This is a genomic window from Mesorhizobium sp. LSJC285A00 (genome assembly GCF_000503155.1).
GTDB lineage: Bacteria > Pseudomonadota > Alphaproteobacteria > Rhizobiales > Rhizobiaceae > Mesorhizobium.
In genome coordinates this window covers 56,805-241,811 of the sequence record NZ_AYVK01000002.1, presented here as the reverse complement: position 1 = coordinate 241,811, position 185,007 = coordinate 56,805, and the positions used below count along the sequence as shown (strand labels likewise).

At 63.3% G+C, this 185,007-nt stretch carries 167 protein-coding genes and 4 pseudogenes (1 of these 171 cut by a window edge); 90 read left to right on the top strand and 81 right to left on the bottom strand.

Features of this window, described 5'->3' with window-relative positions; all coding sequences use genetic code 11:
* The 8 genes from tssK to X726_RS164140 all read left to right on the top strand — a co-directional run.
* Positions 1 to 933, top strand: a 933-nt coding sequence (tssK, locus tag X726_RS164105; RefSeq protein WP_023667938.1) for a type VI secretion system baseplate subunit TssK, incomplete at its 5' end; no start/stop codon positions are given.
* A 4-nt stretch (positions 934 to 937) separates the two neighbouring features.
* Positions 938 to 2,164, top strand: coding sequence for a DotU/TssL family secretion system protein (locus X726_RS164110; protein ID WP_031214571.1), 1,227 nt, complete (start codon positions 938 to 940; stop codon positions 2,162 to 2,164).
* Position 2,165: 1 nt separating this feature from the next.
* Positions 2,166 to 5,705: a type VI secretion system membrane subunit TssM gene (gene tssM / locus X726_RS164115; protein WP_023667936.1), complete on the top strand. Its 3,540-nt coding sequence runs from the start codon at positions 2,166 to 2,168 to the stop codon at positions 5,703 to 5,705.
* Complete coding sequence (tagF, locus tag X726_RS164120) at positions 5,687 to 6,229, top strand: type VI secretion system-associated protein TagF (RefSeq protein WP_023667935.1); 543 nt, start codon at positions 5,687 to 5,689, stop codon at positions 6,227 to 6,229. The genes tssM (X726_RS164115) and tagF overlap by 19 nt, the downstream gene beginning before the upstream one ends.
* Positions 6,229 to 7,332 carry a DUF2169 domain-containing protein gene (locus tag X726_RS164125; protein ID WP_023667934.1) on the top strand — a complete coding sequence of 368 codons (1,104 nt, stop codon included), beginning with the start codon at positions 6,229 to 6,231 and terminating at the stop codon, positions 7,330 to 7,332. Before tagF ends, X726_RS164125 begins: the two co-directional genes overlap by 1 nt.
* A complete protein-coding gene (locus X726_RS164130) occupies positions 7,329 to 8,351 on the top strand; it encodes a 3-oxoacyl-ACP synthase (protein WP_023667933.1) in 1,023 nt (340 codons plus the stop codon). The genes X726_RS164125 and X726_RS164130 overlap by 4 nt, the downstream gene beginning before the upstream one ends.
* Entirely contained in the window at positions 8,352 to 9,383 is a 1,032-nt protein-coding gene (locus X726_RS1000000170355) for a PAAR-like domain-containing protein (protein ID WP_155921552.1), read from the top strand.
* Between the two features lie 27 nt (positions 9,384 to 9,410).
* Positions 9,411 to 10,268: a hypothetical protein gene (locus tag X726_RS164140; RefSeq protein WP_155921551.1), complete on the top strand. Its 858-nt coding sequence runs from the start codon at positions 9,411 to 9,413 to the stop codon at positions 10,266 to 10,268.
* A gap of 38 nt (positions 10,269 to 10,306) precedes the next feature.
* Here the strand turns inward: X726_RS164140 and X726_RS164145 are convergent, their stop codons facing one another.
* The 3 genes from X726_RS164145 to tssI are packed head-to-tail and all read right to left on the bottom strand — an operon-like array spanning position 10,307 to position 13,409.
* Entirely contained in the window at positions 10,307 to 10,600 is a 294-nt protein-coding gene (locus X726_RS164145; protein ID WP_050485835.1) for a hypothetical protein, read from the bottom strand.
* A 41-nt stretch (positions 10,601 to 10,641) separates the two neighbouring features.
* Positions 10,642 to 11,067 carry a DUF6484 domain-containing protein gene (locus X726_RS164150; RefSeq protein WP_023667929.1) on the bottom strand — a complete coding sequence of 142 codons (426 nt, stop codon included), beginning with the start codon at positions 11,065 to 11,067 and terminating at the stop codon, positions 10,642 to 10,644.
* 8 nt (positions 11,068 to 11,075) lie between these two features.
* Positions 11,076 to 13,409, bottom strand: coding sequence for a type VI secretion system tip protein VgrG (tssI, locus tag X726_RS164155; protein WP_023667928.1), 2,334 nt, complete (start codon positions 13,407 to 13,409; stop codon positions 11,076 to 11,078).
* 271 nt (positions 13,410 to 13,680) lie between these two features.
* Here tssI and tagH point away from each other — a divergent pair, with 271 nt between their 5' ends.
* From tagH to X726_RS164200, 9 genes are all read left to right on the top strand, one after another.
* Positions 13,681 to 14,703: a type VI secretion system-associated FHA domain protein TagH gene (gene tagH, locus X726_RS164160; RefSeq protein WP_023667927.1), complete on the top strand. Its 1,023-nt coding sequence runs from the start codon at positions 13,681 to 13,683 to the stop codon at positions 14,701 to 14,703.
* Between the two features lie 250 nt (positions 14,704 to 14,953).
* Positions 14,954 to 16,480, top strand: a complete 1,527-nt coding sequence (gene tssL, locus X726_RS164165) for a type VI secretion system protein TssL, long form (protein ID WP_023667926.1) — start codon at positions 14,954 to 14,956, stop codon at positions 16,478 to 16,480.
* Positions 16,477 to 19,998, top strand: coding sequence for a type VI secretion system membrane subunit TssM (gene tssM, locus X726_RS164170; RefSeq protein ID WP_023667925.1), 3,522 nt, complete (start codon positions 16,477 to 16,479; stop codon positions 19,996 to 19,998). Before tssL ends, tssM (X726_RS164170) begins: the two co-directional genes overlap by 4 nt.
* Positions 19,999 to 20,155: 157 nt before the next feature.
* The gene (locus X726_RS164175; RefSeq protein ID WP_023667924.1) at positions 20,156 to 20,914 is read left to right on the top strand and encodes a protein phosphatase 2C domain-containing protein; all 759 of its coding nucleotides are present in this window, start codon (positions 20,156 to 20,158) and stop codon (positions 20,912 to 20,914) included.
* Positions 20,911 to 23,322, top strand: coding sequence for a serine/threonine-protein kinase (locus tag X726_RS164180; protein ID WP_023667923.1), 2,412 nt, complete (start codon positions 20,911 to 20,913; stop codon positions 23,320 to 23,322). The genes X726_RS164175 and X726_RS164180 overlap by 4 nt, the downstream gene beginning before the upstream one ends.
* Before the next feature lie 11 nt (positions 23,323 to 23,333).
* Positions 23,334 to 23,795, top strand: a complete 462-nt coding sequence (locus tag X726_RS164185) for a DUF1036 domain-containing protein (RefSeq protein ID WP_023667922.1) — start codon at positions 23,334 to 23,336, stop codon at positions 23,793 to 23,795.
* On the top strand, positions 23,792 to 26,188 hold the full coding sequence (locus X726_RS164190) for a M23 family metallopeptidase (protein ID WP_023667921.1): 2,397 nt from the start codon (positions 23,792 to 23,794) through the stop codon (positions 26,186 to 26,188). Before X726_RS164185 ends, X726_RS164190 begins: the two co-directional genes overlap by 4 nt.
* 266 nt (positions 26,189 to 26,454) lie before the next feature.
* Entirely contained in the window at positions 26,455 to 28,068 is a 1,614-nt protein-coding gene (locus X726_RS164195; RefSeq protein ID WP_023667920.1) for a caspase family protein, read from the top strand.
* Positions 28,069 to 28,301: 233 nt separating this feature from the next.
* A complete protein-coding gene (locus tag X726_RS164200) occupies positions 28,302 to 28,868 on the top strand; it encodes a toll/interleukin-1 receptor domain-containing protein (RefSeq protein ID WP_023667919.1) in 567 nt (188 codons plus the stop codon).
* A 461-nt stretch (positions 28,869 to 29,329) separates the two neighbouring features.
* Here X726_RS164200 and X726_RS164205 read toward each other — a convergent pair whose 3' ends face one another.
* On the bottom strand, positions 29,330 to 29,866 hold the full coding sequence (locus X726_RS164205) for an OmpA family protein (RefSeq protein ID WP_031214562.1): 537 nt from the start codon (positions 29,864 to 29,866) through the stop codon (positions 29,330 to 29,332).
* Positions 29,867 to 30,095: 229 nt separating this feature from the next.
* On the opposite strand from X726_RS164205, the gene X726_RS164210 reads away from it, so the two are divergent.
* A complete protein-coding gene (locus X726_RS164210; RefSeq protein WP_023667916.1) occupies positions 30,096 to 30,659 on the top strand; it encodes a hypothetical protein in 564 nt (187 codons plus the stop codon).
* Between the two features lie 58 nt (positions 30,660 to 30,717).
* Here X726_RS164210 and X726_RS164215 read toward each other — a convergent pair whose 3' ends face one another.
* The 3 genes from X726_RS164215 to X726_RS164225 form a co-directional block, all read right to left on the bottom strand.
* Positions 30,718 to 31,974 carry a caspase domain-containing protein gene (locus X726_RS164215; RefSeq protein WP_245272036.1) on the bottom strand — a complete coding sequence of 419 codons (1,257 nt, stop codon included), beginning with the start codon at positions 31,972 to 31,974 and terminating at the stop codon, positions 30,718 to 30,720.
* 44 nt (positions 31,975 to 32,018) lie between these two features.
* Entirely contained in the window at positions 32,019 to 33,119 is a 1,101-nt protein-coding gene (locus X726_RS164220; RefSeq protein WP_023682638.1) for an OmpA family protein, read from the bottom strand.
* Between the two features lie 139 nt (positions 33,120 to 33,258).
* Positions 33,259 to 33,900, bottom strand: a complete 642-nt coding sequence (locus X726_RS164225) for a ThuA domain-containing protein (RefSeq protein WP_023667913.1) — start codon at positions 33,898 to 33,900, stop codon at positions 33,259 to 33,261.
* 257 nt (positions 33,901 to 34,157) lie between these two features.
* Here X726_RS164225 and X726_RS164230 point away from each other — a divergent pair, with 257 nt between their 5' ends.
* A complete protein-coding gene (locus X726_RS164230; protein WP_023667912.1) occupies positions 34,158 to 34,802 on the top strand; it encodes a YjbE family putative metal transport protein in 645 nt (214 codons plus the stop codon).
* Between the two features lie 13 nt (positions 34,803 to 34,815).
* Here X726_RS164230 and X726_RS164235 read toward each other — a convergent pair whose 3' ends face one another.
* Positions 34,816 to 36,201 (bottom strand): FAD-binding oxidoreductase, encoded by a 1,386-nt coding sequence (locus tag X726_RS164235; protein ID WP_023667911.1) that lies wholly within the window; start codon positions 36,199 to 36,201, stop codon positions 34,816 to 34,818.
* A gap of 225 nt (positions 36,202 to 36,426) precedes the next feature.
* Between X726_RS164235 and X726_RS164240 the strand changes: the two genes are divergently transcribed.
* Positions 36,427 to 37,491, top strand: coding sequence for a LacI family DNA-binding transcriptional regulator (locus X726_RS164240; RefSeq protein WP_031197970.1), 1,065 nt, complete (start codon positions 36,427 to 36,429; stop codon positions 37,489 to 37,491).
* On the opposite strand, the gene X726_RS164245 is transcribed toward X726_RS164240, so the two are convergent.
* From X726_RS164245 to X726_RS164255, 3 genes are all read right to left on the bottom strand, one after another.
* Positions 37,479 to 38,456 carry an alpha/beta hydrolase gene (locus X726_RS164245; RefSeq protein WP_031197971.1) on the bottom strand — a complete coding sequence of 326 codons (978 nt, stop codon included), beginning with the start codon at positions 38,454 to 38,456 and terminating at the stop codon, positions 37,479 to 37,481. The two genes, X726_RS164240 and X726_RS164245, sit on opposite strands and share 13 nt — an antisense overlap.
* Before the next feature lie 13 nt (positions 38,457 to 38,469).
* Positions 38,470 to 39,618 carry a Gfo/Idh/MocA family oxidoreductase gene (locus tag X726_RS164250; RefSeq protein ID WP_023714869.1) on the bottom strand — a complete coding sequence of 383 codons (1,149 nt, stop codon included), beginning with the start codon at positions 39,616 to 39,618 and terminating at the stop codon, positions 38,470 to 38,472.
* Positions 39,619 to 39,872: 254 nt separating this feature from the next.
* On the bottom strand, positions 39,873 to 40,634 hold the full coding sequence (locus X726_RS164255; protein WP_023692210.1) for a DeoR/GlpR family DNA-binding transcription regulator: 762 nt from the start codon (positions 40,632 to 40,634) through the stop codon (positions 39,873 to 39,875).
* Positions 40,635 to 40,796: 162 nt separating this feature from the next.
* Between X726_RS164255 and X726_RS164260 the strand changes: the two genes are divergently transcribed.
* From X726_RS164260 to X726_RS164300, 9 genes are all read left to right on the top strand, one after another.
* On the top strand, positions 40,797 to 41,597 hold the full coding sequence (locus X726_RS164260) for a class I fructose-bisphosphate aldolase (RefSeq protein ID WP_023667906.1): 801 nt from the start codon (positions 40,797 to 40,799) through the stop codon (positions 41,595 to 41,597).
* A gap of 3 nt (positions 41,598 to 41,600) precedes the next feature.
* On the top strand, positions 41,601 to 42,551 hold the full coding sequence (locus tag X726_RS164265) for a PfkB family carbohydrate kinase (protein ID WP_023667905.1): 951 nt from the start codon (positions 41,601 to 41,603) through the stop codon (positions 42,549 to 42,551).
* 90 nt (positions 42,552 to 42,641) lie between these two features.
* Positions 42,642 to 43,787 carry an ABC transporter ATP-binding protein gene (locus tag X726_RS164270; protein ID WP_023667904.1) on the top strand — a complete coding sequence of 382 codons (1,146 nt, stop codon included), beginning with the start codon at positions 42,642 to 42,644 and terminating at the stop codon, positions 43,785 to 43,787.
* Positions 43,788 to 43,902: 115 nt separating this feature from the next.
* Positions 43,903 to 45,150, top strand: a complete 1,248-nt coding sequence (locus X726_RS164275; protein WP_031214559.1) for a sugar ABC transporter substrate-binding protein — start codon at positions 43,903 to 43,905, stop codon at positions 45,148 to 45,150.
* Between the two features lie 139 nt (positions 45,151 to 45,289).
* Complete coding sequence (locus tag X726_RS164280) at positions 45,290 to 46,186, top strand: sugar ABC transporter permease (RefSeq protein WP_023667902.1); 897 nt, start codon at positions 45,290 to 45,292, stop codon at positions 46,184 to 46,186.
* A 4-nt stretch (positions 46,187 to 46,190) separates the two neighbouring features.
* On the top strand, positions 46,191 to 47,033 hold the full coding sequence (locus X726_RS164285) for a carbohydrate ABC transporter permease (protein WP_031209018.1): 843 nt from the start codon (positions 46,191 to 46,193) through the stop codon (positions 47,031 to 47,033).
* A gap of 38 nt (positions 47,034 to 47,071) precedes the next feature.
* The gene (locus X726_RS164290) at positions 47,072 to 47,893 is read left to right on the top strand and encodes a sugar phosphate isomerase/epimerase (RefSeq protein ID WP_023667900.1); all 822 of its coding nucleotides are present in this window, start codon (positions 47,072 to 47,074) and stop codon (positions 47,891 to 47,893) included.
* Between the two features lie 4 nt (positions 47,894 to 47,897).
* The gene (locus tag X726_RS164295) at positions 47,898 to 48,623 is read left to right on the top strand and encodes a ribulose-phosphate 3-epimerase (protein ID WP_023667899.1); all 726 of its coding nucleotides are present in this window, start codon (positions 47,898 to 47,900) and stop codon (positions 48,621 to 48,623) included.
* Complete coding sequence (locus X726_RS164300) at positions 48,623 to 49,666, top strand: ROK family protein (protein ID WP_023667898.1); 1,044 nt, start codon at positions 48,623 to 48,625, stop codon at positions 49,664 to 49,666. Before X726_RS164295 ends, X726_RS164300 begins: the two co-directional genes overlap by 1 nt.
* Before the next feature lie 45 nt (positions 49,667 to 49,711).
* Here the strand turns inward: X726_RS164300 and X726_RS01000000166600 are convergent.
* The 3 genes and pseudogenes from X726_RS01000000166600 to X726_RS164310 all read right to left on the bottom strand — a co-directional run.
* Positions 49,712 to 50,017 (bottom strand): annotated as a pseudogene (locus X726_RS01000000166600) (hypothetical protein); the annotation flags it as partial.
* Positions 50,018 to 50,122: 105 nt separating this feature from the next.
* A complete protein-coding gene (locus tag X726_RS164305; protein WP_023667896.1) occupies positions 50,123 to 50,398 on the bottom strand; it encodes a hypothetical protein in 276 nt (91 codons plus the stop codon).
* Between the two features lie 96 nt (positions 50,399 to 50,494).
* Positions 50,495 to 51,406 (bottom strand): LysR family transcriptional regulator, encoded by a 912-nt coding sequence (locus tag X726_RS164310; RefSeq protein WP_023667895.1) that lies wholly within the window; start codon positions 51,404 to 51,406, stop codon positions 50,495 to 50,497.
* A 102-nt stretch (positions 51,407 to 51,508) separates the two neighbouring features.
* Between X726_RS164310 and X726_RS164315 the strand changes: the two genes are divergently transcribed.
* The 3 genes from X726_RS164315 to X726_RS164325 all read left to right on the top strand — a co-directional run bounded on the left by X726_RS164315 (position 51,509) and on the right by X726_RS164325 (position 53,703).
* Entirely contained in the window at positions 51,509 to 52,147 is a 639-nt protein-coding gene (locus X726_RS164315) for a DsbA family protein (protein ID WP_031214555.1), read from the top strand.
* A 52-nt stretch (positions 52,148 to 52,199) separates the two neighbouring features.
* A complete protein-coding gene (locus X726_RS164320) occupies positions 52,200 to 52,808 on the top strand; it encodes an NAD(P)-dependent oxidoreductase (protein WP_023667893.1) in 609 nt (202 codons plus the stop codon).
* A gap of 163 nt (positions 52,809 to 52,971) precedes the next feature.
* Entirely contained in the window at positions 52,972 to 53,703 is a 732-nt protein-coding gene (locus X726_RS164325) for an SDR family oxidoreductase (RefSeq protein WP_023667892.1), read from the top strand.
* Here X726_RS164325 and X726_RS164330 read toward each other — a convergent pair.
* The gene (locus tag X726_RS164330) at positions 53,654 to 54,586 is read right to left on the bottom strand and encodes a LysR family transcriptional regulator (protein ID WP_031214553.1); all 933 of its coding nucleotides are present in this window, start codon (positions 54,584 to 54,586) and stop codon (positions 53,654 to 53,656) included. The genes X726_RS164325 and X726_RS164330 overlap by 50 nt on opposite strands.
* Positions 54,587 to 54,850: 264 nt before the next feature.
* On the opposite strand from X726_RS164330, the gene X726_RS164335 reads away from it, so the two are divergent.
* The 5 genes from X726_RS164335 (at position 54,851) to X726_RS1000000172205 (ending at position 60,625) form a co-directional block, all read left to right on the top strand.
* Positions 54,851 to 55,765, top strand: a complete 915-nt coding sequence (locus X726_RS164335) for a dihydrodipicolinate synthase family protein (RefSeq protein WP_031214551.1) — start codon at positions 54,851 to 54,853, stop codon at positions 55,763 to 55,765.
* A 237-nt stretch (positions 55,766 to 56,002) separates the two neighbouring features.
* On the top strand, positions 56,003 to 57,865 hold the full coding sequence (locus X726_RS164340) for an ABC transporter ATP-binding protein (protein ID WP_027050144.1): 1,863 nt from the start codon (positions 56,003 to 56,005) through the stop codon (positions 57,863 to 57,865).
* A complete protein-coding gene (locus tag X726_RS164345) occupies positions 57,865 to 59,751 on the top strand; it encodes an ABC transporter ATP-binding protein (protein WP_023667888.1) in 1,887 nt (628 codons plus the stop codon). The genes X726_RS164340 and X726_RS164345 overlap by 1 nt, the downstream gene beginning before the upstream one ends.
* A gap of 363 nt (positions 59,752 to 60,114) precedes the next feature.
* Complete coding sequence (locus X726_RS1000000168445; protein ID WP_023667887.1) at positions 60,115 to 60,279, top strand: DUF3309 family protein; 165 nt, start codon at positions 60,115 to 60,117, stop codon at positions 60,277 to 60,279.
* Positions 60,280 to 60,490: 211 nt separating this feature from the next.
* Positions 60,491 to 60,625 carry a hypothetical protein gene (locus tag X726_RS1000000172205; RefSeq protein WP_023667886.1) on the top strand — a complete coding sequence of 45 codons (135 nt, stop codon included), beginning with the start codon at positions 60,491 to 60,493 and terminating at the stop codon, positions 60,623 to 60,625.
* Here X726_RS1000000172205 and X726_RS164350 read toward each other — a convergent pair.
* A complete protein-coding gene (locus tag X726_RS164350) occupies positions 60,616 to 61,797 on the bottom strand; it encodes an MFS transporter (RefSeq protein WP_023667885.1) in 1,182 nt (393 codons plus the stop codon). The genes X726_RS1000000172205 and X726_RS164350 overlap by 10 nt on opposite strands.
* 102 nt (positions 61,798 to 61,899) lie before the next feature.
* The gene (locus tag X726_RS164355) at positions 61,900 to 62,127 is read right to left on the bottom strand and encodes a hypothetical protein (RefSeq protein ID WP_023692229.1); all 228 of its coding nucleotides are present in this window, start codon (positions 62,125 to 62,127) and stop codon (positions 61,900 to 61,902) included.
* A 252-nt stretch (positions 62,128 to 62,379) separates the two neighbouring features.
* On the opposite strand from X726_RS164355, the gene X726_RS164360 reads away from it, so the two are divergent.
* Positions 62,380 to 63,897 carry a winged helix-turn-helix domain-containing protein gene (locus X726_RS164360; protein WP_031214550.1) on the top strand — a complete coding sequence of 506 codons (1,518 nt, stop codon included), beginning with the start codon at positions 62,380 to 62,382 and terminating at the stop codon, positions 63,895 to 63,897.
* Between the two features lie 548 nt (positions 63,898 to 64,445).
* Positions 64,446 to 65,932 (top strand): annotated as a pseudogene (locus X726_RS27495) (aldehyde dehydrogenase family protein).
* 25 nt (positions 65,933 to 65,957) lie between these two features.
* On the opposite strand, the gene doeB reads toward X726_RS27495, so the two are convergent.
* The 11 genes and pseudogenes from doeB to X726_RS164410 all read right to left on the bottom strand — a co-directional run bounded on the left by doeB (position 65,958) and on the right by X726_RS164410 (position 76,120).
* A complete protein-coding gene (gene doeB, locus X726_RS164365; protein ID WP_023667881.1) occupies positions 65,958 to 66,962 on the bottom strand; it encodes a N(2)-acetyl-L-2,4-diaminobutanoate deacetylase DoeB in 1,005 nt (334 codons plus the stop codon).
* A gap of 5 nt (positions 66,963 to 66,967) precedes the next feature.
* Positions 66,968 to 68,146 (bottom strand): ectoine hydrolase DoeA, encoded by a 1,179-nt coding sequence (gene doeA, locus X726_RS164370; RefSeq protein WP_023667880.1) that lies wholly within the window; start codon positions 68,144 to 68,146, stop codon positions 66,968 to 66,970.
* A 129-nt stretch (positions 68,147 to 68,275) separates the two neighbouring features.
* Entirely contained in the window at positions 68,276 to 69,268 is a 993-nt protein-coding gene (locus X726_RS164375; RefSeq protein ID WP_031214548.1) for a cyclodeaminase, read from the bottom strand.
* Between the two features lie 232 nt (positions 69,269 to 69,500).
* A complete protein-coding gene (gene eutB / locus X726_RS164380) occupies positions 69,501 to 70,487 on the bottom strand; it encodes a hydroxyectoine utilization dehydratase EutB (protein ID WP_031214546.1) in 987 nt (328 codons plus the stop codon).
* A gap of 5 nt (positions 70,488 to 70,492) precedes the next feature.
* Positions 70,493 to 71,272, bottom strand: a complete 780-nt coding sequence (gene eutA, locus X726_RS164385; protein WP_023667877.1) for an ectoine utilization protein EutA — start codon at positions 71,270 to 71,272, stop codon at positions 70,493 to 70,495.
* A gap of 8 nt (positions 71,273 to 71,280) precedes the next feature.
* Positions 71,281 to 71,757, bottom strand: a pseudogene (ehuD, locus tag X726_RS1000000172200) (ectoine/hydroxyectoine ABC transporter permease subunit EhuD); the annotation flags it as partial.
* Between the two features lie 2 nt (positions 71,758 to 71,759).
* Positions 71,760 to 72,044, bottom strand: a pseudogene (locus X726_RS1000000172195) (ABC transporter permease subunit); the annotation flags it as partial.
* Entirely contained in the window at positions 72,044 to 72,703 is a 660-nt protein-coding gene (gene ehuC / locus X726_RS164395; protein WP_023667875.1) for an ectoine/hydroxyectoine ABC transporter permease subunit EhuC, read from the bottom strand. The pseudogene X726_RS1000000172195 and the gene ehuC, both read right to left, overlap by 1 nt.
* 206 nt (positions 72,704 to 72,909) lie before the next feature.
* Positions 72,910 to 73,761 carry an ectoine/hydroxyectoine ABC transporter substrate-binding protein EhuB gene (gene ehuB, locus X726_RS164400; protein WP_023667874.1) on the bottom strand — a complete coding sequence of 284 codons (852 nt, stop codon included), beginning with the start codon at positions 73,759 to 73,761 and terminating at the stop codon, positions 72,910 to 72,912.
* A gap of 63 nt (positions 73,762 to 73,824) precedes the next feature.
* Positions 73,825 to 74,610 (bottom strand): ectoine/hydroxyectoine ABC transporter ATP-binding protein EhuA, encoded by a 786-nt coding sequence (ehuA, locus tag X726_RS164405; protein WP_023667873.1) that lies wholly within the window; start codon positions 74,608 to 74,610, stop codon positions 73,825 to 73,827.
* Positions 74,611 to 74,734: 124 nt separating this feature from the next.
* Positions 74,735 to 76,120 (bottom strand): PLP-dependent aminotransferase family protein, encoded by a 1,386-nt coding sequence (locus tag X726_RS164410; RefSeq protein WP_023667872.1) that lies wholly within the window; start codon positions 76,118 to 76,120, stop codon positions 74,735 to 74,737.
* 83 nt (positions 76,121 to 76,203) lie between these two features.
* Here X726_RS164410 and X726_RS164415 point away from each other — a divergent pair, with 83 nt between their 5' ends.
* From X726_RS164415 to X726_RS164460, 10 genes are all read left to right on the top strand, one after another.
* A complete protein-coding gene (locus tag X726_RS164415; RefSeq protein ID WP_031214542.1) occupies positions 76,204 to 76,695 on the top strand; it encodes an Lrp/AsnC family transcriptional regulator in 492 nt (163 codons plus the stop codon).
* Positions 76,696 to 76,824: 129 nt separating this feature from the next.
* Positions 76,825 to 78,318 carry an NAD-dependent succinate-semialdehyde dehydrogenase gene (locus X726_RS164420; RefSeq protein WP_023667870.1) on the top strand — a complete coding sequence of 498 codons (1,494 nt, stop codon included), beginning with the start codon at positions 76,825 to 76,827 and terminating at the stop codon, positions 78,316 to 78,318.
* Between the two features lie 32 nt (positions 78,319 to 78,350).
* Positions 78,351 to 79,730: an aspartate aminotransferase family protein gene (locus X726_RS164425; protein ID WP_023667869.1), complete on the top strand. Its 1,380-nt coding sequence runs from the start codon at positions 78,351 to 78,353 to the stop codon at positions 79,728 to 79,730.
* 8 nt (positions 79,731 to 79,738) lie between these two features.
* Positions 79,739 to 80,842, top strand: coding sequence for an alcohol dehydrogenase family protein (locus X726_RS164430; RefSeq protein WP_023667868.1), 1,104 nt, complete (start codon positions 79,739 to 79,741; stop codon positions 80,840 to 80,842).
* A 363-nt stretch (positions 80,843 to 81,205) separates the two neighbouring features.
* Positions 81,206 to 81,877 (top strand): amino acid ABC transporter permease, encoded by a 672-nt coding sequence (locus X726_RS164435; RefSeq protein WP_023667867.1) that lies wholly within the window; start codon positions 81,206 to 81,208, stop codon positions 81,875 to 81,877.
* Positions 81,877 to 82,548, top strand: coding sequence for an amino acid ABC transporter permease (locus tag X726_RS164440; RefSeq protein ID WP_023667866.1), 672 nt, complete (start codon positions 81,877 to 81,879; stop codon positions 82,546 to 82,548). Before X726_RS164435 ends, X726_RS164440 begins: the two co-directional genes overlap by 1 nt.
* A 1-nt stretch (position 82,549) precedes the next feature.
* Positions 82,550 to 83,284 (top strand): amino acid ABC transporter ATP-binding protein, encoded by a 735-nt coding sequence (locus X726_RS164445; protein ID WP_023667865.1) that lies wholly within the window; start codon positions 82,550 to 82,552, stop codon positions 83,282 to 83,284.
* A gap of 2 nt (positions 83,285 to 83,286) precedes the next feature.
* Positions 83,287 to 84,213 carry an isoaspartyl peptidase/L-asparaginase gene (locus X726_RS164450; RefSeq protein WP_023667864.1) on the top strand — a complete coding sequence of 309 codons (927 nt, stop codon included), beginning with the start codon at positions 83,287 to 83,289 and terminating at the stop codon, positions 84,211 to 84,213.
* An 11-nt stretch (positions 84,214 to 84,224) separates the two neighbouring features.
* Positions 84,225 to 85,016, top strand: coding sequence for a transporter substrate-binding domain-containing protein (locus X726_RS164455; protein WP_023667863.1), 792 nt, complete (start codon positions 84,225 to 84,227; stop codon positions 85,014 to 85,016).
* On the top strand, positions 85,010 to 86,032 hold the full coding sequence (locus X726_RS164460; RefSeq protein WP_023732245.1) for a LacI family DNA-binding transcriptional regulator: 1,023 nt from the start codon (positions 85,010 to 85,012) through the stop codon (positions 86,030 to 86,032). The genes X726_RS164455 and X726_RS164460 overlap by 7 nt, the downstream gene beginning before the upstream one ends.
* Before the next feature lie 81 nt (positions 86,033 to 86,113).
* Here the strand turns inward: X726_RS164460 and X726_RS164465 are convergent, their stop codons facing one another.
* Genes X726_RS164465 through X726_RS164490 form a run of 6 tightly spaced genes read right to left on the bottom strand, consistent with a single transcriptional unit; the run spans position 86,114 to position 90,453 of the window.
* Positions 86,114 to 87,373: an ABC transporter substrate-binding protein gene (locus X726_RS164465; RefSeq protein WP_023667861.1), complete on the bottom strand. Its 1,260-nt coding sequence runs from the start codon at positions 87,371 to 87,373 to the stop codon at positions 86,114 to 86,116.
* Between the two features lie 36 nt (positions 87,374 to 87,409).
* A complete protein-coding gene (locus X726_RS164470) occupies positions 87,410 to 87,838 on the bottom strand; it encodes a hypothetical protein (protein WP_023667860.1) in 429 nt (142 codons plus the stop codon).
* Positions 87,835 to 88,890: an aldo/keto reductase gene (locus X726_RS164475; protein ID WP_023667859.1), complete on the bottom strand. Its 1,056-nt coding sequence runs from the start codon at positions 88,888 to 88,890 to the stop codon at positions 87,835 to 87,837. Before X726_RS164475 ends, X726_RS164470 begins: the two co-directional genes overlap by 4 nt.
* On the bottom strand, positions 88,887 to 89,240 hold the full coding sequence (locus X726_RS164480) for a TIGR04076 family protein (protein ID WP_023667858.1): 354 nt from the start codon (positions 89,238 to 89,240) through the stop codon (positions 88,887 to 88,889). Before X726_RS164480 ends, X726_RS164475 begins: the two co-directional genes overlap by 4 nt.
* Positions 89,241 to 89,729: a DUF3830 family protein gene (locus X726_RS164485; protein ID WP_023667857.1), complete on the bottom strand. Its 489-nt coding sequence runs from the start codon at positions 89,727 to 89,729 to the stop codon at positions 89,241 to 89,243.
* A gap of 1 nt (position 89,730) precedes the next feature.
* Entirely contained in the window at positions 89,731 to 90,453 is a 723-nt protein-coding gene (locus tag X726_RS164490; RefSeq protein WP_023667856.1) for a GntR family transcriptional regulator, read from the bottom strand.
* Between the two features lie 124 nt (positions 90,454 to 90,577).
* Between X726_RS164490 and X726_RS164495 the strand changes: the two genes are divergently transcribed.
* From X726_RS164495 to X726_RS164515, 5 genes are read left to right on the top strand one after another with little or no spacing between them, the layout of a single operon-like run.
* On the top strand, positions 90,578 to 91,378 hold the full coding sequence (locus X726_RS164495) for an ABC transporter ATP-binding protein (RefSeq protein ID WP_023667855.1): 801 nt from the start codon (positions 90,578 to 90,580) through the stop codon (positions 91,376 to 91,378).
* Positions 91,375 to 92,121: an ABC transporter ATP-binding protein gene (locus X726_RS164500; RefSeq protein ID WP_023667854.1), complete on the top strand. Its 747-nt coding sequence runs from the start codon at positions 91,375 to 91,377 to the stop codon at positions 92,119 to 92,121. The genes X726_RS164495 and X726_RS164500 overlap by 4 nt, the downstream gene beginning before the upstream one ends.
* Positions 92,118 to 93,026, top strand: a complete 909-nt coding sequence (locus X726_RS164505) for a branched-chain amino acid ABC transporter permease (RefSeq protein ID WP_023667853.1) — start codon at positions 92,118 to 92,120, stop codon at positions 93,024 to 93,026. Before X726_RS164500 ends, X726_RS164505 begins: the two co-directional genes overlap by 4 nt.
* Positions 93,023 to 94,006 (top strand): branched-chain amino acid ABC transporter permease, encoded by a 984-nt coding sequence (locus X726_RS164510; RefSeq protein WP_031214541.1) that lies wholly within the window; start codon positions 93,023 to 93,025, stop codon positions 94,004 to 94,006. The genes X726_RS164505 and X726_RS164510 overlap by 4 nt, the downstream gene beginning before the upstream one ends.
* Positions 94,003 to 95,298 carry an FAD-dependent oxidoreductase gene (locus X726_RS164515; RefSeq protein ID WP_023686956.1) on the top strand — a complete coding sequence of 432 codons (1,296 nt, stop codon included), beginning with the start codon at positions 94,003 to 94,005 and terminating at the stop codon, positions 95,296 to 95,298. The genes X726_RS164510 and X726_RS164515 overlap by 4 nt, the downstream gene beginning before the upstream one ends.
* A 130-nt stretch (positions 95,299 to 95,428) precedes the next feature.
* Here the strand turns inward: X726_RS164515 and X726_RS164520 are convergent, their stop codons facing one another.
* The 8 genes from X726_RS164520 to X726_RS164555 form a co-directional block, all read right to left on the bottom strand.
* Positions 95,429 to 98,266 carry a nitrate reductase gene (locus tag X726_RS164520; RefSeq protein WP_023667850.1) on the bottom strand — a complete coding sequence of 946 codons (2,838 nt, stop codon included), beginning with the start codon at positions 98,264 to 98,266 and terminating at the stop codon, positions 95,429 to 95,431.
* 3 nt (positions 98,267 to 98,269) lie between these two features.
* Entirely contained in the window at positions 98,270 to 98,599 is a 330-nt protein-coding gene (nirD, locus tag X726_RS164525) for a nitrite reductase small subunit NirD (RefSeq protein WP_023686954.1), read from the bottom strand.
* Between the two features lie 5 nt (positions 98,600 to 98,604).
* Positions 98,605 to 101,055, bottom strand: a complete 2,451-nt coding sequence (gene nirB, locus X726_RS164530; RefSeq protein WP_023667848.1) for a nitrite reductase large subunit NirB — start codon at positions 101,053 to 101,055, stop codon at positions 98,605 to 98,607.
* Positions 101,056 to 101,059: 4 nt separating this feature from the next.
* Positions 101,060 to 101,857 (bottom strand): ABC transporter ATP-binding protein, encoded by a 798-nt coding sequence (locus X726_RS164535; protein WP_023667847.1) that lies wholly within the window; start codon positions 101,855 to 101,857, stop codon positions 101,060 to 101,062.
* A gap of 10 nt (positions 101,858 to 101,867) precedes the next feature.
* Positions 101,868 to 102,758: a nitrate ABC transporter permease gene (gene ntrB / locus X726_RS164540; protein WP_023667846.1), complete on the bottom strand. Its 891-nt coding sequence runs from the start codon at positions 102,756 to 102,758 to the stop codon at positions 101,868 to 101,870.
* 92 nt (positions 102,759 to 102,850) lie between these two features.
* Positions 102,851 to 104,179 (bottom strand): CmpA/NrtA family ABC transporter substrate-binding protein, encoded by a 1,329-nt coding sequence (locus tag X726_RS164545; RefSeq protein WP_023667844.1) that lies wholly within the window; start codon positions 104,177 to 104,179, stop codon positions 102,851 to 102,853.
* A 343-nt stretch (positions 104,180 to 104,522) separates the two neighbouring features.
* Positions 104,523 to 105,761, bottom strand: coding sequence for a CmpA/NrtA family ABC transporter substrate-binding protein (locus X726_RS164550; RefSeq protein WP_031214540.1), 1,239 nt, complete (start codon positions 105,759 to 105,761; stop codon positions 104,523 to 104,525).
* Between the two features lie 2 nt (positions 105,762 to 105,763).
* Positions 105,764 to 106,366: an ANTAR domain-containing response regulator gene (locus tag X726_RS164555; protein ID WP_023667842.1), complete on the bottom strand. Its 603-nt coding sequence runs from the start codon at positions 106,364 to 106,366 to the stop codon at positions 105,764 to 105,766.
* Positions 106,367 to 106,648: 282 nt separating this feature from the next.
* Here X726_RS164555 and X726_RS164560 point away from each other — a divergent pair, with 282 nt between their 5' ends.
* The gene (locus tag X726_RS164560; RefSeq protein WP_023667841.1) at positions 106,649 to 108,937 is read left to right on the top strand and encodes a mechanosensitive ion channel family protein; all 2,289 of its coding nucleotides are present in this window, start codon (positions 106,649 to 106,651) and stop codon (positions 108,935 to 108,937) included.
* Positions 108,938 to 109,112: 175 nt separating this feature from the next.
* Here X726_RS164560 and X726_RS164565 read toward each other — a convergent pair whose 3' ends face one another.
* The 3 genes from X726_RS164565 to X726_RS164575 all read right to left on the bottom strand — a co-directional run bounded on the left by X726_RS164565 (position 109,113) and on the right by X726_RS164575 (position 113,302).
* Positions 109,113 to 110,600 carry an aldehyde dehydrogenase gene (locus X726_RS164565; protein WP_023667840.1) on the bottom strand — a complete coding sequence of 496 codons (1,488 nt, stop codon included), beginning with the start codon at positions 110,598 to 110,600 and terminating at the stop codon, positions 109,113 to 109,115.
* On the bottom strand, positions 110,597 to 111,790 hold the full coding sequence (locus X726_RS164570; protein ID WP_023667839.1) for a cytochrome P450: 1,194 nt from the start codon (positions 111,788 to 111,790) through the stop codon (positions 110,597 to 110,599). The genes X726_RS164565 and X726_RS164570 overlap by 4 nt, the downstream gene beginning before the upstream one ends.
* Before the next feature lie 63 nt (positions 111,791 to 111,853).
* Positions 111,854 to 113,302 (bottom strand): APC family permease, encoded by a 1,449-nt coding sequence (locus X726_RS164575; protein ID WP_023667838.1) that lies wholly within the window; start codon positions 113,300 to 113,302, stop codon positions 111,854 to 111,856.
* A gap of 166 nt (positions 113,303 to 113,468) precedes the next feature.
* Here X726_RS164575 and X726_RS164580 point away from each other — a divergent pair, with 166 nt between their 5' ends.
* From X726_RS164580 to X726_RS164605, 6 genes are read left to right on the top strand one after another with little or no spacing between them, the layout of a single operon-like run.
* Positions 113,469 to 114,239, top strand: coding sequence for an IclR family transcriptional regulator (locus tag X726_RS164580; RefSeq protein ID WP_023667837.1), 771 nt, complete (start codon positions 113,469 to 113,471; stop codon positions 114,237 to 114,239).
* Complete coding sequence (locus X726_RS164585) at positions 114,239 to 115,522, top strand: Tm-1-like ATP-binding domain-containing protein (RefSeq protein WP_031214537.1); 1,284 nt, start codon at positions 114,239 to 114,241, stop codon at positions 115,520 to 115,522. Before X726_RS164580 ends, X726_RS164585 begins: the two co-directional genes overlap by 1 nt.
* Positions 115,519 to 116,181, top strand: a complete 663-nt coding sequence (locus X726_RS164590; protein WP_023667835.1) for an HAD-IA family hydrolase — start codon at positions 115,519 to 115,521, stop codon at positions 116,179 to 116,181. The genes X726_RS164585 and X726_RS164590 overlap by 4 nt, the downstream gene beginning before the upstream one ends.
* A gap of 20 nt (positions 116,182 to 116,201) precedes the next feature.
* A complete protein-coding gene (locus tag X726_RS164595) occupies positions 116,202 to 117,551 on the top strand; it encodes an aminotransferase class III-fold pyridoxal phosphate-dependent enzyme (protein ID WP_023667834.1) in 1,350 nt (449 codons plus the stop codon).
* A 33-nt stretch (positions 117,552 to 117,584) separates the two neighbouring features.
* Positions 117,585 to 118,892 carry an aminotransferase class III-fold pyridoxal phosphate-dependent enzyme gene (locus tag X726_RS164600; protein ID WP_023667833.1) on the top strand — a complete coding sequence of 436 codons (1,308 nt, stop codon included), beginning with the start codon at positions 117,585 to 117,587 and terminating at the stop codon, positions 118,890 to 118,892.
* Complete coding sequence (locus tag X726_RS164605; protein ID WP_023667832.1) at positions 118,889 to 119,920, top strand: phosphotransferase; 1,032 nt, start codon at positions 118,889 to 118,891, stop codon at positions 119,918 to 119,920. The genes X726_RS164600 and X726_RS164605 overlap by 4 nt, the downstream gene beginning before the upstream one ends.
* Positions 119,921 to 119,937: 17 nt before the next feature.
* Here the strand turns inward: X726_RS164605 and hpaH are convergent, their stop codons facing one another.
* The 5 genes from hpaH to X726_RS164630 are packed head-to-tail and all read right to left on the bottom strand — an operon-like array spanning position 119,938 to position 124,556.
* The gene (gene hpaH, locus X726_RS164610; RefSeq protein WP_023710038.1) at positions 119,938 to 120,747 is read right to left on the bottom strand and encodes a 2-oxo-hept-4-ene-1,7-dioate hydratase; all 810 of its coding nucleotides are present in this window, start codon (positions 120,745 to 120,747) and stop codon (positions 119,938 to 119,940) included.
* Entirely contained in the window at positions 120,741 to 121,616 is an 876-nt protein-coding gene (locus tag X726_RS164615; RefSeq protein WP_023704726.1) for a fumarylacetoacetate hydrolase family protein, read from the bottom strand. The genes hpaH and X726_RS164615 overlap by 7 nt, the downstream gene beginning before the upstream one ends.
* Positions 121,617 to 121,645: 29 nt before the next feature.
* Positions 121,646 to 122,626 carry a 3,4-dihydroxyphenylacetate 2,3-dioxygenase gene (gene hpaD / locus X726_RS164620; protein ID WP_023667829.1) on the bottom strand — a complete coding sequence of 327 codons (981 nt, stop codon included), beginning with the start codon at positions 122,624 to 122,626 and terminating at the stop codon, positions 121,646 to 121,648.
* Positions 122,627 to 122,640: 14 nt separating this feature from the next.
* Positions 122,641 to 124,158 carry a 5-carboxymethyl-2-hydroxymuconate semialdehyde dehydrogenase gene (gene hpaE / locus X726_RS164625; RefSeq protein WP_023667828.1) on the bottom strand — a complete coding sequence of 506 codons (1,518 nt, stop codon included), beginning with the start codon at positions 124,156 to 124,158 and terminating at the stop codon, positions 122,641 to 122,643.
* A gap of 11 nt (positions 124,159 to 124,169) precedes the next feature.
* Positions 124,170 to 124,556, bottom strand: a complete 387-nt coding sequence (locus X726_RS164630; RefSeq protein WP_023667827.1) for a 5-carboxymethyl-2-hydroxymuconate Delta-isomerase — start codon at positions 124,554 to 124,556, stop codon at positions 124,170 to 124,172.
* 201 nt (positions 124,557 to 124,757) lie between these two features.
* Between X726_RS164630 and hpaR the strand changes: the two genes are divergently transcribed.
* Positions 124,758 to 125,153, top strand: a complete 396-nt coding sequence (hpaR, locus tag X726_RS164635) for a homoprotocatechuate degradation operon regulator HpaR (RefSeq protein ID WP_023667826.1) — start codon at positions 124,758 to 124,760, stop codon at positions 125,151 to 125,153.
* 10 nt (positions 125,154 to 125,163) lie between these two features.
* On the opposite strand, the gene X726_RS164640 is transcribed toward hpaR, so the two are convergent.
* Together X726_RS164640 and X726_RS164645 are read right to left on the bottom strand one after the other, a co-directional pair.
* Entirely contained in the window at positions 125,164 to 125,673 is a 510-nt protein-coding gene (locus tag X726_RS164640; protein ID WP_023667825.1) for a flavin reductase, read from the bottom strand.
* A gap of 6 nt (positions 125,674 to 125,679) precedes the next feature.
* The gene (locus X726_RS164645; protein WP_023667824.1) at positions 125,680 to 127,224 is read right to left on the bottom strand and encodes a 4-hydroxyphenylacetate 3-hydroxylase N-terminal domain-containing protein; all 1,545 of its coding nucleotides are present in this window, start codon (positions 127,222 to 127,224) and stop codon (positions 125,680 to 125,682) included.
* 92 nt (positions 127,225 to 127,316) lie between these two features.
* Here X726_RS164645 and X726_RS164650 point away from each other — a divergent pair, with 92 nt between their 5' ends.
* Positions 127,317 to 128,186, top strand: a complete 870-nt coding sequence (locus tag X726_RS164650; RefSeq protein WP_023667823.1) for a helix-turn-helix domain-containing protein — start codon at positions 127,317 to 127,319, stop codon at positions 128,184 to 128,186.
* 266 nt (positions 128,187 to 128,452) lie between these two features.
* Positions 128,453 to 129,199 (top strand): IclR family transcriptional regulator, encoded by a 747-nt coding sequence (locus X726_RS164655; protein ID WP_023667822.1) that lies wholly within the window; start codon positions 128,453 to 128,455, stop codon positions 129,197 to 129,199.
* On the opposite strand, the gene X726_RS1000000171460 is transcribed toward X726_RS164655, so the two are convergent.
* Positions 129,173 to 129,379, bottom strand: a complete 207-nt coding sequence (locus X726_RS1000000171460) for a hypothetical protein (RefSeq protein WP_023667821.1) — start codon at positions 129,377 to 129,379, stop codon at positions 129,173 to 129,175. The two genes, X726_RS164655 and X726_RS1000000171460, sit on opposite strands and share 27 nt — an antisense overlap.
* On the opposite strand from X726_RS1000000171460, the gene X726_RS1000000171455 reads away from it, so the two are divergent.
* Positions 129,318 to 129,452 (top strand): AraC family transcriptional regulator, encoded by a 135-nt coding sequence (locus tag X726_RS1000000171455; RefSeq protein WP_245261089.1) that lies wholly within the window; start codon positions 129,318 to 129,320, stop codon positions 129,450 to 129,452. The genes X726_RS1000000171460 and X726_RS1000000171455 overlap by 62 nt on opposite strands.
* Positions 129,453 to 129,538: 86 nt before the next feature.
* Here the strand turns inward: X726_RS1000000171455 and X726_RS164665 are convergent, their stop codons facing one another.
* Complete coding sequence (locus tag X726_RS164665) at positions 129,539 to 130,264, bottom strand: SDR family oxidoreductase (RefSeq protein ID WP_031214535.1); 726 nt, start codon at positions 130,262 to 130,264, stop codon at positions 129,539 to 129,541.
* A gap of 147 nt (positions 130,265 to 130,411) precedes the next feature.
* Between X726_RS164665 and X726_RS164670 the strand changes: the two genes are divergently transcribed.
* The gene (locus X726_RS164670; protein ID WP_023667819.1) at positions 130,412 to 131,308 is read left to right on the top strand and encodes an AraC family transcriptional regulator; all 897 of its coding nucleotides are present in this window, start codon (positions 130,412 to 130,414) and stop codon (positions 131,306 to 131,308) included.
* A gap of 70 nt (positions 131,309 to 131,378) precedes the next feature.
* On the opposite strand, the gene X726_RS164675 is transcribed toward X726_RS164670, so the two are convergent.
* Both X726_RS164675 and X726_RS164680 read right to left on the bottom strand, forming a co-directional pair.
* Positions 131,379 to 132,398 carry an NAD-dependent epimerase gene (locus tag X726_RS164675; protein ID WP_023667818.1) on the bottom strand — a complete coding sequence of 340 codons (1,020 nt, stop codon included), beginning with the start codon at positions 132,396 to 132,398 and terminating at the stop codon, positions 131,379 to 131,381.
* A 31-nt stretch (positions 132,399 to 132,429) separates the two neighbouring features.
* Positions 132,430 to 133,710, bottom strand: a complete 1,281-nt coding sequence (locus tag X726_RS164680) for a nucleotide sugar dehydrogenase (protein ID WP_023667817.1) — start codon at positions 133,708 to 133,710, stop codon at positions 132,430 to 132,432.
* Positions 133,711 to 133,812: 102 nt separating this feature from the next.
* Here X726_RS164680 and X726_RS1000000171015 point away from each other — a divergent pair, with 102 nt between their 5' ends.
* The 3 genes from X726_RS1000000171015 (at position 133,813) to X726_RS164695 (ending at position 137,337) form a co-directional block, all read left to right on the top strand.
* A complete protein-coding gene (locus X726_RS1000000171015; protein ID WP_023667816.1) occupies positions 133,813 to 133,995 on the top strand; it encodes a hypothetical protein in 183 nt (60 codons plus the stop codon).
* A gap of 179 nt (positions 133,996 to 134,174) precedes the next feature.
* Positions 134,175 to 135,152, top strand: coding sequence for a UDP-glucuronic acid decarboxylase family protein (locus X726_RS164690; protein WP_023667815.1), 978 nt, complete (start codon positions 134,175 to 134,177; stop codon positions 135,150 to 135,152).
* 223 nt (positions 135,153 to 135,375) lie between these two features.
* On the top strand, positions 135,376 to 137,337 hold the full coding sequence (locus X726_RS164695) for a 3-hydroxyacyl-CoA dehydrogenase NAD-binding domain-containing protein (RefSeq protein WP_023667814.1): 1,962 nt from the start codon (positions 135,376 to 135,378) through the stop codon (positions 137,335 to 137,337).
* Positions 137,338 to 137,344: 7 nt separating this feature from the next.
* On the opposite strand, the gene X726_RS164700 is transcribed toward X726_RS164695, so the two are convergent.
* The 5 genes from X726_RS164700 to X726_RS164720 form a co-directional block, all read right to left on the bottom strand.
* Positions 137,345 to 138,616 carry a cysteine desulfurase-like protein gene (locus X726_RS164700; RefSeq protein ID WP_023667813.1) on the bottom strand — a complete coding sequence of 424 codons (1,272 nt, stop codon included), beginning with the start codon at positions 138,614 to 138,616 and terminating at the stop codon, positions 137,345 to 137,347.
* A gap of 45 nt (positions 138,617 to 138,661) precedes the next feature.
* Complete coding sequence (locus X726_RS164705) at positions 138,662 to 139,336, bottom strand: amino acid ABC transporter permease (RefSeq protein WP_023667812.1); 675 nt, start codon at positions 139,334 to 139,336, stop codon at positions 138,662 to 138,664.
* 150 nt (positions 139,337 to 139,486) lie between these two features.
* Complete coding sequence (locus X726_RS164710; RefSeq protein ID WP_023692284.1) at positions 139,487 to 140,284, bottom strand: ABC transporter substrate-binding protein; 798 nt, start codon at positions 140,282 to 140,284, stop codon at positions 139,487 to 139,489.
* A gap of 77 nt (positions 140,285 to 140,361) precedes the next feature.
* Complete coding sequence (locus X726_RS164715; RefSeq protein ID WP_023667810.1) at positions 140,362 to 141,561, bottom strand: pyridoxal phosphate-dependent aminotransferase; 1,200 nt, start codon at positions 141,559 to 141,561, stop codon at positions 140,362 to 140,364.
* A gap of 155 nt (positions 141,562 to 141,716) precedes the next feature.
* Positions 141,717 to 142,478, bottom strand: coding sequence for an HpcH/HpaI aldolase/citrate lyase family protein (locus X726_RS164720; protein ID WP_031214534.1), 762 nt, complete (start codon positions 142,476 to 142,478; stop codon positions 141,717 to 141,719).
* Between the two features lie 117 nt (positions 142,479 to 142,595).
* Here X726_RS164720 and X726_RS27860 point away from each other — a divergent pair, with 117 nt between their 5' ends.
* Both X726_RS27860 and X726_RS1000000172190 read left to right on the top strand, forming a co-directional pair.
* Positions 142,596 to 143,573, top strand: coding sequence for an LLM class flavin-dependent oxidoreductase (locus tag X726_RS27860; RefSeq protein ID WP_023667808.1), 978 nt, complete (start codon positions 142,596 to 142,598; stop codon positions 143,571 to 143,573).
* On the top strand, positions 143,561 to 143,686 hold the full coding sequence (locus X726_RS1000000172190; protein WP_023667807.1) for a hypothetical protein: 126 nt from the start codon (positions 143,561 to 143,563) through the stop codon (positions 143,684 to 143,686). Before X726_RS27860 ends, X726_RS1000000172190 begins: the two co-directional genes overlap by 13 nt.
* A 23-nt stretch (positions 143,687 to 143,709) precedes the next feature.
* Here X726_RS1000000172190 and X726_RS164725 read toward each other — a convergent pair whose 3' ends face one another.
* The 12 genes from X726_RS164725 to X726_RS164785 form a co-directional block, all read right to left on the bottom strand.
* Positions 143,710 to 144,105 carry a RidA family protein gene (locus X726_RS164725; protein WP_023667806.1) on the bottom strand — a complete coding sequence of 132 codons (396 nt, stop codon included), beginning with the start codon at positions 144,103 to 144,105 and terminating at the stop codon, positions 143,710 to 143,712.
* Positions 144,106 to 144,160: 55 nt separating this feature from the next.
* A complete protein-coding gene (locus X726_RS164730; RefSeq protein ID WP_023667805.1) occupies positions 144,161 to 145,309 on the bottom strand; it encodes an acyl-CoA dehydrogenase family protein in 1,149 nt (382 codons plus the stop codon).
* Entirely contained in the window at positions 145,309 to 146,121 is an 813-nt protein-coding gene (locus X726_RS164735) for an enoyl-CoA hydratase family protein (protein ID WP_023667804.1), read from the bottom strand. Before X726_RS164735 ends, X726_RS164730 begins: the two co-directional genes overlap by 1 nt.
* A complete protein-coding gene (locus X726_RS164740; RefSeq protein ID WP_023667803.1) occupies positions 146,118 to 146,588 on the bottom strand; it encodes a MarR family transcriptional regulator in 471 nt (156 codons plus the stop codon). The genes X726_RS164735 and X726_RS164740 overlap by 4 nt, the downstream gene beginning before the upstream one ends.
* Positions 146,582 to 147,355, bottom strand: a complete 774-nt coding sequence (locus tag X726_RS164745; RefSeq protein ID WP_023667802.1) for an SDR family NAD(P)-dependent oxidoreductase — start codon at positions 147,353 to 147,355, stop codon at positions 146,582 to 146,584. Before X726_RS164745 ends, X726_RS164740 begins: the two co-directional genes overlap by 7 nt.
* Positions 147,352 to 149,646, bottom strand: a complete 2,295-nt coding sequence (locus tag X726_RS164750; protein ID WP_023667801.1) for a bifunctional salicylyl-CoA 5-hydroxylase/oxidoreductase — start codon at positions 149,644 to 149,646, stop codon at positions 147,352 to 147,354. Before X726_RS164750 ends, X726_RS164745 begins: the two co-directional genes overlap by 4 nt.
* Before the next feature lie 141 nt (positions 149,647 to 149,787).
* Positions 149,788 to 150,387, bottom strand: coding sequence for a VOC family protein (locus tag X726_RS164755; RefSeq protein ID WP_023667800.1), 600 nt, complete (start codon positions 150,385 to 150,387; stop codon positions 149,788 to 149,790).
* 854 nt (positions 150,388 to 151,241) lie between these two features.
* Entirely contained in the window at positions 151,242 to 152,120 is an 879-nt protein-coding gene (locus X726_RS164765) for an ABC transporter ATP-binding protein (protein ID WP_023667798.1), read from the bottom strand.
* Positions 152,117 to 152,965, bottom strand: a complete 849-nt coding sequence (locus X726_RS164770) for an ABC transporter permease (protein WP_023667797.1) — start codon at positions 152,963 to 152,965, stop codon at positions 152,117 to 152,119. Before X726_RS164770 ends, X726_RS164765 begins: the two co-directional genes overlap by 4 nt.
* The gene (locus X726_RS164775) at positions 152,958 to 153,965 is read right to left on the bottom strand and encodes an ABC transporter permease (protein ID WP_023667796.1); all 1,008 of its coding nucleotides are present in this window, start codon (positions 153,963 to 153,965) and stop codon (positions 152,958 to 152,960) included. The genes X726_RS164770 and X726_RS164775 overlap by 8 nt, the downstream gene beginning before the upstream one ends.
* 188 nt (positions 153,966 to 154,153) lie before the next feature.
* Positions 154,154 to 155,680 carry an ABC transporter substrate-binding protein gene (locus tag X726_RS164780; protein ID WP_023667795.1) on the bottom strand — a complete coding sequence of 509 codons (1,527 nt, stop codon included), beginning with the start codon at positions 155,678 to 155,680 and terminating at the stop codon, positions 154,154 to 154,156.
* Positions 155,681 to 155,790: 110 nt separating this feature from the next.
* Entirely contained in the window at positions 155,791 to 157,365 is a 1,575-nt protein-coding gene (locus X726_RS164785) for an NAD(P)/FAD-dependent oxidoreductase (RefSeq protein ID WP_023667794.1), read from the bottom strand.
* 119 nt (positions 157,366 to 157,484) lie between these two features.
* Here X726_RS164785 and X726_RS164790 point away from each other — a divergent pair, with 119 nt between their 5' ends.
* Genes X726_RS164790 through X726_RS164810 form a run of 5 tightly spaced genes read left to right on the top strand, consistent with a single transcriptional unit; the run spans position 157,485 to position 164,099 of the window.
* Positions 157,485 to 158,276: a cyclase family protein gene (locus X726_RS164790; RefSeq protein ID WP_023708108.1), complete on the top strand. Its 792-nt coding sequence runs from the start codon at positions 157,485 to 157,487 to the stop codon at positions 158,274 to 158,276.
* A 16-nt stretch (positions 158,277 to 158,292) separates the two neighbouring features.
* The gene (locus X726_RS164795) at positions 158,293 to 159,864 is read left to right on the top strand and encodes an NAD(P)/FAD-dependent oxidoreductase (RefSeq protein ID WP_023667792.1); all 1,572 of its coding nucleotides are present in this window, start codon (positions 158,293 to 158,295) and stop codon (positions 159,862 to 159,864) included.
* A complete protein-coding gene (locus X726_RS164800; RefSeq protein WP_023667791.1) occupies positions 159,864 to 160,346 on the top strand; it encodes a MarR family transcriptional regulator in 483 nt (160 codons plus the stop codon). Before X726_RS164795 ends, X726_RS164800 begins: the two co-directional genes overlap by 1 nt.
* 44 nt (positions 160,347 to 160,390) lie before the next feature.
* On the top strand, positions 160,391 to 162,544 hold the full coding sequence (locus tag X726_RS164805) for an indolepyruvate ferredoxin oxidoreductase subunit alpha (RefSeq protein ID WP_023667790.1): 2,154 nt from the start codon (positions 160,391 to 160,393) through the stop codon (positions 162,542 to 162,544).
* Positions 162,537 to 164,099 (top strand): indolepyruvate oxidoreductase subunit beta family protein, encoded by a 1,563-nt coding sequence (locus tag X726_RS164810; RefSeq protein WP_023667789.1) that lies wholly within the window; start codon positions 162,537 to 162,539, stop codon positions 164,097 to 164,099. Before X726_RS164805 ends, X726_RS164810 begins: the two co-directional genes overlap by 8 nt.
* Before the next feature lie 160 nt (positions 164,100 to 164,259).
* Here the strand turns inward: X726_RS164810 and X726_RS164815 are convergent, their stop codons facing one another.
* On the bottom strand, positions 164,260 to 165,156 hold the full coding sequence (locus tag X726_RS164815; protein ID WP_023667788.1) for a LysR family transcriptional regulator: 897 nt from the start codon (positions 165,154 to 165,156) through the stop codon (positions 164,260 to 164,262).
* 228 nt (positions 165,157 to 165,384) lie between these two features.
* Here X726_RS164815 and X726_RS164820 point away from each other — a divergent pair, with 228 nt between their 5' ends.
* The 4 genes from X726_RS164820 to X726_RS164835 all read left to right on the top strand — a co-directional run bounded on the left by X726_RS164820 (position 165,385) and on the right by X726_RS164835 (position 168,320).
* On the top strand, positions 165,385 to 166,119 hold the full coding sequence (locus X726_RS164820; protein WP_023667787.1) for an SDR family oxidoreductase: 735 nt from the start codon (positions 165,385 to 165,387) through the stop codon (positions 166,117 to 166,119).
* A 50-nt stretch (positions 166,120 to 166,169) separates the two neighbouring features.
* Entirely contained in the window at positions 166,170 to 166,922 is a 753-nt protein-coding gene (locus X726_RS164825) for a glucose 1-dehydrogenase (protein ID WP_023667786.1), read from the top strand.
* Between the two features lie 32 nt (positions 166,923 to 166,954).
* Entirely contained in the window at positions 166,955 to 167,554 is a 600-nt protein-coding gene (locus X726_RS164830) for an NADPH-dependent F420 reductase (RefSeq protein WP_023667785.1), read from the top strand.
* A gap of 133 nt (positions 167,555 to 167,687) precedes the next feature.
* Complete coding sequence (locus tag X726_RS164835) at positions 167,688 to 168,320, top strand: class I SAM-dependent methyltransferase (RefSeq protein ID WP_023667784.1); 633 nt, start codon at positions 167,688 to 167,690, stop codon at positions 168,318 to 168,320.
* 268 nt (positions 168,321 to 168,588) lie between these two features.
* Here X726_RS164835 and X726_RS164840 read toward each other — a convergent pair whose 3' ends face one another.
* Positions 168,589 to 169,182 (bottom strand): DJ-1/PfpI family protein, encoded by a 594-nt coding sequence (locus X726_RS164840; RefSeq protein WP_023667783.1) that lies wholly within the window; start codon positions 169,180 to 169,182, stop codon positions 168,589 to 168,591.
* Positions 169,183 to 169,342: 160 nt separating this feature from the next.
* Entirely contained in the window at positions 169,343 to 170,041 is a 699-nt protein-coding gene (locus X726_RS164845; protein WP_023667782.1) for a GntR family transcriptional regulator, read from the bottom strand.
* Between the two features lie 172 nt (positions 170,042 to 170,213).
* Here X726_RS164845 and X726_RS164850 point away from each other — a divergent pair, with 172 nt between their 5' ends.
* From X726_RS164850 to X726_RS164860, 3 genes are read left to right on the top strand one after another with little or no spacing between them, the layout of a single operon-like run.
* Positions 170,214 to 171,440, top strand: a complete 1,227-nt coding sequence (locus tag X726_RS164850; RefSeq protein WP_023667780.1) for an iron-containing alcohol dehydrogenase — start codon at positions 170,214 to 170,216, stop codon at positions 171,438 to 171,440.
* A 58-nt stretch (positions 171,441 to 171,498) separates the two neighbouring features.
* On the top strand, positions 171,499 to 172,947 hold the full coding sequence (locus X726_RS164855) for an NAD-dependent succinate-semialdehyde dehydrogenase (RefSeq protein WP_245272038.1): 1,449 nt from the start codon (positions 171,499 to 171,501) through the stop codon (positions 172,945 to 172,947).
* 41 nt (positions 172,948 to 172,988) lie between these two features.
* Positions 172,989 to 173,771 (top strand): alpha/beta hydrolase, encoded by a 783-nt coding sequence (locus X726_RS164860; protein WP_245261811.1) that lies wholly within the window; start codon positions 172,989 to 172,991, stop codon positions 173,769 to 173,771.
* A 333-nt stretch (positions 173,772 to 174,104) separates the two neighbouring features.
* Here X726_RS164860 and X726_RS164865 read toward each other — a convergent pair whose 3' ends face one another.
* Entirely contained in the window at positions 174,105 to 175,001 is an 897-nt protein-coding gene (locus X726_RS164865) for an NAD(P)/FAD-dependent oxidoreductase (protein WP_023667777.1), read from the bottom strand.
* 129 nt (positions 175,002 to 175,130) lie between these two features.
* Between X726_RS164865 and X726_RS164870 the strand changes: the two genes are divergently transcribed.
* The 3 genes from X726_RS164870 (at position 175,131) to X726_RS164880 (ending at position 178,022) form a co-directional block, all read left to right on the top strand.
* Positions 175,131 to 175,760, top strand: a complete 630-nt coding sequence (locus X726_RS164870; RefSeq protein ID WP_023667776.1) for a TetR/AcrR family transcriptional regulator — start codon at positions 175,131 to 175,133, stop codon at positions 175,758 to 175,760.
* A gap of 527 nt (positions 175,761 to 176,287) precedes the next feature.
* Complete coding sequence (locus X726_RS164875) at positions 176,288 to 177,463, top strand: zinc-dependent alcohol dehydrogenase (protein WP_023667775.1); 1,176 nt, start codon at positions 176,288 to 176,290, stop codon at positions 177,461 to 177,463.
* A 10-nt stretch (positions 177,464 to 177,473) separates the two neighbouring features.
* Positions 177,474 to 178,022 (top strand): hypothetical protein, encoded by a 549-nt coding sequence (locus tag X726_RS164880; RefSeq protein ID WP_023667774.1) that lies wholly within the window; start codon positions 177,474 to 177,476, stop codon positions 178,020 to 178,022.
* A 256-nt stretch (positions 178,023 to 178,278) separates the two neighbouring features.
* On the opposite strand, the gene X726_RS164885 is transcribed toward X726_RS164880, so the two are convergent.
* The gene (locus tag X726_RS164885) at positions 178,279 to 178,503 is read right to left on the bottom strand and encodes a hypothetical protein (RefSeq protein ID WP_155922421.1); all 225 of its coding nucleotides are present in this window, start codon (positions 178,501 to 178,503) and stop codon (positions 178,279 to 178,281) included.
* Positions 178,504 to 179,627: 1,124 nt separating this feature from the next.
* On the opposite strand from X726_RS164885, the gene X726_RS164895 reads away from it, so the two are divergent.
* On the top strand, positions 179,628 to 179,885 hold the full coding sequence (locus X726_RS164895; protein WP_245260390.1) for a hypothetical protein: 258 nt from the start codon (positions 179,628 to 179,630) through the stop codon (positions 179,883 to 179,885).
* Between the two features lie 282 nt (positions 179,886 to 180,167).
* Here X726_RS164895 and X726_RS164900 read toward each other — a convergent pair whose 3' ends face one another.
* Complete coding sequence (locus X726_RS164900; protein WP_023667769.1) at positions 180,168 to 180,635, bottom strand: hypothetical protein; 468 nt, start codon at positions 180,633 to 180,635, stop codon at positions 180,168 to 180,170.
* A 412-nt stretch (positions 180,636 to 181,047) separates the two neighbouring features.
* Between X726_RS164900 and X726_RS0134415 the strand changes: the two genes are divergently transcribed.
* Positions 181,048 to 181,647, top strand: a complete 600-nt coding sequence (locus X726_RS0134415; RefSeq protein ID WP_031214530.1) for an EF-hand domain-containing protein — start codon at positions 181,048 to 181,050, stop codon at positions 181,645 to 181,647.
* Between the two features lie 199 nt (positions 181,648 to 181,846).
* Here the strand turns inward: X726_RS0134415 and X726_RS0134410 are convergent, their stop codons facing one another.
* Positions 181,847 to 182,011: a hypothetical protein gene (locus X726_RS0134410; RefSeq protein WP_023667766.1), complete on the bottom strand. Its 165-nt coding sequence runs from the start codon at positions 182,009 to 182,011 to the stop codon at positions 181,847 to 181,849.
* A gap of 1,010 nt (positions 182,012 to 183,021) precedes the next feature.
* Here X726_RS0134410 and X726_RS164905 point away from each other — a divergent pair.
* Together X726_RS164905 and X726_RS164910 are read left to right on the top strand one after the other, a co-directional pair.
* Positions 183,022 to 183,681, top strand: coding sequence for a L,D-transpeptidase (locus tag X726_RS164905; RefSeq protein WP_023682764.1), 660 nt, complete (start codon positions 183,022 to 183,024; stop codon positions 183,679 to 183,681).
* A 10-nt stretch (positions 183,682 to 183,691) separates the two neighbouring features.
* The gene (locus tag X726_RS164910) at positions 183,692 to 184,204 is read left to right on the top strand and encodes an OmpA family protein (protein ID WP_023667764.1); all 513 of its coding nucleotides are present in this window, start codon (positions 183,692 to 183,694) and stop codon (positions 184,202 to 184,204) included.
* Between the two features lie 306 nt (positions 184,205 to 184,510).
* Here X726_RS164910 and X726_RS164915 read toward each other — a convergent pair whose 3' ends face one another.
* A protein-coding gene (locus X726_RS164915) for an SDR family oxidoreductase (protein WP_280940448.1) crosses the window boundary here: on the bottom strand, positions 184,511 to 185,007 show its 3' portion. It continues 316 nt past the right edge of the window; only the last 497 of its 813 coding nucleotides appear in the window; its start codon lies off the right edge, out of view — the gene reads right to left on this strand; its stop codon occupies positions 184,511 to 184,513.

Sequence of the window (185,007 nt, the reverse complement as noted above, 5' to 3'; positions counted from 1 at the left end):
GTGCATGGCGGCTCCGACCCCGAGGAAATCGAGATTGCGCGGCCGCAGGCGCTGTTGCTGACGCCGGGCACGGCCGTCGGCGGTTACACCGCGCTGCCGGTGGCCGAACTCAAGGGCGTGCGCGCCGATGGCGGCGTGGCCTTGGACGACACCTTCCTGCCGCCGACCTTGGTCATCGGCGCGGCGTCCTGGTACAGCCGCCTGCTGCAGGAAGTGGTCACCGGCCTCGACCAGATCGCCGAGGCGCATGGCAAGATGGTGCTGGGCGGCCCCGGCCGCAGTGTCGAGGATCTTCTGATCCTCAATTTGGTCAACGCCGCGCGGCCGCGGCTGGCGCACATGCTGGCGCAGGACGTTTTCCATCCGGCTGAGGTCTACATGGAACTTGCCGGCCTTGCCGGCTCGATGGCGACCTACGGTTCGAGCGCAAGGCGGCTCGGCGAACTGCCTGTCTACGACCACATGGCGCCCGGACCCGCCTATTCGGCGCTGGCCGATGCGCTGCGTTCGCTGATCCTCAGCCTGCGCTACATCGAGCCGAAATCGCGCGCCCTGCCGGTCATGCGCCATGCCACCAATGTGTGGAAGATCCGCATCGACAACCCGAAACTTCTGGTGGCGAGCCGCATCGTGGTGCGGATCGGCTCCGAACTGTCGGAGGATGCCTTGCGCAAGATTTTCGTCAACCAGGCGACGGTCGGCTCGGCCAGCGAATTCGAAGGGCTGTGGAAATCACGCCTGCCCGGCATTCCGCTGAAGCCCCTTCATTCGCAGCCGCGCGAAATTCCCTATGACGGCGACCGGCTGTGTCTCGAACTGGACCAGAAAAGCGAGCACTGGGCCTCGCTGCTCGAAGCGCCGGGTTTTGTGATCGGCGTTTCGGGCGTGCTGCCCAGCGAACCGCAGGTCGACTGCTACTCGGTCAACAGGTGAGATGATGAGCAGGGACGATCCGTTCGGACTGTCCGAGGATCGGGAGCGGACGCGCATCCGCCTGAGCGGAGCGCCGACGCCGCGCGCCATGCCGCTGCCGGCGTCGGGCGTCACCGCGAAGCGCTCCGCGCGCGCGCATCCGAACGTGCTCGTCAACGCGTTCTCGCCGCTGCTGGAATTTGCACCCGNCTCGCTCGAGCGCGCCGACCAGGCCGCGTGGCTGGTGGCTGCGTTGCTCGATGATCTGGCGCTGAATACGCCGTGGGGCGGGGCCAGCGCCTGGCCGCGCCAGCCGCTGGTGGTGATGCTGCGCGGCGACGTCGACGCCGGCGCGCAATTCTTCGCCCGTCTTGAAGAGCTGGAGCGCCACCCCAACCGCGACCGCGAAATGCTGGAGCTGCAATATCACTGCATGGCGCTCGGCTTCCGCGGCAAATATCGCGTGCCGGGCCGCTCGGGCGACCGTTCGCTCAATGCCGTGCGTGTGGCGGCCGCGCGTTTCCTGCGCGACAGCGACGGCGAAGGCGCACCGCTGTCGCCCAACTGGAAAGGCGTGATCGCCTCCGACGAACCGCAGCGCTTCATCGTGCCGATCTGGGTGATGGTTTCGGCAGCGGCGGTGATCGCGACAGCCATCCATATCGGCCTGTCGATGAGCCTGAGCAGCCAGGCGGTCGAGCTTTCGGCGCTGGTTCGCGCCTTGCCGCCGCCGACGCGTACGGATGTCACCCGCGCTTCGCCGAAGGTCGACGCGCCGCCGCCGGTGGCGGTGGATTTCGCGCTGCTGCCGGAATTCCAGGCCGCGGCGCCGGACGAGCTCAAGAGAGCGCTGAGCGGCACGGAGAGCGTGTCGCTGGCGCGGCTGGTCATCCAGGCCTCCAATCCCGAACTCTTCCAGTCGTCGCGCGCGCAGCTGACAGACGGCTTCGATCCGCTCATCGCCTCGGTCGCCAAGGTGATCCTCGAGAACCAGGAGCTGATCGGCGATATCACCGTGGTCGGCCACACCGACGGCGTTCCCTTGCAAAAGACCAACCCACTGTCCACCAACCAGCGGCTGTCGGAAGCCCGCGCCGCGGAAATTGCCGATATCCTGATTCAGAACGGCGTGCCGAAGGAGCGCGTGCGCTCCGAAGGCCGGGCCGCCACCGATCCGGTGGCCGACGACGGCACACGCGAAGGCCGGGCCTTGAACCGCCGCGTCGAAGTGCTGGTCGAAAAGAGGCTGTGACATGTTCATCCTGCGCTTCCTCTGGGCGGTCCTGACTTCGCGTTTCCTGTGGACGCTGATCGGCCTGGCGCTGCTGTCGCTGATCATCTGGGTATTCGGCCCGATCGTACGGGTCGGCGACTATGTGCCGATGGCGTCGGAGACGGTGCGCATCGTCATCATCGCTCTTCTGGTGATCTTCTGGCTGATCTGGCTGATCGTCGCGCAGCGCCGCGCGATCCGCGTCAACCGCATGTTCGTCGCCGAGATTTCCGCCCCAGTCGAGGAAAAGCGGCTCAGCCCGGGCGAGGAAAACGTCGCCGCGGTCGGCGCCAAGTTCCAGGACGTCATGGTCGAGTTGAAGCGCCGCAAGCTCGGCGGCCGCAAGTTCCTGCGCGAGATGCCGTGGTATGTGATCGTCGGCCCGCCGGCGACCGGCAAGACGACGGCCTTGCGCCAGTCCGGCCTCAACTTTCCGATCGACCTGACCGACGATCTGCAGGGCATCGGCGGTACGCGTAACTGCGACTGGTTCTTCTCCGAAAACGCAGTGATGATCGACACGGCCGGCCGCTATGTCCAGCAGGAAAGCCAGCCCGATGTCGACGCGGCCGAATGGCTGGGCTTCCTCGATCTGTTGAAGAAGCATCGTGGCCGTCGTGCGCTGAACGGCGTCATCGTTGCGCTTGGGATCGACGCGCTGTCCGAGGGCGACGAAGCCGTCAAGGCGCATGGCCGCAAGATCCGCAGGCGCCTGGCCGAGCTCGAAGAGCGGCTGGAAATCCGCCTGCCAGTCTATCTGATGCTGACCAAGGCCGATCTGATCAGAGGCTTCGAGGCTTTCTTCGGCGGCCTGTCGACGGCGGCGCGCGAACAGGTATGGGGGACGACCTTCCCGCTCGATGCACGCGTCGACGCCAAGACGATCGCGGGCGAAATCACGACGCTGTCGAGGGAGCTGGAAAAGCGGCTGGTGCCGCGGCTGGAGGATGAGGACAAGCTGGCCGAACGGGCCGAGATCTTCCGCTTTCCCGCACAGCTGCAAAGCCTGTCCGAGCCGATCCAGGTGCTGGTCGAGGCGATGTTCGGCGAGAGCCGCTACGAGGAGGCAGCCTGGCTGCGCGGCCTCTATCTCACCTCGGCGACCCAGGAAGGCGCGCCGATCGACCGGCTGACCGCGGCGCTCGCCTCCTCCTTCGGCCTGCCGGCACGACGCACGATGCCGACGCAGCGCTTCGAGAAGCGCAGCTTCTTCCTCAAGAACCTTCTGACCGAGGTGATCTTCAAGGAGGCCGGGCTCGGCACCTTCGATCCGCTGGCGCAGCGCCGCCGCAGCTGGATCTGGCGCGGTGCCGCCGCTGCCAGCGCGGCTGCGGCCATACTCGCCGGCGGCCTGTTCACCTGGTCCTACTACGACAATCGCAACGCCATCGCCGCGCAAGCCGGCCAGTTCGAAGCGCTGCAGGCGCCGCTGACGTCGACCGCGGCGACGCCCGCCTCGGTGCTGCAGCCGGCGATGGACGTTGCCCTGACCGCCATGGACGAAGTCGTCAATGCCAGGACGGCGCCGCCCGCCAAGGCGCAGGACCTGCTCGGACCGTCGGCTTCGGCCGAGATGATGCGGGCGCAGACCGACACCTATGGCCACGCTTTGCGCAACGTGCTGGAGCCGCGCATGGTGGCGCTGCTCGAAGCAACCATGTGGCGGCAGATCCGCGATCCGGATTTCATGCTGGGCGCGCTCAAGACCTACCGCATGATGACCGGCCTGTCGCAAATGGATCCGGATTTCGTAGAGAATTGGTGGGTCAACGACCTGCCCGAATTCGCGCCGGCCGCACCCTTTCCGACCGCCGATGCGGAAGAACACCAACTGGCCGCGATCCGCCGCATGGCGGTCGACGACAGCTACATCGCGCCCGACCAGGCGCTGGTCGCCGAAGCGCTGAAAACGGTGTGCACGATTTCGCTGCCGGCACGCGCCTACAAGCAATTGCTGGCCGATCCGGCGGTGGCCGGATTGAAGGAATGGATCCCGGCCAATTTCGCCGGCCCGAACGGCGCCAAGGTATTTTCGCGACGCTCCGACAAGACGCTGCGCGTCGGCATATCAGGCGCCTTCACCTATGACGGCTTCCACGATGCGATCCTCGACCGGGTCGAGGATGTCGCCGCCCAGGCGGCACTCGACCGCGCCGTGTTTGCCGGCGGCTGCTCGGAAAATTCCGAGACGTCGGTGTCGGCGCTGTCGGAAGATATCCTGAAGCTCTACTATGACGACTATATCGCGCAGTGGGACAGTTTTTTGCGCGACATGCGGCTGGCGCCGCTCAGCGACCTCAACATTGCCAGCGAGAATCTGAAAGACCTTTCCAGTGCCGATTCCGCGTTGAAGCGGCTGTTGACGGCGGTGGTCCAGGAGGTCGACCTCACCCGCTCGGACGACGCGCCGGCCCGTGACGACAAGGCGGCGGCGAAGGGCGGCTCGAAACTGCTGGGCAAGCTCGGCAAACTGGGCAAGATCGTCAAGACCGGCGCCAAGCTGTTGCCGCGCGCAGGATCGGCCAGCGAAGTCGACCTGACCGGCACGTTGGTGGCCGAACACTTCAAGCCGCTCAAGAGCACGATTGCCGAGGTCGACGGCCAGCCGCCGGCGCTCGATGCCGCGGTCGTCGCGCTGACGGCGCTGTCCAACGTGCTGCAGACGGTGACCGCCAATCCCGACCCGCAGGACGCGATCAAGAAACAGGGCGGGCTTGCCGAACTGACCGGCGCCGTCGCCCGCCAGGCACAGATCCTGCCCGACCCCGTGAACACCTGGCTGAGCGGCATTGCCGGCGACACCAGCGGGTTGACGCAGAAGGCCGTCGCTTCCGAGCTCAACGCCATCTGGCGCGCCGACATCCTGCCCTTCTGCCAGGCCGCGCTCAACGACCGCTATCCGTTCAGCCCCGACAGCGCGGTCGACGTCAATGTGCGCGACTTCGCCCGCCTGTTCGGACCGGCAGGCATGATCGACGGCTTCATCAACGACCATCTGATCAGCTATGTCGACACCTCGGCGCAGCCTTGGAAATGGCGTGCCGATTTCGGCCTCGACCCATCCGCACTTGCCGCCTTCGAGCAGGCGCGGCGCATCCGCGACGATCTCTTTCCCGGCGGTCAGGGCCCGGTGATGGCCTTCACGCTCGAGCCGACCGACCTGTCGCCCAACGTGACCCGCGTCACGCTCAACCTCGACGGCCAGAACCTGGTCTATTTCAACAATGCGACGCGACCGCAACCGATGACCTGGCCCGGCAAGGACGGCACCGGCGTCATCTCGCTTGCTTTCCAGCCGATCGACGGCTCACCCGAAATCATGCTCAACGAGACCGGCAGCTGGGCATGGCTGAGGATGCTGCGCGGCGGCCGCTTTACCGGCACGTCGCTGTCCGACGTCTACAGCCTGCGGCTGGGCACGAAAGGCATGTACGCCGATTTCAAGCTCAAGGCGGCGAGCGTCGAAAATCCCTACAACCTCCAGATGTTCAAGAAATTCTCATGTCCGCCGCAGATCTGATCCTGCCTGGCTTCTACGGCAAAATGCCCGCCACCGGCGACTTCGTCAGCCGGCGGCTGACGGGCGAGTTCGTGCGCCTGTGGGACCGCTGGCTGGCGCAGCACCTGGTGCCATTGTTTGGCCAGCACATCTGGCCCCCCGCCACCGCGCTGCGCTTTCTGGCCGGCGCGAATTCCTTCGGCGCGTCGGCGGGCATCATCCTGCAGAGCGCCGACAAGGTTGGCCGGACATTCCCCTTGAGCATTGTCGCCGTGCTAACCGAAACGCCTGTCTCGCTGACGCATGCCGAGGCATGGTTTGCCGGAATCGAGGAGGCCGCCAGCGCCGCCCAGCAGGGCGAGTTGACGCCCGACGAACTGGACGCAGCTTTGGCGGCACTGCCTTTGCCGCCGGCTGAGCCGGGCGAGGAACTGATCGCCGACATGGTGATGTGGACGGCGCACTCCGACATTTTCGACATCGACCCGCACTCGCCGCAAGCGACGCTGGAGACAATCCTCGCCGGCAGTTGGGAGACGAGTTGATGCAGATCTGGAACCAGATGGGGTATCCGCACGAATTCACCATGGGCATCGACAAGGCCGGCCATGAGTGGATTGTGGTGGTGGTCAAAGGCACGTTCGATTTTCCCGCGACGCCGCGCGAAACGGTGAAAAAATCGGCAGAGCAAGCGCCGCTGGTTTTTGCCGACACACACACCGGCATGCCAGGCTATTCGGCCACGCTGTGGGAGACTGACTTCGCCTTCCGCAAACCGCGCTGCGATGTGATCGCCAATGGCTGCGCCCACGCACCGGGCGGGCGTCCGGCCGAGCGCGTGCCCGTCGGCATCAAGGTTGGCAATTGGTCAAAACTTTTCGAGGTCGTTGGCCATCGCGAATGGCGCTCAATCGGCCCGGTCTTTACCGCCACTTCGCCGCAACCTTTCCTGAAACTGCCGATCTCCTACGATGTTGCCTGGGGCGGCGTCGACAGGCTGGATCCGGAAGACAAGCTCCCCGCCAGCTACAAATACAACCCGGTCGGAACCGGCTGGTCGCGGGCCAAGAACCAGCGCCTCATTCCCGGCCTGCGGCTACCGAATACACAAGCTGTCGGCGAGGAAATCCGCTCGCCTTTCGGCGACTACGGGCCCATGAGTTTCGGTCCGATGGGACGCGGCTGGCCGGGACGTATCGAGTATGGCGGCACCTACGACCAGAACTGGATCGACAATATATTCCCTTTCCCGCCGCAGGATTTCGACGAACGCTACTTCCAGATGGCGCCGCCTGACCAGCAGATCGACGCGCCGAGAGGTGGCGAGGACGTGCAGTTGGTAAACCTGACATCCAATGGGCGCGAGAGCTTTCGACTGCCGCAGACGGCATTGCCGATGAGGCTATTCAAGGGCAGGCTAACTGCGTTCGAAGGGGACGTGAGACCCGACACCATACTGTTCGATCTCGAGGCACGACGCTTCTCGATAGTCTGGCGTCTGTCTCATCGAATTGAGCGAACGGTGCTCGATTTCACCGAGTGCTGGGTCGGCGCCCCAACGGAATCGATGGTTCACGCCCACGAGACTGGTCGCATCTTCATTCGGGCAAATGGCGCAGCGCAGGACGAAGAGGAGGACGCCGCTTGAACGGAAAGATCGACATCGCCTCGATTGGCATGGTGACCCCTGTGGGTCTCGATGCGCCCGCTTCTTGCGCCGCGATGCGCGCACGACTCGACGGTTTCCAAGAGACACGTTTCACTGGAGCACGCGGCGAACCTCTGATCGGAGCGCCGATACCGCTACCGCGGGACTGGATCGGTGAGCGAAGAATTGCGCACCTGGCTGCCGGCGCAATCTCCGAAGCATTGGCCGAAGGGAATGCGGCTGGCAAGCAAACAGCCCTCATTCTATGTTTGGCCGAAGACAACCGCCTGGGAAAACCAGTTAGAGACGCGTCGAGGCTTTTGACCAAAATCGCCGAGATCGTTGAGATAGCTCCGCACGTAAAATCGCGCGTTATCAGCTACGGCCGGCCTTCGGGCCATGTGGCGCTTGAGCAGGCTCGTCGCCTGATCTCTTCAGGACAGGTGCCCAACGTCGTGATCGTAGGTGTCGACAGCTACCTCACTTCGCGAACGGTCCGACACTATCTCAATCAGAGCCGGCTGATGACCAAATTCAATCCAAACGGATTCATCCCCGGAGAGGCCGCCGCGGCCGTGCTATGCACGAAGCCTGGCGAGGGCCTGCTAACGTTGCTTGGGCTTGGCCTATCACGCGACCCGGCAGCCATTTACAACAAGGAGGATCTCCCACTCCGTGGCGACGGTATGACTGCTGCATATGGCGTTGCGCTGCAGGAATCACGCTTCGACATGATCGGAATTGGCTATCGAATATCGGATTTGATCGGCGAGCAATACTGGTTCAAGCAGACGGCTCTAGCGTCGCTTCGCCTGACGAGGGGCCATATCGAATTTCAGGACCTATGGTCCCCGGGCGAGTCGATGGGAAATGTCGGAGCCGCCGTCGTACCCACGATGATCGGAATGGCCTTCACTGCGGCAAAGAAAGGATATGCCGCCGGCAATCCGGTCCTCATCGAGGCTTCGAACGACGAAGGGGCCTGCGGCGCCGCCGTCGTGGCGTCGAGGCTGAACTAAATGTCCAACGTCTTTGCCAACGGACTGGAGATTTCCGGCAAGGCGGTTGACGCAAAGACAATCGCAGCTTTCCCCGACGTCTGCTTCACCCCGCCGGAAAATCCAGCAACGCCACCCGGCGTTCCGATCCCATACCCTAGTTTTGGATTTGCTTCCGATACGGAGGATGGTACCGGGACCGTGAAAATCGGCGGTAAGACGATAAACATAAAGAACAAGTCCGATCTTTCTAAAACATCTGGAACAGAAGCCGGATCCGCCGCCAAAAAAGGTATAATAACTTCCAATAATACCGGAAAAGAATACTTCAATTCGTGGTCACCAAACGTGAAAGCGGATGGAGAACCCGTTATAAGATTTACCGATCTGGCAACGAACAACCACGGATCGACAATAGCCAACACACCACCTTGGCTGCATGTATGCAAGCTAAACCCCGGATGGACTCCGACTTGTCAGAAATTGTACGAAGATTATCTATTCATGTACAAACCGAACAAGTGTGCCAAAGGCTATGAACCGCACCATATTATAGATAATTGCGCTTTTGTACGAGCAGGGGCACGCGCCTCAACCAAGAAATCATTTAAGTCGGCAAAAAAGATGGCGGCGCGCGTCTGGAAAAAGCTTAAGAATATCTTCCAGGCCGGAAGCCCCCATCCAGGCCGAAACTACAATGAAGACGATGCACCCTGTATCTGTCTGAAAGACAACATGGACCATGGTGAGCAGCACAAGGTCGCACATGACATTACGCGGGCGGAGGCGAAGAAAGCGAACGTCAAGGCCAAGGGGGGAAAGTGGAAGTACAGTCAGGCGAGAGCTGCAGGCGTCAAATCCGTGAAAAAGGCGGCCAATTTGACGGACGCACAGGCTGAATGCATCAAGATCGTACTCGATTCCTACTACAAGAAACAAATGGGTTGCACGGAAAACACGGAGGTTGGCGGACCCGAGACCAGCGCTCCGACCGCGACATCCTTCGCTACAGGTAACGGCGGTAACGCCAGCATCAGTGCTGTCCCATCGTAGAACGGAGCGCAGCAAGGAGTTAGGCCTATGAGGTATCGCACGCCTGGTGGTTTGTATCCGACCTGCATCGCGCTGCAAGATGCAGGCGCATACGTCATTGCGCATCCGATTGGCGACGGACCGGTAGACGCGGATCGAACGCTTTTGTTCGAGGTTCGTAACAACGTAGCCACGCTGATCCGGGACTTTGGCATCGAAGTGACCGGGATCGGTTGTGTGGCCGATTCCTTGTTCGCCGTGGACGGCTATTCGGGTCTCTATCGATTTCGCGACGGCCAATGGACGGATCTGCCGGATGTTGGCGACCCCGTCCCACGGATAAACGCGTTGCGCACGGTCGCTGGCAAACTGTACGGCCTGACTTCAGAAGGCGTCATCTGTCTGTGGCAGGACCCGGCCTGGGTCGAAGTTACCCCCAACGATGATGACACATACCTATTTGATCTTGCGCTCGACGGCAGCGGAAAGATGGTGGCGACCGGCGACAACGGCTTCCTAGCCTATGTCGTGAACGGCGCCTTTCAGCAGATAGACGTACCGACAAATGCCAGTCTCACATCGGTGTTCGCGCTGTCCAAAGATACGATGCTGGTGACTGGGTGGAACGCCACCGCTTTGATAGGCAATGCCGACCAGCTAACCCAACTCAACGTTGACGGCCGCACCGAGACCCTCATGAATTCAGTTCGCTGGGACAACAAGGTCTTGATTGCGGCAGGCGAGGAAATACTCGAACTGAACGGTACTACCTTGTCGGTTTTTGACTCAACGCCGGCGATCAGGTTGACCTGTGACGGAAATCAGCTGTGGAAGCAGTATGGGCGCGGCGTCGACAAATTCGAAAGCGGTCGGTGGATAAATATACCGCTGATCGCAGATATCTAAATGGACCTGTCGGCGTTTTAGCCGAGACACCGGCGAAGTCACGGGCGCGGAGCGGAAAGCAGGTACGTCCGCACCTTATCAAGGTCGAGATCGAGGATTCGTGGCGGTTCGGCTGCCGATAGCATTCTAAGCACGAATAGCTCACCCTGTTCGGGGAACTCGTCATATCGCTCCTTTGCGATCCTGAGGCCGGCTTCGCGCGCGACCCGCAGACCGTCGAGATGAGCCTCAAGACGCTCCACCAGCCGGGCAATCCTGACCTCGTCCAGTTCGGCGTTTTCCTCAGGGTGCAGGAGGTGGCGGTCATAGACGGACCAAAGAAACGCGGCCATTTCCGCGTGCTGCCGGACAATTTTTTCGAGGACAAACTTGCTCAATTGAGATTCACCGACCCGCCTCGAATATTATTCGAGACACTGGCATGGCTTGTGACGTACGTCCCTCTGATGGTGATGTGACCATCCTTCTCCATTACTATGGCCGCCTTGCCGCATCGCAACTCGATCCGTTCCTTGCCAACTATCTTCACCGTCTCTCCGTCCCTGACAATATGCATCGCGCTGTCGCCGCGGCTCGGTTCGACGATACGGCCGACAATCAATGGCCGTAAGGGATCTCCATCCTGAAACAGCAGTGCAACCTCGGTTCCGATCATACCGGCGGAGAGATCCGTCAGCGTCCGTGCGGGGATCGCCGTGTCGTATGGATTTCCGGGAAATACGACGAGTGGTGCGTTGTCTCCAAAGCCGAGGAATACGCCGATCACCACGCCTTCAATTCGATCAACGACCGTTGTCATAGCTGGCCTCAGTTCTGCTTGATCTCGGAGCCTTTCATCGTGATGTCGCTGGAAGCCTTGACGTTCACTTTGCCAGACGCCTTCACGATGATGTCCTTTCCGCTGATGGTGATTTCCCCGTCCTTCTTCAACGTGATGGATGAGGATCCACAGTTGAAGATGATCTGCTCACCGGCTGTGATGGTCATACCCTTGGCAACCTTGATCAGACCGTCTTCGCCGATATCGAGCATATCCTTCTTCGCAACCTTCGTGCTGCGGGCACCTCCGATCTCTGTCGAGTCGTCTTCTCCGACTTTTGCGCCGCGCTCCTTAGCAATTTCGGTGCTGTGAGCACCGCCTATCTTGAATACCTGGTCCGCACCCGTCTGTACGGTCTGATCTGCAGAAATCTGCCAGGTGTCACTTGCCCCAATCGTGTGGCTTTGACCCGCGCCAACCGTCATTGATCGCGTGGCGCCAATATCGTTCATTTGAGGTCCACCAACGCTACGCTGTTCGGCCGCTCCGACGCTGTCGATGCGCGCCGCACCCACTGTGATGGTCTGAACGATCGCCACGGTCTGCGTGTGATTGGCGCCGATCGTCTCGGTGGAGTTCGAACCGATGCCGATCGTCTCGTCGATGCCCACCGTCAGCGAGCGGTTCTTGCCGACCGTCTCGGTGTCGTTCGACCCGATATTAGTGGTCTGGTCGACGCCGACCTTGACCGTCTTGTTGTTGCCGACGTCCTCGTCGAGGTTGTGACCGACGGAGTGCTTGGCGTCGTGGTCGATGCGGTCGGACTGGTCGTGCTGGACCAGCTTCTGGCGATCATTCTTGATCAGAAGGTGGTGGTCCTTCTGCGCCTGGAAGTTGACCAGTTCGGAGCCGGCCTTGTCCTCGAACATCAGTTCGTTGTAGCCGCCACCGCCCTTCGACGAGTTGGACTTCCAGCCGGACTGCGTGGCGTTGCCGGGCAGTCCGTAGGGCGGCATCTGCGAGGCGTTGTAGACCCGGCCGGTGATGATCGGCAGGTCCGGATTGCCTTCGATGAAATCGACGATCACTTCCTGCCCGATGCGCGGGATCTGGATGAAGCCCCAGCCGCTGCCGGCCCAGGTCTGCGACACCCGCACGAAGCAGGAGCTCTTCTGGTCCTTCTTGCCCAGGCGGTCCCAGTGGAACTGCACCTTCACCCTGGCATATTTGTCGGTGAAGATCTCCTCGCCGGACGGACCGACCACGGTCGCCGTCTGCGGCCCGCGCATGATCGGCCTTGGCGTGATGCGCGGCGGCCGATAAGCAACTGAGGTCGGCGCCACACCGAGCACCACCTTGAAATTCTCGCCATCGGTGTCGACGCCGGCGCGATAGCCCGGATCGAACAGCCGGTACTCGGCGCTGATCACCAGATACTCCTTATTCTGGTCGTCGCGCGGAAAGCCGTCGAGCTTGAAGGTGCAGCCGGAGAACAGGCCGCGCACGGTGCCGACAGCGGCAATGCGCATATGCGGCGCCTGGATTTCCTCGCGCCTGATCGCTGCCAGGCTGTCGCCGCGGCCGACTTCCAGATGCGCGCCGGGATGGCGATAATTCTCGCCCGCGGCCTGCTTGTGGCCGAAGGGCTGCGCCGACTTCGCCATCAAATCGGCGGCGGGTTTTTCGAAGTCATAATCGGTGTGGGCATAGGCGCCGGGGCGCACCGCGCTGCCTGGAATCCAGTCGGTGATGTATTCGACGTCGCGGCGCGAGCCCTGCCCTTGGAACTGATATAGCACCGTCTCATAGCCCGGCGCCGGCTTGAGCTTGCTCATGGCGTCGGCCAGGATCAGTGTGTGCTCACCCTCGGCATGCTCGAAGAAGTACATTATGCCTTCATGCTCGAGCAGCCGCTGCACGAAATCAAGGTCGCTCTCGTCGTACTGCACGCAATATTCGCGCGGCGGATAGGAGCCCTGCAAGCGCTTCTCGAACTTGGCGATGCCGCCATATTTGGAGAAAATCTCCTCCACGATCTCGACGGCAGTCTTGTCCTGGAAGATGCGGCAGTCGGTGGTATTGCCGAGGAACCACAGCCACGGCCTGACGACCGCCTCATAGTGAGCCAGCCGATCTTCGATGCGGGTAAGGCGAAACTCGGCGATGAGGCCGCTGAACCAGCGCTTGGGGTCGGCCTCCCCTTCGATCGAAACGGTGCCGCCCAGCATCTTCAGCGGGTCGACATCGGCATTGGTCGAGACAAATCCAACGGTGTAGGCAAGGCAGCGGCTGATCTCGTCGCGGCCGACGAGATGCGTAAAGGTCAACAGCTCGGCGCCGACCGGCGTCTGCACAAGCGCGGCGCGTTGTTCACTCGGCATGGGTCGTGCCCCTCCTGAGCGCTAGTGTGGCAGGTTCGAAGCCCTTCTTGTGTTAACGACCTCACGTTCAGGGATATTTCGCAACTTGCCACCCAAGCCATGTTGAGCCTACCACATGTTCTATGGCAGACCAAAGAGGACAAGCGGCAGGCCGTTGCTGTTTGCGCCGCTTTCGCCAGTGTGAAACGCCGCTCTCCCGCTGTGCCCGCAAGCTGCTAGACTGTGGCACATCGGATCAATGGAAACGGCAGCGGTCGACGGTCCATAGCGCATGTTCATCAGTCTGCAGATCAGCAATGTCGATGTCCTGCCTGCCGGGCTGCCGCCCGGCTACGCATCGCGCGACCGCGGCTTCGAGATCGGGCGGGAGAACTGCGCCTGGACCTTGCCCGATCCGGACAAGTTCATCTCCGGCCGACATTGCGAAATCCGCTACGAAGGCGGCGCCTTTTTTCTCCACGACGTCTCGCGCAACGGCACATTCGTCAACGGGTCGAGCCAGCGCCTGACCGGCCCGCATCGGTTGGCGCAAGGTGACCGGCTCCGGATCGGCCGCTATATCGTCTCGGTGTCGATCGATAACGGGAACCCAGCCTTCGGTGGCCATGGTTCGACGCAACGGCAGATGCCCGTTGCCGGATCCTTTCCAGACCATGTCGCATCGCCACGGTCACCGACCGCGCCACCCGCTTCGGTCTCCAGCCGGCCGCAGCAAGCCGACGAGATCCTGCGCGCGATTGCCGCCGGCGCCGGCATTCCGCCAGAGGTGCTTTTGCTGCGCCAACCGCAGGAGGTAGCCGGCGAGATCGGCGCGGTGCTGCGCATCGTCGTCGACGAGCTGGTGTTGCTGTTGAAGGCGCGCGCCGCTGCAAAAGTCCTGGCCAAGACCAGCGACCGGACCATGATCAATTCCGCCGACAACAATCCGCTAAAGTTCGTGCCCGGGACAGACGAAATCCTCGACATCATGTTCGCGCGGCGCAGGGCCGGCTATCTCGATGCCAGGCACAGCATCGAAGACGCTTTCCACGACCTCAAAACACATGAATTCGCCACCTTCGCCGCCATGCAGGCAGCGCTGTCGCGGTTGCTTGACGATCTGTCGCCCGAGGCGATTGCGAAAAAACTGCCGCCATCCTCCTTTGCCTCGAAGAAAACGCGCGCCTGGGACGCGCTGGTCGCGACCTGGCGGGCCAAGGAGGAAGCGCACGAGAACGGCATGCTGGACATATTCCTCACCTATTTCAGTGAAGCCTATGCCAAGGCCGCCAAACAGAAGACCGGCAAGGGCTAAGCCCGCGCACCGCTGAAGACACCGTGAAGGCGACCCGAGCGCGGGCCGGCCACCAAAATTGCGCCGGGTTTCCATCGCAACCTTCTGAGACTACGATCACATACGACGATTGAGCACGCGGGTACGGTTGGTCGACCTCGGGGGTCTGCGGCACATGTCATGTCACGGCGAGATAGCGTCCTGCGGTCCGCGTTTGCGCGGACATGGCGCTGTGCGTCGCGGCGCGCGGGCGTAGAGGCAGGGATCGGCGATGAGCTCGAAGGATGATCCTTTCGATCCGACCGGCAAAACCGTCATCCGCCCCAGCCGCCCCAATCCCGGCCGCAAGCAAAAGACGGTTCTCGCCCGCGATGCGCCGGCCCCCGGCAGTACGGTGATCGCCCCTGCCAGCGTCCCGGAACCCACGGTTTTCGATCCCAACGCCGGCCGCCAGCCGCCGTCCGACGTCACGGGGACGGTGATCTATCAGGGAACGCCCTTCGCCAACGCGCCGGCCGATCCGCCCGTTCACGGCTCAGCCGGGACGGCGGGGAAAACGCCATGGGATGCGCTGCTCGGCGCCAGCGATGCCGTCGATTATGGCGCGGCCAACCCGATCGTCGCTGCCGCGGCGCCCTTGCTGATACTGCTTGGGCATCTGCGGCTGATGGCTGTCGAAAGACCGGCCGAGCCGCTGGCGCAGCATGTCGCCGGCCTGATCGAGGATTTCGACCGCAAGATCGCCAGGACCGATACCTCGGAAGAGGATGCGCGCATCGCCAGCTATGTGCTTTGCGAAACCGCCGACGATATCGTCGCCAATCTGCCCGGTTCCAGCCGGGATGCGTGGGCGCAGCACGCCATGCTGCAGCGCTTCTTCCAGGTCAAACCCACCGGCGCCGGTTTTTTCCAGGCGCTGAACACGGTGCTGGCGACGCCGGAACCTCATCGCAATCTCATCGAGCTGATGCATGTCTGCCTGTCGCTTGGCTTCGAAGGCCAGTATCGCGGCCAGCCGCGCGAGAGCCTCGAACGGGTCCGCCGCGACGTCTACGAGACATCAGCCTATTTCCGAGTCCCCGGTGACGACGACATCTCGCCGCGCTGGCAAGGCTTGTCGCTGACATCGGCGCAAGGCTCCAGGCGGGTTCCGCTCTGGGCCATAGCCGCTGCAACCGCGGCAGTTTTGACCGCAGCCTTTTTCACGCTGCGCGTGCTCATCACCAATGATGGCGAGGCTGTTGCCGGCGAGTTGCTGGCGCTCAATCCGGCGACGCCGGTCACCATCGAGCGCACCGGTTTCGTGCCGCTGACCGAGGAGGTGAAAGTCGTCGCAGCGCCAACGACGATTGCGCAGGTCGATCGCATCCGCACTGCCTTGGCCAAGGAGATCGAAGGCGGCGGCGTCAGCGTCGGCACCAAGGGTGATTTCATCATCGTGGAAATCAGCAACGCCCTGCTGTTCCAGTCGGGACGAGCCGAGGTCAAGCCGGAGTTCGAGCCGGTGGCCGCCAGCATCGCGGCGGCTCTCGACGCGGAGCGCGGGCCGATCCGGATCGTCGGCCACACCGACAACGTCAAACCGAAGAAGACCAGCGCCTTCAAATCGAATTTCGACCTCTCCGTCGCCCGTGCCCAGTCGGTGGAAAAGATGATCGCAGCGCATTTCAGCGATCCGTCGCGGACAAAGGTCGAGGGCAAGGGCGAGGACGAGCCCATCGCCGACAATGCAACGCCGGACGGCCGCGCCAAAAACCGCCGTGTCGATGTAATGATCCCGCGGGAGGAGATGCTGTGACCGGCTGGCTGCTGCGCATCTTCAGCGCGCTCGCGCTCGCCGGCTTTGCAGCCGCGGTCTGGTACGCCGGCCCGTTAATCCGCTTTGCCGGCGCCCGGCCGTTGGATCCCATCTGGCTGCGGGCAGCGATCATCGGCATCGTCGTCGGAACGGTGGCGATCATCTATGCAATCCGGTTCTGGCGCAGGCGCAAGGCGCAGAAGGCGCTGGAGGCCGCCATGGCCAGTGCCGAGGATGACGGCAGCGATGCAAAGGTGCTGGAAGCTCGCATGAACGAAGCGGTCGCGACGCTCAGGCAGTCGAGCGGCAAGCGCAACTTCCTCTACGACGTCCCCTGGTACATCGTCATCGGCCCGCCGGGCGCCGGCAAGACCACCGCGCTGGTCAATTCCGGCCTGAACTTTCCGCTTGCCGGGTCGGGCCAGGCGCAGCCGGTGGCGGGTGTCGGCGGTACGCGCAATTGCGACTGGTGGTTCACCGACGAGGCGGTGCTGATCGACACGGCCGGGCGCTACACGACGCAGGATTCCCATGCACGGACCGACAGCAAAAGCTGGCTGGCGTTCCTGTCGCTGCTCAAGCGGCACCGGACGCGTCAGCCGATCAATGGCGTCATCCTGGCGATCAGCCTTGCCGATCTGATGGCGGACGGAGAGCAGGCGGCCCGTGTCGCCGAGATCCGCAGCCGCCTGCAGGAAATCCACGAGGTCCTGAAGGTCCGCTTTCCCGTCTACGTGCTGTTCACCAAGGCCGACCTGGTCTCCGGATTCATGGAATATTTCGGCGGTTTCGACGAAGCACGCCGGCGCAAGGTGTGGGGCGCGACCTTCCAGACCGCCGAGCGCGGCCTGAACATGGTCGCAGAAGCGCCAGCCGAATTCGACGCGCTGGTGAAGCGCCTGACCGAAGAGATGAGCGAGCGGCTGCAGGCGGAGACCGATCCGGTCGCGCGCATCGCCATTTTCGGCTTCGCCGCGCAGATCGGTGCGCTGAAAGGCCGGATCGTGAATTTCCTCGAGGGCGTTTTCGAGCCGACGCGCAAGCAGCTGAACGCCCCCCTGCGCGGCCTGTATTTTTCTTCCGGCACGCAGGAAGGCACGCCGATCGACCAGTTGCTGGGCAGCATAGGCCGCAGTTTCGGCAGGAATGCCCAGGCGCATCTTTCCGGCACCGGCAAAAGCTTCTTCCTGCACGATCTGTTGAGCCGCGTCATTTTCGCCGAGTCCGGCTGGGTGTCCTATGACAGGGCGGCCGACAGGCGCGTTGCGATCGCCCGCTACGCCGGCCTGACAGCGATCGCGGCCATAGCGATCGCCGCGCTTGGCGTTCTCGGCCTGAGCTTTACGACCAACAAATCGCTGGTCGCCGCGACCGGCCAGGCGGCAGGCCAATACCGCGCGACAGCCGCGCCGCTGCTGGCCAGCACGACGGTGTTGGATGCCGACCTCGAAACCGTCATCGGCGCGCTCGATGCGCTGCGCGGCCTGCCGGCCGGCTACGATACGAGAGACCAGCCCACCCCGGCCACGGCGACGTTCGGCCTCAGCCAGCGTGAGCGTATCCTTTCGGCCTCCGAGACCGCCTACCGGCAGGGGCTGGAGCGGATGTTCCGCTCGCGCCTGCTGTTCCAGCTCGAACGCACGATCGAGGCCAGGATGGCCGATCCGATGGCGCTGTACGAGCCGTTGAAGATTTACCTGATGCTGGGCGGCAAGGCGCCGAAAGTGGATGACGAGCTGGTCGTCACCTGGCTGAAGCGGGACTGGGAACAGAACCGCTATCCCGGCGCCCACAATCGCGACGGCCGCGCGCAACTGGAGAAGCATTTGCGCGCCATGCTGGCCCTCGACGATGACCAGGATCCCTCGTTCGAACTCAACCGCGCGCTGGTCGAATCCGCCCAGCGCTCGCTCGGCCGCATGAGCCTTGCCGATCGCGCCACCGCGCTCATCCAGTCGGCCACCTATGCGGCGGCGCTGGACGATTTTTCGGTGTCATCGCAAGCCGGCGCGGAGGCGCCGATGCTGTTCGAGCGCAATGACGGAAACGATCTCGCCGGCCTTCGCGTCCCCGGTCTCTACACCCATGCCGGCTTCGACTTCTATCTGGCGCAACTTGCCAGGAGCGCGCAGGCGCTGGTCGACGATCAATGGGTGATCGGCTCGAGCGGCGAGCAAGGCGGTTTCGACCAGGAACTGCTCAAGCTCGGCCCGGAGCTGCTCGATCGCTATGGCAAGGGCTTTGCGGCGGCGTGGAACGAGGTGCTCGACAGGTTGAAGTTCAAGGCAATGGCCGCCGACAAACCGCAATATCTGGCGCTGTCCGCAGCGGGATCACCGAGTTCGCCGCTGATGCAGCTGTTCGAGGCGATCGCGCGCGAAACAGCTTTGACGCAAGAGCGCAATCCGGCTGCGCCGTCTCAAGACAGCGACCAGGAAATCGCCGCGCGCGCCAAGGGCCTCGCCCACATCGGCATCGAGATTGCGGCGCGCAAATCGCAGAGCAGGGCCGGGACCGCCTTTGTCAGCACCCAGAGCCAGGATCCCGGCGCCAACATCGAAGCCCAGTTCCGGTCTTTCCAGGCTTTGGTGGCCGGGGCGCCGGGGCAGCGGCCGCTCGACGCCCTCACCCAGAATTTCCGCGAAATCTATCAGAGCGTGCGGCTGGCCGCCGATGTCCCCGCCCAGACGGACCAGGCCAACGCCAATCTGCAGCTGCAGATCTCGACGTTGCGCGCCAATGCTTCGCGGCTGCCGAAGGCGCTGGCCAGGATGGTGAGCGCGGCGGCGGACGATTTCGAGGGCACCGTCGCCGAAACATCGACCACGCGTCTCAACGAGATGCTGGAGGAGACCGTCGGCCGTCCGTGCGAGGAGGTGATTGCCGGGCGCTTTCCATTTGCCCCCGCCGGCACCGACGATGTCGCCATGGCGGATTTTGCCAGATTGTTTTCTCCGGGCGGGGTTCTCGACCGGTTCTTCGCGCAGAACCTGGCGTCGCTGGTCGACATGAGCGGCCAGGACTGGGACTGGAAACAGGACACCAGGTTCGGCCGCAATCTGGCGAAATCGACGCTGAGGAACTTTCAGCTCGCGGCACAAATCCGCGCGGCTTTCTTTCCGCTCGGCGGGCCGGTGCCGTCGATCAGCATCACATTCACGCCGCTGTCGTTGCATGGCGATGCCGACATGGCGCTGCTCAATATCGACGGCCAGGTGCTGCAGGCCACCCAAGCCGGCAACACGCCGGGCCTGATTCCGTGGCCGGGCAAGACCGGTTCGGCCAGTCTCAGCCTGACGCCGGAGCTGCCCGGCCGCGAGTCCGCAATCAAGTTCGACGGTCCCTGGGCGTTGAAACGATTGCTGGACAAGGGGCAGGTCACCGCCAATGGCGACAGTCTCGAAGCGCATTTCGTCATCGGCGGGCGCGATGTCGCCTACACGATCAAGACCGGGGAGGACGGCAATCCGTTCACGCTGCCGGCGCTCTCCGCGTTCAGCTGTCCGAAGGCTTTCTGATGGGGAATTGCATGGCAGGACCGGCGATTGCAGGACGCAGAGACAGCGGCGGCACCACACCGTCCGTCATCAGCGGCTTAGATTTCGATACTCTAATGAATGGGGCTGTGGCAGACTGGCCAGGCACGTCAGCCAAGGCGTTGCGGAGCGTAGGCAAGTGAACGATGCCGCCTTTGAGAGCTACGGCGTGAGCCACAAGGGCTGCGTGCGCGACCACAATGAGGACAGCTTTCTGGTCGAGCCGCAGATCGGCCTCTGGGTGGTGGCCGACGGCATGGGCGGGCACGAGGCCGGAGAAGTCGCTTCGGCAAGCATTGTCGAGCATCTGGCGACGATCGGCATCGCCAGTTCGGCGCCGGATCTGCGCGCCCGCTTTGAGGATCGGCTGAACCGGGCGCACGCCGAGATCCGCCGGATTTCGCGCTCACGCGGCGTGACCATCGGCTCCACCGTTGCCGCACTGCTGGCCATGGACGGCAGGTTCGCCTGCCTGTGGTCGGGCGACAGCCGCGTCTATCTCGTGCGCAACGCCGCGATCTCGCAGATTTCGCGCGACCACACCGAGGTGCAGGAACTGCTCGACAGCGGCGCGATCAGCGCAGCCGAAGCGGAGAACTGGCCGCGCCGCAACGTCATCACCCGTGCCATCGGCGTCAACGACGAAATCGCCGTCGACTTCCAGCAGGGAGAGACCCTTGCCGGCGACATCTTCATCCTCAGCACGGACGGGCTGACGGCGCATGTCAGCGACGCGGAAATTGCGGCAGCAGTGCTCTCGGCAGCGCCGCAGGCTGCCTGCGAAAAGCTGCTTTCCATGGTGCTTGAGCGCGGCGGCACCGACAACGTCACCATCGTTCTGGTCAAGATCAGAGACAAAGGCAATGGCCTGTCCCGAGCAGGAGGCCACGACCGATGAGCTCCGACGACAAGACCCGGCTATTGCCCAACATGGCGGATACCAGCGTCGGCACGCAGCTCAGCGGCATCTACGAGCTCGACGAACGCATCGCGTCGGGCGGCATGGGCGAAGTCTATCGCGGCCACAACATCCAGACCGGCGATCATGTCGCGATCAAGATCGTGCTGCCGGAATTCGCCCGCGATCAGACGATCCTGTCGCTGTTTCGCAAGGAAGCCTCGATCCTCAACCATCTGTCGCATGACGCGGTCGTGCGCTACCACGTCTTCACCATAGATCCCGGCATCGGGCGGCCCTATCTGGCGATGGAATTCGTCGACGGCCAGTCGCTGTACGACGTCATGCGCGGCGGGGCGATGGCGACTCCGGATGTGCGCAAACTGTGCCACCGGCTGGCCTCGGGCCTGAGCGCCGTGCACCAGGCCGGCGCCATCCACCGCGATCTGTCGCCCGACAACATCATCCTGCCGGGCGGCCGGGTCGAGCGGGCAAAGATCATCGATTTCGGCATTGCGCGATCGGCCGCGGTCGGTGGCGAGACGCTGATCGGCGGCAAGTTCGCCGGAAAATACAACTATGTTTCTCCCGAGCAGCTCGGGCTCTATGGCGGCGAGGTCAGCGAACAGTCCGACATCTACAGCCTAGGGCTGGTGCTGGCGGCGGCGCTGCGCGGCAAGCCGATCGACATGGGCGGCTCGCAATACGAGATCGTCGAAAAACGGCGGACCGTGCCTGATCTCTCCGGCATCGATGCCGATTTCAGGGACATTGTCGAAGCGATGCTGCAGCCTGACCCGGATGATCGACCGGCCAGCATGGCCGAAATCGCCCGGTTGACGCGCGACGACAGCGACGCGACCTTGCCGCCGGCCTCGCTTGCGCCCCGGCCCGGCCTGCCGCGAACCGGGCAAACCGCCGGGCCTGTTTCGAAGATCGGGGACTCGCCGGCCCAAGGCTTCGGTTCGGCCCCGCCAAGCGGCACGGCGGAGCCGTCTTTCGTGCCGCACGTGCGCCCAGCGCACCTGTCGCAGCCGAAACCGGCTGCTGAAACTCCCAGACGAGAAAGCACACCGCCGAAGCGTGCTACTACAGGCAGAAATCTGACGATCGCGGTGCTGTCGGCGGTGGCCGTGGTATCGCTTGGAGGGCTCTATGCATCGGGTATCGTGGGATTCGGAGACCGGCCTCGCGTCACCGACACCGGCAAGCCGCTCCAACCCGAACTGACAAAGCCGATCGTCGCTGACAAGCCCGTTCCGGACACTGCGCCGGTCGAGAAGACGGTGCCAAAGACGCAACCAGCGGAGACTGCGGCTGAAGATCAGGCCAAAGCGCCGGTCGAGCCGCAGCCGACGCCACCAGTCGCGTCGAGCGCTACGGCCCCGCTGCCGGCCGCACCAACCGACAAGACCGTCGCGCTGCAACCGCCATCCGGCCCGTCACAGTCCGATGCCGCGAAGAACCCCGAGCCTGTCAGTCCGCCGGTAGAGCCCAAGGCGACAGCGCCGGCCACGCAAACACCTGAACCAACGGCCGAGGCACCCACGCCCACAGCACCGGCGCCGGAACCCACCGCTCAAGCGCCCGAGCCCAAGGCGCAGGCCCCTGAACCGGCCGCGCAGGCGCCCAAGCCGGACACGCAGGCGCCTGAACCGACCGCGGAGCCCAAGCCAAGCCAGCCCGATATCGCCAGCGGTGAGCAGGCCGACAAGCCGGCAGAGCCCGAAATTGCCATGAACGTGCCCAAGCCGGAGGTGCCGCCACCGGCCGATGCGGCCGCGGAGCGGGCCACCTGGGTACGCGCCTTCAATGGTGGTGACTGTTTTTATGCGACGGTGACGTCGGCCACCGACAAGGGTGTCGCGATCGAGGGCTTCGGCACGTCGGTGCCACCCTTCGAACAGTTGCTTGGGGAATTCCAGGCGAAGTTCCATGTCGAGCCGGATATCAGCGTCCGCCTTATCCAGCCCCCGCAATGCGGGATCACCGGCTTCCTGCGTTTCATGGGCGCGAGCACGGCCGACAGGCCGCAGCTTGTCCTCGACCAGACATCGGTGCCGGACGGCTCGCCGATCGACGGCACGCTGGTGACGCATGGCGGGCTGGTGTCGAGCGTGTTCCTGATCGACCACAGGGGCATCGCCTTCAACCTCGACGACCATGTTGTCGTACAAGCCGACAAGGCGACCTTCTCGATCCCGATCGGGCTCGGCGCCGCCGACAAGGCGGCAGGCAAGGCGTTGCCGCAGATCATCATGGTGATCACCGGGCCGCAGGACATTAAGGCGGCGGACTTCACAACGCCGACGCCGGCCTCGGTGCTGTTGCCCAGGATACTCGACGAGATCGGCGCCAGGAGTTCGGCATTTTCGGCGACCGCCAAATATTTCCGCCTCGGCGGCTAGCACCGACGCCGATGCAACGCCGTCGCCGAGATCCCGTCCTGCTTGCCCGGAACGTGCGCGTGAAGCTCGCCGCGAGCGCGGTCGCGACGCTGTTGCTGGCGCTTCTTTCCACCGGGCAGGCGCGCGCCGAATTCACCGTCTGCAACCAGACGCTCGACGTCGTCAATCTTGCCGTCGGTCAGAAGGTCGACGATGCCGACCAGACCGATGGCTGGTGGACCATCGGCGCCAATCAATGCGTCAACGTCATCCGCGAGGAGCTGACCAACCGCTACATCTACATCTACGCGACGGATGTCTTCGGCCACGCCATTCTGGCAGGCTCCACCGACATGTGCATCGAGCGGCGGCGGTTTTCGATCCGCGGCATCGATGAATGCTGGCAGCGCGGCCATATCGCCGCGAAGTTTCTCGAAGTGGACACGCAGGAACAGGTGCGCTGGACCTTCTTCCTGACCGGAAGCGCACCGTGACGCACAGCATCGACACCAGCTTCAAGGCAAAGAAGCAGGCGCGCGCCGCGCTGCGCAGGCGCAGGATCTGGATCGGGCTGGCGGCTGGCCTGGCGACAATCGTCCTCGCCGCGATTGCCACCGGCTTTTATCTTACCGCCGACTACTGGTCGTTCGGCGACGAAGACGAGGAACTGCACGCCGTCGAAGGCTCGGACGACGTGCCGGCCGACGCATCGGTCTACGTGCCGGCCATCATCGACCTTGCCGGCGACCCGATGTGGATCACACTGGCGCCGGAGGCGGGCGCCGCCAAGAGCCGCGGGATGCCGCGCCCGACGGAGCTCGACCAGGCCGGCATCTCCCCTCAGATCATGGTTCTCTCCGACGTGATGCTGAGCGCCAGCGAAAAATTCATGACGACGATCCCCTCGACGCAGGAGGATTTCGCCTTCTTCCAGGCGCAGCGGAAGACCGCGGTCGCGCCACCCGCCGAAACCGGCGATCCGCAGAATGACCTGCAGAACGATCTGAAGCCATCGCCCGGCGCGGACGGGGCTCCGGCGGCCTCCGGCCCAGCTCCTGACCCGCAGGTCGCTCCGGGTGCATCGACGGCGGCCGATGACCCCGAGGCCGGCTGGGGCGAGACCATCGATGAGGGCGAAGCAGCACTTCCCGCCTTTCAGAAGACAGCGGTCGAAAACAACACCAGCGTTGCCAACGTCAGCTCGGAATACCAGCGCTTCGAGGCGACCCAGGACATTTTCGTGAAAATCCTCAACGACCGCAGCCTGGACAGCGTGGCGCTCGATGCGCATTTTTCCGCCGACGACGCAAAGCTTGCCGGCGAGGCGCTGAAGGCGCTGTTCGACAAGAACGGCCTGCAGCCTGGTTATGTCGTGGCGATGCGCGGCTTTAGGCCGACGCGCGAGACCACGACGATGTCGCTGATGCAGGTCTCGATCTACGCCAGGAACGTCTTTGTCGGCACGCTGACACGCAACGCGGCCGGTGCCTTCGTGTCGGGCGTCGACCCGTGGGTGCGCGAGGACCTGTTCAATTATTCGGGCGCCGAGACCGAAGGCACGCAGAAACGGCAATACCGCCTGCTCGACGCGATCTATTCGACGGCGGCCCGCAACAATGTGCCGAGCGGCATCATCGGCGAAGCCATTATGTATCTGTCGCGCGGACAGGATCTGGATGCTTTCGCCAGCGAGGACCAGCGCCTTGTGCTGATCTATTCGCAGACGCCGCGCGGCAAGAACGAGACCGACGGACGGGTGCTCTATGTCGGTATACAAGGCACGCAAAAGAGCTTGGATTGTTTCGTTTTCCAGCAGGGCGACGGCCAGTTTTCCTGCGTCTCGGGCGATGACCAGGTGCGCTCGCTGACGGTGGCCAACGGCATGGTGACGCCGGTCAACGGTGTCATGACGTCGACCTTCGGGCCGCGCAAGCATCCGATCCTGGGCGTTGTTCGCATCCACAAGGGCGTCGACTGGGCAGCACCCGTGGGGACCCCGATCGCAGCAGCCTTCGACGGCGAGATCATCTTCCAGGGCGACGGCGGCGGCTACGGCAATGTGGTCAAGATCGCCCATGGCGGCGGCCGCGAGACGCGCTACGCGCATATGTCGAAATTCGCCATTGCCAGCGGTGTCGGCACCAAGGTGAAGGCCGGCGACATTATCGGCTATATCGGCACCACCGGCCTGTCGACCGGGCCACATTTGCATTTCGAACTCTATCAGAGCGGTCAGGCGATCGATCCGCTCGGAACAGTGACCGCTGCAATCGCCGTCACTTCCAGCGATCCCGCCGTCGAAACGCTGACCGACCGTATCGTCCACGTCGAATCGGGCGGTAGCGCGCGGGCCAAGAACCCGCTGTCTTCGGCGACAGGCGCCGGCCAGTTCATATCCAAGACCTGGATCCGGATGATGAACACCTATCGTCCCGAACTGGCGCGCTCGCTGTCGACCGCAGACCTGCTCGCTTTGCGCTACGACGCCACCATCTCGCGTGAGATGGTGCGCAATCTGGCGCGCGAGGGCGAAGCCTATCTCAAGGCGCGTGGCCACCAGATCACCGCCGGCCGGCTCTATCTCTGCCATTTCCTCGGTATGGAAGGCGCCCATCAGGTGCTGGCGTCGCCGGGATCGGCGCAGTTGAGCGCCGTGCTCGGCTCGTCCGTTATCCAGGCCAACCCGTTTCTTGCCGGCAAGACCGCCAGCTACGTCGTCGACTGGGCGGAACGGAAGATGGGCCGCAAATTGCCGACGCCCGCCACCACCGATGCGGGCCAGCAGACGACGACGGAAGTCCGCCAGACATCGCCGGAGTTCGAAAAATACAAGCAGGCGATAACGGCACTGGTCGGCTCGATCCAAAATACTCTTGAGCCGAGCTAGAGCTGGCAGTTCGCCCCGGCTTTCGCCAAGCCGATTGGTTCTGAGGCCGGCGAATGGTATGTTTGCGGATATTTGGGAAGGTTTTTGGGTCCTTGTGAACCAAAACTGTGGCTGGGATCACATACGCCCAACAGCCATTTTGGCAGAAGCGATACAGTCGCTGGTGAAATTTAGCATGCGCAGCCATCAATAAACGCGCCCCATTGGGGCGGAGGGCCGATCCCATGAAAGCGTTTGCCGTCCTTTTGAGCGGATTTTTTCTGTTAATGTTGACCGCGCTTGGCACCGTCCAGGCGGCGGCGCCGGATGCCGGTGGCGTCAAACGCGTCGCGCTGGTCATCGGCAACAGCAAATACGTCCATGCCGTCGAATTGCCCAATCCGGCCAATGACGCACGCCTGATCGCATCGACGCTGCGCAATGCCGGCTTCGAGGTGATCGAGGGTGTCGACCAGGACAATGCCGGCATGCACAGCCTGATCAGCAAATTCACCGAGCAGTCCTACGATGCCGACCTCGCCGTCATCTTCTATGCCGGCCACGGCATGCAGGTCGACGGCAAGAACTTTTTGATCCCGGTCGACGCCGAACTGACGTCACCTGCCTATCTCAAGACCCGCACCGTCCAGATCGACGACTTCATGGCCGCACTGCCGCCCGACCCGGCGGTCGGCGTCATCATCCTCGATGCCTGCCGCGACAATCCGCTGGCACGGACGCTGGCGGTCGCGATGCCGAAGACCCGCTCCACCGCGCTGGGCACCGGCCTGGCGCCGATCGACCCTAAATCAGAGGGCGTCGGCACCGGCGGCATCCTGATTGCCTATGCCACCGACCCGGGCGCCATCGCCTTTGACGGCAACGGCGTCGACAGCCCCTACTCGACCGCGCTCGCCAGGCACCTGACCGAACCCGGCGTCGAGATCCAGAGCGCGCTGACGCGGGTGCGCGGCGAAGTGGCCGAGACCACGCAAGGCCGCCAGCGGCCATGGCACAACGCATCGCTGGGCCGCGAGGTCTTCCTTGGCAAACCGGCCGCCGAAGCCGCACCGATGGTAAAACCGGCCGCCGATGACGCGAACGCCGCGGCAGCGCCCGCTCCTGCTCTCGGCACCAGCGAACCGCCTTCGTGGGAAGTCGAGCAGCGGCTTTGGGACGAGGCCTCGAAGCGCAACACCGCGCCATTCTACGAAGCCTATCTCGAGCAGTTTCCGAACGGCCGCTTCGCCACGGTGGCGCGGCTCAACATCGATGCGCTGAACGATCCGAAAGCCCAGGAACGGGAAGTCGCCGCGCTTGCCGCGGACGAAGCGAACTCGGGTTCTGCCGTGCGCACCTCGGTCGGCATTTCGGACGACATGAAGAAGGTGCTGGGCACCGAGGAGACGGAGAACGCGATCGGTCTCGATCGCCAGGGCCGCATCGACCTGCAATTGCGCGTCGAGGCGCTGGGCAACGAACTTGGCCGCGTCGACGGCAATATCGGCGCCAAGACCCGGCAAGCGATCGGCGACTGGCAAGAGGGGAACGGGCTGCCTCCGACCACCTTCCTGACGCGCGAGCAACTGGCGTTCCTGGTTATCCAGACGGATCCGATGATGGAGGCCGTGCGTGCCAAGCATGAGGCCGACCAGGCCGGCGTGGACAAGCCGAGAAAACAGGTGGTGCAGAAGGCCCGCACGCTGAAGCCGGTGGCGGAAAAGCCACGCAAGAAGCAGTACGCCCAGAAGCCGCGCCGACAACAGCAGTTCGTGCAGAAAAGGCGCAACCGCGAGGTCGTGCGCGAGGACGAACCGCCACCGCGGGACAACAATGATTTCCTGACCAAGGCGCTGATCTTCGGCACCGGCGTAGCGGTCGGCGGCGTGCTCAAGAACTGACCGATCACATCGAACGGCAACAACGCCGCGTGTCCGTTGGACGCGCGGCGTTTTCTGTTAAATTTCAACATCCAGTCGAGATCGCGCCTAGTCATCCTCGTATGCGCTGAAATAGTTCCGGAACTTTCACGCGCGATCAAGTGCTAGTGCAGAGCATTCGGCCGAAGGAGAGTAAAAACCTTGTGGCGGCAGATGGATGGTGGTTTGGTCTTTCCTAGTGAGAGAGGAATCGGATGTCCAGACTTTGGCTAACTTACGCTTGGGTAGACAACCAGAACGCGGACGTGGATTTTGTCATTCAGTCCCTGAAAGACCTTGGCCTGGATGTGAGATACGATCGAGCTGAACTGCTCACTGGAAGACGTTTGTGGGATCAGATCGACAGAGGCATCTCCGACCCGGCCAGAACTGACGCGTGGGCTATTTTTGCGACCAAGCAGAGCCTAGAAAGCGAGCCTTGCCAAGAAGAGATTGCATATGCCTTAGATCGCGCGCTCCGAACGCGCGGCGGTGATTTTCCCTTGATTGGGATATTCCCGCAACCGATTGAACGCGGTTTGATCCCTTCAGCAATAGCGACGCGACTATGGGTGAGTCTTCAGGACCCTAACTGGGCTAAGCAAATTGCTGCCGACCTGTCGAAAACGCCGAAAAAGGCAGAGGGCGACAGAGTTGAGAATTTTGTCGTCGGATACCACACGCAAGGTGAGGAAAAAATCGTAGAATTGAGACCTCGAGCGGTCAATGGTACCCAGCCATATTCGCAGTGCCCACCGCCGAATACTCCAAAGTCAGACTGATTGCGGTTGGTCCAGCCGGCCGACCCCCAATGACCTCCATAGTGTCTGAGAGCGATGTCGCGTTTCCGGGCTACAAGGGAATTCGACTTGGCAACGCAATCAACAACCTGACCAGCATCTATGTTTATCTCCAGGGACAGCCCTCAGAGATTGTGTTCGGCGCCGAGGGAGAACTCTATCGTTTGTTTTCTAAAGGCGAATAGGAATGCGCAAGGCGNCAGAGATTGTGTTCGGCGCCGAGGGAGAACTCTATCGTTTGTTTTCTAAAGGCGAATAGGAATGCGCAAGGCGCATCCGATGCTGGTAGCGGGAACTTTCCGAATTCGGAAGGCCACAAGAACCTGCGCCGGAGACTGACGCGATTTTCGCTAGATGATGCGGCACGAACAGCCTAGTCAAAAGCCGATGGAGCTCGGCCGATAGGACGAAAAGCATGCTGTCAAAAGACGCAGCCAGCGACACTATTGCGCTTTCACCCGCATCTCGACCCGGCGATTGGTGGGATCGTAGGGGTCGGGGTTGCGTGGATTGGCCTCGCCGAGACCGACCGCCTTGATGCGGTTGGCTTCGATGCCGTTGGATTCGAGGAAGGCCGTCACCGACTGCGCCCTGCGCTGCGACAGGCCTTCATTGTAGGTCGCCGAGCCGGATGCGTCGGTATAGCCTTCGACGACGAAGGACAGCTTGCTCAGCCGATCGTCCTTCAGCGCCTTGGCGAACTCGTCGAGTTCGCTGCGCGCCTTGGCGTCGAGCTCGGACGAATCCAGGCTGAAATTGATCAGCATATCGAGGCGGGTCTTCTCCGGAGGCTTTTCTTTCTGGCTGGTCTTGCTCTTGCACTCGTCCTCGGTGCCGACACAAATCCCGCGTGCCGCGCCGTGATCGATAGCGCCGGCAAAGAACTTCACAATGTCTTCCGATTTCTGAAGTGGGTCGGCATAGACGTGCGTCGAGAAAAGCACGGTCGCCAATGCCAAGACTGAAATGTGCCGCTGCATAACGGTTACTCCCGTTTCGAGCATCCGATTTTCACTCAGGCCCGATCCATGGATCCGGGCCAACTCTTCCTGTTCGACAATGATCTGTCGAGATCACGGTCGGCTGTGGAATATACCAAACCGTGAGGCGTTTGTCTGTGAACAACGTCATGGACATGTGGTGGTCGACAGACTTGACCCGCGCCTCGCAGGCGGGTTGAGTGAGGGCTGGGGGAGGATAACAGCAGCGATGGTCAACGGGCTTCGATTCCAGACCGCACGCGATCTCTTCGCCGCGAACACGGCTGTCGCCCGGGACATGACGGCCGTTCCGACCGACCAACCCTCGCTCGAGTTCTGCCGCCGGCTGATGGCCGGGCGCATCCCCGAGGAAGCGATTACCTTTTGCGCCTATCTCCTGCCTGACCGGGCCGCAATCTGGTGGGGCCATGAGTGCCTTGGGCATCTGACCGAGCTGCTCGAAGAGCAGGATCTCGCAACGCTGGCCCTGATCCAGGACTGGGTCGGCGACCCCAACAATGCGAGCCGCCGGGAGGCTGTCGCCGGGGCGGCGATGACGCAGCAGCACACGCCTGCCGGCTGGATCGCGCTAGCGGCGCAACGGCACATCAATGGCCTGACGCCGCAGACCAACGGGTCGAGGCTGCGGCCGCTGCCGGCTGCGCATGCCGTCAATGCCGGCATACTGGCCGGACTGGCGCGGGTTGCGGTGGCGGACCGTTTCTCCGTGCTCACCGCCTTTGTCGAGATGGGCATCCATCTGGCCGAAACCGAGGCGCTGCGCCGAGCCTGATTGCTCTGGATCGTGATGAGATTTCATTGAAATCTGATCCAACCCATTGTTGGCGGTCTCATTTGCAGCCGTTTTGCGCCCATTTGCCGAGTGCCACCTTGAAGCGCGTGCCCAGCGGGTGTTGCAGGCGCAACACCGAGACATCATTGGTGACGTAGGTCTTGGCCTGGTCGCACAGCCGCTCCTCGGTCCATTGATGACAGTTGCTGCACTGGTTGTCCCAGACGGACTTTTCCAGGCCCTCGACCGGACTGAAGTGCGGCTTGCCCTGGATGAGTTGGGCGATGCTCTTGCCGTCGATCGCCGGGTCGCCGAAATTGACCGGAACGTCGAAAAGGACTGGCGCGTCCGAGCCCAGCTTCGGAATTTCCTCACGCAGCTGTTCCAGCGCCTGCTCGCCGGCGTCCGCACCCGGCGGATTGGCGGCCGCGCCGGTGCGCGCCTGCGTATCGCCTTCGGGCGCAGCCGCGCCGGAATCGCCGACGATCAGCGGCGCCTTGAGATCGACCTTGTGAAGCACGACATCGGTGGTCAGCGAAACGTTGATCCAGGGCCGCTGGCGTCCGGCTGTGGCCTTGAACACATCCGACGTAACCCGGTTCATCGCTTCGGTGATCGAGACGTTGACCTCGCCGATATGGGCAAGCAGCGCCGCCGAAAATGGCGAGTGCTCGCCCGGTCCGTCATAGGCGAGCTGGTTGGGACTGGCAGCGAAGGCGACCAGCGTGCCGGCGCCGCCATTCTCGATCGGTATTTCGGCAAGGCCGCTGCTTGCCGTGCTGTCGCCGCCAGTCTCCTTGGCAAGCACATCGGCGAGCGGGTTGTCGCGGCAGGCGTCGAGGAACACCAGCCTGATGCTGGTCTCGCGCGACATCTGCCGCAGGATGAAGTCCACCTGCACGGCTTCGAAGTCGAGCGAGGTCTCGTCCTCCAGCGCCGCATCGACAGGCAGCAGGTAATTCCTGCCCGAGACCTGCAGGCCATGACCGGCATAGAAGAACAGCGCGATATCGGCGCCACGCACCTGCCGCGCGAATTGCGCGATCTTTTCCTGCGTCTGCGCCTTGGTGAGATCGAGGCCGGAGACGATTTCGAAGCCCAGCCCCTTCAGGCGATCGGACATTGCCTGCGCATCGTTCACCGGATTGGGCAGCACCGGCGCGTTCCGGTAATGGGAATTGCCGAGCACCAGGGCGATGCGGCGTTCGGCACTGGCCGCGGTCATGGTAATGGTCATGGTCAACGCAAGCGCCAGCACCGCGAGGCCGATGCCGCGCATGAAGTTGCCGCAACTTGCAATCATGTCCAAACGCACCGGATTCCTTTTCGGTTGACGGGCCTTCTCAGTTAAGGACCGGCTCAGTTGGCGAGCGGCGTGGCGGAGAACTCGATCCGCCGGTTCAGCGCCTTGTTCTTCGGCGTATCGTTCGGCGCCACCGGCTTTTCCTCGCCATAGCCGGAAGCCGTGATCTGCGCCGATGGAATGCCCGCAGCGATGATCGCGTCGGCGACCGCCTTGGCGCGCCGTTCCGACAGGTTCTTGTTGGCCGTCGGCGACCCGTCGGAATCGGTATGGCCCGAAACCTCGACCTTCAGTTTCGGACATTTGCCGACGACGCCGACCACCTCGGCCAGCAGTGGGCGGCTCTTTTCATCGAGCCGAGCGCTGGCTGGGCGAAAATAGACGGCGCCGGTGCGCGACAGCACCTCGAACCTGTTCAGGCATTCATCGTCGCTGAAGGACGTCTTGCCTGCATCTGTGGCGACCGGCCCGGCATCGGCTGGGGCTGCGACGGCAGGCGCCGCCGCCGGCTTGGCCCCATCAGCGGTGAAGACGAAGTCGAACGACACCGAAGCCGTCGGGACGATGCTGCTGACATTGGCCGCCTGCTGGAGTTTTTCGATGTTGGGCAACAGGCCGAAATCCTCGACATGCACGGCGACCGGCGCCTCCGAGGCGATCGACACCATGCTGTCGGTGATCATGGTGACCACGACATTGGCCTCAAGGTCCTTGTCGACGCCGTGCAGGCTCAGGCGAAACGGGATATGCGCGCTCATGCGCCGTTTGGTGGCGAGATCGGCAAAAGCGGCGGGATCGACTTTCGCCGTCACTTCCGCCGTCGGGAATTTAAAGGTTTCGAAGAACAGGAAGCGCATGCGGACATTGCGAAGGTCGATGCCGGTGTCGACCGAGTTGAGGTCGAACGTGACCTTGGCGGCGCCATCCGATGTCAGCGTGCCCGAGAGGTTCCTGATCTTGTTGGTTTCGACAATGGTGTTCTTCTTCACCGATTGATAGGTGAGCGTCGAATTCGCCGGATCGAGCGTCCAGTTCGGCTGCGCGTTGGCCGCCTGCGGCGCAAGCAGCAACAGACCGAACACCACGACCACCAGAGCGGGCCGACGCCAGCGCTGCGACGACTTTCCATGCCTTACTAATCCGACGACCCCGAACATGCATGTCCCCCGTGACAACACATTTCAGTTGCGATGACGGCGGTCGAACGCCGTGACCTCAGCCAGCATAGAGCGTTAGCCGCGGCTTAGCGAGTAGCGGAGGCGTGATATCGCCGTTGCTTGCTCGGACAGGCCCCGGTTATCGGCTGGCCCACAGCACCCCACGCTCGAAGATGGTGCGCATTTGCGGGACGGAAAACTCATCCGCGGTGTGGCCGAGCGCGCTGAAGAAGACGCGGCCCTTGCCGTAGCGGCGCTTCCAGACCACGGGCATGACGACGCCGTCGATGAAGTCGAGATGCTCACCGCTGAACGTCGTCGTCGCCAGCACCTCGTTGCTCGGGTCGACATGCATGTAATACTGCTCGGAATGGTAGGCGAAACCCTCGATACCCCTGACGATCGGATCGTCGCTGATGATGTCGACACGGTAGTGGATGATGTCGCCGGGGTGCGCGACCCATTGGCCGCCGGTCATGAACTGATAGGCCGGCTCGTTGCGAAAACTGTCGCCCATGGTGCCGTGGAACCCGGCAAGGCCGGTTCCGCCGCTGACGGCGGCGGTGAGGTTTTGCAGCTCCGGTTTCTCGATCGTCGACATGGTGATCACCGGCACGATCAGATCGATGGCCGGGAGCTGCGGATCGGCGAGCGCCGATGTGCCCTCTTCTATCCGCACTTCGAAGCCATGCCCCGTCAATATCTCGCTGACGACAGCGGAGCTGCGGGCCGGCGTGTGACCCTCCCATCCGCCCCAGAAAATCAGTGCCGTCTTGCTCATGCTCGTCTCTCCTTTGGTCGGCAATATTGATAGGCAAGCGGAACGCTTTTGTCTTCCCTTCCATGATGGGCATTCTGGGACGGGCATTTCTGGTCGGAAATCACGACCCGGCGATGAATTCCGTGGATGAGGACCGATTGGCCGCGCTGGCGTCTTGTTTCAATGCCGGGCTGCACTCAAATCAGCTGTCTTCGCGTTTGCGCAGACATCGGTCCGATCCGCCGCAACCAGCCGGAGCCTTCCGGGGAGACCGCTCTATGAGTTTCGACCAGACGACTGTCGCCGCTTATCTGGAAGTCATCACCATCAACCTTGTGCTGTCTGGCGACAATGTCGTGGTGATCGGCATGGCGGCCGCAGGCCTCGCCAAGGCGTTGCGGCAGAAGGCGATCATCGCCGGCATTGCCGCGGCGGCGGTGATCCGCGTCGTCTTTGCGGTGATCGCGGTGCAACTGCTGGAAATTCCGGGGATCATGCTGGTCGGCGGCATGCTTTTGTTCTGGGTGTGCTGGAACATGTTCCAGGAGTTGCGCTCGGCCGGCGACGGCGAGGACGTCGACACTGAAGCCGTAGCACTTGCGACGGCGCGGCCGGCCAAGGCGCTGCGCACCGCGATCCTGCAGATCGTCGTCGCCGATGTCTCGATGTCGCTGGACAATGTGCTGGCCGTGGCGGGCGCCGCCGCCCACGACATGAATGCGCTGGTGTTCGGTCTCATCCTGTCGGTGGTTCTGATGGCGGTCGCCTCGACGCTGGTGGCGGCGCTGCTTGCCAGGTATCGCTGGATCGGCTGGCTCGGTCTGGCAATCATCGTCTATGTCGCGGGAAATATGACTCTGGACGGCGTCGAGCAGATGAGAACGGTCGACTTACACGCGCTGCTCTCGCCAGTTGCAAGCTAGATTCTCCTGGCGATCAAATGATATCGAAAATCCGCCCTGGGTTGAGAATGTTGTGCGGATCGAACGCCACCTTCAGCCGGCGCATGGCTGATATTTCGGCGTCGCTGCGCACGAGGTTCAGCCATTTCTTCTTGTCGAGGCCGATGCCGTGCTCGGCCGAGACGGCGCCACCGCATGCCGCCACGCCGCGATAGATGATCTCATAGGCGGCCGCCGGTTCCGTGGTGTCGACCTGATAGTGCAGATTGCCGTCGCCGAGATGGCCGAAGACGTAGATCTCGGCGCGGCTGTCGACGGCGTGGATCGCGGCTTCGGCGTTGCGCAGGAAACCCGCCATGGTCGCCAACGGGATGCTGATGTCGACGCCGATCATGCCCTCGATCGCAAACAGGAAGCGGTTGGCCTCTTCGCGCACATCCCATAGCGCACGGAATTCGCGCGGCGACTGCGAGACGACCACGTCGGCGACGATGCCGTCCTCGACCGCCTGCATCAGCACCGAAGCGAAACGCTCGCCGTCCAGCTCGGCCTGGTTGCCCTGGATCTCGGCCAAAACATAAACCGGCGCGCCGGCAGGCAGCGGCGCCGGCGCGGCCATGCCGGCAATCATGGCGCCGTAGAGCGGCGAGAAGTTTACCTCATAGGCCGAAAGCAAGGGCCCGAGCCGCTGCTTGAGCAACCCCAGCAACGCAATCGCCGCCTCCAGCGAGCCAAGTGCGCAAAAGGCGGCAACCTCGGTGGCGGGCTTGGGATGCAGCCGCAGGCAGGCGCGAGTAACCACGCCCAGCGTGCCTTCGCTGCCAATGAAAAGCTGGTTGAGATCGTATCCCGAATTGTCCTTGGCCAGGCCACGCAACGAAGTCAGGATCGAGCCGTCGGCAAGCACGGCCTCCAGCCCCAGCACCTGGGCGCGGTACATGCCGTAGCGCAGCACGCGAATGCCGCCAGCATTGGTGGCGATGTTGCCGCCGACCGTCGCCGTGCCGCGCGCGCCGATATCGACGCCGAACATCAGGCCGGACGCATCGGCCGCTTCCTGCACCATTTGCAGCGGCGCGCCGGCTTCCGCGATGATGGTTGCCGCGGCGCCGTCGGGCGCTTCGACCGCGGTCATGCGCTCCAGCGACAGCACCGCTTCGCCCGGCTGCACGCGCGCGCCGCCGGCCAGCCCGGTGCGGCCGCCATGGACGACCAGCTTCTGGCCGATACCACTGCATAGGCGCAGGATTTCGGCGACGTCGGCGGCGTTGCGCGGACGCAAGACCAGTTCGGGCTGGCCGCCGCCCTTGCCGGAGAGGTCGTCGCCATAGCGCGGATCGATAGCATCGCAGATCACAATCGCGGCGGCATCGAGCCGACGATATAGCTGGGAAAGAAGCCGATCGATCTGTTGTGTCATGGTGCCTGGACTTTTCAGCGCTCTTTGTGACCGAGACTTTGATGCGCGACAATTTTCGCGTCAATTGAACAAATTTACGCACGGTATAATCTGTCATTGCGCGTTGAACCCACTGACGTTTCCTGTAAATTTCGTCTGCCGTTGCGTGGCGGACGCGCCGGCTGCAGGACCGTGGGCAGCGTCAAGGGATGACCGAGGTTCTGGCGCGTGCCAGACGAGGATTGAATGCCAATGACGCACAAGACGATGGAGGATTTCGCCCGCTCCTGCGGCGTCTCCAGGCCGACGCTGTCGAAATATTTCGACGATCCGACCAGCGTCAAGCCGGCAACGCGCAAGCGCATCGAAGAGGCGTTGCGGTCGTCCGACTACCAGCCCAATCTGTTTGCCCGCAACCTCAACCGCAAGCGCACCCGCGCCATCGGCATTGTCGTACCGACGGTCACCGATCCCTTCTATTCCGAAATGGTCAGCCGCATCGAGCTCAGGCTGCGCGACGAGGGCTACTGGCCGATCGTCATCTCCTCGCATGGCTCAACCGAGCTCGAAATGGAGGCGACACGTACCATCCTGTCGCTGAAAGTTTCGGGCGCGCTGATCGCGCCGCTCGGCTTGCGCTCGGACCGGCGCACGCTGGAGAAGCTGACCCAGACAATGCCGGTCGTCTATTTCGACACCTATCTTGAAGGCGGCACGCCCTTTGTCGGCAACAACAATGCCCAGAGCGTCTCGACCATCGTCGACTATCTCTGCCGCTCCGGCGACGCCCCGGTCTATTTCGACATCCCGCATGTCAATCACAATTCGCCGGAGCGCCTGAACAGTTACGTCGCCGCGATGCGTCAACTTGGCCAGGAGCCGGTGGTTATCGGCAACACCCGAGACTACACATGGGATTTCGAGCGCATCGGCTACAAGCAGATGGAACAGATGCTCGGGGCCAGCGGCCTGCCGGGCAAGACCGGGGGTCTGCCCGGCAAGACCGGAGGTCTGCCCGGCAAGACCATACTGTGTGCGAATGACCGCCTGGCTTTCGGCGTGATGGCGGCAGCCTTCGCGAAAGGGCTGAAGATCGGCCGCAAGGCCGATTGCGACCTGCGTATCGCCGCCCATGACGACCATCCGCTGAGCCGCTACACCTGCCCCGCACTGACCACCATCGCGCAGGATTTTGCCGCCATGGCGGGGCGCAGCGTCGAGACACTGCTCGCTTTGCTCAACGAGGATACGGCAAACGTCGCGCCGAAGGTCAGCCTCGACGCCGCCCTGGTGATGCGTCAGTCCGCTTGAGCCTTTCCAAAGGCAGGATCGAAGCTTCGCCACGCGGCAATGGCGGCGGCAACCGCCTGTCTCGCTGCCGGGCCGTGACGGCCCATCGAGACGAAGCCGTGGATCTGACCGGGCCAGTGTTCCAGCACGACCGGCACGCCAGCCTGCTGCAGACGCCTGGCATAGGCCTCGCCTTCGTCGGCGAGGATGTCGTGACCGGCGATGGCGATGAAGGTGGGCGGCGCACCGGCGAGGCTTTCCGCCTTCAGCGGTGAGGTACGCCAGTCGCCGATGTCGGCGGCATTGCGGACATAATGGTCGCGGAACCAGGCCATGGTCGAGGCGGTCAGGCCAAAGCCTATGGCGAAGCGGCGATAGCTGTCCGTCGTCTGCCCGGCATCGGTGTTGGGATAAAACAGCAGCTGCGCTGCTGGCGGATTTTTGTCCCCCCGCGTGAGCAGGCCGAGCACCGTAGCGAGATTGCCGCCGGCGCTGTCGCCGGCAACCGCAATGCTGGCAGCCTCGATGCCGAGTTCGTCCGCCGCGCTTTGCATGAAGTTGAGCGTTGCGCGGCAATCCTCTATTGCCGCCGGGAATTTGTGTTCCGGCGCCAGCCGGTAGTCGACGGAAACGACGACAGCGACTGCCTCGTTGGCGAACCAGCGGCAGATCTCGTCATGCGAGTCGAGATTGCCGATTACCCAGCCGCCGCCATGGAGATAGAGCAGCGCCGGAGCGCCTGCCGAAGGCGCGCCCTGCCCGCGATAGATCCTGAGCCTCAGCGGACCGCCGGGTCCTGCAATGATGCGCTCGCTGATCGACGCGACCAGCTCGCGCTCGCCTTGCAGGGTCGGGAAGCCTTCATTGTAGGCGCGGCGCGCCTGCTCAGGCGTTCCCGTTTCGAACGGCGGCGCGCCGGCCTGGCTGCCGAGCTCGAGCACATGCCGGGCCTCCGGATCTAGGGGCGACGGGGACGGTGGCGTCACGGGCGAACCTCCGTCAGGCAAGCAGGGTTGCGGCTTCGTCTTCGCCAAGCAGCGGCGGCTGGTCGACCGTGCCGTTGACGGCAACCGAGCCACGGCTTTCGCCCGAACCCAGGATCGCCTCCATGATCTCAAGCACATGCAGCGCCAGCTCACCGGAGGCGCGCGGCTTTCTGCCCGCGGCCAGCGCGCGCGCCAGATCGGCGACGCCGAGCATGCGGTAATTGGCGCGGTCGGGCGCGGAATAGGGCCAGTTGCGGTCGCCATAGAGTTCGCTCTCGCTGGCGAAATCGGCCCAGTCGGCGCCACGCTCCGACAGCGAAACGGTGCCGCCGAACGTGTCGGGGTCGGGCAGCCTGAGCGAGCCTTCGGTGCCGTGCAGTTCGATCGGATGGTTGGAGTGTTTGAACACGTCCCAGGAGGCGCCGAAGGTGACGGTGGCGCCGGAACGGAATTCGAGCAGCGACACTATGTTGGTCGGCGTGCCGACCTTGAATGTCGTGTTCTTGAACGGCCCGTCGGCCGTGATCAGCCTCTCCTCCTGGCCGTGCGTCGCCATCGCCATGACGCGCTCGACCGGTCCGAGCAGGTTGACCAGCATGGTCAGGTAGTAGGGACCCATGTCGAACACCGGACCGCCGCCGGGCTGATAGTAGAATTGCGGATTGGGATGCCAGTGCTCCATGCCCCGTCCCATCATGAAAGCGGTGCCGGTCACCGGCTTGCCGATCGCGCCGTCATCCATCAGCCGGCGCGCGCGGCGGCCGGCTGCACCCAGGAATGTGTCCGGCGCCGAGCCGATCAGCAGGCCGCGCTTCGCGGCCTCGGCGACAAGCCGGCGGCCGTCGGCGGCGGAGGTTGCCAACGGCTTTTCGGTGAAGACGTGCTTGCCCGCCGAAAGCGCCGAGAACGAAATATCGAAATGCGCCGCGGGGATTGTCAGGTTCAGCACGAGGTCGATATTGGGGTCGGCCAGCAGCGCGTCAACGCCGAGGGCGCGGATGCCGTATTCCCTGGCGCGCAGCTCGGCCATGTCAGCGGAAATGTCGGCGCAGGCGCGTAGCTCGACACCACCAAAGAGCGCTGCATTGCGCAGATAGGTCATCGAGATGTTGCCGCAGCCGATGACACCGATGCCGAGCTTTGTCTCTGATTTTCCGTGCATTTCCAGCTTTCCTCCGAAGCCAAGGGCATGCTGCGCAACCGTTGCAGTTCCCACGACCCCCCGCAATCCGCTATACAGGACTTTAAATGTTGACGCGCGTAAAATTTTTATAGAGCTTATGAGAATTCTGGCGTGCACTGGGAGGCCGCCAGCGTGAGGAGGAGAACATGACCGGCATGAAAAACGGCCGACGGCCGCTGCGAAGCCCGTGGCTCATGCGCGCTTTCCGTCGCGCATCAGAGACCGGGATGGGTTCAGGCATAGATCACCTTGGCCCCGATCCTATCAAGCTCGCTGCGTATTGGACCGGGCAGGCCATCGTCGGTGATCACCACATCGACGGCCGACAGCGAAAATGCCTTGGACGTCCCGCTGACGCCCCATTTGCTCGAATCGGCGAGCAGGACAACGCGCCGGGCCATGCGAACGAGGTTTCGCTTCGTTCGCGCCATGTCTTCGTTCACGTCGACCACATCCAGTGACGAGTCTATCGCATGCGCTCCAACAAAGACCTGATGCGCTACCAGGCCGCCGAGAGCCGTATCGGCATCGGTGATCAGCGTGCTCACCGTGTCGGGATAGACCCGGCCGCCGATCATATGAACGTCGAGCCCGGGACGATGCATAAGATGCTGCACGATATTCATGGCCGTGGCCGCGACCACGACATTGCTGAGCGGCGGTAACTGCATGGCAAGCTGCATCAAGGTCGAGCCACCGTCGAAGATGACCGACTGGTTGTCCTCGAAAAGGTCGAGCGCCGCCCGGGCGATGCGCTTCTTTGCGTCGAGGTTCGTTTGCATCCGCCGGGCGAACGCGGCCGTCGTCGAATCGGTGGTCCGGGTCACCGCCCCTCCACGGGTCTTGGTCAGCAGTCCCTTGCGGTCCAGTATTTCGAGGTCGGAGCGCACCGTGACCTCCGACACGCCAAACCCGTCCGACAGGTCCTTGATGCGAACCTGTCCGCTGCGTTGCACCTCGCCCAGGATCGATTGGCGTCTCTGCTCCGACAACATTGCCCTGCCCTTGCCTGCCTGCGCCGAGCAATCGCGCCGGCCTCGGCTCACCTTACCGAAAATATGCAGATTCGAAAGCTTTCGAAAGATTGTTTTTCTTTTTTCTTTCGGAAACACTGGATCGAGCATTTTTAAATCAACCGATCAGGGAATTTTGCACTCATGAGCCTAGGAACCAAGGTGCGTCTCGCGCGCCTCTTCTCGCATCCATCGGGGAACCTTTTTGGCGGCGCGGTCGACCACTTCGTCGGCTATGGCGACGTGCGCAAAGGCGGCCTTGCCGACCTGCCGGGTGCGCTCGCACGCGTCATGGCGGGCAAACCCGACTATGTCAGCATCCAGCCTGGCACTGCGCGCCATCTGTGGCCGCAATATGCGGGCAAAGCTTCCCTGGTAATTCAGGCGGGCTGTTTCACCGCGGACGATCGCATCAGCGAGCTGATCGCAACGCCCGAGGATGCGGTGCGCGCGGGCGCCGATGCGTTGGCCGTGGCCATTCCGGTGCGCGGCGCGACGGAGGGCAAATACATACGCTGGCTGACCGATTCGGTGAATGCGGCGGCCCGCTACGGCATGCCTGTGGTGGCGCATATCTACCCTCGCGATTTCACCGACGGAGCAAAGATCGTCTTCACCCCCGACGAGATCGCCTATGCGGCGCGCATCGGTTACGAGTCCGGCGTCGACGTGATCAAGATCGGCTACACCGGGGATTTCGAGTCATTCAAAGAGACCGTCCGGACCTGCCCGGTGCCGGTTGTCATCGCGGGGGGGCCAAAGACCGATACGCTGCTCGGCGCGCTTCAGCAGACGGCGGACGCCATCCGTGCCGGCGCGCGCGGCGCCGTGGTAGGCCGCAATCTCTGGGGGCACGGCGATCCGGAGAAGGCAGCGCTTGCCTTTCGCGGCGTCATCCATGACGGCCTTTCGGCGCAAGACGCCTTGGCGAAGGCGGGTGCCTGAACGATGCCCACCGTCCCCGCCACCCTCGGCTTCGGCGCTATTGCGATAGACGACATCGTCTACGTCGATCAGCCATTGTCGGCGGGCAAGGGTAAGGTTCTGCAAAGTACCCGCGCTTTCGGGGGAAATGTCGCGACGGCGCTTGCCGCCGTCGCGCGGCTCGGCGGAACCGCCGGGTTCGTCGGATGGCTGGCCAGTGCCGCGGACGACGCCGTTCTGCTCGATCTCGTGGCGAGCGGTATTGAAACCGCATTCGCGCCGCGCCATCCCGACGCGCGCCCGGTGCACTCGCGGATCACCGTCGGCTCGGACGGGGAAAGGTTCATCGCGTATGACGACGATGCGATGCTGGGCACCGCTCCGGACTTTCCGGACGATATCCTCAGCCGCGCAACCGTCCTGATCGTCGATAGCTATGCGACCGGGTCGCTGGATGTCGTGGCTCGGGCTCGCGATCTCGGCCTTGCGATCCTCGGCGATATCGAATGGAGCAGCGGCCCCGCCACGGAGCGGCTGATCGCGCTCTGCGACCATCTCATTCTTCCACTTAGCTTTGCACGGACTGCCACGGGGCGCCGATCGCCTGCCGAGATGCTCGATGCCTTGTGGTTGCCATCGCGATCCGCCGTGGTTCTGACCGATGGAGGCAGGGGTGTGTACTATCGCGGCCGTGAACAGACAGGTCTCTGGCACCTGCCCCCGCACCGGGTTGCGGTCGTCGACTCCACAGGCGCGGGTGACTGCTTTCATGGCGCCTATGCCCATGCGTTGACGCGCGGAGCCGACACCGCGGGCCGGGTGGCATTCGCGGCCGCGGCGGCGGCCGTTTCGATAACGGGGCGTGGCGGGCGCGAGGCGCTTCCGACCGAGGACCAGGTCACGCAACTCCTGGCATCGGCGAACGCGCCGTCAGCAGTCAACCTGAAAAATGCGCATGTGGATGCTGGAGCATGACCTGAAACGATCCGACGAAACATTTCGCAGGCGAACACAAGCCCAGGAGAATCATAAAAAATCAGGGCTTATACTTGTGGAGGGAGGAATATGGCACAAGTCATTCTTGAGAAGATCTGCAAAACCTACGGGAACAGTTTTCGCGCAATCGACCAGTTGAACCTGTCGGTCAAGGACGGCGAGTTCTTGATCCTCGTCGGGCCTTCCGGCTGCGGCAAATCCACGGCGTTGCGAATGATCGCGGGGTTGGAAGACATCACCAGCGGCAGCCTTCGGATCGGCGGGGTCGACGTCGTCGACATGCCGCCCAAGGACCGCGACATCGCGATGGTGTTTCAGAGCTACGCGCTCTACCCGCATATGACGGTATCCGAAAACATCGCCTTTTCGATGCGGCTGGCAGGCAAGCCGAAGGCCGAGCGCAAGAAGCGCGTGGACGAGATCGCCAAAACTCTTCAGCTGACGTCTTTGCTGGACAGCAAACCCGCGAACCTGTCAGGCGGGCAGCGTCAACGGGTTGCCATGGGCCGCGCCATGGTGCGCGAGCCGGCCGCCTTTCTCATGGACGAGCCGCTTTCCAATCTGGATGCGAAACTGCGTGTGCAAATGCGCGCCGAAATCACCAGCCTGCAAAAGCAGCTCGGCGTCACGACCATTTACGTGACCCACGATCAGATCGAAGCGATGACGATGGGCGACAGGGTCGCGGTGCTGAAAGGCGGTGTGCTGCAGCAGGTCGACACCCCCAAGAGGCTTTATGAATCGCCGGTTAACGCCTTCGTTGCCGGCTTCATCGGCTCTCCTTCGATGAACCTTTTCGAGGCGACCCTGAAGGGCGGCGAGCTCGCTTTTCGCGACTTCGCCGTCCGGCTGCAGGATGCAGCCTTCGTGCGCAGGCCGGCCTTGAGGTCGTATGCGGGGCGCAAGGTCGTGTTCGGGATCAGACCGGAGGATCTTTATGACAGCAGCCTTGAATCCGGTCGCAAGTATCAGACGATACCGGCCAGGGTGACCTCGATCGAGGAACTCGGCTCCGAACAGATCGTCCACATGAACATCGACGCGGTCCGGGTGGACTCCGGCGATCCGGATGCGGTGGACGATTTCGGCCTGGCGTCGAACGCGGTGGCGAGGTTCGAGCCGATCAGCGCCGTCCGCTCCGGCTCGGAAATCCGGTTGGCCGTGGATGATGCCAAGTTCCATTTCTTCGATCCCGAAACGCATCTGGCGATCTGAAGATCTGCGGAAGACCGCGGGCGGGAGCGAGGTGCCTGCGGAAGACACAAGAAGGCTTCTGAATGAACAGACGACCGTCCGCATTGTGCGGCCGATCTTGAAGAAGGAGGAGAAAATGATGTTTCGGATACGACCCGCGATGCTGAAAATAGCCGCGGCCGCATGGTTGCTTGGTGCAACCGGCGCCATGGCGGACACGACGCTGGAATTCACCCAATGGTGGGAGCCCGAATTGCCGGCGGGATCGCTCAGGGCAATCATGAACGACTTCGAGGCTGCAAACCCCGGCATCAAGGTGACGCTGGTCAGCGGTCCCTATGCGACCACGCGAGACCAGATCTCGGTCGGCGCCGCAACCGGAACGCTTAGCGACGTCGTCGGTCTCGACGGCGCCTGGGTGAACAATCTGAACGCGCAGGGTGCGCTAGCCGACATGAACCCGATGATGGATGCGAGCGGGTTCGACAAGACCCAGGTCGCGGATATCATCAAGGTGGACGGCAAGGCGGTGATGTTTCCCGTGGCTTCGTTCGTCTATCCGGTCTTCGTCAATCTGGACCTCGCCGCCCAGGCAGGCGTCACCAAGCTGCCGTCGACCCGCGCGGAGTTTCTCGAAGCCGCCAAGAAGATGACCCATGCCGACAAGAACCAGTATGGCTGGGTGCTGCCGCTGTCGCTGCAAACGCCGTCCGGTGTCCAGAACGACCTGATGTCGTGGGTCTGGGCCTCGGGTCAATCGATGATGGTTGAAGGCAAGCCGGCTCTCGAGGGCAAGCCGGTCGTCGATATGCTCACCTTCGTCAAATCGCTGAACGACGCCGGCGTCATCTCGCCCGGCATTGCCACCAAGACCGAGCAGGAGAAGGTCGAGGAATTCGTCAACGATCGGGTCGGAATGATGATCGACTCGCTTGCGCATGTGAACCTCATCCGCAAACGCAATCCCAAGCTGAACTTCGACCTGATCCCGGTCCCGGTCGTGGCGGACTACAGCGGCAAGCGCGGCCTTCCCTACGCCTCCTGGGGCATCGGCATCTCCGCCGCCTCGAAACATCAGGATGAAGCCTGGAAGCTCGTCCAATATCTGATGAGCGAGAAGGTGAATGCCAAGCTCGTGTCGCTTGCAAATGCCTTCCCGGGCAACGTCAACGCCAAGCCCGATTTCGTGACCTCGGACAAGGCTTTCGCCAAGGCTTTCGAAATCTTCAAGACCGGCTATCTCGCCAACGAGTTCACGGGCCTGCCGGTGGCTGAAGACCTGATGACCCAGTTCGACGTGGAGGCTCAGAAGATGCTTGCCGGCGAGCAGTCTCCGGAACAAGCCGCAACCAACGCTCAAAAGGGCTGGACGGCGAAATTCTGAGCGGCCATTGCCCGTTTGCTATCTTCCACCGGGTGGCCCGGCCTCGGTCAGGCCACCCGTCAACAACGGATCGGCAATTTGAGATGGACCTGTTTTTGAAGCGCACCTTCCTCTTGAAGGCACATCCCAGGGGTCGCACATGACCGGGCAGAAGCGCTCCCACCATCGGCTGAAACGAGCGGTCGCACCCTATCTCTATCTGTCACCATCGCTCCTCATAATCGGCCTTCTGATGCTGCTGCCGATGGTGACGGTGATTGGCTATTCGTTCCAGAACAGCGCGGTGCTGCGTCGCGACCCGTCCTTTGCCGGACTGAAACACTACCAGGCGATCTTTGCCGATCCGGTGTTCTGGGCCTCGCTGTGGCACACGCTCTACTTCACCTGCATGAGTGTCGTCTTCCATATGACCATCGGCATGATCTTCGCACTCATGCTGAACAGCGACCGCATCAATCCGACGCTGCGCAACATTCTGCGCGTGCTGTACATACTGCCCTGGCTGTTCACCGCGGTAATTATCGCGGTGATCTGGCGCCTTCTGCTTGAGCCGAATGGTGTCGTGAACAGTGTTCTCATGCAGATGGGCGTCATCGGTTCCAAGGTCGAGTGGTTTTCCTCGCCCGCGACCGCGCTGCACGCCGTCACCTTCGCCAATATCTGGGCGGGCTACCCGCTTTTCATGGTCAGCCTGCTCGCAGGCTTGCAGGGCATTCCCAAGGATTTCTACGAGGCCGCCGATATCGACGGCGCGAAGGCCTACCAGAAGTTGATCTTCATCACCATTCCGCAGCTGATGCCGATCATCATCAGCATCTCGCTGCTCGACTTCATCTGGACCATGCAGGTCTTTCCATTGATCTGGATAACGACGGGTGGCGGTCCGATCTACTCGACCGAGGTCCTCAGCACCTACACATACAAGCTGGCGTTTTCGAGCTACAACCTGTCGCAGGCCTCGGCGAGCGCCGTGGTCATCCTGCTGATCTCTCTCGGCCTGACGCTGTTCTACATCCGCTATCAAAAGGCTCGGTAGTCACATGAGGAAAATGCACACGCCCAAAGACAGGCTGATCACCGCCGCGCTCCATGTCGCGCTTGCCGCAGGCCTCTTGTTCGCGGCCTTCCCGATCTACTGGATGCTGAGCAGCTCGTTCAAGTCGAATACCGAAATCTTCGCCCTGCCGCCAACCGTCCTGCCGAAGGCCTTCACGCTGGAAGCGTATGCGGCCATCCTTGGTGATCCGGTAAAGCTGCGCTTCTTCTTCAACAGCTACTTCGTCGCCGGAGCGGTGACCGTGCTGACGGTGCTGATCGCCTTGCTGGCAGCCTATGGGTTCAGCCGTTTCAACTTCCGCGGCAAGGGCAGCCTCAACACGCTCATCATCAGCACGCAGACGATCCCGCCGATCACGCTTTTGATCCCGTTCTTCGGGCTGGTCGTCTCGTATGGCATCTTCGACACCTATGTCGCGCTGATCCTGACTTACCTGGTGTTCACGCTGCCCTATGCGATCCTGCTGATGACGGGATATCTGAACACCTTGCCGCGCGACCTCGATGAAGCGGTGGCTGTCGACGGCGGCACCAGTTGGACCGCACTGTGGCGGGTGATCGTCCCGATTTCACTGCCTGGTATCGTGGCGACGTCGGTCTACACCTTCCTGTTGTGCTGGAACGAATTTCTCTTTGCGCTGACACTGACGAAGTCGACGTCCATGCGCACCGTCCCGATCGGCATCCAGTTGTTGATGGGGCAACACGCCTTCGAATGGAACCAGATGATGGCGATGAGCGTGCTCGGCTCGCTGCCGCTCCTGGTCATCTACCTGGTTGCCCAGAGATTCTTCCTCGCCGGCATGACCGCAGGCTCAGTCAAGTAGGATGTCCCTCCAACGAGGTGGAATCAAGGAATGAAAGGATGACCGTGAAAGACCTGAAAGTCGGCTGCCAGACCTTTACCTGGGAAATGCTGGGCGACCGCTTTGCCGGCGGCCCGGACGATCTGCTCAAGGCGATCGCCGATGGCGGCTATGCCGGCATCGAGATCACCGACACGATGATCGGCCGCTATGCCGGCAAGCCAACGGAGTTCGCCGCCGCGCTGAAATCATCCGGGCTGACGCTCGTCTCCTTCGCCTTCGGCTCCAAGAGCGGTTTCACGCTCAGGGATGAGATCGGCGCCGACCTCGATACAGCCAAACGCTGGATCGACTTCGCCGCCGCCTTTCCCGGCGCGCTGGTGTCGATGGGCTCGGCCACGATCGTTTCCGACGGACCGCGCGACCACAAGTTTGCCATCGCCGCCGAGGTCTACAACAAAGCCGGCGAGCTCGGGCGCGAGGCCGGCGTCCAGGTCGCGGTGCATCCAAGCTCGCATCACAACACGCTGCTGTTCGACCGCGCCGACTACGACCGCATCTTCGGGCTGCTCGACGCCTCGCTGGTGGGCTGGGTGCCCGACACCGGCCACATCTTGCGCGGTGGCCAGGACATGGCGGATACGCTCACCACCTATCGCGACCGCATCCGCTATGTGCATCTGAAGGATGTCGACGCGAATGGAACCTGGGCGATGCTCGGCAAGGGCGTCTGTGACACGGCGAAGGTGATCGAGATCGCTGGTGCTGCACCCAATTTCAACGGCTGGCTGGTGCTGGAGGAAGAGTCCGAAACGGCCGCCGCCGACCCTGCCGGCGCCGTCAAAACCAACCGCCAGACAATGCGCGGCTACGGAGCCTGAGACGATGACGACGAACAAGCCCCTGTCCGGCCCCGCCGCATTTGCCGCCCTGCCGCGCAACCGGCTTATCGGCGAGTTTTCGCTGTGGTCGGCCGACCTCGCCAATATGGAGCGCGATTTGAAGCGCATCGAGACCCATGCCGATGTCCATCATATCGACGTCGCCGATGCCCGCTTCACCCCTGGCTTCCTGTTCTTCCCGGACCTGGTGGCGCACATCGCCAAGCTCACCGCAAAGCCTATCCACGTCCATTTGATGGTCGAAGCCGAGATCGTCGAGGAACAGACGCGCCAGTTCATCGAGGCCGGCGCCGACCTGATCAGTGTGCACGCCGAAAACGGCGAGACCGGTCTGCGCGCCGTGAAACTGGCGCGTGAACTCGGGGCCGAGGCCGGCGTGGTGCTGCGGCTGGAAACACCGGTCGCGGCCGTCACGCCCTTCCTGCCGGAAGTGGCATTCGTGACGCTGCTCGGCACTTCCATCGGCGTCAAGGGCCAGAGCCTGTCGGAGCAGGCGTGTCCGCGCCTGATCGAGGCGCGCGCGCTGATGCGCAAAGCCGGCCGCGAGGCCGACATCGTGCTCGCCGCCGATGGCGGCATCCGCCACGAGACCGTGCCCTTACTGCGCGCCGCAGGTGCGCAGACCGTGGTGCTGGGCTCGCTGGCCTTCGGCGATCCGGACCTTGCCCGGCGCATGGCCTGGCTGCACGGGCTGGAGGTCGCCGCCTGATGACCAAGCTTGCGCTCGCCTTCGATCNGCTGGCCTTCGATCTCGGCGGCACGGCGCTGCGCGGTGCGCTGGTCGAAAGCGATGGCCGCATCGTCGCTCATGCTTCAGCGCCGACGCTTGCCGGTGCGGGATCGGAGGCGGTGATCGGCCAGATCGTCGCTCTGGCAGGCACGCTGCTTAGGGAACACCCGCAGGCAAACGTCGCCGGCATCGGCGTCGGCGCGCCGGGACCGCTCGACCCCAAGGCGGGCATCGTGATCGCGCCGCCGACGCTGGCCGGCTGGCACGACGTGCCGCTGATCGACATTCTGGGGCAGCATTTCGGCCTGCCGGTGCGGCTGGAAAACGACGCCAATGCGGCGGCGCTCGGCGAATGGCGTTTTGGCGCCGGACGCGGCAGCGGATCGCTGGTGTTCGTGACCGTATCGACCGGCATTGGCGGCGGCGTTGTCGCCGATGGCCACATCTATCACGGCAGGCGCGGACTGGCGGCTGAGATCGGCCACATGACCATCACCGGCGAAGGCGACCGCTGCTTCTGCGGCGCCGTCGGCTGCTTCGAGGCTGTCGCATCGGGAACCGCGCTTGGCCGCCGCGCGACGCGATTGACCGCGCCCGGCGACGGCTCGCTCTTACGACGGCTGTCAAATGACGGCGACGTCTCGGCTAGGCATGTCGTAGAGGCTGCCAAGGCCGGCGACGCCAACGCTCTTGACCTGATCGAGGCGGAAGCACAATGGCTGGGCATCGGCTTCACCAATCTCTTGCATCTCTATTCGCCCGATCTGATTGTCGTGGGTGGCGGCCTTTCCAACGGGTTCGACCTTCTGGTACCGTCGATCAGAGCGGTCATCCAGCAGCGGGCGATGCCGGCCTATCGCGACGTGCCGGTCGTGCAGGCTGAACTCGGCGACCGCGCCGGGCTGATCGGCGCCGCCAGCCTGATCCTGTGGGAAGGCGAACCGGGTGCGCCGCTGGCGATGGCGCAGGACGACAAGGACAGAGGCGCGACCGCCGATGCCAGGGAGGCAAGCCACGGTTGAGCTCAAACTGCGCGGCGCGCAGCGCCAGGTCCCCGAAGAGGACCCCTACCCTTCGCGATTCCAGCTGGCGTATTTTCGGATCGTTTGCCGCTTGTCTTCCGACAAGCCAACAAGGAGATTCTCCTCGAGATAGCCTTGCCGGATGAGATTGACGAAGACCTGTATTAGCTGTGAATAGCGATAGTCGAACATCTGGTCGATCTTCCGTCGCTGCTGCCGCAGAAAGTCTTCGACGTCCCACATTTCGGAAGGCGTTGCCGCAACGTGGGCCCTGCTCTTGAGTTCAGCCAGCGTCTTGTCGAGCGCCACCTTCAGCGCTGCGTCATAGGCTCTGCGAGCGGCCTTCCTTTCGGACGGAGACCATTACTCACCAGCGGTCATCGACTGTCTCTATCGTGTTCGCGGCGGCCGTCATCCGGTAACCCTGGGACGCAGGACCCCGCCTTTGGGACCAATCTACTTTCCGCAATGGTGATCGTTGACCTTGTTCAGCGCATTCGCGTCCGGCCCGACCCGGTCGTAAGAGCACGGGCCGGCCGCCGTGGTGATCAGCATTTTGTCATAGTAGCGCGGGCCGCCGAACAGGGCGTAGATGAGGTCGCGATGGGCGGGGACGTAGCGTTCGGGTTCTGGCTGACGATGGCGATGCTTGTCCTTGGCGACAGCCGCTGTGGACAGGCTGCAGCCGACAGTGAGAGCGAGCATGCAGGTCGCAAAGATCTTGGTGGTCATCGGCAGTACCCCTTCTGACGGTTCGGAATCGCAGCATATCCAAAAGCGCCTGCCGAACAAAGGTTCCCTCGCCGTCGTTGCCGGCCGGTGCCGAAATCAGCCCGCACTGCGCGCGCGCCGCCGTTCGGCTGCAACCAGGAGGTCGACGAAAGCGCGCACCTTGGCCGGCCTGAAGCGCGCCGGCGGGAAGACGGCATGGATGCCACCGGACGGCAAGGTCCAGTCCGCGAACACCCGCACCAGCCGGCCGCGCGCAATGTCGTCGGCGACACTGTAATCCGGAAAGATGCCGAGGCCGATGCCGGCCAGCACGCAGGACAGCACGCCTGGTGTCTTGTCGCAGCTGACGACGGGGTTGAGTTCGGCCAGCACCGTTTCCGTGCCCATCGAGAACAGCCATTGGCCGACCCCGCGCAACTGGGCGTTGCCGACCCAGGGCAGCGACTTCGCCTGCCTGGGGCTGGCTTCCCCAGGCAGCCTGGCGGCCAGTTCCGGGCTGGCGACGACGAATTGCTGCAGGCTGCCCAGCCGCCGTGCCAGATTGCTGGAATCGGCAAGCCAGCCGACGCGGATGCCGAGATCGATCTGCTCGTCGACCAGGTTGCTGACCGCATCGTCGAAGATCGTCTCGACCCGCATTTTCGGATATTTTCTGAGATAGGCGGCGATGGTCGGCGCCACGACCTTCTCGCCATAGTCGAGCGGCGCCGTCAGCCGCAGCGTCCCCGTCGGCTGCGCCGCTCGCTGCGAAATATCGCCATAGGCTGCCTCCGCCTCGCGCAGGATGATCGCGGTCCGGTCATAGAACAGACGACCCTCTTCGGTCGCCGTCACGCGCCGGGTCGTGCGCCGCAACAGCGTAGCGCCAAGCTCTTCTTCGAGCTTGCCGACCTGATGGCTGACCACAGCCTTGGCAACATCGAGACGGTCGGCAGCGGCCGTGAACGAGCCGGTCTCCACCACAGTGGCGAAGTAGACGAGCCGGTTGAGATTGAGGAGTTCGGTCACAGGCCGCTCATTGTCTGATTTTATCAGACAGATTGTATGATTGATCGCTATTTTTCGCAAGCGGTCCAGCTGTCATCTATCGGGCAACAGAGTGAGGCCGCCATGACCAATGCAACCCTAACCTATCTTTTCGACCCGCTCTGCGGTTGGTGCTATGGCGCCACGCCGATGCTGGATCGACTGGCCGCCGGCGGGACCGCGCTCCAACTGCTGCCGGTGGGGCTTTTCTCCGGTGCCGGCGCGCGGCCGCTGGATGCAGGTTTTGCCGCCCACGCCTGGGACAATGACCAGCGCATCGCGCGGCTGAGCGGACAGCGCTTCAGCCAGGCCTATCTCGACAATGTGCTCAATGTCAGCGGCACCTTGCTCGATTCTTCCGCTGCCACCATGGGCATCAACGCCGCCGGGCTGGACGACTGGCGCCAGGAACTTGCGGCACTGAAGGCGATCCAGCATGCCCGCTATGTCGACGGTCGCGATATTGTGACGGTTGACGGCGTCGCCGCGGTACTGACCGACGCCGGCATGAGCGACGCGGCAAAGCTCTTGAAGGCGCCGACGCAGCCGTTTCTGGCGAAGCATGACGACCTGGTCAGCCGCGGGCGGATGTTGTTCCAACGGCTGCATGCCAATGGCGTTCCCGCGCTGGCGGTGATCGGCCAAACGGCGCCGCGCCTGATCGGCGCCAACGCGCTGTTCGGCAGCTACGACAATCTCGTCGCTCACATCGAGGCGGCGTAGTCCCAGAAATTCTCCCCAGACGAAATTCTCCCCAGACGAAAGGAAAATCCCCATGAAAATCGCACTTATCGGCGCGTCCGGCCAGGTCGGCTCCCGCCTGCTTAAGGAACTCTCCGATCGCGGGCACAGCATCACCGCCATTGCCCGGCATCCAGACAAGATCGCGGCACTTCCGGGCGTGACTGCCAAGAAGGGCGACGTCTTCGACAAGGATGGCCTTGCCGCCCTGATCAAGGGTCATGACGCGGTGATCTCCTCGGTGCATTTCCTCGACAGCGATCCCGATACGCTCATCGCAGCCGTGCGTGCTTCCGGCGTCAAACGCTACCTCGTCGTCGGCGGCGCCGGCAGCCTTGAGGTTGCGCCCGGCAAGCGCCTGGTCGACACGCCGACCTTCCCTGATATCTACAAGGCCGAGGCACAGAAGGGCGCCGACTTCCTCGACACGCTGCGGACGGTCGACGATCTCGACTGGACCTTGCTGTCGCCTTCGGCGCTGTTCGTCGCCGGCGAGCGGACCGGCAAATACCGCATCGGCAAGGACACGCTGCTGACGTCCGACAAGGGCAGCAGCATTTCCTTCGAGGACTATGCCATCGTCATGGCCGACGAGATCGAAAAGCCGGCGCATATCAAGCAGCGCTTCACGGTCGGCTACTGAGCGCACTTCATTGACAGGCGGGCACTCGACGGAGCGGCCCGCGTCCGTTGCTATCGACGATAGTGCCATCGGAGCCTCCGATGGCACTATCGCTTTCTTCCGTTTCCACTCCTGCCGCCGGTCTGCGACTCTCGCCGGAGCGGTTCAGGACAGGAACGGAAACATGGCAGACATCGCAAAATCGAAAATCGCTATCATTGGCGGCAGCTCCGGAATGGGGCTGGCGTTGGCAAGGCGGTGCCTGGACTCAGACGCCGAAGTCATCATCGTCGGCCGCAGTGAAGCCAGGCTCAAGCGTGCCGGCGAGGCGCTGCAGAACCCTTCCGCTTTGAGCGCCGTCGCGGCCGATATCGCCAGGGAGGATCAGGTCGCTGACCTGTTCAAGCGGATTGGCCGGCTCGACCATATCGTCAGCACCGCCGCCGATATCGAAGGCGCCTATGAGTTATTGCCTGCGATCGACCTGAAGGCGGCGCAGAGAGTCGTCGAAAGCAAATTCTACGGGCCGCTGCTGCTCGCCAAGCATGGCGCGCCGCAGCTTTCGGCCAACGGCTCCATCACCTTCACCTCAGGCATTGCCGCCTACCGGCCGGCGGCGCGCGGCTCGGTCGTTGCCGCCGTCAACGCTGCGCTGGAAGGGTTGGTGCGGGCGCTGGCGGTCGAGCTGGCGCCGGTCCGTGTCAATGCCGTCTCGCCGGGCTGGGTCGACACGCCGATCTGGAGTTTTGTGGCCGGCGACAAGAAGGACGAGACGCTCGATGCAATGGCCAGGCGCCTGCCGGTCGGCCGCGTCGGACAGCCGGACGACATTGCCGATGCCATCGCCTTTCTGATGGGCAACGGTTTTACGACAGGGACGGTTCTGCATGTCGAGGGCGGTCATCGGCTGATCTGAGCGCAGCGAAATTCCTGGCCGCGACCGCCAGCAGCAGTTTCAGCGCCGGCGGCTGAACCCGCCGGCGGCGCCAGACCATGACCAGCGACGCCGTGCGGGCCGACCCCGGCCACGGCAATTCGACGATCTCGCCGCGATCGAGCGCGTCGGCAACGGCCAGCCGCGGCACCAGGCCCATGCCGACACCAGTCGCCACCAGGCCCGCAATGGCCCCGATGCTGCCGACTTCGGCGGCAAGTTCTGGCGCTGCCATCTCGGCAAAGGCAGTGTCGAACAGATGCCGGTAGACGCATCCGGTTTCCGTCACCACGAAACGCATCGCGGCGAGCGCGGCCAGGTCGTTCTGTCGCGATGCGGCCGCATCTTCGGGCGAGGCGACAAGGACCAGCGGCTCGGCCGATATCGTGCGCCGGGCCAGACGTTCGTCCTGACCGCCCTTGTCGAAACAGAAGGCGACGTCGATCTCGCTCTCTTCGAGCTGCCGCAGCAGGGCATCGCTGCCGGCGATTTTCAGCCGCAGACCGATCTCCGGGTGGTCGCCTTGAAAGGCCGCCAGCAATTGCGGAAGTCTGACGGTGGCAATCGTCTCCAGCGCGCCGACCGTAACCGTTCCGGCGGTCATTCCCGTCGTTGCCTCGACGGCAATACGCGCCTCCTCCGCCAGTTGCAGAATCTCTTCCGCATAGGGTTTCAGCGCGTCGCCGGCCGTCGTCAGGTCGAGGCCGTGGCGCGAGCGGATGAAGAGGACGACACCAAGTTCGCTTTCCAGCGACTGGATCTGGTCGCTGACGCTCGACTGCGCCAGATGAACCTCCCGCGCTGCGCGGGTGATGTTGCGGTGCCGCGCCACGGCGAGGAAGGTCTTGAGCAATCGTGGGTGCATGCCGTTTCCGGATCTGTCTCTGTTCGACATTTCGGGCTTGGCTGGTCCACTTGCAACCCTGGTCCATTTGCAACCCCGGTCCATTTGCAACCCATTGACGCCGGCGTCATCTGGTTGCGGCAGACCGAAGGGCCAGAATTTCGCGGCAATGACCCGCAAGTTTTCCCACGGCCGGCGCGGTGGCCCAAGAGATCGCCTCTGGCAGATCGCATCGTACGTATGCTCTATGCCAAGCTGATTTCCAGCACCGATGGAAGGACCGACATGCCCCGCCCGCAAGGAACCATCGCCCCGATCCTGACGCCGTTCGAGAACGATGGCCGCATTGCCCGTGACCTGTGGATCTCACATGCCAAATGGGTGCTGGGCCAGGGCGCCCATTTGCTGTCGCCGTTCGGCACCACGGGCGAGGCACTGTCGCTCTCGCTCGACGAGCGCATGCAGGCGCTGGAATGGCTGGTTGCATCAGGCATTTCGCCGGGGCGCATGATGCCCGGCACCGGCGTCACCGCACTGCCCGAAACCGTCGAACTGTCGAAGCACGCGGTCGGCCTCGGCTGCGCCGCCGTGATGGTGCTGCCATCGTTCTTCTACACGGCCGCCGGGGACGATGGCCAGGCGCGCTACTACAGCGAGCTGATCGAAAGGGTGGCCAACCCGGCGCTGAAGATGATCCTCTACCACATCCCGCAGAACTCCGGCGTGCCGGTAAGCCCTGCCCTGACCGCCCGGTTGAGCGCGGCGTTTCCAGAGACGGTCGTCGCCTACAAGGATAGCGCCGGCGACTGGAACAACACGGCGGCGGTGATTGCCGCCGCACCCGACGTCGCGTTGTTCCCCAGCTCGGAGGCGCAACTGACCAAGGGGCTCGCCAGTGGTGCTGCGGGCTGTATCTCCGCGACCGTCAATCTCAACGCTGCGGCCATCCGCGCCCTCTACGACGCGACGATCGCTGGCCAAGACGTCACGGAAGCGGACGCCGCGATCAGGGCGTTCCGCAAGGTGATCCAGGATGCAGGCCTGATCCCGGCAATGAAGGCCGTGCTGGCGGTGCGCTCCGGCGACAAACGCTGGCTCAACCTGCGCGCGCCGCATGAGAATGCGACGCTGGAAAGCGGCAAGGCGCTGCTCACTGCGCTCGGTCCCGCAGCCGATCACATTGGCCGAGGTCACGCATGATGGCGGTTGGCGCAACCCACATGCTCGCATCTTTTCAATCGGCCTAAAGTGACGAGCCTGCCGCCTCTAACGCCGACACGGGCTTAAGCGGTCGCGGACGATCAGCCCCTTTCAGGCACAGTGCGATACCGCCATTGGCCCTTGAACGGTCAAAATCGAGGCGTACCATCGCGGTATCTGAAACTGAGTCTGTTTTCATTCGTCTGGGCTAATGTCCGGACCGGATTGGATATTTCCTTGGCAAGGGACGCAACCAGCGGCGCGGCGAAGCGCGGCAAATCGTTTGCCCATGTGGCGGAGGCGTCCTGGGGCAAGGGCCTCAGCACGCTGCTGCGCATCGTGCGCATGACGCTGCGCCATCCTTGGCAAGTTGCGATCACCATCGCCTCGACTTTCATCGCCGCGACGCTGCAGCTGTTCATCCCGCGCCTGCTGGGCCACGCCATCGACCAGGCGCAAGGCGTGATGGCTGGAGGCGGCGGCGCGGCGGCTGAGCAGGCGCTGTGGACGACGGCGATCACCTTGCTCGTCGTCAGCATCCTGCGCGGCCTCTTCACGATGGCGCAGAATTATTACGGCGAGGCCGTCGGCCACCGCACCGGCTATGAGCTGCGCCTGGCTTTCTACGAAAAGATCCAGCGGCTGAGCTTTTCCTTCCATGACCGGGTGCATACCGGCGACCTGATCACGCTTGGCCTGCTCGACCTCGACGGCGTGCGCATGTTCTTTTCCACCGGCATATTGCGCGTGGTGCTGCTCGGCGTGCTGATCGGCGTCGGCTCCTATCTCCTGATCAGCACCGATCTCGAGCTCGGGCTGCTCAGTCTGAGTTTCGTGCCGTTCGTCGCCTGGCGCTCCTCGGTCACACAGCTCAGGCTGCGCAGCACCTGGCTGACGCTGCAGGAGCGGCTGTCGGTGCTGAGCCGGGTGATGGACGAGAACCTCGGCGGAATCCGCGTCGTGCGCGCCTTTGCGGCGCAGCGGCATGAGCTGGAAAAATTCGACCGCGCCAAGAAGTCGGCGCTGGAGCTTGCCGACCAGCGCGTCGACATCCGCGTCTCCAACACCAGCGCCATGAATTTTTCCTTCCTGGCGGCCATGGGCCTGGTGCTGTGGTTCGGTGGCCAGAAGGTGATCGCGGGCCAGATCAGCGTCGGCACGCTGGCGCAGTTCCTCACCTTCATGACCATCCTGCAGATGCCGGTGCGCCAGCTCGGGCTGATGGTCAACTCGTTCGCCCGCGCCTCGACCTGCGGCACAAGGCTGTTCGAGCTGCTCGACGCCGAACTTGACATCGAGGATGCGCCCGATGCCAAGGATCTCGTGGTCAGCGAAGGCGTGCTGCGCTTCGACAATGTCGGCTTCCGCTACGCGGGCGCCGGCGGCCGGCCGGCGCTGTCGGGCATTTCCTTCGAGGCCAGGTCCGGCGAGACCGTCGGCATTGTCGGCCCGCCGGGCAGCGGCAAGTCGACCATCGCGCATCTGATCCCGCGCTTCTACGATGTGAGGTCAGGCGCGATCACCATCGACGGGCAGGATATACGCGAGGTCACGCTGCAATCGCTGCGCAAGGCGGTCGGCGTCGTGCAGCAGGACGCTTTCCTGTTCACCACCTCGATCGAAAACAACATCGCCTATGGCAATCCGTGGGCGCGCGAGACCCGCATCGGGCAGGCGGCTGAATACGCCCAGCTGCACAATTACATCATCGGGCTTCCGGCCGGCTACACCACGGTCGTGGGCGAGCGCGGGTCATCGCTTTCCGGGGGCCAGCGGCAGCGCCTGACCATCGCCCGCACCCTGATGCTGCGGCCTTCGGTGCTGGTCTTCGACGATTCCACCGCGGCTGTCGACGCCGGCACCGAGCAGCGAATCCGCACCGCGATGAAGCGCTTCGCCAAGGACCGCGTGACGCTGATCATCTCGCACCGGCTGAGTTCGCTGATGCATGCCGACCAGATCCTGTTCATCGAGAATGGCCGCATCGCCGAGCGCGGCACGCACCAGGAATTGCTGGCGCTGGGTGGTCGCTACCGCGCGCTTTACGACCTGCAGCTGCGGCCGGACGACGATTTGCCGGTGGCGGTGGGAGCCGCATAATGTCGACACCGGGTCACGACGAAAAAGAAGACACCAGCCGGCGGCCCACCAGGGCCGTCGTCGGTTCGCACCGCGACGAGGAAGAGGTCTTCGGCAAGGTCTACGATCCGCGCATCGTGCGCCGCATCTGGAGCTTCGTGAGACCGTATCAGGGCCGGATCTTCATCTCGGTGGCCGCCGTTTTGGTGTTCACTCTGACGCAATTGGCGATCCCGCTGGTCATCCGTTACGCCATCGACCACGGCATGGCGGCGGGCAAGGCCGACAGCTCCGTCATGAACTGGGCGATCGGTGCCTTCGCCCTGATCATCCTGATCAACTATGCCGCCAGCTATGTCCAGGAAAGCGTCGTCGGCAAGGTGGCCGAGAATGTGCTGTCGGATTTGCGCCGCGCCATGTTCAGCCATCTGCAGCGCGTCTCGCTGGGCTTCATGGACAAGACCGAGGTGGGCCGGCTGATGTCGCGCCTGCAGGGCGACGTCAATTCCATGCAGGAATTCCTCGAGACCTCGGTGATGTCGGTGGGCGACATCGTGCTGCTGTTCGGCATCGTCAGCGTTCTGTTGTGGCTCGATTTCCGGCTCGGTCTGCTGACGCTGTCGACCATGCCGGCGTTGTTCATCGTGCGCCTGTTCTGGCTGCCGCGCGCCAAGATCGCCTTCATGGCCGCGCATGAGACCAACTCGATCGCCAATGGCGCGCTGGCCGAAGGCATCCATGGCGTTCGCACGGTGCAGAGCCTGGAGCGCCAGCACGTCAATTTCGACCTTTATGACGAGAAGGTGCTGGCCAATCTCAGGGCTCACCTGACCTCGGCCAAATATGCGCAGGTGATGGTGCCGATCGTCGACACGCTGACCGGCATTGCGATGGCAACCGTGATCGTCGTCGGCGGCTCGATGGTGCTGTCGCACAGCCTCGACATCGGCGTCATGGTGGCGTTCCTGTTCTATATCCAGCGCTTCTTCGACCCGATCCGCTCGCTCACCATGCAGTACTCGGTCATGCAGCGCGCCATGGCGTCGGGCCAACGCATCTCCGAAGTGCTCGACGTACCGGTCGACGTCAGCGACAGACAGGGCGCGGTGACGCTGACGCGCGACATGGACGGTTCGGTCGAGTTCAGGAACGTCACCTTCGGCTACCGGCAGAACCAGCCGGTGCTGAAAAACATCTCCTTCCGCGTCAATCCGGGCGAGACGGTTGCGCTTGTCGGCCCCACCGGTTCGGGCAAGTCGAGCTGCATGGCGCTGGTGCACCGCTTCTACGACGTCTGGTCGGGCGAGGTGCGGGTCGGCGGCCACGATGTGCGCGACGTGACGCAGGATTCGCTCGGCGATCAGGTGGCGATGGTGCTGCAGGAGCCGTTCCTGTTTTCCGGCACGGTGCTGGAGAACATCCGCTACCACAAGACATCGGCTACCAGCGAAGAGGTTGTGCGCGCCGCGCAAGCCGTCGGCGCGCACGACTTCATCGAGCATTTGCCTGACGGCTACGACACCGAGCTCGAACAGCGCGGCGGCAATCTGTCCCTCGGCCAGCGCCAGCTGATCAGCTTTGCACGCGCACTGGTGGCGGATGCGAAAATCCTGGTGCTGGACGAGGCGACGGCGAGCATCGATTCCTACACCGAGATGCTGATCCAGAAGGCACTGGTCACGCTGCTGGAAGGCCGCACCGGGCTGGTCATCGCGCACCGGCTGGCGACCATACGCGGCGCCGACCGCATCATCGTCTTACAGAACGGCGAGATCGTCGAGAGCGGAAATCACGAGCAGCTGATGGCGGCCAAGGGCCTCTATGCCAGGCTCTACAACATGAACTACGCATCGTTCGACGATATTGCCGAGGAAGACATAGGCGCGCCGGCCGGCAAGGCGACGTGAGCTGCTGCCGGTTCAGCTCGACTGGGAATGGTGCGGGGCCAAAACTCGTCGTCGACCAATTCGGCTTCAGATGACGACACGTTTCAGCCCGCCTTCCAGCGTAAGCCCGGCGTCACGCCTGCCGCGCGTTCAGGTGGAGGAGCGGCCGGCCGCCTAAAGGGCAATCCCGCGTAAATTCTGAATTCTACGCGCCGCCTGGCGCGCGATGCACGCGCAGCTTGCGCCTGAACCTCAGCAAACGCCGTCATGATGGCTTTCGTTCCTTAGCCGTCGGATGAAAATCGCCGGGGAACAGGAAGGCTTGCTGGGAGTTTAGTTCTTCGAGCCGCGCCGTGAACGGCGCGGCAGCGAAGGAGACGGCATATGGGCCTGGGTACCATTCTTATTATCATCCTGATCATCGCGTTGCTCGGCGGCTTCAGCGGCCTCGGCGGCGGCCCGTTCTACGGCACTGGTTACTATGGCGGCGGTGGCCTCGGGCTGGTGCTGATCATCGTGATCATTCTGGTTGTTCTCGGGCGAATATAGCGTCGCCATTGGCGGCCGCCGAGTTTCTACGGCGGCCGCGTTTTCGCCTGACATCGAGGTTTGAAGACATGGCAGCTGAAGACATTGCTGGTCCGGACTGGGCCGGCGTCGGCGCGAGCGAGAGCGAACGCGACGAGCTGGGATATCCTAATGGTGGCACTATCCGAAGGCGGCGGGCGTAAGCTGCAGACCCGACACCCGCCTGGCGGCCGTGGCGTTCATCGAGGCGGATCGGACGCTTCGAGAAACCCAGGACGGCGACGAGGCGGGTCCGGCCTTTCTCGCTATTGTCGACAAGGGCAGCATCGGCCCGAAGGCAGCAATGGCAGGCACGCCTTACGCCTGAACGCGGTCAACCCGCCGTAACTCCGCCAGCAGAAACACCACCAGCACGCAGCACAGCAGGCCAAGCGACAATGGCAGTCCCTGATGTCCGGTCAGTTGCATCGCCAGCCCGGCCACGGGTGAGCCGACGATGCCGCCTACCCCCCATACGAACGCGAAGGCGGCATTGCCGGCGATCAAGGCTTGACCGGTGAAACGCTCGCCGAGCTGGATCAGCGACAGCGTGTAGATCCCGAACGAGACCCCGCCCCAGACGAAGAAGAGCGGCCAGACAAGCCACGTAGCGAAGAGCAACGGCAACAGCAAACAACCGGCCAGGCAAGCCAGGACACAGAACCGCATCATCGGCTTCGAGCCAAACCGTTCGGCGGCGCGCCCAAGCACGACCTGCAGCACGGCATTGCCGGCGATGAAACAGGTGATGAGCGAAGCGATGCGCTGCTCAGTGCTGCCGAGCGCGGCACCATAGACCGCGAACAGCGAAAGCAGGACTTGCTCGAAGGCGGCAGCCGTGAAGACTGCGAACAAGAGCAGCGGCGCCAGCGCGAAGAAGCCGCCGACCGAAACCGCTTCGCCCTCACGCGGCATGTCGGGCAGGCGCGGCGCGACGGCAAGCACGATCAGGCCGCAGACAAGGAAGGCCGCGCTGCCGATGATGAAGGGTGGCCATCCTTGCGTGCCGACCAAGCCTAGCGACAGCGGGCCGAGGCCAAAGCCGGCGGAAACGATGGAGGAGTATAGGCCCATGATGCGGCCTCGGCGTGCGGCGGGTGTGATCGAGACCAGCCAGGTTTCACTGATCACGTAAAGCGGATTGGCAAAGAAGCCGAGCAGGAAGCGCAACGGCATCCAGGCCCATACATCCTGCGTCCAGGCAATCGCGATCAGGACGGTTGCTGCCAGGATCGAACACACAACCGCAAAGCGCGCCGCGCCCACCCGCCGGACCAGCGCCGGCGTGAAGAGCGACGATACAATGAAACCCAGAGGCGTCATCGCGGCCGAGAGGCCGATAAGGCCCGGTGTCGTCCCTTGCCGTTCCAGGATGAAGCTGAGCAGCGGATAGGTCAGCCCCTGTGCTACGGCGAACACCGTAACTGTCGCGATGATGCCGGCCATCGCGGCCCATGCGATGTGGTTCTCCGGCGGTGACGTCGCGTCTTCGGCGCTCATGCCGACTTCGAAGCAGGATCGGCACGTTCCGGCAAGTGCAAATGCCGGCAAAACGCCGCGGTACGCCCAAACAGGCGGGCGGGTCTTATCCGCGACATCAGCTCACACTTGCCAGAAGCGTTTGACGATTTCGGCCTCGACCTGGCGTCTGGTCAGACCGATATCGTCGATCAGGTGCGGATTGGCCTCCGCCATCTGCTTGAGGTCCCAGCGAAAGCGTATCCGCTCGCGCCAGGCCGCGATCATGCCCCGCGGGCCCGTCGGACGCCGGCCCGATGACACCGCCTTTTCCGGCAAGGCTGCACGAGCAGAAGCAAGGGTATCGTTCATGGCAACCTCCATTCGGTTTGAGGGGCGACAGCCCTCGGCTCGAAAGAGGTTGAATTCTGCCGCATGCGGACGGCGCCGTAATTAAGCGCAGCCAAATAGTTCTCAAAAGTTCCAAGCCGGCTAGAGCACCTCGCCGTTTCATGGAAACGGCGAGGTGCTCAACTCTTTGTTTTGACGCCATACGTCCGTGAAGCGCTCCGCGCTTTCCCGTGGGAAAACCGCCTTCACACCTTTCCTGGAATTGCTCTATAGATGCGCGTTATGCAGGGATCGCGCTTTGCCTTTGGTCCGTTCGTGCTCGATCCGGGTGCGGGAACGCTCCTTCGGGACCAAGTTCCCGTCGCCGCCGGCCACCGCGGACTGCAGCTGCTGGCGGCGCTCGTCGCCCGGCCCGGCGAGATCGTGGCCAAGGCCGAGTTGATGGATGCGGCATGGCCAGGCACCGCCGTTGAGGAAGGCAACCTCACCGTCCAGATTGCGCAATTGCGCAAGCTGCTGGGTCCGACCACGAACGGCGGAGAATGGATATCGACCGTTCCGCGCGTCGGCTATCGCTTCGCCGGCGCCATCGAACAGCTCGGCGACGAGAAGCGACAGGCTTTGCCGCTGCCCGCCAAACCGTCGATAGCCGTGCTGCCCTTTGCCAATTTCAGCAACGACCCCGAGCAGGAAGCCTTCGCCGACGGGTTGACCGAAGACCTGATCACCGACCTGTCGAGGATCGGCGGCCTGTTCGTCATCGCGCGCAACTCGACCTTTGCCTACAAGGGCAAGGCGGTGGATGTGCGCGAGGTCGCCAGAGAACTTGGCGTGCGCTATCTCTTGGAGGGCAGCGCCAGACGCGCCGCCGGGCGCGTGCGCATCAACGCCCAGCTGGTCGACGCGCTGAGCGGCGAGCATTTGTGGGCAGACCGCTTCGATCGCGGCCTGGAAGATATCTTTGCCGTTCAGGACGAGGTGACGGCCAAGATCGTCGAGGCGCTGCTTGGCCGGCTGCGCGCGCCGCTGCCGCGCAACCGGCCCCGAAATCTCGAGGCCTACGATCTGTGCGTGCGAGCCCGCAACCTGATCGACGTCTCGCCGGAGACGGCGCGCGAAGCGCATCTGTTGCTGACGCGCGCGCTTGCGCTCGATCCGGACTATGCCGAAGCCTATCGCTGGCTTGCCATGAACCACTGGATGGGATGGGTGCATTGGGGAGAGCCCATTGAGCCTGCCCGCGGCCTTGCCCTGGAACTGGCGCGCAAGGCTGTGGCGATCGATCCCAACGATGCCGGCTGCCACTGGGTGCTTGCTAACCTGCTTGCCTATGAGCGCAGATTCGACGAAGCGGATGTGGGATTTGCCAAGGCGTTCGAGCTCGACCCGAACGAGGCCGATGCCTGGGCGACATTGTCCGACATCGCGGTCCTGGCCGGGCGCGTCGAGGAGGGCCTCGACTATATCAGCAAGGCGTTCCGGCTGAACCCGTTTCCGGCAAGCTGGTACTATCTGACGCTCGGCCAGGCGCAATATGCGGCGCGCGACTATGAAGCCGCCGTCGAGACGACGCGCCGGGACGAGACGTATCGGACAAGCTCGCGCCGTTTCCTTGCGGCAAGCCTTGCGCAACTCGGCCGGATCGACGAGGCGCGCGCCGAGGTCGACCTGTTCCTTGTCGCAAACCCACATTTCACCACCCGCCACTGGGTCGAGACGGAGCCGTTCCGCGACACTGCCACGCTCGACCATTTCGTCGATGGCTTCCGAAAGGCCGGACTTCCGGAGTGACGGACCGGCGTGCTCGATCGATGCAGGCACCGTCGGTTGCGGCTCAACTGCCAATGTTTGCAAGTCGCGAGGCCGCTGACCGATCTTGCTTCCGCGAGCAGTCATCCAACAGCGATTGCAGCGAAGCGGCGCGCGAAACCTCTGTCACGGTGAAGCCGGCTGGAACGGCCACGATCGATCCGGCCACGGGTGAGCGCTGGGTGGCGGCGGGCGACTACCTGTTGCGCTCTCGTCTGCAATGCCGGCATCGCGGTCGCCGTGGGCAATGATCGGCTTGCCTCGTTGAGCTTTCAGCGACGCGCTCCGACAACTCGCGATGATTTTTCTAGATGCCGGATGATTTTTCTAGATGCCGTTTGTCGAAGCACGATCTTTTCCGAAAGCCGGTTCCCACTTTTCGGGATCATGCTCTAGCGGCTGTCTGTTTCTTGTTGCTCGCGTGATCGGAAGTCACCCGCACAACCTGATTATCTGAGCGCCCTTTAGCTTTCCTTGTTTGAGGCCGGCGGCGGGAGTAATAGTCGCCACGGAATTGCGAGGAGGAAAAGATGACGCTGAACTTCGACCCGAAGGCGAAGGCCACGGCGTTGTACCATGGCGAATTCCGACCGATGTTCATTGGCGGCAAGTGGGTCGCGGCGCAGTCCGGCCAGGGCATGCAGGCACTCAATCCGGCAACAGGCGAGGTGCTGGCGACAGTGCCGCGCGGCGGGGCTGCCGATATCGACTCGGCGGTGGCCGCCGCGCGCGCGGCCTTCGAAGGCCCATGGTCCAAATTCTCGCCCTACGAGCGGCAGTGCGTGCTGCTCAGGATCGCCGATCTGTTCGAGACGCATTGGGAAGAGCTCAGCGTTTCCGACACGCTCGATATGGGACTGCCGATCACGCGCACGCTCGCCAACCGGCGCCGCGTCATCGGCATGCTGCGCTTCTATGCCGGCATGGCGACGGCGCTGCATGGCGAGACGATCGACAATTCGATTCCCGGCGAGATCGTCACCTTCACCCGGCGCGAGCCGGTGGGCGTCGTTGGTGCGATCATTCCCTGGAACGCGCCGACCGCCGCCTCGATCTGGAAGATCGCGCCGGCGCTGGCGACAGGCTGCACCATCGTGCTGAAACCGTCCGAGGATGCGTCGCTGACGCCGCTGCTGATCGCGCAACTGATGCAGGAAGCCGGCGTGCCCGACGGCGTCGTCAACGTCGTCACCGGCACCGGGGCCGAAGCCGGTGCGCGGCTCGCCGAACATCCAGACGTCAACAAGATCGTTTTCACCGGATCGACGCTGACCGGCCAGGCCATCGCGCGGGCAGCCGTGGCCAACCTCAAACGCGTTTCACTGGAGCTCGGCGGCAAGTCGCCGATCATCGTCTGCCGCGACGCCGACATCGACAAGGCTGTTCCGATCGCGGCGATGGCGGTGTTCGTGCATTCGGGCCAGATCTGCATTGCCGGCTCGCGGCTGTTCGTGGCGCGCGAAATCCATGACGAGTTCGTCCGCCGGCTCGCCGATTTCGCCGGCAGACTGCGGATCGGCCATGGCATCGAGGCAGAGACGGAAATCGGACCGCTCATCAATGCCAGGCAGGCAGGCAAGGTGGAGGGCTATATCAGGGCCGGCAGCGACGAAGGCGCCGAACTGGTCGCCGGTGGCTCGCGGCTGACCGGCGAGCTCTACGATGGCGGCAACTTCATTGCGCCGACGGTCTTCGGCGCCGTGTCGGACCAGATGACCATCGCGCGCGAGGAGATTTTCGGCCCGGTCATTTCGGCGATGCCCTTCGACACGCTCGACGAAGCGGTGGCGCGTGCCAATGCGACGCCCTATGGCCTGGCCGCCGGCATCTTCACCACGCATCTGGGCACCGCGCACAAGCTTGCGCGCCGGGTCAAGGCCGGCTCGGTCTGGGTCAACATGTACCATGCCATCGACCCGGCGGTGCCGTTCGGCGGCATGAAGATCTCGGGTTATGGCCGCGAGGNCATCTGCACGAGTATCTGGAGACCAAGTCGGTCTGGATCCAGACCGACTGATATTCGCGCGGCGTACTCTGCGAAATCACGATGAAACCACAACGGCCAGGACGGCGGCGCAGTCACCGGCTTTGACCAGGCCGGGGAAATGCCGCGCGGCCAGAATGCCGGACATTTTTGCCCGGATTTCCTGCGGAGCGATGCCGGTGCGGCCGGTGGAATGGATGCGCCCCAGCACCGAGCCTTCTTTCACAGGCTCGCCGAGATCGACCATGGTTTCGATCATGCCGTCGTCCTCGGCGAAGGAGAAGCAATCGCCCGACGGCATGTCGAGCCACTGCGTCGGGCTCTTCTCTACTGCACCGGCGACAATGCCGGCATGACGCAGCACATTGCTGATGCCGCGCCGCGCAATCCGCACCGTCTGTGCGCGCGAGGTGCCGCCGCCGCCAAGCTCGGTGCTGACGAAGACCTTGCCCATTTCCTCCGCCGCCGTGTCGTACATGCCGACGGAGTCGATCTCGATCATGCGCATGGAGAACGGAGCCGCGAATGCGGCGACCGCGTCGAAGGCTTTCTGCTCCAGTGCCTTGTCGGGCACCGTGTGCGCGGCACAGAAGGGCACGAAATCCAGCGTCCTGCCGCCGGAGTGGAAATCGAAGACGAGGTCGGCGCGCGGCAGCAGTTCGCGTTGAAAGTAGTCGGCGATCTTCTCGGTCACCGTGCCGTCGGGGCGGCCGGGAAAGCTGCGGTTCATATTGCCCTTGTCGATCGGCGACGTCCGCGTGCCGGCGCGGAAGGCCGGATAGTTCATCGCCGGCACAATGATCACCGTGCCGCTGACCTGTTTGGGATCGAGCGTGCGGGCAAGATCGTAGAGCGCCAGCGGCCCCTCATACTCGTCGCCATGGTTGCCGCCGGTGAGCAGCGCGGCCGGCCCCTTGCCGTTGCGGATGACGCAGATCGGGATCATCACCGAGCCCCAGGCCGAGTCGTCGCGGCTGTAGGGCAGGCGCAGGAAACCATGTTGCACGCCGTCCTTGTCGAAATCGACGGTCGGCGCGATCGGAGATGGGCGGAGGCTAGGCATCGGGCTCAATTCTTCACCACCAGTTTGCGCGGTACATTGGCGAGGCACTCTACACCGGTTTCGGTGATCAGGATGGATTCGGTGATTTCCAGTCCCATCGTCTCCAGCCACAGGCCGGTCATGAAATGGAAGGTCATGCCGGGCTTGAGTTCGGTGCGGTCGCCGGGGCGCAGGCTCATGGTGCGTTCGCCCCAATCCGGCGGATAGGATAGGCCGATGGAGTAGCCGGTGCGGTTGTCCTTGACGATGCCATATTTCTTCAACACGGCGAAAAAGGCGTTGGCGATGTCCTCGCAGGCATTGCCGGGCTTTGCCGCCGCCAGCCCCGCCTCCATGCCTTCCAGTGTCGCCTTCTCGGCATCGAGGAATTCCTGTGTCGGCTTGCCGAGAAAGACGGTGCGCGACAGCGGGCAATGGTAGCGGTTGTAGCAGCCGGCGATCTCGAAGAAGGTGCCCTCGCCCGACTTCATCGGCTGGTCGTCCCAGGTGAGATGCGGCGCCGAGGCGTCGGCGCCCGACGGCAGCAGCGGCACGATCGCCGGATAGTCGCCGCCGACGCCATCGACGCCGCGCGTGCCGGCATCGTAGATCTCGGCGACCAGATCGCATTTGCGCATGCCGACCTGGATCTTGTCGACGATGCGCTGGTGCATGGCTTCGACGATGCGGGCCGCCTTGCGCATATAGTCGATTTCAGTCGGGCTCTTCACCGCGCGCTGCCAATTGACCAGCGCTGTCGCGTCGACGAAGCGGGCGTTGGGCAGGTGCTTCTGCAACGCGGCGAAGGCGGCAGCCGAGAACCAGTAATTGTCCATCTCGACGCCGATGGTCAGCTTGCCCCAGCCGCGATCACTGAGCACTCTGGCCAAAAAATCCATCGGGTGGCGCTCGGTCGACTGCACGTAGTGGTCGGCATAGCCGACGATGTTGTCATGCGCGAGATAGGCGGTGCGCTTGGCGCCATTGGCATCCTGGCCGCGACCGTACCAGACCGGCTCGCCCGATGGTGGCACGATCACCGCCTGATGCACATAGAACGACCAGCCATCATAGCCGGTCAGCCAGGCCATGTTGGATGGGTCGCTGATAACAAGCAGATCGACGCCTTTCCCCTCCATGGCTTTTCGCGTCTTGGCGAGGCGATCCGCAAATTCGCCACGCGAGAATTTTAGGTTCGGCTGCATTGTTCTTGGTCCTCGTTTGTTGGGCCTGGAGCCTGTTTCAACTTTGTTGGAAACAGGCTCGTCGTTCTTGTTTGAACGTGATCTCTGGGAAAAACCGGGTTCCACTTCCGGATCACGCTTTGGCCAGCATCAGCTTTCAAAAATGGTTCCGGCATTGGCCGCCCGCGCCCGGTTGCGAGCGAGCGTGGCGATCGCCGTATCCTGCACGCCGGTGCCGGTGAGGTCGGCGATGGTGATGTCGCTGGGTGAGCGCCTTCCGTGCCGTTCGCCGGCGATGATCTGGCCGAGTTCGGTGACCGCGGCATCGGCTCCCATCACGCCCGATGCGATGGCGTGATGCAGTTCTCCCAGACGCCGTGTCTGCTTGGCGCTGTCGGCGACATAGAGATCGGCCATGCGCAGGATCGCCGGCGCGATCTCGTTCTTGTGTTCGGCATCCGAGCCCATGGCGGTGATGTGCTGCCCGGCAACGACAAAGCCGGCCTTGATCAGCGGCTCGGTCGAGGGCGTGGTGGTGACGATGATGTCGGCGCCGATGGTTGCTTTGGCTGCATCCGGCTCGGCGCGCACGAGAATGCCGAGCTTTTCGCGCAGCGCGCCTGCGGCCGTCTCCGCCTTGACCGCATCGCGCGCCCAGATACGTGCCTCGGCGATCGGCCGCACCAACATGAGCGCTTCGAGTTGCAGCCCGGCTTGCACGCCGGCGCCGAAGATTGCGGCGACGGACGAATCCGGCCGCGACAGATGCTTCGCCGCGACGGCGCCGGCAGCAGCGGTGCGGACATCTGTGAGATAGCCATTGTCCAGCAGCAGCGCCTCGACCACACCGGTTCTTGCCGAGAGCAACACCATCATGCCGCCCCCGCTGGGCAGACCGAGCTTCGGATTGTCGAAGAAGCCGGAGCTTATCTTAACGGCGAAACCGTCTATTCCAGGCACATAGGCCGACTTCACATCGACCTCGCCGCGCTGCTCGTGAATGTCCAACCGCAGGATCGGCGGCATCGCCACCGGCAATGTGGCGAGCGCGCGGAAAGCGTTTTCGACGCAGGCGGCCGCGTCGAGATCGAGCGGCACGATTGTGCGCAGTTCCTTCTCGGTGAGGATCGTCATCCGGCTCATGTGTCGCGCTCCATACTAGCGCGCACCACGAAGGATAGTGTTCCGTCACACCCCCCTCTGGCCTGCCGGCCATCTCCCCCGCAAGGGGGGAGATTGGACTGCACTCCTGCCTTCGCCAATCTCCAGCGCAGCAAGAATAGCGACCGCATCGAAGCTGCCGATCTCCCCCCTTGCGGGGGAGATGTCCGGCAGGACAGAGGGGGGTGGGCGGGAATTCGGCGTGGGAGAGTTTTCATGCCGCGCGCTCCGCGATTGCGTCACCGCAGACGATCTTGCGATGCGTGTTCATGTCGATATTGCGGCCCGAGAGAAGAACGACCACCGGCCCGGTCGCCCTGACCTTGCCGGCGAGTAGCGCAGCGATGCCGACCGCACTGGCGCCTTCGACGATCTCGCGCTCTTGTTCATAGGCATGGCGGATGCCGGCGGCGATCTCGTCCTCGCTGAGCAGGATGACGTCGTCGAGCAGATCGCGGCACATGGCGAAGGTCAGCCGGTTGTCGAGACCGATGCCGCCGCCGAGCGAATCCGCCAGTGTCGGCAACTCCTCGACCTCGACCGGACGGCCGGCATCGAGGCTGGCCTTCATCGCCGCGCCGCGCGCCATCGAAACGCCGATGATTTTTGTCCCGGGGCTGACGCCCTTGACGGCGGCGGCGATGCCCGAGGCGAGTCCACCACCGGAGAGCTGCACCAGGACGAGAGCGGCATCCGGGACCTGCTCGATCATCTCCAGTCCGAGCGTGCCTTGCCCGGCGACGATGGCGGGATGGTCGAAGGGCGGCAACATCACCAGCCCCTCTTGCGCCACCAGCCGCTCGACCTCCTGCTGCGCCTCGTCCTGGCTGTTGCCGATGATGCGGACATCCGCGCCAAGCCGACGGATTTCGTCGAGCTTGTTGCCCGGCACCAGCCGCGACATGCAGATCACCGCACGCATGCCTTCCAGCTTCGCGGCATGGGCCAGCGCACGGCCATGATTGCCGGTCGAGGCCGCGACCACGCCGCGCGCCTTCTCCTCGGCGCTCAGCGAAGCAACGGCATTCGAGGCGCCGCGCAGCTTGAAGCTCCCGGTGGTCTGACGGTGTTCAAGCTTGAGGTGGACGGGGACGCCCAGTCGTTCGGAAAGGCTGTGAGATAACCCTGTCGGCGTGCGTTCGATTTTGCCGGCAATTCGCTCCCGGGCGGCACGAATATCGTTAAGGGTGACTGTCGTCATGATCGTCAATCGCGCGGCAAAGGCAGCGTCATCAGACGGCCGAATTCGGGATGCGACGTCCCGTCGACACACAACCGCAAACAATTCCAGGCGCTGGCCTGATTGCTGGTGACGACCGGGCGGTCGATCGCCTGTTCCATGCCGGGAACCGCGAGCGCTCCGCGCAATGCGGTGCAGGACACGAACAGTGCATCGGCCTGCGCATGCGTCGCCTCACGAGCTAGGTCGACGATCGCTGCCGGCGCAATGCGCGCCATCTCGCGATCGTCCTCGAAGCCGAGGCAGGTGAAGCTGACGATCTCAAAGCCGCGCTCGCCGAAATACGTCGCCATCGGCCTGGAGGTTTCGACGGTGTAAGGGGTGAGGATGCTGATCTTCTTGGCACCCAGCGCCTTCAGCCCGCGGACGCCTGCCATGGGCGGCGTGACCACAGGAACACCCGGCTTGGCAGACTGGATCGCCGCCTCGATCTCGGCGTCGCCAATCACCACCGAGGCCGAGGTGCAGGAGTAGCAGATCGCGTCGAGCGGCTCGTCTGGCAGGATCAGCGCGGCGCCCGCCGCCAGCTCCGGCTGCATCTTGCGAAGGTTTTCCGGCGTCGTCGGATTCTTGTAGGGAATGCGCGCGACATAGACGCCGATGCGCTCGCTCGCCACCATGCGGCGGAAATCCGGTTCGCTGGTGTGGTCGGTGGCAAGGATGATCAGGCCGACGCGCTTTTCCAGCGGGCGCGCATCGAGCGCCGGCCTTGTCGGCATCAGCCTGATTTCGGGCAGCGGTTTCATCTTGAGAATTACCTTTCGATCTTGCCGTAGCGATGTTCCAGCCAGCGCAGCAGCACGACCGAGAAGAGGCTGATGACGAGGAAGAAAGCGCCGACCAGCGTGATCGGCTCAATGTAGCGATAGTAGGTGTTGGCGACGCTCTTTGCCTGGTTCATCAGCTCCAGCACGGTGATTGCCGATAGCAGCGGTGTCTCCTTGAACATCGCGATGAAATAATTGGCCAGCGCCGGGATCATCGGTGGGATCGCTTGCGGAATGATGATGTTGGTCCAGGTCTGCGTGGCGCTCAGATTGCAGGCCTTGGCCGCCTCCCACTGGCCGCGCGGCACGTTGTCGATGCCGGCGCGATAGACTTCCGCCGTGTAGGTGCCGTAGTGCAGGCCGAGCCCGATGACGCCGGCGACCAGCGGCGGCAAAAGGATGCCGAAATCCGGCAGGACATAGAAGATGAAATAAAGTTGCACCAGAAGTGGCGTGCCGCGGATNCGAGCCCGATGACGCCGGCGACCAGCGGCGGCAACAGGATGCCGAAATCCGGCAGGACATAGAAGATGAAATAAAGTTGCACCAGAAGTGGCGTGCCGCGGATGAATTCGGCCGCCCAACCAACGGTGCGCGACAGGACCTTGTTGGGCGAGCGTCGCGCCAGCGCGATGCCCAGACCCACGACAGCGGCCAGCACGGAGCCGAGCAGCGTTGCCAGGATGGTGATCTTCACGCCCTGGATCAGCGTCGGCAGGATCTCCCAGACGAAGTTCCAGTCCCAATCCATCAGACGCGCACCCCGTCGAGGCCGCGCGCCATGCGGCGTTCCAATGAACGCACGCCCCAGGAGATGATCAGCGCCAGGGCGAAATAGATGATCAGGATGGTGGTGAACGGCGCCAGCGTGTTGCCGGTCTGCGAGCGCACGACCTGCGCCTGAAAGGTGAGATCGGCGAGCGAGATCAGCGACACCACGGAGGTCGCCTTGAGCAGCTCGATGGCGTTGTTGCCGAAGGTCGGCAGCATGACCAGCAGCGCCTGCGGCAGGATGACATGGCGCATGCCTTGCCAGCGGCCGAGGTTGAGCGCGATGCAGGCTTCATATTGTTCGCGGCCGACCGACTGGATGGCGCCGCGTACCACCTCGGCCGCATAGGCGCCGACATTGAGGCCCAGCGCCAGCACACCCGCCTGCAGCGGGGTCAGTTCGAGGCCGATCAACGGCAACACGAAATAGGCAAAAAACAGCTGCACGAAGATCGAGGTGCCGCGGAAGAATTCTATATAGGCGGTGGCCAGCCAGCGCAGCGCAAAGAAGCGCGACACGCGGCCCATGCCGGCGAGGAAGGCCATGATCAGGGCGAGCACCGACCCCATCAGCGTCAGCTCGATGGTGACAAGCGCTCCCTGCAATATCAGGCCGAGGTAGCCGGACCACTGGGTCATTCGGGTTCCAACGTTGGCGGTTAGCTTCCTTCTCCCCGTTCACGGAGAGAAGATGCCAGTCCACCCTCCGAAGCTGCAGCGCAGCTGCTGCGGAGGACGGGCAGGCAGATGAGGGGCAGCGCTAAATTCTCAGAACCTGGCGCCGCCCCTCATCCGGCCCTTCGGGCCACCTTCTCCCCGTGAACAGGGAGAAGGCAAAAACGGCGCTATTTCGCCGCGCAGAGCTTGTCCCGCGTGGTCGACATCGCGGCTGCGGCCGAGAAGCCGTAGGGCTCGATGATCTTGGCGAACTCGCCGGATTTCTTCAGCTTGGCGAGCTCGACATCGAAGGCATCGCGCAGGGCCTCCTCGCCTTTCTTGAAGGCGGCGCCGTCGCAATAGACCGGCGCGCCGACCACTGGGGCGATGACTTCGAGGTTCGGATCGTTGGCTTTCTTGACGAGGTCGTTGATCGACAGGACGGGAAGCGAATAGGCATCGATGCGACCGTCCTGCAGCATCTTCAGGCCGCTCTGGCCGTCCGGCACGACGATGACGCGCTCGCGCGGCACGCCGGCGTTGAGCGCCAGCTTCTCCTCGGTGCCGCCACCGGGCGCGCCAATGGTGGCTGACGTGTCCTTGGCGACGTCCTCGTAGCTCTTGAAGCCCTTCGGATTGCCCTTCTTGACCAACATCGCCTCGGCGTCGCACAGCACCGGCTCGGAATAGACGACCGCCGCGCAACGCTCCGGCTTCATGAACAGGCCGGCGGTGACGACGTCGAAGCGGCCGGCCTGCAGGCCGGGGATCATCGCGCCATATTCGGAGATCGAAGCGACGATGTCGGCAACACCGAGACGCTTGAAGACCTCGCGCGCCACGTCGGGCGCCGCACCCGAAACCTTGCCGTCGGCAGCGACCGCAGTATAGGGCGGCTCGTTGGCGATGGCGACGCGGGCAAAGCCCTGTGCCTTCAATTGCTCGAGCTTGCTGTCATCGGCCGAACCGGTGCTCGACGCGGCGAGCACCGCCGTCAGTGCGAGACCGGCGACGCCGGCCAGAATGCCAAGTTTCTTCATTGTTCCCAACTCCTTGTTGTCTTCTTGGTTTTGTCTGGGGCGGTCTTCCGCCCCGCAAAGCGGTCAGACACGATGTCCGGCCGCGATGATCTTCTTCAGGAAGCCTTGCGTGCGCTCCTGCTTTGGATGGCGGAAAATCTCGTCTGGTTTGCCCTCTTCGACGATCTTGCCGCGGTCGAAGAACAGCACGCGGTCGGCGAAGTCGTGGGCAAAGCCCATCTCGTGGGTGACCAGCAGCATGGTCATGTCGGTCTCTGCGGCGAGCTTGCGCATGACATTCATCACCTCCTCGACCAGCTCCGGATCGAGGGCCGACGTCACCTCGTCGAACAGCATGATCTTCGGCGACAATGCCAGCGCACGGGCAATCGCCACGCGCTGCTTCTGGCCGCCGGACAGCTGCGCCGGCATCGACTTCGCCTTGTCGGCCATGCCGACCATGTCGAGCAGTTCCATGGCCCGCTTTTCAGCGGCGGCGCGAGGCGTGCCCTTGGTCAGCATCGGCGCCAGCGTGACGTTATCCATGACACATTTGTGCGGAAACAGATTGAACAGCTGGAAGACCATGCCGATCTTCTGCCGCATCTTGGTCAGGTGCCGCTCGTCGGCGGGCAGCAGCTGGCCGTTGCGCTCCATGTGGTAGAGCTGCTCGCCATCGATCTGGATATGGCCGCCGTCGATCTTCTCCAGCGTCATCAGGATGCGCAGAATCGTCGTCTTGCCCGAGCCGGACGGGCCGATCAGCGCCAGCTTCTCGCCGGGCATGACCTGCATCGACAGGCCGTCCAGCACCTTGAACGAGCCGAAGCTCTTCGAAATGGCGTCGACCTTGATGATGGGTGTGGACAAATGAATTTCCCCTGCTGGAGAAGCCTGTGCCCTTAACGATGGGGAACGCGCCAAATCATGTCAATTGGGAAAATAAAATCATGACAATATTTCCGGCGCTGCATGATTTCAGGGCAATTTCCGCTCAGATAGCGAGCAGCAGATGCTCCGGATCGCCAAGCAGCAGCTTGGTGACAACGCCTAAGCCGGCGCGCAGTTCCCCCTCGGTGGTCGAGCCTAGCGAGATGCGCACCGCCGGGTGCCAAGGCGTATCCGAAATGCGAAAAGAGGTGCCGGGCGCTATTGCCACGCCTTGCAAACGGGCTTGGGCGACAAAACTCTCCTCGGCGCGGTCGGGTGGCAGCTGCAGCCAGACATGCAGCCCGTCGCGCCTGGCGCGGTAGTCGACCCCGGCCAGCACCTCGGCGGCGATATCCTGGCGGCGGCGTAAGGCCGTGCGCTGCCAGCGGACGAGTTCCATCGCGGTGCCGTCGGTCACCCATTTGGTGGCGATCTCGGCCACCAGCGGCGTCGCCATCCAGTTCGACACTAGATGCCGGTTGGCCACCGCCGCGACGTAGCGATCCGGCGCTGCGAGATAGCCGATGCGCAGGCCAGGTACGGTGATCTTGGTGAAGGACGTGACGTAGAGCGTGCGCTCCGGTGCAAAGGCCGCGACAGGCGGCGGCCGGTCCTCCACCAAGGGACCCAGCACATCGTTCTCGATGATGGCGATGTCGTGCTTGCGCGCGACCGCGGCGATCTCTTCGCGCCGTCTGGCGTCCATCAGCGTCGCCGTCGGGTTGATCACCGAGGGCTGCACGAATACCGCGCGAATGTCGGTGAGCCGGCAGGCCTCGTCCAGCGCCTCGGGGATCAAGCCATTGCCGTCGATCGGCAGCCCTTCGAGGTTGAAGCCGAGATAGCGCGCCAGCGGCACCAGCGTGTGGTGGCCGATAGCCTCGGTGGCGACAGTCGATCCCGGCGGCGCAACGCTCATCAGCGCCACGGTCATCCCGGCGGTCGCGCCATTGGTCAGGCTGATATTCTGTGCGGAGGTGTCGAGCCCACACAGTTTCAGCCATTCGACAGCCACCGCGCGGTGACGCGGGAACACCATGTTGGGCCGGAACGACAACGCAGAACTGGATGGCAGGTTTTCGGCCAGCCAGCCCAGCGCCTGCTTCAGTCGCTCCAAATGCATCGGCTCGCAGACCGGCTTCAGGATTGACAGATCGATGACCTCGCCGAGGCGCTCCGGCAGATAGGGCGGCTCCGGGTCGCGGCGCTGCGTCTGGACAAAGCTGCCACGGCCGATCTCGCCCGAAATCAGGCCGCGCCGGATCAGTTCTTCGTAGGCGCGGCTGACCGTCTGCACCGACAGTTTCAGATCGTCTGCCAGCCTTCGATGCGTTGGAAGCCGCGCGCCGTTGGCCAGCCGCCCGTCATGAATGGCGCGCGCGAACTGGTCGGCCAGCGATTGATAGGCTGGCCGGCGGAGGAGCGTGGGGTCGGGTTGCCATAATGTCATGACTTATTAGAGATCGAAATCAGTGCAATTGACAATCGAAATAATGCGCCGTCATGGTGATGCCGACAAAAAAGCGGACGCCGATGACATCAGCGAAACTCGACGCGATCGACCTCAGGATACTCGACGTCATCCAGCGCGAAGGGCGCATCACCAAGCTGGCGCTGGCCGAACAGGTCGGGCTTTCGCCGACGCCGTGCTGGATGCGGTTGCGCAAGCTGGAGAAGGCCGGCATCGTCTCGGGCTATCACGCAAGGATCGCCATGCGCGTCGTGGCGCCGGTCGCCACCGTGCTTATCGAGGTGACGCTGGCCAGCCATCGCCAGGCCGATTTCGACCGCTTCGAACGCGTCATCCGCGACATCCCCGAAATCGTCGCCTGCTGGTCGGTCGGTGGCGGCGTCGACTATGTCTTGAAGGTGATGGCGCGCGACATCGACGCCTATCAGCGGCTGGTCGACGGCTTGCTTGAGCGCGAGATCGGCATCGACCGCTACTTCACCTACATCGTCACCAAGACGGTGAAGGACGAAATCGTGCTACCGATAGCCGACCTGTTGCCGGCGTCGGCATAAGCCCGGAGAGAATGTCTGTCGGGACGGCACAATAGAGAGATTCTCTCTCCTTCAGGGCGTCGAAACAGTCTCTCTGTCTGCATGTGACGGATAGTCTTCCCGCATCGTCCGATCCGGGAGGCCTCGACCATGTCCGCGCATTTTGCCCGCTCGCATCGCCATGAGGCACTCGACCGCCTCTCCGACCGCCGGCTGCTGCGCGAGCTTGCCTATGTCGATGGGCATTGGACCGCGAGCGAAGCGGCCGAAAGCTTTGAAGTCACCGATCCGGCCACAGGCGCGACGGTCGCGTTTGTCGCCGCGCTCGATGCGCAGCAAACGACAAGGGCAATCGGTGCCGCCGCGCGTGCCTTCCCGGCTTGGCGGTCACTGCTGCCGCAGGAGCGGTCGAGAATTCTGCGAAAATGGTTCGAGCTGATTATCGCGGCGAAAGACGACCTCGCTCGGCTGATGACTTTGGAACAGGGCAAGCCGCTGCAGGAATCGCTCGGCGAAATCGACTACGCCGCCTCCTTCGTCGAGTGGTATGCCGAAGAGGCAAAGCGCCTCAACGCCGAGAGCGTCACCAGCCATCTGCCCAAAGCGGAAATGATGGTGCGACGCGAGCCGCTCGGCGTCGTCGGCGTCGTCACGCCCTGGAATTTTCCGGCGGCGATGCTGACCCGCAAGGCGGCGGCCGCACTCGCCGCCGGCTGCACCATCGTCGCACACCCGTCCTCGGAGACGCCGCTGTCGGCGCTGGCGCTGGCTGAACTCGGCGAGCGCGCCGGCCTGCCCGCCGGTGTCTTCAACGTCATCACCGGCAAGGCAGCGACGATCGTCGGGCGCATGTGCGAAGACCCGCGCGTCCGCGCCATGAGTTTTACCGGCTCGACGGAGATCGGCCGGTTGATCGCCGCACAGTGTGCTCCGACGATGAAACGATTGGTGATGGAGCTTGGCGGCCACGCGCCGCTGATCGTCTTTGCCGACGCCAATGTCGACAACGCCGTGAGCATTGCCATCGATGCCAAGTTTGCAACGTCAGGCCAGGACTGCCTTGCCGCCAACCGCATCTATGTCCAGCGCCCGATCTACGATCGCTTCTGCGCCGCCTTTGCCGAGCGCATCGAGGCGCTGCGGACCGGCAATGGGCTTGTCGACAAGATCGATATCGGACCGCTGATGCATGAGCGCGCCGTGACCAAGGTCGAGGAACAGGTCGCCGATGCCGTCGCCCATGGCGCGCGCTGCCTCACCGGCGGCAAGCGGCATCAGGCCGGGCCGCTGTTCTACCAGCCGACGTTGCTGGCCGATGTCAGCGACGAAGCGCTGATCATGCGCGAGGAGACCTTTGGGCCGGTCGCCGCCGTCACGCCGTTCGACAGTGAGGACGAGGTGACCGCCCGTGCCAACGCCACAGAATATGGCCTCGTCGCCTATGTCGTTACCGAGAATGGCGCCCGCCAGCAACGCATGGGCCGCGCGCTCGACTACGGCATGGTCGCCATCAACCGCGTCAAGATCACCGGAGCGCCGATCCCCTTCGGCGGCGTCAAGCAATCCGGCATCGGCCGCGAAGGCTCGCGCCACGGGCTCGAAGCTTTCACCGATCTGAAGTACCTCTGTCTGGACGTCACATAGTCCGTCCGGCCATCTCTCAAGGAGTAAAAAAAATGCTCGACCAGTCCAACGAACTCAACGCCTGGGATCGCGACCATTTCTTCCATCCTTCGACCCATATGGGCACGCATGCGCGGGGTGAATCGCCGACCCGCATCATGGCCGGCGGCGAGGGCGTCACCGTCTGGGACAACAATGGCAGGAAGAGCATCGACGCCTTCGCCGGGCTCTATTGCGTCAATGTCGGCTATGGCCGCCAGAAGATCGCTGACGCCATCGCCACCCAGGCGAAGAACCTCGCCTACTACCACGCCTATGTCGGCCACGGCACCGAGGCGTCGATCACGCTGGCCAAGATGATCATCGACCGCGCGCCGAAGGGCATGTCGAGGGTCTATTTCGGCCTCTCCGGTTCCGACGCTAACGAAACCAACATCAAGCTGATCTGGTACTACAACAATGTGCTGGGCCGGCCGGAGAAGAAGAAGATCATCTCGCGCTGGCGCGGCTATCACGGCTCGGGCGTGATGACGGGATCACTGACCGGGCTCGACCTGTTCCACAATGCCTTCGACCTGCCGCGCGCACCGGTCCTGCACACCGAGGCGCCCTATTATTTCCGCCGCGCCGACCGCTCGATGAGCGAGGAGCAGTTCTCGCAGCATTGCGCCGACAGACTGGAAGAGATGATCCTGGCTGAAGGTCCCGAAACCGTCGCCGCTTTCATCGGCGAGCCGATTCTCGGCACTGGCGGCATCGTGCCGCCGCCGGCCGGCTACTGGGAGAAAATCCAGGCGGTGCTGAAGAAATATGACGTGCTGCTGGTCGCCGACGAGGTGGTGACGGGCTTCGGCCGTCTGGGCACCATGTTCGGCTCCGACCATTACGGCATCAAGCCAGACCTCATCACCATCGCCAAGGGGCTGACCTCGGCCTACGCGCCGCTGTCGGGCGTCATCGTTGCCGACAAGATGTGGCAGGTGCTGGTGCAGGGCTCCGACAAGCTTGGTTCGCTCGGCCATGGCTGGACCTATGCCGCGCATCCGATCTGCGTCGCCGCAGGTGTCGCCAATCTCGAACTGATCGACGAACTGGACCTGGTGACGAACGCCGGTGAGACCGGCGCTTATTTCCGCGCCGAACTGACCAAGGCTGTCGGCGGGCACAGACACGTCGGCGACGTGCGCGGCGATGGCATGCTGGCGGCGGTCGAATTTGTCGCCGACAAGGACGACCGGGTGTTCTTCGACGCCTCGCTCAAGATCGGGCCGCAAGTGGCGATAGCACTTGCCGCCAGCGGCGTCATCGGCCGCGCCATGCCGCAGGGCGACATACTAGGCTTCGCGCCGCCGCTCTGCCTGACGCGTGAGGAAGCCGACATCGTCGTTTCGAAAACCGCCGATGCCGTCAACAGCGTGTTTTCCAATCTCTGAGATCGACCATGAATGCCATGACCAAGACCCTCCCCGCCACCATGGCCGCCGTGCTGCTCACCGGGCATGGCGGACCGGAAAAGCTCGTCTATCGCAGCGATGTGAAAGTGCCTGTGCCTGCCGCCGGCGAGGTGCTGGTCAAGGTCAGTGCTTGCGGTATGAACAACACCGATGTCTGGGTACGCCAGGGCGCCTATGGCACGGAGGAGGACGCTGCCGCCGTGTCGACGTGGCGGCGGCAAGGCAACACGCTTACCTTCCCGCGCATCCAGGGCACCGACACGGTCGGCACCATCGCTGCCGTCGGCGAAGGCGTTTCCCCGGGCCGTATCGGCGAGCGGGTAATGGTCGATTTTTCGATCTACAACCGCGACGACGATTCCCTCGCCGACATCGACTATATGGGCCACGGTCGCGACGGCGGGTACGCCGAGTACCAGACGGTGCCGGGCGAGAATGCGCATGTCGTCGATACTGACATGAGCGACGTCGAACTCGCCACCTTCTGCTGCGCCTACCTCACCGGCGAACAGATGTTGGAGCGCGCCGGGCTGCAAGCCGGCGAACGCGTGCTGGTCACCGGCGCCTCGGGCGGCGTCGGTTCCGGCATCGTGCAGCTGGCGCGGGCGCGCGGCGCCATTCCCTACGCCGTCGTCGGCAAGGGCAAGGAGCAGGCGGTGCGCGACATCGGCGCCGAAGCGGTCATTACCCGGGGCGTTGCCGATCTTCCCGCCGCCGTGAATGAAGCCACTGGCGGCCAGCCGATCGATGTGGTCGCCGATCTCGTCGGCGGCGCGATCTTCAACGACCTGCTGCGCATCCTGCGACCTGAAGGCCGTTACACCACGGCAGGCGCCATCGCCGGCCCGGTCGTGCAGCTCGATCTCCGGACCATGTATCTCAAGCAGCTGCAACTGCATGGCTCAAGCCAGGGCACCCGCGCCGACTTCCGCCGCATCGTCGGTTATATCGAGGCGAAGAATATCCGACCGCTGGTCGGCGGCGTCTACAGGCTCTCCGATTTTCACAAGGCGCAGGCAGACTTCATCGCCAAGGACTTTGTCGGCAAGCTGGTGGTTGTGCCGGACGCCATGTGGAACATCCGGGCATAACGGCTCCCCAACGCTCCTACGTCAGAGCGCGTCGTAAACGGCATCAATCAATACCTTGCGGCGTGGATCGACGTCGTCGAAACCCAGCATGCGGTTGGTGACGTAGCCGAATCCGACGCCGGCGCCGGATCGGCAAAACCGAGGGCGCCGCCCCAGCCGCCATCGCAGCGACGCGCGGCTGGCATAGGCGGCGTCGTCGAGTTGAAAGCCGGCGGCGAATTGCCGGCGCTTGAGACATAGCGCGCATGAGGCGAACCGGAATCATCGCAACGAATGCAATCCACAGGCCGGCAACCAGACCCTGCATCTTGACAGACGAGGCGAAAGCCAAAAGAGTGAAACCGGTTTCACTGGAGACCACCGGTGCATTTCGACCTGTCCATTCTTCTGCCGCATCTGGGTTTTCTGGCGCGCGGCGCCGAACTCACGGCCGCGGCTTGCGCGCTGTCGCTGGTAGGAAGCGTCTTCATGGGCGCGTTGGTGGCGATCGCACGCACCTCCGCCTCGGCACTGCTTCGACGGATCGCCTTCGTCTATGTCGATCTCTTCCGCAATGTGCCGTTCATCGTCCAGCTGTTCTTCTTCTATTACGGCCTGCCCGAGCTCGGCATTTACATCGATGCCTTCACCACCGGCGTCGTGGCGCTTTCGATTGCCGGCGGCGCCTATGCCTCCGACATCATTCGCGCCGGCATCCTCGCCATCGACCAGGGCATCATCGACGCCGCTGAAGTGAGCGGCCTGTCCAGGCGCAAGATCTTCACCCGCATCGTGCTGCCGATTGCGCTGCGCACCTCCGTGCGACCGCTCGGATCCGTGCTCATCAACATGATCCTGACATCCTCGATCCTTTCGACCATCACGCTCAACGAGCTCACCGGCTCAGCCCAGATCGTGGTCTCGCAGACCTATCGGCCCTTCGAGGTCTATGTGGTGCTGCTTTGCGCCTACGCGGCCCTGACCTATCTGGTCTCGCTGGGCGTCACCCTGCTCCACCGCCATCTCAATCGGGACATGATGGAGGCGGTCGACTGATGCGGTTCAGCGACTTCACCTCCTACGACCTGATCCTGCTGGCGCAAGGTCTCGGCACCAACATCGCGCTGTTTCTCGTCACCTCTCTGATCGGACTGCTGATTGGCCTGAGCTGGGCGTTGGTGCGGTTCTACCGTGTGCCGGTTCTGGCCCAGGTCGTCACCTTCCTGTCGGAGCTGTTGAAGAACTCGCCGGTGTTGGTGCAGCTGTTCCTGGTGTTCTTCGGCCTGCCGGCGCTGTTGCATATAAGGGTGACGCCGGTCACCGCAGCGACCATCACTCTGTCGGCGAACACCGCGGCATTCGTCTATGTCATCGCGGTCTCGGCGATCGAGTCGATCGAACGCGAGCAGGTCGAGGCCGCGCGTGTCTTCGGCCTGACCCGGTGGCAGGTCCTGCGCCATATCGTTTCGCCCCAGGCTGCCGCCTTCGCGGTCGGCCCGCTCGTCGCGCTGCTGGTCAACCAGCTTCAGGTGACGTCGCTGATTTCTGTCATCGGCGTCGTCGACCTGACCAAGATTGGCCACATCCTCAACATGCGAACCTTGAAGCCGTTCGTGGTCTGGACCGTCGTCGGGCTGCTCTACTATGGCGCGGCAAAGCTGGTCGCCCTGCTTGGCGAGCGTCTTGAAAACCGCCTGCGGGCGCACAGCGCCTGGCGGGGGCTTTAACATGCTCAAGATCGAAAACGCGCACAAAGCGTTCGGCGAGGTCACTGTGCTGGACGGCGTCGACCTGACGATCGCGCCCGGCGAAGTGGTCTCGATCCTCGGGTCGTCGGGGTCCGGCAAGTCGACACTGATCCGTTGCATCAACGGCCTCGAAAAGCTGAAGTCGGGCCGCATCACGGTCGACGATTTCGATGTCAGCAAGCCGAAGGAGCTGGCCGAGGCGCGCAAGCGCTCAGGCACCGTCTTCCAGCTGTTCAACCTCTATCCGCATATGAGCGCGCTTCAGAACATTACGCTCGCCCCGATCGAGGTGCTGAAGATGCCGCGCCCTGAGGCCGAGGCGCTGGCGCGCCAGCTGCTCGAGTCCGTCGGCCTCGCCGATCGGGCCAACGCCTACCCGGCGCAGTTGTCGGGCGGGCAGCGCCAGCGTGTCGGCATCTGCCGGGCGCTCGCCATGCAGCCGCGCTATCTGCTGCTCGATGAAGTGACCAGCGCGCTCGACCCGGAAATGACTTCCGAGGTGCTGGCCATCCTGGCAAAGCTCGCCGCGCAAGGCACGACGATGCTGTTCGTCACCCACGAGATCGAATTCGCGCGCGAGATTTCCAACCGCATCGTCTTCCTCGACAAGGGCAGGCTGGTGGTCGATCTGCCAACGGATCGTTTCTTCGCCGCGGACGGCGGCCGGGCGCAGCCGCGGGTTGCGCAGTTTCTCTCCAAGATGCGCAAGGACTAGGAATGCTGCTGTTAGCCAACAACGAAGCATGGCCGGGATTCGAAACCTCGGTGCAAATGCTGCGCGATGGCGCCGTCAGCCTGGACGCGATGGTTGCCGGCATCGGCATGGTGGAGAAAGAGGTCAAGGTTCGCAGCGTCGGTTATGGCGGCTGGCCGAACATGCTGGGCGAGATGGAGTTCGACGCCGGCGTCATGGACGGCAATACAAGAGAGGTCGGTTCAGTCGGCGCCGTGCCAAGGACCTTGGCGGTCGCTGCCCTGGCGCAGCAGGTAATGAAGCGCCTGCCGCATGTGATGCTGACCGGCGAAGGGGCGCGGCGCTTTGCCAGCGAAATCGGTTTTGCCGAAGACGAAGTCTTGTTCGAGGACAGCAAGCGCGTCTGGTGGGAGCGGCTGCAACAGGAACTCACACCGCAACAGCTGGCGAAATTCCCCGATATCGATCTGGCGCCGCTCAGCCGTACTATCACCGATCCCGAGCGGGTCCGCGACACCACCGTCTTCCTGTCGGCGGATGCGCGGCGCGGCGTCCATGCCGCGAGTTCGACCTCGGGCTGGGCGTGGAAATATCCGGGCCGGCTCGGCGATTCTCCCATTCCCGGCGCAGGCTTTTACGCCGACAGCCGCTATGGCGCGGCGGCGTGCACCCATACCGGCGAGATGACGATGCGCTGCGCCACCGCACGGACCGTCGTGCTGGCCATGAAGCTTGGCCGATCCCTGTCGGATGCGGTCGCGCTGGCGGTCGAGGAACTGGCTGAACTCGACACCGGCTTCCTGGCCGGAGTGGTCATCCACGCCGTCGACGCCGAGCAGAACCACGAGGTGGTGAATTTCAGATGCGAGGGCGAGGTCCGCTACTGGCTCTGGAAGGATTCCATGCCCGCACCCGAATTGCGGGCAGCAAAACGTGTCACTAGAAAATAAGGAGAGGAACCATGAAAACCGTACTGCGTGCCTTCGCCGCGCTGGCCATCGTGGCCGGTTCGGCTTTTCCGGCCCTTGCCGGCATGATTGACGACATCCGCTCACGCGGCACCATTCGCATCGGCGTATCGCTCGGCGGCGAGCCGATCGGCTTTCGCGATGCACAAAACAACCCTGTCGGCTACGATGTCGATGTCGCGACGCTGCTGGCGCAAAAGCTCGGCGTGCCGGTCGAGTTCGTCGACGTCTCGGGCGATGCGCGTATTTCCATGCTGGTGTCGGGACAGATCGATGTCGCGGTCGCAAACACCTCGGCAACGCTCGAGCGGGCCAAGACCGTCAACTTCACCATCCCCTACAACCGGGCCGGGCTGCGCGTCATCGTCCAGAAGGATGCCGGGATAACCGACCTCAAGGGGCTCGCCGGCAAGAAGGTTGTCGTCGGCCGCGGCACCACGGGCGAAACCTTCCTCAAGGCAGCCGTGCCGGACGCAGAGCTCGTTTATGTCGACCAGTTCGCGCCCGACGGGGTTCTGCAGCTGCAACAGAAGCGCGTCGATGCGGCGATCGAGGATTCCTCACTGCTCGATTACCTCGCAACCAAGACACCGAGCCTGGTGACGCTGCCTGGCCTCTATTCCAACGATCCGATCGGCATCGCGGTCGCCAAGGGCGATCCCGAATTCGTCCGCTGGCTCGACATGTTCGTGTCCGACTTCATCCAGTCGGGCACCTACGAGGCGACCTACAAGAAGTGGTGGGGGCCGGGCTCCAACCCGCCGGCGCTCAACCCGCTGTGGTGACACCCACTACCGGCAACCGATCGGCGCACACTCGAGGCGCCGTCGCAACGATCGCCGATGTCGCGCGGCTGGCAGGCGTGTCGCGTGCCGCGGCGAGCCGTGCGCTGTCGAGCGGACCGCGACCGGTCTCGGCGGACAAACGCGAACGTGTCGTGCAGGCCGCCGCGCAGCTCGGCTACAAACCCAATCTCCTGGCGCAAAGCCTGACCACCAAGACCGTCAATCTGGTTGCCGTCGTGGTCAACCACATTCACGACCTTTCAGATCTCGACCTGTTCGACCGTCTGCTCGACGCAATCCAGTCGATCGGCAAGCAGGTCATCCTCATCCGCATCGGCTCGGCGGAAGGGGTCGAGGATTTTCTGCGCAACGGCGTTGCCTATCATGTCGATGCCGCCGTGGTGTTCTCCGACTTTGCCGATGCAGCGACGGTGCGGCGCATGTTTCGCTCGGACCTGGTCATCATGCTGAACGGACTGCATGACGATCTGTCACCCACCGTCATTCCCGATGAAGGCGTCGGCATCGCCGAGGCCGTGGCGGATGCGGCGGCCAAGCGCGCGCGCACGGCCAGCCTGCTGACCGGCCGTTCGTCCTCGCGGGTCGAACAGCTGCGCATCGGCCACTACCTCGAAGCGTTCCGGCATCATGGAATTGAACTGCTGCAGACGGTCCAGGGAGACTATTCCTACGAGTCGGGCTATGCGGCAGCCGCCGGCCTGACGGGACGCGGCTGTCCCGATGCGGTCTTTTGTACGTCCGACGCGATGGCCATGGGTGTTCTGGATGTCTGCCGGGCGGATTTCCCCGACAACCGGCCCAGCCGCTTCCGCCTCTATGGCTTCGACAATGTGTCCCTGACCAATTTCGACGCCTACCCGATATCGTCAATCGGCTACGACAAATCAGACTATGTGGGTCATATCGTCGGCGCCCTCTCCAATCCGCAGGTCTTCATGCCCGGCCAGCCGCCTGTCGTTATATTGACCCGGCTGATTTCGCGCTTGACCGCGTAACTAGCGCCGATGTTGGACTGCTTGTCCGGCGTCGATCTCCCAGAGCTCGAACGGAGATCGCGCCGGACAATGTACCGGCGCCTACTGCAATTTCGCCTGCAGCGCGTTGACGTCGTCGGTTGTCATTTCACCGTCGGTCGTCACCTTGCCGTCGACGATCTTCCACAGCCGGAACGGACCGGTGATGTCGCCATATTTGTCGAAGCTGACCGGACCGATGACGCCTTCATAGCGGATCGGCCTGCCGTCCTTGATCAGGCCGAGCGCCTTGGCGAACTCGTCCTTGCCGGCATAGATCGGTGTGCCGGCAGGATCGACCGCCTTGTACATGGCATCCTTGATCTTGGCTGGATCCTCGGAGCCGGCAATGGCAATGGCGAGACCGACAATGGCGCCGGCATCATAGGAACGGTCGGCTGCCGGGTTCGACGGTTCGATGCCCGAAAACTCCTTGTAGTTTTTCAGGAAATAGTCGGTGGATGCCGTCGGGCTGGTGCCGGAAGAGGTACCATAGGCATCCTTCAGATAATCGGCGCCGACGGATTCGATGAAGTCCGGGCTGTTCATGCCGTCATTGAGCAGGAATTTCTGCACGCCGCCCTGCGATATCCAGGTGCGGGCGACCGTTGCGCCGTCGACCGGCGTGCTGACGAGGTAGAGTCCGTCCGGCTCGCCTCCCATCGCCGCCGTCACTTCCGAAGCATAGCTCGACTGCTTTTCATTATAGGGCGTGTCGGAGACGATGGTGCCGCCGAGCGCTTTGTAGGCACGCGAGAATTCGGCCACCATGTTGACGCCGAAGTCGTTGTTGACATGGATGATCGACAGTTTCTTGAAGCCCTTGTCGATGGCGTATTTGGCGGCGGCCACGCCTTGCAGCGCATCCGACGTGATGGTGCGGAAGAAGATGCCGTTGGTCTTGCCGTCGCGGCCAAGGGCGGTCAGCGTCGGCGAGGACGAAGCCGGCGACACCTGCACGATCTTGGCCGGCCCGGTGACCGAGGTCAAAATCGGGATCGACACCGAGGAGATGATGCCGCCGATGATCACCGGCACCTTCTTGACCTGTACCAGCTGGGTCGCGGCATCGACCGCGATATTGCCCTGGCTCTGGCTGTCGCGCGTGTCGGTTGCGAGATCGCAGCCGCGTACGCCACCGGCTTCATTGATGTCGCGGAAGGCCATTTCGACGGACTTCGCGCCGGCCTGGCCGTATTCGCCGGCCGGACCGGTGAGCTCCATGACCAGGCCGACGGTGATCTTGCAGTCCGCTGCGTGTGCGGCGCCGGCCATCGTCACGAGAGCCAGTGCTGTGGTGATTTGAAGTATCGTCTTCTTCATTGCCGTTCCCCTTTTCTTGTTTGAACTTTTGCCTGTTCAGCCTTCCGGCGCCTGCAGCCAGGTCTCATGCAGATGCCGCCATTCGACGCCGTTTGGTGCCGATGAACTGGTGGTGAAGACCGCACTGGACTGCCGGCGACTGTGTTTGCCGGCGCGCAGTTGCGCCTCGATGTAGAAGATGACGATCGTGTCCGCGTCCTGCCAACCCGGCCTGATGTCCTCGATCGATATGGCAAAACCGTCGTCGCAAGTGGCGCGGCTTGTCCGGACATGATCTACGACCGCGTCGCGATCGAGGATCTGGCCATTCGGCGCCACCATGGTGAGGCCTTCGCCCATGACAGCCTCGAAGCGGCCGAACTCCACAGCGTCGGCTCGCGCGGCGACAAACCAGTCGACGAAGAAGCGATGCAGGTCGATGATTTCAGCGCTGGCACGCGAAAAAAGGGAAGGCTCTCCGCTCATTTCTTCCCCGCATTGAGGTTGTAATGCATGATCGAGCCGTGGCGGCCATGACGGTCGCGCTCCAGCGCGTAGACATCGCCCGCGAGGCCGGTGCCTTGTGCGATGGCGGCAGCAATCCGCGCGCGATCGTCGGCGTCGAGCGCGACGTCCATGATTTTCGTATTGGCCAGCGCATGTGCCTGGTTGCGCGCACCCACAATGACGGCCGCGACCTGCGGCTGCTCGAGCACCCATGCCGAGGCGATGGTGGCAATGTCGACGCCGTGGCGATCGCCGACCGCTTTCAGCGCCTTGAGCAGGGACTGGAACAGCTCCCAGCCGCCGAAGTCGTCGATGATCAGCTTGTATTTGACCAGCGAGCGGTTTTCGAGCGGCGTGGAGGGCTCGGCCACGCCAAGCCATTTGTCGCTGAGGAAGCCGCCCGCCACCGAGCCGTAGCAGAGGAAGCGGACACCGTTCTTAGCGGCAAGGCCCGCAAGGCTGTTTGCCGGCCGCTGGTCGAGCACTGAATATTGCAGTTGCTGGCTGACCAGCGGGATGCCCGCGGAGAGGATTTCGGCTAGCCTCGGCGTATCGAAATTGGTGGTGCCGAGATTGCGCACCTTGCCTTCCAGCCGAAGCTCGTCGAGCCAACCCATCGCCTCGACGTAACGAGGCTGGTCATAATCCCACCAGTGAAACTGCACGAGGTCGATCCGCTCGGTCTTGAGCCTGCGAAGCGACTGATCGACGATGCCCCTGATGTAGTCGCGGCTGATGCCTGCCAGTCGTTCGAGGTCCGGCACCAGCTTGGTGTGCACCTTCATCCTGGCCGCGACATCGAGACCGCGCTCGCCGGCCAGCCGCAGGCGCGCGGCGCCGATCAGTTCCTCGACGCCGGTGTAGATGTCGGCGCAGTCATAGGTCCAGATGCCGGCATCGAAAGTGGCGATGAGGTCGGTCACCGCCTGGCTGCGGTCGACGGCGCCATGCCCGCCGGCCAGCTGCCAGCCACCGCGGATGACTCGCGAGATCCCATAGCCGGGGCTGAGTTCGATGGTCCTGGCGGTCATCCCTTGTCGGTCTCCTTCGGCAGCGGCACGGCCGTGGTTTCGGCATGGCTGAACCGCCGCTTGGCAAGCCTGACGATGCGGAGCCGGCTGGCGCAATTGGGATCGGGACAGGCGATCTCGGCATCCGAGGTCATCCAGTCATTTGCATGCGTCGGGCGCTGCTTTGCCGCCAGGAGCGGCAACACGGCCGAGATCGAATAGATCGAAAAACCCTGCCCTGCCGGCAGCGAGAGCATTTCGCCCTTCAGTTCGAAATAGTCGCCGGCCCTGGCGCCGCAATAGACCGGCTTGCCTTCGGGAATGACCGCTTCGACGCGCAGATCGAAGAGCTCGAAACTGTCGTCGGCCATTCAGGCCTCCACCAGGCTGAAGGTGATGTCACAGGCGCCGTTGCGGCGGATAACGCCGCAGGCGGCGGCAAACTGATCGCGCTCTCCGGCAAGCACTTGCGCGACCACGCTGCCGGCCAGCCAGCCGATCGGGAACAGCAGCCGCGCCCCCTGCCCGTAGTACAGGCCGATATCGAAGATGGCATTGGGATTGCCGCCCCACACGCGTGGCGGCACATAGGACAGCACGATATCGCCGGGCTGCGGCGTCAGCGTTGCATTCTCCGGTGGCAAAGACTGGGCATAGGCCTGGCCGTGGAGATCGGCTGACGGAACCGGGCACGAGATTTCCGGTCCTGTCCACATCGCATGGATGCCTGGGATGATGCGTGGCTGCGCCAGATACGCCAGCAGGAAGGCGGCATTCTCCGGCGCCTTTTCGGGCAATAGCAGCGCCGTCACGGAAAGCTTCGAGCGTGGTTCTGTGATGCCGATGGCGGGCTTGGGCATGTCAGTCCTTCGCCGATTGAAGTTTGTCGCGCAGGAAGGCGAAGGGGCGGCTGATGTCGGCTACCAGCGCCTCGCGCGCCGCTTGCGCATCCTGTTTGGCAAGTGCCGCGACAATGCCGCGGTGATAGTGCGCGGTATCGACCTCGCCGGCCTCGGAGAAGGCATAGATGGCGACGCGGATGCAGGGTCCCGATTGAAGCCAGAGGCTTTCGATCATCGGGATCAGCACAGCCGAGCCGCAGCAGCGGTAGATCTCAAAATGGAAGCTCTGGTTGAGCGTCGCTTCGCGATCGATATCCTTCTTGTGCTTCAGGGCCCGCATCTCGTCCCATTCGCCCAGCATGGCTTCGATCGACGCGATCTGGCGCGGGCTCATGCGCCTGGCGGCAAGCGCGATCGCTTCGCCTTCGATGAGTGAGCGGGCACGCAGGAGGTCGTCGATGCGCTCCAGCGTGATCGGCGGCACGCGAACGGAACGGTTGGGCAGCGCCTCCAGTGCCTTTTCCGTGATCAGCCGGCCGAGCGCTTCGCGTACCGGCATGGTCGAGGTGACCAGCGCATCGGCAAGACCGCGGATGGTCAGCACCTGGTTCGGCTCGAAAAGGCCACCGATCAGAGCACGGCGCAACTCGGAATAGACGCGATCCTGCACCGTCTCGCGGCCGACCGGCGTAAGCTGGGCTGCGATCGTCTCGTTGTTCTTTTCGATGGCAGCCTTCTGCATTACCGGCATTTGCCCCGTTTTCGGCTTGCGAATGAAATTAAAGCCGAATAGCGTGATCAAAGCAAGTGTGATCACAAATCAAAAATCAGGAGGCGACAACGATCGTCTTCGGCCAGAGGGTTTGATGAGCGATGCAGCGCAGCGCCAAGGGCAGGAGACCCGTCCGCCGGTTCTGACGGCACGAAACGTCATCAGGCGTTTTGGCGGCCTGATCGCCGTCGACAATGTCTCGTTTGATGTCAAAGCGGGCGAAATCCTCGGCCTGATCGGACCCAATGGCGCCGGCAAGACGACCATGTTCGACCTGCTCGCCGGCAGCATATTGCCGACCAGCGGCGATATCCTGCTCAGTGGCACGCGCGTCTCCGGCGAAGCCGCTCATCTGCGTATCGGCCGTGGTCTTGGCCGCACCTTCCAGATCCCGCGCCCCCTGCCCAATCTGACGCTGATCGAAAACATCATGCTGGCGGCGCAGGGCCAAGCCGGCGAAAAATTGCTCGCCAACTTCGTCACGCCGTGGCGAGTGGCGGCACAGGAAAGAGCAGCCAGGGCAAAGGCACTCGAGCTGCTCGAGCTCGTCTCGCTCGCTCGGCTGGCGCACGAACCGGCGCGCGTGCTTTCCGGCGGTCAACGCAAGCTGCTCGAACTCGCCCGCGTCATGATGGCCGATCCGGCGATCATCCTGCTCGACGAACCGGCCGCCGGCGTCAACGCGACGCTGCTCGAGATCATCATCGACCGCATCCGCGACATCAACGCGCACGGCATCACCTTTCTGCTGATCGAGCACAATATCGACATGGTGACGCGGCTCTGCCACCGCGTGCTGGTCATGGCGAGCGGCCAGTTGCTCAGCGAAGGCACGGCAGAGGAAGTCGCCCGCGACCCGCGCGTCATCGAGGCTTATCTCGGGGGCGCCACATGAACGAGACCGTCCTCGACGTGCGCAACCTCGAAGCCGGCTATGAGCTTGGCGTGCCGATCGTGCGCGGCGCCTCGATCACCGTCGGCAAGGGCGAGATCGTCGTCGTGCTCGGTCCCAACGGCGCCGGCAAGTCGAGCTTCATCAAGGCGATCGCCGGCCTTGTCCCGATCACCGGCGGCACCGTATTTCTGGACGGCAAGGACATCACCGCCGCTCCCGCGCACACCATGGTTCGGCTCGGCCTGGCCTTCGTACCGCAGACGGAGAACATCTTCCCGCTGATGTCGGTCGAGGACAATCTGAAGGTCGCCTGCGGCATCCTCGAGCGACGCGAAATCCCTGCCCGCATCGAGGAAATGTATGCGGCCTTCCCCGACCTCGTCCGCCAGCGCCGCACCGCCGCCGGCAATCTGTCGGGCGGACAGCGGCAGATGCTCGCCGTCGCACGTGCGCTGATCGTCCATCCCAAGGTGCTGCTGCTCGACGAGCCATCGGCCGGCCTCTCGCCGAAATTCGTATCGATGGTGTTCGAGATGCTGGCCGGCATCCGCAGGTCCGGCGTCACCATCCTGCTGGTCGAACAGAACGCCAAGGCAGCGCTGGCCATCGGCGACCGCGCCTATGTGCTGGTCGAAGGCAAGGACCGGCACGAGGGTGTGGCGTCCGAATTGTGGAACGATCCTGTCGTCGCCGAACTCTATCTCGGCCAACGCCCTCACGCCGGCAAGGGAGGCGCGGCATGAGCCTGCAATTTGTCGTCGATGGGTTGCTGACCGGTTCGATGATCGGCCTCGGCGCCATTGGCGTGACGCTCACCTATTCGATCCTGCGCTTCTCGAACTTCGCCCATGGCGACTTCATGGCCTGGGGCACCTATGCGACGCTCGCCGTCGTCAGCACCATCGGCGCGATGTTCGGCAAGGTGGAGCCCATTGGACCGCTGTCTTTCGGCTGGTCGCTGCTGGTTGCGCTGGTTGTCGGCATGATTTTCACTGCCCTGCTGGCGCTGTTGCTCGACAAGGTGCTGTTTTCGCGGCTTCGCTCGCAGGGGCAAGCCATCATCGTGGTGATGGCGAGCTTCGGCGCCTCGATGGCGCTGCGCAGCCTGCTCGAATTCACCTTCAGCTCACGGCCGACCTATTTCAGCCGCGCGATCCAGATCGCCATGCCGGTCGGCTTCGGCATCCGCATCACGCCCGATCAGATCGCGCTTCTGCTGCTGACCGCCGTGCTGGTGCTCGGCGTGCATCTGTTGATGACACGCACGCAGACCGGCCGCTCCATGCAGGCGCTGAGCCAGAATGCAGCGCTGGCCCGCATCGTCGGTATCGACGTTGCCTCCGTTGTGCGTGTCACCTGGATCATCGGCGGGGCGCTGGCCTGCGTGGCCGGCGTGATGATCGGCATTCTGGTGCAGATCCGCCCGTTCATGGGCTTCGACATGCTGCTGCCGATGTTTGCAGCAGCCATCCTCGGCGGCATCGGCAGCATTCCGGGCGCTGTGCTCGGCGGCTTGATCATCGGTCTTGCCGAAGCCGGTGCGGTGCAGCTGATCGGCGCCGAATGGCGCGCCGCAATCTCCTTCATCATCCTGATGGCGGTGCTGTTCGTTCGGCCGATCGGCCTGTTTGGTGTGAGGGAACGCTGATGGACCTGCTCGGCTACGGCGCCTTCTTCCTGACCACCGCACTGATCTTTTCGCTGGTCACACTGGGGCTCAATCTGCAGTGGGGGCTGACTGGCCTTTTCAATGTCGGCCTTGCCGGATTCGTCGCCATCGGCGCCTATACATCGGCGCTGCTGACGACCCCGGACGATGCCGCGCGCTTCGGCGGCTTTGGTCTGCCGATCCTGGTCGGCTGGGCGGGCGCCATGGTCGTCGGCGGTATCGCCGCAGCACTTACCGGCATGGCCACGCTGCGTCTGCGATCCGACTACCTGGCGATCACCACCTTCGGCGTCGCCGTCGTCGTGCAGCTGGTCGCGCTCAACGCGCAGAAACTCACCGGCGGCCCGTTCGGCATCGGTTTCATCCCGCGCCCGTTCGGCGGCCTTGCCGAAACGCCGCTGCTGTTCAACCTGTCGAACCTCGCCGTCGTTTCGGCTGTGACGCTGATCGCCTATCTCGCTCTGGAGCACCTGTCGCGCAGCCCCTGGGGCCGCGTGCTCAAGGCGCTGCGCGAGGACGAGCGAGCGGCGATTTCGCTGGGCAAGAGCGCGCGCTTCTACCGCGTCCAGGCCTTCGCCGTCGGCGGCGCTATCATGGCGCTGGCCGGCGCTTTGCAGGCGCATTTCACCGGCTTCATCGCGCCCGATAACTATCTGCCGATCCTGACCTTCCAGGTCTGGGTGATGCTGATCGTCGGCGGCTCGGGCAGCAATGCCGGCGCCATTGCCGGCAGCATCCTGGTCTGGGCGATATGGGCGGGGTCGGGCACGCTGACCAGCGTGCTGTTTGCGCCCGAGCAGCAAGCACGCGCGGCCTCGCTGCAGATCGTCGCCATCGGCGTCATGCTCTGCGTCATCCTGCTGATCCGGCCGAACGGATTGTTCGGCGACCGGCCGCGCCGGCCGAAGCCCGGCAAACAGACAAAGGCGGCGGCCAGCGAGAACGAGGCCGGACCATGAATGCCATGATCCGGCAAGACGTGCATGGCGTTTCACTCTGGCATGCCGTCAGCCGCAACCGCCGCGACCGGGGCACGCTGCAAGGCGGGCTCGACGTCGATCTCGCAATCGTTGGCGGCGGCTTTTCCGGCCTGTCGACGGCATTGCATGCCGCCGAGAAGGGGCTTTCGGTCGCGGTCCTCGAAGCCGAATTCATTGCCTGTGGTGCGACCGGCCGGAATGCCGGCTTCGTCGTTCCGAACTTTGCCAAGCGGGATCCAGACGACATCATCACCGAACTCGGACCCGAGCGCGGCGGGAGGCTGATCGATTTCGCCGCGGGAAGCGCTGACCTGGTCTTCGGCCTGATCAAGCGGCATGGCATCGAATGCGACGCTGTGCAGAATGGTTGGATCCAGCCGGCGCATTCGTCCGCCGCGCTGGAAAAGACGCGATCGCGCGCCGAGCAATGGGCGGCGCGGGGCAGGCCGACCGTAACGCTCGATGCCAAGGCGGTCACGACGCTCACCGGTATCGGCGGCTACGCCGGCGGTTGGATGGATAACTCGGGCGGCGTCCTCAATCCGGTCGAGTATGCGCGCGGCCTGGCCGATGCCGCCGAAAAAGCCGGCGCGCGGATCTTCGAGCAGACGCGCGTCGCTTCCATCGACCGCGCTGCGGATGGCTGGACCTTGACGACCGCATCCGGCGCCGTGCGTGCGGGCAAGGTGGTGATCGCCACCAACGCCTATGGCGGGGCACTGAACCGGACACTGGCGCGGACCTATATCCCGCTGAAAGTCTTCCAGATCGCCACTGCGCCGCTGTCGCGGGCCATACGCGCGCGCCTGCTGCCCGGCGGCCAGGGCGTTGGCGACACCAGGCGCAACCTGTTCACGTGCCGCTTCGATGGCCAGAACCGGCTGATCAGCGGCGGCATGCATGTCGTCGGAGCCGGCGCTGAGACGCGCATGCCGCAAACGATTTGGCGACGGCTCGCCAGGCATCTCGATTTGCCTGACCTGCCGCCGCTTGCCTACAGCTGGACAGGCGTGGCGGCGGTGGTGCCGGATTTCCTGCCGCGTCTCATCGACCTCGGCCCGGGCCTGATCGCCGGCTTCGCCTGCAACGGTCGCGGCATCGCCATGACCACGGCAATGGGCAAAGTGCTGGCGGACTGGGCGAGCGGAACGGACGCCCGATTTCTGCCGCTCCCCTTCGCACCGCCAGCGCCGATCCCGCTGCACAACCTCGTGCGCTATGCACCGAATATGCTGCTCCCCTGGAGCATCCTGCGCGACCGGCTGGATTAGACAGCCAAGCCAGGTGATCCTCCTGCCGGCGCGCTCACAGCGACCCGAAAAGGACCGCCACACCTTCCGCAATCGATGACCGTGGTGGCCCAAGAGGATATAGTCAGATCCCCTCCCCATCCAGCCGCATCTACTCCGCAGCCTGAACCCGATTGGCCTGGATGACCGCCCGGATCTCGGACCGGCAGGAGCCGCAATTGGTGCCGGCCTTCAGGGCGCCGCCTATGGCTTCGACTGTCGCGCACCCGGCTGCCACTGCCGCCGCGATCTGGTTGACCCCGACGCTGAAACAGGAGCAGACGGTCGCGCCCGCATCGGGCCGATCGGCGCCGGCGCGACCGGCGACGATCCTGAAGCGTTCGCGTTGGCTGGTGTGAACCTCCTGGAGTTGCTGTGCCGCCCAACCCCGCGAAACCGCCACCGGTCCCGACGCGATAAACAAAGCCCCGGCGAGGTGCTGGTCGTCGAAGGCAGCAATACGATGCTGGCCGGTATCGCGGTCGTGATAAGCGAGCGTATCGGCTACGGGAACATCGAAAAGCGAACCAGCAAAACCAGCCCAGTCGATGTCGTCGTCAGCAAAGGCAAGCTCCACCCGCCAGCCGCCCTTGCATTTGGCCACGGCCCAGTAATCTGCTGCGACCGCCACCGGCTTGCGGCGCACCACGGCGAAGCCGAAGGCTCTCGCGGCGAACTTCTCGATGCGGGCGCCGACATGTTTCAGCGCAGGCTGACCGGAAACCGGATCGGTCAGAGGCGCGGTCAGCGTGTCGAGCCGGCCTTTTGCCGAAAACTGGTCAGTCCAGTGCATCGGCGCAAACACGCTGCCCTGGCGCTGGCGTGCCGTCACCAGCGCGCGCACCAGCACATCGCCGCGCGGGCTGGAGACGCGCACGATGTCGGCGTCGCCAATGCCGTGATGCGTGGCATCCGCGGGGTGGATCTCGACGAAGGGCTCGGCCATGTGCTGGGAGAGACGTGGGCTTTTCCCAGTGCGGGTCATCGTGTGCCAATGGTCGCGAACACGGCCGGTGTTGAGGATCAGCGGATAGTCCGGGCTGGTGCGTGTCTCGACGATGGGACGAATGGCGATGAAGCGGGCCTTGCGGTCGGGATTGTAGAAATTGCCGTTGGCGAAGAAGCGGGTGCTGGAAGGGTCAAGTCCCGCTTGAACACCCCCCTCTGTCCTGCCGGACATCTCCCCCGCAAGGGGGGAGATTGGCAGCTTTGACGCCGGCATATCTTCTGCATCGTTGGTAATTGGCGAAGGCCGAGGCGACGGCTGATCTCCCCCCTTGCGGGGGAGATGGCCGGCAGGCCAGAGGGGGGTGGCTGTGCTCGGCGCCGGCCACTGGAACGGAGCCAATTCTTCATAGGCGTCGGCATCGATCGCACCATAAGCGCCGATATCGAAATCCCGCGCGCCGTCATTCTCGAAACCCGACAGCGCGGCGTGTTCGGCGAAAACCTCCGCCGGCGTCACATGCGCAAACGCCTCGCCAAACCCCATCCGCTTGCCCACCTCGGCAATGATCTGCCAATCCGGCCGCGCCTCGCCGGGCACCGCAAGAAAGCTGCGCTGGCGCGAGATGCGGCGCTCTGAATTGGTCACGGTGCCGTCCTTCTCGCCCCAGGCGGCGGCGGGTAGCCGCACATGGGCGTGACGCACGGTGTCCGTGCTCGCCAGCACATCCGAAACCACGACAAACGGGCAGGCCTTGATCGCCGCCTCGACGGCATCGGCATCCGGCATCGAGTCGACCGGGTTGGTGGCCATGATCCACAATGCCTTGATGCGGCCGGCGGCGATCGCCTGAAACATCTCGACCGCCTTCAGACCGGGCTTTGGGGCGACGGCCGGCGCATTCCAGAAACGCTGCACGCGGTCACGGTGCTCGGGGTTTTCGATCTCCATATGGGCGGCCAGCATATTGGCCATGCCGCCGACCTCGCGGCCGCCCATGGCGTTGGGCTGGCCGGTCACTGAAAACGGTCCTGCCCCAGGTTTGCCGATGCGGCCGGTGGCGAGATGGCAGTTGATGATGGCGTTGACCTTGTCGGTGCCCGAAGACGACTGGTTCACTCCCTGGCTGTAGACAGTGACGGTTTTCGCAGTCGCGGCGAACAGGTTGTAGAAGCGGGTGAGCTCGTCCTCGCTCAGGCCGGTGGCGGCGGCAATGCCGGCAAGGTCGAGCGCCGATGCGGCGAAGAGAGCTTGGCCGAAGCCGGTCGTGTGTGCGGTCACATAGCCGCGGTCGAGTGCGTTGTGCTGGCCGAGCCAGGCGAGCAGACCAGTGAACAAAGCAACGTCGCCATCCGGCGCGATCGCCAGGTGAATGTCGGCGATATCAGCGGTCATGGTGCGGCGCGGGTCGACCAGCACGACCTTCATCTCCGGTCGTTTTTCCCGGGCCGCCGCGATGCGCTGGAAGAGCACGGGATGGCACCAGGCGAGATTGGAGCCGACCAGCACGATCAGGTCGGCGAGCTCGAGATCCTCGTAGGTGCCGGGCACGGTGTCGGAGCCGAAGGCGCGGCGGTGGCCGGCAACCGAGGAGGCCATGCATAGCCGCGAATTGGTGTCGATGTTGGCCGAGCCGATGAAGCCCTTCATCAGCTTGTTGGCGACATAGTAGTCTTCGGTCAGCAACTGGCCGGAGACATAGAAGGCGACGGAGTCAGGACCGTGCTCGGCGATGGTTTGCGAAAAGGTCGAAGCGACGCGGTCGAGCGCCTCGTCCCAGCCGGCACGGCGACCGTGGATTTCGGGGTAGAGCAGCCTGCCGTCGAGGTCGATGATTTCGGCCAGGGCCGAGCCCTTGGAGCAGAGCCGGCCGAAGTTCGCTGGATGGTCGGGGTCGCCGCGGACGCTGACTTCACCGTCCGCGGCGACTTTCGCCAGCACGCCGCAACCCACCCCGCAATAGGGGCAGGTGGTCCTCACCTCGCGCGCTTCGCCCAGTTCCATGCTTCAGGCCGCGCGGCTGGCCAGCGCTTTCAGCGCAATGAACAGGAGCTCGCCCTCGATCCGCACAGGAATGGTGCGCACGGCGCCCTCGTCGGCGCCGAGCGCCTTGCCCGTCTCCAGCGAGATGACCCAATTGTGCAAGGGACAGGTGACGGCGGTGCCGTGGACGATGCCTTGGCTCAGCGGCCCACCTCTGTGCGGGCAATGATCGTCGATGGCATAGACCTGATCGTCCTGCGTGCGGAAGACGGCGATCTTGCCCTCGGGTGTGTCGACGCAGCGCGCGCCACGCCGCGGGATGTCGGAGAGTGAGCCGATCGATATCCAGTCCATTTTGATCACTCCGCCGCCTGCGCAAACCCGACAGAAGCCATTGGCCGGAACTCGTGCTTGTCCTTGCCGGAGACGCGTTCCGACCACGGGTCGACCTGGGCGAATTTCTGGCTGAAGACGAAGCGCTCGTAATAGGCCTTGCGCTTTGCACCGTCGTCCATGATCTGGCGCTTGATCTCGGGGATGCCGATGCGCTTGGCCCATTTGTAGATGCGCTCGAGATAGCGGCCCTGCTCGCGGTACATCTGCGTCAGCGCCACGATATGCTCCAGCGCCTCGTCTTCGGTCTTGACCAGGCCAAGCACTTCGGTGCCCTTGATGTCGAGGCCGGCGGCGCCGGCGAAATGGATCTCGTAGCCACTGTCGACACAGATCACGCCGACATCCTTGCAGGTCGCCTCGGCGCAGTTGCGCGGACAGCCCGACACCGCCATCTTAACCTTGGCCGGGGTCCACGAGCCCCACATGAATTTCTCGATGCGAATGCCGAGGCCGGTCGAATCCTGCGTGCCGAAGCGGCACCAGTCGGAGCCGACACAGGTCTTCACCGTGCGCAGGCCCTTGGCGTAAGCATGGCCTGAGACGAAGCCGGCCTGGCCGAGATCGGCCCACACCGCCGGCAGATCCTCCTTGCGGATGCCCAGCATGTCGATGCGCTGGCCGCCGGTGACCTTGACCATCGGTATCTCGAACTTATCGACGACGTCGGCGATGGCGCGCAGTTCGGCGGCGTTGGTGACGCCGCCCCACATGCGCGGCACCACCGAATAGGTGCCGTCCTTCTGGATGTTGGCGTGGACGCGTTCGTTGATGAAGCGCGACTGATAGTCGTCGGCGTAATCGTTCGGCCAGTCGCAGACGAGATAGTAGTTGAGCGCCGGCCGACATTTTGCGCAGCCGCAGGAGGTCGTCCATTCCAGCTCCTGCATGACGGCGGGAATGGTCTTCAGGCTCTTGGCGATGATCAGCCGGCGCACCTCGTCATGGCCGAGCGTGGTGCAGCCGCACATCGGTTGCACGGCGGCCGGGTTGTATTTGTCGCCGATGGTCAGCACCATCAGCTTCTCGACCAGCCCGGTGCACGAACCGCAGGAAGCCGATGCCTTGGTGTGGGCGCGCACGTCGTCGAGCGAAGCCAGGCCCTTGGCCGTGATCGCGCCGGTGATCTTGCCCTTGCAAACGCCGTTGCAGCCGCAGATTTCCGCATCATCCGGCAAGGCTGCAACGGCCGCCATAGGGTCCAGCGGGGCACCCCCCTGGTAGGACTGGCCGAAGATGAGCGTGTCGCGCATCTCCGATATGTCGGTCTGCTTCTTCTTGAGATCGTTGAACCAGGCCCCATCCGCCGTCTCGCCATAAAGCACGGTGCCGATGATGCGGTCGTCCTTGAGCACAAGGCGCTTGTAGACGCCGGCGGCGGCATCGCGCAGCACGATCTCCTGGCGGTCCTCGCCTTCGGCGAAGTCGCCAAGCGAGAACAGGTCGATGCCGGTGACCTTGAGCTTGGTCGGCGTGTCCATGTGGACGAAGGCCGCTGCCTCGTTGCCGGCCAACTGGTTCGCGGCAACGCGCGCCATCTCGTAGAGCGGCGCGACCAGCCCGTAGACCTGGCCGTTGACCTCGGCGCATTCGCCGAGCGCGTAGATGTCGGGGTCGTTGCTGCGCATGCCGGCATCGACGACAATACCACGATTGACGGCTATGCCGGCCTCCTTGGCCAGCGCCGCATTCGGCCGGATGCCGACCGCCATCACCACCAGCGTTGCCGGGATAATATTGCCGTCGGCAAGCTCCACCTGCCCGACCTTGCCGTTGCCGGTGATCGCCTGGGTGTTGGCCTTGGTGATGACCTTGATGCCGCGCTGTTCCACCGCGCGCTGCAGGAGATAGCCGGCGGCTGGATCGAGCTGACGCTCCATCAATGTCGGCATGACATGCAGCACGGTGACGTCCATGCCTTGGGCGTTCAAACCTGCTGCCGCCTCCAGCCCGAGCAGGCCACCGCCGATGACCACGGCCTTGGCGCGCGACTGGGCGGCAAGCATCATGGCCTGAACATCGTCGAGGTCGCGATAGGTCAGCACCCCCGGCAGATCATGGCCGGGCACCGGAATGATAAAGGGCACCGATCCGGTGGCGATGACGAGCTTGTCGTAAGGCTCGGTGACGCCGTGATCGGAGGTGACTGTCTTGGCCGCCCGGTCGATGGCGACGATCTTGTGACCTTTGTAGAGGGTGATGTTGTTGGCGATGTACCAGCCGTCGCCGTGGATGATGATTTCCTCATAGGCCTTTTCGCCGGAGAGAACCGGCGACAGCATGATGCGGTCGTAGTTCACCCGCGGCTCGGCGTTGAAAATGGTCACGGTGTAGCGGCCCGGCGCCTGTTCGAGCAGATGCTCCAGCATGCGCCCGGGGGCCATGCCGTTGCCGATGATGACGAGTTTTTCGGTCATGGCGTTACTCCGCGGCTTCGACGAAGCGGTGGCGTTCATAGAGGAACTTCAGCACCGCTTCGCGGCAGCGCAGGAAGGTGCGGTCGGAAGAGAGTTCGACGCGTCGACGCGGCCGCAGCAGCGGCACCGCAAGCACCTCGCCGATTGTCGCCGCCGGACCGTTGGTCATCATGACGATGCGGTCGGACAACAGCACCGCCTCGTCGACATCGTGGGTGATCATGATCGTCGTCGAGCCGAGCCGGGAATGGATGTCCATAACCGCATCCTGCAGATGGGCGCGCGTCAGCGCGTCGAGTGCCCCGAACGGCTCGTCGAGCAACAGGATCTTCGGCTCCATGGCAAGCGCCCGGGCAATGCCGACGCGCTGCTTCATGCCGCCCGATATTTCGGCCGGCCGCTTGTCCTTGGCATGGGCCATCTGCACGAGATCGAGATTGCGCATGATCCAGTCATGTCGCTCGGTCCTGCTCTTGGAACGGCCAAAGACTTTCGACACCGCCAGGCTGATGTTTTCGTAGACGGTGAGCCATGGCAGCAGGCTGTGGTTCTGGAACACCACGGCGCGCTCGGGTCCGGGGCTGTCGACCTCCTTGTTTTCAAGCAGCACGGCGCCGGCGGAAACCTTGGTCAGCCCGGCGATCAGATTGAGCAAGGTCGACTTGCCACAGCCGGAATGGCCGATGATGGAGACGAATTCGCCCTTGTCGATGGTCAGCCTGATGTCCTTGAGCACCTCGCTGACCTGACCGCCGCGGGCAAAGGATTTGTCGATATGGTCGAGCTTCAGATAGGCCGTCATCGCCCTCTCCTCACTTTGCCGTTGTGCCGCGGGTGACGAAAGCGCCGACCGCAGCGACCAGGCGGTCGAGGCAGAAGCCGGTGACGCCGATATAGGCGAGCGCGACGATGATGTCGGGCAGCCGCGACGAGTTCCAGGCGTCCCAGATGAAGAAGCCGATGCCGACGCCGCCGGTCAGCATTTCGGCGGCGACGATGGCGAGCCAGGACAGGCCGATGCCGATCCTTAAGCCGGTGAAGATGTAGGGTGCGGCGGCCGGAACCATGATCTTGACGAAGAATTCGAACTGGTTGAGCCGCAAGATGCACGAGACGTTGCGGTAGTCTTCCGGAATGTTTCGCACGCCGACGGCGGTGTTGATGATGATCGGCCAGATCGAGGTGATGAAGATAACGAACAGCGCCGACGGGCTGGAATCGCGGAAAGCAGCCAGCGACAGCGGCAACCAGGCCAGCGGCGGCACGGTGCGCAGTATCTGGAACACCGGATCAAGGCCACGCATGGCCCAGATCGACTGGCCGACCAGGGCGCCGAGCGCGACGCCGACGATCGCCGCCAGGCCGAAGCCGATGGCGACGCGCTGCAGAGAGATCAGCACCCGCCACGCAAGGCCGATATCCTGCGGGCCGTTGTTGAAGAACGGATGCGCGATCAGGTCATAGGCCTCGTTCCACACCTGGCTGGGCGGCGGCAGGCTGGCGGTCGGCGACGAGCAGGCGATCTGCCACACGACCAGCATCAAGGCGATAACGATGACCGGCGGCACCAGGGCGGTGGCCAGCCTGCCGGCGATCGCGATCGGGTCGAAGCGGCGCCGCGCTTTGGCGGTGAAAGCGATGACCGCGGCAGGCTTGGCGGGGAACGCCTTCACCGTGGTTTCCTCAATGGCTTGGATGGACATGTCTGACAATAACTCCGGGGTCGATGCGGGCGACAACGGCGAAGCGCCGTTGCGCTGGGGCGACAAACGGCGGAACGCGCCGTTTGCGCTGGTCAAGCCGATGCCTTGATCTTCAGGCTGTCGAGATAGGCCGACGGGTTGGCCGGGTCGAAAATCTTGCCGTCGAAGAAGGTCTCGACGCCGCGCGACGACGAGGCCGGAATATCGGCTGCGGCAACGCCGAGATCCTTCGCCGCCTCGCGCCAGATATCCTCGCGATTGACCTGATCGACCAGCGTCTTGATGTCGGTGGTCGGCGCGAATTTTCCCCAACGGATGTTTTCGGCGAGGAACCAGCTGTCGTGGCTCTTGTAGGGATAGGAGACGCCACCCTTCCAGAATTTCATGTAGAGGTCAGTGCCGGTGGCCACGCGGCCATTGCCGTAGTTGATGTCGCCCTTGAGGCGGCCGATAATGTCGGCGACAGGCACGTTCATCCATTGCCGCTTGCCGATGATGGCGGCCATCTCGTCCTTGTTCTCCGTGGCCTCACACCATTGCTGGGCCTCCATGACGGCCATCACGATCGCCTTGGTGGCGTTCGGGTATTTGTCGATGAATTCGGCGCGGAGGCCGAGCGCCTTTTCGGGATGACCCTTCCACAGTTCGCCGGTGGTGGCGGCGGTGAAACCAACGCCCTGGTGGACGAGCTGTTCGTTCCACGGTTCGCCAACGCAGAACACGTCCATGTTGCCGACTTTCATGTTGGCGACCATCTGCGGCGGCGGCACGACGATGGTCGAGACGTCCTTGTCGGGATCGATGCCGCCGGCGGCCAGCCAATAGCGCAGCCACAAATCATGCGTGCCGCCCGGGAACGTCATGGCGGCCTTGATTTCCTTGCCGGCCGCCTTCTTGGCGGCGAAGGCGTCCTTCAGCTTGGAGGCGTCGAGGCCGACACCGGTGCCGGCGTATTCCTGCGCAACCGAAATGCCCTGGCAGTCGTAGTTGAGCCGCGCCACGATAGCCATCGGCATCGGCTGGTTGTTCTGCGTCACCTTGCCGGTGTGCATGAGATAGGGCAGCGGCGTCAGGATGTGAGCGCCGTCGATGCCGTTGGCTTCGCCGCCGAGCATCAGATTGTCGCGCGTCGCGCCCCAGGAGGCCTGCTTGATCACCTCGACGTCGGGCATGCCGAACTTGGCGAACAGCCCCTTCTCCTTGGCGATCATCAGCGGCGCCGCGTCGGTCAGCGCGATGAAGCCGAGCTTGGCGCCGGTGACCTCCGGAGCGGTCGTGGCGGCATAGGCGCCCGAGGGGAAGAGCTTGCGGGCCGCCACGAACAGGCCGGCCGTCATGGCGCTGCTGACAAGAAAATCGCGGCGCGTCACATCCTTGAGCGATGTTCCCGTCCCGATCCATTTCCCTATTTTTTCTTTCATCGTGATCTCCGGTTGAACGCGAGGGCTTCGTCGAGTGGCCAAAACAAAAAAGCCGCCGTCCAGGCCTCGCGCGTCCGTATATCCGGGATCGCGTCGTTGACCTGAGCGGCAGCTTTGCCTGTGGCGCCCGCCATTGGACGCCTGTTCCGTGACCCGCGAAGGGCCTGGCTAATTCAAAGCAGGAACCGTGCCAGTTCTGAGTGAAACGAAAAACCTAAATGAAATCAACATTACGCGCCAGACGCCGGCACGCGAGGCGACATCGCAAGCAGGTCAAAGATTGTTCATTACAGCAATCGCACGCACATTTTTTGTGCAATGCACAAGAATGGCGCGAGAATGATCAGGCTTCCGCGCGAGCCGCTTTCTGGCGCGCTATATAGCCGTCGATCTCGTCGGGGTCGAAGGTCTGACCGTCGAAGAAGCCGTCCGGCCCAAGCACCAAGCCTGCCCCGGTCGCACCGACAGCCGTGGCGACCTTAAGCGCGCCCTCGACCTTCGCATTGGCGCCGGGAAGTGCAACGCCAAGCGGCTTTAGCGCCGAGCGGTAGAGGTCCGGACGGTAGCAGTCACGGGCGATAGCAAGGTTTTCCGGCGTGTGCTCGACATGCCCCCAGCGCACCATCTGCGTATAGAACCACAGCGCATGGCTCTTCCACGGAAAGTTCGCCGCCTTGTCGAAGGGCAGGAAGAAGTCGTCGACATCCAGTTCGGCGCCGCCGCCCAGTTCAAGATGGCCGGTCAGGATCGGCATCTGGACAGCTGGTGGCAGGCCCAGGAAGCCAGCTTGAGCCATCACACCAGCCAGTTCGGCGTGGTTGCCCCGATCCTGGCACCAGCGCGCCGAATGATGCAGCGCGCGCAGCAATGCTGCCAGCGCGACCGGGTTCTCCTGCGACCAGGCCTTGCGCACGCCGATCACCTTCTCCGGACTGTTGCGCCACAGCAGCGCCTTGACGGTGACGATATGGCCGGTGCCGGCGGCGACCGAGGCGCTGTTCCAGGGCTCGCCGACGCAGTAGCCGTCGATCCGCCCAGCGGCCAGCGCATCGGCCATGAAGGGCGGCGGCACGATGACGATCTCGATCTCGCGCTCCGCATCGATGCCGCATCCGGCAAGCCAGTAGCGCAGTTCGTAATTATGCCCCGAATGCGGGTGCACCACGGCAAAGCGCAGCGGATCGCCGCCAGCCCCGGCGCGCTCGCGAATGAAGGCACGAAGGGCTGCGCCCGCGCGCGCGGGCTCGAGATCGGGTATGGCGCCGTGTGCCGCCATGCCTTCCCAGACGGCGTTGGAGATGGTGACGCAATTGCCGCCAAGCCCGAGCGAAAACGGCACGATGGTCTCGGAAGCAAGCGGCGTCAGCCCGAGATTGCAGGCGAGCGGCATCGGCCCCAGCATGTGCGCCAGGTGGAAATGGCCGATGGCGATGCGGTCGCGGATGTTGGCCCAGGAGGTCTCGCGGTGCAGTGTGAGATCGATGCCCTCGCGCGCGGCAAATCCAAGCTCACCCGCCGCAACCAGCACGGCACTGTCGAAGAGCGGCATGAAGCCGGCGGTGATCTGGTGCTCGGCGCTCATGCTCATTCGTCCTCCGACGGCCCGAGCAGCCCGGCGGCAGTCACAAGGCTCTGGGCAATGTCGCCGATCTTGCGGTTCTGGTTCATCGCCGTCTTGCGCAGCAGCGTGTAGGCGGCCTCTTCGGTCAGGCCGCGCGACTTCATCAGGATGCCCTTGGCACGGTCGATCACCTTGCGGCTCTCAAGCTCCCCTCGAACCTCTTCCAGCTCGCGCGCCATGCGCGAGAAAGCGTTGAAGCGGCTGACCGCCATGTCCAGGATCGGCTTGACGCGCTCTTGCCTGAGGCCGTCGACGACATAGGCCGAAACGCCGGCATCGACCGCCGCTTCGATCGATGCCTGGTCCGATCGGTCGACGAACATGGCGATCGGCCGCTTCACCGCACGCGACAGCTGGAACATGTTTTCCAGCATGTCGCGGTTCGGGTTTTCCAGGTCGATGACGATGACGTCCGGCTCGATCTCAGCGATGCGCCGCGCAATGCCGGTCACGTCGTGGATGACGGTGACCCGCTCATGGCCGGCCTCGCGCAAACCTGCCTCGATGATCGCGGCGCGGATACGGTTTTCGTCGATGACCAGGACGGCGAGTGAGCTGCGGACCATGCGTGCATTGTGGGCAAGGTCGCAAAATTGTGCAATGCGGCATGGTCACAGGCTCCCGCCGCGAAGCAACCGACGACCGACAACGACCCGGTCTAGGTGGTCGGGACAAGGAATGCAGCGCAACGCTGGCGCTGGTGATGACAGCCTTGCCGGTCGCCTGGTGCCCTACCCAACGGTCTAGGTGCGATGAGACTTGCACCGCAACATCGGCTTGTTAAAGGTGGGGGCAACGACGGACATAGCTGTCCTTGCTCGCCGATCTGACCGGAAGGTTACCGCACGATGCTGCTCATGAATCGACGATTGGGAGCCAGCAAGCTGGCGCGCTCGGCACGGCGTCTCGGAGGCCTGACGACGAAGTTTGCCCTGATTGCCGGGCCGTTCGTCCTTGGGATCGCCCTCGTGCTGGCTGGCCCGGCACAGGCCCAGGCACCGGCCGCCGTCACGCCCGACAAGGTCAAACAGCTGTTCGAGCTTCTCGACGATCCGTCGGTGAAGGCCTGGGTGGCCGAGCAACGAAATCAGGGCGCAGGATCGACGGAAGCGCCTGCCGAGACTAGCGCTCCGCCGGCCGACGCCGTGGCCGCACCGGGCCAGATGAATACTATGGCATCCTCGACGCTCGATCGGATCAAGCATCACATCGAGAAAATCGTGCGAACCGTGCCCACACTGCCGGGCCAGTTCGCACGCGTCCGGGCCCAGACAATGGACGATATGTCCAGCAAGGGCCCCGTCAGCATATTGGTGCTGATTGCGATCTTTATCGCTGCCGGCCTGGCGCTCACCTGGGCAATATACAAGCTCACCCGTCCATTTCGTCTTTGGATCATCGCGCAACCCAGAGATACGCCCATCGGGCGGGCCAAGAAGATCGGCGGCCGCACGCTTTATTCCAGCATGATGATCGGCTCGTTCGCGCTGGGCAGCGCCGGTGCGTTCATGCTGTTCGACTGGCCAGCGCTCATCCGCGAGATTGTGCTGACATTTCTGATGGCTGCGGTCTTTACGTGGGCTGTGCGCCTATACGTGATGGCCACGCTCGTCCCTTCTTTCATGGAGGTCGAGCACGCCATCGAGGTTCGTGCCCTGCCGATCACCAACGGAGCTGCTGACCATTGGGCTTATTGGCTGCCCCGGATCGTCGGCGTTTTCGCCTTCTTCGCCTCCGCGTTTGTCCTCTTGCCGGGTCTCGGCATAGACCAGGACGGAATGATGGTCCTGTCCGTCGGCGCCGATTTCATCCTGCTGTTGCTCTTCCTGCTGGCCATTTGGCGTCGGCCAAGAACGCAGCGAGACGGCGCGCGCCACAGCGGCCACACGGCAGTGACATGGGTGTTGACGGCTTATTTCGTCGTTCTGTTCCTCGAACGCATTGCCGGCCTCTACACCTTCTTTTGGTTTACCTTCGCCTCTTTCTTTCTGCCCCTGGCAATCGTGTTGACGGAGCGCGGGGTTAATTTCGTCCTGCGGCCGGGTTCGGAAGATGTCGGCCGGCCGACGATCCCGGCGGTGACGATCGCTGTCATCGATCGCGGTATCCGGATGATTTTCATCCTCGCGGCGGCTTACCTTCTCGCACGCGTGCTGGGCCTGGACATGCAATCCATGCGCGGCAGCGATACGACCACCATGCTCATATTGCGCGGCTTGATCAACGTGGTGGTCATTGCCCTTGCTGCCGATTTCGGCTGGTCGATCATCAAAGCCTTGATCGAACGAAAGCTGGGCGTGGCGATACCGCAAGCGGTGGTGAGCGAAGAAGACATCCTCACCCTCGATCCGCATCAGGCGCGGCTGCACACGCTGTTGCCGATCATCCAGAACATTCTGCTAGCAGTGATCATCGTGATGGCGGTGCTGATGATGCTCGCTTCGATCGGCATCCAGATCGGCCCGCTGATCGCCGGCGCCGGCGTCGTCGGCGTCGCCGTGGGTTTTGGCGCGCAAACCATCGTCAAGGACGTGATCTCTGGCGTGTTTTATCTGCTCGACGATGCTTTCCGTGTCGGCGAATACATTTCATCGGGCAGCTACAGGGGTACGGTGGAGAGCTTTTCGCTGCGCTCGGTGAAGCTGCGCCACCATCGTGGTCCGCTGTTCACGATACCTTTCGGCGAACTCGGCGCCGTGCAGAACCAGAGCCGTGACTGGGTCACCGACAAATTCAACATCACCGTTGGCTATGACACCGATATCGACTTTGCTCGCAAACTGATCAAGCGAATTGGCTTGGAACTGGCGGAAGATCCGGAGTTCAAACACTGGGTGATCGAACCGATCAAGATGCAGGGGGTGCAGGAGTTCGGCGAGTACGGCATCGTCTTGAGGGTCAAGGTCACGACCAGACCTGGAGGCGCCTTCAGCATGAAAGGCAGGTTCTTTTTGCGCCTCCGCCAGGCCTTCAAGGAGCAGGGCATCGAACTCCCATTCCCGACCGTCCACGTCCAGGGGCTGCAAGACCCGCATGGGACAGAGAATGCGCCTTTGGAGGTCACACCTGAATTACGAATAGCCGTCGCCCAGTCGCACACCAATCGGCGCAGAAAAAAAGCCGGCACAACGGAGTAGGACGCTGTGATACCCGCCGGTCGCAACACCGCTTTCCGCGCAAAGCCTGGACCCGCGACACCACGCTAGTCGAGCTGCCGATAGCGACGACCTGATCGCCACCAACCAGCACCAGCGTGGCGTTCTGAGGCCAAGCTTGACGAAAAGAGCAGATATGCTGGCCTTTCCGCGAGGCTCAGAGCGCAATCCAGGCGGTCTTGAGGTCGACAAATTTCTCCAGCGCATGCAGCGACTTGTCACGGCCGAAACCGGACTGTTTGACGCCGCCAAGCGGCACGGTGATATCGGCTCCGCCATAGGTGTTGACGTGGACGACACCGGCGTTGATGGCGCGCACCATGCGATGGGCCGTGGAAAGATTGGCGGTCCACACCGCCGAGGCAAGTCCGTAGACAGTGGAGTTGGCCAGATGCACCGCCTCCTCCTCGGTCTCGAAGCGCATCACGCCGAGCACCGGTCCGAACACCTCCTCGCGCGCCAACTGCATCTCTTGCGTCACGTTCTCGAAGATCGTCGGCGCCATGTAGCTGCCGCCGGTCTCGGTCAGTATCCGTTCGCCACCGGCGACGAGACGGGCGCCTTCGGCTTGCGCCATGGCGACGAAGCCGAGATTCTTGTCCAGCTGTTCGGCGCTCGATACCGCACCGATATCGCTGGCGAGATCGAGCGGGTCGCCGACCTTGAGCCGCGTGGTTGCCGAGACAAGTTCGTCCATGAAAAGATCATAGACCGACGACTGGACGAGCAGACGCGAGCCCGCCACGCAGACCTGGCCTGAATTGCGAAAGATGCCGTTGGCCGAGACGACCGCCGCCTGCTTCAGGTCCGGAGCGTCGGCAAAGACGATGTTGGGCGACTTGCCGCCAAGCTCGAGGAAGACCCGCTTCAAATTGGAACGGGCGGAGTATTCGAGCAGCCGCCGGCCGACCGGCCCCGATCCGGTAAAGGCGATGGCGTCGACATCCATATGGAGGCCAAGCGCTTCGCCGGCGACAGCACCATGCCCGGTAACGACGTTGAACACGCCTTCGGGAAGTCCAGCCTCGCTTGCGAGTTCGGCCAGCCGCAGCAAGGTCAGCGAGGCGATCTCCGGCGGCTTGACGACGACGCTGTTGCCGGTGGCCAGTGCGGGCGCAATCTTCCAGGCGCCGATCATCAGCGGGAAGTTCCACGGCACGATGACGCCGACGACACCGAGTGGCTCCCTGTGGATCAGCCCGAGCACATTGTCGGCCGTCGGCGCGATCTCGCCATAGACCTTGTCGATCGCCTCGGCGTAGTAGCGGATGGTGCCGGCCGCCGACAGCGGCTCGGCCTTGTAGGCCATGCCGATCTCGGTGCCGTTGTCGCGCACGCCAAGCACGACCAGCTCATCGACATGTTTTTCGATCAGCTCGGCAAATTTCGTCAGCACCTTCTTGCGAAAGGCAGGGGCGGCGCGCGACCATAAACCCTTCTCGAATGCTTTTCGCGCCGATCGGACCGCGCGATCGATGTCGGCGGCATTGCCGTCGGCGATGCTGGCAAAAGCGCGGCCGTCGATCGGCGAAATCGCCGCCAGCGTCGCGCCGCTCGTCGCTGCGGCCTGTACGCCATCGATAAACAAGCCCCGCTCGCCGATCTCCGTCTTGCGCAGCGCGTCGATGGCATTCTGGCTGATCATTGGTGGCGGACTCCCAGGGAAACATACAACGTGGTTGGCGCTCGGAATTCCCAGCCGCGAAACACCGGCACCTTGCCCGGCACCAGGCTGAGATCGGGGAAGCGCAGGAGCAGCAGCCTTAACGCGAGGCACATCTGCTCGCGCGCGAAAAACCGGCCCGAACAGAAATGATGACCAAAGCCGAAGGCGGCATGATTGCCTTCCCTGCGGTTGATGTCGAAGCGGTCTGGATCGGCAAAGCGGCTCTCGTCGCGGCTTGCCGAGGAGACAAGTGCAGCGACCGCGGCGCCGGCAGGGATCGTTACGCCGCCAAGCTCGACCGCCCGCGTCGTCTGCCGCGTCTGGGTGCCGATCGGCGCCACCCAGCGCAAGCCTTCATCGACAGCCCTGGGCACAAAGGTCTCGGGATCGGCGAGCACCTGCCGCACTTGTTCGGGATGCGCAAGCAGGCCGGCGAGGATCGAACCGGCACCATGTCCGGGCTCCTGCATGCCGCCAAGCAGGATGACCTTGATGCTTGGCATCAAGAAATCGATCGGCCGCGTCGTGCCTTCCGGCATGCCGTCATGCAGCATATGCGACAGCGCCGAGTCGTCGGGTGCGCGCGCCAGTCTATCCAGAGTCGGCGGGATGGCTGCGCCGACCTCGGCGCTGATCGCGTCGGCGATCTCTTGCCGCTTCGGGTCGTTCTCGAAATTGATGGCGCCCTGCGCAAGGCCATAGAACCAGCGGCGCAGCGTCGGCATGTCGATGTCGACAATGCCGAGCGAGCGCGCCAGGCTGAGCGTCGACACCGGCTCGAAATAATCCGCCATCAGCTCGGCGGAGCCTTGTTCGGCGATCCGGTCGAGAAAAGGTTCGGCAATCGACCGTACGAGATCGCCGGCATAGGCGGCGACGGTGCGCGGCCGGTATTTCGGATCGACGCCTTGGCGCAGCTGTCTATGCGTTTCGCCGTCGGTAGTCAGGATGGTCGGCTTGCCGAACGAGCGTTCGACCGGAGACGTACCGACGACGGCGGAGAAGATGTCGGGTGACTTTGCGACGGTCTCGACGTCCTTCCAGCGGGTGACGAACCAGAGATTGACCGCCGGCACGAAAGCGACAGGCGCGCTGCGCCGCAGTTCCGCATAGATCGGATACGGATCGGCTTCCAGCGCCTCAACGGTGATGCTCTCGGCAAAGCTCAACGCCGTTACTCCCTTGCGATGGAAAGGGGCGGCGCCGAACGCGCTACCCCCTTGTCCTTTGTCCTAGTCCTTCAGCGGCACGCCGAGATTTTCGAAGGCAACCGGATCCCGGCTCTTCAACGCACCGGCAAGCAGCAGGCCGACCACCGCGGCAATCAGCACCAGTCCCGGCAGGAACACGCCAAGGAAGCCACCGGCCCCGGACAGGCTGCCAAAATTAATGACGATCAGGTAGATGATGACGACGAAAGCGATGAAGGCCAGCCCAGGCAGGATGGTGGTCTTCAGCGCATTCTCCTGCGTCGACGGGTTGGCGCGGAAGTACATCACCACGGCGAGCGAGGCCACCGCCATCATGACAATGACTCCCAGCGTCGCGACATTGGTCAGCCAGGAAAACAGCGCCAGTACCGGATCGAGGCCGAGTACCGCGAACAGTCCGATGACGATCGCGGCCAACACGCTCTGGATGACGGAAGCGACATGCGGGCTCTGGTGCACTGAATGCGTCACGCCGATCGCTTCGGGCAACAGCTTCTCGCGGCCCGAGACGTAGATGTAGCGGGCAACCGCGTTGTGGAACGCCAGCACGCCGGCAAACAGGCTCGACACGAACAGAATGCCCATGGCGTGCGACAGCATGGTTCCGGCGTAGCGGTCGGACAGGCCGAACAGGAAAGTCGTCGGATCCTGAAGCGCCTGCAGTGCGGGCAACAATCTGTCGACGCCGGCGCCGACCGCCATCAGCCAGGCCGTGACCATGTAGAAGACGCCGATCAGCAACACTGAGAAATAGGTGGCGCGCGGAATCGTCACCTTGGGGTCGCGGGCTTCCTCGGCGTAGATCGTCGTCGCCTCGAAACCGATGAAGGCGGCGAAACAGAACAGGATGGCGATGGCGGGCGAGCCGCTGACGATCTGGCTCCAGCTGAACGGCGCCGCCGAGAGACCACTGTCGCCACCGGTCTTGAGGATGGCGAGGTCTAACACCAGCACCACGATGTATTCGCACAGCACCAGCACCGTCAGGATCTTGGCCGACAGGTCGACCTGGCGGTAGCCCAACACCGCGACGATGGCGACGGCGATGAAGCTCCACACCCACCAGGGCAGGTCGATGCCCCAGCCGGCGAACAGGCCGGCGGTCGCGGCCCCCAGCAGGCCCATGACCCCGATCTGCATGGCATTGTAGGACAGGATCGCGATGATTGCGGTTGCGCCGCCGGCAAAGCCGCCGAGCCCGCGCGCGGCATAGGCATAGAAGGCGCCGGCATTGCCGACATGGCGCGACATGGCGACGTAGCCGACCGCAAACAGCAGCAGCAACACGGTCACGATAAGATAGGTGCCGGCAAAGCCCGCCCCATTGCCCATAAGCATGCCGAGCGGCGTGCCGCCGGCGACCGCGGTGAGCGGCGCCGCCGCCGAAATCACCATGAAGGTGATAGCGCCGACGCCAAGACTGTTCTTGCGCAGCCTGTTGGCGGGCGCCTGTTCCGAAACTGCTGACATTTGTCCCTCCAGTTTTACGAACCCCTGGGTTCGCGGCCGCTCGGCCTGTTCCCTGAATGCCATCGGTTCATTATTTGAACCCTTATTTTGAATATAGACTTGCAAAGAATGCCGATGCCTGTCAAGTTAATTCACACATTAAGTTTCTATCCGAGCGGGAGGCTGGATGGGTACCGTCGGCAAGGCGATTTCACTTCTGGAGCTGTTCACGGCGGACGAGCCCGAGCTCGGACTTTCCGATCTCGCGCGGCGGTGCGCCTTCGACAAGGCGACGACGCGGCGGCTGCTGATGGCGCTGGGCGGCCATGGCTTCGTCGAGCAGGATGCCGGCGCGCGGCACTATCGCCTCGGCGCCGGCCTGTCGCGGCTGGCGCGTATCCGCGAAGCCTGCTTCCCGTTCCTGCAAACGGCAATTCCCGTGGCGCAGGATTTGGCGGGTTCGACAACCGAGACGGTGCATCTGTCGGAATTCGGCGTCGACAGGCTGATCACCGTCCATGTCGAGCATTCAAGCTGGGCAAACCGGGTGAACATCGATGTCGGCCAGCTTCTGCCGCTGCATTCCACCGCCTCCGGCATCGCCTATCTGGCCTTCGCCGACAACGCGACCGTGAAAGCATGCCTGACAGGTTCGCTTGAGGCCTTCACCGATCATACCCTCGTCGAGCCGGCCGCCATTTCAAAGTCGATCGGCGAGGCGCGCGACCGCGGCTATCCGATCTGCGACCAGGGCCATGAGGACGGCGTGATCGGCGTCGCGGCTGCAATCCGCGCCGCCGATGGTCTTGCGCTGGGGACAATTGCGGTGGCAGCCCCGAAGGCCAGGACGACACCGGCTACGATCGTGGAACGAGGGCTTGCGGTTGTGACCGCAGCACGGGAGATTTCGATGCGCCTCAATGGCGAAAACCTGCAAACCCTGAGGAGGCAGGCCTGATGTCTGTAAGTATGGCAACGCCCCGCATCCTGGTCATCGGCACGGGCGACACCAAGACCGACGAACTGCTGTTCATGAAAGCGTGTATCGAGGCATCCGGTGGCCGCGCCGTGATGATGGACGTCAGCGTGCTGGGCGACCCCGCCTATAGTCCCGATCACGACAAGCATGCCGTTGCGCGGGCCGCTGGCGTGACGATGGCCGAAATCGTCTCGAGCGGCGATGAAAACACCGCCATGACATTGATGGCCGTCGGCGCCGTTCAGCTCGTGCGCCAGCTTCATCAGCGCGGCGACATCGACGCCTTCATCGCCATCGGCGGTTCGATGGGAACCGATTTGGCGCTCGATGTCGCGCTGTGCCTGCCGCTCGGCGTGCCGAAATTCGTCGTCTCGACCATCGCCTACTCGCATCTCATTCCGCCCGAGCGTATCGCGCCCGACCTGATGATGATCCTGTGGGCAGGCGGGCTCTACGGCCTCAACACCATCTGCAAGCTGGTCCTTTCCCAGGCCTGCGGCGCGGTGGTCGGTGCGGCGAAGATCGTGCTTGCATCCCGTGCTTCGGCCCCGGCGGTCGGACCGACGATCGGCATGACTTCGCTGGGCAGCAGTTGCCTGCGCTATATGAAGACGCTGAAGCCGGCGTTGGAGCGGCGCGGCTATGATGTCGCGGTCTTTCACACCACCGGGATGGGCGGCCGGGCCTTCGAATCGATCGCCAGCCAGGACCATTTCTGCGCGGTGTTCGACTTCAGCCTGCAGGAGATCACCAATCATCTTGCCGGCTCGGTCGTCAGCTCCGGCGCCGACCGGCTGGAGAATGCCGGCGCCCGCGGCATTCCGCAGATCGCAGCCCCTGGCGCCGTGGACATGGTCGACTTGCCGACCTGGCAGGCGCTGCCGACAAAGTTCGCGCAGCGGCCATTCCATGCTCATAACAGGTTGATCGCCTCGATCACCGTCGATGCCGACGACCGCCGTGAAGTCGCCAGGACCATCGCCGCCAAGATCGGCGCGTCGAAGGGGCGCTCCGCTTTCATCCTGCCCTCCGGCGGCATCCAGGAATGGGATGCGCAGGGCGAGCCGCTGTACGAACCCGAAGCCCTCGCGGCGTTCACCGATGAGATGCGCAAGGCCATTCCCGCCGGCGTCGAGTTCCACGAGATCGACGCCCACATCAACAGCGACGAGTTCGTCGGCAAGGCGCTCGAAATCTTCGACCGCTGGGTCGAGGAAGGCATCATCCCGCGCGGCATGCCGGCCAAGGGAGTGGCTGCGTGAGCGCTGTTCCTGCCCAGGCGCTCGTCCTCGATTTCGGCGGCGTCGTCACCCGGACCCTTTTCGAGACCCATGCCTTGACCGAACAGGCGCTCGGCCTCGCGCCGGGAACGCTGCAATGGCACGGGCCGTTCGACCCGGATTCAGATCCGCTGTGGCGCTCCATGCAGGCCGACGAGATCAGCGAGCGCGATTATTGGCGCACCCGCACCAGCGAAGTCGGCCGGCTCGTCGGCGAGGACTGGCAGGCGATGGAGACATTCGTCCAGCACGCACGCGGAGCCGAGCCGGAAAAGATCGTGCGGCCCGAAGCCGTCCGCGCCATCCGGACCGTGCATGCGGCGGGATTTCGCCTGGCGATCCTGTCCAACGAGCTAGATCTGTTCTATGGCGCCGGCTTCCGTCAGCGGCTGCCGCTGCTCGAGCTGTTCGACACCATCGTCGACGCCACCTATACCGGCATCCTCAAGCCCGATCCGCGCGCCTATGCCTTGGTGACCGAGGCGCTCGGCCTGCCTGCCGGCGCCTGTGTGTTCGTTGACGACCAGCAGCGCAATGTCGATGGCGGCCGTGCCGCCGGCATGCGCACCGTTCATTTCGACGTCGCGCGGCCGGCACTTTCCTATGCCGAGGCCCTCGGCCATTTCGACCTCATCTCCTGAGACATTTGCGGAGCCTTGCGATGCGCGACATCAATTTCCTCACCGAGAAAAACGCCAAGCCGATCTGGCATCCGATGGCACACCCGGCCGAGATGCGGGCCAACCCGCCAAAGGTGATCATGAAAGGCGAAGGCGTGATGGTCACAGACATCGACGGCAACACCGTGCTCGATGCGGTTGGCGGCCTGTGGAACGTCAATCTCGGCTACTCCTGCGACCCCATCAAGAAGGCCATCGCCGACCAACTCAGCGCCCTGCCCTACTATTCCGGGTTTCGCGGCACGTCGACCGGCCCGTCGATCGAGCTCGCTTACGAACTCAGCGAATGGTTCGAACCGGAAGGCATGGTGCGGACCTTCTTCACCTCGGGCGGCTCGGATTCGGTCGAAACCTCACTGCGGCTCGCCCGCCAATACTGGAAGATCCGCGGCCAGGGCGACCGGACAAAATTCCTCGCGCTGAAGAAGGGCTATCACGGCACCCATTTCGGCGGCGCGTCGGTCAACGGCAACGCCAATTTCCGCCGCAACTATGAGCCGCTTATGCCCGGCGTCTTCCACATTCCCGCACCCTGGACCTTCCGCAATCCGTTCGATGAGACCGATCCGGCGCGGCTGGCCAAACTGTGCGCCAAAGCGCTGGAGGACGAGATCGCCTTCCAGGGCGGCGACACCATTGCCGCCTTCATCATGGAGCCGGTTCTCGGCGCCGGCGGCGTCATCGTTCCGCATGACAGCTTCATGCCGCTGGTCCGCGAAATATGCGACCGCCACGAAATCCTGCTGATCGCCGACGAGGTGGTCACGGGCTTCGGTCGCACCGGCGCCTGGTCGGGTTCGCGGCTATCCGGCGTGAAGCCGGATTTCATGACCATCGCCAAGGCGATCACCTCGGGCTATTTCCCGCTCGGCGCCACCTTGATCGGCGCCAAGGTCGCCGACGTCTTCGAGGCCGACAAGACCAGCTTCGGGGCGATCGGTCATGGCTATACCTATTCCGGCCATCCTGTCGGCTGCGCGGCAGGGCTGGCTGCACTTGCCGAGACCAAGCGGCTTCGCCTGGACGAGAACGCAGCCGCGCGCGGCATCGAGCTCGCGGCGACGCTGGAGGGGCTAAAAGCCAAGCACGCGATCGTCGGCGACATCAGGTACAAGGGCCTGATGGCTGCGCTAGAGCTGGTCTCCGATCGCACGACGAAAAAGCCGGTGGACAAGAAGACCATGGCCGTGGTTTCGGAAGCCACCTATGACGCCGGGGTCATGCTGCGCGTGTCCGGCAACAACATCATCCTGTCGCCGCCGCTGATCATCAGCGCCGCCGACGTGGCAAAGATCGGCGAGGCCATCGATGCAGGTCTGTCGAGGGCCTGATAGACCCGCTGACGCAATGGAGTTTGGTACGCAATGACCCAATCTGAGAAGAACCCGAGCGAGGAAGCGCTCGTCAAGCGGCGTGCCCGCCTGCTCGGCGCGAAATCGCAATTGTTCTACGACGAGCCCGTGCACCTGGTGCGCGGCGAAGGCGTCTGGCTCTACGATGCCGACGGCCGCAAGTATCTCGATGCCTACAACAACGTCGCCCATGTCGGCCATTGCCACCCGCATGTGGTCGAGGCCTTGTGCCGTCAGGCAAGCCTGCTCAACACCCACACACGCTATCTGCACACCGCAATTCTCGACTATGTCGAGCGGCTGACGGCGACCTTCGATGCAAGCCTCGCCACCGCAATCCTGACCTGTACCGGCAGCGAGGCCAACGACATAGCGCTGCGCATGGCGCAGGCCGCCTCCGGCAATATGGGCATCATCGCCACCGATGCCACCTATCATGGCAACACGGCGGCTGTTTCGCAGCTGAGCACGCGCATGCCGCCGATCCGCGGCCGCGCCCCCCATGTCAGGCTGGTGCCGGCCCCCGACAGCTATCGCCATCCCGATGCGATGGCCAATGGCAAGGCCTTTGGCGACGCCGTGCGTCAAGCGATCGCTTCGCTGGCACAGGACGGCATTGGCCTGTCTGGCATCATCTTGTGTCCGCTGCTCGCCAATGAAGGTTTCCCGGCTCTGCCCACCGGATTTTTCGACGACGCCTTGGCGGCCGTGCGCGAAGCCGGTGGTCTGGTCATCGCCGACGAAGTGCAGCCCGGCTTCGGCCGCACCGGCAGCCATTTCTGGGGCCATCAGCGCGCCGGCTTCGTCCCCGACATCGTCACCATGGGCAAGCCGATGGGCAATGGCCATCCGATCGCGGCCGTGGTCACCACCAAGGAGATACTGGCGACCTTCCGCGACGCTTTCCGCTACTTCAACACCTTTGGCGGCAACCCGGTCTCCTGCGCGGTCGCCAATGCCGTCCTCGACGTCATCGAACAGGAAAACCTTGTCGCCAACGCGCAAGACGTCGGCGCCTATGCGCTTGGCCTGCTGCGCCCGCTGGCCGATCGGCATGAGTGCATCGGCGAGGTCAGGGGGGCCGGACTGTTCTTCGGCGCCGAGCTGGTCCACGACCGCGACACGCGCGAACCGGCGCCCGACATTGCCGAGCAGGTCGCCAATCGCATGCGCCATCGCGGCGTGCTGATGGGCAAGACCGGCATCCACGGCAATGTGCTCAAGATCCGCCCGCCCATGCCGTTCTCGCGCGACAATGCCGAGTTCCTGATCGGCCTGCTGGACGAGGTGCTGGGCCAAGTCGGCGGAGTGCCGGCGTGAATTCTGTTTCCACCCAATCCCAGCCCGAAACGGCAGCCGATGTCACGGAGCTCGCCAGGCGTGCGCTCGAACATTGGGGCGTCCGCAACTCTGAGCCGGAACTTCTGAAGCACCGCGAGAACGCCGTCTTCCGCGTGCGGCTGCCGGATGGCCAGCCGGCAGCCATGCGCATCCACCGGCTCGGCTACCACACGGACGCCGCGCTGCGTTCGGAACTGCAATGGATGGGCTTCCTGCAATCCGCCGGCGTCGCCACGCCGTCTTGCGTCGCAACACAGGCCGGCGATCCGTTCGTGCTTGTCAGAACGGCCACCTCGGCGCAGCCCCGGCAGGCCGATTGCCTGAGCTGGCTGGAGGGCCGCGCCGTGGGCGCACGCGGCGTGCCACTGGCCTACACGGCCGACCAGTCGATCCAGATCTTCACGGCGATCGGGCGGACCATCGCCCATATGCACAATGTCACTGCCTCGTGGACGCCGCCCGCGGGCTTCGTCCGCCATGCCTGGGACTTCGACGGCTTCTTCGGTGCGAACCCGGTCTGGGGCCGGTTCGAGACCTCGCCCTTTCTCGATGGTCCTCGCCGCGCGCTGGTCTTGCAGGCGCGCGACAAGGCAGTGAAGGCGCTGTCGGAACATGAGCGCAGCGCGCGCAATTTCGGCATCATCCACGCCGATCTGGTGCGCGAAAATGTGCTCATCCATGACAGCGCGGTGCGCATCATCGATTTCGACGATTGCGGCCATGGCTGGCACATGTACGACCTTGCCGTCGCCCTCTATCAGAACCGCGAGGAGGCGATCTACCCGCTGATCGAAACCGCTTTGCTTGACGGCTACCAGCAAGAGCGTGCGCTGATCCCGCAGGACATCGCCGCATTGCCTCTATTCGCCGCGTTGCGTGCCTTCGCCTTTCTTGGCTGGGTGCAAAGCCGCGTCGAAGGCGACATCACCAGGGATGTCGGCTTGCGGATGTCGACCATCGCAGCCGATGTGGTGATTGACTACCTGCGCGGCGAACAGCCCAACTGACGAGCCGATGAGAGCCGTCAGCTCTTGGCGAAATGGATGCTGACCGTTCCCGAGCTGCCGAAGTCGGCGACGATGGTATCGCCGGGCCGCGCCTCGACCGGGCGCACAAACGATCCGGACAGCACCACCTCGCCGGCCGCGATGGACATGCCGTAGCGGGCGAGCCTGTCCGCCAGCCAGGCAATGCCCATCGCCGGATGGTTGAGCACGCCGGCGCCAAGCCCGGTCTCCTCGACCTCCGCATTGCGCGAGACGATGGCGCCGATCCAGCGCATATCGGCTTCATCGGGTCGTTGCGGCCGGCCGCCGATGACAATGCCGGCATTGGCGGCGTTGTCGGAAATCGTATCGAAGAAAGTGCGCGCCTTCTTTGTCTCGGCATTGACGCGTTCGATGCGCGTGTCGAGGATTTCGAGCGCCGGCGTGATATAATCGGTGGCGTTGAGCACGTCGAAGATGGTCACGCCTGGGCCCCTCAGCGGCGCCTTCATGACGAAGGCTATCTCGGCCTCGACGCGCGGCTGGATGAAGCGGCCGACGGGTATCGTCGCGCCGTCGTTGAAGAACATGTCGTCGAACAGCACGCCCGAATCCGGCGTGTCGATGGCGAGCGCATATTGCATCGCCTTCGATGTCAGGCCGATCTTCCAGCCCTTCGGGGTCAGCCCGGCATCGGTCTTGCGTTTCACCAGCGCTGCCTGGACGCGATAGGCATCCTCCATCGTCGCGTCGGGAAAATCGAGGCTGAGCAGACGGATCTGGCGGCGCGAACGCTCGGCTTCGAACAGCCTTGCCGCGGCATCTTCAACTTGCTCGGGGGTCACGATGCTGCCTCGTCGACGACCCCGTTGCGGAGCACGCCGATGCCGTCGGCTTCGACTTCGATCACGTCGCCCGGCTTCAGCCAGATCGGCGGGTCGAAGCGGGCGCCGGCGCCGGTCGGCGTACCGGTGACGATGATATCGCCTGGCACCAGCGTGGTGAAGGTGGAGACATAGGCGATGATCTTGCGGAACGAGAAGATCATCCGGCTGGTGCGGTCCTGCTGGCGCAATTCGCCATTGACGCGGGTGGTCAGCGCGATGTCGGCAATCTGCGCCTCGTCGGTGAACGGCACCAGCCACGGACCGAGCGAGCCGGTGCGGTCGAAATTCTTGCCCTGCGTGACGTTGAACTTGGCGTGCCGTACCCAATCGCGAATGGTGCCTTCGTTGCACAGGGATAGTGCCGCGATATGGTCAAGCGCATCCCTCTCGGCGATGCGTCGTCCACCCTTGCCGATGACGATGACGATCTCGCCCTCATAGTCCAGCTGCGGCGATTCCGGCGGCCGCACCAGCGGCGCGTCGTGGCCGACGAAGGAGCGGGGGAAGCGGATGAACAGCGACGGGTTGGAAGGCGCGGCCTGGCCGTCCTTGTACTCTTCGTTGCGGTCCGGGTAGTTGACGCCGACGCAGATGATCTTTTCCGGCGACGGCAGAGGGATTTCATAAGCGATGGCGCCGACTGGAAAATCGACGGCGTAGGCTTCGGCCTCTTCCGCCAGCCGCCGTAGCACGCCGGCCTCGATCACTTCGCGCAGCGTCGGCCACTGGCTGTGCCGCGCCGACAGGTCGACGACGCCCTTATCTGTGACCACGCCATAGCGCGTCTTGCCGCCAACGGTGAAGGTGGCGAGCCGCCCAGGTGCAGTCATCCCGGTCTCCGTCAGGTTCGCGTCTGTGGTCACGGTGCGATGATCGGCGACGCCGTCAAATCCGGTTGGCGTGCGGCCGCGCCGGCAAAGGTGCTGCCCTCCTCGAACCAGCTTTTCGGCGCCGGCGCGCCCCACAGCGTCTGGCGCTGCGGGTCCTTGAGGTCCCACTTGATCGGCTCCAGATCCGGATCGACCGTCTGGTAGTCCGAGCAGTAGATCTCGATGCGGTGATTGTCCGGGTCTCTGACATAGAGGAAGAAGGCGTTGGAAATGCCATGCCGGCCGGGGCCGCGCTCGATATTTGCGAGGTAACCCGTCGTCGCCATCAGATCGAGCAGGTCGATGATGTTGAGCGGTGTCGGCACCCAGAAGGCGACGTGATGCAGGCGCGGACCCACACCGTTGGTGAAGGCGATGTCGTGGACGCCGCCCTTGCGGTGCGTCCAGGCCGCCCACAGCTTTCCGCTACTGGCATCCTCGGTGTATTCGGTGACGCGGAAGCCAAGCTCGTTGTAGAAGGCGACGGACTCGTCGACATTGGGCGAGAAGCAGTTGAAGTGGTCGATGCGCAGCGGCTTCACGCCCTTGTAAAGCGCATATTTCTGATGAATCGGCGGCAGCCTTTCCATTTGGGCAAAGAACTCGAGCGGAATGCCGTGCGGGTCGCGGGTGCGGAAGGTGCGCGACTGGTACGGTCGCTCGACCCACTCGACCGGCAGGCCTTTTGCCTTGAAGAAATGCTCGGCCTTGTCGAGATCCTCATCCGAAAAAACCTTGAAGCCGAGATCGCGGGCTTCGGCGCTGCCGGCCTTCTTCAGCACGATGCAGTGGTGTCCGCGCTCTTCCAACGCCCTTAGATAGATGGCTTCCGATGTCTCGTCGGTAACCTGCAGGCCGAGCGTGTCGACATAGAAGGCGCGGGATTTCGCAAGGTCGGTGACCGCCAGTTCGACATGGCTGAGGCGCACGATGTTGAAGGCGGGATAGAGGTTTGGTTTGGGCAGTGGCATCCGATGTCCTCCGGTCAGCCGCCGAGTTTCTGGATCGCGTGCGCTGAAGTGGCGAAGGCGATGTTCTTCGTCTCCATGTAGAAATCGAAGGAATGGTCGCCGCCGTCGCGGCCGATGCCGGAATTCTTGACGCCGCCAAACGGCGTCGGCAAATGCCGCACATTCTCCGAATTGACCCAGATCATGCCGGCGTCCAGCGCATCGGTGAAGCGGAAGGCGCGGGTAACATCCGACGTCCAGAGATAGCCGGTCAGGCCGTATTGGGTGTCGTTGGCCAGCGCCAGCGCTTCGGCCTCGTCCTTGAAGGAAATGGCAGTCAGCACCGGCCCGAAAATCTCTTCCTGGGCAATGCGCATCCTGTTGGTGGCGCCGGTAAACAGCGTCGGGCTGACATAGCAGCCACCGCCCGGACCGGCGAACTTGCCGCCGCCGGCGGCTACCACCGCGCCTTCCGATTTGCCGATCTCGATATAGGACAGCACCTTTTCCTCGTGCACCGGATGGATCAGCGGACCGACCACCGTTTTGGGATCGAGCGGATGGCCAACCTTGATGCGCTTTGCCTTCTCCGCGACCAGATCCGTGAATGTGTCGTAGACCGAGGCTTCGACCAGCAGCCGCGACGATGAGGTGCAGCGTTCGCCGTTGAGCGAGTAGATCATGAACACGGCCGCATCCGCCGCACGTTCGAGATCGGCGTCGGCGAAGACGATCACCGGGTTCTTCCCGCCCAGTTCGAAATGCACGCGCTTCAGCGTATCGGCGCCCTGTTTCATGATCATCGAGCCGGTGCGGCTCTCACCGACAAAACCGATCGCCTTGATGTCAGGGTGCTCGGTCAGCGCCTTGCCGGCGTGCTCGCCGAGGCCGTTGACCAGGTTCCACACGCCTTTCGGCAGGCCGGCCTCCTCGGCGATCTCGACCAGCAGGCGAGCGGTCAGCGGCGAAAATTCGGCCGGCTTGTGGACGACGGTGCAGCCTGCCGCCAGCGCCGGCGCGATCTTCCATGTCGACAGCATGAACGGCGTGTTCCACGGCGTGATGATGCCGACCGGGCCGATCGGCACGCGCGTGGTGATGTTGACCTGGCCTGTCGTGCGCAGCGTCTCGCCGTCGCGCGCTTCCGGCGCGCGGTCGGCGAAGAAGCGGAAATTCTCGGCGCCGCGCAGCGCGGCCTTGGCCATGAATTTCAGCGCCTGGCCGGTGTCCATGCACTCGACGAAGGCGATCTCCTCGGCGCGCGCTTCGATCGCATCGGCTATCTTGTGCAGCAGCTTCTTGCGCCCGTCGCCCGGCATGGCGGCCCAGGCCGGGAACGCCGCCTTTGCCGCCTTGGCGGCGCGGTCGATATCGGCGGCACTGCCACGCGCGACCTTGGCCAGCGGCTTGAGATCGACCGGAGACATGCTCTCGAAGGTCGAGCCATCCACCGCCGGCACCGCTTCGCCGCCGATCTGGTTCAGCACGCCGTCGCGCTTGAAACGGGCCAGATAGGCCTCGGCCTTTTTCAGATTGCCTTCGAGGTCGGACATATCAGCTTCCGTCACTTGCCGCGCAGTCGCGGATGGATTGCGTTTTTCTTCCAGCTCAGTACCGGGTCGATCTCCCTGATCTCCAGGGAAAGAGCGAAATGCGGGGTATCGAACAGGGGGCCAAGGTATTCGCTCACCGCGGCGAAGACCGCCTCCCCGGTTCGTTTCTTGTCCTCGGCGCTGCGCCCGGTTCCAATGCGAAACGACATGTCGAGGAAAGCGTTTTCCGGCAGGCTGTCGGCGATGGCATAGGCTTCCGCACGGAAGGCCCGCACCCGCACCGCGCCGGTTTCAAACAGCCCGGTGCCGAGCACGGTGCGCAACACCAGCGCGCACAATTCGCTCATGTCGACCTTGGCATCGAGGTTGGCCGAATACTCGATGGAAAAGTGAGGCACCGCGTCTCGCCTCCCGGATTGTTGCGCTGCTGTAGTTAACGCGTTAATTACATGCAGCATCACTGAAGTCAAGCCTTGCATCCAAGTTGAGGCGACGATACGGGATGGAAAGGTCAGGTTTTGGCGTGCGGTCCCGCCGACCGCCCGCATCATTGGGGACGCTGCTTCTTGCTGCCTGAAAACACCCGTCGTTCTCTGCCGATGGCGCTGCTCCATGCCCGCGAAGTGGTGATGGCGCGGTTTCGTCCAATGCTGGCGGCGCATGATGTGACCGAACAGCAATGGCGCGTGCTGCGCGTTCTGAGCGAGGCCGGCGCTGTCGAGGCGACGGAACTTGCCGATCGCGCTTCGGTGCTGCCGCCCAGCCTGACACGCATCATCAAGACGCTCGAGGGCCGAAAATTCATCACCCGCAACAAGGCGGAAGGCGATGGCCGCCGTGTCGTGCTGACGATCGCCCCGGCGGGTTCCGCCCTGATCGATGCCTTGTCGCCGGAACGCCTCGTCATCTACCGCGACATCGAACAGCGCTTCGGACATGAGAGGCTCGAGCAATTGCTCGATCTGCTGGAGAGCCTGATCGCCGGCGAGAGCTGATTGCTGCGGCTCAGCCGCCAAAGCTGCCAAGCCGCGTCGGCTGCGTGTAATTGCGGTCGACATAGAGCAAGGCCGAGCCGCCGCTGCCGTGCCTGACGTCGATAACGCGGCCGATCATGACATTATGCGTGCCGACGATGTGCACATCCTCGATCTCGCAATCGAAATTGACGATCGCATCGGACAGCGCTGGCGTCCCCGAGGTCAGCGTTTGCCAGCGCGCCGCCGAATAGCGTGCCTCCATGTCCCTGGTCGCGCCGGCGAACTTGCCGGCCAGGTGCATATGGTCATGCGTCAGCACGTTGACGCAGAAGCGCCGGTTGGCGAGAAACATGGCCGCCTGCGTCGAGCGGCCGTTCATGCACACCAGCAGTGTCGGAGGTTCGTCCGACACACTGCACATGGCGGTGGCGGTGAAGCCGCCGCGCCCGGCCGGGCCATCTGTCGTGACGATGTTGACCGGCGCGCAGACCCTTGCCATGGCGTCGCGGAAATCGGCCTTCGAAATCTGCGTGGCCATCTGACATCACCCCGCCGATGAAGCGAGCGGATTGAGCCAGGTATCTCCCGTCCAGCCATTCTCGTCATAGTCGGCCATGCAGGTATCGACCAGTTCTTCCATGGCCTTCAGCCGGCCGCCGCGTTCGGCGCCCTTCAGCACCTGCAGCCGCACCTCTTCCGGCGCACCGGCATAGTTGAGTTCGTAGAGCGCGTGGCGGCCGCCGAACTCGGTGCCGGTCGCGTCCCACAACAGTTTCATGATCTTGATGCGCTCGACATGGCCCATGTCGTTGGAACCGCGCACATACTGCGCGAGGTATTTGTCGATCTCGGGATTGTTGAAGTCGCGCACCGATGACGGCAGGTAGATCAAGCCGGAGGCGATCACCCGGCGCACCGTGTCGATGACGCGCGGATAGGCTTCCGACATGAAAGTCCGGTAGGCAAGGGCTGCTTCCAGGTTGGGCAGGACAGCGCCATTCGCCCAGGGGATCGGATTGTAGGCCATGGCGTTGGAAAAGCTCCAGAACATGTGCCTGAGCGCGATGACCTCGCCCAGCGCCGCCTGGTTGCCGCGGAAGGCATCGCCGCCGGTGGCGCGCAGCGCCTTTGCCAGCAGGCCGGCGAGGAAGTCGAGCTTGACGGCAAAGCGTGTGCAGCCCTGGAAGCAATAGCCATGCATGAAGCCCGAAGCCGGATGGAAGGACAGGATTTTCTGCGCCTCGCGCAGCACCAGCACGTCCTCCCAGGGGATGAAGACATTGTCGAGCACCAGGATGGCATCGTTCTCGTCGAAGCGCGACGACAACGGATAGTCGAACGGAGCCGCCGCCGTGTTGGCCGTCTGCTCATAGGAGACGCGGCAGAACATCTTTACCCCCGGCGCATTCATCGGCACGATGAACATGACCGACAGCGACGGATCTTCGGTGACCGTCGCCGAACTCTGCGCCAGGAAATTGTAGTGGGTCAGCGCCGAGGACGTCGCCACCACCTTGGCGCCGGAGACATAGATGCCGGCGTCGGTCTCCTTGGTGATGTGGACGAAGACATCCTTCACCTGTTCGGCCGGCTTGTGGCGGTCGATCGGCGGGTTGACGATGGCGTGGTTCATGAACAGCACGGCTTCCTGCGCACGCTTGTGCCAGGCGAGCGCATTGTCCTTGAACGGGCCGTACCAGTCGGCATTGGCGCCGAGCGTGTTCATCAGTGCCGCCTTGTAATCGGGCGTGCGGCCCATCCAGCCATAGGACATGCGTGACCACTCGGCGATCGCGGTCTGCTGGGCCGCGAGTTCGCCGGAGGATTTGGCGACGCGGAAATATTTGTGGGTGTAGCCGCCCGAACCGGTATCGGTAGGCGAGGTCAGCGCGCCCTGCCGCTTGGGATCGTGCAGCGCATCATAGAGGCGCGCCAGCGACCGCGCCGAATTGCGCATCGCCGGATGGGTGGTGACATCGGCGATGCGCTCGCCGTTGATGTAGACCTCGCGGCCGTCGCGCAAGCTCTCCAGATACTCGGCCCCGGTGAACGGGCGCCCATTGTCGGCACGAAAGTCTTCCGATCGCATGATGTTCCTCCACTTATGGCATCAACTCTAGCGCTCCTGGCAAGGATCGGTTAGGACGTAACGGCAAAACCGATTGGACTTTTTCCGGCGCCATGAGCCTCAATTCCATTCCTGATTTCTTTGTCTATGGCGAGCCGGTGCGGCCGCTTGATGTCGGCTTCCTGCATGTCGAGACGGTGCTTGCGCGCAGCAACATTCATCTCGGCCAGGTTGCCGCGCACAAGCATCCGCAAATGGGCCAGATCACCTACTGGACCAGCGGATCCGGCACCTACCGCATCGAAGACCAATCCTGGGACTTTTCGGCACCGGCCGTCAGCTTCGTGCCGAGCACCATCGTGCATGGCTTCTCGATCGGGCCCGGCACCGACGCCATCGTCGTTTCGGTCGCCGATGATGCGCTTGCGGCAATAGCCGCTCACAGCCTGCTGCCATTGGACCGGCCGGTCTTTGCCGATAGCCTTCCTCAGCACGTCGCGTGGAAAAGGCTGGCGGCGGTGCTGGAGATGATCGCCGCCGAATATGCCGAGGCGCAGGCCGGCAGTGACAAGACCCTGCCGGCGCTGATCGCCGTCGCGCTCTCGCACATCGCGCGCCTTGGTCCCGAGGTAATGGATGCCACCGGTTCTTCCGATGCTGCATTGGCGCGCGGCTTGCGCCGTCTGGTCGATGCGCATTTCCGCGACAACTGGCCCGTCGACCGCTACGTCGGGGCGCTGGCCACGACACCGCATCTTCTCGACAAGGCCGCCCATACGGTGCTTGGCAGCGGCGTCAAGCGGCTCATGGGCGAGCGACGGTTGCTGGAGGCCAAGCGGTTGCTGCTGTTCACCGTGCGCACCGTCGAGGACATCGCCTACGAAATCGGCTTCGAAGATCCGGCCTATTTCTCACGCTTCTTCCGGGAGCGGGTTGGCCAGGCGCCCGCCGCCTGGCGCCGCGCGCAGCTGGGGCAGAGTTGAAGCTTCCGCGCCGGCCAGGATCAGGCGTTTGGGCCGACACGCCGGCCAGGCACGGCGCCGCCGAGTTGATCCACCTGTTGATAGGTGTTGCCGCGCAGCATCACCCCGCACGGCGCGGCGCATCGAGATTGATGTCGCCGCGAAACTTGCTGGTGTTTTTTGTCGCTTCCAAACGGTTCGTTATTTGAACCACCAATTTACGTGCTATGAGCGGACTGCAAGGTGGATTGGCTTCCGTCCCATGCGAAGTATCTTGAGGATGCACGATGAGCACAGTCGGCAAAGCGATATCGCTGTTGGAGCAGTTCACGCTCGGCGAACCGGAGATCGGCCTGTCCGAGCTCGCCCGCAAAACCGGCCTCGACAAGGCAACGGCGCGGCGCCTGCTGATGGCGCTGGCCGACCACCGCCTGATCGAACAAGAGCCGGCAAGCCGCCGCTACCGGCTCGGCGCCGGCCTGTCGCGGCTGGCCCGCTTTCGCGACGCGCATTTTCCCTTCGTGCGCGTGGCAGCACCTGTGGTTCGCGAGCTGGCGCTGGAAACCGGCGAGACGGTGCATCTGTCGGAATTCAGCGCCGGCGCACTGCTGACGGTCCATGTCGAGCTCTCGGCAAAGGCCAACCGGGTCAATGTCGATGTCGGCCAGGTGCTGCCCTTGCACGGCACCGCCTCCGGCATCGCCTTTCTCGCCGCTTCGCCTCGGGAAGCGGCCGAGGCCTATGTCGACAAGCCGTTGCCGACCTTCACGCCACACACGGTGACGCAGCCCGAAAGGCTGATGAAGGCGATCCGGCTTGCCGCCAAGCGCGGCTATTCCTCGAGCTCCCAAGGCTATGAAGAAGGCGTGCACAGCATAGCCGCGGCAATCCTCGGCTCCGATGGGCGTCCTCTCGGTGCGCTCGCGGTGGCCTCGCCTGTGTCACGCGCCGATGACAGCATGGCAGCCAGCCAGGGCGAAGCGGTGATCCAGGCGGCGCGGCTGATTTCAGCGCGCCTGGCCGGCGAAGCCTGACATCTCTACCGTCGCAGGGGAGATGATTAGCGGGTTAAGTTCCCAGCGGCGCACCGGCCTTGCCGCGAGACCGGAACGCTTCGTCTGGGACAGGCGGCTGGAGCGCAGCAAGGAAGAATTGTTGTCGCCCGCCCGCGCGTCGCCCACGATCTCGGAAATCGCCTTTGCCTGCGGGTTCAATTCGAGTGCGCATTTTTCGCGCGCGTTCGAGAGCCGGTACGATGTGGCCCGCGGGAGTTGCGCCAGAGGCTGAGGGCGGTGGTGCATTAAGGGGTGGGCCGTTTGCCGGATCTTGGAGAGCGCCGTAGCTCGCCGAAAGCCGGCATCCGGCAGCAAGTTCTACATATTGGCAGCGGTTGGCCGCACGATCACTTCGTTGACGTCGACGCCATCGGGTTGATCAAGCGCAAAACGGATCGCCCGTGCAATGGCGTCCGGTGTGAGCGACTTCTGCCGCCATTCTTTCAGAGCCGTGGCGACCTGAGTATCGCTGATATCGTCGCCCAGTTCGGTTGCGGTCACTCCGGGGGAGATGATCGTGGCGCGGATGTCGTCATGCTCCTGCCGCAGCCCCTCCGTGATTGCCCAGACGGCATATTTCGTGCCGCAATAGACCGCCGCGGTGGGCAGCACGATATGCGCGCCGACCGAGGCGACATTGACGATATGCCCATTCTTCTGGGCGACGAAGCGCGGCAGCACCGCGGCGATCCCGTTCAGCACGCCGCCGATGTTGACATTGATCATGCGAGACCACTCATCGCGCTTCAGCGCGGCAAGCGGCGACAGCGGCATGACGCCGGCATTGTTGACCAGCACATCGATCTGCCCGAATTCGGCATGAGCGGCATCGGCAAAAGCGTCGAAATTCGCCGCGTCAGTCACGTCGAGTTCGCGCCACGCGACGCCTTTGCCTATTTCTGCGGCCAGCGCCTTGAGCCGCTCGGTGCGGCGGGCCCCGATGAACAGTCTGGCGCCGGCACCGGCAAGTTCCCGAACCGTCGCTTCGCCGATGCCGCTGGAGGCGCCGGTGATGAGTACAACCTTGTCTTTAAGTCCCGTCATGATCGTTCCTTTTTCGCTGCGGTGACGGGGAGATAGATGGCGCGAACCGGCAAAGGCCGGTAGCGTGATCGTCCAAAGAGTTTGCACGATCCTCCAAATGAACTCGAAATGCCTTGCAACATTTCGCGCCATGAAGATTTATGCGGCATGGAGAAAATCAATGAACTCGCCGAGCTGATCACCCGCTTTGCGCCGAAATCTGGCATGGCCGGCACTGCGGTGCCGCGGCTGTCGCTCATTCGCGCCAACCAGCCCAGTGCACCCGTGCCTGCGGTCTACGAGGCGTCGCTTTGCATAATCGCCCAAGGATCGAAGCGCGTCTCGCTGGCCGACCAGAGCGTGGTCTATGACGCATCGAGCTACCTGCTCGTCTCGGTCGACCTGCCGCTGGTCGGGCATGTGTTGGAGGCGAGCCCGGCGGCGCCCTACCTCTGTTGCAAGATAGATTTTGATTCCACCGCGCTGGCCGAACTGCTTGTGAAAGAAGGACGTGCATCCCCCAGCAGGGATCTGCCGGTGTTAGCTGCCTATCCAAGTGACCCCGACCTGATTGATGCCGCCTGTCGGCTTGTCAGGCTGCTCGATCGCCCCGAGAGCGTCACCGTGCTGGCGCCGCTGATCGAACGCGAAATCCTTTACCGGCTCCTCACCGGACCGCACGGTGACACGCTTCGCCAGATGGCGTCGGTGGACAGCCACCTGAACCAGGTCAGCCGCGCCATCGCCACGATCCGCAATCATTTCCAGGCACAACTGCGCATCGAAGAGATTGCGGCGGCATCAGGCATGAGCGCGTCGTCCCTTCATGCCCATTTCAAGGCGATTACGCGCATGACCCCGCTCGAATACCAGAAGCAGCTGCGCCTGCAGGAGGCGCGAAGGATTATGCTTGCCGGCGGCGCAAACGCAGGCACGGCCGGGTTCGCGGTGGGCTATGACAGCCCTTCGCAGTTCAGCCGAGAATATCGTCGCCTGTTCGGTGCGCCGCCCCGGAAAGATATTGACCGCCTTCAGGCAACACCCAGTTCGGCTGCGGCTTATTGAGTTTTCCGAGCGGCATGCGCCAGCCATGGCTGGTCAGGAGCCAGCCGCCTCCAGGTGGCGAAGCGTCCGATCATGCTCGGTAGAACTCCCGGTACCATTCGACAAAGCGCGGAACCCCTATTTCGATCGGGATTTTGGGCTTGAAGCCGGTCGCCTCCTCGAGCGAGCTGACATTGGCGAAAGTTGCCGGAACGTCGCCTGGCTGAAGTGGCCTGAGGTTGCGGTTTGCCTTGCGTCCCAGCGCGTCTTCGAGCACCTCGATCAATCGGTTCAGTTGAACGGGCGAATTGCCGCCGATGTTGTGAATCCTGAACGGGGCGTTGCTGGTCGCTGGGTCTGGCGCGACACTTTTCCACTCAGGATTGGGTGTCGCGGGTTGCTGCATGACGCGGATAATACCTTCGACAATGTCGTCGATATAGGTGAAATCCCGCTGCATGTTGCCATAGTTGAAGACCTCGATCGGCTCGCCGGCGAGGATAGCCTTGGCGAAGATGAACAGCGCCATGTCCGGCCGCCCCCACGGACCATAGACGGTGAAAAAACGCAGCCCGGTGGTCGGCAGTCCAAACAGATGGCTGTATGTGTGCGCCATCAGCTCGTTCGCCTTCTTGCTTGCGGCGTAAAGGCTGAGCGGATGGTCCGCCGGATCGTGCACGGAAAACGGCATGCGGGTGCTGCCGCCATAAATCGAACTCGACGATGCATAGACCAGATGGCCGACGGACGCCTGCCGGCATCCTTCCAGGATGTTGACAAAGCCGCTGAGGTTGCTTTCCACATAGGCGTGCGGATTGCTGATCGAATAGCGTACGCCGGCTTGCGCCGCGAGATTGACGACAACCTCCGGCGCGGCCGAAAGGAAGAGCTCCGAAATACGGTCCCGCTCCGTGAGATCGGCATGCTCGAAACAAAAATTCGAAAACGCTTTCAGCCGCTCGAGACGAGCCTGCTTCAGGCTGACGTCATAATACTCGTTCATGGAGTCGAGGCCGATAACCTGGCCTCCTTCGGCAAGCAGCCTCAGGCAAAGATGAAACCCTATGAACCCGGCTGCGCCGGTGATCAGTATCGGCCTGCTTGATGTCACTGCATATCCTAGCGTTAATTTCAGGCGAGCTTTACAAGCTCCAGTATTTTATGTTGTCGGGAACTTCATTGGGCTTGATGGCCGACTTGACATCGAACAGTGTCCCCCCCGGCCTGATCATTTGAAGAAGACGCGCTCTTTCGTTGGTGAGATATTGCCTGTGAGGCACCGCCAGAACAAGCGCCTGCAAATCGTTTATCTCATCGAGCGGCAGGATTGTTTCGCCGTGATCACGCCGAGCGGTTTCGACATCGGCAAGGGGATCATGGACTTTGGGGACAATTCCGAACTGCCTTAGTTCCTTGACCATGTCGAAAACGCGGCTGTTGCGCAAATCCGGCACGTCCTCCTTGAATGTCAGCCCGAGAATGCCGACAGAAGCCCCTTTGACGGGCGTGTCAGAACCAATCAGCCGTTTGACAACCTGCTGGGCGACGAAGGCCCCCATGCCGTCATTGATGCGACGTCCGGCGAGGATGATCTGCGGATGGTAACCTTCGGCCTCGGCCTTGGCGGTCAAATAATATGGATCGACGCTGATGCAGTGGCCGCCGACGAACCCCGGTTTGAAGGGAAGGAAGTTCCATTTCGTCGACGCAGCATCAAGAACATCCTGCGTCCGGATATCGAGCCGCTCGAAGATCATTGCCAGTTCGTTCATCAGCGCGATGTTCAGATCGCGCTGGGTGTTCTCGATAACCTTCGCTGCCTCGGCCACCTTGATCGACGGGGCGCGGTAGACGCCGGCATCGATGATACGGCCATAAACGTTCGCGACGCGCTCCAGCGTCTCGTTATTCTCGCCGGAGACGACTTTGACGATCTTTTGCAGCGAGTGTTCCCGATCGCCGGGGTTGGCGCGTTCGGGCGAATAGCCGAGGGCAAAGTCGCGGGGATGTCGCAGGCCGGAAACCTGCTCGATGATCGGCCCACAGAAATCTTCGGTCACACCTGGATAGACTGTCGACTCAAAAACGACGACGGCGCCTTTGCTCACCGCCTCGCCGACGAGTTCGGACGCCAGTTTCAAAGAAGCTAGATCGGGAGCGCGATTTGCGTCGATAGGGGTTGGCACGGCGACGATGAAGAAAGTAGCGCCTTTCAACATCTCCCGGTCGGTGGTCAGCCCTATCGAGGTCTCCTTGAGCGCCGTTGCATCAACTTCTCCCGTACGATCGACGCCGCCACGCAATTCCCCGATCCGACGCTCGCTGATGTCAAAAGCTATGGTGCCGGGGAAAACCTTCCCAAAGGCAATGGCTACCGGCAGGCCGACATAACCCAGGCCGATAACTGCAATGCGTTCGGACATCCGTGGGGTTCCTCGAGCCACCTGTTGAGCCGACGTGCTTGTATGGCAGGCTGTTGGCCAATTCAACGATGCTCTATCGCGAAGAGGAATGTCTCACGAAAAATGGTCGTTGCCATTTTCATGTTGCCATCCGCCGATGCCATCGATGTTGTGGATAAAATCCAGCAGGACCGGGTTTCGAGCCACTCTCTGCTGCGGATTGGGGTGAACCGTCAGGTTCTGCCGGCCATCTACGCAGCGGCGGCCCTGACGACAGGGCTGATATTCTCTGCTGCCAATCCATAGGCCACTATCGGCCTCAATCGTGCCTTCTGATCAAACCAAATGCCGGGATCGGAATTCGCATCGGCACCGAGCGGATCTGCGAAATTTCAGTTTGGTCCTTGTGCATTGGCTGCGGACACGTCGTATCCTGCGTGTGGCGACCGATATCTGGTCGATCAGCATTTGCCTGGGAGCAGAAATTGGCCAGACTCTATGACAGCCGCAGACGCATTCTCGTTACCGGGGGCGCAGGGTTTATCGGCTCGCATCTTATTGACCGCCTGTTGGAACGAGGCGACGAAATCTTGTGTGTCGACAACCTTTTCACCGGATCAAAGCGCAATATCGACCATTTGGCCAAGCATCCCCGCTTCGAATTCATGCGCCATGACGTGACCTTTCCGCTCTACGTCGAAGTCGATGAGATTTACAACCTGGCGTGTCCGGCCTCGCCTGTTCACTACCAGTACGACCCGGTTCAGACGATCAAGACCGCCGTGCACGGCGCCATCAATGTTCTTGGATTGGCAAAGCGGCTGAAATGCAAAGTCTTTCAGGCCTCCACCAGCGAGGTCTATGGTGACGCGTCTGTGCATCCGCAGCCGGAGAGTTACTGGGGCAATGTAAACCCGATCGGGCCGCGCTCATGCTACGATGAAGGCAAACGCTGCGCCGAAACGCTGTTCTTCGACTATCACCGACAACATGGCTTGTGGGTCAAGGTCGCGCGGATTTTCAATACGTTCGGGCCGCGCATGCACCCGGCAGACGGCAGGGTTGTCTCAAATTTCATCGTGCAAGCGCTTCGTGGTGAACCGATAACCATTTTCGGCGACGGCTCACAGACAAGGTCGTTTTGCTACGTCGACGACCTGGTGAGCGGCATGCTGCGCCTCATGGATACGGGGCCGGAGGTGACCGGTCCAGTAAACATCGGCAATCCAAGGGAAGTAACGATCAGGCGCTTGGCCGAACTGACGACGCAGATGACCGGATCAGGTTCGGATATAATTTACCGCGATCTTCCGCAAGACGATCCGCGGCACCGCCAGCCCGATATCACCCTTGCCAAAAGGCTTGTCGGCTGGGAGCCGACGGTGACTTTGGAAGCCGGGCTGCAACAGACGATCGACTATTTCAAAGCCCTGCTGCCGAAGGTTTCCACAAACTCGCCTTGACCCGGCACCGCAGTGCAACCGTCAAGTCTGACCGATCACCGTCGTGGTAGCGACGCCTTTTGCAGTCGACTCCGGTAGGCTTGAAGTTTTTTGAATTCTAATTATTTTAAGCTTGAAATTATTTGAAGAACCATGGCGCTTCATCCGTCCGAGCCGGGACACCGGCATTTGGCGGAGAGCAGAAGGAGGAGGAAGATTTGCCGTCGTTCCGGGATAAAACTCCATGAACACAGCACGATTTTCCGAGAGTGTCACAGGCAAGATCGTCGATGGCGTTCTCGTCGTCACGATCGAAAATCCGCCGGTCAACGCGCTGTCCTTCCATGTCAGGGCCGGACTGATGGCTGCGCTTGGGCGTGCGGCGTCGGATGAAGTGTCTGCCGTGGTGCTGACCGCCATTGGGCGCACCTTCATCGGTGGCGCCGATATCAAGGAATTCGGCAAGCCCGCTGTCTCGCCCACACTGCCTGACGTGATCGAAGCGATCGAGAGCTTCGCCAAACCGATCGTGGCGGCAGCAGGCGGCGCGGCGCTCGGCGGCGGCTGCGAGATTGCGCTGGCCTGCCACTACCGGGTGGCCAGCAAGGCGGCCAGCTTCAGCCTGCCCGAGGTCAAGCTCGGGTTAGTGCCTGGGGCCGGCGGAACCCAACGCCTGCCCCGCCTCATCGGCACGGTCGCCGCAATTGACCTGATCGGCACGGGTCGGCCCGCAAATGCCGACGAAGCGCTCGCTCTCGGTCTGATCGATACCATTGCCGACGATCTTCCCGAAGGCGCGCTCGACGTCGCCCGCCATCTCGTCGGCCAACCGCTGCGGCCCACGGGCGCGCTTTCCGTCCCGCGCTCGCAACCTGAGGCCGACGCGGCAGCCGCAAAGAAGGTGCTTTCCCGCAGCCGTGGACAGATCGCGCCTGCAGAAGCCGTGAGACTGGTCCGGGCTGCGTCCACGGCCAAACTTGAGGACGGTCTTGCGGACGAACGCGCGACCTTCCTGCGCCTCCGGGATTCTCGCGAAGCGGCAGCGTTGCGCCACGTCTTCTTTGCCGAGAGGCAAGCCAGCAAAGTCGACAGGCTGGAGGGTGTCACGCCTCGCAAGGTCGAGACCGTCGGTATCGTCGGAACCGGCCTGATGGGTGCAGGCATCGCGGTCTCGGCCTTGAATGCCGGCTATGGCGTAATCGGCGTCGAGCAGACGGACGACGCCGCGGCAAAAGGATACGCGCGTATCGCCGGCCTTCTCGACAAGTCAGTCCAATCCGGCCGTCTCACCGATCATGCGCGCAGGGAGGCGCTGAGCCGGTTTGAAGCGGCCAGCGAAGCCGACAGGCTGGCGCAGGCCGATCTGGTCATCGAGGCGGTGTTCGACGATCTCGCGGTAAAAACCGACCTCTTCCGGACGCTTGATCGCATCGTCCGCCCGGACGCCATCCTTGCGACCAACACCAGCTACCTCAACCCCAACGAGATCGCCTCGGCAACCGCCAGGCCCGAGCGGATCGTCGGCCTGCATTTTTTCTCGCCGGCCAACGTCATGCGGCTCACCGAAGTGGTGGATTGCGCGGCGACGGCGCCCGACGTGCTCGCCTCGGCTATCGCCTTCGTCAGAAAGCTCGGCAAGCTGCCTGTCGTGTGCGGCGTTACCGAGGGTTTCATCGGCAACCGCATCTATTCCGCCTACCGCCGCGAGGCGGAGTTCATGGTGGAGGATGGCGCAGCACCCGATGAGGTGGATGCCGCGCTGGAGGCCTGGGGCTTCCCGATGGGGATCTTCGCGGTCAACGATATGGCTGGGCTGGAGATAGCCTGGGCGCGGCGCAAGCGACAGGCGGCGATGCGCGATCCGCAAGCACGTTATGTCGAAATCGCCGACCGGCTGTGCGAGGCCGGCCGCTTCGGCCGCAAGACCGGGCGCGGCTGGTACGATTATTCGGACGGCGAACGCAGGAGCGACCCGCAAGTAACGGCGCTGATCGAGGCCGTGCGAGCGGCCAACGGCATCGTGCCGCGCCGCTTTTCGTCCGATGAGATCGTCACGCGCTTACTGGCGGCAATGGCCGAAGAGGGCAAGGCATTACTCGCCGAAGGCATCGCGGCGCGTGCCTCCGACATCGATCTGGTGATGATCAACGGCTATGGCTTCCCGGCCCACAAGGGCGGGCCGATGTTCCGCGCCGGAGAGGTTTAAGGACCAGCTACGACAGCCTTGCGATGACGGCGCGCAGTGCCTCGCCGAAACGCCTGACCTCGTCGACCGTGTTGTAATGGACCAGCGAGGCGCGGATGGCGCCGCTGTCCATCGACAGGTTGAGACGCTTCATCAGCCGGGGCGCATACATATGGCCGTCGCGGATGCCGATCTGCATGTCAGCCATTTCCTCGACGATCCGCTGCGGCGACAGCTTGCCGATGTTGAAGCAGAATGTCGGCACGCGTTCGTTGATGCGGGCTTCCTCGGCGACGCCGTAGATCGTGGCATTGCATCCCTTGAGCACGGCGAGCATCTCGCGCGCCAGGAGCATTTCATAGTCGCGGATGGCGCCCATGCCGGCAACGATGTTGTCGCGCCGCGAGCGGTTGTTGGAGGGCGCCAGATTGCGGCCGATCAGTTCCAGGTACTGCACTGCGGCATCCATGCCTGAGACGTTCTCGTAGATGAAGGTGCCTGCCTCGACCTTGTAAGGCGGCTCGTCGGGGATGAAATCCTCGCGGAAGGTCGGCAGCCGCTTCAGCGTTTCGAAGCGGCCCCACAGAAAGCCCATATGCGGCGAGAAATTCTTGTAGCCGGAGCAGACGAGATAATCACAGTCCCAGGCCTGCACGTCGATCAGCCCGTGCGGTCCGTAATGCACGCAGTCAAGGAACACTTCGGCGCCGGCCGCATGCGCGATCGCGGCCACCGAAGCGACGTCGACGATCGAGCCGATCGAATGCGCGGTCACCGTGCAGGCGACGAGACGGGTGCGATCGGAAACCAGCGGCTTGAGGTCGTCGACATGCAGGTTGCCGTCCTCGCGCATGCGCCACCATTTGAACTTGGCTCCGGCGGGCTCCAGCGCCAGCCACGTGGCGATGTTGGCGTCGTGGTCCATATCGGTGATGACGATCTCGTCGCGCTCTGTGTCCTTGGCCAGCATCTGGCCGATGCCGAGGCTGACCAGGCGAATGAACGAGGTGGCGTTCATGCCGAAGCAGATTTCCGACGGACTGTAGGCGTTGATCAGCAAGGCCACGCTCGTCCGAGCATCCGCAACCGATTGGTCGACCGTGACCGAGCGCCCATAGCGACCACCACGCTGCACATTGTGCGAGACCAGGTGATTGGTCACCGCGTCGAGCACGCTCTGCGGGATCTGCGCGCCGGCGGCGTTGTCCATGAAGATGAAATCACCGGCGCGCTGCAAGGCCGGAAACATGGCGCGGATGGGGTCGACCGGAAAGCCGCCGGCGGCTTGGGAATTGCTCAACTGTATCTCCTGCGAATGGCTTGGGAAGCGGGACGGTTGATGAGGTCAGCGCGTCTTCTCGGTCTTGAAGCGGTCTTCGAGCAGGCTGACGAGGCGGACCATCGGCCAGAGGAAGATGAGATAGACCAAAGCGGCGCCGATCAGCGGCGAGGGATTGGCATAGAGCGACTGCGCGTTGGTCGCTTCCTTCAACAGTTCAGGCAGCGCAACGGTGGAAGCGAGCGACGTGTCCTTGAACATCGAGACGCAATTGCTGGTCATCGGCGGGATGACGACGCGGATCGCCTGCGGCAGCACCACCTTGCGCAAGGTCAAAAGGAAAGGCAGGCCGAGCGCCTGTGCTGCCTCGAATTGGCCTTTCGGAATGCTCTCAATGCCGGAGCGGAACACTTCTGCTGAATAGGCCGACATGATGATGGCGAACGCCGTCACGGCGGAGGCCCAGGACGACAGACGGATGCCGAGGAAGGGCAGCGCATAATAGATCAGGATCAGCACCACCAGCACCGGCAGGGCGCGGAAGATGTCGGTGTAGCCGACCGCCAGCCAGCGCAGCGGCTTCGGCGCATAGAGCCGCAACAGGCTGATCCCCAGGCCGATGGGAATGCCGATGCCGATACTCAAAATGCCGAGCAGCAGCGTGTTCAGGAAGCCACGCAACAGCGCCGGCAGGCTGGACATGATCACGTCAGGATTGAAGAAGGTGTCGATCAGCGACATGGGAGCGTTCCCGAACCCCAGAGCAAAGGATGCTCAAGTTAAAACCAATCGACCTTGCCTCCGATGAGGCTATCCGTGTGGCAGCAGGCGCCGGAGCGTGAAATGAATCGTGCCGGCCTGGGAGCCGGCACGATTTAAGTGCATTGCCGGTCAGGCCTTGGGCAGCGGCCTTTCCTTGACCGTCGAGGAATCGGCTGGCGCGTCGCTGCCGAACCACTTCTTGTGGATCGCGGCCAGCGTTCCGTCCTTCTTCATCGCGGTCAGCGCGTCGTTCAGCTTGCCGAGCAGCGGATGGTCCTTGCTCATCATCAGGCCGTACTGTTCGCCGGTCTTGATGCGCTGCTTGACCTTCAGGTCCTTCATCTTGGTGAAGGAGTATTCCATGCCCGGAATATCGCTGACGGCGGCGTCCACGCGGCCCGCGCTGAGGTCGAGCAGAAGATTCTGCTGCGTGTCATAGCCCTTCACGTCGCTGTAGCCGTCAGCCTCCTGATGCGCCTTGACCCAGGTCTCGCCGGTCGAGCCTGAAAGCACGCCGACGATCTTGCCCTTGAGGTCGGCCTCGGTGTTAACAGCGCTATCGGTCTTCGTCGCAATGCCCATGTCGGAGTCATAATAGGGCTGGGTGAAGGACAGCGTTTTCAGTCGCTCCGGCGTGATGGTGATCGAGGAGATCGCGACATCGATGCGGTTGGAACTGACAGCCGCGAACAGCGCCTGGAAGCCGAGGTCGGCAATGTCGGTGGTCATGCCGGCACGCTTGGCCGCTTCGTTGACGATGTCGACTTCAAAGCCCTCGAAAGTGCCGCTCTCGTTCTTGTATTCGAAGGGCGGATTGGTCGGGTAGGCGCCGACATTGAGCACATCGGCGGCAAAGGCGGTGGCCGGGCCGGCAGCGATGCCGATCGTGGCGGCGAGAAGAAGCAGGTTGCGACGAGTGAAGCTCATTTTGTGTTCCCTCTGGTTGTTGATCGGGCGGGTTTGCTCCCGCACGGTTTGTTGCCGTCCCACCTCCCAGCGGGGCGTCAATTCATGGCGGCGACCATGCGCTCGAGCGCGGTCGCTATCTGGTCGCGTTCACGGCACACGCACATCCGCAGGAAGGCCGCTGCCGAATTTCCAAAGAGGTGGCCGGGAGCCAGCCCGACGCGCGCCGTCTCCAGTATCCTGGCGCAGGCCTGCCGGGCGTCGCTTTCGCCGTCCATGGCAAAGAAGGCATACATGCCTCCGCGCGGTTTCGTCGGCAGGATGATGCCGGGAATCTGGGCCAGCCTGTCATAGGCAAGGTCGAGGCCGGTTTTGATCCGCTGCCTGATCTCCTCGACCAGCGGCTCGCCTTGGCGGATGGCGGCGACAGCGCCTGCCTGGATAGGCGCGGCGGTGCCGCTGTTGATGTACTGCGTCATGGCGCCAAGCTGGTCGGCCACCCCCGACGGATGCGTCAGCCAGCCGATGCGCCAGCCGGTCATCGCCCACGCCTTCGAAAAACTGTTGACCGACAGCACCCGGTCGCCATCCTCGGCGATCTGCAGGATGGAAGGAGCAACATTGCCGTCGAAATAGAGCCGGCCATAGACCTCGTCGGAGATGATCCAGATGCCGGTGCGCCGGCTGAAGTCGAGCAGCGCCTGCATCTCCTCGCGCGACGCGGTCCAGCCGGTCGGGTTGGACGGCGTCGACAGGAAGATCGCGCGTGTGCGCGCATCGCAAGTGGCGAACAGCCGGTCGAGATCGAGATGCCAGTCGCCCTTGAAGTCGAGCGAAAACGGCCTTGGCTCGCCGCCGATCAGATGGATGGCGTTGTGGATGTTGGGCCATTGCGGCGCGACATAGACGACGTTGCTGCCGGTATCGACCAGCAGTTCCAGCGCCAGGTACAGCGCCTGCATGCCGCCGGGCGTGACCGTGGTGCGCGCAATCGGGATCGTCCGGCCGTGAATGCGCGTTTGGTATTCCGACAGCGCCTCGTTCAGTAGGGGGTGCCCACGCATGTTAGGGACGTAGAACGTCTGGCCTTCATCGAAGGCGGCCTTCGCCGCGTCGCGGATGAAAGCGGGCGTCACCATGTCGCCTTCGCCGTACCAGAGCGCGATCACGTCGCCCAGTTCTCGGGCGCGCACGGCAAGGTTGGCAATGTTTTCGGTGTGCAGGTCACGGATCTGGGCACGTACGCCGTCGAAAGCATAACGCGCGCTGGACGATGACTGGGGCAGTATGAACGACAATGACTGAAACCCCTCCCACCCGGAGCACCGCGACGGACTGCCCGGCAAGCCCCACCGGCACGACAGTCGCCATCGAGTTTGGATGCTATCCAATGTGCTGCGCTTTTCAAGGAAAAAGTTTTAAGCTTAAAAAGTTTTTGCCCGATCCCGCCCGTCTACGGCAGCTCGGCGCGCGCAGCGGTGCAGTTGGCCGCAGCGCCGGCGCCAAGAAACATCGTATCGCTGGCCAGCACGAAGAAGCTCGCGCCGATAGCGGCCCACTGGCTGATCGTCTGTGGGCTGGCGCAAAATATACCCGATGTCCTGCCATGCGCGACGGTCGCGCGGATGATCCTTGTGATCGCCTCATTGAGCTTGTCCACGCCTTTCGGCCCGATCGCATCGATCGACACGGAGAGATCGCCGGGGCCGACGAAGACCACATCGATGCCGTCTATGGCCGCGATCGCCTCGATGTTGGCCAGCCCCTCCGATGTCTCGACCTGGACCGCGACGACCACCCTGTCATTGGCCGCGGCCAGATATTCGGGAATGCGATAGCCATAGCCGGCCGCGCGGCCAGGCCCGACGCCGCGCTCGCCCAGCGGCGGATAGCGCGAGGCTTTCACCGCCGCCTCGGCCTGAGCAGCGGTCGAGACGCGCGGCACGAGCACGCCTTGTGCGCCGCTGTCGAGCGCCGCCTGGATAGCTTCCGGCGCATGACCGGGAACACGCACCATGGCCGGCACGCGATGCACGTCGGCCGCGCGCACCATGGTTTCGATCGTGTCGCGCGCGATCTGGGCATGTTCCCAGTCGATGCAGACGAAGTCGAGGCCGGTGAGCGCCATCACTTCGACGGCGACGGGATGGGGAATAGCGGCGAAGGAGCCGACGAGATTGGTCTTGCCGATGCACTTCTGACGGAACGCGCTCATATCCATCCCCTTTTCCCCTCCGAATTCATATCCGCAATCGGCGGCGAGGCGAAGCTATTTCAGGCTTGAAATATTTTTGCGCGGGCCTAGCGTGTCGGTCTCCCGCCACGAGTTCCCATGATGATCAAAACGCATCCCCTGCACGGCTCGAACAAACTGAAGCTCGGCGTCTTTTCGACCAATGCCGATGGCGGTCTGGCCATCACCGATGTGCCGGAACGCTGGACGGCAAGCTGGCAGGACAATCTGACGGCGGCGCAGATCGCCGACCGCGCCGGGCTGGAATTTATGCTGCCGATCGCGCGCTGGCGTGGCTTTGGCGGCCGCAACAAGGTGCGCGAATGGTCGTTCGAGACCTTCACCTGGGCAGCAGCCCTGGCGGTGGCCACCGAGCAGATCGGCCTGTTCATGACCGTGCATGTGCCGCTGGTGCATCCGCTCTATGCCGCCAAGGCGCTGGCAACTGTCGACCATATCAGCCAGGGCCGCGCCGGCCTGAACATCGTCTGCGGCTGGAACCCGAAGGAATTCGGCATGTTCGGCACGCCTTTGGTCGAGAAGGGCTACGACCAGGCCGCCGAATGGATCGAAATCCTGGAAAAGCTCTACGCCTCGGACCAGCCTCTGGACTATGAAGGCACCTACTATCGCCTCAAGGAGGCGGTGAGCCGGCCGGCGAGCCTGCAGGTTCCACGCCCGGTGACCATGAACGCTGCTTTCGGTGGCCCGGGCCGGGATTTCGCCGCCGCCCGATGCGATTATCTGTTCACGACCTTTTCGGAAATGAGCGATGCCGGCAAGCATGTCGCCGACATCAGCGAGCGGGCCGACAAGGTTGGCCGCAACGTCGGCGTCTACACGGTGGCGCATGTCGTCTGCCGTCCAACCATGGAAGAGGCGCAGGCCTACTACNCTATGCCGTCGATCTGGTCGACCACGATGCGGTCGATGCTCATATGGCAGGCAAGAAGGAGTTCTCGCAGTCGCATGACCCGCATGCCTATGACCGCTACCGGCAGCGTTTCGCCGGCGGCGCCGGCACCTACCCGCTGGTTGGAACGCCGGAGACGATTGCCGCCGAGATGGCGGCAATAGCCGGGCATGGCTACCAGGGCATCGCGCTGTCGTTCGTCAACTACACCCAGGAACTGCCCTATTTCTGCGACCACGTATTTCCGCTGCTGAAGCGGGCGGGGCTGCGCTGCTGATCAATCCGGGAATAACGAATTCGTTAATCCGGAATGACGGCGGTTGCCTGAATTTCGATCTTGGCGCGATCTTCCACCAGCGCCACCACCTGCATGGCGGCCATCGCTGGGAAATGCCGGCCGATCACCTCGCGATAGGCCTCGCCTATACCCTTGAGATTGCCGAGATATTCGGCCTTGTCGGTGAAATACCAGGTCATCGCGGTGATGTGCCGTGGCTCCGCGCCGGCTTCCGCCAGCACGGCGACGATGTTTTGCAGCGTCTGCCGCACCTGGCCGGCGAAATCGTCGGTCTCGAACTGGCACTGCCCGTTCCAGCCGACCTGTCCGCCGACGAAGACGAGCCTGCCGCGCGCGGCAATGCCGTTGGCGTAGCCGACCGGTTTCGCCCAGCCCTCCGGCTGCAGGATCTCGTGCATTTTCAAGCCTCCCCGGTATTCTTAAAACCAAATCTCAAAATCAAATACGTCGCTGTCAGGCCGCGCCCATCACCTGCCGTGCGATCACCACCTTCTGCACATCGGATGCGCCCTCGTAGATGCGTAGCGCGCGGATCTCGCGATAGAGGCTCTCGACGATATGGCCCTTGCGGACGCCGTCCCCCCCATGCAGCTGCACAGCCTTGTCGATCACCTCTTGCGCCTTGTCGGTGGCGAACAGCTTGGCCATCGCCGCCTCGCGGGTGACACGAGCCGCGCCCATGTCCTTGGTCCAGGCAGCGCGGTAGACCAGCAGCGCTGCGGCATCGATGTCCAGCGCCATGTCGGCGATATGGCCTTGCACCATCTGCAGCTCTGCCATCGGAGCGCCGAAAAGTTTGCGCTCGGCCACCCTGCTGATGCTTTCGTCCAGCGCCCGGCGGGCAAAGCCGAGTGCCGCCGCGCCGACCGTGGAGCGGAACACGTCAAGCACCGACATGGCGATGCGGAAGCCGTCTCCCGGTTTGCCGATCAGCGCCGAAGCCGGCACCCGGACCTGATCGAAGGAAAGCCGCGCCAGCGGATGCGGCGCGATCACTTCAAGGCGCTCGGCAATGCCAAGCCCCTTGGTATCAGCGGGTACGAGAAAGGCGGAAAGTCCCTTGGCACCCGGTGCCTCGGCGGTGCGGGCAAAGACGACGTAGAGATCGGCAATGCCGCCATTGGAAATCCAGGTCTTCTCGCCGCTGAGGATATAGAAGTCGCCATCGCGGCTCGCCGTCATTTCGGTGTTGGCGACATCCGACCCGGAGCGTGGCTCCGAAAGCGCGAAGGCGGAAATCGTCTTGCCGGCCCTGGTCTTTGCCAGCCATTGCTGCTGGTCGGGTGTGCCGAACAGGCTGAGCGCGCCGGTGCCGAGCCCCTGCATGGCGAAGGCGAAGTCGGCCAACCCGTCATGGCGCGCCAGCGTCTCGCGCGTGATGCACAAGGTGCGGACATCGAGCGGTCCCGGATTGTCGGTATCGAGCGCCGTCGGCTTCAGCCAGCCGTCGCGGCCAAGTTTCGCCACCAGCTCGCGGCAGGCGGCATCGACGTCGTGGTGATCGACGGGCAGGTTCCTGGCGCACCAGGCATCAAGGCGTTCGGCGAGTTCGCGATGCCGGTCTTCGAAAAACGGCCAGTTGAGGAAACTCTTGTCAGCCATCAATTGCCCTCGAACACCGGTTTCTCCTTGGCGAGGAAGGCCTTGTAGGCGCGCTCGAAGTCACGCGTCTGCATGCAGATCGCCTGCGCCTGCGCTTCCGCTTCGATCGCCTGGTCGAGGCCCATCGACCATTCCTGGTTGAGCTGCGTCTTGGTGATGCCGTGCGCGAAGGTCGGACCCGAGACGATGCGCGCCGCCATCTCGAGCGCGTCGGCCTCGAGCACTGCGGCATCGACCAGCCTGTTGTAGAAGCCCCAGCGCTCGCCTTCCGCTGCCGTCATCGTGCGGCCGGTGTAGAGCAATTCGGCGGCACGGCCCTGGCCGATGATGCGCGGCAGGATCGCGCAGGCGCCCATGTCGCAGCCGGCAAGGCCGACGCGGGTGAACAGGAAAGCGGTCTTGGCCTCCGGCGTGGCGATGCGGATGTCGGCGCTCATGGCGATGATGGCGCCGGCGCCGACCGCGACACCGTCGACCGCCGCGATGATCGGCTTGCCGCAGTTGAGCATCGCCTTGACGAAATCGCCGGTCATGCGGGTGAAGGCGAGCAATTCCTTCATGTCCATCTTGACCAATGGGCCGATAATGTCGTGGACATCGCCGCCCGAGCAGAAATTGCCGCCATTGGGCAGGAACACCACGGCGTCGACGTCGTCGGCATAGACGAGATCGCGGAACGTGTCGCGCAGTTCCGCATAGCTGTCGAAGGTCAGCGGATTCTTGCGCTCCGGCCGGTCGAGCCGCACCTTGGCGATCCTGCCTTCGACTTCCCAAAGGAAGTGCTTCGGCTTGAGGCCGGCCATCGAACTCATTCGCGTCCCTCCCAGTTGCTGCGGAACGAGGTCAGCATGCCGGTCAGCCGGCGCGCATCCTCCTCGCTGACCTTGGCCAGCAATTCTCCGATCCAACCCTCATGCGCCGCGGCCATTGCGGCAAAAGATTTGGAACCCTCGTCGGTCAGTCGCACCATGGATGTGCGGCGATCGCCATTGCGGCGCGCGCGCGCGACCACCCCTTCCGAAACAAGCCGGTCGACGATGCCGGTGACATTGCCGTTGGATACCAGCAGGAAGCGCGACAGATCGCTCATCAGCATGCCTTCCGGCGCGCGGTAGAGGGCGGCCATGACGTCGAAACGCGGCAGCGTCGTATCGAATTCCTTCTTCAGGCGCTCGCGCAGCTCCGCTTCGATCGTGCGCGAGGCGCGCAGCAGCCTGATCCAGAGACGCAGCCGGTCCTTGCCGGGTCCCGACGGCGCGGGCAATGGGCCGGCTACCATGTTTCGCCTCCTGAGATCGAAATTGCTTGTCCGGTAATCGACGCAGCCGCATCGCCGCACAGCCAGAGCACCGCTGAGGCAACTTCCTGCGGCTGGATGAAACGGCCTTGCGGGTTGGTCGAGGCAAGGCTCGCCCGCGCCTGCTCGACTGAGCGGCCGGTCTTTTCGACGACGCGCTGAATGGACTCCTCCAGCATGCCGGTCTCTACGAAGCCCGGGCAAACGGCGTTGACGGTCACGCCGGATTTCGCCGTCTCGGCCGCCAGTGCCCGCATCAGCCCGACCACCCCATGCTTGGCCGCCACGTAGGGCGCGACATAGGCGTAGCCTTTCAGCCCTGCGGTCGAGGCGACGAAGACGATCCGGCCCGCCTTGCGCGCGGCCATGCCGGCCAGCGCCGGCTTCACCGTCAGGAAGGCGCCGGTCAGATTGACGTCGAGCGTCCGCTGCCAGTCGGCAAGCGAGGTCCTGTGCGCCGGCGTGCTGCCGGCCATGCCGGCATTGGCGACGACGATGTCGAACGGGCCGCGCACGGCTTCCGCTTGCGCGTAGAGCGAAATCATCGCCGCCTCGTCGGTGACATCGGCTGACATGGCGTGGATGCGGTCGTTCTCGCCGGCCAACTTGGCAAGCTCGGCGTCGCGCCTCCCGCATATGGTCACCTCTATGCCGGCCTCGGCCAGCACGAGCGCGATGGCCCGGCCGACGCCGGAGCCGCCGCCAGTGACCAGCGCATGTTTGCCTGAAATCGCCAAGGCCGTCGTCATACTTTCAGCCCCGCCGCTGCATCGCGCTCGGCCAGCCGGTAGATCTGGTCGCGTCCGGGCAGATAGGGATCCGGCCATTTGACACCACGATCACCGAGCGTCACGGCTGCATGCAGCGTCCAGTAGGGATCGGCGAGATGCGGCCGTGCCAGGGCCACCAGGTCGGCGCGGCCGGCCATCAGGATCGAATTGACATGATCCGGCTCGTAGATGTTGCCGACCGCCATCGTCGCCATGCCGACCTCGTTGCGGATGCGGTCCGAGAACGGCGTCTGGAACATTCGGCCATAGACAGGCTTGGCGGCAATCGAGGTCTGGCCTGCCGAGACGTCGCATATGTCGACGCCGGCTTCGTGCAGCATCCGCGCGATCTCCACCGCATCGGCCGGCGTCACACCTTCGATGCCGACCCAATCATTGGCCGAAATGCGCACCGAGATCGGCTTTCGCGTCGGCCAGGCGGCGCGCACCGCATGGAAGATTTCCAGGGGATAGCGCATGCGATTTTCCCGCGAACCGCCATACTCATCCGTGCGCTGGTTGGTGACCGGCGTGATGAAGGACGACAGCAAATAGCCATGCGCGGCATGGATCTCGAGCATGTCGAAACCGCAGCGATCTGCCATCTCGGTGGACGCGACGAACTGGTCACGCACCTCGTCCATGTCGGCGCGGTCCATGGCTTTCGGCACCTGATTCTCAGGCGACCATGCAATCGCCGAGGCCGCCATGACCGGCCAATTGCCCGAGGCGAGCGGCACGTCGGTGCCTTCCCACCCGACACGGGTCGAGCCCTTGGCCCCGGAATGGCCGATCTGGGCGCAGATTTTCGCCTCGGTCTCGGTGTGGACGAAATCGACCAGCCGCTTCCACGCCACCTCATGTTCGGACGCATAGAAGCCGGGACAACCGGGCGTGATGCGTCCTTCCGGGCTGACGCAGGTCATCTCGATATAGACAAGCCCGGCGCCGCCCTTGGCACGCTCGGCATAGTGGGCGAAATGCCAGTCGGTCGGGCAGCCATCGACTGCCTTGTACTGCGCCATCGGCGAAACGACGATGCGGTTGTTGAGCTGCATGTCGCGCAGTTTGAACGGCGCGAACATCGGTGCCCGGCGCCGCCTGTTGCCGCCTGCCCCTGCCTGGCGCTGGAACCATTCCTCGGCGCTTTCAAGCCATTTGGCATCGCGCAGCCGCAAATTCTCGTGGCTGATGCGTTGCGAGCGGGTCAGCAGCGAATAATTGAACTGCACCGGATCGAGGCCGAGATAGCGCTCGACCTCCTCGAACCACTCCAGCGAATTGCGCGCCGCCGACTGCAGCTTCAGCACCTCGGTGCGGCGCGCATCCTCATACTTGCGGAAGGCGGCGTCGAGGTCCGGTTCGGTTTTGACATATTCGGCCAGCGCCACCGCGCTTTCCAATGCGAGCTTGGTCCCGGAGCCGATCGAGAAATGTGCCGAGGCCGCCGCGTCGCCCATCAGAGCCAGGTTCTTGTAGGACCAGCGTTCGCACAGCACGCGCGGGAAATTGATCCAGGCCGAACCTCTGATGTGATTGGCATTGGTCATCAGCGCGTGGCCGCCGAGATGTTTCTCAAAGATGCGCTCGCAGACGGCGATGGATTCCTGCTGCGACATGGCGCCGAAGCCGAAGGCAGCCCAGGTCTGTTCGCTGCACTCGACAATGAAGGTCGCTGTCTCGCTGTCGAATTGATAGGCGTGCGCCCACACCCAGCCATGCTCGGTCTTCTCGAAGATGAAGGTGAAGGCGTCGTCGAATTTCTGGTTGGTGCCGAGCCAGACGAATTTGCATTTGCGGGTGTCGATGTCGGGCTTGAAGACTTCGACGAAGGTGTTGCGCGCCCTTGAGTTCAGCCCATCGGCGGCGACGACCAGATCATGCGTCGCCATATAGGGCTGAGGGTCGGCGATATCGCTCTCGAACATCAGCCTCACGCCAAGTTCGCGCGCGCGTCGCTGCAGCAGGACCAGAAGCCGCTTGCGGCCGATGCCACAGAAACCGTGGCCCGACGAGACCGTGCGCACGCCGTCATGGATGACGGCGATGTCGTCCCAATAGGCGAAATGCTTCTTGATCCAGACAGCGCTGACCGGGTCGTTTTTGGCAAGGTTGTCGAGTGTTTCGGCCGACAGCACGACGCCCCAGCCGAACGTATCGTCGGCGCGATTGCGCTCGAACACCGTGATCTCGTGGGCGGCGTCCCGCAGCTTCATTGAAATGGCAAAGTAGAGGCCGGCTGGTCCGCCACCGAGAACCGCAACCTTCATCCGTGCGATCTCCTCTTCGCTTGCTGCATATCAAGTATCGCGCCGGAGATAAAATATTTCAAGCTTAAAGTTTCATGTTGGAACGATTGCTGGACACGGGTGGCGCGCCTGCGGGCTGGCCCCGCAAGCGCGCTCTGGAAATCACTTGTCCGGGTTCTTCGGGCTCCACAGCACAGTCTCGGCACCCTTCTCATAGGCCATCCCATCGGGATAGCTGATCGCCTCCAGTTGCAATCCCCATGGCGCCTGGAAATAGAGGATGGTCTGGCCGGCCGCCGGACCTTCCTTGACCGGCAGCGGACCCATCCGCGTCTTCACCCCCTTGCCGTCGAGATAGGCTTTCGCCGCGGCGACATCATCGACATACATGGCAATGTGGAAGCCGCCGATATCGCTGTTCTTCGGAGTCAAATCCTTCTGGTCAGGCGCAGTGTACTTGAACAGCTCGATGTTCGATCCATAACCGCAACGCACCATGGTGACCTGCTCGATGACAGCCTTCGGATCGACGCCCAGAAGATCCTGCATGAAGGTGCCCTTGTCATCGGCGAACGGACCGAACGACATCGCCTTCTCGCAGCCGACGACTTCGGTGAAGAAGTCGACTGCCTGCTTCATGTCGGGCACCGTGATGCCGGTGTGGTCGTGGCCGCGCATGCCGGGGATCGCATCGGCCGAAGCCGTTCCCATCGAGCAGAACAGGATCGCGGCAAGCATCGTGCCGCGGGCTGCGTAATTCATATTACCCTCCGTTCGCGGGCTGATTTTGCCCTCATGCACGTCCGAAGCCCGCTGTTCGGCGTGGTGGGTGAACAGTCCTATGCCGGCGCTTTCGTTGCTGGCCGCAACCAGTCGGCGAGATCGGAAGAGCACACGTCTGAACTCNGGTGGCGCTCGCCTCGACGATCCCGCCCTCGCGCATCACGATCACTTGTTGGCACAGCCGCCGGATGACCGACAGGTCGTGGCTGATGAAGGCGACCGTCAGCCCCATCTCCGCGGCCAGTCTCTCCAAAAGGGTGAGGATCTGCGCCTGCGTCGATACGTCGAGGCCGGAGACGATCTCGTCGGCCAGCACGAATTTCGGCGAAAGCGCCAACGCGCGCGCAATTCCGACGCGCTGGCGCTGCCCGCCCGACAGTTCATGACGATAGCGACTAGCGAAGCTTTGCGGCAGGCCGACGCGATGCAATGCCTCGGCGACGCGTTCCCTAAGCCTGTCGCCAAGCCCATTCTGCTTGAGCGGCGCGGCAATGATGCCGGCGATGGTGCGACGCGGGTTGAGCGACGACATCGGGTCCTGGAAGATCATCTGCAGGTCGCGGCGCAGAGGTCGCAGCTCTGCATCCGGCAGATGGGCGATATCGCGGCCCTCGAAATGGATGCTGCCGACGCTCGGCTCCAGAAGTCTGACAAGCGTGCGGCCGAGCGTCGATTTTCCGGACCCGGATTCACCGACGATGCCGGTCACCGAACCTCTCGGCAAATCGAAATCCAAGCCTCTCAAAATCTCGGCCAGCGGCGCGCGCCCGATCAGCGGCTTGCGGGTCATGTCGGGCAGCGCCACCTTCAGCCCGCGCACGGAAAACAGCGGCTCAACCATGCGGCCCTCTCCACGCCTGGTCGGAGGCGGCGATCTCCGCAGCGAGTCCTGCCAGCACCGTCTCATCCACCGGCTTCAGCGAGGCAAAGGGATCCGTGTAGCGCGGCGTAGCGGCCATCAATGCCCGCGTATAGGGATGCTCAGGCGCGGCGAAGAGAGCGGCTGTGTCAGCCTCTTCCACCACCTTGCCGGCGTAGAGCACAGACACTTGCTGGCTGATCTTTGCAACGACGCCGAGATCGTGGGTGACGAACAGGATCGCGGTGCCATGCTCGCGCTGCAGCTCGGCGATCAGTCGCAGGATCTGCTTTTGCACGGTAACGTCGAGCGCGGTTGTCGGCTCGTCGGCCACGATCAGCCGTGGCTCGGCGGAGAAGGCGGCGGCGATCAGCACACGCTGGCGCATGCCGCCGGACAGCTCGTGCGGATAGCATTTCAGCACCCGGTCGGGATCGCGGATCTGCACCTCATCCAACAATTGCCGGATACGCTTGTCCGCCTTGTCACCGTTCCAGCCGAGAATGCGCACCAGCCGGTCAGTCATCTGCGGACCGATGCGGCGCGACGGGTTGAGCGCAGTCAACGGATCTTGCGGGATCAGCGCCGTGCGAGCGCCGATCAGCGTGCGCCTTGCCTTGGGCTGCAGCCTGCCGAGGTCTTCGCCTTCGAGCTGCATGGCGCCTTCGACGATGCGCACGCTTGACGGCAGCACACCGAGCACCGCCTTGCCGATCATCGTCTTGCCGGCGCCGCTCTCGCCAACAAGAGCACGCACCTCACCCGGCTGCACGGAGAGCGACACCGACCGCAGCACGCGCTGGCCGTTCGGCAGCACGGCGCTCAGATTGGCAATATCCAGGCAAGCGCTCATCGCAGCACCGGATCGAAGCGTGTCTTCAGCGCCTCACCGAACTGGCTGAACGACAGCACGGTGAGGATCAGCGTGACAAGCGGAAACACCAGCACCCACCAGGCCTGATGGATCGACAGCCGGCCCTCGGCGATGATGCCGCCCCAGGTCGGATCGTCGGTCGAGATCGACAGATTGACGAAGGACAGGATGGCCTCGACGATGACGGCGATGCCCATCTCCAGCGACAGCAGTGCCACGATCGACGGCACCACATTGGGCAGCACCTCGCGCAGCATGATGCCGATGCGGCCATAGCCGGCGATGCGGGCGTTCTCGACATAGTCCATGCGCGACTGGCCCATCGCTTCGGCGCGGATCACCCGGCAAAAGCGCGTCCAGTCGATGATGGCGATGGCGAGGATGACGGAGCTGAGACCAGTGCCGAGCACCGCGACCAGCAGGATGGCGAACAGCACCGGAGGAAATGCCATCCAGACATCGACGATGCGTGAAATGATGCGGTCGGCCCAGCCGCCGAAATAGCCGGCGACCAATCCGAGCGTCGAGCCGACAAGGCAGGCGGCAATCGCCGCAGCGAAGGCGACGATGAAGGCGATTTGGCCGCCGAAGATAAGCCGCGACAAGAGGTCGCGGCCGAGGCTATCGGTGCCCAGCCAATAGCCGGGCTCGGCGCCATCGAGCCAGAAGGGCGGCAGCCGCTCCAGCATCAGATCCTGCGCCAGCGGGTCCTGCGGCGCCACCAGCGGCGCGAACATCGCCGCAAGAAGTACCAGCAGCAGCCAGCCGCCGGCCAGCCACAGCCTCAGGCCCAATCCGCGCCGGGCCATGCGTGCCTCACCCATGGCGCAGCCTCGGATTGAGCAGCGCATACATCATGTCGACTGCAAGATTGATCAGCACGAACAGCAGCGCGAACACCAGCACGATGCCTTGGATCAGCGGCAGGTCGCGGTTGATGACGGCATCGATCGCCATGTTGCCGAGCCCTTCGTAGGAAAACAGCCGCTCGACGATGACCGTGCCGCCGACAAGGAAGGTGAACTGGACGCCGACGAGAGTCAGTGTCGGCAAGGCAGCGTTCTTCAGCGCCTCGCGCAGGATAACCTGCGTTTCCGAAAACCCCTTCACCCGCGCCAGCACGACATAGTCGAGGTCAAGCACTTCCTTCAGCGACTGTTTCAGCAACTGCGCGATGATTGCCGCCAGCGGCAATGCCAAGGCTACTGCCGGCATCAGCATGTGTTTCAGCAGATCCCAGGTCAGGTCGAAGCGCAGCCGAAGCAAGCTCTCGAAGAAATAGAACTGGGTGACGAAGGGCAGATCGAGCTGCGGCGACACGCGGCCGGAGATATCGAAGATCGGCACCAGCACGCCAAACAAAAGGATCAGCACGAGGCCCCACAGGAAATCGGGAATGGAAAGGGCGGCGCCGCTGGCGATATCGATGCCGGCTTCGACCGCCGTGCCGCGCTCGCGGGCTCCGAGGATCGCCGTCGTGCCGCCGAGCCCAACCGCCATGACGAGCGCGATGATGGCAAGTTCCAGCGTTGCCGGCAAACGATTGAAGACAAGGCTGAGCACATCTTGCCTGAGCGAAATCGAGGTGCCAAAATCGCCCCTGACGACGCCGGACAGCCAGATGAAGAATTGCTGCACGATGGTCTTGTCGAGCCCGTAGAGTGCACGCAGCCGGTCGATGTCGGCATCTGTCGCACCGGGGGGCAGCATCATGGCGATCGGGTCACCAGGCGCGACGCGGATCACGACGAAGACGACGACAGCCACGCCGAACAGCGTGATCAGCATCGTCAGCAGACGGATCAGGAATCGTTGCAGGAGCATTCTGGTGTTGGCCCAGTGCGTTTCTAACGAAGAGCCCCCTCATTCGTCCGCTTCGCGGCCACCTTCTCCCCGAGGGGAGAAGAGGTCACGGACAGCTGAGCTGGTCTCTTCTCCCCAGCGGGGAGAAGGTGGCCCGAAGGGCCGGATGAGGGGGCCGCTCAGCGAAGGGTGGCGCCCACAAGCCGATATCAGGCAGGGGTCATCAGCGCCGGCAGCAGCGCGCCGGACACATGCTGCACCACGTTGACGCCCTTGGCATGCACGATAGGTTGCGCATACTGAATCAGCGGCAGCACATAGGCCTGCTCGGCGATATACTTGTCGACAGCCTTCCAGCCGGCGATGCGCTTGGCCTCGTCCTTCTCGCCCCAGAGCGGATTGATCATGTCGATCAGGTCCTGGCTGTCCCACACCGAATGCGGGCTCGGCCCATACATGGCAAAACCAGTCGACGTTGTCGGATCGCCGATGGCATTGCCCCAATTGTAGAAGGCGGCCGGCGCCAGCTTGTCGGCGGCGCGCAGCTCATAGTGCTTGGCGATCTCGTAGACCTCGATCGTCGCCTCGATGCCGACCTTGCGCCACATGCCGACGATTGCCTGGATCATCTCATAATCCTTGGGCTTGAAGCCCTTGGTCGTCTGGATGGTGAACTTGACCGGTTTTTCCGGCGAATAGCCGGAAGCCGCGAGCAGCTCCTTGGCCTTTTCAGGATTGTGCTCGACCTTGATCGAGGCATCGAAGGCCGTGTACTCCGGGGTCTCCAGCGTAGCGATCGGCTGGCCATAGCCGCGCAGCAGCCGTTTGACCAGAAGCTCCTTGTCCACAGCCATGACAGCGGCCTGGCGGACGTTCTTGTCCAGCATCGCTTCAATGTCGTTGAAGAAGATCATGCCGATGTCGGAAACAGGCTTGCACGAGCCGGCAAGCCCGTCCTTGGCGATCAGCCGGTCATACTCTTCATAGGGGACCTCCAGCGTCACCTGCGAGGAACCGGATTCGATCTCGGCAACGCGGCTCGCCGCGTCGGTGACGAACTTGATCGTCACATTCTCGAAGGCCGGCTTGTCGCCCCAATAGTGCGGGTTGGCCTTCAGTCGGAGGAAAGCATTTCGCTCGAATTTTTCCACCATGTAAGGGCCGGTGCCGATCGGCGCCTTCTCGAAACCTTCGGCGCCGACCTTCTCATAATAGGCCTTCGGCAGGATGTAGCCGGTCAGGAACGACATCCATTTAAAGTAGACCGGATCGAACTGCACGACGTCGCCGGTGATCTTGTTGCCGTCGATCTTGAAATTGTTGACGTTCTTCCAGACGAACTGGATCGGATTGCCGGTCTTTTCGTCGCCCGCCCGCTGCAGCGACCAGACCACGTCCTCGGGCGTGAAGGGCGAGCCGTCATGCCAGGTCACGCCTTCGCGCACCGTCATCGTCACCTTGGTGCGATCCTCGTTCCAGCCCCATTCGGTGAGCAGGCCAGGCGCAAAGGACAGGTCCGGCTTTTGCGGAATGAACTGGTCGAACACTGACTGGTAGAGGCCCTGGATCGTCGGGTTGACGGCCGAGGGTCCGGTGGTCGGATCCCAGGACGGCAGGTTGACGTTATAGGCGATGGTCAGTTCGCCCGCTGCCTTGGCGATCTGCGGCAGGCCGATTGCGGCCGCACCAAGTGCCGCGGCACTGTATCCCAGCAATTCGCGTCTGTTGATTGTCATGGTCGTTCCCCTTGTTGTTTGTTGTCTTTGCGCGGCACTACCAGTTCATAGCTTCAGGCTTCGTGGGCAGCAGCGCCTTGCCTCTCGTCGCCCTCCTGAAATCTTCCGAGCTACCTCCCGCCAAGCTGTTGCGCGAGCATGTAGCCCGAGGCCGCGCCGGTGCCGGCGCCCGGCCATGTCGCGGCGCCCGTGAGGTGCAGATTGGCGACCGGCGTGTTCCAGCCGGCATAGCCGCGCGCCGGGCGAAACAAGAAGTTCTGCGCCAGATGATGGCTGCCGCAGACCTGGTCGCCACCGACGAGATTGGGGTTCTCACGCTCGAGGTCGATTGGCGAGAACACTGCACGGCCGAGGATTTTCGGGCGCAGTCCGGGTGCGTATATCTCGATGATGTCGAGCACGCGCTCGGCGTAGGCATCCTTGACCTGATCCCAATGCGCGTGAGCGATCCTGCCTGCCGCATCGCCCAGGATTTCGGCAGGCAGCATGCGCACTTGCACCCACAGCACATGTTTGCCCTGAGGCGCGCGCGACGGATCGATCGCGGTCGGCTGGCCGACGACCAGCACCGGTTCGTCCGGCAGCATGCCCGCCATCGCCTGCTGATAGGTGCGCGACATCGCGTCGAGCGACGGCGACAGATGCACATAGGCGAACTGCCGAAGCTCGGCGCCGGCGCGCCAATCGGGCAGGTCGTCGAGCGCCAGATGGATCATCATCGTGCCCGGCGCGTGCCGGAATTTCTGCATCGCCGTGTCGAAGCCGGCGTCGCCGGAACCGTTGGGTAGCAACCTGCCGCTCAACGCCTTGGGCGCGACGCCGGCAATCACTGCCTTGGTCGCCGTATGTGTCTCACCTGAAGCGAGTCGCACGCCCGATGCCTTGCCGCCGGCAACTGTGATCTCGGCAACTTCCGCCCCGGTGACGATCGTGCCGCCGGCCGACGCCACCATGCCCGACAACGCGCGGATGATGGTGTCGGCGCCACCCTTGCCCAGCACCATGCCGAAGCTCTGATTGGCCATCGATTCAAGATAGGGGAATACGGCGCCGCCGGCGATGTCGGGGGCGAAGTCGAGATGCATGCCCCAGGTGGCAAGCGTTGCCCGCACATGCGCGGACTCGAAATTTTCCTCCAGCCAGGCGCGCGGCGATGACAGCAAAAGCCTACCAGTATCGAGCGCGCCTGACATGCCCTTCTTGCGCCACAGGTTCCAGGCGGTGCCGGCAAGCGCGCGGGCACTCATCGGCGAGCCCAGCAGCCGGAACAGATGCTCGGCCTCTGCCGGGAAGGCAGCGACCAGTCTACGCCAGGTCGCGGCATCGGCGGCGGAGAAAGCGGCCATGCGGCCGGTGGTTTTTTCCAGATCGTTGCTGACGCCGAACCAGCGTCCGTCCGGGAAGGCGCTGGCAAAACAGTCGGCGACCGGCGCGAACTCAAGACCCTGTGCTTTCAATTCATTTGCATATTTCCGGTGGAAGGCGGAGCCGGCGAACAGGCTCAGATTCATTGCACCGAAATCGTGCCGGAAGCCGGGAAGCGTGTATTCGTGGGTCTGGACGGCGCCACCGATTGCTGCGCTGCGCTCGAAAATCCCGGTTTTCCAGCCTTTGAGCGCGAGATGCGCGGCGCATGCCAGACTGTTGTGGCCCGCCCCGACAAAGATGGCGTCGAACTCGCTCACGCCCCGTTCCCATTTCCTTTATGCTTAAAGATAATTGCAGATGCATATGTTTTCGTCTAGTAGGATATTAAGGGCCGAGACGAGCCTTGATCTTCACCAGAAAGAGGGAACTTCAGACCATGGACACGCAAAAACTCCTCGGCGAAGTCGCCGGCCAGCTGCTTTCAGGCGCCATCAGGGTGGTCGACCTCTCTGCGCAACTCGGACCCGACACGCCTCTTATCAAGCTGCCGCCGGAGCTTGCCGTCGACACGCCAAAGGTCGAGATCCATAACATCTCCCGTTATGACAAGAACGGCCCGTGGTGGGCATGGAACTGGCTGAAGCTTGGGGAGCATTCGGGCACGCATTTCGATGCGCCGCAGCATTGGATCAGCGGCAAGGACTATCCGGACGGCGCCACCGACACCATTCCGGCGCAGAATTTCATTGGTCCGGTCAATGTCATCGACTGCTCGAAGGAAGCCGCCGCTGACCACGACTTCCTGCTCACCGTCGACCACATCAAGGCGTGGGAAGCCAAGCATGGCGCCATCAACGCCGGGGAGTGGGTGGTGATGCGCACCGACTGGTATAAGCGCAATGGCTCGGAAGCCGAATTCCTCAACGCCAACGAAACCGGCCCACATACGCCAGGTCCGACAGCCGAAGCCATCCAGTTCCTGATCAGCAAGGATATCAAGGGCTGGGGCTCAGAGACGATCGGCACCGATGCCGGCAAGGCAGGCGGGATGGAGCCGCCATTTCCAGCCCACACGCTGATGCACAAGGCGAACCGCTATGGCCTCGCCAGCCTCTGCAACCTCGACCAGTTGCCTCCAAAGGGCGCCATCCTGATCGCCGCACCGCTCAAGATCGAGCATGGCACCGGCAGCCCTATCCGCGCGCTGGCGCTTGTATCCAACGGCTAGGTGAAAGCACGCCAAGGTGAGCCAGCCGGATCACATCATCGTTGGCAGCGGCATCAACGCGCTGGTCTGCGCGGCGATGCTCGGCGGCAAAGGGGCGCGTGTGCTCGTCCTCGAGCGCAACGACCGCATCGGCGGCTGCGTGCGTACCGAGGAGATCACCGCTCCCGGCTTTATCCATGACGTGATGGCAACCACCTTCGTGCTGTTCATCACCTCGCCGGCTTTTGCGGCGTTGGGCGGCGATCTCGCCAGGCACGGGCTGGAATTCTGCCACACCGGCACGCCAACCGGCGTGCTGCGGCCGGACGGCAGTCATGCAGTGCTCACCACCAACCGCGCCGCCAATGTCGCGGCAATCAATGCGATTGCCGCCGACGATGGCGACCGGCATGCGGACGATGTCAGCGGCATCGAGCGCAATGCCGGCCTGTTGTTCGGCCTGCTCGGCGGCAGCCTGTGGTCCTATCCGACGGCGAAACTGCTGGCCGGCGATGCCTGGCGGCGCAGCCCACGCGGCCTTGCCGCCTTTCTCGGCGAAGCACTGGTGCCGGCGCGCAGCTGGCTGGAAAGCACCTATCGGTCCGAGACAATCCGCGCGCTGTGGGCGCCCTGGGTGCTGCACGCCGGGCTCGGACCGGAAGACGCCTTCTCAGGGCAGATCGCCAAGGTCATTGCCTTCGCGCTGGAAGCGGCCGGGGCGCCGATCGTCAAGGGTGGGGCGAAGACCCTGCTCACTGCCTTCGAAGCCCTGATACGGGAACGCGGCGGCGACATCCGCACCGGCGCCGATGTCGCCTCGATCGTCCAGAGCGGTGGCCGCGCGACCGGCGTGCGGCTGGCGTCGGGCGAAACGATCACTGCCAACAAGAGCGTCATCTGTTCGGTCACGCCGACGCAGCTTTACGGCCGGCTGGTCGGCAGCGAAGCTTCCGAAGCCGATGTCGAGGCGACACAGAAATACCGCTACGGCAAAGGCAATTTCCAGATCCACTATGCGCTGAACAAGCCGCCGGCATGGCGCGGCGAAGGCCTCGACAAAGTCGCGCTGCTGCACCTGACGCCGGGGCTCGACGGCGTCTCGAAAGCCTGCAACGAAGCGGCGCGCGGCATGCTGCCGGACGTGCCGACCATCTGTGTCGGCCAGCCGCATGCGCTCGACCCATCGCGCTGCCCGCCTGGCAAAGCAATACTGTGGCTGCAATTGCCCGAAGCGCCACGTCACATCAAGGGCGATGCTGCCGGCACGCTGCAGGCGCCCGCCGACGGACAATGGACCGAGGCGTTGCGCGAAGCCTATGCGGATCGTGCCGAAGCCATCCTGGCCAGCCATATCGATGGCTTCAAGGATAGCGTCATTGCGCGCCGCGCCTATTCGCCGGCCGATCTCGAAGCGATGAACATCAACCTGGTTGGCGGCGACCCCTATGGCGGCTCGTCGACTATCGACCAGTCGTTCCTGTGGCGGCCGTTCAAGACCAGCCGCAACCATCAGACCGGCATCAAAAACCTCTATCACATCGGCGCTTCCACCCATCCGGGCGCAGGCCTCGGCGGCGGTTCCGGCTTTCTCCTGGCGGGGAGGCTGTGATGGAGCAGAAGGTCGCAGAAAAACGCCAGCGCATTTCGACGCTTGGCCAGATCGGCCTGCAGCAATTCGCGCCCTATCTGATGAACCGCATCATGGGGCGCTACAACGCCACCTTGCGCGACGATTTCCGCAAGCAGGGCCTGACCATTCCGCAGGTCCGCACGCTCGCCGTGCTGTCGGTCACCGACGGTGTCACCGTCAACGACCTCTCGGTCTACACCGTCATCGAGCAGTCGACCTTGAGCCGCACGCTCGACACGCTGGAAGGGCAAGGCTTCGTGCGGCGCGAGCAAGGCGTCACAGACAGCCGCATCCGCCATGTCTTCCTGACCGATGACGGCCGCGCCGAGTTCGCGCGCGCCTGGCCGGCAATGCATGACGCGTTCGAGGCGATGTTCGACGATGTCGACGACGCCGAATACGCGGCGCTGATCGCCACATTGCAGAAGATGCTGAAGAACATTCGCAAGCACGACATCTAGACGTTAGGCGCCGGCCGCACCGCCGGCAACGGAAGGTTGGAAAAATGGCCGAACGCTCTTTTGCCAAGGAAGTCGAAAAACTCAGGCTCGGCGCCGGCGAGGAATTTGCGGGCGAAGGCATTCTCGCCATCACCAAGGCGCTGCTGCAATGCGGCGTCGGCTATGTCGGCGGATACCAGGGCGCGCCGATCAGCCATCTGATGGACGTGCTGGCCGACGCACAGGAGATTCTGGGCGAACTCGGGGTGCATTTCGAGGCGAGCGCCTCGGAAGCCACCGCCACCGCCATGCTGGCGGCCTCGGTGCATTACCCCATTCGCGGTGCGGCGACCTTCAAGTCGACCGTCGGCACCAATGTCGCGTCCGACGCACTGGCCAACCTCGCCTCCGGCGGCGTCACCGGCGGCGCGCTGATCATCGTCGGCGAGGATTATGGCGAGGGTTCCTCGATCATGCAGGAGCGCAGCCATGCCTTCGCCATGAAAAGCCAGGTCTGGCTGCTCGACCCGCGCCCGAACCTGCCTTCGATCGTCAAGGCGGTGGAGGATGGTTTCGAGCTGTCCGAAGCGTCCAATACGCCGGTGATGCTGCAGGTGCGCATCCGCTGCTGCCACGTCCACGGGCACTTCATAGCCAAGGACAACAAGCGCCCGCCGATGACGGTGGCCGATGCGCTCGACGCGCCGCGCCGCGACACCGGCCGCATCGTGCTGCCGCCCGCCTCCTTCCTGCACGAGAAGGAGAAGGTGCAAAAACGCTGGCCGGCGGCGGTCGATTTCATCGCGAGGAACAAGATCAACGAGTTCTTCGGTTCGGACCATGGCTCGGTCGGCATCGTCATGCAGGGCGGCATGTACAATTCGGTCATCCGCGCCTTGCAGCGGCTCGGCCTTGCCGACACCTATGGCGAGACGGATGTGCCGCTCTACGTTCTCAACGCCGTCTATCCGCTGATTGACGACGAGTTCCTCACCTTCTGCGAAGGCAAGCAGGCGGTGCTCGTGGTCGAGGAGGGCCAGCCCAACTACATCGAGCAAGCCTTTGCCGCCATGCTGCACAAGGCCGGGCGCGGTACCAGGCTGGTCGGCAAGGAGTATCTGCCGATGGCCGGCGAATATACCGGCCAGGTCATGCTCGACGGCATTGGCGCCTTCCTGCGCGCCGAATCCCCGCATCTCTTGCCGGGCGAGGTGCGCGCGCCCAACAAGGTCGGCGACGGCGTCGACACCGCCGACCTGATAAACGTCGTGCCGGGCCGTCCGCCGGGCTTCTGCATCGGTTGCCCGGAGCGGCCGATCTTTGCCGCGACAAAGCTGGTCGAGCAGGAACTCGGGAACCATCACATCGCATCCGACATCGGCTGCCATTTGTTCTCGATCATGCCGCCTTTCGAGCTCGGCGCCACCACCATGGGCTACGGGCTGGGGCCGGCATCGGCATCGGCGTTCAATTCGCCCGACGCCAAACGGCGGTCGATCTCTTTCGTCGGCGATGGCGGCTTCTGGCACAATGGCCTGACCTCCTCGATCGGCAACGCGGTCTTCAACAAGAACGACGGCGTCATCGTCATCGTCGACAATTTTTACTCCGCCGCCACCGGTGGGCAGGACATCCTGTCGTCGCGCGCGGGCAACAAGACCAAGTCGACCAAGCATCCGATCACCGAAGCGGTGAAGGGCATGGGCGTCAAATGGCTGCGCCACATCGACCGCACCTACGATGTCGGCAAGATGCAGGACACGCTGCGCGAGGCGCTGACGACGGAGGAAAAGGGACCAAAGGTCATCGTCGCCTCTTCCGAATGCATGCTCAACCGCCAGCGTCGCGAAAAGCCGCTGGTCGACAAGGCGATCAAGGGAGGGACCCGTGTCGTCAAGCCGAAATTCGGGGTCGACGAGGACATCTGCACCGGCGACCACGCCTGCATGCGGCTGTCCGGCTGCCCGTCGCTGTCGGTGAAATCGCTCGACGATCCGTTGCGTGACGATCCGGTGGCATCGATCGACCAGAGCTGCGTCGGCTGCGGCAATTGCGGCGAGGTGGCGGACGCCGCCGTGCTGTGCCCATCCTTCTACCGCGCCGATGTCGTGCACAATCCGGGCCGCTGGGACCGTTTCCTGGAAAGCGCTCGCCGCGCCGTGATCGGCCTGATGCAGCGCCGCCGCGAGAGCCGCAGGTTGACGTTCGCCGATGCTTGACCAGGCTTCGCCCTTGCGTCCGAAATCCGGTGCCGCCGATACCGAGCCGGTGATCAAACTCGCTTTGCTCGCGGTCGGTGGCCAGGGCGGCGGTGTGCTCGCCGACTGGATCACCGATGTCGCCGAGCGCAATGGTTACGTCGCGCAATCGACCTCCGTCGCCGGCGTCGCCCAGCGCACCGGCGCTACGATCTATTACGTCGAGACGGCCCGCGACACCGGCCGGCTGCCGGTCTTTGCCCTGTCGCCTTCGCAGGGCGACGTCGACATACTGATCGCCGCCGAGCTGATGGAAGCCGGCCGCGCCATCATCAGGGGCTTCGTCACGCCCGATCGCACCACGCTCATTGCTTCTTCGCATCGCATTGCCGCGGTGTCGGAAAAGATCGAGCCGGGTGACGGCCGGGCCTCGTCTTCGAAGGTACACGCGACGGCGGAAGCTGCATCGAAACGCTTCATCGCCTTCGACATGGAAAAGATCGCCGCCGATAATGGCTCGATGATTTCCGCCAGCCTCCTTGGCGCGCTGGCAGGCTCCGACGCATTGCCGTTCAGGCGTGAAAGCTATGAGCAAGCGATCGGCGCCGGCGGCCGGGGCGCGAAAGCCAGCCTCGCTGCCTTCGCCGTTGCCTACGACCGCGCGCGCGGTACGACCGTCCCCGCGCCAGAGCCGGCAGAACCGGCCACGGTCGACCCCGCTCCGGGTGCAGGGCGCGTGAGCGGTCCGCAGAACCTGCTGCAGGGTTGGCAGGCACTGGCCGCCCGCATCGACCTGATGCCCGCGGCGGTGCGCGACATGGCGCTCCGGGCGCTGAGAAAGGTCGTCGACTATCAGGACATCTCCTATGGCGGCGAGTATCTCGACCGGTTGGACAAGGCCGTTGCGCTTGATGATCCCGGCCACGCCCATGCATTGTCCATCGCCGCCGCCAAGCATCTGGCCAACGCGCTGTGCTATGACGACATGATCCGCGTCGCCGATCTCAAGACTCGCTCGACCCGCGACCAGCGCGTGCGCCGCGAGGTCGGCGTCAAGAACGGCTCGATCCTGCAGGTAACCGAGTATTTCCATCCGCGCATCGAGGAGTTCTGCGGCACTTTGCCGGCGGGGTTGGGCAGCTACATTGAGAACCGGCCGAAACTCGCTGCTTTCCTTGATCGTCGCATCAACCATGGCCGGCGCATTCGCACCGACAGCTTTGCCGGCTTTGCGGTCCTCTGGTTCATCGGAGGCCTGCGCCGCTGGCGGCGGCGCCTGTTGCGCCACAAGGTCGAGACGGCGCATCTGGAGCGCTGGTATGCGCTGGCGCTCAGCCACGCGCCTCAGGACTACGCGCTCGCCGTCGAAATCCTGAACTGCCGCCGGCTGATCAAGGGCTACAGCGACACCCACCTCCGCGCCCAGTCCAAATTCGATCGCGTGCTGTCGGCGCTCGATCTGGTCAAGGGCCGCGATGACGCTGCCGACTGGATCAGGCGGTTGCGCGAAGCTGCGCTGAAAGACGAGAAAGGGGACATGCTCGATGGCGCGCTGAAGACGGTGGCATCGTTGTGATCATGGTGTCGGAGGAGGTCGAGCTTAGGCTGGTACCTCTACGCTACTGCCGCCGTTTCCCTACTCCCACTGGATTCGCGGATTGAACACGCCGCTTCAAGCGATCGCAGCTCGGCTTCCACCCGGATTGCGGGAAGCGTTGCCGGCCGACCTGCGGGCGTCAGTCGCGCGATATGGACAGCCCCGAGAGAAGCGGAGCGTACGCGGCGAGCCTGCGGGATACGAACTCGGTGAAGAGCCGCACCCGCTTCGTCTTGCGTGTCTCGCCTTGCGTGAGAAGCCACAGTGTCCCATGCATGGGCACGTCGATCCCCGGCACCCTCACCAGCAGGGGGTCGGCATCTCCGACGAAGCACGGCAGTTTCGTTATCCCAATCCCTTGGTGCGCCGCGATGATCTGCGTCTCGGCGTCAGGTGTCCTGAACGGTACTCCCGTGACGTGAACTTCTCCCTCGCGCGCCCAGTCCGGAATTCCATGATTGTCTATGCCTATCCACCGGATGGGATCAGGCGTGCCCGCACGCCACGCGGCTAGTCGATCGCGAGACATGTAGACGCCGCTGAACAGCTCCGGTCCCTTCAGGCCGTGAAGATTGAGCGGCAGGGTCTTGCGGTCGGCGACAATGCGGATCGCGACGTCGGCCTCTCGGTTGGTCAGATTTGCCAGCTCACCGGACGACAAGATTTCCATCTCGATGTCGCGATGCAAACGCGCGAAGTCGGCGAGATCCGGCATGAGCAGGTGTGTGGCGAGGAACGGTGGAAGCGTCACCCGCAAAAGCCCGCGCGCGCTCTGGTCACGACCGAAGACTCGCGTCTCCAGTTGGTGCGACGACGCTTCCATCTGGGTCGCGAGATCGAGGACCTCCTCGCCCGCAGCCGTCAAGCGGTAGCCGGAAGGCAGCTTTTCGAACATCTGCGCCCCGAGGCGTTCCTCGAGCTGAGCGATGCGCCGCAGCACGGTCGAGTGGTTCACACCGAGGTGTGCGGCGGCAGCACGCACCGAGCCTACGCGCGCGGCGGCAAGAAAGTAGCGAACGTCATCCCAGTCGATCATGGTGCATTCCTGCGCAGCGAAGTGCGGCTTGCAAAGCCCATACTAACACGATCAGCCGCAGTTCGTGCGGTCGCCGCGGCGTTCAATCATCTAGCTGGATCGTTTTCGCACCAGCGATGTGCGCGATTGCGCACTCACCGCCCGACTTCGGCGAACCCATCTTGAGGCTCTCGCGGGACTTTCCCGTACAGCCAAAGATACGAGACGGCGAAACGAAGGATGCATGACATGAACAGACTGAATGGAAAGACCGCTGTGATAACTGGCGGCGCTACGGGCATCGGTCGCGCCGCAGCCAAGCGCTTTATCGAGGAGGGCGCCTTCGTCTTCATCTTCGGCCGCCGGCAGGAAGCGCTCAACGCCGCCGTGGCTGACCTTGGGCCTAGTGCCCGCGCGGTTAAGGGCTCGGTCTCGGATGAGGCCGACCTCGACCGACTCTACGCTGCGGTGAAGGCCGAGCGCGGAAGCCTGGATATCGTCTTCGCCAATGCCGGGGCGGGAAGTCCGCTTCCGCTCGGGCAGATCACCGCCAGGCACATTGACGAAACCTTCGACACTAATGTGAAGGGTACGATCTTCACGGTCCAGAAGGCGCTGCCGCTGATGAGCCAGGGCGGTTCGATCATCCTGACCGGCTCGAGCGCCGGCACCACGGGCGCTCCGGGGTTCACTGCCTATAGCGCGAGCAAGGCGGCAGTGCGCAACCTGGCGCGGACCTGGGCGGAGGACCTGAAGGGCACCGGCATCCGGGTAAACGTGTTGTCGCCCGGGGCGACGGCGACCGAACTCGCGAAGGAGGCGTTGGGCGAGGAAGGCCAGAAGGCCTACGGCGCGATGACTCCGCTCCAGCGCATGGCCAATCCGGCGGAGATCGGGGCCGTGGCCGCCTTTCTCGCGTCGCCGGACAGCAGCTTCATGACCGCCAGCGAAGTCGCCGTCGACGGCGGCCTGGCTCAACTCTGACCCCCAGCGCGGTCCGTACCTGGGCCGCGCGCAACGAAAGACAAAGAATTATGAAAAAACTCGAAGGCAAGATCGCAGTCATCACGGGCGGAAGCAGCGGGATCGGATTGGCCACAGCCAAGCGCTTCGTAGAAGAAGGAGCGCACGTCGTGATTACCGGGCGAAGAGAGAAGGAGTTGAAGGAGGCCGCAGCCTTCATCATGAAAAACGTTACGACGGTCGTGGGTGACGTGTCGCTCCTGGAAGATCTGGATCGCCTCTATGCCGTCGTGAAGGTGAAACATGGTCATATCGACATTCTCTTCGCCAACGCCGGCGCGGGGACGATCGCACCGCTCGCCGTCGCTACCGAGGCACATTTTGATCAGACCTTCGATGTGAACGTGAAGGGTCTGTTCTTTACGGTGCAGAAGGCCCTTCCCCTGTTCAAAGACGGCGGTTCGATCATCCTGAATTCTTCAGTGTCGAACGTGTTGGGGCTTCCAGGGTTTAGTACCTACGCCGCGAGCAAGGCGGCTGTACGCAACTTCGCGCGCGCTTGGACACTGGAATTCAAAGACCGCAAAATCCGCGTCAATGCAATGAGTCCGGGACCAATCGAGACGCCGGCCTTGGAGACAACGACTGGCCTTACCCCTGAGCAAGCCGAGCAAGCGGCCGCCCAGTTTGCGTCACAGATCCCAATGGGTCGCAGGGGCAAACCAGAGGAAATCGCGGCTGCCGTAACGTTCCTCGCCTCCGATGAAAGTTCTTTCGTCACCGGCGTGGATCTCGCCGTCGACGGAGGCATGGCGCAAGTCTGACCCCGGCATTAGCACCAGATCGGAGAAGTACTATGAACTATGCAATCGTAGGATTCGGCAATATCGGACAAGCCCTTGCCAAGGCGTTTGCCCGAAACGGCATCGAAGTTTCCGTTACAACCACACGCGACCCGGAAAGCTTTGCCGCCGATGCGGCCGCGATCGGACCCACGATCATCCCCAAAAAACTGGCGGAAGCCATCAAGGCGGACATCATCTTTTTGGCTGTCCGCTTCGAGGCGCACCCGAATGTCGCGAAGGCGCTCCCTACCTGGCAGGGGAAGACGATCATCGATGTGACCAATGCCTATGGCGTGCCCCCGGAGGAACTGGGAGGACAACCTTCTTCCAAGTTCATCGCGCAGGCCTTCTCTGGCGCAAAACTGGTCAAGGGCTTCAACCATCTGGTCGCCCCGGTGCTTGATCAGGATCCGGCCGTACATGGTGGCCGGAGGGTCGTGTTCCTGGCAAGCGACGATGACGCTGCCGCAACACGGATTGGGGAGCTTGCGGAAAATCTCGGTTTCGCGCCGATCAACCTTGGTGGGGTGTCGGAAGGTGGCCTGCTGGTCCAGGCGCGCGGAAACAGATGGGGCCATCTGATCTTCAAGGACCTGGTCAAATTCGACTGACGAGCGCGACGTCCTCGGCAAAGAGACGACGCACGCGATCGGAACTCGGATCGGATCAAGCTCGATCCGATCCGAGCAAATGGAGAAATCACTATGAGCACCGAGAAGAATATCCACTCCTAAGGAGATTTCGATGTACGACCAATCCAAGGTGTCCGAATTAATCCGGTTCGCACGAATCGAGGCGGGCTCCACCGTGATCGACGTTTACCCTGGCGACGGAGACTGGACGCGCCTCTTCTCCGACATCGTCGGATCAGAGGGGCGGGTCTACAGCTTCGTGCCGGCCGAAGTCGCCCACTTCAAGAACGATCCGGTCGGCCTCATGCGAACGCTCGCGAAGGAGCCGAGCCGAGAGAACGTCGAAGCCACCTCGGCGGATCTCGTCGCGATGCCGGAGATTACGCAGCCAGCCGATGTCATGTGGTTGCACCTGTTCTACCACGATCTTCACACCGCCTTGATCCAGAAGAAGGGTGCGACGGCGGCCGACTTCAATCGAGCTGTCTACAAGCGGCTGAAACCCGGTGGGTCCTACGTCATCGTTGACCACGCCGCTGCCGCGGGGTCGGGCACGAGCGACACCCGGTCGCTGCATCGGATCGACCCTGCATTCGTCCGCGAGGAGGTGGAGGCGGCCGGCTTCGTACTGGACGCGGAAAGCACCGTGCTCGCGAACAAGGATGACCCGCACTCGATCAAGGTGTTCGATCCCGCGATCAAGGGCGAGACCGATCGCTTCGCGTTCCGGTTCGTGAAGCCCTGACAGGTCCTGGGCGCCGACTTCATGTCGACCGCCCCATTGAGTCCATCAACTCGGGTTCGGACCCGTCAAGCTGGGAAAGGTCAACGAGCATGGCGCGCTGGTGCACGCACGCGATGCGGCAGCGCTTGAAGGCGTCCGAGGTGATGATGGCACAAGGTTCTGGAGCACACCTGCCGCAGGTTCCTGATTTGAACTTGATGAATGACGGAAGTCGCCGCGCCGTTGAGGGAGCAGGCGCATCCCCTCAGGGATGCGCCGGACAAACCGTTCAAGAATGGTGGATTTCCGTTCCCAACACCTTCAGGCATTCACGGATGAACGCCGCAAGCGCGGTCCAGCCTTTGGCTGAAACCATGGTCCCATCGACATAAGCGTCGGTGGGAGACAGATCGATATAAGTGCCGCCGGCAAGCGTCACCTCCGGCTCGCAAGCGGCGAGCGCCGCCACCTTCTTGCCGCGCACGACGCCGTCGACCGCGATCAGAATCTGGACGCCATGGCAGATCGTGAAGATCGGCTTTTTCGCCTCGTGGAAATGGCGCACCATCGCCTGTATCCGCTTGTCGGTGCGGATGTATTCGGGGCCACGACCGCCGGCGCAATAGACAGCGTCGTACTGGCTCAGCTGCTTCTCGGCGTCGGCAAAGGTCTTGTTGATCAGCGCATTGTGGCCGGGCTTTTCGGTGTAGGTCTGATCGCCCTCGAAATCGTGCAGCGATGTCTTGATCATGTCTCCGGCGCTTTTGTCGGGGCACACGACATGAACGGTGTGTCCCACCGCTTCCATCGCCTGCTGATAGACAAAGATTTCATACTCCTCGGTGAAATCACCGGTCAGCATCAGGATTTTTTTGGCTGGCATGTCTTTTCCTCTCGGCTTGTTTCAGGGGCGAGGTGCACTGCGCGCCTCCTTCCCGGTATCGAAATCGGCTCAGAACGGGGAGTAGAATTCGTAGGCGGCAGGCTGGGCGAACAGCGGCGCGCCGCGCTTGAGGGTGCCTCGGGCAAGCAGCATCGCCAGGCTACTCGAACGCAGGCAGGAGCCTGTCCCGCGAATTTTCGATGTGCGCACGCATGGCTTTTTCGGCGGCGTCCGGATCGCCCGCGGCAAAGGCAGCGAGAATAGCCTCGTGCTCGTCGAGCGCCTCTTCGGTCACCCTGGAGTGATACATCAGGCGGAAGATATGGAAGTGGGTATGCTGGTGATTCAGCGTCTCGCGAATGAGTTCGTTCTGGGCGAACTCGACGATCTTGTCGTGGAAGATCGCATCCTGACGGGCGAAGTTCGAATAGCGCAGGCGTTCGTCTTTCCCCACCCGCCGAGCCATGACGCCGGCCGCCTCCTGCAGCGCGGCAAGGCGCTCGCCGTCCATTGTTGCGGTGGCTTTGGCCGCGGCGGCAGGTTCAAGCAATAGACGCAGCTCGTAAAGCTCGTCGAAGCGCCGGCGGGTGATTTGCGGGGCGGCGCGATAGCCGATCAGGTGGGTTTTCAGAACCAGCCCTTCCCCCTCCAGCCTGCCAAGCGCTTCACGAATGGGGGTATGCGAGACGTTGAATTCCTTGACGAGATTGTCGACGGTGATGCGCGATCCCGGAGCAATCCTCAAAGACATCAGCTGCGCGAAGATTGCTTCGTAAACGTCGCCAGCCAGACTGTTGGCGCGCTGAATACGACCGGTCGCACGGGCTTCATTGTCAACCGTCAGGTCCGTGTTCTGCATCGTTTGCCTCTTGACAGAACCACCCACTAACATGATGCTCCGCGAAACTCAATCCTATATCCTATACGATTTTATGAGGATATCGCATGATCATGACCTGCAGCGCCGAGGTCGGCCTCTGGCACGAAGCCAAGCCTGTCGGCTTCCAATCCGTCTTCGCAGGATTTTGTGCATGAGCTTGTTTGCAGCGGCGCGCCTGCCGAGCGAGATTCTGTTTGGCAAAGGCCAGCGCCATGTCCTGCCTGCCATTGCCGCCAGACATGGGCGGCGTGCGTTCGTCTGTACCGATGAGCGCTTCGCGGCGACGTCGCAGTTCGCCGAGATTCTGGCTGGCTTGCACAACGCGGCGATCGAGGCGCTGGTCTTCGACCGAACGCTGCCGGATGTGCCGCGCGACAGCGTCGCCACCTGCATTGCGGAGGCGAAGGGTTTCAAGCCCGACATGGTGATCGGAATCGGGGGCGGCAGCTGCCTCGACATGGCCAAATGCGCTGCACTTCTGCTCAGCCATGGCGGCAAGCTCGAGGACTACTATGGCGAGTTCAAGGTACCCGGCCCTACCCTTCCGGTAATCGCAGTGCCGACGACGGCTGGAACAGGCTCCGAGGTGACCCCCGTCGCCGTGATCTCCGACCCGGATCGGACGCTGAAAGTGGGTATCGCCAGTCCGCATCTCATCGCGGCAGTGGCGCTTTGCGATCCGGATCTGACGGTGACCTGTCCACCGTCCTTGACGGCGATCGCCGGCGCCGACGCGCTGACGCACGCAATCGAGGCCTATACAGCGGCCAAACGCGGCGTCGACCCTCATTTGCCGCAACAGCACGTGTTCATCGGCAAGAGCGCTCTGACCGACCATTTCGCGCTTCTGGCCATCAGGCTGCTCGGCCGCAGTCTCGAAAAGGCATATCGCGACGGATCGGACGAGGATGCGCGCGCCGACGTCATGATGGGAGCGCTGGCCGCCGGTTGCGCCTTCGGTACGGCGGGAACGGCCGCCGCCCATGCGGTGCAGTATCCCGTTGGCGCGCTTACCCACACCCCGCATGGCCTGGGAGTGGCCACGATGCTGCCCTATGTGATGACCTACAATCTGGCCGCAGCAGCCGCGGAGATTGCGGAAGTCGGCACTGCTCTTGGCTTTTCCCTTCAGGGCGGCGGCGCCGATGCCTTGGCGCACGCCACCATCCGTGAGGTGAGCCGGCTGTTTGGCGCCATCGGCATCACACCGACATTGGCCGAACTGGGTCTTCCCGAAGACAAGATCGACTGGACGGCTGAGCAGGCGCTGGGCATCGACCGGTTGATCAAGAACAATCCGCGTCCGTTCGACCGCGCCGCGATGCGACAGCTGGTCAGGGCTGCCTATGACGGCGACATGTCCGCCACCATGATGTGATCGACCAGGAGTTCATCCAATGAACATTGCCGCAGGCATATCCGACGAGGATCAAGATATGTTCGACTACGCCACGGTCTCGCACGGTCTCTACATTGGCGGACGCTGGCGGCCCTCATCGGAGGGCCGCGTGATCGAAGTGGTCGATCCCTCGACCGAAGCCGTGATCGCTGCGGTTCCCGACGCCACGCTCGCAGACGCCGCCTCGGCCGTCGACGCGGCCGCAAAGGCGGCGGCCGGCTGGCGCGAGACCCCGCCACGCAGGCGATCGGAAATCCTGCGGCGCTGCTTCGAACTGATGACCGAACGGGCGGAGACGTTGGCCGCGCTGATCTCGCTGGAGAACGGCAAGGCGCTGCGCGATGCGCGCGGTGAAGTCGCCTACGCCGCTGAGTTTTTCCGCTGGAACGCCGAGGAGGCGGTCCGCATCAGCGGCGAGTTCGGCCTTGCACCCTCGGGCGCGAACCGGATCATTGTCGACTACCAGCCCATCGGCATTTGCGTGCTCATCACGCCATGGAATTTCCCAGCCGCCATGGCGACACGTAAAATCGCTCCGGCGCTGGCGGCCGGCTGTACGGTGATCCTGAAGCCCGCCAGCGAGACACCGCTGACGGCCTATGCGCTTGCGGCGCTCTACGAGGAAGCCGGCGTGCCGCCCGGCGTCGTCAACGTCCTGACGACCTCGGCCCCCGGACCGGTGACGGCGGCCATGCTGGCCGATCCGCGCGTGCGAAAGCTGTCCTTCACCGGCTCGACCGGCGTCGGGCGCGTGCTGCTGGCCGAAGCCGCAAAGCACGTCATTTCCTGTTCCATGGAGCTTGGCGGCAACGCACCCTTCATCGTCTTCGACGACGCCGACCTGGAAGCAGCCCTCGACGGTGCGATGGTTGCCAAGATGCGCAACGCCGGCGAAGCCTGCACGGCCGCCAACCGGCTTTACGTCCAGGCCGGCATCCATGATGCTTTCGCGGAAGGCTTGACCAAACGCATGGCGGCACTCAACCTGGGCCCGGGCACAGACTCAGACACAGAATGCGGGCCGATGATCACCAGGAAGGCTGTGCACAAGATCGACCGGCTTGTGCAGGACGCCGTTGCCCGCGGCGCCAAAATCCTGTGTGGCGGCGGCGTATCTGAAGGCAGAGGCTTTTTCTATCCGCCAACGGTGCTCAAGGACGTGCCGGCCGACGTTGCCATGGCTCACGAGGAGATCTTCGGTCCCGTGGCGCCGATCAGTCGCTTCGAAAGCGAGGCGGATGTCATCTCCAAAGCCAATGACACCGAATACGGTCTCGCTGCCTACATCTATACGCGCGACCTGGGCCGGGGGATGCGCGTGGCATCGAAGATCGAGTCCGGCATGATCGCGCTCAACCGCGGCCTGATGTCGGATCCGGCGGCGCCTTTCGGAGGTGTCAAGCAGAGCGGGCTGGGCCGCGAAGGTGGCCAGAAGCATGGCGTTGCCGAGTTCATGGAGGCGAAGTACATCGCCGTGACCCTGTGAGCGGACATCCCGCCAAAGATCCGTTTCGCATTCGCGATCATGTGGTCGAGTTCGACGACATCGTCGCCGAGATCGTTCGCAGAAGCGAGGAGACCAGGGCGAACGTTCCCATGGTCGCCGATGTCGCCTACGGGGCTGACGCCACCGAAACCATGGATCTGTTCTTTCCCGAGGGCAAACGGGACCGCCTGCCGGTGCACATGTTCATCCACGGGGGCTATTGGCGCATGTTCTCCAAGCGCGACTATTCCTACGTCGCCGAGACCGTTACGAACGCAGGTGCGATCGCGGTCATTGTCGACTACGCGCTGATGCCTACCGTCCGGATGGCCAGGATCGTCGACCAGGTGCGCCGCGCCAAGCGATGGGTATTTGACAATGTCGCACACCATGGCGGCAATCCCGGCCTGCTGACCGTTAGCGGTCATTCCGCCGGTGCGCATCTGGCAACAATGCTTTTCGACGGTGACGAGCGGCCTTCCGGCATCAAAGCTGCGCTGCTGCTTGGCGGCCTTTACGACCTGAAGCCATTGCAGATGTCGTTCCTTGGCGCCGAGATCGCGATCACCGACGAGGAGGCCCGCCGATTCTCGCCGATCGACCACAGTTTCGATCCATCCGTGGGCGTAGATATCTCGGTCGGCGCCGATGAAACGTCGCCGTTCCACAGCCAGGCCGCACTCTTCACGGACCACCTTGACACACAGGGACTGACTGTTTCGCGCATCACCCTTGGTGGGGCCAATCACATGAGCAGCGTCCGTGACCTTGGCTTGGCTGGTACCGAGGCCGCGTCACTGCTGGCCCGCGTCGTGGCCGCCTGAGACTTCCGCCAGAAGCGCTGCTGGGCGCGACCGTTCTTCGCAGTAGCGTCGCAGCATCGAGGTGCCGACCGCGGTGGCGAATCTTCCGCCACCGGTCCCCATACCGTAAGCCCGCCGGCGATGTCGACGTCGACGTGGTTCATGCTTTCCAGCGTGATTGAGCTTGATAACCGATGTCGGCGATCGCCGTCATGCAGGCAGCCCAGTTGAGTTCTCAAGGCTGGCCGGCCAAAGACGCCCCTCAGGGGAGAGCGGGCCGACGTTCCGCAACACCGGCCCGCAACCTTCAGAATACGATAGCCCGCGGCACCCCGGAGAAGGGAATCTGCGCTCTCACACCAGCATCGACTGCTGGGCGAAGATGCCCGCCATCGCGCCGTGCGATATTGCCAGGGTGACCGATGGCGGCGTGAGGGGGTTGGCGAGGTCGCCCGCGGCGTAGATGCCGGGCATGCTGGTTTCGCGGCGCTCGTCGACCTTGAGGATTACGCCGAGGGGCGTATCGACCGTGGCGAGGCCCAGTGATTCATGCAGGCTTGCGGACGGCTTGTTGCGCGGATGCGCGAACAGGATGTCGACCGCGACCTTGGGGCCGGTATCGAGCTTGACGGTGGCGTTATGCCCCCCGTGATGGGCGATCTCGCTGATCCGGCCGTCGACGACAGGTATGTTGCGGCGCGCCAGACCGGCCCGGATATCGGGCGGAATGTCGTGACCATCGGCAAAGACCGTCAACCTGTCGGTCCAATCGTGGAACAGCCTGACCTGATTCATCGACTGTGGGCCGGACCAGACGAGGCCCCAATGCTGGCCGGCGACTTCAAAGCCGTCGCAATAGGGGCAGGGCACGATGGACGTGCCCCAACCTTCGGCAAAGCCCGGAACATCAGGCATCTGGTCGGCGACGCCATAGCTCAGGATCAGGCGGCGCGCGCCGAGGCTTCCGCCATCGCCAGTGAGGACGGAGAAATCGTCGATGGCGCCGGACAGGCTGTCGGCCCGGGCATTGACCAGCTTGATCGTGGGATAGCGCGCCAGCTGCCGCCGCGCCTCGGCCAGGATGTCCAGCGGTGGCTTGTGATCGTGGCCGAGCAGGCCATGCGAGTGGCCGGCGAAGCGGTTGCGCGGCAGGCCGGTATCGAGAACGGTGACCTTACGGCGGGCACGGCCGAGTTGCAGGGCACCGGCGAGACCGGCAAAGCTGCCGCCGATGATGATGACGTCATCCATAATGGGCTCCGTGTTGTGGATGAGGGGCTGGTTGGACCTGGTTGAAACCTACCCATCGGCTTGCGCATTTCAGAAACTACATGGTATCGTAATCCAAGAATTAGGATACTGTCAAGGACTGGAATTGTCGTGACCGAAAATAGCCAGGGCCGGCGCGGCCGGCCCGCCAACGAGGCGCTTGGCCAAACGATACTCGACGCTGCGTCCGAACTCTTTGTGGAATTGGGTTTTCAAGCGACCACATTGGACAAGGTCGCCCAGCGGGCGAAGATATCCAAACTCAGCATCTATCGGCACTTCGAGAACAAGGAGGCGCTGTTCAGCGCGGCGATGGCGGCCGGCTGCCATCAGTTGTTTGCGCCACAGGCCCTTCTTGAAGGCGTCGGCGGTTCGGTCGAAGATCAGCTCATGGCGGTGGGATCGTCCCTGCTTCGCACGCTGTTGAGATCAGACGTCCGCAGTGTCGAAGCCATGGTCATGGCCGACCAGACGAATCCAAGGTCGTTAAGCAAGCTCCATTTCGAAGCCGGCCCCGCCCATGTCATCGCCCAAATCGAGGTCCTGTTGCGTCAGTTGCACGCGAAGGCGGTTCTGAACGTGCCCGATCCTCTCCGGTCCGCCCGCTTGTTTGCCGCGCTTTTCAAAGGATCCGATCTTTTGATTATCGCACGCTTCGATCAGGCGAGAGCGGCGGACGACAACGAAATCGAATCCTATTGCCGGTCGGCCGTCGCCATGTTCATCGCTGCGCACGGCTAGCACTCTGCCCTGCCCGCTAATCATTGTATTTCTGCGAAATACTCCGCTAGAGCCGCCGTCGCGATGGCGCCCATCCACCTCATGTCGATCGCGTCGGGGTCGGACTGCGCGCCCGCCGGTGAGCGGCATCTCCTACCTGCTCCGGTCACAGCGCTGCTTCGGCCGACCCTGTGCGGGCGAGGAAGAGAATGCCGGTTATGGCCCGCGAGAATCGAGCAGATGGGGTATCAGCCGCCGCGAAGGACACCTGCGGACGGAACCTTCTTTGGTACACTTGAGTACGTCCATTCGTGGCTCGGGCTCCAGCGGTTCGTGCCCCGACGCGCCTGGGAAGGCCGCTGGTGCCCGCGACAGATCCTTCCAAGGTGCAGGTCTGGAATGGCCCAAAAATTCTCTCGAGCTCCCGGAACATCGGTCCGCCCCTGTGGTTCGACAAGCAGCGGCACAGTCGATCCAACCAGGCATCGGCCCGCTTAGGACAGGCGCGAGGTCCCTACCCACAGATCTTGCGAAAATAGGAGCAAGCTATGCGAGCGTTGGTCTGGCACGGCAAGGAAGACATACGCTGCGATCAGGTTTCGGACCCGGGAATTGAGGATGAACGTGACGCGATCATCAAGGTGACGAGTTGTGCGATATGCGGCTCCGACCTTCACCTCTACCACAACTATGTGCCAGCCATGCTGCCCGGCGACATCATGGGCCACGAGATGATGGGAGAGGTCGTCGAGGTCGGCAAGGGCGTCAACGGCGCTCTGAAGGAGGGAGACCGCATCGTCGTGCCGTTCACCATAATCTGCGGTGAGTGCGACCAGTGCAAGCGACAGAACTTTTCGGTTTGCGAACGCACAAACCGCAAGAAGAATCTCGGTGACAAGGTGTTCGGGCACACCACCGCGGGTCTGTTCGGCTACACTCATTTGACCGGCGGCTATCCCGGGGGACAGGCGGAATACATGCGTGTGCCGTTCGCCGATGCCACGCACGTAAAGGTGCCTGACAGCCTTACCGACGAGCAGGTTCTCTTCCTCGGCGATATTTTTCCTACCGGATGGCAGGCGGCGGCACAGTGCGACATTGAGCCCAACGATACGGTTGCGGTGTGGGGCTGCGGCCCAGTCGGGCAGATGGCCATACGCAGCGCCCTGCTGCTCGGCGCGAAACAGGTGGTGGCGATCGATTGCCTGCCGGAACGGCTTTCCATGGCCGCGGCCGGCGGCGCCATCGCCATCAATTTCGCCGAGGAAAGTGTCGTCGAACGACTGCGGGAACTCACCGGCGGAAAGGGCCCGGAGAAGTGCATCGATTGCGTCGGCATGGAAAGCCACGTCTCGCTGGCCCAGCCCGATACCGTCTACGATCGCGCAAAGCAGTTGATGCTGATGGAAAATGATCGACCGCACGTTTTGCGTGAGATGATCTATGTCTGCCGGCCGGCCGGCGTGATCTCGATCCCCGGCGTCTACAGCGGGCTGGTCGACAAGATTCCGATGGGACAGGCAATGAACAAGGGGCTCACCTTCCGAATGGGGCAGACCCATGTCAACCGTTGGACCGAGGATCTGTTGCGCCGCATCGAAGATGGCCAGATCGACCCATCCTTCGTCATCACCCATACCGTGGGGCTCGAGCAGGGACCCGAGATGTACAAGGTGTTTCGCGACAAGCAGGACAGCTGCATCAAGGTTGTATTGAAACCGTAGGGAAATCGTCATGAACGTGATTGCCAAACTTACCAACATCACCCGATCGCCTGGCGATCCCAAAGTGCTGAAGACTGGGCAGAGTGCGGTCGGGGCATCCGATGGCCTTGCCCGCAAGCTCGGCTGGTTCAGCATCGCGCTTGGCGTCGCCGAGCTGGTTGGCGCCGAGCGGATTGCCGGCGCGCTCGGCATGCGCGGCAAGGAAGATCTGATCCGCGCTTATGGGGCGCGGGAAATAAGCAGCGGCATACTCTCGCTTTCAGTGGACAAGCAAGCTGGGCTGTGGAGCCGGGTGGCCGGCGACGGCCTGGATATCGCGACATTGCTGACAGCGTATCGGCCTGGCAACCCAAAGCGCGATAATGTAGGCCTTGCGCTTGCCATGGTCGCCGGCATCACATTGCTCGACATCATCGCTGCGAAAAGCGTGACCGCGCGCCACTCTCGGAGCGGGACCAAGCCACGCGACTACAGCGATCGAAGCGGCTTTCCCGGAGGCACTGCCGCAGCCCGCGACCGTGCCCGCTCGCAGCGCAGCCAGGAGGCCGGCGCAGCCTGATAGAGATTGCCGAACCCCTGGCGCCATGCGACCTGGACAGGTGGCATCTCGTCAGGCCCTAACGCCAGAGGTGGTAGCTCTCGGCGAGCCGAGTTTGCTGGAACAGAGTGGACCGTCGCGCGGCCGTTCTCGCCGTCTCCTGGGTCACCGCCGCGCATGGGTTGTGTGGCCGATGCGTTAAAGGCACGAAGCAAGCAGCGATCCGACCGGCGTCGAGCCTTCCATGTCTCTTGCCTTGGCAAGGTTCCGGCGATCCTCAGGCCGAGCCGCGTTCGGGAAGCTCGGTCTCTTCCGCCACCCCTTTCCGCAGGTCTCGGCGCAAGCGTTCCGCTTCGTCGGAATTATTATCGTCGTCTGTCCGCTCGAGTTCGCGATCGATTGTCTCGCGCGACCCCTCTGCCGGATCCTGTTGCGGAGATGTGTTCGGGCCGGTTTCGATCTTGCCGTCGCCGGGAACGGTGCGGTCGCGAGACTTCGTCATCTTCAGCTTCCCTTTCATCTGTCATCTGCCTCGGCATCTCCGATGGCATGAATTTTGGCCGCTTCCTGCCGAACCGGATCGTCGACGCTTTGTTCCGGGAAAGCCCCCGCAGGTTCGTGCTGGTCGGCCCGGGGCATTGGTCGATGCCCATGCCGGGAAGCATCCTATGCCAACGAGGTCGGCGGCAGCCTCATCGATGTCGTTATCAACATGTGGGCTGTTTCGGCCCGGACACGCGAGCACGCCAGGCTCGCGGCGAGTTTTCGAACCGAAGCAGATGCGCAACGTAACAACTGGATGTATACGGAAAAGGCTGCCTCATCCACATCGCGCTTCGGGAGGGCCGGCGGCATGCTCGCCTGGGCGGTCCGGCAGCTGGTAGCGAACTGGTCATAGGCCTTTGCAAAGCCGCGTCGATGAAGCGGGTGCGGTAGCGCTGGTCGGTGTAGCGTCGAGGCATCTGTCAATCGGAGACAAGCGCGACCACTTTTGGGACTTCACTGTTTTTTCCACCGGGACTCGACATCTCACTATCATAGTTGATTGTGGCTGCCGGTGACCCTGCGTAATGGATAGCCATTCCAACTCTCCAACAGGAAAACGGTATGTTGTATCCGGGTCGGTTTTTGGGGCCAAGCGAGATTGAGATGCTCGCCCAGGTTTGTCACACGGTCTGCAAAGAGCGCGCCCTACCTCTTGCTTCGCAGAACGGAGAGCGCATAGCTGCGCATATACTCAGGCTGTTTATGAACGGCTTGATTGAGCAGAATGAACTGCTCGATGCCGAGAGGAACTGGGCTCTTCGGCTTGACCGTTCGGTCCAGCAGACGATGTCACCTACGCGCACATGAGAGGCCGCGGGACCCAGTTTGGTTCTTACAGCCGAACACCCGCCGCTATCTGAGATATGTTGCGGGGTTTTCTTCGCCGCGGAGTGATCCGACACAGTGCGGAAATCATGGCAATCCTGTTCGCAGTGATTCTATTGATACGCGTAATCGCAGTCGCATTCTTGGTCGTCGGAAAGCCGCCAGGGCCAGTTGGGAACAAACCTGACGTTTAAGCGTTTGTAGAGCCCTTCCACCGGGCAACTCACCGAAATGCTTCTTGCCGTGCATGATGCGATGTCGACGGCCGTTTTGGCGGGCAGGAGCGCCAATGCGGAAATAGTAGGCGTGGTCGACCTCACCAACAAAGCTGAGGTCGACATCGGCATCACCAGCTTGGGAAGAGCCATCCAGTTCGTGGCCAACGCCTCGGTGCTTGGATACGACATTCGCGGCGCCATGGTCTTCTATGGCGCGCCCGGTACCCCGAGCCTAAGGGCGAGAGAGTGCGAGCGCTTGTGGGCGCAGTTTGGCGGCGCGCTTCTACAGCCGTAGCTCTATCAGGACGTTCGCCCCGCCCGTTCTTGGTATGAACGCGTACGGAACTGAGGCGCTACCCAGCCGCAGCGGGAATGGCTCAGTGGTAGCTCTAGCTGGCGACCGCACTAAGCAGCTTTTCGGTGATGGGCTTTGAGCGGCTGAGCCAGCGTGAGAACGTTCGGCTGCATATCTGCCGGTGCCTGCTTTCATGTGACTGGGCGAGGCTATTGGGGAGCCGGGTTGACCACTGGCCCTTAGCCGAGGGAAGCACAGTACGGCAACCTCGCTCTTTGCTGGCTAACATCCTTCCGCTCTCAGGGACCGGACCATGCGCACAACAACAGGGTCATACGGTTTCTTTTCGGATTTCCGATAATTCATTGTGAAAAGCGCGGCACGCTGGTTGCAGACCATAATTGCACGGACGTAGCGAATCTCGCCATTCTTGACCCCGGAGTAGCTGGCCCATTTCGGGGCTAGGCGCCGATAGGTCAGTCGCCAACCGGCCTTTTCGTCCTCGATCATGCGATGTTCGATCTCGGCGCGAAAACTTGCTTTGCCCAGTCGCGCGCCCCAAACGACCAGAAACGCGTCTCTTGGGCCCTGAAAAGCCGCGCCCTGCTCCGAATTCTGGGTCAGGACGAAATTCGGAGGAATATCGAAACTAAAGCCAAGCTGTCGGACGCCGAAGGGCTGCCACGCCTCGGCCTGAAGCAACGTGGTCCAAAAGAGAAAAACTGTAAGTCCCAGCAGGAGGCGTCGCATTGCTCTGATTTAGCGCTGGCTAACATGGTGTCCAGACGGACAGAGGTCCGTGACATAAAAAATATGCATCATGGCCGCGCAGCATATGGACGCGGGATTCGCGATTGACGGCGTGCGGTCGAAACGGCTTCCGTCCCACGAAAGGAGAGGACGCAGAGGGAATTGGTGCGTCGGTATGATCGACTGGCAGAAAATTGGCGAGGCCGAATGTCCAACGTTCATTGCCCGCAAAAATGGGCGCCGGTTCCTCTTGTGCCTAGGGAAGAGGAGCCGAATTATTCCCTGGCGAAGACCCTGATCTACCTCAGACGGGGGCATGCCTCAGTAACTTCGCCGTGACCTGATCCCTTCGGGGAACAATCACATCGAGCTCCAGTTTGGCCTTCAAGCGAAAGCACTGATGGAGCATGCCATGAGATTTCCACACAGCACGACGGCCGCGGCCGCCGTTTTCATTGCCCTGACCTCCCCCGCACTCGCCCAGACAAGCGGAACACCATCACCCTCGAAACCTGCACCCGCTCCGGCAACCGAACCGCCGACCGCCGGACAGTTGCCGGATGCGACCGGACAAGCGGATGGACCAACACGCGAAATGATCCGCCAGATGGTTGAGCAAGCTGTCCGTGACCGACTGCAGCAGGATCGCGGTTCCGAAGAGGGTTTCCGCGAGGAGGATAGTCGCAACTATCAAGGCGATCGCAACGAGGATGCTGACCGCCACGATGAAGATGGCGACCGTTGGCAGAACCACGGTGACCGCGATCGTGGACACAGAATGGCTGGACGCTGGCATCATCAGATGATGCGCGGTGCCGGCATGCGACTGATGCTCGGGCTGTTGGACACCGATGGCGACGGATCGGTGTCCGAGGACGAGGTTCAACGCGCGGTGGGCAGGATGTTCAGTAGCGTTGACGAGAATGGTGATGGCAAGATCGATGTGAACGAGATCCAGTCCTTCATGCATGGCTCCAGCATGCATGGCACTGATAGCGAGGACACGCCGTAGCTGTCTTCAAAGGGAATGCCCTCCCTCGGACAAAGCGGGCGCGTGGCGGCCGATCCCGAAGCGGTGTCTCTTGGCTGTTAGGCGCCCGGCCAGCACCCTTTAGGCTTGAGCTATTCCCGCAGTCCCGCGAGACGCCAGCCGTGACAAAAAAGGCTTCGCATTGCTGATCGAGGAACGATCGAAGCCGACCAACGCAAGGTCACTCGGGCGCTCGGTCTTCCAGCAGAACGAAGGATGCGGCGATCAAGTCGTCGCCATTGATACGTCCTTGGCTGTCCTCCAACATAGTTGCAACCTTGTGGAAGGCCATCATTTCACCCGCGTCAATCTGCGCTTCACGCATCTTGGCTGTGAGATCAGCCACGCGATTTCCTAACGAATGTGATTTTGCAGTCTCGCAATTCGACATGATTAGTCATCCTTTGCCTTGGGGTTTCACGCTGCCGAACGCAATGCTTCAGCGGATGTTCCGAATTTGGCCATCAGTCTTATGGGATAGGACTTGCGTCTGATTGCGGTTGGAAGAAGCCCGAACGGCGGAACACGCAGCCGGACGCCGAATTGGAAACCCACCGTCGATCGAAGTCCCTTGTCGCCGGTTGAGATCCCGCCATCTTCACTGTCGAGAGGGTGGCGGGATCGCCTTCCGAGGAGCGAGCGCATATGAGGTAATAGATATTTGGCAGATGTACTCACGGCCATCCTGCTCGCTTCTTTTGTCTGCGCATGTTCATTCTTTTCGGGAAACCCCATCTCTCCAACAACACGCAACAACCGCGTTGCTACCCACGATTGATGCGATGACAACTGCATCAACAAAGCAAAGCCTCTTCGCCTAAGGTGCGATTGCCGCGGGCTTTTTCGACTTGAAGGTCGTGCAACGCGCCCGGTGGTCAGGCCATGGCGTTCAGCGGGAGCCAGGTAGACTCATCGCGAAAATCCCGCAGCGAGGCATGTCGCAAGTCCTCCTCGCCGCGTGCGGATACTGGAATCCGCCTGGCTCGTTGTGACAGGCATGCGAAGATGAGTGTCGGCGCATGGACGCGGAAAAACCCGCCAGCGTGAGCCAGCGGGCCTTGTGATGGGATGGCCCGCGCGTGCGGTCAAGGCTGCGCGGGCCGACCATGATGAATGAGGGGACATCTTGGTCACCGGCACGACCGATGAAGAACGAGCCGGGTGTGACAAAACACCCTTGGAGCGAGGATGTTCCCGTCCGCACAAAAAAGCCCGCCGGCGTGAGCCGGCGGGCAGCCGCTATTTTGCCGTCAAGCGGACAGACCGCTTGCGGCCCACCCACTGCAGCATTTTCCACTTTGAGCCGGAATCATTCTCAACTATGGTTCGCCAGGCTTAAGGCATGGGGGATTGCCGATGGTTTTATCACGCAGGGGTGTCGTGCTCGGCGGTCTGGCGCTGGTCGCGGTCGGTGGAACCAGCAATATTGTTCAAGCCGCGGGGGCAAAATCCTTTTTCGCCGGTACCGCCAGCGATAACGATTTCGTCTATCGCAAGACCAACTTCGCCAAGATCGACAAGAGATGGCATCGCCAGATCGTCAAGTATTTCAGCAGCGAGCCGGTCGGCACCGTCGTGGTCGATACCCGCCACCACTTCCTCTACCTCATCATGGAAAACAAGACTGCCATCCGCTACGGCGTCGGCGTCGGCAAGGAAGGCTTCAAATGGTACGGCCGCGCGACGATCGATCGCCGCGCGCTGTGGCCGCAATGGGTCCCGCCCCCCGAAATGCGTGAGCGCAAACCGGACCTGCCGCCCATGATCGCAGGCGGCGCGTCCAACAATCCGCTCGGGCCGCGCGCGCTCTATCTGTACCGCGACGGCGCCGACATCGGCTACCGCCTGCATGGCACGCTGGAGCCATGGAGCATCGGCACCGACGCTTCCAGCGGCTGCATCCGCATGTTCCCCGAAGACATCATCGACCTCTACCAGCGGTGCCCGATCGGCACCGCGGTGGAGGTCCTGCCGCACATCGCCGACCAGGCGCCCGCTTCCACCACTGTCGAATGATTGGCGCATCATGAACCGCATGATTGAAAACACGCGCCGGCTGCTCGCCGCCGGCCTGCTGGTTGTGGCCACATCCTGCTCGACCAGCAACACGCTGGCCCCGTCGACGCCCGACGTCACCAACGCCGAGATTGCCGGCTTCCAGAACGTGCAGCCGGGCAGCGAGGAGGATTTTATCCTCAATGTCGGCCGCCGCACCTACTTCACGAAAGGTTCGGCCGCGCTCGATTCTGTCGCCAAGGCCACCCTCGACACCCAGATCGCCTGGTTGACAAAGCATCCGCGCTGGCTGCTCAAGCTGCAGGGTTTCGCCGACGATCCCGGCGCAAGCGAAACGGCGCTGTCACAGCAGCGCGCCGATGCGGTGATGGACTACCTCGCCGCCGGCGGCATAGACCGGAACCGCATGTGGGCCAAGGGCTACGGCAAGGACAGGCTGGTCCGCGACTGCCCCGACTCCGCCTGCAGGTCGCAGAACCGCCGCGTTGTGTCTAATTTGCGCGATGAGAGGGACGAGTCGTAGAGGCTGCTGTTTTGCTGGTCGCCAAATCAGTCTCACAACGCGACGGCGGCATGGCTGCAATGCGCCTATCGGGGACATTCACCCAGCGTTTGCCCCTCCCCGAAAGCTGACGCTCCGGTTGAACCCGGAGTGAAGTCAGCTTCCCGTCTACCAACCTCCGGTTCAGGGTCTGGTGGGAGGCTTCGGCATCCGCCTCGACCAGTTTGCGGACGTGGCGGTTGTCCGCGATCCTGATCGCGCATGAGCCTCGCCACATGTCGGTGTGCTACCGGGAGTGGGCGCCGTGGAGCTGGCAGGTACGCTCGCTCAAAGCATCGGCCGTCCACCGGTGACCTCGTAGAGTGCGCCGGTGGTGTAGCTCGATCCTTCCGAGGCAAGCAGCACATAGGTCGCTGCAAGCTCTGCCGGTTGCCCGGGACGCTTGAGCGGTGTGTTCTTCCCGAACTCCTTGACCTTCTCAGAGGGCATTGTCGACGGGATCAGCGGCGTCCAAATCGGCCCGGGAGCGACCGCGTTTACCCGAATGCCGCGTTCAGCTACCAGTCCTGCAAGTCCGGCGGTGAAGTTGGCGATCGCTCCTTTGGTAGTGGCGTAGGCAAGCAGTGCCGGCGAGGGACTAGTCGCGTTGATTGAGGATGTGTTGATGATGGTCGAGCCGGGTTCCATGTGCTTCACTGCTTCCTGGGACAGATAGAACATCGCATAGACATTGGTGCGAAAGGTGAGATCCCATTCCTCCGCGCTGATGTCCTCCAGCTTCTCGAACGACGCCTGGTGGGCTGCATTGTTGACGAGGATGTCCA

Bases quoted from the DNA above. Each gene is read 5' to 3' on its own strand.
- X726_RS164825 (WP_023667786.1), top strand. From the start codon at position 166,170: ATGAAAAAACTCGAAGGCAAGATCGCAGTCATCACGGGCGGAAGCAGC.
- doeA (WP_023667880.1), bottom strand. From the start codon at position 68,146: ATGCAGCCGAACCTAAAATTCTCGCGTGGCGAATTTGCGGATCGCCTC.
- X726_RS164315 (WP_031214555.1), top strand. From the start codon at position 51,509: ATGACCAATGCAACCCTAACCTATCTTTTCGACCCGCTCTGCGGTTGG.
- X726_RS164725 (WP_023667806.1), bottom strand. From the start codon at position 144,105: ATGCACGAGATCCTGCAGCCGGAGGGCTGGGCGAAACCGGTCGGCTAC.
- X726_RS164415 (WP_031214542.1), top strand. From the start codon at position 76,204: ATGACATCAGCGAAACTCGACGCGATCGACCTCAGGATACTCGACGTC.
- X726_RS164835 (WP_023667784.1), top strand. From the start codon at position 167,688: ATGTACGACCAATCCAAGGTGTCCGAATTAATCCGGTTCGCACGAATC.
- doeB (WP_023667881.1), bottom strand. From the start codon at position 66,962: ATGCCTAGCCTCCGCCCATCTCCGATCGCGCCGACCGTCGATTTCGAC.
- hpaD (WP_023667829.1), bottom strand. From the start codon at position 122,626: ATGCCACTGCCCAAACCAAACCTCTATCCCGCCTTCAACATCGTGCGC.
- X726_RS164475 (WP_023667859.1), bottom strand. From the start codon at position 88,890: ATGACCGCCAGGACCATCGAACTCAGCCCCGGCTATGGGATCTCGCGA.
- X726_RS164455 (WP_023667863.1), top strand. From the start codon at position 84,225: ATGAAAACCGTACTGCGTGCCTTCGCCGCGCTGGCCATCGTGGCCGGT.
- X726_RS164515 (WP_023686956.1), top strand. From the start codon at position 94,003: ATGAATGCCATGATCCGGCAAGACGTGCATGGCGTTTCACTCTGGCAT.
- X726_RS164295 (WP_023667899.1), top strand. From the start codon at position 47,898: ATGACGACGAACAAGCCCCTGTCCGGCCCCGCCGCATTTGCCGCCCTG.
- X726_RS164420 (WP_023667870.1), top strand. From the start codon at position 76,825: ATGTCCGCGCATTTTGCCCGCTCGCATCGCCATGAGGCACTCGACCGC.
- X726_RS164200 (WP_023667919.1), top strand. From the start codon at position 28,302: ATGTCCAGACTTTGGCTAACTTACGCTTGGGTAGACAACCAGAACGCG.
- X726_RS164230 (WP_023667912.1), top strand. From the start codon at position 34,158: ATGAGTTTCGACCAGACGACTGTCGCCGCTTATCTGGAAGTCATCACC.
- X726_RS164875 (WP_023667775.1), top strand. From the start codon at position 176,288: ATGCGAGCGTTGGTCTGGCACGGCAAGGAAGACATACGCTGCGATCAG.
- tagF (WP_023667935.1), top strand. From the start codon at position 5,687: ATGTCCGCCGCAGATCTGATCCTGCCTGGCTTCTACGGCAAAATGCCC.
- X726_RS164645 (WP_023667824.1), bottom strand. From the start codon at position 127,224: ATGCGATCGGAAGACTTTCGTGCCGACAATGGGCGCCCGTTCACCGGG.
- X726_RS164495 (WP_023667855.1), top strand. From the start codon at position 90,578: ATGAGCGATGCAGCGCAGCGCCAAGGGCAGGAGACCCGTCCGCCGGTT.
- X726_RS164325 (WP_023667892.1), top strand. From the start codon at position 52,972: ATGGCAGACATCGCAAAATCGAAAATCGCTATCATTGGCGGCAGCTCC.
- X726_RS164485 (WP_023667857.1), bottom strand. From the start codon at position 89,729: ATGCCCAAGCCCGCCATCGGCATCACAGAACCACGCTCGAAGCTTTCC.
- X726_RS164145 (WP_050485835.1), bottom strand. From the start codon at position 10,600: ATGGCCGCGTTTCTTTGGTCCGTCTATGACCGCCACCTCCTGCACCCT.
- X726_RS164770 (WP_023667797.1), bottom strand. From the start codon at position 152,965: ATGGGTGAGGCACGCATGGCCCGGCGCGGATTGGGCCTGAGGCTGTGG.
- X726_RS164375 (WP_031214548.1), bottom strand. From the start codon at position 69,268: ATGAGCCGGATGACGATCCTCACCGAGAAGGAACTGCGCACAATCGTG.
- X726_RS164800 (WP_023667791.1), top strand. From the start codon at position 159,864: ATGGAGCAGAAGGTCGCAGAAAAACGCCAGCGCATTTCGACGCTTGGC.
- X726_RS164150 (WP_023667929.1), bottom strand. From the start codon at position 11,067: ATGACAACGGTCGTTGATCGAATTGAAGGCGTGGTGATCGGCGTATTC.
- X726_RS164805 (WP_023667790.1), top strand. From the start codon at position 160,391: ATGGCCGAACGCTCTTTTGCCAAGGAAGTCGAAAAACTCAGGCTCGGC.
- X726_RS164765 (WP_023667798.1), bottom strand. From the start codon at position 152,120: ATGAGCGCTTGCCTGGATATTGCCAATCTGAGCGCCGTGCTGCCGAAC.
- X726_RS164775 (WP_023667796.1), bottom strand. From the start codon at position 153,965: ATGCTCCTGCAACGATTCCTGATCCGTCTGCTGACGATGCTGATCACG.
- hpaR (WP_023667826.1), top strand. From the start codon at position 124,758: ATGGCGCTGCTCCATGCCCGCGAAGTGGTGATGGCGCGGTTTCGTCCA.
- X726_RS164360 (WP_031214550.1), top strand. From the start codon at position 62,380: ATGCGCGTTATGCAGGGATCGCGCTTTGCCTTTGGTCCGTTCGTGCTC.
- X726_RS164330 (WP_031214553.1), bottom strand. From the start codon at position 54,586: ATGCACCCACGATTGCTCAAGACCTTCCTCGCCGTGGCGCGGCACCGC.
- X726_RS164820 (WP_023667787.1), top strand. From the start codon at position 165,385: ATGAACAGACTGAATGGAAAGACCGCTGTGATAACTGGCGGCGCTACG.
- nirB (WP_023667848.1), bottom strand. From the start codon at position 101,055: ATGACCGAAAAACTCGTCATCATCGGCAACGGCATGGCCCCCGGGCGC.
- X726_RS164665 (WP_031214535.1), bottom strand. From the start codon at position 130,264: ATGACGGGACTTAAAGACAAGGTTGTACTCATCACCGGCGCCTCCAGC.
- X726_RS164585 (WP_031214537.1), top strand. From the start codon at position 114,239: ATGTCTGTAAGTATGGCAACGCCCCGCATCCTGGTCATCGGCACGGGC.
- X726_RS164910 (WP_023667764.1), top strand. From the start codon at position 183,692: ATGAACCGCATGATTGAAAACACGCGCCGGCTGCTCGCCGCCGGCCTG.
- X726_RS164125 (WP_023667934.1), top strand. From the start codon at position 6,229: ATGCAGATCTGGAACCAGATGGGGTATCCGCACGAATTCACCATGGGC.
- X726_RS164780 (WP_023667795.1), bottom strand. From the start codon at position 155,680: ATGACAATCAACAGACGCGAATTGCTGGGATACAGTGCCGCGGCACTT.
- X726_RS164720 (WP_031214534.1), bottom strand. From the start codon at position 142,478: ATGAGCGCGTTCCGTCAGAAGTGCATCGGCAAGACCAATCTCGTCGGC.
- X726_RS164410 (WP_023667872.1), bottom strand. From the start codon at position 76,120: ATGACATTATGGCAACCCGACCCCACGCTCCTCCGCCGGCCAGCCTAT.
- X726_RS164905 (WP_023682764.1), top strand. From the start codon at position 183,022: ATGGTTTTATCACGCAGGGGTGTCGTGCTCGGCGGTCTGGCGCTGGTC.
- X726_RS164180 (WP_023667923.1), top strand. From the start codon at position 20,911: ATGAGCTCCGACGACAAGACCCGGCTATTGCCCAACATGGCGGATACC.
- X726_RS164650 (WP_023667823.1), top strand. From the start codon at position 127,317: ATGAGCCTCAATTCCATTCCTGATTTCTTTGTCTATGGCGAGCCGGTG.
- X726_RS164195 (WP_023667920.1), top strand. From the start codon at position 26,455: ATGTTGACCGCGCTTGGCACCGTCCAGGCGGCGGCGCCGGATGCCGGT.
- X726_RS164505 (WP_023667853.1), top strand. From the start codon at position 92,118: ATGAGCCTGCAATTTGTCGTCGATGGGTTGCTGACCGGTTCGATGATC.
- X726_RS164810 (WP_023667789.1), top strand. From the start codon at position 162,537: ATGCTTGACCAGGCTTCGCCCTTGCGTCCGAAATCCGGTGCCGCCGAT.
- X726_RS164555 (WP_023667842.1), bottom strand. From the start codon at position 106,366: ATGGTCCGCAGCTCACTCGCCGTCCTGGTCATCGACGAAAACCGTATC.
- X726_RS164235 (WP_023667911.1), bottom strand. From the start codon at position 36,201: ATGACACAACAGATCGATCGGCTTCTTTCCCAGCTATATCGTCGGCTC.
- X726_RS164535 (WP_023667847.1), bottom strand. From the start codon at position 101,857: ATGACGGCCTATCTGAAGCTCGACCATATCGACAAATCCTTTGCCCGC.
- X726_RS164595 (WP_023667834.1), top strand. From the start codon at position 116,202: ATGCGCGACATCAATTTCCTCACCGAGAAAAACGCCAAGCCGATCTGG.
- eutA (WP_023667877.1), bottom strand. From the start codon at position 71,272: ATGAAACCGCTGCCCGAAATCAGGCTGATGCCGACAAGGCCGGCGCTC.
- X726_RS164560 (WP_023667841.1), top strand. From the start codon at position 106,649: ATGCTGCTCATGAATCGACGATTGGGAGCCAGCAAGCTGGCGCGCTCG.
- X726_RS1000000172190 (WP_023667807.1), top strand. From the start codon at position 143,561: ATGGCGGCAATAGCCGGGCATGGCTACCAGGGCATCGCGCTGTCGTTC.
- X726_RS164900 (WP_023667769.1), bottom strand. From the start codon at position 180,635: ATGCGACGCCTCCTGCTGGGACTTACAGTTTTTCTCTTTTGGACCACG.
- tagH (WP_023667927.1), top strand. From the start codon at position 13,681: ATGTTCATCAGTCTGCAGATCAGCAATGTCGATGTCCTGCCTGCCGGG.
- X726_RS164240 (WP_031197970.1), top strand. From the start codon at position 36,427: ATGCCAATGACGCACAAGACGATGGAGGATTTCGCCCGCTCCTGCGGC.
- X726_RS164450 (WP_023667864.1), top strand. From the start codon at position 83,287: ATGCTGCTGTTAGCCAACAACGAAGCATGGCCGGGATTCGAAACCTCG.
- X726_RS164445 (WP_023667865.1), top strand. From the start codon at position 82,550: ATGCTCAAGATCGAAAACGCGCACAAAGCGTTCGGCGAGGTCACTGTG.
- X726_RS164220 (WP_023682638.1), bottom strand. From the start codon at position 33,119: ATGTTCGGGGTCGTCGGATTAGTAAGGCATGGAAAGTCGTCGCAGCGC.
- X726_RS164600 (WP_023667833.1), top strand. From the start codon at position 117,585: ATGACCCAATCTGAGAAGAACCCGAGCGAGGAAGCGCTCGTCAAGCGG.
- X726_RS164640 (WP_023667825.1), bottom strand. From the start codon at position 125,673: ATGGCCACGCAGATTTCGAAGGCCGATTTCCGCGACGCCATGGCAAGG.
- X726_RS164270 (WP_023667904.1), top strand. From the start codon at position 42,642: ATGGCACAAGTCATTCTTGAGAAGATCTGCAAAACCTACGGGAACAGT.
- X726_RS1000000171015 (WP_023667816.1), top strand. From the start codon at position 133,813: ATGGTCGTTGCCATTTTCATGTTGCCATCCGCCGATGCCATCGATGTT.
- ehuC (WP_023667875.1), bottom strand. From the start codon at position 72,703: ATGACCCAGTGGTCCGGCTACCTCGGCCTGATATTGCAGGGAGCGCTT.
- ehuB (WP_023667874.1), bottom strand. From the start codon at position 73,761: ATGAAGAAACTTGGCATTCTGGCCGGCGTCGCCGGTCTCGCACTGACG.
- X726_RS164735 (WP_023667804.1), bottom strand. From the start codon at position 146,121: ATGAGTTCGATGGCCGGCCTCAAGCCGAAGCACTTCCTTTGGGAAGTC.
- X726_RS164575 (WP_023667838.1), bottom strand. From the start codon at position 113,302: ATGTCAGCAGTTTCGGAACAGGCGCCCGCCAACAGGCTGCGCAAGAAC.
- X726_RS164670 (WP_023667819.1), top strand. From the start codon at position 130,412: ATGGAGAAAATCAATGAACTCGCCGAGCTGATCACCCGCTTTGCGCCG.
- X726_RS164745 (WP_023667802.1), bottom strand. From the start codon at position 147,355: ATGACGACGGCCTTGGCGATTTCAGGCAAACATGCGCTGGTCACTGGC.
- hpaE (WP_023667828.1), bottom strand. From the start codon at position 124,158: ATGTCCGACCTCGAAGGCAATCTGAAAAAGGCCGAGGCCTATCTGGCC.
- X726_RS164710 (WP_023692284.1), bottom strand. From the start codon at position 140,284: ATGAGCTTCACTCGTCGCAACCTGCTTCTTCTCGCCGCCACGATCGGC.
- tssI (WP_023667928.1), bottom strand. From the start codon at position 13,409: ATGCCGAGTGAACAACGCGCCGCGCTTGTGCAGACGCCGGTCGGCGCC.
- X726_RS164355 (WP_023692229.1), bottom strand. From the start codon at position 62,127: ATGAACGATACCCTTGCTTCTGCTCGTGCAGCCTTGCCGGAAAAGGCG.
- X726_RS164260 (WP_023667906.1), top strand. From the start codon at position 40,797: ATGAGCCTAGGAACCAAGGTGCGTCTCGCGCGCCTCTTCTCGCATCCA.
- X726_RS164275 (WP_031214559.1), top strand. From the start codon at position 43,903: ATGATGTTTCGGATACGACCCGCGATGCTGAAAATAGCCGCGGCCGCA.
- X726_RS164250 (WP_023714869.1), bottom strand. From the start codon at position 39,618: ATGCACGGAAAATCAGAGACAAAGCTCGGCATCGGTGTCATCGGCTGC.
- X726_RS164790 (WP_023708108.1), top strand. From the start codon at position 157,485: ATGGACACGCAAAAACTCCTCGGCGAAGTCGCCGGCCAGCTGCTTTCA.
- X726_RS1000000168445 (WP_023667887.1), top strand. From the start codon at position 60,115: ATGGGCCTGGGTACCATTCTTATTATCATCCTGATCATCGCGTTGCTC.
- X726_RS164425 (WP_023667869.1), top strand. From the start codon at position 78,351: ATGCTCGACCAGTCCAACGAACTCAACGCCTGGGATCGCGACCATTTC.
- X726_RS164185 (WP_023667922.1), top strand. From the start codon at position 23,334: ATGCAACGCCGTCGCCGAGATCCCGTCCTGCTTGCCCGGAACGTGCGC.
- X726_RS1000000170355 (WP_155921552.1), top strand. From the start codon at position 8,352: ATGTCCAACGTCTTTGCCAACGGACTGGAGATTTCCGGCAAGGCGGTT.
- X726_RS164470 (WP_023667860.1), bottom strand. From the start codon at position 87,838: ATGAGCGGAGAGCCTTCCCTTTTTTCGCGTGCCAGCGCTGAAATCATC.
- X726_RS164845 (WP_023667782.1), bottom strand. From the start codon at position 170,041: ATGCAGAACACGGACCTGACGGTTGACAATGAAGCCCGTGCGACCGGT.
- X726_RS164140 (WP_155921551.1), top strand. From the start codon at position 9,411: ATGAGGTATCGCACGCCTGGTGGTTTGTATCCGACCTGCATCGCGCTG.
- X726_RS164750 (WP_023667801.1), bottom strand. From the start codon at position 149,646: ATGAAGGTTGCGGTTCTCGGTGGCGGACCAGCCGGCCTCTACTTTGCC.
- X726_RS164680 (WP_023667817.1), bottom strand. From the start codon at position 133,710: ATGTCCGAACGCATTGCAGTTATCGGCCTGGGTTATGTCGGCCTGCCG.
- X726_RS164255 (WP_023692210.1), bottom strand. From the start codon at position 40,634: ATGTTGTCGGAGCAGAGACGCCAATCGATCCTGGGCGAGGTGCAACGC.
- X726_RS164480 (WP_023667858.1), bottom strand. From the start codon at position 89,240: ATGGCCGACGACAGTTTCGAGCTCTTCGATCTGCGCGTCGAAGCGGTC.
- X726_RS164865 (WP_023667777.1), bottom strand. From the start codon at position 175,001: ATGGATGACGTCATCATCATCGGCGGCAGCTTTGCCGGTCTCGCCGGT.
- X726_RS164840 (WP_023667783.1), bottom strand. From the start codon at position 169,182: ATGCCAGCCAAAAAAATCCTGATGCTGACCGGTGATTTCACCGAGGAG.
- X726_RS164500 (WP_023667854.1), top strand. From the start codon at position 91,375: ATGAACGAGACCGTCCTCGACGTGCGCAACCTCGAAGCCGGCTATGAG.
- X726_RS164740 (WP_023667803.1), bottom strand. From the start codon at position 146,588: ATGGTAGCCGGCCCATTGCCCGCGCCGTCGGGACCCGGCAAGGACCGG.
- X726_RS164490 (WP_023667856.1), bottom strand. From the start codon at position 90,453: ATGCAGAAGGCTGCCATCGAAAAGAACAACGAGACGATCGCAGCCCAG.
- nirD (WP_023686954.1), bottom strand. From the start codon at position 98,599: ATGGACTGGATATCGATCGGCTCACTCTCCGACATCCCGCGGCGTGGC.
- X726_RS164885 (WP_155922421.1), bottom strand. From the start codon at position 178,503: ATGACGAAGTCTCGCGACCGCACCGTTCCCGGCGACGGCAAGATCGAA.
- X726_RS0134415 (WP_031214530.1), top strand. From the start codon at position 181,048: ATGAGATTTCCACACAGCACGACGGCCGCGGCCGCCGTTTTCATTGCC.
- X726_RS164705 (WP_023667812.1), bottom strand. From the start codon at position 139,336: ATGTCGCTGATCGACACCTTCTTCAATCCTGACGTGATCATGTCCAGC.
- X726_RS164550 (WP_031214540.1), bottom strand. From the start codon at position 105,761: ATGAGCGCCGAGCACCAGATCACCGCCGGCTTCATGCCGCTCTTCGAC.
- X726_RS164850 (WP_023667780.1), top strand. From the start codon at position 170,214: ATGAGCTTGTTTGCAGCGGCGCGCCTGCCGAGCGAGATTCTGTTTGGC.
- X726_RS164280 (WP_023667902.1), top strand. From the start codon at position 45,290: ATGACCGGGCAGAAGCGCTCCCACCATCGGCTGAAACGAGCGGTCGCA.
- X726_RS164225 (WP_023667913.1), bottom strand. From the start codon at position 33,900: ATGAGCAAGACGGCACTGATTTTCTGGGGCGGATGGGAGGGTCACACG.
- X726_RS164345 (WP_023667888.1), top strand. From the start codon at position 57,865: ATGTCGACACCGGGTCACGACGAAAAAGAAGACACCAGCCGGCGGCCC.
- X726_RS164815 (WP_023667788.1), bottom strand. From the start codon at position 165,156: ATGATCGACTGGGATGACGTTCGCTACTTTCTTGCCGCCGCGCGCGTA.
- X726_RS164615 (WP_023704726.1), bottom strand. From the start codon at position 121,616: ATGACTGCACCTGGGCGGCTCGCCACCTTCACCGTTGGCGGCAAGACG.
- X726_RS164755 (WP_023667800.1), bottom strand. From the start codon at position 150,387: ATGAATTACGCAGCCCGCGGCACGATGCTTGCCGCGATCCTGTTCTGC.
- tssL (WP_023667926.1), top strand. From the start codon at position 14,954: ATGAGCTCGAAGGATGATCCTTTCGATCCGACCGGCAAAACCGTCATC.
- ntrB (WP_023667846.1), bottom strand. From the start codon at position 102,758: ATGTCCATCCAAGCCATTGAGGAAACCACGGTGAAGGCGTTCCCCGCC.
- X726_RS164880 (WP_023667774.1), top strand. From the start codon at position 177,474: ATGAACGTGATTGCCAAACTTACCAACATCACCCGATCGCCTGGCGAT.
- X726_RS164565 (WP_023667840.1), bottom strand. From the start codon at position 110,600: ATGATCAGCCAGAATGCCATCGACGCGCTGCGCAAGACGGAGATCGGC.
- X726_RS164730 (WP_023667805.1), bottom strand. From the start codon at position 145,309: ATGGCTGACAAGAGTTTCCTCAACTGGCCGTTTTTCGAAGACCGGCAT.
- X726_RS164695 (WP_023667814.1), top strand. From the start codon at position 135,376: ATGAACACAGCACGATTTTCCGAGAGTGTCACAGGCAAGATCGTCGAT.
- X726_RS164430 (WP_023667868.1), top strand. From the start codon at position 79,739: ATGAATGCCATGACCAAGACCCTCCCCGCCACCATGGCCGCCGTGCTG.
- X726_RS164520 (WP_023667850.1), bottom strand. From the start codon at position 98,266: ATGGAACTGGGCGAAGCGCGCGAGGTGAGGACCACCTGCCCCTATTGC.
- X726_RS164855 (WP_245272038.1), top strand. From the start codon at position 171,499: ATGTTCGACTACGCCACGGTCTCGCACGGTCTCTACATTGGCGGACGC.
- X726_RS164205 (WP_031214562.1), bottom strand. From the start codon at position 29,866: ATGCAGCGGCACATTTCAGTCTTGGCATTGGCGACCGTGCTTTTCTCG.
- X726_RS164545 (WP_023667844.1), bottom strand. From the start codon at position 104,179: ATGAAAGAAAAAATAGGGAAATGGATCGGGACGGGAACATCGCTCAAG.
- eutB (WP_031214546.1), bottom strand. From the start codon at position 70,487: ATGACGACAGTCACCCTTAACGATATTCGTGCCGCCCGGGAGCGAATT.
- X726_RS164285 (WP_031209018.1), top strand. From the start codon at position 46,191: ATGAGGAAAATGCACACGCCCAAAGACAGGCTGATCACCGCCGCGCTC.
- X726_RS164350 (WP_023667885.1), bottom strand. From the start codon at position 61,797: ATGAGCGCCGAAGACGCGACGTCACCGCCGGAGAACCACATCGCATGG.
- X726_RS164830 (WP_023667785.1), top strand. From the start codon at position 166,955: ATGAACTATGCAATCGTAGGATTCGGCAATATCGGACAAGCCCTTGCC.
- X726_RS164335 (WP_031214551.1), top strand. From the start codon at position 54,851: ATGCCCCGCCCGCAAGGAACCATCGCCCCGATCCTGACGCCGTTCGAG.
- X726_RS164465 (WP_023667861.1), bottom strand. From the start codon at position 87,373: ATGAAGAAGACGATACTTCAAATCACCACAGCACTGGCTCTCGTGACG.
- X726_RS164655 (WP_023667822.1), top strand. From the start codon at position 128,453: ATGAGCACAGTCGGCAAAGCGATATCGCTGTTGGAGCAGTTCACGCTC.
- X726_RS164320 (WP_023667893.1), top strand. From the start codon at position 52,200: ATGAAAATCGCACTTATCGGCGCGTCCGGCCAGGTCGGCTCCCGCCTG.
- X726_RS164440 (WP_023667866.1), top strand. From the start codon at position 81,877: ATGCGGTTCAGCGACTTCACCTCCTACGACCTGATCCTGCTGGCGCAA.
- X726_RS164265 (WP_023667905.1), top strand. From the start codon at position 41,601: ATGCCCACCGTCCCCGCCACCCTCGGCTTCGGCGCTATTGCGATAGAC.
- X726_RS164305 (WP_023667896.1), bottom strand. From the start codon at position 50,398: ATGACCACCAAGATCTTTGCGACCTGCATGCTCGCTCTCACTGTCGGC.
- X726_RS164210 (WP_023667916.1), top strand. From the start codon at position 30,096: ATGGTCAACGGGCTTCGATTCCAGACCGCACGCGATCTCTTCGCCGCG.
- tssM (WP_023667936.1), top strand. From the start codon at position 2,166: ATGTTCATCCTGCGCTTCCTCTGGGCGGTCCTGACTTCGCGTTTCCTG.
- X726_RS164580 (WP_023667837.1), top strand. From the start codon at position 113,469: ATGGGTACCGTCGGCAAGGCGATTTCACTTCTGGAGCTGTTCACGGCG.
- X726_RS164895 (WP_245260390.1), top strand. From the start codon at position 179,628: ATGTCGACGGCCGTTTTGGCGGGCAGGAGCGCCAATGCGGAAATAGTA.
- X726_RS164290 (WP_023667900.1), top strand. From the start codon at position 47,072: ATGACCGTGAAAGACCTGAAAGTCGGCTGCCAGACCTTTACCTGGGAA.